The sequence below is a fragment of the Streptomyces sp. NPDC087906 genome (genome assembly GCF_055584925.1).
In genome coordinates this window covers 225,074-449,171 of record NZ_JBVJLC010000006.1, presented here as the reverse complement: position 1 = coordinate 449,171, position 224,098 = coordinate 225,074, and the positions used below count along the sequence as shown (strand labels likewise).

General features: G+C 70.2%; 198 protein-coding genes and 15 pseudogenes (2 of these 213 cut by a window edge). 89 read left to right on the top strand and 124 right to left on the bottom strand.

What is annotated here, in order from left to right; translation table 11 throughout:
• Positions 1–315, bottom strand: the 5' portion of a protein-coding gene (locus ACZ63I_RS20905) for an SDR family NAD(P)-dependent oxidoreductase (RefSeq protein WP_469340468.1). Its footprint begins 423 nt before the window's first position; 315 of the gene's 738 nt are visible here — the first part of the coding sequence; the start codon lies at positions 313–315; its stop codon lies off the left edge, out of view.
• A 126-nt stretch (positions 316–441) separates the two neighbouring features.
• Here ACZ63I_RS20905 and ACZ63I_RS20900 point away from each other — a divergent pair.
• Together ACZ63I_RS20900 and ACZ63I_RS20895 are read left to right on the top strand one after the other, a co-directional pair.
• Positions 442–870: pseudogene (locus ACZ63I_RS20900) on the top strand (Rrf2 family transcriptional regulator); the annotation flags it as partial.
• Positions 871–952: 82 nt separating this feature from the next.
• Positions 953–1,225, top strand: a complete 273-nt coding sequence (locus tag ACZ63I_RS20895; protein ID WP_469340467.1) for a CPCC family cysteine-rich protein — start codon at positions 953–955, stop codon at positions 1,223–1,225.
• Between the two features lie 39 nt (positions 1,226–1,264).
• On the opposite strand, the pseudogene ACZ63I_RS20890 reads toward ACZ63I_RS20895, so the two are convergent.
• Positions 1,265–1,569, bottom strand: a pseudogene (locus ACZ63I_RS20890) (cytochrome bc1 complex cytochrome b subunit); the annotation flags it as partial.
• A 212-nt stretch (positions 1,570–1,781) separates the two neighbouring features.
• Positions 1,782–1,940, bottom strand: a complete 159-nt coding sequence (locus ACZ63I_RS20885) for a hypothetical protein (RefSeq protein ID WP_328584922.1) — start codon at positions 1,938–1,940, stop codon at positions 1,782–1,784.
• A 327-nt stretch (positions 1,941–2,267) separates the two neighbouring features.
• Between ACZ63I_RS20885 and ACZ63I_RS20880 the strand changes: the two genes are divergently transcribed.
• Both ACZ63I_RS20880 and ACZ63I_RS20875 read left to right on the top strand, forming a co-directional pair.
• Positions 2,268–4,124 carry a hypothetical protein gene (locus ACZ63I_RS20880; protein WP_469340466.1) on the top strand — a complete coding sequence of 619 codons (1,857 nt, stop codon included), beginning with the start codon at positions 2,268–2,270 and terminating at the stop codon, positions 4,122–4,124.
• Positions 4,125–4,562: 438 nt separating this feature from the next.
• A complete protein-coding gene (locus ACZ63I_RS20875; RefSeq protein ID WP_469340465.1) occupies positions 4,563–5,081 on the top strand; it encodes a hypothetical protein in 519 nt (172 codons plus the stop codon).
• Between the two features lie 231 nt (positions 5,082–5,312).
• Here the strand turns inward: ACZ63I_RS20875 and ACZ63I_RS20870 are convergent, their stop codons facing one another.
• The 3 genes from ACZ63I_RS20870 to ACZ63I_RS20860 form a co-directional block, all read right to left on the bottom strand.
• Positions 5,313–5,483 (bottom strand): hypothetical protein, encoded by a 171-nt coding sequence (locus ACZ63I_RS20870; protein WP_469340464.1) that lies wholly within the window; start codon positions 5,481–5,483, stop codon positions 5,313–5,315.
• A 129-nt stretch (positions 5,484–5,612) separates the two neighbouring features.
• Entirely contained in the window at positions 5,613–6,242 is a 630-nt protein-coding gene (locus tag ACZ63I_RS20865) for a DUF2461 family protein (RefSeq protein WP_469340463.1), read from the bottom strand.
• Between the two features lie 137 nt (positions 6,243–6,379).
• Positions 6,380–7,276, bottom strand: coding sequence for an NAD(P)H-binding protein (locus tag ACZ63I_RS20860; protein WP_469340462.1), 897 nt, complete (start codon positions 7,274–7,276; stop codon positions 6,380–6,382).
• Positions 7,277–7,330: 54 nt separating this feature from the next.
• On the opposite strand from ACZ63I_RS20860, the gene ACZ63I_RS20855 reads away from it, so the two are divergent.
• Positions 7,331–7,927 (top strand): TetR/AcrR family transcriptional regulator, encoded by a 597-nt coding sequence (locus tag ACZ63I_RS20855; protein ID WP_469340461.1) that lies wholly within the window; start codon positions 7,331–7,333, stop codon positions 7,925–7,927.
• A gap of 192 nt (positions 7,928–8,119) precedes the next feature.
• Here the strand turns inward: ACZ63I_RS20855 and ACZ63I_RS20850 are convergent, their stop codons facing one another.
• Positions 8,120–8,254: a hypothetical protein gene (locus tag ACZ63I_RS20850; protein WP_469340460.1), complete on the bottom strand. Its 135-nt coding sequence runs from the start codon at positions 8,252–8,254 to the stop codon at positions 8,120–8,122.
• A 219-nt stretch (positions 8,255–8,473) separates the two neighbouring features.
• On the bottom strand, positions 8,474–8,791 hold the full coding sequence (locus tag ACZ63I_RS20845; protein WP_469340459.1) for a helix-turn-helix domain-containing protein: 318 nt from the start codon (positions 8,789–8,791) through the stop codon (positions 8,474–8,476).
• Positions 8,792–9,641: 850 nt separating this feature from the next.
• On the opposite strand from ACZ63I_RS20845, the gene ACZ63I_RS20840 reads away from it, so the two are divergent.
• Positions 9,642–10,034, top strand: a complete 393-nt coding sequence (locus ACZ63I_RS20840; RefSeq protein WP_469340529.1) for an ATP-binding protein — start codon at positions 9,642–9,644, stop codon at positions 10,032–10,034.
• A 258-nt stretch (positions 10,035–10,292) separates the two neighbouring features.
• On the opposite strand, the pseudogene ACZ63I_RS20835 reads toward ACZ63I_RS20840, so the two are convergent.
• The 5 genes and pseudogenes from ACZ63I_RS20835 to ACZ63I_RS20815 all read right to left on the bottom strand — a co-directional run.
• Positions 10,293–10,379 (bottom strand): annotated as a pseudogene (locus ACZ63I_RS20835) (ANTAR domain-containing protein); the annotation flags it as partial.
• Positions 10,380–10,483: 104 nt separating this feature from the next.
• Positions 10,484–10,879: pseudogene (locus ACZ63I_RS20830) on the bottom strand (transcriptional regulator); the annotation flags it as partial.
• 161 nt (positions 10,880–11,040) lie between these two features.
• Positions 11,041–11,925: a SigB/SigF/SigG family RNA polymerase sigma factor gene (locus ACZ63I_RS20825; protein WP_469340458.1), complete on the bottom strand. Its 885-nt coding sequence runs from the start codon at positions 11,923–11,925 to the stop codon at positions 11,041–11,043.
• Positions 11,926–12,077: 152 nt separating this feature from the next.
• Complete coding sequence (locus tag ACZ63I_RS20820; RefSeq protein ID WP_328584909.1) at positions 12,078–12,509, bottom strand: DUF2267 domain-containing protein; 432 nt, start codon at positions 12,507–12,509, stop codon at positions 12,078–12,080.
• A 173-nt stretch (positions 12,510–12,682) separates the two neighbouring features.
• The gene (locus tag ACZ63I_RS20815; protein ID WP_469340457.1) at positions 12,683–13,114 is read right to left on the bottom strand and encodes an Hsp20/alpha crystallin family protein; all 432 of its coding nucleotides are present in this window, start codon (positions 13,112–13,114) and stop codon (positions 12,683–12,685) included.
• A gap of 127 nt (positions 13,115–13,241) precedes the next feature.
• On the opposite strand from ACZ63I_RS20815, the gene ACZ63I_RS20810 reads away from it, so the two are divergent.
• Entirely contained in the window at positions 13,242–13,904 is a 663-nt protein-coding gene (locus ACZ63I_RS20810; protein WP_469340456.1) for a type III effector protein, read from the top strand.
• A gap of 420 nt (positions 13,905–14,324) precedes the next feature.
• On the opposite strand, the gene ACZ63I_RS20805 is transcribed toward ACZ63I_RS20810, so the two are convergent.
• Positions 14,325–14,591: a hypothetical protein gene (locus ACZ63I_RS20805; RefSeq protein ID WP_469340528.1), complete on the bottom strand. Its 267-nt coding sequence runs from the start codon at positions 14,589–14,591 to the stop codon at positions 14,325–14,327.
• Between the two features lie 84 nt (positions 14,592–14,675).
• On the opposite strand from ACZ63I_RS20805, the pseudogene ACZ63I_RS20800 reads away from it, so the two are divergent.
• The 4 genes and pseudogenes from ACZ63I_RS20800 to ACZ63I_RS20785 form a co-directional block, all read left to right on the top strand.
• A pseudogene (locus ACZ63I_RS20800) lies at positions 14,676–14,917 on the top strand (hypothetical protein); the annotation flags it as partial.
• 247 nt (positions 14,918–15,164) lie between these two features.
• Complete coding sequence (locus ACZ63I_RS20795; protein ID WP_469340455.1) at positions 15,165–15,665, top strand: TetR/AcrR family transcriptional regulator; 501 nt, start codon at positions 15,165–15,167, stop codon at positions 15,663–15,665.
• A gap of 14 nt (positions 15,666–15,679) precedes the next feature.
• Positions 15,680–16,030, top strand: a complete 351-nt coding sequence (locus ACZ63I_RS20790; RefSeq protein ID WP_469340454.1) for a hypothetical protein — start codon at positions 15,680–15,682, stop codon at positions 16,028–16,030.
• Positions 16,031–16,044: 14 nt separating this feature from the next.
• Positions 16,045–16,266 (top strand): annotated as a pseudogene (locus ACZ63I_RS20785) (alpha/beta hydrolase); the annotation flags it as partial.
• 61 nt (positions 16,267–16,327) lie between these two features.
• Here the strand turns inward: ACZ63I_RS20785 and ACZ63I_RS20780 are convergent.
• Together ACZ63I_RS20780 and ACZ63I_RS20775 are read right to left on the bottom strand one after the other, a co-directional pair.
• A pseudogene (locus ACZ63I_RS20780) lies at positions 16,328–16,531 on the bottom strand (lycopene cyclase family protein); the annotation flags it as partial.
• Between the two features lie 88 nt (positions 16,532–16,619).
• Complete coding sequence (locus tag ACZ63I_RS20775) at positions 16,620–18,707, bottom strand: MMPL family transporter (protein ID WP_469340453.1); 2,088 nt, start codon at positions 18,705–18,707, stop codon at positions 16,620–16,622.
• Between the two features lie 80 nt (positions 18,708–18,787).
• Here ACZ63I_RS20775 and ACZ63I_RS20770 point away from each other — a divergent pair, with 80 nt between their 5' ends.
• Positions 18,788–19,285 carry a MarR family winged helix-turn-helix transcriptional regulator gene (locus ACZ63I_RS20770; RefSeq protein ID WP_469340452.1) on the top strand — a complete coding sequence of 166 codons (498 nt, stop codon included), beginning with the start codon at positions 18,788–18,790 and terminating at the stop codon, positions 19,283–19,285.
• A 171-nt stretch (positions 19,286–19,456) separates the two neighbouring features.
• Here ACZ63I_RS20770 and tkt read toward each other — a convergent pair whose 3' ends face one another.
• Both tkt and glgX read right to left on the bottom strand, forming a co-directional pair.
• Positions 19,457–21,679 carry a transketolase gene (gene tkt / locus ACZ63I_RS20765; RefSeq protein WP_469340451.1) on the bottom strand — a complete coding sequence of 741 codons (2,223 nt, stop codon included), beginning with the start codon at positions 21,677–21,679 and terminating at the stop codon, positions 19,457–19,459.
• 437 nt (positions 21,680–22,116) lie between these two features.
• A complete protein-coding gene (glgX, locus tag ACZ63I_RS20760) occupies positions 22,117–24,231 on the bottom strand; it encodes a glycogen debranching protein GlgX (RefSeq protein WP_469340450.1) in 2,115 nt (704 codons plus the stop codon).
• A gap of 363 nt (positions 24,232–24,594) precedes the next feature.
• Between glgX and ACZ63I_RS20755 the strand changes: the two genes are divergently transcribed.
• The 3 genes from ACZ63I_RS20755 (at position 24,595) to ACZ63I_RS20745 (ending at position 28,515) form a co-directional block, all read left to right on the top strand.
• Positions 24,595–25,359 (top strand): alpha/beta fold hydrolase, encoded by a 765-nt coding sequence (locus ACZ63I_RS20755; protein ID WP_469340449.1) that lies wholly within the window; start codon positions 24,595–24,597, stop codon positions 25,357–25,359.
• 476 nt (positions 25,360–25,835) lie between these two features.
• Positions 25,836–27,434, top strand: a complete 1,599-nt coding sequence (locus ACZ63I_RS20750) for an alpha-1,2-mannosidase (protein WP_469340448.1) — start codon at positions 25,836–25,838, stop codon at positions 27,432–27,434.
• A 412-nt stretch (positions 27,435–27,846) separates the two neighbouring features.
• Positions 27,847–28,515, top strand: coding sequence for a hypothetical protein (locus ACZ63I_RS20745; protein ID WP_469340447.1), 669 nt, complete (start codon positions 27,847–27,849; stop codon positions 28,513–28,515).
• 243 nt (positions 28,516–28,758) lie between these two features.
• Here the strand turns inward: ACZ63I_RS20745 and ACZ63I_RS20740 are convergent, their stop codons facing one another.
• From ACZ63I_RS20740 to ACZ63I_RS20715, 6 genes are all read right to left on the bottom strand, one after another.
• Positions 28,759–29,940: an IS701 family transposase gene (locus ACZ63I_RS20740; protein ID WP_469340446.1), complete on the bottom strand. Its 1,182-nt coding sequence runs from the start codon at positions 29,938–29,940 to the stop codon at positions 28,759–28,761.
• A gap of 79 nt (positions 29,941–30,019) precedes the next feature.
• Positions 30,020–31,189 (bottom strand): IS701 family transposase, encoded by a 1,170-nt coding sequence (locus tag ACZ63I_RS20735; RefSeq protein WP_469340445.1) that lies wholly within the window; start codon positions 31,187–31,189, stop codon positions 30,020–30,022.
• 114 nt (positions 31,190–31,303) lie between these two features.
• Positions 31,304–32,386: an aldo/keto reductase gene (locus tag ACZ63I_RS20730; protein ID WP_469340444.1), complete on the bottom strand. Its 1,083-nt coding sequence runs from the start codon at positions 32,384–32,386 to the stop codon at positions 31,304–31,306.
• 41 nt (positions 32,387–32,427) lie between these two features.
• Positions 32,428–32,916 (bottom strand): VOC family protein, encoded by a 489-nt coding sequence (locus ACZ63I_RS20725; RefSeq protein ID WP_469340443.1) that lies wholly within the window; start codon positions 32,914–32,916, stop codon positions 32,428–32,430.
• 59 nt (positions 32,917–32,975) lie between these two features.
• Entirely contained in the window at positions 32,976–34,463 is a 1,488-nt protein-coding gene (locus ACZ63I_RS20720) for an FAD-dependent monooxygenase (protein WP_469340442.1), read from the bottom strand.
• A gap of 191 nt (positions 34,464–34,654) precedes the next feature.
• Positions 34,655–35,608 (bottom strand): LysR family transcriptional regulator, encoded by a 954-nt coding sequence (locus tag ACZ63I_RS20715; protein ID WP_469340441.1) that lies wholly within the window; start codon positions 35,606–35,608, stop codon positions 34,655–34,657.
• A 122-nt stretch (positions 35,609–35,730) separates the two neighbouring features.
• Between ACZ63I_RS20715 and ACZ63I_RS20710 the strand changes: the two genes are divergently transcribed.
• On the top strand, positions 35,731–36,060 hold the full coding sequence (locus ACZ63I_RS20710) for an STAS domain-containing protein (RefSeq protein WP_469340440.1): 330 nt from the start codon (positions 35,731–35,733) through the stop codon (positions 36,058–36,060).
• A 77-nt stretch (positions 36,061–36,137) separates the two neighbouring features.
• Here ACZ63I_RS20710 and ACZ63I_RS20705 read toward each other — a convergent pair whose 3' ends face one another.
• From ACZ63I_RS20705 to ACZ63I_RS20680, 6 genes are all read right to left on the bottom strand, one after another.
• A complete protein-coding gene (locus ACZ63I_RS20705; RefSeq protein ID WP_469340439.1) occupies positions 36,138–38,198 on the bottom strand; it encodes a glycogen debranching protein in 2,061 nt (686 codons plus the stop codon).
• A gap of 12 nt (positions 38,199–38,210) precedes the next feature.
• Positions 38,211–40,037, bottom strand: coding sequence for an AGE family epimerase/isomerase (locus ACZ63I_RS20700; RefSeq protein WP_469340438.1), 1,827 nt, complete (start codon positions 40,035–40,037; stop codon positions 38,211–38,213).
• Positions 40,034–40,672: a DJ-1/PfpI family protein gene (locus tag ACZ63I_RS20695; RefSeq protein ID WP_469340437.1), complete on the bottom strand. Its 639-nt coding sequence runs from the start codon at positions 40,670–40,672 to the stop codon at positions 40,034–40,036. The genes ACZ63I_RS20700 and ACZ63I_RS20695 overlap by 4 nt, the downstream gene beginning before the upstream one ends.
• A gap of 92 nt (positions 40,673–40,764) precedes the next feature.
• Positions 40,765–41,217: a hypothetical protein gene (locus ACZ63I_RS20690; protein WP_469340436.1), complete on the bottom strand. Its 453-nt coding sequence runs from the start codon at positions 41,215–41,217 to the stop codon at positions 40,765–40,767.
• Complete coding sequence (locus tag ACZ63I_RS20685; RefSeq protein ID WP_469340435.1) at positions 41,217–42,821, bottom strand: thiamine pyrophosphate-binding protein; 1,605 nt, start codon at positions 42,819–42,821, stop codon at positions 41,217–41,219. Before ACZ63I_RS20685 ends, ACZ63I_RS20690 begins: the two co-directional genes overlap by 1 nt.
• Before the next feature lie 30 nt (positions 42,822–42,851).
• Positions 42,852–43,679: a type 1 glutamine amidotransferase domain-containing protein gene (locus tag ACZ63I_RS20680; RefSeq protein ID WP_469340434.1), complete on the bottom strand. Its 828-nt coding sequence runs from the start codon at positions 43,677–43,679 to the stop codon at positions 42,852–42,854.
• Positions 43,680–43,990: 311 nt separating this feature from the next.
• Here ACZ63I_RS20680 and ACZ63I_RS20675 point away from each other — a divergent pair, with 311 nt between their 5' ends.
• The 3 genes from ACZ63I_RS20675 to ACZ63I_RS20665 are packed head-to-tail and all read left to right on the top strand — an operon-like array spanning position 43,991 to position 49,054.
• The gene (locus ACZ63I_RS20675; protein WP_469340433.1) at positions 43,991–45,967 is read left to right on the top strand and encodes a maltotransferase domain-containing protein; all 1,977 of its coding nucleotides are present in this window, start codon (positions 43,991–43,993) and stop codon (positions 45,965–45,967) included.
• Positions 45,960–47,654, top strand: coding sequence for a maltose alpha-D-glucosyltransferase (gene treS / locus ACZ63I_RS20670; RefSeq protein ID WP_469340432.1), 1,695 nt, complete (start codon positions 45,960–45,962; stop codon positions 47,652–47,654). Before ACZ63I_RS20675 ends, treS begins: the two co-directional genes overlap by 8 nt.
• The gene (locus ACZ63I_RS20665; RefSeq protein WP_469340431.1) at positions 47,651–49,054 is read left to right on the top strand and encodes a maltokinase N-terminal cap-like domain-containing protein; all 1,404 of its coding nucleotides are present in this window, start codon (positions 47,651–47,653) and stop codon (positions 49,052–49,054) included. Before treS ends, ACZ63I_RS20665 begins: the two co-directional genes overlap by 4 nt.
• Positions 49,055–49,171: 117 nt before the next feature.
• Here the strand turns inward: ACZ63I_RS20665 and ACZ63I_RS20660 are convergent, their stop codons facing one another.
• Positions 49,172–49,600, bottom strand: coding sequence for a nuclear transport factor 2 family protein (locus ACZ63I_RS20660; RefSeq protein WP_469340430.1), 429 nt, complete (start codon positions 49,598–49,600; stop codon positions 49,172–49,174).
• Positions 49,601–49,676: 76 nt separating this feature from the next.
• The gene (locus ACZ63I_RS20655; RefSeq protein WP_469340429.1) at positions 49,677–50,573 is read right to left on the bottom strand and encodes an aldo/keto reductase; all 897 of its coding nucleotides are present in this window, start codon (positions 50,571–50,573) and stop codon (positions 49,677–49,679) included.
• Positions 50,574–50,896: 323 nt separating this feature from the next.
• Between ACZ63I_RS20655 and ACZ63I_RS20650 the strand changes: the two genes are divergently transcribed.
• From ACZ63I_RS20650 to ACZ63I_RS20640, 3 genes are read left to right on the top strand one after another with little or no spacing between them, the layout of a single operon-like run.
• Entirely contained in the window at positions 50,897–52,339 is a 1,443-nt protein-coding gene (locus tag ACZ63I_RS20650; protein WP_469340428.1) for an ankyrin repeat domain-containing protein, read from the top strand.
• 38 nt (positions 52,340–52,377) lie between these two features.
• A complete protein-coding gene (locus tag ACZ63I_RS20645) occupies positions 52,378–53,328 on the top strand; it encodes an NADP-dependent oxidoreductase (RefSeq protein WP_469340427.1) in 951 nt (316 codons plus the stop codon).
• Between the two features lie 13 nt (positions 53,329–53,341).
• Positions 53,342–53,965, top strand: a complete 624-nt coding sequence (locus ACZ63I_RS20640; protein WP_469340426.1) for a tautomerase family protein — start codon at positions 53,342–53,344, stop codon at positions 53,963–53,965.
• 76 nt (positions 53,966–54,041) lie between these two features.
• On the opposite strand, the gene ACZ63I_RS20635 is transcribed toward ACZ63I_RS20640, so the two are convergent.
• Both ACZ63I_RS20635 and ACZ63I_RS20630 read right to left on the bottom strand, forming a co-directional pair.
• Complete coding sequence (locus ACZ63I_RS20635; RefSeq protein WP_469340425.1) at positions 54,042–54,458, bottom strand: nuclear transport factor 2 family protein; 417 nt, start codon at positions 54,456–54,458, stop codon at positions 54,042–54,044.
• A 103-nt stretch (positions 54,459–54,561) separates the two neighbouring features.
• Positions 54,562–55,929 (bottom strand): MFS transporter, encoded by a 1,368-nt coding sequence (locus tag ACZ63I_RS20630; RefSeq protein WP_469340527.1) that lies wholly within the window; start codon positions 55,927–55,929, stop codon positions 54,562–54,564.
• A gap of 416 nt (positions 55,930–56,345) precedes the next feature.
• Between ACZ63I_RS20630 and ACZ63I_RS20625 the strand changes: the two genes are divergently transcribed.
• The 3 genes from ACZ63I_RS20625 to ACZ63I_RS20615 all read left to right on the top strand — a co-directional run bounded on the left by ACZ63I_RS20625 (position 56,346) and on the right by ACZ63I_RS20615 (position 58,495).
• Entirely contained in the window at positions 56,346–56,654 is a 309-nt protein-coding gene (locus ACZ63I_RS20625; protein WP_041999492.1) for a muconolactone Delta-isomerase family protein, read from the top strand.
• Positions 56,655–56,721: 67 nt separating this feature from the next.
• Positions 56,722–57,414, top strand: a complete 693-nt coding sequence (locus tag ACZ63I_RS20620) for an EthD domain-containing protein (RefSeq protein ID WP_469340424.1) — start codon at positions 56,722–56,724, stop codon at positions 57,412–57,414.
• 169 nt (positions 57,415–57,583) lie between these two features.
• On the top strand, positions 57,584–58,495 hold the full coding sequence (locus ACZ63I_RS20615) for a helix-turn-helix transcriptional regulator (RefSeq protein ID WP_469340423.1): 912 nt from the start codon (positions 57,584–57,586) through the stop codon (positions 58,493–58,495).
• Positions 58,496–58,622: 127 nt separating this feature from the next.
• Here ACZ63I_RS20615 and ACZ63I_RS20610 read toward each other — a convergent pair whose 3' ends face one another.
• The 5 genes from ACZ63I_RS20610 to ACZ63I_RS20590 all read right to left on the bottom strand — a co-directional run bounded on the left by ACZ63I_RS20610 (position 58,623) and on the right by ACZ63I_RS20590 (position 63,803).
• On the bottom strand, positions 58,623–59,213 hold the full coding sequence (locus tag ACZ63I_RS20610; protein ID WP_469340422.1) for a short chain dehydrogenase: 591 nt from the start codon (positions 59,211–59,213) through the stop codon (positions 58,623–58,625).
• Positions 59,214–59,345: 132 nt separating this feature from the next.
• Complete coding sequence (locus ACZ63I_RS20605) at positions 59,346–60,572, bottom strand: Cmx/CmrA family chloramphenicol efflux MFS transporter (protein WP_469340421.1); 1,227 nt, start codon at positions 60,570–60,572, stop codon at positions 59,346–59,348.
• A gap of 182 nt (positions 60,573–60,754) precedes the next feature.
• Complete coding sequence (locus tag ACZ63I_RS20600) at positions 60,755–61,864, bottom strand: IS701 family transposase (RefSeq protein ID WP_469340420.1); 1,110 nt, start codon at positions 61,862–61,864, stop codon at positions 60,755–60,757.
• 359 nt (positions 61,865–62,223) lie between these two features.
• Complete coding sequence (locus ACZ63I_RS20595; protein WP_469340419.1) at positions 62,224–63,183, bottom strand: NAD-dependent epimerase/dehydratase family protein; 960 nt, start codon at positions 63,181–63,183, stop codon at positions 62,224–62,226.
• A complete protein-coding gene (locus ACZ63I_RS20590) occupies positions 63,180–63,803 on the bottom strand; it encodes a ScbR family autoregulator-binding transcription factor (protein WP_469340418.1) in 624 nt (207 codons plus the stop codon). The genes ACZ63I_RS20595 and ACZ63I_RS20590 overlap by 4 nt, the downstream gene beginning before the upstream one ends.
• A 125-nt stretch (positions 63,804–63,928) precedes the next feature.
• On the opposite strand from ACZ63I_RS20590, the gene ACZ63I_RS20585 reads away from it, so the two are divergent.
• Positions 63,929–64,906: a ScbA/BarX family gamma-butyrolactone biosynthesis protein gene (locus ACZ63I_RS20585; RefSeq protein WP_469340417.1), complete on the top strand. Its 978-nt coding sequence runs from the start codon at positions 63,929–63,931 to the stop codon at positions 64,904–64,906.
• A 204-nt stretch (positions 64,907–65,110) separates the two neighbouring features.
• Here ACZ63I_RS20585 and ACZ63I_RS20580 read toward each other — a convergent pair whose 3' ends face one another.
• Positions 65,111–65,689: a TetR/AcrR family transcriptional regulator gene (locus tag ACZ63I_RS20580; protein ID WP_469340416.1), complete on the bottom strand. Its 579-nt coding sequence runs from the start codon at positions 65,687–65,689 to the stop codon at positions 65,111–65,113.
• Between the two features lie 90 nt (positions 65,690–65,779).
• On the opposite strand from ACZ63I_RS20580, the gene ACZ63I_RS20575 reads away from it, so the two are divergent.
• On the top strand, positions 65,780–66,226 hold the full coding sequence (locus tag ACZ63I_RS20575) for an anthrone oxygenase family protein (protein ID WP_469340415.1): 447 nt from the start codon (positions 65,780–65,782) through the stop codon (positions 66,224–66,226).
• A 257-nt stretch (positions 66,227–66,483) separates the two neighbouring features.
• The gene (locus ACZ63I_RS20570) at positions 66,484–67,410 is read left to right on the top strand and encodes a phosphotransferase family protein (RefSeq protein ID WP_469340414.1); all 927 of its coding nucleotides are present in this window, start codon (positions 66,484–66,486) and stop codon (positions 67,408–67,410) included.
• Between the two features lie 72 nt (positions 67,411–67,482).
• On the opposite strand, the gene ACZ63I_RS20565 is transcribed toward ACZ63I_RS20570, so the two are convergent.
• The gene (locus ACZ63I_RS20565; RefSeq protein WP_469340526.1) at positions 67,483–70,170 is read right to left on the bottom strand and encodes a family 78 glycoside hydrolase catalytic domain; all 2,688 of its coding nucleotides are present in this window, start codon (positions 70,168–70,170) and stop codon (positions 67,483–67,485) included.
• A 331-nt stretch (positions 70,171–70,501) separates the two neighbouring features.
• Here ACZ63I_RS20565 and ACZ63I_RS20560 point away from each other — a divergent pair, with 331 nt between their 5' ends.
• Complete coding sequence (locus ACZ63I_RS20560) at positions 70,502–74,467, top strand: glycoside hydrolase family 2 TIM barrel-domain containing protein (RefSeq protein ID WP_469340413.1); 3,966 nt, start codon at positions 70,502–70,504, stop codon at positions 74,465–74,467.
• A 143-nt stretch (positions 74,468–74,610) separates the two neighbouring features.
• Here the strand turns inward: ACZ63I_RS20560 and ACZ63I_RS20555 are convergent, their stop codons facing one another.
• Positions 74,611–75,378, bottom strand: a complete 768-nt coding sequence (locus tag ACZ63I_RS20555) for a class I SAM-dependent methyltransferase (protein WP_469340412.1) — start codon at positions 75,376–75,378, stop codon at positions 74,611–74,613.
• A gap of 213 nt (positions 75,379–75,591) precedes the next feature.
• Here ACZ63I_RS20555 and ACZ63I_RS20550 point away from each other — a divergent pair, with 213 nt between their 5' ends.
• Positions 75,592–76,602: an NAD(P)H-dependent glycerol-3-phosphate dehydrogenase gene (locus ACZ63I_RS20550; protein ID WP_469340411.1), complete on the top strand. Its 1,011-nt coding sequence runs from the start codon at positions 75,592–75,594 to the stop codon at positions 76,600–76,602.
• Positions 76,603–76,733: 131 nt separating this feature from the next.
• Here ACZ63I_RS20550 and ACZ63I_RS20545 read toward each other — a convergent pair whose 3' ends face one another.
• The 3 genes from ACZ63I_RS20545 to ACZ63I_RS20535 are packed head-to-tail and all read right to left on the bottom strand — an operon-like array spanning position 76,734 to position 79,031.
• On the bottom strand, positions 76,734–77,471 hold the full coding sequence (locus ACZ63I_RS20545) for a hypothetical protein (RefSeq protein ID WP_469340410.1): 738 nt from the start codon (positions 77,469–77,471) through the stop codon (positions 76,734–76,736).
• The gene (locus ACZ63I_RS20540; RefSeq protein ID WP_469340409.1) at positions 77,468–78,547 is read right to left on the bottom strand and encodes an SDR family oxidoreductase; all 1,080 of its coding nucleotides are present in this window, start codon (positions 78,545–78,547) and stop codon (positions 77,468–77,470) included. The genes ACZ63I_RS20545 and ACZ63I_RS20540 overlap by 4 nt, the downstream gene beginning before the upstream one ends.
• A gap of 13 nt (positions 78,548–78,560) precedes the next feature.
• Entirely contained in the window at positions 78,561–79,031 is a 471-nt protein-coding gene (locus ACZ63I_RS20535; RefSeq protein ID WP_469340408.1) for a MerR family transcriptional regulator, read from the bottom strand.
• Positions 79,032–79,233: 202 nt separating this feature from the next.
• Between ACZ63I_RS20535 and ACZ63I_RS20530 the strand changes: the two genes are divergently transcribed.
• Both ACZ63I_RS20530 and ACZ63I_RS20525 read left to right on the top strand, forming a co-directional pair.
• Positions 79,234–80,394, top strand: coding sequence for an epoxide hydrolase family protein (locus ACZ63I_RS20530; protein ID WP_469340407.1), 1,161 nt, complete (start codon positions 79,234–79,236; stop codon positions 80,392–80,394).
• Positions 80,395–80,720: 326 nt separating this feature from the next.
• Positions 80,721–81,188, top strand: a complete 468-nt coding sequence (locus tag ACZ63I_RS20525; protein ID WP_469340406.1) for a hypothetical protein — start codon at positions 80,721–80,723, stop codon at positions 81,186–81,188.
• Between the two features lie 76 nt (positions 81,189–81,264).
• Here ACZ63I_RS20525 and ACZ63I_RS20520 read toward each other — a convergent pair whose 3' ends face one another.
• The 3 genes from ACZ63I_RS20520 to ACZ63I_RS20510 form a co-directional block, all read right to left on the bottom strand.
• Positions 81,265–81,825, bottom strand: coding sequence for an isochorismatase family protein (locus ACZ63I_RS20520; RefSeq protein ID WP_469340405.1), 561 nt, complete (start codon positions 81,823–81,825; stop codon positions 81,265–81,267).
• A gap of 93 nt (positions 81,826–81,918) precedes the next feature.
• On the bottom strand, positions 81,919–82,914 hold the full coding sequence (locus tag ACZ63I_RS20515; RefSeq protein WP_469340404.1) for an alpha/beta fold hydrolase: 996 nt from the start codon (positions 82,912–82,914) through the stop codon (positions 81,919–81,921).
• A 177-nt stretch (positions 82,915–83,091) separates the two neighbouring features.
• Entirely contained in the window at positions 83,092–83,313 is a 222-nt protein-coding gene (locus ACZ63I_RS20510; protein WP_469340403.1) for a hypothetical protein, read from the bottom strand.
• A 64-nt stretch (positions 83,314–83,377) separates the two neighbouring features.
• On the opposite strand from ACZ63I_RS20510, the gene ACZ63I_RS20505 reads away from it, so the two are divergent.
• Positions 83,378–83,587, top strand: coding sequence for a hypothetical protein (locus tag ACZ63I_RS20505; RefSeq protein WP_469340402.1), 210 nt, complete (start codon positions 83,378–83,380; stop codon positions 83,585–83,587).
• Positions 83,588–83,656: 69 nt separating this feature from the next.
• Here ACZ63I_RS20505 and ACZ63I_RS20500 read toward each other — a convergent pair whose 3' ends face one another.
• Positions 83,657–84,490: a helix-turn-helix transcriptional regulator gene (locus ACZ63I_RS20500; RefSeq protein WP_469340401.1), complete on the bottom strand. Its 834-nt coding sequence runs from the start codon at positions 84,488–84,490 to the stop codon at positions 83,657–83,659.
• A 127-nt stretch (positions 84,491–84,617) separates the two neighbouring features.
• Between ACZ63I_RS20500 and ACZ63I_RS20495 the strand changes: the two are divergent.
• Positions 84,618–85,600: pseudogene (locus tag ACZ63I_RS20495) on the top strand (aldo/keto reductase).
• A 41-nt stretch (positions 85,601–85,641) separates the two neighbouring features.
• Here ACZ63I_RS20495 and ACZ63I_RS20490 read toward each other — a convergent pair.
• A complete protein-coding gene (locus tag ACZ63I_RS20490; RefSeq protein ID WP_469340400.1) occupies positions 85,642–87,117 on the bottom strand; it encodes an MFS transporter in 1,476 nt (491 codons plus the stop codon).
• Between the two features lie 161 nt (positions 87,118–87,278).
• On the opposite strand from ACZ63I_RS20490, the gene ACZ63I_RS20485 reads away from it, so the two are divergent.
• Complete coding sequence (locus ACZ63I_RS20485; protein WP_469340525.1) at positions 87,279–87,926, top strand: TetR/AcrR family transcriptional regulator; 648 nt, start codon at positions 87,279–87,281, stop codon at positions 87,924–87,926.
• Between the two features lie 83 nt (positions 87,927–88,009).
• On the opposite strand, the gene ACZ63I_RS20480 is transcribed toward ACZ63I_RS20485, so the two are convergent.
• The 11 genes and pseudogenes from ACZ63I_RS20480 to ACZ63I_RS20430 form a co-directional block, all read right to left on the bottom strand.
• On the bottom strand, positions 88,010–88,318 hold the full coding sequence (locus ACZ63I_RS20480) for a hypothetical protein (protein WP_469340399.1): 309 nt from the start codon (positions 88,316–88,318) through the stop codon (positions 88,010–88,012).
• Between the two features lie 85 nt (positions 88,319–88,403).
• Complete coding sequence (locus ACZ63I_RS20475) at positions 88,404–88,661, bottom strand: DUF6221 family protein (protein WP_469340398.1); 258 nt, start codon at positions 88,659–88,661, stop codon at positions 88,404–88,406.
• 37 nt (positions 88,662–88,698) lie between these two features.
• Positions 88,699–88,914 (bottom strand): annotated as a pseudogene (locus ACZ63I_RS20470) (IS5/IS1182 family transposase); the annotation flags it as partial.
• A gap of 118 nt (positions 88,915–89,032) precedes the next feature.
• On the bottom strand, positions 89,033–90,442 hold the full coding sequence (locus ACZ63I_RS20465) for a phosphomannomutase/phosphoglucomutase (RefSeq protein WP_469340397.1): 1,410 nt from the start codon (positions 90,440–90,442) through the stop codon (positions 89,033–89,035).
• Positions 90,426–92,048: a glycoside hydrolase family 13 protein gene (locus ACZ63I_RS20460; protein WP_469340396.1), complete on the bottom strand. Its 1,623-nt coding sequence runs from the start codon at positions 92,046–92,048 to the stop codon at positions 90,426–90,428. Before ACZ63I_RS20460 ends, ACZ63I_RS20465 begins: the two co-directional genes overlap by 17 nt.
• Entirely contained in the window at positions 92,045–92,536 is a 492-nt protein-coding gene (locus ACZ63I_RS20455) for a hypothetical protein (RefSeq protein ID WP_469340395.1), read from the bottom strand. The genes ACZ63I_RS20460 and ACZ63I_RS20455 overlap by 4 nt, the downstream gene beginning before the upstream one ends.
• Entirely contained in the window at positions 92,533–93,639 is a 1,107-nt protein-coding gene (locus tag ACZ63I_RS20450; protein ID WP_469340394.1) for a glycoside hydrolase family 130 protein, read from the bottom strand. Before ACZ63I_RS20450 ends, ACZ63I_RS20455 begins: the two co-directional genes overlap by 4 nt.
• 8 nt (positions 93,640–93,647) lie before the next feature.
• Positions 93,648–94,562: a carbohydrate ABC transporter permease gene (locus tag ACZ63I_RS20445; protein ID WP_469340393.1), complete on the bottom strand. Its 915-nt coding sequence runs from the start codon at positions 94,560–94,562 to the stop codon at positions 93,648–93,650.
• A 1-nt stretch (position 94,563) separates the two neighbouring features.
• Positions 94,564–95,532 carry a carbohydrate ABC transporter permease gene (locus tag ACZ63I_RS20440; RefSeq protein WP_469340392.1) on the bottom strand — a complete coding sequence of 323 codons (969 nt, stop codon included), beginning with the start codon at positions 95,530–95,532 and terminating at the stop codon, positions 94,564–94,566.
• A complete protein-coding gene (locus ACZ63I_RS20435; RefSeq protein WP_469340391.1) occupies positions 95,529–96,827 on the bottom strand; it encodes an extracellular solute-binding protein in 1,299 nt (432 codons plus the stop codon). The genes ACZ63I_RS20440 and ACZ63I_RS20435 overlap by 4 nt, the downstream gene beginning before the upstream one ends.
• Before the next feature lie 84 nt (positions 96,828–96,911).
• Positions 96,912–97,931, bottom strand: a complete 1,020-nt coding sequence (locus ACZ63I_RS20430; protein ID WP_469340390.1) for a LacI family DNA-binding transcriptional regulator — start codon at positions 97,929–97,931, stop codon at positions 96,912–96,914.
• Positions 97,932–98,234: 303 nt separating this feature from the next.
• Here ACZ63I_RS20430 and ACZ63I_RS20425 point away from each other — a divergent pair, with 303 nt between their 5' ends.
• The gene (locus ACZ63I_RS20425; protein ID WP_469340389.1) at positions 98,235–98,729 is read left to right on the top strand and encodes a GNAT family N-acetyltransferase; all 495 of its coding nucleotides are present in this window, start codon (positions 98,235–98,237) and stop codon (positions 98,727–98,729) included.
• Positions 98,730–98,797: 68 nt separating this feature from the next.
• Here the strand turns inward: ACZ63I_RS20425 and ACZ63I_RS20420 are convergent, their stop codons facing one another.
• The 4 genes from ACZ63I_RS20420 to ACZ63I_RS20405 all read right to left on the bottom strand — a co-directional run bounded on the left by ACZ63I_RS20420 (position 98,798) and on the right by ACZ63I_RS20405 (position 114,314).
• Positions 98,798–99,670 (bottom strand): TauD/TfdA dioxygenase family protein, encoded by an 873-nt coding sequence (locus ACZ63I_RS20420; protein WP_469340388.1) that lies wholly within the window; start codon positions 99,668–99,670, stop codon positions 98,798–98,800.
• A 4-nt stretch (positions 99,671–99,674) separates the two neighbouring features.
• Positions 99,675–109,067 (bottom strand): amino acid adenylation domain-containing protein, encoded by a 9,393-nt coding sequence (locus ACZ63I_RS20415; RefSeq protein WP_469340387.1) that lies wholly within the window; start codon positions 109,065–109,067, stop codon positions 99,675–99,677.
• Entirely contained in the window at positions 109,067–113,212 is a 4,146-nt protein-coding gene (locus tag ACZ63I_RS20410) for a non-ribosomal peptide synthetase (protein WP_469340386.1), read from the bottom strand. The genes ACZ63I_RS20415 and ACZ63I_RS20410 overlap by 1 nt, the downstream gene beginning before the upstream one ends.
• Positions 113,213–113,609: 397 nt before the next feature.
• Positions 113,610–114,314 carry a glycosyltransferase family protein gene (locus tag ACZ63I_RS20405; RefSeq protein WP_469340385.1) on the bottom strand — a complete coding sequence of 235 codons (705 nt, stop codon included), beginning with the start codon at positions 114,312–114,314 and terminating at the stop codon, positions 113,610–113,612.
• 202 nt (positions 114,315–114,516) lie between these two features.
• Here ACZ63I_RS20405 and ACZ63I_RS20400 point away from each other — a divergent pair, with 202 nt between their 5' ends.
• The 4 genes from ACZ63I_RS20400 to ACZ63I_RS20385 all read left to right on the top strand — a co-directional run bounded on the left by ACZ63I_RS20400 (position 114,517) and on the right by ACZ63I_RS20385 (position 120,130).
• Positions 114,517–115,722 carry a glycosyltransferase gene (locus ACZ63I_RS20400; RefSeq protein WP_469340384.1) on the top strand — a complete coding sequence of 402 codons (1,206 nt, stop codon included), beginning with the start codon at positions 114,517–114,519 and terminating at the stop codon, positions 115,720–115,722.
• Between the two features lie 103 nt (positions 115,723–115,825).
• Positions 115,826–116,932 carry a glycoside hydrolase family 43 protein gene (locus ACZ63I_RS20395; protein WP_469340383.1) on the top strand — a complete coding sequence of 369 codons (1,107 nt, stop codon included), beginning with the start codon at positions 115,826–115,828 and terminating at the stop codon, positions 116,930–116,932.
• A gap of 183 nt (positions 116,933–117,115) precedes the next feature.
• Complete coding sequence (locus ACZ63I_RS20390; protein ID WP_469340524.1) at positions 117,116–118,279, top strand: 4-hydroxybenzoate 3-monooxygenase; 1,164 nt, start codon at positions 117,116–117,118, stop codon at positions 118,277–118,279.
• Positions 118,280–118,417: 138 nt separating this feature from the next.
• On the top strand, positions 118,418–120,130 hold the full coding sequence (locus ACZ63I_RS20385; protein ID WP_469340382.1) for a methyltransferase: 1,713 nt from the start codon (positions 118,418–118,420) through the stop codon (positions 120,128–120,130).
• 51 nt (positions 120,131–120,181) lie between these two features.
• Here ACZ63I_RS20385 and ACZ63I_RS20380 read toward each other — a convergent pair whose 3' ends face one another.
• From ACZ63I_RS20380 to ACZ63I_RS20365, 4 genes are all read right to left on the bottom strand, one after another.
• Positions 120,182–121,183, bottom strand: a complete 1,002-nt coding sequence (locus tag ACZ63I_RS20380) for a DMT family transporter (protein WP_469340523.1) — start codon at positions 121,181–121,183, stop codon at positions 120,182–120,184.
• Between the two features lie 177 nt (positions 121,184–121,360).
• Positions 121,361–121,933, bottom strand: a complete 573-nt coding sequence (locus ACZ63I_RS20375; RefSeq protein ID WP_469340381.1) for a dihydrofolate reductase family protein — start codon at positions 121,931–121,933, stop codon at positions 121,361–121,363.
• Between the two features lie 156 nt (positions 121,934–122,089).
• Positions 122,090–122,359: a GlsB/YeaQ/YmgE family stress response membrane protein gene (locus ACZ63I_RS20370; RefSeq protein WP_328584685.1), complete on the bottom strand. Its 270-nt coding sequence runs from the start codon at positions 122,357–122,359 to the stop codon at positions 122,090–122,092.
• Positions 122,360–122,481: 122 nt separating this feature from the next.
• Entirely contained in the window at positions 122,482–122,727 is a 246-nt protein-coding gene (locus tag ACZ63I_RS20365) for a hypothetical protein (protein ID WP_469340534.1), read from the bottom strand.
• Positions 122,728–122,787: 60 nt separating this feature from the next.
• Here ACZ63I_RS20365 and ACZ63I_RS20360 point away from each other — a divergent pair.
• Positions 122,788–123,201, top strand: a pseudogene (locus ACZ63I_RS20360) (FAD-dependent oxidoreductase); the annotation flags it as partial.
• Positions 123,202–123,234: 33 nt separating this feature from the next.
• On the opposite strand, the gene ACZ63I_RS20355 reads toward ACZ63I_RS20360, so the two are convergent.
• Together ACZ63I_RS20355 and ACZ63I_RS20350 are read right to left on the bottom strand one after the other, a co-directional pair.
• Positions 123,235–124,170, bottom strand: a complete 936-nt coding sequence (locus tag ACZ63I_RS20355; RefSeq protein WP_469340380.1) for an aldo/keto reductase — start codon at positions 124,168–124,170, stop codon at positions 123,235–123,237.
• A 93-nt stretch (positions 124,171–124,263) separates the two neighbouring features.
• Positions 124,264–125,133 carry an aldo/keto reductase gene (locus ACZ63I_RS20350; protein WP_469340379.1) on the bottom strand — a complete coding sequence of 290 codons (870 nt, stop codon included), beginning with the start codon at positions 125,131–125,133 and terminating at the stop codon, positions 124,264–124,266.
• A 102-nt stretch (positions 125,134–125,235) separates the two neighbouring features.
• Here ACZ63I_RS20350 and ACZ63I_RS20345 point away from each other — a divergent pair, with 102 nt between their 5' ends.
• Positions 125,236–126,156: a LysR family transcriptional regulator gene (locus tag ACZ63I_RS20345; RefSeq protein WP_469340378.1), complete on the top strand. Its 921-nt coding sequence runs from the start codon at positions 125,236–125,238 to the stop codon at positions 126,154–126,156.
• Positions 126,157–126,213: 57 nt separating this feature from the next.
• On the opposite strand, the gene ACZ63I_RS20340 is transcribed toward ACZ63I_RS20345, so the two are convergent.
• Entirely contained in the window at positions 126,214–126,636 is a 423-nt protein-coding gene (locus ACZ63I_RS20340) for a hypothetical protein (RefSeq protein ID WP_469340377.1), read from the bottom strand.
• A gap of 124 nt (positions 126,637–126,760) precedes the next feature.
• Entirely contained in the window at positions 126,761–127,771 is a 1,011-nt protein-coding gene (locus ACZ63I_RS20335; RefSeq protein WP_469340376.1) for an NADP-dependent oxidoreductase, read from the bottom strand.
• 111 nt (positions 127,772–127,882) lie between these two features.
• Here ACZ63I_RS20335 and ACZ63I_RS20330 point away from each other — a divergent pair, with 111 nt between their 5' ends.
• Positions 127,883–128,458, top strand: a complete 576-nt coding sequence (locus tag ACZ63I_RS20330; protein ID WP_469340375.1) for a TetR/AcrR family transcriptional regulator — start codon at positions 127,883–127,885, stop codon at positions 128,456–128,458.
• Here the strand turns inward: ACZ63I_RS20330 and ACZ63I_RS20325 are convergent.
• Positions 128,444–129,061: a DinB family protein gene (locus ACZ63I_RS20325; RefSeq protein WP_469340374.1), complete on the bottom strand. Its 618-nt coding sequence runs from the start codon at positions 129,059–129,061 to the stop codon at positions 128,444–128,446. The two genes, ACZ63I_RS20330 and ACZ63I_RS20325, sit on opposite strands and share 15 nt — an antisense overlap.
• Positions 129,062–129,179: 118 nt before the next feature.
• Entirely contained in the window at positions 129,180–130,031 is an 852-nt protein-coding gene (locus tag ACZ63I_RS20320) for an SAM-dependent methyltransferase (protein ID WP_469340373.1), read from the bottom strand.
• A gap of 500 nt (positions 130,032–130,531) precedes the next feature.
• Between ACZ63I_RS20320 and ACZ63I_RS20315 the strand changes: the two genes are divergently transcribed.
• Entirely contained in the window at positions 130,532–131,815 is a 1,284-nt protein-coding gene (locus tag ACZ63I_RS20315; protein ID WP_469340372.1) for a M48 family metallopeptidase, read from the top strand.
• Here ACZ63I_RS20315 and ACZ63I_RS20310 read toward each other — a convergent pair.
• The 4 genes from ACZ63I_RS20310 to tap form a co-directional block, all read right to left on the bottom strand.
• Complete coding sequence (locus tag ACZ63I_RS20310; protein WP_469340371.1) at positions 131,812–132,168, bottom strand: VOC family protein; 357 nt, start codon at positions 132,166–132,168, stop codon at positions 131,812–131,814. The two genes, ACZ63I_RS20315 and ACZ63I_RS20310, sit on opposite strands and share 4 nt — an antisense overlap.
• A gap of 125 nt (positions 132,169–132,293) precedes the next feature.
• Positions 132,294–133,445, bottom strand: a complete 1,152-nt coding sequence (locus ACZ63I_RS20305; RefSeq protein ID WP_469340370.1) for an SMI1/KNR4 family protein — start codon at positions 133,443–133,445, stop codon at positions 132,294–132,296.
• Between the two features lie 140 nt (positions 133,446–133,585).
• Positions 133,586–134,143 (bottom strand): telomere-protecting terminal protein Tpg, encoded by a 558-nt coding sequence (tpg, locus tag ACZ63I_RS20300; protein ID WP_469340369.1) that lies wholly within the window; start codon positions 134,141–134,143, stop codon positions 133,586–133,588.
• A gap of 3 nt (positions 134,144–134,146) precedes the next feature.
• Positions 134,147–136,297, bottom strand: a complete 2,151-nt coding sequence (gene tap / locus ACZ63I_RS20295; protein ID WP_469340368.1) for a telomere-associated protein Tap — start codon at positions 136,295–136,297, stop codon at positions 134,147–134,149.
• A gap of 229 nt (positions 136,298–136,526) precedes the next feature.
• Between tap and ACZ63I_RS20290 the strand changes: the two genes are divergently transcribed.
• Entirely contained in the window at positions 136,527–137,114 is a 588-nt protein-coding gene (locus tag ACZ63I_RS20290) for an Imm21 family immunity protein (RefSeq protein WP_469340367.1), read from the top strand.
• A 64-nt stretch (positions 137,115–137,178) separates the two neighbouring features.
• On the opposite strand, the gene ACZ63I_RS20285 is transcribed toward ACZ63I_RS20290, so the two are convergent.
• Positions 137,179–137,634, bottom strand: coding sequence for a MarR family winged helix-turn-helix transcriptional regulator (locus ACZ63I_RS20285; protein WP_469340366.1), 456 nt, complete (start codon positions 137,632–137,634; stop codon positions 137,179–137,181).
• An 86-nt stretch (positions 137,635–137,720) separates the two neighbouring features.
• Positions 137,721–138,563 carry a helix-turn-helix transcriptional regulator gene (locus tag ACZ63I_RS20280; protein ID WP_469340365.1) on the bottom strand — a complete coding sequence of 281 codons (843 nt, stop codon included), beginning with the start codon at positions 138,561–138,563 and terminating at the stop codon, positions 137,721–137,723.
• Between the two features lie 204 nt (positions 138,564–138,767).
• On the opposite strand from ACZ63I_RS20280, the gene ACZ63I_RS20275 reads away from it, so the two are divergent.
• Positions 138,768–139,790 carry an aldo/keto reductase gene (locus ACZ63I_RS20275; RefSeq protein WP_469340364.1) on the top strand — a complete coding sequence of 341 codons (1,023 nt, stop codon included), beginning with the start codon at positions 138,768–138,770 and terminating at the stop codon, positions 139,788–139,790.
• Between the two features lie 72 nt (positions 139,791–139,862).
• Here ACZ63I_RS20275 and ACZ63I_RS20270 read toward each other — a convergent pair whose 3' ends face one another.
• A complete protein-coding gene (locus tag ACZ63I_RS20270; protein WP_469340363.1) occupies positions 139,863–140,912 on the bottom strand; it encodes an aldo/keto reductase in 1,050 nt (349 codons plus the stop codon).
• Positions 140,913–140,995: 83 nt separating this feature from the next.
• Between ACZ63I_RS20270 and ACZ63I_RS20265 the strand changes: the two genes are divergently transcribed.
• A complete protein-coding gene (locus ACZ63I_RS20265) occupies positions 140,996–141,409 on the top strand; it encodes a MerR family transcriptional regulator (protein WP_469340362.1) in 414 nt (137 codons plus the stop codon).
• A gap of 199 nt (positions 141,410–141,608) precedes the next feature.
• Here ACZ63I_RS20265 and ACZ63I_RS20260 read toward each other — a convergent pair whose 3' ends face one another.
• Positions 141,609–142,178: a TetR/AcrR family transcriptional regulator gene (locus tag ACZ63I_RS20260; protein ID WP_469340361.1), complete on the bottom strand. Its 570-nt coding sequence runs from the start codon at positions 142,176–142,178 to the stop codon at positions 141,609–141,611.
• Between the two features lie 95 nt (positions 142,179–142,273).
• Between ACZ63I_RS20260 and ACZ63I_RS20255 the strand changes: the two genes are divergently transcribed.
• Complete coding sequence (locus ACZ63I_RS20255; RefSeq protein WP_469340360.1) at positions 142,274–143,203, top strand: NADP-dependent oxidoreductase; 930 nt, start codon at positions 142,274–142,276, stop codon at positions 143,201–143,203.
• 76 nt (positions 143,204–143,279) lie between these two features.
• Here ACZ63I_RS20255 and ACZ63I_RS20250 read toward each other — a convergent pair whose 3' ends face one another.
• From ACZ63I_RS20250 to ACZ63I_RS20240, 3 genes are all read right to left on the bottom strand, one after another.
• On the bottom strand, positions 143,280–144,392 hold the full coding sequence (locus ACZ63I_RS20250) for a hypothetical protein (protein ID WP_469340359.1): 1,113 nt from the start codon (positions 144,390–144,392) through the stop codon (positions 143,280–143,282).
• A gap of 78 nt (positions 144,393–144,470) precedes the next feature.
• Positions 144,471–145,379, bottom strand: coding sequence for an LLM class flavin-dependent oxidoreductase (locus ACZ63I_RS20245; RefSeq protein WP_469340358.1), 909 nt, complete (start codon positions 145,377–145,379; stop codon positions 144,471–144,473).
• Complete coding sequence (locus tag ACZ63I_RS20240) at positions 145,376–147,748, bottom strand: LLM class flavin-dependent oxidoreductase (RefSeq protein WP_469340357.1); 2,373 nt, start codon at positions 147,746–147,748, stop codon at positions 145,376–145,378. Before ACZ63I_RS20240 ends, ACZ63I_RS20245 begins: the two co-directional genes overlap by 4 nt.
• 164 nt (positions 147,749–147,912) lie before the next feature.
• On the opposite strand from ACZ63I_RS20240, the gene ACZ63I_RS20235 reads away from it, so the two are divergent.
• A complete protein-coding gene (locus ACZ63I_RS20235) occupies positions 147,913–148,320 on the top strand; it encodes a winged helix-turn-helix transcriptional regulator (protein ID WP_469340356.1) in 408 nt (135 codons plus the stop codon).
• 57 nt (positions 148,321–148,377) lie between these two features.
• Here the strand turns inward: ACZ63I_RS20235 and ACZ63I_RS20230 are convergent, their stop codons facing one another.
• On the bottom strand, positions 148,378–151,275 hold the full coding sequence (locus ACZ63I_RS20230) for an nSTAND1 domain-containing NTPase (RefSeq protein ID WP_469340355.1): 2,898 nt from the start codon (positions 151,273–151,275) through the stop codon (positions 148,378–148,380).
• Between the two features lie 274 nt (positions 151,276–151,549).
• On the opposite strand from ACZ63I_RS20230, the gene ACZ63I_RS20225 reads away from it, so the two are divergent.
• The 4 genes from ACZ63I_RS20225 (at position 151,550) to ACZ63I_RS20210 (ending at position 156,429) form a co-directional block, all read left to right on the top strand.
• Positions 151,550–151,786 carry a hypothetical protein gene (locus ACZ63I_RS20225; protein WP_469340354.1) on the top strand — a complete coding sequence of 79 codons (237 nt, stop codon included), beginning with the start codon at positions 151,550–151,552 and terminating at the stop codon, positions 151,784–151,786.
• A gap of 18 nt (positions 151,787–151,804) precedes the next feature.
• Positions 151,805–152,020: a bacteriocin fulvocin C-related protein gene (locus ACZ63I_RS20220; protein ID WP_469340353.1), complete on the top strand. Its 216-nt coding sequence runs from the start codon at positions 151,805–151,807 to the stop codon at positions 152,018–152,020.
• Between the two features lie 331 nt (positions 152,021–152,351).
• A complete protein-coding gene (locus ACZ63I_RS20215; protein ID WP_469340352.1) occupies positions 152,352–152,957 on the top strand; it encodes a bacteriocin fulvocin C-related protein in 606 nt (201 codons plus the stop codon).
• Between the two features lie 256 nt (positions 152,958–153,213).
• A complete protein-coding gene (locus ACZ63I_RS20210; protein ID WP_469340351.1) occupies positions 153,214–156,429 on the top strand; it encodes a family 78 glycoside hydrolase catalytic domain in 3,216 nt (1,071 codons plus the stop codon).
• Here ACZ63I_RS20210 and ACZ63I_RS20205 read toward each other — a convergent pair.
• Positions 156,418–157,182: a class I SAM-dependent DNA methyltransferase gene (locus tag ACZ63I_RS20205; RefSeq protein ID WP_469340350.1), complete on the bottom strand. Its 765-nt coding sequence runs from the start codon at positions 157,180–157,182 to the stop codon at positions 156,418–156,420. The two genes, ACZ63I_RS20210 and ACZ63I_RS20205, sit on opposite strands and share 12 nt — an antisense overlap.
• A 107-nt stretch (positions 157,183–157,289) precedes the next feature.
• Between ACZ63I_RS20205 and ACZ63I_RS20200 the strand changes: the two genes are divergently transcribed.
• Together ACZ63I_RS20200 and ACZ63I_RS20195 are read left to right on the top strand one after the other, a co-directional pair.
• Positions 157,290–158,276: an AraC-like ligand-binding domain-containing protein gene (locus ACZ63I_RS20200; protein WP_469340349.1), complete on the top strand. Its 987-nt coding sequence runs from the start codon at positions 157,290–157,292 to the stop codon at positions 158,274–158,276.
• 86 nt (positions 158,277–158,362) lie between these two features.
• Positions 158,363–159,301 (top strand): MerR family transcriptional regulator, encoded by a 939-nt coding sequence (locus ACZ63I_RS20195; protein ID WP_469340348.1) that lies wholly within the window; start codon positions 158,363–158,365, stop codon positions 159,299–159,301.
• A gap of 6 nt (positions 159,302–159,307) precedes the next feature.
• Here ACZ63I_RS20195 and ACZ63I_RS20190 read toward each other — a convergent pair whose 3' ends face one another.
• A complete protein-coding gene (locus ACZ63I_RS20190; protein WP_469340522.1) occupies positions 159,308–160,264 on the bottom strand; it encodes a helix-turn-helix transcriptional regulator in 957 nt (318 codons plus the stop codon).
• 179 nt (positions 160,265–160,443) lie between these two features.
• On the opposite strand from ACZ63I_RS20190, the gene ACZ63I_RS20185 reads away from it, so the two are divergent.
• Positions 160,444–161,286, top strand: coding sequence for an SDR family oxidoreductase (locus tag ACZ63I_RS20185; protein WP_469340347.1), 843 nt, complete (start codon positions 160,444–160,446; stop codon positions 161,284–161,286).
• Between the two features lie 75 nt (positions 161,287–161,361).
• A complete protein-coding gene (locus ACZ63I_RS20180; RefSeq protein ID WP_469340346.1) occupies positions 161,362–161,772 on the top strand; it encodes a (R)-mandelonitrile lyase in 411 nt (136 codons plus the stop codon).
• Positions 161,773–161,806: 34 nt separating this feature from the next.
• Here the strand turns inward: ACZ63I_RS20180 and ACZ63I_RS20175 are convergent, their stop codons facing one another.
• The 4 genes from ACZ63I_RS20175 to ACZ63I_RS20160 form a co-directional block, all read right to left on the bottom strand.
• A complete protein-coding gene (locus ACZ63I_RS20175) occupies positions 161,807–162,448 on the bottom strand; it encodes a class F sortase (RefSeq protein ID WP_469340345.1) in 642 nt (213 codons plus the stop codon).
• A gap of 98 nt (positions 162,449–162,546) precedes the next feature.
• Positions 162,547–162,942, bottom strand: coding sequence for a hypothetical protein (locus tag ACZ63I_RS20170; protein ID WP_469340344.1), 396 nt, complete (start codon positions 162,940–162,942; stop codon positions 162,547–162,549).
• A 187-nt stretch (positions 162,943–163,129) separates the two neighbouring features.
• The gene (locus ACZ63I_RS20165) at positions 163,130–164,089 is read right to left on the bottom strand and encodes an SPFH domain-containing protein (protein ID WP_469340343.1); all 960 of its coding nucleotides are present in this window, start codon (positions 164,087–164,089) and stop codon (positions 163,130–163,132) included.
• A gap of 70 nt (positions 164,090–164,159) precedes the next feature.
• Complete coding sequence (locus ACZ63I_RS20160) at positions 164,160–166,433, bottom strand: APC family permease (protein ID WP_469340342.1); 2,274 nt, start codon at positions 166,431–166,433, stop codon at positions 164,160–164,162.
• A gap of 388 nt (positions 166,434–166,821) precedes the next feature.
• On the opposite strand from ACZ63I_RS20160, the gene ACZ63I_RS20155 reads away from it, so the two are divergent.
• Positions 166,822–167,661 carry an endo alpha-1,4 polygalactosaminidase gene (locus tag ACZ63I_RS20155; RefSeq protein WP_469340341.1) on the top strand — a complete coding sequence of 280 codons (840 nt, stop codon included), beginning with the start codon at positions 166,822–166,824 and terminating at the stop codon, positions 167,659–167,661.
• Between the two features lie 166 nt (positions 167,662–167,827).
• Here the strand turns inward: ACZ63I_RS20155 and ACZ63I_RS20150 are convergent, their stop codons facing one another.
• Positions 167,828–168,094 (bottom strand): hypothetical protein, encoded by a 267-nt coding sequence (locus ACZ63I_RS20150; protein WP_469340340.1) that lies wholly within the window; start codon positions 168,092–168,094, stop codon positions 167,828–167,830.
• Here ACZ63I_RS20150 and ACZ63I_RS20145 point away from each other — a divergent pair.
• Together ACZ63I_RS20145 and ACZ63I_RS20140 are read left to right on the top strand one after the other, a co-directional pair.
• The gene (locus ACZ63I_RS20145; RefSeq protein WP_469340338.1) at positions 168,093–168,446 is read left to right on the top strand and encodes a DUF2267 domain-containing protein; all 354 of its coding nucleotides are present in this window, start codon (positions 168,093–168,095) and stop codon (positions 168,444–168,446) included. The two genes, ACZ63I_RS20150 and ACZ63I_RS20145, sit on opposite strands and share 2 nt — an antisense overlap.
• A gap of 104 nt (positions 168,447–168,550) precedes the next feature.
• A complete protein-coding gene (locus tag ACZ63I_RS20140) occupies positions 168,551–168,811 on the top strand; it encodes a hypothetical protein (protein ID WP_469340336.1) in 261 nt (86 codons plus the stop codon).
• A gap of 6 nt (positions 168,812–168,817) precedes the next feature.
• Here the strand turns inward: ACZ63I_RS20140 and ACZ63I_RS20135 are convergent, their stop codons facing one another.
• The gene (locus ACZ63I_RS20135) at positions 168,818–169,636 is read right to left on the bottom strand and encodes an SDR family NAD(P)-dependent oxidoreductase (protein ID WP_469340335.1); all 819 of its coding nucleotides are present in this window, start codon (positions 169,634–169,636) and stop codon (positions 168,818–168,820) included.
• Between the two features lie 86 nt (positions 169,637–169,722).
• Here ACZ63I_RS20135 and ACZ63I_RS20130 point away from each other — a divergent pair, with 86 nt between their 5' ends.
• From ACZ63I_RS20130 to ACZ63I_RS20110, 5 genes and pseudogenes are all read left to right on the top strand, one after another.
• A complete protein-coding gene (locus ACZ63I_RS20130) occupies positions 169,723–170,577 on the top strand; it encodes a helix-turn-helix transcriptional regulator (protein WP_469340333.1) in 855 nt (284 codons plus the stop codon).
• Between the two features lie 55 nt (positions 170,578–170,632).
• Positions 170,633–171,469, top strand: a complete 837-nt coding sequence (locus tag ACZ63I_RS20125) for an endo alpha-1,4 polygalactosaminidase (protein WP_469340331.1) — start codon at positions 170,633–170,635, stop codon at positions 171,467–171,469.
• A gap of 8 nt (positions 171,470–171,477) precedes the next feature.
• Positions 171,478–172,249 (top strand): annotated as a pseudogene (locus ACZ63I_RS20120) (aminoglycoside phosphotransferase family protein); the annotation flags it as partial.
• Between the two features lie 103 nt (positions 172,250–172,352).
• Positions 172,353–172,967 (top strand): dihydrofolate reductase family protein, encoded by a 615-nt coding sequence (locus tag ACZ63I_RS20115; RefSeq protein ID WP_469340329.1) that lies wholly within the window; start codon positions 172,353–172,355, stop codon positions 172,965–172,967.
• A gap of 59 nt (positions 172,968–173,026) precedes the next feature.
• On the top strand, positions 173,027–173,842 hold the full coding sequence (locus tag ACZ63I_RS20110) for a MerR family transcriptional regulator (RefSeq protein ID WP_469340328.1): 816 nt from the start codon (positions 173,027–173,029) through the stop codon (positions 173,840–173,842).
• 121 nt (positions 173,843–173,963) lie between these two features.
• Here ACZ63I_RS20110 and ACZ63I_RS20105 read toward each other — a convergent pair whose 3' ends face one another.
• Together ACZ63I_RS20105 and uvrA are read right to left on the bottom strand one after the other, a co-directional pair.
• Positions 173,964–174,935 (bottom strand): CehA/McbA family metallohydrolase, encoded by a 972-nt coding sequence (locus tag ACZ63I_RS20105; RefSeq protein ID WP_469340326.1) that lies wholly within the window; start codon positions 174,933–174,935, stop codon positions 173,964–173,966.
• A gap of 55 nt (positions 174,936–174,990) precedes the next feature.
• The gene (uvrA, locus tag ACZ63I_RS20100; RefSeq protein ID WP_469340324.1) at positions 174,991–177,492 is read right to left on the bottom strand and encodes an excinuclease ABC subunit UvrA; all 2,502 of its coding nucleotides are present in this window, start codon (positions 177,490–177,492) and stop codon (positions 174,991–174,993) included.
• Between the two features lie 170 nt (positions 177,493–177,662).
• On the opposite strand from uvrA, the gene ACZ63I_RS20095 reads away from it, so the two are divergent.
• Positions 177,663–178,652 carry an aldo/keto reductase gene (locus tag ACZ63I_RS20095; protein WP_469340323.1) on the top strand — a complete coding sequence of 330 codons (990 nt, stop codon included), beginning with the start codon at positions 177,663–177,665 and terminating at the stop codon, positions 178,650–178,652.
• Positions 178,653–178,669: 17 nt separating this feature from the next.
• Here ACZ63I_RS20095 and ACZ63I_RS20090 read toward each other — a convergent pair whose 3' ends face one another.
• On the bottom strand, positions 178,670–178,921 hold the full coding sequence (locus tag ACZ63I_RS20090) for a DUF6480 family protein (RefSeq protein WP_469340321.1): 252 nt from the start codon (positions 178,919–178,921) through the stop codon (positions 178,670–178,672).
• A gap of 111 nt (positions 178,922–179,032) precedes the next feature.
• Positions 179,033–179,191, bottom strand: a pseudogene (locus tag ACZ63I_RS20085) (aldehyde dehydrogenase family protein); the annotation flags it as partial.
• Here ACZ63I_RS20085 and ACZ63I_RS20080 point away from each other — a divergent pair.
• Positions 179,162–179,476, top strand: coding sequence for an MmyB family transcriptional regulator (locus ACZ63I_RS20080; protein ID WP_469340320.1), 315 nt, complete (start codon positions 179,162–179,164; stop codon positions 179,474–179,476). The pseudogene ACZ63I_RS20085 and the gene ACZ63I_RS20080 overlap by 30 nt on opposite strands.
• A gap of 32 nt (positions 179,477–179,508) precedes the next feature.
• Here the strand turns inward: ACZ63I_RS20080 and ACZ63I_RS20075 are convergent, their stop codons facing one another.
• Positions 179,509–180,054: a DoxX family protein gene (locus ACZ63I_RS20075; protein WP_469340319.1), complete on the bottom strand. Its 546-nt coding sequence runs from the start codon at positions 180,052–180,054 to the stop codon at positions 179,509–179,511.
• A gap of 118 nt (positions 180,055–180,172) precedes the next feature.
• On the bottom strand, positions 180,173–180,616 hold the full coding sequence (locus ACZ63I_RS20070) for an SRPBCC family protein (protein ID WP_469340317.1): 444 nt from the start codon (positions 180,614–180,616) through the stop codon (positions 180,173–180,175).
• Between the two features lie 196 nt (positions 180,617–180,812).
• Here ACZ63I_RS20070 and ACZ63I_RS20065 point away from each other — a divergent pair, with 196 nt between their 5' ends.
• Complete coding sequence (locus tag ACZ63I_RS20065; protein WP_469340316.1) at positions 180,813–181,097, top strand: DUF6300 family protein; 285 nt, start codon at positions 180,813–180,815, stop codon at positions 181,095–181,097.
• A 49-nt stretch (positions 181,098–181,146) separates the two neighbouring features.
• Here the strand turns inward: ACZ63I_RS20065 and ACZ63I_RS20060 are convergent, their stop codons facing one another.
• On the bottom strand, positions 181,147–181,980 hold the full coding sequence (locus ACZ63I_RS20060; protein WP_469340315.1) for an aldo/keto reductase: 834 nt from the start codon (positions 181,978–181,980) through the stop codon (positions 181,147–181,149).
• 330 nt (positions 181,981–182,310) lie between these two features.
• The gene (locus ACZ63I_RS20055) at positions 182,311–183,336 is read right to left on the bottom strand and encodes an MFS transporter (protein WP_469340314.1); all 1,026 of its coding nucleotides are present in this window, start codon (positions 183,334–183,336) and stop codon (positions 182,311–182,313) included.
• A 752-nt stretch (positions 183,337–184,088) separates the two neighbouring features.
• Between ACZ63I_RS20055 and ACZ63I_RS20050 the strand changes: the two genes are divergently transcribed.
• Complete coding sequence (locus ACZ63I_RS20050; RefSeq protein WP_469340312.1) at positions 184,089–184,457, top strand: hypothetical protein; 369 nt, start codon at positions 184,089–184,091, stop codon at positions 184,455–184,457.
• Positions 184,458–184,500: 43 nt separating this feature from the next.
• Here ACZ63I_RS20050 and ACZ63I_RS20045 read toward each other — a convergent pair whose 3' ends face one another.
• Positions 184,501–185,151, bottom strand: a complete 651-nt coding sequence (locus ACZ63I_RS20045; protein WP_469340311.1) for a DUF1707 SHOCT-like domain-containing protein — start codon at positions 185,149–185,151, stop codon at positions 184,501–184,503.
• Between the two features lie 108 nt (positions 185,152–185,259).
• Here ACZ63I_RS20045 and ACZ63I_RS20040 point away from each other — a divergent pair, with 108 nt between their 5' ends.
• The gene (locus tag ACZ63I_RS20040) at positions 185,260–186,102 is read left to right on the top strand and encodes a maleylpyruvate isomerase family mycothiol-dependent enzyme (RefSeq protein ID WP_469340309.1); all 843 of its coding nucleotides are present in this window, start codon (positions 185,260–185,262) and stop codon (positions 186,100–186,102) included.
• Positions 186,103–186,178: 76 nt separating this feature from the next.
• Here ACZ63I_RS20040 and ACZ63I_RS20035 read toward each other — a convergent pair whose 3' ends face one another.
• Together ACZ63I_RS20035 and ACZ63I_RS20030 are read right to left on the bottom strand one after the other, a co-directional pair.
• Positions 186,179–186,499 (bottom strand): DUF6479 family protein, encoded by a 321-nt coding sequence (locus ACZ63I_RS20035; protein WP_469340307.1) that lies wholly within the window; start codon positions 186,497–186,499, stop codon positions 186,179–186,181.
• A 32-nt stretch (positions 186,500–186,531) separates the two neighbouring features.
• Positions 186,532–189,111: an ATP-dependent Clp protease ATP-binding subunit gene (locus ACZ63I_RS20030; protein ID WP_469340305.1), complete on the bottom strand. Its 2,580-nt coding sequence runs from the start codon at positions 189,109–189,111 to the stop codon at positions 186,532–186,534.
• 255 nt (positions 189,112–189,366) lie between these two features.
• On the opposite strand from ACZ63I_RS20030, the gene ACZ63I_RS20025 reads away from it, so the two are divergent.
• Positions 189,367–189,996, top strand: coding sequence for a DNA polymerase ligase N-terminal domain-containing protein (locus ACZ63I_RS20025; protein ID WP_469340304.1), 630 nt, complete (start codon positions 189,367–189,369; stop codon positions 189,994–189,996).
• An 89-nt stretch (positions 189,997–190,085) separates the two neighbouring features.
• Here the strand turns inward: ACZ63I_RS20025 and ACZ63I_RS20020 are convergent, their stop codons facing one another.
• Positions 190,086–190,352, bottom strand: coding sequence for a hypothetical protein (locus ACZ63I_RS20020; protein WP_041994808.1), 267 nt, complete (start codon positions 190,350–190,352; stop codon positions 190,086–190,088).
• A 79-nt stretch (positions 190,353–190,431) separates the two neighbouring features.
• A complete protein-coding gene (locus ACZ63I_RS20015; protein WP_469340302.1) occupies positions 190,432–192,096 on the bottom strand; it encodes a phospholipid carrier-dependent glycosyltransferase in 1,665 nt (554 codons plus the stop codon).
• Between the two features lie 388 nt (positions 192,097–192,484).
• Here ACZ63I_RS20015 and ACZ63I_RS20010 point away from each other — a divergent pair, with 388 nt between their 5' ends.
• Together ACZ63I_RS20010 and ACZ63I_RS20005 are read left to right on the top strand one after the other, a co-directional pair.
• Positions 192,485–194,128: an ABC-F family ATP-binding cassette domain-containing protein gene (locus ACZ63I_RS20010; RefSeq protein WP_469340301.1), complete on the top strand. Its 1,644-nt coding sequence runs from the start codon at positions 192,485–192,487 to the stop codon at positions 194,126–194,128.
• A 108-nt stretch (positions 194,129–194,236) separates the two neighbouring features.
• On the top strand, positions 194,237–195,055 hold the full coding sequence (locus ACZ63I_RS20005; RefSeq protein WP_469340300.1) for an SAM-dependent methyltransferase: 819 nt from the start codon (positions 194,237–194,239) through the stop codon (positions 195,053–195,055).
• A gap of 145 nt (positions 195,056–195,200) precedes the next feature.
• On the opposite strand, the gene ACZ63I_RS20000 is transcribed toward ACZ63I_RS20005, so the two are convergent.
• The 7 genes from ACZ63I_RS20000 to ACZ63I_RS19970 form a co-directional block, all read right to left on the bottom strand.
• On the bottom strand, positions 195,201–196,043 hold the full coding sequence (locus ACZ63I_RS20000; protein WP_469340298.1) for an enoyl-CoA hydratase/isomerase family protein: 843 nt from the start codon (positions 196,041–196,043) through the stop codon (positions 195,201–195,203).
• A 157-nt stretch (positions 196,044–196,200) separates the two neighbouring features.
• A complete protein-coding gene (locus tag ACZ63I_RS19995; protein ID WP_041994795.1) occupies positions 196,201–196,587 on the bottom strand; it encodes a MerR family transcriptional regulator in 387 nt (128 codons plus the stop codon).
• A 231-nt stretch (positions 196,588–196,818) separates the two neighbouring features.
• Positions 196,819–197,160, bottom strand: a complete 342-nt coding sequence (locus ACZ63I_RS19990; protein ID WP_469340297.1) for a hypothetical protein — start codon at positions 197,158–197,160, stop codon at positions 196,819–196,821.
• 514 nt (positions 197,161–197,674) lie between these two features.
• Complete coding sequence (locus ACZ63I_RS19985) at positions 197,675–198,316, bottom strand: methylated-DNA--[protein]-cysteine S-methyltransferase (RefSeq protein WP_469340295.1); 642 nt, start codon at positions 198,314–198,316, stop codon at positions 197,675–197,677.
• Positions 198,313–198,801 carry an RNA polymerase sigma factor gene (locus tag ACZ63I_RS19980; protein ID WP_469340294.1) on the bottom strand — a complete coding sequence of 163 codons (489 nt, stop codon included), beginning with the start codon at positions 198,799–198,801 and terminating at the stop codon, positions 198,313–198,315. The genes ACZ63I_RS19985 and ACZ63I_RS19980 overlap by 4 nt, the downstream gene beginning before the upstream one ends.
• 10 nt (positions 198,802–198,811) lie before the next feature.
• Entirely contained in the window at positions 198,812–199,324 is a 513-nt protein-coding gene (locus ACZ63I_RS19975) for a methylated-DNA--[protein]-cysteine S-methyltransferase (protein ID WP_469340292.1), read from the bottom strand.
• Between the two features lie 109 nt (positions 199,325–199,433).
• Complete coding sequence (locus tag ACZ63I_RS19970) at positions 199,434–200,027, bottom strand: TetR/AcrR family transcriptional regulator (protein ID WP_469340291.1); 594 nt, start codon at positions 200,025–200,027, stop codon at positions 199,434–199,436.
• 158 nt (positions 200,028–200,185) lie between these two features.
• Here ACZ63I_RS19970 and ACZ63I_RS19965 point away from each other — a divergent pair, with 158 nt between their 5' ends.
• Both ACZ63I_RS19965 and msrA read left to right on the top strand, forming a co-directional pair.
• The gene (locus ACZ63I_RS19965) at positions 200,186–200,923 is read left to right on the top strand and encodes an SDR family oxidoreductase (protein ID WP_469340290.1); all 738 of its coding nucleotides are present in this window, start codon (positions 200,186–200,188) and stop codon (positions 200,921–200,923) included.
• An 81-nt stretch (positions 200,924–201,004) separates the two neighbouring features.
• Positions 201,005–201,532, top strand: coding sequence for a peptide-methionine (S)-S-oxide reductase MsrA (gene msrA, locus ACZ63I_RS19960; protein WP_469340289.1), 528 nt, complete (start codon positions 201,005–201,007; stop codon positions 201,530–201,532).
• Between the two features lie 87 nt (positions 201,533–201,619).
• On the opposite strand, the gene ACZ63I_RS19955 is transcribed toward msrA, so the two are convergent.
• Positions 201,620–202,297 carry an enoyl-CoA hydratase/isomerase family protein gene (locus ACZ63I_RS19955; protein WP_469340288.1) on the bottom strand — a complete coding sequence of 226 codons (678 nt, stop codon included), beginning with the start codon at positions 202,295–202,297 and terminating at the stop codon, positions 201,620–201,622.
• A gap of 185 nt (positions 202,298–202,482) precedes the next feature.
• Here ACZ63I_RS19955 and ACZ63I_RS19950 point away from each other — a divergent pair, with 185 nt between their 5' ends.
• Both ACZ63I_RS19950 and ACZ63I_RS19945 read left to right on the top strand, forming a co-directional pair.
• Positions 202,483–203,253 carry a hypothetical protein gene (locus tag ACZ63I_RS19950; RefSeq protein WP_469340287.1) on the top strand — a complete coding sequence of 257 codons (771 nt, stop codon included), beginning with the start codon at positions 202,483–202,485 and terminating at the stop codon, positions 203,251–203,253.
• A gap of 170 nt (positions 203,254–203,423) precedes the next feature.
• Entirely contained in the window at positions 203,424–203,870 is a 447-nt protein-coding gene (locus tag ACZ63I_RS19945; protein WP_469340521.1) for an ATP-binding protein, read from the top strand.
• Between the two features lie 92 nt (positions 203,871–203,962).
• Here the strand turns inward: ACZ63I_RS19945 and ACZ63I_RS19940 are convergent, their stop codons facing one another.
• Complete coding sequence (locus ACZ63I_RS19940) at positions 203,963–204,454, bottom strand: peptidylprolyl isomerase (RefSeq protein WP_469340285.1); 492 nt, start codon at positions 204,452–204,454, stop codon at positions 203,963–203,965.
• A 182-nt stretch (positions 204,455–204,636) separates the two neighbouring features.
• Between ACZ63I_RS19940 and ACZ63I_RS19935 the strand changes: the two genes are divergently transcribed.
• The 3 genes and pseudogenes from ACZ63I_RS19935 to ACZ63I_RS19925 all read left to right on the top strand — a co-directional run.
• Positions 204,637–205,095, top strand: coding sequence for an SRPBCC family protein (locus ACZ63I_RS19935; protein ID WP_469340283.1), 459 nt, complete (start codon positions 204,637–204,639; stop codon positions 205,093–205,095).
• A complete protein-coding gene (locus tag ACZ63I_RS19930; RefSeq protein WP_469340281.1) occupies positions 205,088–206,734 on the top strand; it encodes a phytoene desaturase family protein in 1,647 nt (548 codons plus the stop codon). The genes ACZ63I_RS19935 and ACZ63I_RS19930 overlap by 8 nt, the downstream gene beginning before the upstream one ends.
• Before the next feature lie 112 nt (positions 206,735–206,846).
• Positions 206,847–207,020 (top strand): annotated as a pseudogene (locus ACZ63I_RS19925) (SpoIIE family protein phosphatase); the annotation flags it as partial.
• A 101-nt stretch (positions 207,021–207,121) separates the two neighbouring features.
• Here the strand turns inward: ACZ63I_RS19925 and ribA are convergent.
• The gene (gene ribA / locus ACZ63I_RS19920) at positions 207,122–207,802 is read right to left on the bottom strand and encodes a GTP cyclohydrolase II (protein WP_469340280.1); all 681 of its coding nucleotides are present in this window, start codon (positions 207,800–207,802) and stop codon (positions 207,122–207,124) included.
• A gap of 144 nt (positions 207,803–207,946) precedes the next feature.
• Between ribA and ACZ63I_RS19915 the strand changes: the two genes are divergently transcribed.
• Both ACZ63I_RS19915 and ACZ63I_RS19910 read left to right on the top strand, forming a co-directional pair.
• Positions 207,947–208,717 (top strand): creatininase family protein, encoded by a 771-nt coding sequence (locus ACZ63I_RS19915; protein WP_469340278.1) that lies wholly within the window; start codon positions 207,947–207,949, stop codon positions 208,715–208,717.
• Positions 208,718–208,722: 5 nt separating this feature from the next.
• The gene (locus ACZ63I_RS19910; RefSeq protein ID WP_469340520.1) at positions 208,723–209,700 is read left to right on the top strand and encodes a RibD family protein; all 978 of its coding nucleotides are present in this window, start codon (positions 208,723–208,725) and stop codon (positions 209,698–209,700) included.
• Here the strand turns inward: ACZ63I_RS19910 and ACZ63I_RS19905 are convergent.
• From ACZ63I_RS19905 to ACZ63I_RS19885, 5 genes and pseudogenes are all read right to left on the bottom strand, one after another.
• A pseudogene (locus ACZ63I_RS19905) lies at positions 209,584–210,618 on the bottom strand (lysylphosphatidylglycerol synthase transmembrane domain-containing protein); the annotation flags it as partial. The gene ACZ63I_RS19910 and the pseudogene ACZ63I_RS19905 overlap by 117 nt on opposite strands.
• Positions 210,537–211,394 carry a methyltransferase domain-containing protein gene (locus tag ACZ63I_RS19900; RefSeq protein WP_469340277.1) on the bottom strand — a complete coding sequence of 286 codons (858 nt, stop codon included), beginning with the start codon at positions 211,392–211,394 and terminating at the stop codon, positions 210,537–210,539. The pseudogene ACZ63I_RS19905 and the gene ACZ63I_RS19900, both read right to left, overlap by 82 nt.
• Positions 211,391–212,533, bottom strand: a complete 1,143-nt coding sequence (locus tag ACZ63I_RS19895; RefSeq protein ID WP_469340276.1) for a glycosyltransferase family 4 protein — start codon at positions 212,531–212,533, stop codon at positions 211,391–211,393. Before ACZ63I_RS19895 ends, ACZ63I_RS19900 begins: the two co-directional genes overlap by 4 nt.
• Complete coding sequence (locus ACZ63I_RS19890) at positions 212,530–212,928, bottom strand: 6-pyruvoyl trahydropterin synthase family protein (protein WP_469340275.1); 399 nt, start codon at positions 212,926–212,928, stop codon at positions 212,530–212,532. Before ACZ63I_RS19890 ends, ACZ63I_RS19895 begins: the two co-directional genes overlap by 4 nt.
• 118 nt (positions 212,929–213,046) lie before the next feature.
• The gene (locus ACZ63I_RS19885; protein WP_469340273.1) at positions 213,047–214,027 is read right to left on the bottom strand and encodes a zinc-dependent alcohol dehydrogenase; all 981 of its coding nucleotides are present in this window, start codon (positions 214,025–214,027) and stop codon (positions 213,047–213,049) included.
• Between the two features lie 169 nt (positions 214,028–214,196).
• Here ACZ63I_RS19885 and ACZ63I_RS19880 point away from each other — a divergent pair, with 169 nt between their 5' ends.
• The 3 genes from ACZ63I_RS19880 to ACZ63I_RS19870 are packed head-to-tail and all read left to right on the top strand — an operon-like array spanning position 214,197 to position 216,616.
• Positions 214,197–214,928 (top strand): CDP-alcohol phosphatidyltransferase family protein, encoded by a 732-nt coding sequence (locus ACZ63I_RS19880; protein ID WP_469340272.1) that lies wholly within the window; start codon positions 214,197–214,199, stop codon positions 214,926–214,928.
• 41 nt (positions 214,929–214,969) lie between these two features.
• Complete coding sequence (locus ACZ63I_RS19875; protein WP_469340270.1) at positions 214,970–215,995, top strand: alpha/beta hydrolase; 1,026 nt, start codon at positions 214,970–214,972, stop codon at positions 215,993–215,995.
• A gap of 30 nt (positions 215,996–216,025) precedes the next feature.
• Positions 216,026–216,616: a hypothetical protein gene (locus tag ACZ63I_RS19870; RefSeq protein ID WP_469340268.1), complete on the top strand. Its 591-nt coding sequence runs from the start codon at positions 216,026–216,028 to the stop codon at positions 216,614–216,616.
• A 38-nt stretch (positions 216,617–216,654) separates the two neighbouring features.
• On the opposite strand, the pseudogene thrS reads toward ACZ63I_RS19870, so the two are convergent.
• Positions 216,655–217,899: pseudogene (gene thrS / locus ACZ63I_RS19865) on the bottom strand (threonine--tRNA ligase); the annotation flags it as partial.
• Between the two features lie 296 nt (positions 217,900–218,195).
• On the opposite strand from thrS, the gene ACZ63I_RS19860 reads away from it, so the two are divergent.
• The 4 genes from ACZ63I_RS19860 to ACZ63I_RS19845 all read left to right on the top strand — a co-directional run.
• Entirely contained in the window at positions 218,196–219,557 is a 1,362-nt protein-coding gene (locus tag ACZ63I_RS19860; RefSeq protein ID WP_469340267.1) for an NAD(P)/FAD-dependent oxidoreductase, read from the top strand.
• 186 nt (positions 219,558–219,743) lie between these two features.
• The gene (locus ACZ63I_RS19855; RefSeq protein WP_469340265.1) at positions 219,744–221,438 is read left to right on the top strand and encodes an ABC transporter ATP-binding protein; all 1,695 of its coding nucleotides are present in this window, start codon (positions 219,744–219,746) and stop codon (positions 221,436–221,438) included.
• Positions 221,435–223,237, top strand: coding sequence for an ABC transporter ATP-binding protein (locus tag ACZ63I_RS19850; RefSeq protein ID WP_469340264.1), 1,803 nt, complete (start codon positions 221,435–221,437; stop codon positions 223,235–223,237). The genes ACZ63I_RS19855 and ACZ63I_RS19850 overlap by 4 nt, the downstream gene beginning before the upstream one ends.
• Before the next feature lie 155 nt (positions 223,238–223,392).
• Positions 223,393–224,098, top strand: partial view of an iron-siderophore ABC transporter substrate-binding protein gene (locus ACZ63I_RS19845; protein ID WP_469340261.1) — the 5' portion only. Its footprint extends 368 nt past the window's final position; only the first 706 of its 1,074 coding nucleotides appear in the window; its start codon is at positions 223,393–223,395; its stop codon lies off the right edge, out of view.

Genomic DNA, 224,098 nt, shown 5'->3' with positions numbered 1-224,098 from the left:
GATCAGCTCCTCGGTCACCTCGCCGAACGGAGCCGCGGTGCCGATGCCGGCGTTGGCGACCAGCACGTCGATGCGGCCGGCCTCGTCGCGCACGGTGCTGTAGAACGCGTCGAGGTCTGAGGGCACCGAAATATCACAGACCACGCCAGTTACGGCAGGTCCGAGCTCGGCGGCCGCAGCATCGAGCGCGTCCTTGCGGCGCCCGGTGATGAAAACCTTCGCGCCCTCGTCGCGGAATGCGCGTGCGGTCGCGAATCCGATGCCGGAGCTACCCCCCGTGACCACGGCGACCTTGTCCGTGAGTGACTTGCTCATTCTTCTCACCTCGTTGATTGACCTCCCGATGGTCGTAACGCTACTTGTTACGACCATCTGTTGCAACCTTTGCTGTTACGACTGCGCCGTCGTAACGTAAGGAGTTGCGGCCGAGAGGAGGGGCTCATGAGTGCCAACAGCAGGTTGACCATTGCCGCCCACGCGCTGGCCTGGATCGGCCTATACCAGCGCCAGGGCCATGAAGTCGCCACCTCCGAGCAGATCGCGACCAGCGCGAACACCAACCCCGTGGTGATCAGACGGCTGCTCGGCGAGCTGCGCAGGGCCGGGCTCGTGGAGTCCCGGCGGGGTGTGGGCGCGGGCTGGTCCCTGGCGCGCGAGCTGGGGTCGATGACCCTGCTCGACGTGTACCAGGCAGTGGAACCCGGCCCGCTGTTCGGGTTGCACCGCGCCACCCCGGATCAGGGATGCGTGGTGGGGTACGGCATTCAGCCGGCGATGCAGGGCATCTACGAGGGCATCGAGGAGACCTTGAGGCACGAACTGGCCGGCGTGACGCTCGAGAACGTACTCCGGGACGTACTCGCGGCACCTCCTCGTACAGCGCAGCCTGATGCGGGTCCTGGCGCAGCGGGTGCGGGTCGCCATGCCGGAGTCGCAGGAGAGGCCACCGTCCATGACCGAGAGTGATCCGGCCGCCGCCGCCCGCGTGCCCTGCCTCGTCTGCGGCAATCTGACGCTGACCGAGCGGGGCTTCTACGAGATCTGCCCGGTGTGCGGCTGGGAGGACGACGGGTCGGACTACAGCGACCCGGACCGCTACGTCGGCGGCCCCAACCACGTGTCGCTGCGCGAAGCGCGGCAGAACTACGCCGAGTTCGGGGCGTCGGAGCAGCGCAGGGCCGGCCGGGTGCGGCGCCCGCTCCCGGAGGAACTGCCGGGCGGCTGACGGCAACGGGTCCCCTCCCCTGCCTGCCCTGCCCGCCCGTCACACCCACGACTTCTCGTCGTAGAAAGCCCGCGACAGCCGTACCCGCACCCGCTGGGCGAGGCCGGTTCTGCGGGTCACGCCGTTGTTGTCCGTCGCGGGGCCGAGCTGGAACGGCTGCGGCTGTTCGCCCTGCGTCAGGGTGAACAGTTCGGCAGGCGAAAGCCGCTCGTGCGCACCTCGACGAACTCGCCGTGCGGCAGCCGCTTGACGATGCCGGTCTCCCTGCCGTGCAGCACCTTCTCCCGGTCGCGCTGCCGCAGTCCCAGACAGACGCGTCGGGTCACGACGAAGACGATCACCGGCATGCACGGCGGGAGAGCCACCGCAGTGACCTCTACGGCAGACCGTCGTTGAGCAGGCCCCGTAGCGGAGCCCTGGGAACGCCTCCCCGTTCGTTCCCAGGGCTTCGAGCTGTGCGCGGCCGGTGCGCATCCCGGGCTGGGGCCCTTGAACGGGCGGACCTCCGGGCGGGGGTGAGGCCGGCCCGTTCGAGGGCACCGATGTGACAGGACTATCAGCGGCGTCTTCTGAAATGGCCGTCCTGATACAGCTTGTAGATGACCACTGAGGCCATGACGAACCACACGGCCAGGAACGCCCACTTGAACCATGGGGGTCCGTCCGGCCTGTTGTCCTGGGCCAGCTCCGAGGCGGCCACGATGAGGGGCTTCATACCTGTCCGATGCCCGGTCCGCCGACCAGCACGCAGCCTCACCCTGTCCCGCCCTCTTACCGAAATCGTTCTGCGATATTGCTGACCTGCAGGGGCCTGTCTAGGCTCCCCGCCGCATGGCGGCCGCGGTAGCAGTTCGCGCCTGTTTCACGTTGCCTGTTGCGTCGATGCTGACGGCCAGTGAGCGGACCATCCTTTCAGGGTGTTTATCGAGCGGTGTATCTCCTTCGCGCCCTGCTGCGGGCGAAGGTGAAGAGGCGGGTGAGTGGGCATCTGCTCTGCTTGCGCTAGCTCACGGCAAGGTCTGCTGCATTGAGAGAAGAGTGCATGAACCCCCATCTGGTCCACCCCGTCGTGACCTGGCTGCGGCCGAGTATCCGCCTTGCTCTGGAGCGGGGTTCGGTGCCGCTCGTTGGCTATCCTCACCCGCTGCACGAGGTGTGGCCGGTGCGCGAGGATCTGGTCAGGCACTGCCAGAGCAGAAGTCAGTACCTCCCCTCAATGGCTGTCGAAGGCATGGAGGCGATGATCGACGCCTGCGTGACCCTTCTGTGGTGTGAGTGCCGCGGTGCACGTGTTCCGCTGAGCGTCACGGACCGCCATGCAAGGGAGAAGGCCAGCCAGCGGCTGCCGGTATGTCTGATGTCGCCCATGCTGGCCGCAGTGCGGCAATGGGCCGAACATACCCGCCTCCTCGACCAACCTGAGGTGCTCGACGTATGGCTGATGAACATCCTGACCGCCGCGATCAGCGCCCTCGCTGCCCAAGCCGCCCCGGTGATCGCACCTGAGCACGCCGCACTGATCACTGTTGAAGTCAGCGACGCCGGACCGGATCCGGTTCGGCTGGCCTCCGTGTGTTCGCTGCCGTCCAAGGACCTGGGACGCCGCAATTTCGCGCCTCCCGACGACTGGGAGGAACTGTGCGAGGTCCTGGGCTTCGGCTGGCGGACCGGCAACACCCCGACCTGCGTGTACGGCTGGACCGGCTCATGGGCAATGACTTACGGCACTGCCGACCGCGAGGCCATGGGGTGGTTCATGTGCGGAATCGACGACCATGCTCTCGTCGTCAGGGACGGCTTCACCTCCCACGCTATCCACCTTCCCCAGCCCCGCTCAGGGACCGATGATGCTCCGGTCAGCGCGGTCGAGGTCACTGCCGGCGCCATGGACATCGACCTTCAGGAATGTGTGCACGCCCTTACCACGACCGTGCCCGACACCGGCCTGGCTATGCCCGACGGGGTGAGCGACGACCTGTGGTGGCTGGTCAACGGCTATGACTGTGCCGGCCCGGGCTACATCTGGCACGGCCGCGCCCCATTTCCCGACGAGCTCACCGAGATGAGCCTGAGCATCTGGACAGCCGGCTGTTACGACATCCCCTACGACTGCGCCTACGGAAATGTCCTGACCCACGCCCGCTACCTCATCGGCAAGCTCGACGCTCAAGGCGTCGACCGCTCCCTGTCCCACCACGCAATCGCCGGATGCCTTCTGCGCAACGTCACGGGCATCCTGACCGGCACCGACCAGTCATCCGGCTGCCTGGGCACTCTGAACTGGTACCTGTGGGCCTTGGTGATCTCCCGCTACAGCCCTGGGCACCTCCTTGCCGGCGCCGCGCACCAAGTCGCCCCCGAGATCATCACCGCCCTTCGGACAACAACCCCGCACGGTGACCATCTGCCCAGCCGCGAAGCATGGCACCTCGCCTGTCAGGGCTCCAGCAACCCCTGCGCCACCTGCGTCACTCTCCCCCTGGCAGCCGTTCTCGACACCCCCCGCACCGACCACCGTTCGCCCGTGCTCGCCCACCGGGTGCCGCTGGCCCCTGACGTCCTGGGCACCGTCGACGCCAGTCAGGTCGATTGGGAAACCGTGGAAGTCTTCGACCGGTGGATCAGCCAAGCCCTCGGCCTCGCCGCCCACGGAGACCACCAGCCGATCCCCCAACTGGACCACGACAGCAATGACTTCCTGATCCGGCTCATGCGCCTCGCCGTCCAGGACAGGAACAAGGTCCCAGCGACCGTCGCCCTGTGTGCCCTGATCTCCATGGCCGAACGCCGCAACATCTCCCGCCTGCTCGGTGTCCTCAACCTCCGCAGCCGGACCGCGCTTGCACACCGCCACGCCACAGCGATGGGATCCAGTTCACCCACCGGTGAAGTTCCCTGAGACGGATCCGGTGGGCTCGTGGTTCTCGGCATTCATGCCGAGAAGACTGCCGCTGCTGTGTCGCCAATACGTCGCAGCATCTGCGCTCTGGTAGATGTCCGGCCTGACGCGGGTGTCACTGTGCCCGAGGGAGTCACGACATGATCTTCCCGTCGATGACGGCGGTGAGCATGAGGGGGCCGCGCATCGGCGGAAGTCGTGCAGCCGGGATCGACGGAAGGTCGGACGCAGTCCACCGTCATGGCACTGCTGCCTGGTTCCTGCCCCCCCCCCGGCCGCGGCTACCAAGCGAGCCGATACCCAGGCGGAGTGTCTTGTAACGGATACCTGCGATTCATCCTGACTGTGTCACAGGGTGGGTGGGGGTGAACCGGGCTGCTGCGTCTGGCGTTTGATCAATTGAGATCAACAAGGAACAACGCCGAAAGGGCACTCCACATGCGACTCAGCCGTACGCGCACCCGCACGCTCGCCGCTCTGGCCATCCTGAGCGCCGCCGGCCTGTTCCTCACGGCGTGCGACTCCGACTCCGTCGCCGACGCTTCCGGGAGCAACTCCAACTCCAGCGCCAGCGCGAGTCCCGGCGCGAGTGCCGATCCCACCACGAGCGACAGTGACGACAGTGCCAACTCGGGTTCGGACGACGATGCCAATGACGCCGCGGGCAGTGGCACTGACAACGGTCCTGTCGACAACCCCGATGCCCCTGGTGCCGACGGGACGTTCAGTGGCGTACTGACCTACTTGGCACCGGGCAAGCTGCTGGTCGGGGAGCGTGCCTTCTGGGTCGCCGTGGACACCGAAATTGTCGGTGGCGACATCTGCGGAGATCCCGAGACGTCGGAAGCCGAGAAGTGCAGTCCGGACGAGCTTGATGCCGCTGCTAAGAGCGGCAACCTGAATGTCGAAGTGACCATCAAGAAGGGCAACGCCGAGCGCGTCCAGCAGGCCTCGTAGTCGTGGCCGGGCGGCCCGCACCTCGTTGTCCGGCTTGGCCGAGGCTGTCCACGGGTGCGGGCCGTCAGGCGAGGATGACGCTTGGCCACCAGGGTGGGACGTTGCCCTCTCCGCACAGTGGGACCGGGTAAGAGTCCGGCATACCGAGCCATGTGATGACGAACCACGTGAGCCAGAGGGCCACAACGAGGCTTGTGGCCAGGGCAGTTCCTGCAGCCGTCAGTTGGGACGTCAGGCGAACAGGAGCTGAGCTTCTGTGCTGTCGACGAAGGCGCCGGAGGGGTCGGCGGCTGTGAGGGCGGCGCGTAGATCGTGGCCGAAAGCGGCCAACCGGTCACCAAGGACAGCGGGTGAGCAGAAGGCCCTGGTGTACTGCCGGCCGACCACCTCGTCGAGCGTCACGCTGATCGTGTACGGGAAGCGAAGATCCCTGATCCAACTGAACGGTGATCCGGCCCCGCCCCGCAAGCAAGGCAACACGCCGCACGGGGCGTTGTCCGGCTGCGGGCGTTGGAGGTGGGGCTGGGCGTGTCAGGCGCGCTGCACGTGGCGAACCAGCCACATCAGCAGGGCGTCCAGGTCGGCGGCGGCCGAGAGGACCCGCTCCAGCGCCTCGGAGGTATGCAGCCACTCCTCGCAGCCGAGGGGACGGGCGGCGATCAGCGAACGGTGGCGCAGCAGGTTCGTGCGGGAGTGGTCCGTCGGATAGTCGCGCGGGGGGCGTTTCATCACGTCCCCGGAGATGTCGTAGCCCTTCTTCCGCACGTCCTCGACGATGGCGGACAGTTCGCGGCCGCTCCCCTCGGAGGCCACGGCTTTGCGGAACATGTCCACCTGGCCGGGATCGGGGTACCACCAGGCGCCCTGGATCCGCAGACCGTCCAGGTCGAACCGGAGACCGATCTCGATCTTGCGGCCGAGCCGGATCACCGCGCCCTGGTGCTGCCACCACCAGGAGCCGGTGCGGTAGTGCCAGACGGAGAAGTCCTCGTACCGAGGGTCGGTGTCCGCGACCTCGTTGAGCAGGGCGATCATCGGCTGCCGGACCAGGCGTTCGCGGTCCGCGCGGTAGCGCTCGCGGGTCGCATGCGTCGGTTCGCCCTGGAGCTGCAACAACACGTCCATGGCCCGCTCCGGCCAGCCGGCGAACTGTCCGCGCATGCCCGCAGGATAGCTCACCCATGATCCGCGCGCGGGGAGAGTAAGACGGGCAGCGAGACGTAACCCCAGACACGGTGGGAGGTGCTGCGGCGGGCTGAGGGCTCCGCTGCCGGGAACGTAGATCGGTGTCAACGAGGTTACGACCCCTCCGAACCCTCCGTGAAGACGGTGGCGTGGTCGGCGGCCCACTGGCGAAACGTTCGCGGCGCCGTCCCGAGGATGTCGGCCACCGCAGTGGTGATGTACGCGGGCTGTCCGACCGCCGCACTCCACGCGGTGAGCAGCATGTCGACGACCGAGCTGGGCGCCGTCCCCTCCGACAGGCTCCGGAACTCGTCCGGCGTCATCTCCTGGAATGCGATCCGGCGCCCCAAGGCGTCAGCGATAACGTCCACCTGCGCGGCGTGGGTCAGCGATTCGGGGCCCGTAAGGACGTAGTCGCCTCCGACGTATCCGTCCTGATACAGCGTCCGCGCCGCGACGGCTGCGACGTCGCGGTCGTCGACGGGTGCCGTCTCGGCAGCGCCGTAAGGCCACCGGACTACCTCACCGGCCCGGATGACGGGCACCCACCAGGCCAGCGAGTTCGACGCAAGCATCCCAGGCCGGATGATCGTCGACTCGAGTCCGGTGGCCCCGATGAGCCGCTCGATGTCGGCGTGCAGCATCGCCATGGGATTGGGCTGCTGGAAGAAGGGGTGCGGCGTCTGGTGCGGGGAGGAGAGAAAGACGACCCGCTGCACGTGGACTGCCAGCCGCTCGACGACTGCCGCGGCGGTCTGAGGCGGAGCGGTCCACACGAGGAAGACCGCACCGACTCCATCCAATGCCGGGTCGAGCGACTCGGGCACAGTGAGGTCGCCGGTGAAGACCTCGGCCTTCGCAGGCAGCTTCGCCGCCGCCTCGGAGCGATGGGTGAGGGCGCGGACCGGCACACCCGCGTCGAGGAGACGGTCGATGACGACGCGGCCGACCCGACCCGTCGCCCCGGTTACGAGCACGGGAGGAATGTCTATCTGATTCATGTCACCCATGGAAACGTTACTCAGTTAAAAAAGCAACTCGGTCATAAATGTTACTCTGGTCATATGAGCGAGCCGACCGGACTCAGGGCACGCAAGAAGGAACGGACGCGCGACGCCATCGGCGACACGGCCGTCGCGCTGTTCTTGGAGCGCGGCTTCGACCGCGTCTCGGTCAACGACATCGCCGCTGCGGCCGAGATCTCCAAGCCGACCCTCTTCCGGTACTTCCCCACCAAGGAAGACCTGGTGCTGCACCGGTTCGCGGACCACCAGGGCGAGGCGGCACGCGTCCTACGTGACCGCAGGTCCGGCATCAAGCCGATGACGGCGCTGCACCGCCACTTCCGGGACGGCCTCGATCGGTACGATCCCGTCACCGGCCTCAACGATCATCCCGAGGTGGTGGCGTTCCATCGGCTGGTCTTCACCACACCGAGCCTGGCGGGACGGCTCACGCGGTACCAACTCGAGGATGAGGAGGCACTGGCAGACGCCCTCGGCGAAGGCATCCAGGCACGCCTGCGAGCCGCCCAGGTACTCGCGGTCCAACGGGTGCTCGCCCGGACCAACTGGCAGAAGATCGCCGACGGTCGAATCGCCCACGACGTCCACCCCGAGGCCGTAGCCGATGCCGACCAGGCATTCAGCCAACTGCAGTGACAGGCGACGCTCCCGGTCGAAAAAGGCTCCGCAGCCCAGTGCACGCGTCGCCACGGGCCACCGGCCAGGGCCGCCTCTGCGGGGGCGCTGCGCAGGAGTTGACCCGCGATCACGGCCGTGCGCTGGAGGGCTCCAGGCACAGTCCGATCCGGGTACGAGTGGGTGGATCTGTCACCGCACCATGCGCGGCATTCACGGGGTCGGCTCCATCGTGATCTGCTTGAGCTCCATCCGCCCGGCGACGACACCGCTTTCGAAGGTTGCCCGATACGGGTGCGTCGTCACCGTCACGGCCAGCTCAATCAGCCGCTCCCGGAACCGTGCCACCTCCGCCTTCTGGGCGTCGGTGTAGCCGGGCCTGTCGGGGAATTCGGCCCGGTAGTGGTCGCTGTAGAGGACCTTGTCGCCCGACCAGCCGGGGGCGGCGGCTGAGCCGGGCCGGATCGGTCAGCACGGCTATGGAGATCGTCCTTGCCCTCAGCGATGGCTACGACGTAGAGCGCTAAACCGTAGGTACACGCATCAGCACGAAGGCCTGAACGTCAGTCAACTGGCGGCGGTGCGGTGGTGTTCGGCGTTGATGCGTTTCGCTTCTTCGAGCTGGTCTTCGAGGATGACGATGCGGCACGCGGCCTCGATCGGGGTGCCCTGGTCGACGAGTTCCCGGGCGCGCGCCGCGATGCGCAGTTGGTAGCGGGAGTAGCGGCGGTGTCCGCCCTGGGAGCGCAGGGGGGTGATGAGGCGGGCCTCGCCGATGGCGCGGAGGAAGCCCTGGGTGGTGTTGAGCATCTCGGCGGCCCGGCCCATGGTGTAGGCGGGGTAGTCGTCGTCGTCAAGACGGCTGAACGAGTCGTCTGCTGTCATCTCGCCTCTCTGTGGAACACGCTGGAGGGGCCTTGGTGCCGTACGGCACCAAGGCCCCGAAGGAACTGCTACACCATCTGCCGGCCGACTACCGCGCCGGCCTTCTGTGTCCGCACACCCACCCGGGAGAGGACGGGACTTGCGGGGATCGCGGTTGCTTGACCGGAGACCACCTCACTATCGATGTCCTGCGGTACCCGGGCTCACGTCATCCACCCGGGCGATCCTGATGGCGCCTGGCTCCTCCGTTCTTCCCTCTGGACCAACTCACTTCGTACTGCTGATACTTCGCACTACTCGTACTGCGTACTGCTGGTGACCTGGCACAAGCGTCACTCTTCGGCAGCCAGCCCCGTCGCCTCTCCTGCGTCCGCTCCGGCTTAGAACCCCACTGCCGAACTTCCCGGTGCGCGCGCCCGCAGCCGGCGCCTTCACCAGGGTGCTGCTCACTTACCCACACTGCTGGATACTGCGAACTGCACCTGCGCGTACCGCCATTGCGGTACCGCTCGCGGCGGCCCCTGATCACTGCGGGCCACCCGGTCCGGTCGTCAGCCCCGTCGCCGTCCTGCAAAAACCCTGGCTTCGAAACTCCACCACCGCACCGCTCTGCGTACTGCAACTACCTGCACTACTGCCCGGCAGTTCGTCCCTGCCGGGCCTTCCTGATCTCGGCTACGAGAGAAACCATAACCACACCACCCACCAATGTCTACTCCAGCCAACATAGATTTTCGCGTCTTCGTCAGCGAGGTAATTGAGCCTCGTCGGGTTGAAGGGTCGCTGGGCGGGCAGAACGGGTGGGTACGCAGGACCGGCCGTGGACGAGCCAAAGAACAGGGTGAGTTTGATGGAGACGATGTGCGTCGACACCGAAGCCGTTCGCTCCGCGACCGCCGTCTCCGACGCACGGGAGCGCACGCGGGCCTTCCTCGAAACCCTCCGACAGCGGGCCCTCGACGCCGAGGCGGCCGACACCATCGTCCTGGTCGTCTCCGAACTCGTCACCAACGCCCTGCGGCACGGCGGCGGTACCTACACCCTGCGCCTGACCGCCCACCCCGACTATGTCGAGGTGGCCGTCGATGACCCCAGCCCGCAGGAACCGCGCATGCGCACACCCGACCTGAACGGTGGGACCGGAGGCTTCGGCTGGGCGATGGTCAACCACCTCGCCCACGCCACCACGGTGACCCGCCGGCCGTCCGGCGGCAAGACGGTAAGCGCCCTCCTCCCCCGCTAGCACCAACATTTCGCATGCCACCCGCGGGCCGAGATGAGCCAGAGCACTCCGGATGTCCCGCCGGTGCCGGGCCCTCTCTTCCCCTCGATTCAGCTTCGCCGGACCTCCCGGGAGACCCGCGCAGTCGAGGAAGCGATCTGGGCGTCTCCTCCGCATCCGGCCGATGTCGGCGGCCTGGCTGACGGAGTCCCAGCCCAGCCGTGCGCAGTCCAAGATACGGCGCTGGTGGCCGCGGGCGTAGCTGCGCATGAGGTGGAACGCGGCGTCGGGGTCGGTGTTCCAGCGCTCGGAGAGAACGCCTTTGGCCTGCTCGATAAGGACGCGGCTGGTGAGCGCCTGCTCCATCTGCACCTTTTCGTGATGCCCCGGTCAAGACCGCGCTGCTGCAGGAGGACGACGGCGGCGACATCGGCCAGTGCCTGGGCGAGGGACGCATCCCGCTCGCCCAGGCACTGCCGGCTGGTGTGGAGGAGATTCATCGCTCCCACGGCACGGTTGCGCAGCCGAAGCGGGAAGACGTGGGAGGTCTGAAAGCCGTTCCGACAGGCCCGGGCGGCGTAGGCGGGCCACGTCGCCGTAGCCGTGGGGTTACTCAAGTCGATGTCGAGGCAAGCGGTTTCGCTGCGGTAAGTCTCGACGCAGGGGCCCTGGTCGTACTGAAGGGCGAAAAGTTTCAACAGGTGCGCGTTGTCGTCGGACGCTGCGACGGTGTCGAGGATGCCTTTCTCACTGGCCGGGAGGATGCCGGCGGCTGAGACTCCAAGCAGGTTGACGCAGAGCGCACATGACTCCTGGAGAAACTCGACGGGATCGAAGTCATCGATCAGGGAGTCAGCGATCGTCACGACGTCCGACGATATCTACCATTCGGGGCACATGGAAAAATCCCCTACCCTCTCCGGATGAACCGGGTTTGGGGCCGTGCCCAGCGGAAGACGCAGGAACCGACATCTTCCGGGACGTCCCGTTGGGGCTGCCACGGCCTGCAGGTGTGAGTACGCAGTGATCATTCTTCGACGAGCAGTCCGGCGCGGAGTTGGGTCAGTGTGCGCGACAGAATCCGTGAGACGTGCATCTGGGAGATGCCCAGCCGCTCGCCGATCTCGGCCTGGGTCAGTTCCTGGCCGAAGCGCAGCTCCAGGATGAGGCGTTCGCGCTCGTCGAGGGTGGCCAGAAGCGGTGCGAGGCTGTGGAAGTCCTCGATGAGTTCCATGGCGGGATCGCAGGCTCCGACGAAGTCGGCGAGCGATGTGGTTCGCGGCTCGGAACTGGAGTCGGTGGGCAGGTCGAGGGAGTCGCTGTTGTAGCCGTTGGACGCGATCAGGCCCTCGATGACCTCGTTCTCGGTCAGCCTCATGTGCGCGGCGAGCTCGCGCACCGTGGGGTCGCGGTCCAGGATGACTGCCAGTTGGTCTTTGGCACGCGCGAGTTCGACGCGCAGCACCTGCAGTCGGCGCGGTACGTGGACGGCCCAGGTGGTGTCGCGGAAGAACCGCTTGATCTCGCCGGTGATGTAGGGGATCGCGAACGTGGTGAATTCCACCTCGCGCGAGAGTTCGAACCGGTCGATCGCCTTGATCAGCCCGATCGTTCCGACCTGCACGATGTCTTCCATCTGATCCGCCCGGTTGCGGAAGCGCTTCGCCGCGAACTTGACCAGGGACAGGTTCATCTCGATCAGGGTGTTGCGGACGTCCTGGTATTCGCGGGTGCCTTCCTCCAGCGCCTGGAGCCGGTCGAAGAACAGCTTCGACAGGTCCCGGGCATCCTTCGGTGCGATCTTCTGCGCGTCCTCGATCTGCGGCAGGCCGCCGGTCCGGGCATCACCCTCGGATATTCCGGCCGCTTCCCCGACCAGAACCGCGGACGGACCCGACATACGCGTGGACATGGTTCCTCTTCGAGTCAGGGTGGTGACGTTTCGGGGCGGCTGGTTCCCGGCCGACCCGTCCGTACACGTGAAGGACAAGGGAAAATCAGCGCTGTCATGCACCGGCGACGCCGACTGGGCCACCGCTCGGCCCCGGGTGTCAGGCAGGGGTCTCAGGCGGCCTGGACCAGCTCCGCCCGTCCGAACAGCAGCGCGTAGCCGGCGGGGAGCCTTCCGAGAACACGGCTAAGGAGGCCGGGGCCGGCGAGGGCGCCGAGCGCGCTGAAGACCGAGCCGGCGTCCCACCGCGCGACGGCGGGAGTGGTGCCGGTGCGGGTGGCAAGGTCTTTGACGAAGCCCCAGCCGGTGAGCGGCTCAGCAGCAGGCACCTGCGCGGTAAAAACCAGGGCCGCCTCGATGGGGAGGCAGGCTGTGAGAGCGGAGCGTTCCTGGCCGGTCAGTTGCCGGCCAAGGCCCGCAAGCACAGCCCGTGCCGCGTGCTCGGCACGTTCCCGGGTGGGATAGGCGCCCTCGTACCGGATCTTCTCCAGCATCTCTTCGTACGACATCGCCGCAGGGTCCTGGGTCGGCTCGGGGCGGTACATCTCTCAGCTCACCTTTCTCACAGCAGAAGTTCGACGCCGATGTCGGACAGGCTGCGGACACCAGCGCGTGGAGGACCGGAGAGGTCAGTCGGTGAATCGACGAGGCTCGCCAGTGTCAGTGGGGGACGGGATGCGGGGATCGTGTCCCGCCCCCCACTGTCGGAGGGCCCGGCTCAGCCGGAGATCTCCCGCCGACCGCTGGCCCCGCCGATGGTGATCTTGCGGGGCTTGGCGCGCTCAGCGATCGGGATCCGCAGCGTCAGAACACCCGCCTCGCAGTTGGCCTCGATGCGTTCCGTATCCAGCGTGTCGGCAAGAACGATCTGCCGGGAGAACACACCCAGGGGCCGCTCGGCCAGTTCCATCTGCACGGTGTCGGCCCCGCCCACCGGGCGGCGCTCAGCCCTGACGGTGAGCATATTCCGCTCCACGTCGATGTCGATCGCGTCCGGCGTGACACCGGGAAGATCGAAGACCACGACGTAGTCGTCACCGTCACGGTATGCGTCCATCGGCATCGCGGCCGGCCGCGAAGACGTACCAGAGCCCATCAACTGCTGCGTGAGCCGGTCGAGTTCACGGAAAGGGTCAGTGCGCATCAGCATCGCGAAACACCTCCAAAGTCCGGGCAGTACCGCCCATGCGCTTCACCTGGAATCCGTTGTAGCATGTCATCCAATGGATGACAAGAACGGTGTCGTCGATAGGGTGACAACACCGGAGGAGGTTCGAATGCCAGCACCGAATCCGCCCACCCCACCCCGGACGGACAAGCAGAGCCCGGTCTCCTTCCTCGCCGCCGCGGCCGCCCTGGAAGCGATCGGCAAAGCCGTTGAGGCCGCCCAGAACCACACCTCCGAGCGGCCTGACACCCCTGTCGCAGACCCCCAGGACGCTCTGAATTCCCTACTGCTGCTGCGCCAGGTACGTGAACAGCTCGCCGGATGGGAGACGGGCCTGGTCGAAACGGCACGCCACGCTGGTGCGAGCTGGGCGGACCTCGCCCACCCCCTCGGCGTCGCCAGCCGACAAGCCGCCGAACGCCGCTACCTGCGACAGCGCCCCGGAGCCGCCGGAAGCACCGGCGAACAGCGCGTACAGGCAACACGCGACCGCCGGGCCGCAGACCGCAACGTCACCACCTGGGCCCGCGACAACGCAGCCGACCTACGCCGCCTCGCCGGCCAAATCACCGCCCTCACCGACCTACCGGCCACCGCGAGGGACCCGATCCGCCACCTGCACCAGGCCCTCGCCGACAACGACCCCGCCGAACTCCTGGCCCCCCTGGCCGCCACCGCCCCGCACCTGCGACCCCGCCACCCCGAACTCGCCGACCACGTCGACACCCTCACCGACCACACCCACCACCTGCGCCACCCCAACGACCACTGACCCACAATCCGACCAGCCACCACTACCGGCCGAATTCCCCGACAGCCGTGACCACTCCGAGGCAGAAGGGGGAGGTAGCGCGGTTCCAGGAACGACTGACCGGACTGACCGCGACGGAAACGACGCACTAGGTGCAGACCCGAGCGGGAGAGCCGGAGTTGAGGAACACGGCGTGCCCCCCCAAGCCGCCATCACCGCTATCTGGGACGGCACCGAACGCATCACCAAAACTGCCCTCGATGCGGTACAACTCGACTACCTCGCCGAAACCCACCACCGCCCCCGCACCCGCTAACCCCACCCATCACACAGACAAAAGAAGCAGCAACACCCCAGGCCAGCCAGCACCCCACACACCAACACGCCCCCCTTCCAGCGTCAGGACCCCGTCCAGGACGGCCGGTTGCACGCTCTGTCGCATCATGACGCCTGCCCGTTCAGAACCGCGCGGACCGCGGTCAGGTCCTGGTCGCCGAGGCCGGCGCCCGCGGCGCGGGTATAAATCTGCTCGACCCTCGCCAACAGCAGGTCCGGTACTCCCGCAGACGCCGCGGCGGTGCGTATGTGGGCGAGATCCTTGACCGCGGCGCGGACCGGGCTGAGCACCGCGTCGCTCGCGCCGGCCAGTTGGGCCGAGCGGTAGTGCAGGTACGCGCTGTCGGCGTTCGAGCCGCTCACGGCGCGCAGGAAGAGCCGGGAGTGAGTAAACAGACGAACTCCTCAGTGCGCTCGAGCGGATGCTGAAGGTCGTCCGGGAACGGGCCGGGTGGCGGCCGACCATGGTGTCTGCCCTTGGCGGACCGGGTGCTGCTGGTGGCTGTGTATCAGCGCACGAACGAACCTCACGATGCGCCAGCTTGACCGTCCTCGGCGACGGCGCGTACATCAACACCGGACTCGTCGTCCCGCACCGCAAACGCCCCGGCCGGGCCCTGCTGCCAGGCGGGGAAGAAGACAACACCGAACACCGACGGGTACGTGCCCGCGTCGAGCATGCCTTCGCCGGCATGAAGCACTAACGGAGTCCGTTCCCGCGGCAAGAGCTTTGGCAGCGTTCAGCGGCACCTCAACCGCAAGGTCTGCCGCCGATCTTCAAACCCCGCGAGCGAATGAAGCGATCGAACGAGGACGGGCTTCCTCAAGCAGCTTGACGCGGTGCCGCAGTCTCGGGCCGTCCGGGACCGCGCCTCGGGAAGAGATCCGCAGTTAAGGAACGATCGTTCTTGACTGATCGTTCCTTAACTGCCTATCGTAGGAGTCATGGGCAGGCCGAGAGCATTCGACGAGGACGAGGCGGTGCGTGCGGCCGTGGCGCTGTTCGGCCGGCGCGCGTATGACGGTGTATCTGTTGACGACCTCGTCGCGCACCTAGGCGTGCATCGCAACAGTCTGTACAAGACGTTCGGCAGCAAGCGCGGCCTCTACCTGATCGCTCTGCGCCGCCACCTCGCCGACGATGTTCACTCGTTGCTCGACGCCCTCGCCGGGGCAACGGATGCAGGGGCGGTGCTGCGGCTCGTCACGTCGGCGGACCTTGGCCTGCTTCTCCTCGCGGCGATCGAACGCGCACCGGTCGACGAGGAGGTCGCCATCGAGGTGACGGCCGCGTTGACCGCCGTCGACCAGGCGATCGCCGACGCACTCGGCGTTCCCGCCGACCTGGCCGCCGCCCTCACGGCCGCCGCGCTGGGCCTCCTCCTGCGCGGCAACCCCGACAAAGTCGCCGCCGCGCTGACCCAGCGCCTCGGCCCTCTCACCTGAAAAGGGAACCTGACATGGCACTGATACGTATCGTCGGCGACGACCTCGTCGTCGTGCTGGAGGGTCTCGACAAGCTCTGGGCCTTCAAGCGCCGCCTGACCATCCCGCTGGCCAACGTCCGTGGTGCGACCGCCGATCCCGGTATTGCCACCGACTCCAAGGGGATCCGTGCGCCGGGCTCCCACGTACCCGGTGTGATCACCGCAGGCACATTCCATCAGGATGGTGACAAGGTCTTCTGGGACGTCAAGGATCCGTCGAAGGCTGTCGTGGTCGAACTCGCCGACGAGAAGTACGCCCGCCTGGTTGTCCAGGTCGACGACCCCCGCGCGACTGTTGCCCTGGTCGAGAACGCCCTTGTCTGACGGAAGTAGGGCCACTGTTTCGCCACTTGGCAGCCGCCTTGATGGCTCTGGCCGTCGGCACCGCCACGCCGGCCGGGGCGACGCCCGGTCTCGTGCTTGCCGCCGACCGCGAGGTGGTCTTCACGTCCGACGGAACGACCGCGTACGGCACCCTGCACGTTCCCGAGCATCGTGCGGGGCAACGGCTGCGGGCGGCAATGCTGCTGCCCGGCAGCGGTCCCACCGACCGCGACGGTGCCGGTCGCCGCTGATGATTGCCCCGTCCCGACCACGGACGCGCAGTTGCTGCCACGATGCCGCGAGCACCGAGTCGTACGGACCGCCCGGCGGCTCCCAGCTGCACCAGGTGCGCTCCGGCGGACTGTTCGGTCCACTCGGCGCGTCCACGACGATCACCGAGGGCGGCGGGGCCCCTGCGCAGGGGCGCCAGAGCCGGTAGGCGAGCGACAGCCCGGCCGCTCCCCCGCCCGCAAGGACGACATTCGCGTCCGTGACGGGCACCCTGATCTCCCTTCCAGCGCACGGGTGTACCGAGCGTCCTCCCCGGTACAGGTGTGTTGCCGATACTTCCCCAGAACGGGCCTTCACGTCAGGCTTTGCTTTTGCGGGGCCGGCTCAGCACTCCCGGCCACCAGGCGCGGCCGCCGATGTCGCGGACCAGGGCGGGGACCAGCAGGGAGCGGACCACCAGGGTGTCCAGCAGTACGCCGAAGGCCACGATGAAGGCGATCTGGGTCAGGAACGCCAGGGGGATGACAACCAGTGCGGCGAAGGTCGCCGCGAGCACGACGCCGGCCGAGGTGATGACTCCGCCGGTGGCGATCAGACCGCGCAGTACCCCTTCCCGTGGGCCGTGTCGGAGCGACTCCTCGCGCACCCGGGTCATCAGGAAGATGTTGTAGTCCACGCCGAGGGCGACGAGGAAGACGAATCCGTACAGAGGCACCGAGGAGTCGGTGCCGCTGAACCCGAAGCCGTGACGGAACACCAGTGCCGAAACGCCGAGCGTCGCGGCGAAGTTGAGTGCGACGGTGACGACCAGGAGCAACGGCATCAGCAAGGACCGCAGCAGCCCTATGAGGATGACAAGGATGATGAGCAGCACGACGGGGACGATGACAAGCCGGTCGTGTGCCGCGGTCTTCTGCGTGTCGTACTGCTGAGCTGTGTAGCCGCCCACCAGCGTCCGCGGTTCGCCCATGCCCCGTACCGTGTTCCGCAGGCGCTGGACCGTCGCCTTGGCCCTGTCGCTGTCCGGGGCGTCCTGGAGAGTCACCTCGATCTGGACGCGTCCCGCGGCTTCCTGCGGAGGGCCGCCCGGCTTGCCGCCGGCGCCGAGCGGCGCCGCCTCGCTCACGCCGGGGGTGCGGGCTGCCGCGGCTGTCACCGCACGCTCCTTGGCGGCAGGCGCGATCAGAACGACAGGCTGTCCTGATCCGCCGGGGAAGTGGGCGTCGAGGGATTTCTGCGCCTCGACGGAGGACGCCCTGTTGACGAACGTCTCGTCCAGGGGCACGCCTTCGGAGCGGAGGGTCGGTGCGAACGCGGCGAAGACCGCGAGAAGGATCAGCGTGCCGGCCCAGACGATACGGGGACGGCGGTCGATCCGTGCTGCCACGCGCCGCCACAGCCCGTGCCCGCCGCTGTCCGCGTCGGACGGGCGGGGCTTGGTGGGCCAGTACGCGGCGCGGCCCAGCAACAGGAGGACCGCGGGCAGGAAGGTCAGCGTGACCAGCACCGCGCACCCGATGCCGATGGCGCCGACGGGCCCCAGCGCGCGGTTGTTGGTGAGATCACTCAGCAGCAGGGCGAGCAGCCCCAGAGCCACGGTGGCGGCACTGGCGGTGATCGCCGCGACGGAGCGTCGCAGGGCGGCTCGCGCGGCGGCGAACCGGCGGCCGCTCACGGCGAGTTCCTCCCGGAACCTGGCGGTGAGCAGCAATGCGTAGTCGGTCGCGGCGCCGATCACCAGGATGGAAAGGATGCCCTGCACCTGCCCGTCGACGCGTACAGCGTGGTGATCGGCCAGCGCGTACACCACCGCGGAGGCAAGCCCCAGGGCGAACACAGCGCTGAGGATGATCAGGAATGGCATCAGGATGCTGCGGTAGACCAGCAGGAGAATCACCAGAACCGCGAGCAGCGCGACGCCGAGCAGCAGACCGTCGATGCCCGCGAACGCGTCGGACAGATCGGCCTGGGTAGCGGCGGGGCCGGCCACCTGCGCCCGGGTGCCGGTCACGGAACCTGCCGCACTCTTCAGCTTCTTGACCACGTCGGGGAGTTCGCTTCCCAGATCGGGCCGGAGTTGGACCACTCCCTGAAGCGCGCGGCCGTCCTTGGAGACAAAGACGGGAGAGGGCTTGCCCACCACGCCGTCGACCGAGGTCGCCGCGGTCAGAGCCCTGGTCGCCTGGTCGCGTTGGGCGGGATTGATCGCGGCGGCCTCGGTCGTCCACACCACGATGGCCGGCAGAGTCTCGGCTTGGTGAAATTGCTTCTGTGCGTCCAGGACGCGAGTGGATTCCGCGCTCTGCGGCAGGAAGGCGGCCTGGTCGTTGGTCGACACCTCGCTGAGCCTGCCCGCGTACGGCCCGAACGCCGCGCCGATACCCACCCAGGCCACGACGAGCACGACCGGGATCAGCCAGCGGACGAATCGGGGGGTGGTTGCCATGAACTCTCCTAGGCGGGCGCGGCACAGGCATCACTCAATCATGAAGTATCTCAACGATTGAGTTTCTATAGACTGTACGCATGCCACCCCGCGACGAGGGCAAACATGCCGTCAGTGACGAAGCCGACCTCCGCGCCTTCGCCGTGCAACTACGCCTCATGAACAGCGAGTTCAACCGGGTGGCCCACGACTTCGCGCTGTCCCGGGGGCTGCACCCCACCGACGTGGAGGCACTGGTCGCCATCATGGACGCCCCGGCCGCACAGGGGGCCGCCATGACGCCAACCGGCCTGCGCGACCATCTACGACTCACCTCGGGCGCCGTCAGCGCTTGCCTCGACCGCCTGGAACGCGCCGGGCACATCCGGCGCTCACGCGACAACCAGGACCGCCGCGTCGTCCATCTCGACCACCAGCCGGCCGCCGCAGACGTGGCGCGCGCCTTCTTCCAGCCGCTGGCAGACAGCACCCGGGCGGCTCTGGCCGGCGCCTCCGCCGACGAGCGGCGCACCATCCTCACCTTCCTCAGCACCCTGAACGCCGAACTCCGCGACCGGCGGGCGGGTCCGGAGACCTGATCGCCGGTGCGGAAATGAGGAAGAAGCTCACCGTCCGGAATGTCCTTCGCAGCTTACCGCCGACACCTCCTCATTTGAGTTGATCATCACCATTGGTACGCTTATCGCCGTTTTCCTGTCCGGGGCGTTGCGTGGCCCTGGCGGTAGCCGGCCGAGGATCGGCGCAGAGCGTCACGGACGGTCGCCCGTGCCTCCACTCGTGGGGGCGGCAGCCTGCTGGCGGCCGCCTGGGCGCGGGGTCTCGGTGGCGTCCCGGATGCTGTCGCGGGCGGCGGCCGCCACCGCCTCGGCGGTGATGCCGAATTCGGTGTAGAGCGTCTGGTAGTCGGCGGAAGCGCCGTAGTGCTCAAGGCTGATGATCCGTCCCGCGTCTCCGACCACGTCGCGCCAGCCCTGGCCGACGGCAGCCTCGACACTGACCCGAGCCCGGACCTCGGGCGGCAGGACTTCATCCTGGTAAGCCAGTGGTTGGGCGGCGAACCATTCCCGGCACGGCATGGAAACCACGCGCACCGCCAGACCGTCCGCTGCCAGCAGGGCGCGGGCGTCCAGGGCAATCTGCACCTCCGAGCCCGTCGCGACGAGGATGACGTCCGGTGTCGAACTCCCCTCGCTTTCGGCAAGGACGTACCCGCCGCGGGCCGCGTTCGAAGCGGCGGCGAACTCACCGCTCCCCCGATCCAGGACCGGCAGGTTCTGGCGGGTGAGGATCAGCCCGGCGGGCCGGTCGGTGTGCTCCAGGACGGTGCGCCAGCAGGCGGCGGTCTCATTCGCGTCGGCGGGCCGTACGACATCCAGGCCCGGGATGGCGCGCAGTGCGGCGAGGTGCTCGACGGGCTGGTGTGTCGGGCCGTCCTCGCCCAGACCGATCGAGTCGTGGGTCCACACGTACGTCGCGGGCAACCGCATCAGGGCTGCCAGCCGGACCGCGGGGCGCATGTAGTCCGAGAAGGTGAGGAACGTGCCGCCGTACGGGCGTGTCAGGCTTTGCAGCGCGATGCCGTTCAGTACCGCGCCCATCGCGTGCTCGCGAATGCCGAAGTGCAGGGTGCGCCCGTACGGGTCGCCCTTCCACTCCTTGGTCTGCCGGTCGGCCGGCAGGAAGGACGGCTCGCCCTCCATCGTGGTGTTGTTGCTCTCGGCGAGGTCGGCCGATCCTCCCCATAGCTCAGGCAGGACGTCCGCGACGGCGTTGAGCACCGCGGCGGATGCCTTGCGGGTGGCCATCCCCTTGGAGTCGGCAGGGAATTGGGGCAGCGTCTCGGCCCACCCTTCCGGCAACTCCTTTGCCTGCAGCCGGTCGAGCAGCGCGGCGCGCGCGGGGTTGGCCTCGCGCCAGGCGGTGAACTGGTCCTGCCATTGGGCGTGCACGTCGTGGCCGCGATCTGACGCCTCGCGCGTCCGCGCCAGGACCTCGTCCTCCACCACGAACGTGCGCGCGGGGTCGAATCCCAACAGCTCCTTCGTCGCGGCGACTTCATCGTCGCCCAGCGCCGAGCCATGCGCCTTTCCGGTGTTCTGCTTGGTGGGGGCGGGCCAGCCGATCAGGGTACGCAGCATGATCAGCGAGGGGCGGCCGGTTTCCGCCTTGGCCGCCTCGATCGCGGCCAGCAGCGCGTCCACGTCTTCGACGTAGTCGCCGGTGCGGGTCCAGTCCACGGTCTGCACGTGCCAGCCGTAGGCGGCGTAGCGGGCCGGTACGTCTTCGCTGAACGAGACGTTGGTGTCGTCCTCGATGGAGATGTTGTTGGAGTCGTAGAACATCACCAGGTTGCCGAGTTCCTGGTGTCCGGCCAGGGAACTCGCCTCGGCGGTGACGCCCTCCATCAGGTCTCCGTCGGAGGCGATGACGTAGACGTGGTGGTCGAAGGGAGACGCGCCGGGCGCGGCGGCCGGATCGAGGAGGCCACGCTCGCGGCGCGCGGCCATCGCCATACCTACGGCACTGGCCAGGCCCTGCCCCAGCGGTCCGGTGGTGATCTCGACCCCGGGGGTGTGGCGGTGCTCGGGGTGGCCGGGCGTGGCCGACCCCCACGTGCGGTACGCCTGCAGGTCCGGCAGTTCAAGACCGTACCCGGACAGGTAGAGCTGGATGTACAGCGTCAGGCTGGAGTGACCGCACGACAGCACGAAGCGGTCGCGCCCCAGCCACCGGTCGTCGTTCGGGTCATGGCGCATCACCTTCTGAAACAACAGGTAGCCCAGCGGCGCCAGGCTCATCGCCGTACCGGGGTGACCGTTGCCGACCTTCTGCACGGCGTCGGCGGCGAGCAGCCGAACCGTGTCCACCGCTCGCACATCCACCGCGTCCCAGCCCACCTGGCCGCTCACGGGCTGACTTACGCCTCGATCGCGAGTCGCGGAGGGTTCATTACCTGATGTCTCGTTCGCCATGAAGACTCCTTAATTGCGTATGAAACTTACGTTACATCCCTGGCGTATCAGGCCCATGATCTGTGCCGACGCCGGTGAGGCCACCTCACGGGCCGCTCCGTCGGGATCCCTTTGGCACCGGGTGCCCGCAGGCACTCCGCCAGCACTCATCCGTCGAGCAAAAAGTGCGGTCAGCACTCGCAAGAGGGACACCATCCGCCCGTCCGTCGGATCGGCGTAGTGGCCGTAGCCGTAGTGATCAGCGCGCCCCACGCTGAGTGGGGGGTGGGAGATCTGCCAGTGGTCGGCCGCCACCCCCAGAGCCGTGGTGACGAGTTCTTGAACATGCGCCGTGGACAGAGTGCCCGCTCGCGTCGGACGTAGGAGGCCGGCCCACAGCCGCTGCCTGTGCCCGGCCGGGGACAGGCAGCGGCCGGACGGCGGCTGCGGTTGTGGGCTCAGGTCGTGCGGGGGCTCTGCAGTATTCGCAGGCTGTGAGCCGGAAGAGTCAGCGTGGTGTCCGACGCCGTCGCCCCGGCTTCCGGGGCCAGGGGTTCTGCGGTGTCCACCACGGTGGTCCACTTCTGCCCGAAGTCCTGTGCGGGGAGACGGAATTCCACGGGTTGGTGATAGGCGTTGAAGAGCAGCAGGAAAGAATCATCGGGAGTGGCGTTGGGTTCCGAGCGTTCGATGTCGCTGTCGCCGCCGAGGTAGACGGTCAACGCGTGGGCGTCGCCGCGCTGCCAGTCCTCCTGGTTCATGAGCTGAGCGTCCGTGCGCAGCCAGGCGATGTCGGCGCGTTCGGCGGGGATCGTGTCGCTGGGGCCGTGCAGGAACCGTCGGCGCCGCAGAGCCGGGTGTTCGTGGCGCAGTCGCACGAGGTGGGCGGCGAAGTCGCGCAGTTGCCGCTGATCGTCGTCCAGGTTCCAGTGCATCCAGGCGGTTTCGTTGTCCTGGCAGTAGACGTTGTTGTTGCCGCCCTGGGTGCGGCCGGTCTCGTCGCCGTGGGCGATCATCGGGACGCCTTGCGATATGAGCAGGGTGGTGAGGATGTTGCGGTGCTGGCGCAGCCGCAGTTCTCGGATCCCGGGGTCGTCGGTAGGTCCCTCGGCGCCGCAGTTGAAGGACCGGTTGTCGCTCTCCCCGTCGGCTCCGTCCTCACCGTTGGCGTCGTTGTGCCGCTGCTCGTACGAGACGAGGTCGCGGAGCGTGAACCCGTCGTGGGCGGTGACGAAGTTGATACTGGCCCGCGGCCTGCGGCTGTCGTGCTGGTAGAGGTCCGGGGAACCGGTGATGCGGGCCGCGAACTCGCCGAGCGCGCCCTGGTCTCCACGCCAGAAGCCGCGCACGTTGTCGCGGTACTTGCCGTTCCACTCGCTCCACAGGGCGGGGAAGTTGCCGACCTGGTAGCCGTCGTCGCCGATGTCCCAGGGCTCGGCGATCAACTTGACCGCGCCGATGACCGGGTCCTGCTGCACGATGTCGAGGAACGCCGACAGCCGGTCCACCTCGTGGAACTGCCGCAGCAGGGTGGCCGCGAGGTCGAAGCGAAAGCCGTCGACGTGCATCTCGGTGACCCAGTACCGCAGCGAGTCCATGATCATCTGAAGGACGTGCGGGTGCCGCATCAGCAGGCTGTTGCCCGTGCCGGTGGTGTCGAAGTAGTGGCTCGGGTCGTCGTCGACCAGGCGGTAGTACGACCGGTTGTCGATGCCCCGGTAGGACAGGGTGGGGCCCTGCTCGTTGCCCTCCGCGGTGTGGTTGTAGACCACGTCGAGGATCACTTCCAGGCCCGCCGCGTGCAGCGCCTTGACCATGGACTTGAACTCGTCGACCTGCTGGCCGCGGGTGCCGGTGGCGGCATACGCGTTGTGCGGGGCGAAGTAACCGATGGTGTTGTAGCCCCAGTAGTTCGACAGGCCGCGGTCGACCAGGAAGCCGTCCTGGGTGAACTGGTGCACCGGCATCAGTTCGACGGCGGTCACCCCGAGGTCGACCAGGTGCGCGACGACTGCGGGGTGGGCCATACCGGCGTACGTGCCGCGGAGTTCCTCGGGGACGTCGGGGTGCAGCCGGGTCATGCCCTTGACGTGTGCCTCGTAGATCACCGAGTCGTGGTAGGAGCGCTGCGGCGGCCGGTCGCCGGCCCAGTCGAACGAACCGGGATCGGTGACCACGCCCAACATGCCGTGCCCGAGCGAATCGCGGTCATCGGCAACGCCGGGATCGTCCACGCGGTGGCCGCACAGCGAAGGATCCCCGTCGATCTGCCCGTCGACAGCCTTGGCATAGGGGTCGAGCAAAAGCTTCGCCGGGTTGCAGCGCAGCCCGTTCGCCGGGTCGAAGGGCCCGTGGACCCGGTACCCGTAGCGCTGGCCGGGGCCGACTCCGGGCAGATAACCGTGCCAGACCGACCCGTCCACCTCGGGTAGCGCCATACGGCGCTCCGCCCCGTCGTCGTCGACCAGACACAGCTCCACCTTCTCGGCGACTTCCGAGAACAGAGCGAAGTTGGTGCCGGCGCCGTCATACTCGGCGCCCAGAGGGTAGGCGCGACCGCCCTGAAGATCCATGACCATGGTGTGCCCCGGCCTCCCGACCTCACACAGCACGATTCGTCACCCGCGGGCGGGCAGTGCCGGCCGCCCTCCAGGGCTGTTCAGCACCCGATGAGCAGGCCGTTCGCCCGCACCACGTCCGGGGACGGTATGCGGCGGCCGACAATTGAGAACAACACGGTCAGACCGATTCGTCCCGCACTGTTCGCGAGCACGAGAAGAGTCATGGGGCTGGGCCGACTATTGCGTGGCGGATCACTGCGCCACCTGCGAGCATCCGCTCATGCCGACTTTTGACATGCCCGACGGGACCCGCCTCGCTACCACCGAAAGGGCTCCGGGGGCGATAGACCGCTTGTCTGCGTCCCCGGCGGCCCGATGATGCGCTCCGCCTACTTCGGCGACCTCGGTGGGCTGGCGGCGCAACGAGAGTTGGTGCTGCTGGACCTGCGCGGCACTGGAGAGTCGACCAGGCCCGCCGACCTCGCGGGCTCGCGGGTGGACCGGCAGGCCGAGGACATCGAGGCGCTTCGTGTCACCCTCGGTCTGGAGCAGCTAGATCTTCTTGGCCATTCGGCCGCCGGTGATCTCGTGCTTGCCTATGCGGCTCGCTATCCGGAGCGGGTGCGTTCCCTCGTCCTGGTCTGCGCGCGTGCGCGCACTGCCGGGATCGACTTCCCTGTCGAGCGGCGGCGCGAGGCATTGGAGCTGCGCCGCGACGAGCGGTGGTACGAAAAGGTCCGGCCGGCCTTCGACCGGGCGGTCTCCGGGGAGGCGAGCGACGCGGACTTCGCGCTGCTCGACCGTCTGGCCTACGGCCACTGGGACACGGCTGCGCAGACACATGCCGCCTTGTGCGAGGAGTGGTTCGACGAAACGGCGGCGGATGCCTACCTGGCTCCGGGCGCCTTTCACGGTGCGGACGCCGCCCGCGCCGTACTGGCTGAACTGGACGCGCCGGTCCTGGTGATATCCGGTGCGCTGGACGGCTCTCCACGCCCGGACTCCGCCGCCGAGGTAGCCGGACTGTTCCCACACGGCGAGCACATTGTTCAGGCGAACGCCGCACACCACCCGTGGGTGGACGGTCCGGACGACTTCGTCCGGAGCGTCACGGAGTTCCTCGCCAGGGGCCGTCACTAGTTCCTCCCTGCGGAGACGGACGACGTTGTCTGATACTTCCTCCGAGGCTTTCTTCGGCTCGTGTCTCTGGCGGGTAGGAACGGCGTTCGCGAGCGCGAGGTGGGCGGCTGGGTGCCGGAGGCCGCGATCTCGGCCTTCTGGACGGGCCCGCACGGCTTTCGTCCGAGTCGGGCACGCCCGCCGTCGACCGTACGGATCCGCCGGAACGACACGGAATGGCTCTCGGGGGCCCGAGCTGTGCTGGGCTACCGGTCCGACTCCTGAGCAACGCGGCGGGGCTTCGCGCTGTCCTTGTGGTGCGTTGCCCGGGGCGCGAGCCCGGCATGTCATGAACTGCCTTGCACGCCAACGGTGTTCGTGGTGCGTCTGTGACAGGAGTCGAGCCTCGTTGTCAGAGGGGACCGCTAGCGTCTAGAGCAACTGCCCGGCCTGTCGGGCACGGTCGACCGGTCCAACACCCATGAGGAGAAGCGCAGATGGCCCCAGTACGCGTTGATTTCGCTGTCCGCCCCGCCGAGTTGCTGAACGCCGCGGTCCGCCATCAGCGGTGTGTGATCGCTTCCTCCTACGTCGCGGTGGCGGCCGGGGGCCACCTCGCGGTCGAGTTCACGGTGGACGGCTCGGAGGACGTCACGGAGACCGAGTTGCGCGTCGCCGTGCTCGGCGCGGCCGTCCCCCTGGACGTCGTACTGAACGACGAGACGGTGACGGCAGGCTTCGTGCTGCCCGACGACGGCGACCCGGGCGGCGCGCGGGAGTTGGTGCTGAACGTGCCGGGCAAGGTTCTCCGGCCGGGCGTGAACGTCCTGCGCATAGGCAATGTCGGTTCCGAGGCCGACGCTGGGGGCGACAACCTGCTCCGGGTGAGCACGATCACGCTGGACCCCGCCGAGGACGCCGGTCGCGCGGAGCGTGTCCTCGCGGCGAGGACGGGCGCACGGTCGGTCCGCACCTTCGCCACCGAGCGGCGCACCCTTGATGCGCCCACCTGGCAGCCGGGGCCGAGCCTGGTGTTCCACCTCGACGGGGGCGACGGCGAAGCCGCGGAATCCGCGACCCGCCTGTCGTGGCGTACGACCGACGGCGCCGAGTCGGCCGTCGCGTTCCGCAGCGACCTGTCCGGCTTCCACGGCCATTTCCGGGCCGGTGACGGCACCATCGGCGAACTGCGGGGCACGCTCACCGAGCGCCGGGCCGCCGGCACCGGCGCCCCCGGCGCCCCCGGCGTCCCCGGACGGTACTTCGCGACCGAGGAGGAGCACGACGGCGTGTGGCGGCCCGTCGGCCGGCTGTGCCTCCTGCTCGACGACGGCGGTACGGCGGTGGAGCGGGTGACGTGGAGCGACCGCAAGGGCGACGCGACCTCGCTCACCCTGCGGACCGCCGTCACGGGAACGTCCGCCCCCTCGGCGACCGGCGAGCGCCAGGACCTCACCAAAATGGTGTCCAAGGTGGAGGCCAGCGAGGAGTTCGCGGAGTGGGGCGAGGTCGCGGCCAACCTCCTGCGCAAGGCGAGCGACAAATGGCTGGCTCACGAGAACGCCGCAGACCTCGAGTTCACCTTCGAGAGCCCTGCCGTGGTCACGGCCTACAGCCTGACCTCCGCCAACGACTGCCAGGAGCGCGACCCGTCGGACTGGCACCTGGAGGGCTCCCACGACGGCAGGACCTGGGCTCGGCTGGACGCACGGGAGAACGAGGAGTTCAACCGGCGCTTCGACACCAGGGAGTTCTCGTTCTTCAACGCGTCGGGCTACCAGCACTACCGGCTGCGCATCACCGCCAACTCCGGGGGAGATGAGACACAGCTCTCGCGGGTGCAGTTCTTCGGCTTCGACGGGGGCGGCACACCCGCGCAGTCCGGCGTCTCCGACTTCGTCGGCTACCGGCAGCACACTGGCAGGGAGCCGATGGGGTACCGCGGAACGAGCGTCCCGGCCCCCGTCCTCGCGACGGAGCAGGAGAACGACGCGGAGGAGGAGCAACTGCTCGCCGCGGACTTCTCCACCGCGGCCAGGAACCTGGAAGAAGCGGCCCGCCTCCTGACCCGCCTCACGGAGCACCTCCGCCCCTGACCCGTCCCCCGGCCCGCCCACCGCACCGGGTAATCGTCAGGCTTGCCGGTCTCCAGGGGGAATTCACTCTCGCAGACTGGGTCAGCCGACAGCGCCGGACTGCGGGGTCTCGGCCTTGGCGAGGGCTGCTACCAGGAGTCCGTGGCCGGCTCGGAGCTGTCCGGTGCGGGTAGGCCGCCCTCGGCCGGCGCCGAGGTGACGGCTCTGCCCGCCGCGGACCGGCGGTACCGTGTCGTCAGGAGGGACCGCGATGAAGCACGGAGCATCGGCGTCGACGGGGGCCTCACCGAGGAGGAGTTGGCTGACGGCCACGGCGGCGCGTTCCTCGGCCTCCGCTCTTCATTCTCCGCTCTACCTAAGGCACCTTCCGTACGCCATAGTGAACAGGAGAGTCGAACGGGGGGGATCTTTCATGATCGAGCAGGCGTACGTTCAAACCGCCGACCAGACCACACCGACGATCCAGGCCATCAGGGCTCGGATCTCGCAGGCGGTCGACGCGACGGCGGGCCCCGCCCTCGATCGCCTCAAGTTCTGGTTGCAGATGCCGACGGATTCCATATTCTCGGGAATGATGGACAACGACTGCCAGGTGCGCGCTCAACGGGTCGGCGCTCTGTTGAGCCCCGGAGCAGGTGGGCTGTACGAGCCCTCGGGTCTCTCGGTGCCGTTGAAGATCGAAGGCAAATGGGCCGCTGTCGGCGAAGCCGTGAAGGCCGACCGTGCCGTGATCATCAACGGTTCGACCGGACACGTGGGCGGGAGCGAGAGCAAGTTCAACAACAAGCGCAACGCCGGTTTCCATGTGATCCTCTTCTTGGCCGTCGGGCAGGAGCCGTCCGGACGCCCCTACTATCTGGGCTTCGACCCGGACGTCAGCGCCACGGTGGAGTCCCGGGAGAAGTGGAAACCATTGGTCCTCGGTGGCACCGAGGCGAAGGCGCTCAAGTTCGATGACGCGAAGAGCATTCAGGTCGTCAAGGCCATGATCCTCGGCGACTCGCAGGACGGATTCGGCCCGCTGGTCCGCAAGTACTACGTCGACACGGACAAGGCCTTCCCTAAGATCATTCACGCCTGAGCGCGCTCCGAGCGGTGACCCGCCGGCGCAGCCTTGGCCGCGCTGCGCACGCTGCCGGGCACGCGATCCGGACAGGCCTGCAGGGAACTCGGGTGAGCGGTCCCCGCCGGCGGGGGGCCGAGGTGACCGTGGTGGAGCGGGCTCCCGAACTGCGTCCCGGCGGCAGGCCTGGCCGCCGCCGCTACGGCTGTCGGCCCGGTACCGCGCTCAGCCGCGGACGCCTCGGGTGCAGAAAGGCAGGTGTCAGACGGCCGGTCTGGGCTGCCGGTGGCGGAACCGCGGGTCGCCCAGCGCCTCGCCCAGTCGCCGGTAGGCATGAGCGGCGGAGACCAGTGTCATGTGGTGGTGCCAGCCGGGGAAGGAACGTCCTTCGAAGTCGAGCAGCCCGTGTTCGTCGCTCATCGTTCGGATGGCGTCGGCGGCGCCAAGATGCAGACGCACGAGGTCGAGCAACTCGTCGATGCGGCGGTGCAGGCCGTTGGTGACCCAGATCCGTCCCTGCCCGGTCGGTACGTGTGTGGTGAAGAAGCGGAGTGCCGTGTGCCCGCTGTACGGAGGATGGGGTTCTGATCCGGTGAGCCAGGCCGTCGACGAGGCGACCCGCACCCTGCGCATGGGAAGGCCGTCCCTGCGTTCGAAGGCGGCGTGCAGTTTGCGGTGACCGCTTTGCCGTAGTAATTCACCGACGGGCACCGGGTTCCGGCTGCTGTGCTGGGGCACCACCCGGAGGCCGGCGGGGACCGCGATGATGAACTCGTGGTCCTGTGTGCTCAGGCCGCGCAGGACGGGAAGCGGGCTCGTGGGGCCGGTCAGGTCGGCGATGACCGGGACCTTGGCGTGCTGGACCTCCGCGTCCAGGGCCCGCACCAGGTCCAGAACGCAGTCGAGCGCGGACTGTGGGCCTGCGGTATCCGGGATGCGGACCCGTTGGCGCCGTGCGGGGTCGGCCGTCCAGTCCGGTGGGAGCACGAGGCGCCAGTCGGCCGCGAAAGCTCCCGTTTCGGTGGTGAGGAATATCCCCACCCCTTGCTGGCAGTTGATGGTGCGGCCGGACGCGGGGACGAAGCTGCGGTGCACACCGACCGAGTGACTGCCTCGTTTGGGGAGGAACACCGACTCCATGGACCAGGCTCTGACCGGGAGCGCCCCGCCGACCCGGCGCGTGATCTCACGGCGGGCCGGGGTCCAGTCCCAGGGGCTGGCGTTGAGGAACTGGCGCAGCGAGTGGCCCGCGGTCGGCAGGGGGGAAACGGTCTCCGCCATTCTGCGCAGCGACTTCTTGCCGCGGGTGACGAGCAAGCCCCTCAAGTAGGCCTCGGCCCACCGGCGCTGGTCCGCCCGGGGCAGATATCCGAACAGCTCGTCGGAGAAGACGGCGAGGGGGTGGCCGTAAGGGGCCTGCTGCTCCGTGGCTTCCTGTGGCATGGCTTGCGACTCCTTGGGATTGCCCGCTCCACGAGTCATCTCCGACGTCGTCAAGGTGGACGTGTACGCCACCGCCCCGCTACCCCGGCTGGGCGGACGGTCGCCGGTCGGCGAGCCGGTGAAAGGCGTAGGCGGCCGAGACCATCGTCATGTGATGGTGCCAGCCGCGGTAGGACCGGCCCTCGAAGTCGCGTAATCCGAAACTGTGTTCCATGGCCTGGGTATTTTCCTTGGACCTCTGCGTGAGCCTGCTGAGGGCGACGATGTCATCGACGCGGTGTCCGCTCAGGTTGGTGATCCACGAGTGCGTCGCCGTGCCGGACGGCGACACCTCGGTCAGCAGGCGGACTTGAGGCCCCTGCCCATCGCGAGAGCGCACCTGGCTGGGGAGCGTTACGAGACTGGAGACGACCTTCATGGTGTCGCGGTGTCCGCAGGGCAGACTCGCCTGGCCGCACCAGCGGCCCAGGGCCAGGGCGGATCCGGCCCGCTTGAAGGCGCTGCGGGCGGCGTGGACGGAACGGGCCGGGCGCGGCTGCCCTGCCGAGTCGAGGACTTCGAGCGAGCCGTCGACCTCGAAGCTGAAGTCGATTCCCCTGGAGGTGAGTTCCGTGACGAACTCGGGCACCTCGGCGAGGTGGGTCAGGTCCGCCACCACCGGGACACGGCCCACCTCCCATTGGAACTCCAGTTCGTCCAGCATGGCGACGAAATCGATCCATTCGACGTTGGCCCGCACGTCGTCCGGTATGTACGCGGACTCCCGCAGCGCGGTGTCGGCCAGCCACTTCGACGGCATCAGCAGTCGCCAGTTGACCGGAATGTTCCCGGACGGGACGGCCAGGGCGACCGACAGGCCGATCTGGCAGTTCACCGTGCGGCCGGCCTCGGGAAGGAAACGCCGCTCCACGCCGACCGAACGGTCGCCGCGCTTGGGTATGGCCACCCGGGACAGCACCCAGGCCTTGGCGGGCTCCCCTTGGCTCACATAGCGCGCGATGTGGGCCCGGACCGGTTCCCACTCCCACGGGCTCTGGTTGATGAACTGCTGGAGGGACTGGTGCGCGGGAACGGACAGGACGTCCTCGGAGATCCTGCGCACTGATTTCTTGCCCTCGACCACAAGCAGGCCCCGCAAGTAGACCTCGGCCCAACGTCGTTGGTCCACACGGGACATGGAGCGGAAGACCTCGCCTGCGAAGTCGGAGAGGGCGTCCCTGGTGGTCATCGCCGCCGTACTGGTGGACATGCTGTTCCCCCGGCTGTAGGTGATGGGAAATAGGTAAGAAGGCTGCTCTCTATCGCACGTGGTCGGCTGGGAATCGGGGCGCCGGAGTCCGGTGACTCCGGCGCCCGGGAGCGGTCAGGTGGAGCGCGCGGCACCGAAGTGGGCGTCGTCGTTGACTCCGCGACGCACCGTGGTGCGCCGGTCGACGATGTTGCTCCAGTCGCGGCCGTACATGTCCTTCAGGGTGACGGGATCGCCCATCAGGTCGTGGGGGTAGCCGAGTTCGATCCGGCTGCGCTCGTCGAGGCGGGCCAACTGGTCGGCGGAGAGTGCGACGTCGACGCACCCGAGGGAGTCCTCGATCTGCTTCTCCTTGGTGGCCCCCAGAATCGGAATGACGGTCTGCGGCCGGTGCAACAGCCAGGCAAGCGCGACCTGCGCGGGTGACCAGCCGCCTTCCTCGGCGATCGCCACGACTTCGCGGACGAGGGCCTCGGTGCCCGGACGGCTGTTGTGTTCGCGCGGTTCGACGGTGAGCCGGCCCGTACCGCCGGTGAGGTATTTGCCGGTGAGAAGACCCTCCGACAAGGCTCCCCAGGCCAGTACCGGGATGTCGAACTGCCGGGCCATCGGCAGCAGTTCGCGCTCAGGTGCCCGCTCCAGCAGGTTGTAGCGGATCTGCAGACCGACGAACGGGGACCAACCGCGCAGTTCGGCGAGGGTGTTCGCCTGGGCGACCTCCCAGGCCGGCCAGTTCGCGATGCCTACATAGTGGATCTTGCCGGCCCGCACCTGGTCGTCGAGGGTGCGCATGATCTCGGGCACCGGCGTCAGGGTGTCATGGGCATGGACCCAGAGCAGATCGATGTAGTCCGTTCCCAGCCGCCGCAGGCTGGCCTCCAGGGAGGCGGTGAGGTTCTTGCGGTGGTTGCCCGCCGAGTTGATGTCGTCGGGGTCGGTCTGAAGGGTGTACTTGGTGGACACGACGAACCGGTCCCGGCGGCCCTTCAGGATGTCACCCAGGTAGCGCTCGGAGGTGCCGCCCGTGTAGTGATCCGCCGTGTCGATGAAATTCCCGCCGGCCTCGGCGTAGCGGTCGAGGATGGCCCGGCTTGTCGGCAGTGACGCACCCCATCCCCAGTCCTCGCCGAATGTGACGGTCCCCAGGGCGAGTTCGGAGATCCGCAGTCCGGTCTTGCCCAGCAGGGTGTAACGCATGTGTCCTCCTTCGCCGCGCCGCGAACAGCGCGGCCCGGTAGCTAGCGGGCGACTACGGGGGTATGCAGTTCGAACAGTTCGACGAGTTCTCCGCTGGGGCCCTTGACGAAGGCGACCCGGGCCTTCGTCTCGGGCTCGCCGTTGAGCACGACGCTGGTCGGCCGGCCGGGCCATTCGTCGAAGGGGAAGGCCCGTCCTCCCGCCGCGAGGCAGTTGGCGTACGCCTCGTCGACGCTGGGCACGATCAGGGCGATGTGCTGGAGGGGGCCGGGCAGGGAATCCACGTCGTCACGGCCGCCGGGGAACAGTTCCAGATAGGTGCCGCCGCCGAGCTCGATGTAGAGGGCCCGGCCCTCGTAGATGTGCCGGCAGGGCGGGTCCTGCTCGGAGGACTTGCTCCACTCGTAGATACGCGTGTAGCCGAGGCCGTCCCGGTAGAAGCGCAGCGACTCGTCGATGTCGGCGCACACGAGGGCGACGTGCATCAGTGTCGGGGCGACGGGGCGCGGAGGGGTGTCCTGCGGTGCCATGCGCTCTCCTTTGCGAGTGTTCGAAGGGTGGGGTGGGGCTCTTGCCGGGAGGGTGGGGGTCAGACGCCGGTGGGCCAGTCCCGGTGGAGCCACTCGCGCAGACGTCCTGGCAGCTCCGCCACCAGAGCCGCGGGGGCGGTCAGTGCGACATGACCGTCCGGGCGCACCAGCACGGCGTGCGGAAGGCCGGCCGCCTCGGCCACCGCGACCGGGACGGGTATCTCTCCCGCAGCGGCCTCGGCGGCGGCGAGGCCGGCGCCCGACGGCACAAGGAGGGACCAGCCCAGCCCCGTGGCCATGCCGGGGCGGGGAGGCATCCTGTCGCCCACCGCCGGACTCGGGCCTTCTCCACCGCCGTAGGTGACGGAGAGCTGGGCCAGGCGGCTCGCCAGCCAGGCCCGGACCTCCGGCAGTTGGCCTGCGGCACCGAGAACGTCGTTACGCATCCGGATCTTGTCGGGGTCGCTCATCGTGGAGATGTCGTGGAGTTGGGCCGCGAAGGCGAGCAACCCCTCTGCCATGGGCCGCCGTTCGGCGTTGTACGTGCGCAGGAGCGCCGGTGAGGCCTCTCCCTTGGCCACGGCCGCAAGCTTCCAGGCCAGATTGAAAGCGTCCTGAAGTCCTGTGTTCATACCTTGGGCCCCGACCGGACTGTGGACGTGAGCGGCGTCTCCGACCAGGAAGACCGGCCCCTCTCCGAAGGTCTCGGCGAGGCGGTGGCGCACCCGCCACGTGGACGACATCCGCAACTCCCCGACCTTGGCACCCGCCGCACTGGGGCCGCGGGACTCCAGGAGGGCCTGCACCGCGTGCTCGTCGAGTGCCGGTGTGTCGTCGTCGACGAGTGCGACGGCACGGAACGTATCTCCCTCCAGTCGGGAGACGGCCAGCAGACCGGCCGGCGAGAAGAAGAAGGTGATCTCCCCCTCGGGACCGGACCAGTCCATGGTGAACTCGATGAGGGCGAAGTTATGGGGCTTCTCGTGGCCGGTGAACGGGATACCGGCCTGCTCACGGACGGTGCTGTGCACACCGTCGCAACCCACCACCCAGCGCGCCCGCAGGGCTCGTACCTCGCCGGTGTCCTCGCTGCTGATCAGAGCGTTCATCCCGGGGAACTGCTCGTTCAGGGCAACCACAGTGGTGCGCCGATGCACCCTGCCGCCGAGTTGGACGAGCCGTTCCTCAAGAACCTCCTCGGTGGTCTGCTGCGGGACCGCGAGGACGAAGGGGTACGGCGTGTCCAGTTCGTCGAAGGGAGTGTGGATCACACTGCGCTCGCCGTCCCTGGCGGTGAAGGAACGTCCCGGTCTCCCCCTCTCGATCAGTGCGTCGGCGGCTCCGATGGTGGCGAGCGATTCGAGTGTGCGGGCGTGGACGGCCGCCGCACGCGAGTGAACGGCGTTGCTCGCCGCCCGATCCACCAGAACGTAATCCACGCCCTGGCTGTGCAGCGCGCATGCCAGGGCCAGGCCGGTCGGCCCCGCGCCGACAATCATCACGTCCGTACTGCTGGGCAGTGTCGAAGTGTTCTGATGGTCCGGCATATTGCACTCCAATCATGCAGTCGTTGACCTCTTGCGGGCCGAATCCAGGATTCCGCGTAAACGGTCGGGCTCGGGCCTCGCAAGCTGGGCGCTGCAAGTATCGGGAGCCTCAGAAGCCTCTCGCAACGCCAACTGTACAAAGTCACAAGATCACTCAGGCTTACCCTGTTGCCAACTCGGCGCCAGGCCAATCAATTCCGATGCGACTTTGGAAGATCCGCGCCTTTGTTTCCGGTCGGCATGACCGGCGCGTGCCCGGCACGGACTGCAATACAGCTTTCAACGAAATCATGGACGGCGGACGGGGGTTGGTCGTTCAGCGGCCAGACCACCCCCACGTCGCTGGGCGCGACCCCGGTCAGCGGGCGGTAGATGACGTCGGGCCGCTGGTAGAAGGAGGCGGTGGCCATGGGGGTGAGGCTGATGCCGTAGCCGCCGGCGACCGCGTGCAGCCATTCGTCCGGACTGCGCGCCACCGTGCCGATACGTACGGGCCGGCCCCGGCGCTCCTCCGTCGCGAGCCAGTAGTCGCGCCACCAACCGGACTCCTCAGGGACGGCGACGAAGGGCTCGTCGAGTACGTCGTCGAAGGCGACTTCACGCTGATGGGCGAGACGATGGCCGACCGGCAGGGCGATCCAGCGGGGCTCGGTGATCAGTACTTCGTGCCGGAAGCGCTCCTGCCCCGGGAAGGGCAGCCGCAGCAGCGCGACGTCGACGTCCCCCGCGGCGAGACCGGCGGTGGGGTCGCTCCACTGCGTCTGCCGCATCTCGACCCGCCATCGCGGTCGTCGCCCGGCGAACTCGGCGAGGATCGACTGCGTGTCCTCGTTGGCGGCGCTGGCCACGAAGCCGACCCGCAGGACGCGTACGGTGTCACGGGCCGCCCCACGTGTGCGATGCACCAGGTCGTCCCAGTCCGCGAGGAGCTCCGGCAGCCGCTTGGCGAGCTCCGCGCCGGCGGGGGTCAACTCCATTCCGTGACGGCTCCGGCTGAACAGCCGCACGCCCATGAGGGTTTCAAGTTTCCTTATCTGTTTCGTCAACGAAGGCTGTGTGATGAAAAGCAGTTTCGCGGTGCGGGTCAGGTTCCCCTCCCGCGCCAACTCCTCGAAGTGACGTAGAAGTCTCGTATCGATATCCATGCGTTCACGTCATCATGAAAGTTATTGGACAGGACTTGGACACTTCCGCGATCCTTTATGCAGAGACATTGTTGGTGCCCGGGAACAAGACTTTCCGCGGCCGGTAGGGATATGGAGTAGTCATGAGCTTTGAGCTGAGTCTCGGGACCGCGGGCAGCAGCACCGTCGTACGCATGGCGGGCGAGGATCACGATGTCGAGACGGTGCGCTCGGTCCTGGACCGGGCCGTCCGGCAGGTCACCCGGCGCCTGGTGATCGATGTGCACGACTCGGATCTCCTGCCGAGCGGCGCGGTGAGGTGCCTGGCCGTGGCCGGCCAGCAGGTGCCGCACTCGGCCGAAGTGGTGGTCGAGGGAGCCTCTCCCGCGCTCATGTCCCAGCTACGTCTGGCCGGCCTCGACCGTTCGATGACCATCGTCCACCGCGAGCCGAACGCGCTCGCCACCGCGTGACCGCGGTGCCCACCGCACCGCCGGCGGCTTCCCGCATCCGCACACGCGGCGCGGGAAGCCGCCGGCCGGTCCCGGACTCACACTCCCCCGGCGACGAGCAGCAGGCTCGCATGGGCGGCCAGCGTCCAGTGTGTGCCGCCGCAGAGGGGCTCCTCGCCCAGCTCGTATCCGTCCTGGTGGACCGGGGAGCCGGTGTCGGCGAAGACATGCCATCGCAGGCCGGGCGGCGGCTCGGGGAGTCGTACGGTCCGGTCGGAACCGCCCGAGTTGGCCGCAAGGTAGACGCAGTCCGCAGGCGCGTCGTCGCGGTCCTCGTAAAGCATCGCAGCGAGCAGCGTCGAACCCTCCGACCAGTCCGGTTCCCACGGCTCCTCCCCGTGCCAGCTCACCGGGGGGCAGGGCACGCCGGGCGCGCCCTGGCTGTCCGGATGTACGGTGCGGCGGAGCACCGGGTGCGCCAGGCGCAGCGCTATGGCGCGCCGGGTGAAGGCGAGCAGCCCGGTGTGCGCGGCGCGGCGGTTCCAGTCGACCCAGCCGAGCGGGCCGTCCTGGCCGTAGGTGTTGTTGTTGCCGTGCTGGGTGCGTCCGAACTCGTCGCCGGCCAGGATCATGGGCACGCCGTGACTCGCCAGGAGCAGCAGGAGGGCGTTGCGGGCCTGCTGGGCGCGTAGCCGCAGGACGGCGGGGTCGTCGGTGGGGCCTTCGTGTCCGCAGTTCCAGCTCTCCTCGTCGGGTATGCCGTCCTTTCCGTCCTCGCCGTTGGGCTCGTTGTGGCGGTGGTCGTAAGAGGTCCAGTCGGCCAGGGTCAGCCCGTCGTGGCAGGTGATGTAGTTGACCGAGGCGGTGGCGCCGCGTTCCCGGTAGAGGTCGGGTGAGCCGACCAGCCGGGTGGCGAACTCTCCCGCCGAGCCGGACCGGCCCAGGAGGAAGCGCCGGACGGCGTCCCGGTAGCGCATGTTCCATTCGCTCCACCGCCCGTAGGCGGGGAAGGAGCCGATCTGGTGGACGCCGGCGGCGTCCGTTGCCTCGGCGATGAGCACGCAGTGGGCCAGGGCCGGGTCGCGGGCGATGGCCTCGATGAGCGGTGGGTCGGACAGCGGCCGGCCGTCGGTCCCCCGAGTGAGGATGGCCGCCATGTCGAACCGGAAGCCGTCGACGCGGTATTCGGTGGCCCAGTGGCGCAGGCTGTCCAGGATGAGGGTGCGGGTCACCGGGTGGTTGCAGTTGACGGTGTTGCCGGTGGCGGTGAGGTTGAGGGGGCGGCCCGCGTCGTCCAGCAGGTAGTAGGCGGACTCGTCCAGGCCTCGCAGGGACAGGGTGGGGCCGCGGTGGTCGCCCTCGGCCGTGTGGTTGTACACGACGTCGAGAATGACCGCGATGCCTGCCGCGTGCATCGCTTTGACCAGTGACTTCAGCTCGCGGGAGGCGTCTCCCTGGCCGGTACGCGACGCGTAGCCGGCTTTTGGCGCGAAGAAGCCGACGCTGTTGTAGCCCCAGAAGTTGCGCAGTGGCTCGCCGGTGGCCGGCGACACGTACGTGTTGTCCGTCTCGTCGAACTCGAAGACGGGCAGCAGCTCGACGCAGTTGACGCCGAGTTCGCTCAGGTAGGGGATCTTTTCGCACAGGCCGGCGTATGTACCCGGGTGGTTGACCGCGGCGGAGGCGTGCCGGGTGTACCCCCTCACGTGTGTCTCGTAGATGACGAGGTCGCCGTGCGGAATGCGCGGCGGGCGGTCGTCGCCCCAGTCGAAGTCGTGTGGGGTGACGGCGGACCGGTAGCGGGGGCGTTGACCCCACTCCCCCGCACCGGTCAACTCCGTGGCGTAGGGGTCGAGAAGGACGGGCGAGAGTCCGCCGGAGGTGTACTCGACGCGGTAGCCGTAGTGGAAGCGGCCGGTGTCCAGTTGCCGCACGGTGGCGGTGAACAGCGTGCCGAACCGGCCGCCTTCGGGGAACGGCAGTTCGACGACGGGGGTGCCGTCCGCCGCGTCCAGGAGCACCAGCCACGCGGCGCGTGCGCCGTTGACGTGGAAGGCGAAGTTGACGCCGCCGGGTACGGGGCTCGCGCCGAGTGGCCGGGCCCGCCCGGCGGCGACGTGCCATCGGGCGGAGGCCGGAAGAAGATCGCTGGTGACCATGGTGTGGACCCCTTAATCTCGCACCGGACGCAGCCGTGCCTTGACCCGTAACCGTTCGTCGCTCGCGGGCAGGCGTACCGCCATCGTCTCGGCGTCGAAGTCGTGGTACGGCGCTCCGTCGATCAGTACCTGGTCCAGGACGACGTGGCCCGGCGGGAAGACGTCGGGGGCGACGCGCAGCAGGCCGTCCGGGAAGCGGGCGCCCGGTTCGGGGCAGAAGTACAGGTCGAGCGGTTCCCGGTTGATCAGGAGCTGGGTGTACACCTCGGCCAGGAAGCAGAGTTCGGCCTTGTGGTACATGGCCATGGCATGACTGCCCTTGAGCCGTTCGTTGCCGACGAGGAACGGTAGGCCTTGGGCCAGGACGGTGAAGAAGACTCCGCCTTCGTCGTGGTCGAGGAAGAAGGCGTTGTAGAAGGCGGAGGATTCCCGCGCGTGGGTGAGGAAGTCCTCCCGGTTCGTGCTGCCGGCCAGGATCAGGTAGGCGAGGATCGCCTGCTCCTGCTGCCACCACGTCTTTCGGTCGTGCCAGACGAAGGGGTGGCGTCCGTTCTGTGCGCGTCGCTCCAGCACGTCGTACCAGCCGCCGCGCTGCGCGTCACGGCCCACGTCCGGCATGGTGCTGCCGATTCGCTCGGCCAGCGCCCGATACTCCCGCTTGGGCAGCGTGCCCTGCATCCGCATGAGGTTCCACGCGATCTTCAGGTTGTGGCCCACCACCGCACGGTCCCGCTGCCAGCCCCACTCGCGGTCCGGGGTCCAGTCCGCGTGGAACCTCTCCTGGACGAAGGGGCTGGTGTCGTCGGGCATGTGCGTGACGATCATGTCGAACGTGTGCTCAAGCATGTCGCGGTAGCGCTGTTCACCGGTCGCCAGGAACAGGTTGAACAGATAGGCCGGCGCGTGGTCGCCGACCGAGTTCCAGTTCTTCCGGGCGCGGTTCGGACCGAGACTCTCGTGGTGGGCGCTGAGGGTGACCGGGTCGATGTGGGAGTAGTACCCGCCCAACTGCCGGTCGGCGAAGTATTTTTCGAACAGCCGGACCGTGCCCTCGATGTCCGAGAGGATCAGCGGCGAGCCGGTCAGCCGATAGGTCTGGGTGAGGCCGACCAGCGCGTAGATCTGCTCGTAGGCGGGGATGGCTTGGTAATCGTCGCCGAACTCGGAGGCGAAGAGCTGGTGTTCACGGCCGCCCGTGACATCGATACCGTGGTACCAGTACACGACGCCTTCGTCCGGGTCGACGAACCGCATGTGGTCGTGGAGGTATCGCGATCCCCTTTCGGCGACTTCGAGCGACTTCTCGTCGCCGGTCAGCATGTACGCGCTGGCCATGCCGTACACCATGCGGGAGATGGTGTCCGTCTCCTGGACGTGCTGCTCGGTCTTGCCTCCGGTGCCGCTGATCACCGTCCGGTAGTCCCCGAAGTCGACAGGAGCGCTGCCGAACTGGGAGCGCCGGTAGAAGTCCGCGATGCGGGCCAGTTGCTCGCGCCACCAGCCGGGGCGCTCGAAGGGCCAGCCGGCGCCCTCCTCGTCGCCGACGAACAGCAGTTGTGCGGCCTGGAATCGCGGGCCGCCCGCTTCGGGGTACACCGGCCCGTAGCAGAAGAGGAACGTACCGGGCCGCAGCAACTCGTGGAGCTGGCCGCTGACGTCGTCGTACGGCTCGCCCAGGTTCCGCAGCCGCTGCCCGTGCGTGGTGTCGGTCAGGTGGACGGTCACCCGCCGGTCGTCGAGAGTGCGGAGGTCGAGCTCGGAGCCGCGCCGTTCGACCACGTAGCCGGCGGTGGTTTCGGAGAAGGGGAACGGGATCTTCGCGGACGCGGGCGTGGTCATGCCGCCTCCTGTTCCGGCTCGGGCCGCGCCGCCTGCTCGGCGGAGTCGTCCAGGAGTTCGATCACGGCACGTGCGAGGAGGTGGCATTCGGCCACCGTGCGTCCGGTCACCAGATCGTTGTCGGCGACGACGTCCTGGTTGGTGTAGACGGCGCCCATGTTGCGGACGTCGCCGACCAGGTTGTTGTGGCAGGTGACGGGGCGTCCGGCGATCAGCTCAGGGGCTGCTGAGAGCAGGGACAGCGCGTGGCAGGAGAACGCCTTGAGCAGCCTGGGCAGTCGGAAGGCGCGGCGCATCAACTCGACGGCGGGCGCGGGTGTGTCCACGTCCTCGCTGAAGCGGAGCCGGTCGGAGACCATGCCGGAGGGGACCAGCAGGGCGGAGTAGCGGGAGAGTTCGGTGTAGTCGAGCCGTTCGAGGTCGCCGCTGACGGTGAGCGGTGCGCGCTGCTCGTGCCCGGTGAAGGTGAGCGAGGGGTTTCCCCAGAGCCTGGTGAGCAGGACGACCTCGGCGCCCTCCTCCGCGAACCGGTGCTGGTAGTAGGAGATCTCCTCTTCCACGAAGTCGCTCTCGGCGAGGATCCCGATGCGCCGGCCGTCCAGTCGTGGGCGCGGCATGACGAGGCTGGGGGGCATGTGGTGTCTTCCTTGGCTGGTCGGTGGACGGAGAAGGGCGGGCCCGGCACGGAACACGTGCAACGGGCCCGCCCGGTGGTTCACGTGCGCGCCTACACCAGTGCGGTGGTGGCCGAGGCGAGCAAGGGCTCGGGGTGCAGCCCGTTGACGGTGATGACCCGGATCCGGGGGACCCCGTCGCACAGCACCACCCACCATTCCTGGCTGGGGTGGCCGGCTTCGGGGGACGGGGAGGTGACGACCACCTGCGCGTGCACGGGCGAGGTGAGCGTCACCTCCAGGACCCCGCCGCCGAGCGGGAGACCGGTGAGCAGGTGGTGGGCGCCGTCCCGGCACCACTGGGTGAACTCTTCGACGCCGCGTACGATCCGCTCCGGCAGCTCCAGGCGCATCCCGTTGGCGAGGTGGGCGGCGAGTTCTTCCGCGACGGCGCCGCCGCTCAGTCTGCGCAGCCAGTCACGCACCAGGTTCTCGGCCTTCGACGCGGTGAGGGCGAGGCCTTCCGAGTCGGCACGCGGCGGTGCCTCGGTCGATGTCGCGGACATCAGTCCACCACCAGATCTACGAGAAACGGGCCGTTGTGTGCCCACATCTGCGTGATGGCGTCTTCGATCTGATCGCGCTTCTCGACACGGCGGGCCGGGACTCCCAGGGACTCGCTCAGGGCTACGAAGTCGATGGCGGGTCGGCTCAGGTCGAAGGCGTCCGGGACGGAATGAGGGGCGATGCCCTGCTCGGCCCAGTACTCGCCGAGGTTCAGGTCGAGGAGCCGGTAGCGTCCGTTGTTGCAGATCACGAACTTGGCGTCGATGCCTTCGCGGGCCGCGGTCCAGAGCGCCTGGAAGGTGTACATGCTGCCGCCGTCACCGGTGAAGCCGATCACGGGGAGTTCCGGGCGGGCCAGTTTGAGTCCGAGCGCGCCGGGGATCCCTACGCCGAGTGATCCGCCGCGCGTCTGGAAGAAGCGGCCGGGTTGCCGCGGCGGCAGATGGGTGGCGAGCGGGCCACCGGAGGTGAGCGCCTCGTCGAACACCGCCAGCCCCGCCGGGGACCGCTCGGCCAGGACCCTGGCGAAGGTCTCCATCAAAGGCTCGTCGTCCGGCGCCGGCAGCGGCGCGGCCGGCGGCGACGGGGGGACGATCCGCGGCCCTGGGCCCAGTGCCCGGCCGAGGTCGGCGAGGGCGAGTGCGGGGTCGGCGACCAGACCGACGTCGACGGGGAAGTTCTTCGCGATCTCGTAGGCGTCCAGGTCGATGTGGACGATCCGGGTGCTGTCGGCGAAGGGACTTCGCAGGTGCGGGAAGACCTCGGGGAACACGTAGGTGCCGACGATGAGTACCGCGTCGGCGTCCGCGACGACGCGGGCGCTGTCCTTGCCGAACATGTGCCCGGTCAGCCCGGCGTAGAGCGGATGGCGGGTGTCGAAGTTGACCTCGGACGAGTTGACACCCCACACGCGGGCTCCCAACCGCTCGGCGACCGCGGTGAGTTGTTCCTGCGCACCACTGGCGGCGATGCCGTCGCCCATGAGGATCACCGGGCGGCGGGCGTCGCGAAGCAGCCGGGCCGCCTCTTCGACGGCCTGCGGTGCCGGCGCGGACCGCGTGTCGGGGAGCGACGTGGGTGTCGCCGGTTCCGTCGTCATCTCGTCCATGACGTCCGCGGGCAGGACGACGACGACCGGGCCGCGCGGCGGGGTCATGGCGATCTTCACCGCCCTGCGCAGGACTCGTAGCGTGGAACGCGGATCGACCACCCGGGTGGCGTACTTGGTCACGGGATCGGCCATGGCCACCAGGTCGGCGGCCATCTGCCCGTCCATGGCGTCGTAGCGTATGCCCGCCTCGCCCACGAGCACCACCAGCGGTGAACCGCCCCGCTTCGCCTGGTAGAGCATGCCGATACCGTTACCGAGTCCCACCCCGCTGTGCAGTTGGACGAGGCCCGGACGCTGGGTGGCGCGGGCGTAGCCGTCGGCCATACCGACGGCCACGCCCTCGTGCAGCGCCAGGACGTAGGAGAGGTCGCCGGCGCGCTCGCCCTCGTCGAGGAAGCCCTGCTCCACCGTCCCTGGATTGCCGAACATGTAGCTGATGCCGTCAGCCGCGAATTGCTCGAAGATTGCGGATTTCCCAGGCCTGGCAGGCATAACGGGAATCCTTTCCGAAGGTAGGGGATATTACCAGCCGTAGCGGCGCAGACCGTCTTCCAGGGCCTCCACCAGCTTTTCTCCGCCGAGAATCGAGTCCGGCGTCGAACGGGCCGTCACGAAGGGATAATCGACAAGGACAGAGGTCTCCTTGCCCACATTCCCGTGGAATGCTCCGTCCGGCCCCGTGGCGTCACGCAGGATGTACTCGAGCGGGTACGGCGGCGGGCCCATGTTGAAGTCCACCCCGATGAAGCCGGTGCCGTCCTTGTAGTCGTACTCCTTGGGGTGACCGGTGACGTGCCTGCCCCACAGGATGCTCTCGCGGCTTTCCAGATCGCGGGCGAAGGCCAGGACGGCCACGCCGTAGCACTCGGCGAGGATCGGCTTGTCGGCGGCGGTGAAGGCGAGCACCACCTCGTGCAGCCGCTCGTTGTTGGCGAGGTCCACGATCGGGCCGGAGCCGCCGACGATGACGAGGGCGTCGAAGCCCGACACCAGGTCGGTCAGCGAGGAGTCGAGCCGGCGGTGATAGTTCTCCAGCTCACGCAGGTGGTTCAGGGAGCTGTAGTAGGGGCGCTCCGGCACCAGGTCCTGCAGACTCAGCGGGTTGTCCAGGCGGGAGGACGCGTCGAGCTCGGACGCCCGGCGTGCCATGTCCCGAGTGGTGACCGACCTGCCCAGCGGAGGGTCGATGTACTCCGGGTCGACGCTCGGCGGGAGCGCCTGCGCCCGCTTGCCGGTCGGCGTCATGAACGTCACCTGGTAGCGGTGCTTGTCGAAGGCCTCGATCGGGCCGACGAGTTCCTCCCCCCAATAGCCGTACTCGGACAGGACGACAAGAATCCTTTTCGACATTATCTTCTCCGTCGTTTGCGGAAGGAGATACCTTCCGGAATGCTCCGCGATCTCGGGGATTTCACGTCCCTGCTGCGGGCCATTCGAGTAGAGCAGGACGGCCGACGGGCGGGCAACAGCACCGGCCTCCGGTGAGGCCACTTCGGCAAGTTAACCCAGTGGCGGGAGAGGCAATCCCGCATTCCCGCTCGGCATGGCACAGGAGACTTGCCCGAGTTGACGCAGTGCAATCGGTCCGGCCGACAAAGAGCGGTCCTGCGTGGTCCGGCTCGCAGAATTACTCCAGGTATTCGCAGGTTCTTGTGGAAGGAGTGGGAGCATTGACCGGCAGATTTGCCATCACGGACGTGGCACCGGTGGTGGATGTTGGCGACTACCCCGCCAAGGCGGTGGTGGGCGAGCACGTCCCGGTGAGCGCGACGGTGTGGCGCGAGGGCCACGAGGCCGTTGCCGCCGGCGTCGTGTGGCGCCATTCGGAGACCCAGGACACGGTGGTGCGGGTGCCCATGGCTCTCGCCGACCAGGGCCTGGACCGTTGGGAGGCCACGGTCGTCCCCGACCGGGAGGGCATGTGGCTCTACCACGTGGAGGCGTGGGGAGATCCGTGGGCTAGCTGGCTCCACGCCGTCCGCGCCAAGACCGAGGCGGGCTGGCAGGCGGAGCGGCTGGCGGCCGACCTGGAGACAGGGGCGCGGCTCCTGGAGCGGCTGGCGGCGGAGAGCGGCGAGCCGCAGACTCCGCTGCTCGCCGCAGCCCGGCTCCGGCGCGGCGATCTCGAACTGGCGCGGCGGCTGGGTCCGGCCCTCAGCACGGAGATCGCCTCACTCGTCAGCCGGCACCCGCTGCGGGACCTGCTGACACCGGGGACGGTGCATCACATCTGGGCCGACCGCGTCCGGGCTCTCCACGGCGCCTGGTACGAAATGTTCCCCCGCTCCACCGGAGGCACGGACAGCGCCGGCTCCCCCGTGCACGGCACCTTCGCCACCGCGGCGAAGGACCTGCCGCGCGTCGCCGGTATGGGGTTCGACGTCGTCTACCTGCCGCCGGTGAGTCCCATCGGCCGTACGCATCGCAAGGGCCCCAACAACGCGTTGCGTGCCGGTCCCGACGACGTGGGCTCACCGTGGGCGGTGGGCGCGGCGGAGGGCGGTCACGACGCCGTGCACCCCGCGCTCGGCACCCTGGACGACTTCGACGCGTTCGTCGAGGCGGCCAGGGGTCTGGACATGGAGGTCGCACTCGACCTCGCCTTCCAGTGTTCGCCGGACCACCCGTGGGTCACCAGCCACCCCGAGTGGTTCACCACGCGCCCGGACGGGGGTATCGCGTACGCGGAGAACCCGCCCAAGTCCTACGAGGACATCTACCCGTTGAACTTCGACAACGACCCGGACGGGCTGTGGCCCGAGCTGCTGCGCGTCACCTTGTTCTGGGCCGCCCACGGGGTGCGTATCTTCCGCGTCGACAACCCGCACACCAAACCGCCGGCGTTCTGGGACTATCTGATCTGGCGGGTCAAGGACACCTACCCGGACGCCCTGTTCCTCGCCGAGGCCTTCACCAGGCCGGCCGTGCTCCAAGGGCTGGCCAAGGTCGGTTTCACGCAGTCGTACACCTATTTCACCTGGCGCACGTCCAAGCGCGAACTCACCTCCTACGCACGGGAACTGGCCGACGGGGCGGACTTCCTCCGGCCGAACCTCTTCGTCAACACCCCTGACATCCTCCAGCAGTCCTTGCAGTCGGGCGGGCCGGCCATGTTCGCCCTGCGGGCCGCGCTCGCCGCCACCCTCTCGCCGGCCTGGGGCGTCTACTCCGGGTACGAGCTCTACGAGCACCGGGCCGTACGCCAGGGCTCCGAGGAGTACCTCGACTCGGAGAAGTACCAACTACGGCCCCGCGACCACGCGGCCGCCGAACGCCAGGACCGCACACTGGCACCGTGGATCACCCGTCTCAACATGGTCCGCCGCGCCCACCCGGCCCTTCAGCAACTGCGCCGGATCCACTTCCTCGACGTCGACAACGACGCGTTGCTGGCGTACGTCAAAACCGATCCCGGGTCGGCGGACGCTGTGCTGTGCGTGGTCACCCTCGACCCGCACGAGGTCCAGAAGGGCACGGTGCGCGGCGCACTGTCCTCGCCGGCGTTCGGGCCGGCCGGCCGGCCGGCCTTGCGGGACGAGATCACCGGCGAGGTGAGCGAGTGGAGCGACAGCCACGAGATCCTCGTCGACCCGGCTCGTGCGACGGCCCAGATATGGAGTGCGGTGACCCATGGCTGAGACGACCGTGCCCGCTGCGTCGGACCAGCCTGACTGGTTCCGGACCGGGGTCTTCTACGAAGTGCTCGCCCGCTCCTTCGCCGACAGCGACGGCGACGGCACGGGCGATCTCAAGGGCCTCACCGACAAGCTGGACTACCTGCAATGGCTCGGTGTCGACTGTCTGTGGCTGCCGCCGTTCTTCGCCTCGCCCCTGCGGGACGGCGGCTACGACATCAGCGACTACCGCACCGTGCTGCGCGAGTTCGGCCGTATCGATGACTTCGTCACACTGCTGGAGGCGGCCCACTCACGGGGCATCAGAGTCATCATCGACCTGGTCATGAACCATACGTCCGACGCCCACCCGTGGTTCCAGCAGTCGCGCAGCGACCCCCAGGGCCCCTACGGCGACTTCTACATGTGGGCGGACGACGACCGCGGTTACTCCCAGGCCCGGATCATCTTCGTGGACACCGAGAGTTCCAACTGGACGTACGACCCGGTGCGCCGTCAGTACTACTGGCACCGCTTCTTCTCCCACCAGCCGGACCTCAACTACGACAACCCGCGCGTACGGGACGCCATGCTTGACGTGCTGCGGTTCTGGCTGGACCTGGGCATCGACGGCTTCCGCCTGGACGCCGTGCCGTACCTCTTCGCCCGCGAGAACACCGACTGCGAGAACCTGCCCGAGACCCACGACTTCCTGAAAATGGTGCGCAAGGTCGTCGACGACGAGTATCCGGGCCGGGTGCTGCTCGCCGAGGCCAACCAGTGGCCCCGTGACGCCGTGGACTACTTCGGCGACCCGGCGGCCGGCGGGGACGAGTGCCACCTGGCCTTCCACTTCCCGCTGATGCCGCGGATCTTCATGGCCGTACGGCAGGAGAGCCGGCTGCCGATCTCCGACATCCTCGCCGCCACCCCGGACATCCCGAGCGGCAGCCAATGGGTCATCTTCCTGCGCAACCACGACGAACTGACCCTGGAGATGGTCACCGACGAAGAACGCGACTACATGTGGGCCAACTACGCCCACGATCCTCGGATGCGGGCCAACATCGGGATCCGCAGACGTCTCGCCCCGCTCCTGGACAACGACCGCGACCAGATCGAGCTGTGCACCACACTGCTGCTGTCGCTGCCCGGCAGCCCCATCCTGTACTACGGCGACGAGATCGGCATGGGCGACAACATCTGGCTCAACGACCGGGACGCGGTGCGCACCCCCATGCAGTGGTCTCCCGACCGCAACGCGGGGTTCTCCACCGCGGACCCCGGCCGGCTGCGGCTGCCCGTCAACATGGACGCCGTCTACGGCTACCAGTCCGTCAACGTCGAGGCGCAGTTGAAGACGCCTGCGTCGCTGTTGCACTGGACCCGGCGCATGCTCGCGATTCGCCGTGCCCACCACGCGTTCGGACTCGGCACCTACCGGGAGCTGGCCACCTCCAACGAGAAGGTGCTCGCGTACGTCCGGGAGTACAAGGGGGACGACGGCACCCGGGACACCGTGGTGTGCGTCAACAACCTTTCGGCCTCCCCGCAGCCCGTCTCACTGCATCTGCCCGCGGAGCCAGGCACAGTTCCGGTCGAGCTCACCGGAGGCACGAAGTTCGCACCGGTAGACGACACGCCGTACCGGCTCACGCTCTCCGGTTACGGCACCTACTGGCTGGCGCTGACAGCGGAGGAGGACCGGTGAGCGCTCCCCTCCCGAGCGCGTCGGCTGTTCTGCGATCGGCCGAGGTCCGCCGGGGCCTGGCAGCGTGGCTGCCCGAGCAGCGCTGGTTCGCAGGATCAGGCGGCGCGCCCGCGGGGCTGAGGGTGTCCGGTGTGCACCGCTTCACGCACGACGCGGCCGACGCGCCCTCCGCCGGCGCGTTCGTCCATGCCCATGTCCGGGGCGACGACGGCGCTGACGGGACGACCTACCTTGTCGCGCTGGGGATGACGCGCGGCACGGTCGTTCCGGTGGGCAGCAGCCTGGTGGCGCGCGTCGGCGCCATCACCGTGTACGACGCACTCGGCGACGCGGCTCTCGTCAACGCCCTTGTCCGGCACATCGCGGAGGGGCGCACGATGGACGGCGTGAGCTACCGCCCCGAGGCGCATGCCGGCCCCGTCCCGCCGGCGGGGCTGCCGGTGCGGCCGCTCGCCGCCGAGCAGAGCAACAGCTCCGTCATCGCCGGGGAGCAGTACATTCTCAAGCTGTTCCGGCGGCCGGGGCCCGGCCCGAGTGCGGACCTGACGGTGCACCGGCTCCTGAGGGACGCCGGCTCACCGCATGTCACACCTTTGCTGGGGGCGGTGGAGGATGCCGCGACCGGCGCCACGCTCGCCACGCTGCAACGGTTCCTGCCGGACGCGGTGGACGGCTGGGCCCTCGCGGTGGAGGCCGCACGCGGCGCCGACGCGGCGCACACGCGTTTCCCCGCGCAGATGCGGGACCTCGGAGCGGCGGTCGGGGCCGTCCACCGCGATCTGGCCCGTGCGGGCGGCAAGGTGATCATGGGATCGGGCCACTACCGGCGGATGTCGGAGGTGTTCTCGCAGCGTCTGGAGCACGCGTTGGAGCAGTGTCCGCGGCTCGAACCGCTGGCAGCACCGCTCCGTGCGGCCTTCGCCTCGGTCGCGGCCCTGCGCCCCGCCGTACCCGGCGTCGCCCACCCCATCCATGGCGACCTGCACCTGGGGCAGACCCTCAGGACCAGGGCCGGATGGCTGCTGCTCGACTTCGAGGGTGAGCCGCTGGCCTCCCCCGCGCAGCGGACCGGCCGTCACTCCCCGCTTCGGGACGTGGCAGGGATGCTCCGCTCCTTCGACTACGCGGCACACCACGACCCCACCGAGCCGCCGACGCCGGTCGACGGGCCGCGGCATGACGACACCGGCGCGCTGCCCTGGGCGCGCCGGCTCCGGCGGGAATTCCTGCGGGGCTACACCGCGGGACGTCCGCTCCACGCGGACCTGCTCACGGTGCTGCGTGCCTGCGAACTGGACAAGGCGGTCTACGAGGTGCTGTACGAGACGCGGCACCGGCCGCACTGGACATGGATACCGCTGGCGGCGCTGGAGCGAGAACTAGCCGCGGCAGACCGGTGAGGTAAGCCGGAGATTCACCGCACCTAGGGCCTGTCGATCGGATCAGGCCCTAGGTGCGTGGGGAGCCCGCGCGACGCACGGTTTCCGGGTCGGTCGACCGCGGGCTCCCCGTAGGGCTCAGGCCAGGCGGTCCGGCAGCGCCGCGAGGCTGAAGTTGGACCAGACGAAGGAGTCCATCTGGTGCTGATCGCCGCTGAGGTTGATGACGCGATCGACCTTGCCGTCCGTGCCGAAATGCCAGACCAGGGCCCAGATGGTGTCGACCTTGCCGACGCCCTCGGTGGACCAGCCGCGGTGCACGTCGACGACGTATTCCTCGTTGGCCCCCAGGAACAACGGGTCCGCCTGGAAGCCGGTCTTGCCGAGCTGCTCGAAGAAGGAGCGCACCTCGGTGATGCCGTGCTTGGTGCCCGCCAGGGGGTGGTGGCCGGGAATCGTCCACTCGATGTCCTGGGAGAGGACCTGGGCGATGCCGTCCACGTCGTTGTCCGCGTACGCCGTGAAGAACCGCTCGATGGCTTCGATCTTGGGATCTTTGGTGCTCATTGTTCCTCCATGGATGTCACTCGGGTGAGGGGTGGTTCGAGGGCCCGTGTGGTCGGTGCGGGCCGGCACGTTCGGTTCAGGCGGTCTTGGCCAGTCGGTCGAGCTGTTCCCGTGTCAGCCGGACCTTCGCCGCGTCCTGGTTCTCCGCCAGATGCGCGAGCGACCTCGTCCCGGGGATCGGCAGGACGCAGGGTGACCGGTGCAGCAGCCAGGCGAGTGCCACCTGTCCCGGCGTCGCACCGGTCTCGCCCGCGACCTCGGCCAGTGGGCTGTCCGGGCTCGTGTGAGCGCCGATCGCCAGGGGGAAGTAGGCGAGGAAGGCGATCTCCCTGGCGGCGCAGTAGTCCACAACGGCGTCGTTGTCGAGGTCGGTGACGTTGTACCGGCTCTGGACCGCGGCGATGGGGGCGGTGCGCACGGCCTCTTCGATCTCCCCGACCGTCACCTCGCTGAGCCCGATGTGCCGCACCTTGCCCTGCTCCCGCAGTTCGCCCAGCGCGCCGATCTGCTCGGCGAGCGGCACCTGGGGATCGACGCGGTGCAGGAACAACAGGTCCAGGTGGTCCACCTTGAGCCGGCGAAGGCTCAACTCGCACTGCTGCTTGAGGTATTCGGGGCGTCCCAGCGGAATCCATTCGCCCGGCGAGGGACGGACCACACCTGACTTGGTGGAGATGACCGTGCCGGCCTTGTAGGGGAAGAGCGCGGACGCGATCAGTTCCTCGTTGGCTCCCACACCGTACGAGTCGGCCGTGTCGAAGAGGTCGACACCGAGCTCGACGGCCCGTCGCAGGACGGCGCGGGCGTTCTCGGGATCGTCCGGTCCGGTCCATACGAGCGACTCGCTGCTGTGCCCGGCTCCTTCGGCGAGCCGCATGGCTCCGAATCCGAGCCGGTTGACCGTGAGATTTCCGCCGATCGAGAACGTGAGCGCGGCCGTCGCACCGGACGGCTCAGTGGGCATCTGTTCCATACGCCTGACTCTAAGGGACCGTCCGGGACGGACCGAATCATCGAGGGCGACTTCGCCAAGTCGCCTCGTACGGTGGGGACTCAGTCGGAACAGGTCGGCCGATAAAGTCAACTCCCATATGTCGACGGGCATTCACCGCGGGTGTTTGGCATGGAACGCATCACTCCATAGCCTTGGAAAGGTCAGGCGGCCGGCGAATTCCCTCTCCGCGCAGCATGTACGGCACACCGGCGGCTCCGAGACCCGCCGGGACCGGACGGGTGGCTCGCCCCTCATTTCCCTCTTCTTCCTCACGGCGTCAGCCGTGCCTTCGGAGGTTTCCCATGCAGAGCGAACAGACGCGCGCCATCCTTGAGGAGTGGTTCGACGCGATCGGCAGGGGCGACGGTGAGGAGATCATCGCCGCCCTTTCTCCGTCCGTCGTCTTCGAACTCCCGAAGGACAAATGGAACGCGGTGATCGGCTACCTCGGCACACATGTCGGACGTAGCGCCGTCGCCGAGGCGTTCCGGATCCGTGCCGAGACCACCGAGGTACTCCAGTACCAGCTCCGCGAGCTCGTGGTGGACGGCGGAACGGCCTACGCGCGGATCTACACCAAGGCCCGGCACACCCGCACGCTGGTCCCCTTCGAGATCGAGGACAGCCATCGTCTGGAACTCGACGAGCAGGGCCGGATCGCCCGGTGGAAGGTCTGGTTCGACCCCAACGGGGAGGTGGCTGCCTTTACCGCCGACCGGGACGCCCGCCTGCTCGACGCCGTGGGCAAGGGGGCGTCACATGAGGTCCGCGCCCTTCTTGAGATCGGCGCGAATCCCGATTTCCGTGACTCCGAGTCGGGCCTGACCGCCCTTCAGACAGCCGCCGGCCGGGGCCACGCCAACGTGGTGCACATCCTGATCGGCGCGGGCGCCGACGTGCACACCACCGACGCGCGGGCCGGGGGTACGGCCCTGCACAAGGCGGTGCAGGGCGGGGACCTGGCGACGGTGACCGCGCTGGTCGAGGCAGGGAGCTTCGTCGACGCGGTCGCGCCCACCACGGGGCACACCCCGTTGATGGACGCGCTCTGGTACAAGTGGCCCGACATCGTCGGTTACCTTCTCGAGCAGAACGCCGGTCTCGGGCTTTCCACGCACTACGGGTTCTCGATGCGGGAACACTTCGAGTACGAGCTGAACGTCAACACGCGCGGCAAGGAGAAGCTGCTGGAGGCCGAGCGGCTTCTCCGGCGACGCACTGAGAGCGACGAGCGCCGCAGTGCCGAACACGCGCTCCTGACCGCGGTCAACGCGGGCGACACGCACACCGTTCGCAACCTGCTGCGCGAGGGTACCGACGTCGATCGACGCTTCCCCGTGGTCAACGGCTTCAACGACGCGCACACCGCGCTTCTGGTCGCCGCCAGGGACGGTCGAACCGAGATGGTCCGCGCGCTGATCGCGGCCGGCGCCGACGTCAACGCCACCGAGCCGACGTTCGGGGCCGTCCCGCTGCACAAGGCCGTCTACAACGGGCACGCCGACATCACCCGGATCCTGGTCGAGGCAGCGGGCATCGACCTCGACTTCCAGGGCGCCACGAACGGCTACACCCCGCTGCACGACGCCCTGTGGCACGGCTACGAAGACTGCGCCGACGTGCTGATCGAGGCGGGGGCCCGGCGTGACCTGGTGGGTCACGACGGGAAGACCCCGCGCGACATCGCCGTCGATTCCTTCGGGCGGGACCACCGTCTGGTCAAGGCGCTGGACCAGCACTCCTGACCCCACTCCGTACGACGGAAGAAAAGGAGAAAGCCACCATGGCCATGACCATGCGAGCGGTTCGCCAACATACCTTCGGCGGCCCTCAGGTACTGCGGATCGACCGGGCGCCTCGCCCGGAGCCGCTGTGGACAGAGGTCCTCGTAAGGGTCAGCGCAGCGGGCGTCAACCCGGTGGACGTGAAGACCCGTGAGGGCGGCGGCATTTCGTCGGCGCAGGGCGGCCTCCCGATGACCCTGGGCTGGGACGTGTCGGGAATCGTGGAGGAGGTCGGCTCCGGCGTCACCCGCTTCGCCCCGGGCGACGAGGTGTACGGGATGGTCAACTTCCCTCGGGTCGGCGCCGGCTACGCCGAGTACGTGACGGCGGACTCCGGCCAGCTCGGCCGCAAGCCCGGATCCCTCACTCACACAGAGGCGGCGGCGTTGCCGCTTGCCGCGCTGACGGCCTGGCAGAGCCTGGTCAACGTGGGGGGCGTGGGGCCAGGGTCCAGGGTCCTGGTGCACGGCGCCGGCGGCGGGTTGGGGCACCTGGCGGTGCAGATCGCCCGCGCGCGGGGGGCCGCGTATCTGTACGGCACGGTACGCGGCGACGCCTCGGCGCTGCGGGCCATGGGCCTGGACGAGCCGATCGACTACACCCGCGCCCGCTTCGAGAACGCCGCCCGCGATGTGGACGTGGTGATCGACACGGTGGCCGGCGAGTACGGTCTGCGGTCGCTGGACACCATGCGCTCCGGGGGCGTCCTGGTCTCCCTGCCGGAGCCGCCGGAGCCGCAGGCCGTGCGTGAGGCCGAACGGCGCGGCCTGCGCGCGGTGTCACTGACCGTCGAAGCCGACCGCGCCGATCTGGAGTCGATCACCGCCCTGGTGGAAGCGGGTGCGCTGCGCCCGACGCTGGCCGAGGTGCTGCCGCTCGACCAGGCCGCGAAGGCGCACGAGTTGATCGAATCCGGCCATGTCCACGGCAAGATCGTCCTGACGGTCTGAGAGGAGCGCAACGATGCCGATCATTCGCGTCAGCCTGCTGGAAGGCTGGACCACGGAGCAGAAGGCAGAGGTCGCCCGCGAGCTGACGGAGTCCCTCGTCTCCGTGCTCGGCGAGGTGTCCCGTCCCTACATCTACGCCGTCGTGGAGGAGATGCAGGCCGGCGCCGTCGCCTTCGGCGGCAACGTGATCACCCACGAGATGAATCTCGAGGCCCTGGCCACCTCGGCCCTTCAGCACCAGAAGGTGGTGAACGCCCGGCGGACGGAAGAAGCCTACGATGCCCTGGCGAGCGGAAACCGGCAGCTCATCGCGGGCTACTGGGACGACGACGTGACCTGGTCGGTGCCCGGCAGTCACCCGCTCTCGGGCGTCAAGAAGGGGATCGGGGAACTGCTCGCCTTCCGCGTCGCACAGGAGCGGCTCACCGGCGGCACCTTCCGTGCCGAACGGAGCCACCCCTTGGTGGACGGTACGACGGTGGTGGTGCGTCTGCGCGAGGCGGCGGTGAGGGAGAACGGGCACAGCCTGGCTGTCGACGTGCTGCACACCCTGGAGTGGGCGGACGGCCGCATCGTCTCCGGCAGTGAGGCGTTCGGGGGCACCGCGGCGGCGGACAACGACGCCTTCTGGAGCTGATCCTGCCCGTACTGGAGCTGATGAGGGGGCGCCGTCGCCGGACGGCGCCCCCTTTCGGGTGCGAGCAGGTGCGCCACTACGGCGACGTGGGGTTGAAGTACTCCACGAAGCGGCTGATCCGCCCGGTCGCGTCGAACTCGAAGATGCCGACGTTCTCGTTGCGGTACGTACCTCCGTCTGCGAGATCGCCGTGCGGAAACCAGCGGGCGAGGAAGCGCCCCGGGTGCAGCAGCGGTTGGATCTCGGTGGCTGGATAGCGCAGCCGTACGTACTTCGCCGCCTCGGCCGCGTAGTGGCGGTGCAGCTCCTCGCGGCCGTACAGGGCGCGCGCGGGACCTTCGGCGGCGTAGGGGGCCGACACCTGGCAGTCGGGGGCCCACAGCTCTATCCACGCGTCGATGTCGAGGGCCTCCAGCAGCCGGAAGTACCGCCTGAGGGCGTCGTGGTTGCGGGCCCGTATCTCCTCGTCCGTGCCGGGGGCGGATTTCTGCATGTCGAGTCCTTTCGTCGCGCCGGCCGCGACGCCGTCACGGCACCGTGTCGGACGGGGCCGGACGGGGGCGTGCGCGGAACGGCAGGTCCGGCCGCGGCCGGGGTCAGCCGGCTTTCGCCACGGGACGGCGCAAGCAGACCAGGGCCAGTACGGCGCCGACGAGGCAGACGATTCCCGCCGTCAGCATGGCTACGTGCAGGCCGCCGAGCGTGGCGAGCGTGGATGTCGTCGTCGCGGCGAGAGCGTTGCTCCGTGCGGTGACGATAGCGGCAAGGCTGGCGGTCCCGATGGCTCCGAGGAACTGCGGCAACTGCGAAAGGCCGCCGGCGATGCCCTGCTCGTCGTCGCGGAGACCCGACGTCATGGTGGTGATGAAGGCGACGACAGTCAGCACGTGCCCGAACCCCATGGCGCCGGAGGTGACCAGCAGCAGCGCCAAGCCGCCGTGCGCCGGCAGGAAGAACATCAGAGCCGTGCCGACACCCTGCACGAGCAGGCCGGTGAACATCGTCTCGACGTTGCCCAGAGCCGCGATGATCCTGGCCGCGAACATGCCGCCCACGAGAGCGGTGAGCCCCTCGGCGAGGAACCCGGCACCGGTCGCGAGGGCCGAATAGCCCAGTACGTCCTGCATGTAGAGGCTGAGCAGGACGGACGTGCCGCCGCACATGCCCAGGGTGATGAAGCCCAGCAGCCCGCTCCACTTCACCGTCGGCCTGTTGAGCAGCGCCAACGGGATCAGCGGGTCCGGGTGACGCCGCTCGGCCAGAAGGAACACCGCGAGCGCCACGACGGCCAGAACGAGCGAGGCCAGCGTGGAGGCGCTGCCCCAGCCGGCCTGGGCACCGGTCGAGATGCCGTACACCAGGGCGAACAGGCCGATCATCGCCAGGGCCGCCCCCGGAACGTCCAGTCGGGCGCGGGAGCGCGTGTCGGTCCGGGGAAGCAGGACAAGGGCGCCGACCAGCACCAGGACACCGATGATCACCAGGATCAGCATGGTCCAACGCCAGCTCAGCCCGCTGGTGATCACCCCGCCGGCGAGTGTGCCGACCACGAAACCGAGGGAGAGCACGGCACCGTTGATGCCCAGAGCCCTCGTGCGGCGTGGGCCCTCGGGGAAGACCGTCGTCATCAGCGCGATCGCCGTGGGGGCGATCATGGAGGCGGCCACGCCCTGTCCCACCCGGGCGGCGATCAGCATCGCCGGCCCGACCGCCAGCCCGGCGAACAGCGAGAACACCGCGAACAGGGCGACGCCGACGGTGAACAGGCGGCGCCGGCCGACCATGTCGGATATCCGGCTGAACAGCGGGAGCAGGCTCGCGGTCGGCAGCAGACAGGCCGTCGACACCCACTGGAGCGAACCGGTGTCGGCGAAGTGCAGGCCGCGGCCGATCGCGGGCAGGGCGACGGTGACCACCGAGTAGTCCAGGCCGGTCATGAACGTGGCACCGCAGAGAGTGAACAGGACCAGCCAGCCCCGGAGTCCGAGGTCCGTCGTCCCCTCCTCCCCGGTTGTCGCACGCTTTGTATCGGTTGCCGCCATCGGAACGCCTCTCACAGGAAATCGGCGGGGCCACCCTGGCCCCTGCGCGGGACAGGTCTCCAGGCTGGAGCGGACAGGAGGCCTTACCCAGACGTCTGTTGGGGGTACACCTGTCAGGTGCAGGATCCGGGGGGCGGTGGCCGCGGAAGAGGCTTCGCCCCCGCGGTCCTGGCCGGGACAGCCGCGCGGCACGGAACCCACTGCGTCAACTTGCCGAGAAATCCGCGCTTCGGCTCTTCTTTCTTTTCCTACCGGCATCGCGTGCGGTTACATCGACAGCGTTCCGGCGGACCCGTTCAGGATTACCGCCGACGTCCGCCACGCCCCCGGGAGTCATCTTGCTTTTCTATGTCCAGATGAAGTGGAAGCACGAAGGCCGCATCACACTCGACGAGTTGTGGGAGATCGAGCAGGAAGAGGCCGAGCACGCCCAGGAGACGGTCGACTCGGGTTTCTGCGTGGGTATCTGGAAAGTCGCGGCACAGAAGCGTGTTCTTGCCATCATCGATTCCCCGGACGCGGAGGAACTCGACCGGACGGCACTCGGCCGCCTCCCGATGCGCGAATTCCTCGAATTCGAAGAGGTGTGGCCGCTGCGGGACTATCTCGGGTTCGCGGAGGACGTCAAGCGCCGCTACCGCGTCTGACCGACGGATCCCCCCGCACCGCCTCGATTCGCCGAAGAAACCGACGGGACCGACGAGAGGAATCACCATGATCCATCAGCTCATTTTCGCCGCTCCGAAGCCGGGCATGAGCGAAAAGGAATTTCACGACTACTGGGTCGAGCAGCACGCCGTCCGCTTCGCCAGCAAGATCCCGCAGATCAGGAAGTACGCCGTCGACACAACACTTGCCGTGAGCGGTATCGGTGAGCCGCTGTGGAACGGCATCGCCGAGATCTGGCTGAAGAACGAGGAGGAACAGCTCGCCTCCCTGCAGACGCCCGAGTTCCTTCAGGGCGCGCGGCTGGACGAGCCGAACTGGGCCGCGTTCTGGCGCACGGTGGTCCTCGACACCGACACCGAAACGGTGGTCAGGGGCGTGCCGGAGAACACTGTGCAGCCCGGCGTCAAGCTCGTACTGCTCGCCAAGAGGCGTGAGGGCACGGGCACGGAGGAGTTCCGGCGGCACAGCCGCACTGTTCACGCCCCGCTGGTGGCCCGGATCCCGGGCCTTGCCCGCTACGACCAATCCTTCACCCGGGACTCCTGGTACGGGATCAGCGAGCCGCCGTTCGACGCCGCGTACCACCTCTGGTTCGACAGTCCCACGATCCTTGAGGCCGCGGTGAGGTCCGCCCAGTACGCTGCCGTGGAGGCGGACTTCAAGAATTTCGTCAACGAGCGCTACCTGCACGCCATGGCCGTCCGAGAGAACTGGGTCGTCGGCCCCGAACCGCGCTGACCGTCCGCCACCGGCCTCCCCGGCCGCCGGTGCCCGCGAGTGACCGGTCCCGGCAGGGAGCACCTGCCGGGACGGCCGCGGTACGGGAGCCTGTCGGCCGGGACACTGATTCTGCCTGCACCTGACAGGTGCAGGCAGAATCAGTGCGTGAGAGGGCATGGTGGAGGATATGGACCGCCGATCAGAGCTTGGTGAATTCCTGCGCACCCGACGGGCCCGGCTGAGGCCGGAGGAAGTCGGTCTCTCCGACTACGGCGGTCGGCGGCGCGTGCCCGGCCTGCGCCGTGAGGAGCTGGCCCAACTCGCGGGCGTGAGCGCCGGCTACTACACGCGGCTGGAGCAGGGCCAGAGTCCCAACGCCTCTGACGCGGTCCTCGACGCGATCGCCCGTGTCCTGCGGCTGGACGAGGCCGAGCGCTCCCATCTGCAGAGCCTCGCCCGGTACCGGCCGCCCAAGCCACGCCGCCACCCCCGTCCCGAGCAGCTTCGCCCCGGCGTGCAACTGCTGATCGACGGGTTCGGGGACCTGCCGGCCCTGGTGATCGGCCGCAGCACTGACGTCCTGGCCTGGAACCGCACGGCCCACACGCTGCTGGCCAGTCACCTGCCGTTCGAGGGCCCCTGGCAGCCGAGGCAGCGGCCCAACATCGCGCGGCTGATCTTTTTGGACCCGCACACGCGGGAGCTGTACGCGGACTGGCGTTCCAAGGCCCGGGACACCGTGGCGGATCTGCGGCTGATCGCGGACCGGTATCCCGACGACCTCGTGCTGACCGAGCTGATCGGCGAACTCACCATGAAGAGCGAGGAGTTCGCGGCGCTGTGGGCGTCGCACCCGGTGCACAGGTGCGTACCGCACCTCACCCGGGAGTTCCGCCATCCTCTGGTCGGGACGCTGACGCTCAACAACGAGTTGCTGGACCTGTCCACCGACGCGGGTCAGCGGATGGCCGTCTTCACCGCGGACCCCGGCTCGCCCTCGGCCGCGGCGCTGGCCCTGCTCGCCGATCTGTGCGGCCCGGAAGTCGGCGCCGAGAAGACGGCCGGCGGCACCCCTGCGGCACCTTTCCCGGCGCAGTAGCGGCACAGCACGGCAGATCCGCTCCCGCCCCGCGTGCGGAGCGATCCTCGGTCCGGGCGGCGCCCCTTCCCGCCCGGACCGGCACCGCCGCCAGGACCGAGGGCGCCCGATGCCTACTTCGTTGTGTTCACGGGGCTCCCACCGCGAGCGTCAGACCGTGTTCCCTGCCTTCCACGAGGTCCGCGTAGGCACGCGCGACCTCGGCGGCGGGCACGCCACGGGCGGGATCCTCGCCCAGTGCCCGCAGGGTCTCACGCACCCACCCCGGGCTGACCGCGTTCAGCCGGACCCCGGCCGGCATCTCCATCGCCGCCGCGTACACGAAGGCTTCGACGCCCGCGTTGATCACATGTCCCGGGGCGCTGCCCACCACCGGCTCCTGGAAGTAGCCGCTGGTCAGTGTGATCGAACCGCCTCTTCGCAGCAACGGAGCAGCACTGCGGACGAGGTCCGCCTGGCCGACCAGTTTCTCCCGCAACCCGGCCCAGAACTCGCCCGAACCGCCGAACAAGGGGGCCATCCCTCCCCCAGCCGCGCAGCACACCACGGCGTCGAGATCGCCGACCTGTGCCAGCAGGGCTTCGACGGTGGCCGAGTCGGCCATATCGACCGTGAGGGGACCTGAACGCGACGCCCGCAGCACCTCGTGGCGCTTGCTCAATGCGGCACACACCGCTCCGCCGATGGTACCCGTCGCACCGATCACCAAGATCTTCATCACAGTCCCGTTCTCCCAGGTGACTCCCGCGGGCACGTCATGCCCAAGAGACAAGCCTGGCGGAATGCGACGAAGTCAGCCATCCCTCTCACAGGGGTACATCTGCGATGACTACCTTGAGCGGTCCCACCGTCAGAACGAGGCGTCAGGTCCGCGCAGCGGCATGTGCTCACGCCGGGATCCGTCGTCCGGCCGGCCGCCCGCCTCGACCGGATTCACGTCGCGCAGCCGGAACCAGCCCATGACCAGGAACGCCAATCCCATCAGTATCGCGCTCCCCCAGATGGGCGAACGGTACCCGAGCCCCGCGTCCATGCCGAGACCGCCGACCAGCGGCCCGACGGCCGCCCCGACATTGAACGCGGCCGTCGAGAATCCGCCACCGAGCATCGGTGCCTCCACGGCCGTCTCCAGGGCACGGGCGACGAGGGTGGATCCCACCGCGAACCACAACATGCCCAGGAAGAAAAGCAGCGCCAAAGTGGCTATCACATCGGTGACGGCGAAGGAAAGCGCCACCCAGCCCAGGAGAAGCACGGCACTACCGAATCCGATCACCTGCCGGGGCCGAGCGTCCGCCAGTCGGCCGCCGATGTTCGCCCCGAGAAAAGCGCCGGCCCCGAACAGAGCCAGCACCCCGGGAACCCAGCCATGAGGAATTCGGGTGACGTGCACCACGATGGACGAAACATAGGTGAACGTACAGAAGGTGGCCGCATTGACTGTTGCGGCGAGCAGCAGTATCAGAATGACCTGCGGTCTTTTCAAGGCGCGCATCTCCCGCCGGACGCCCGGCCGTTGGCCGGCTTCTTCGGTGGAGGGGGGAACGGAACGCATCGTCGCGATGACAGCCGGTACGGAAATGATGCTCACGGCCCAGAACGCCGCGCGCCATCCCCACAGCTCTCCCAGTTCCGCCCCGGCGGGGACCCCGATCACACAGGCGACGGTCACCCCGCCGAGCAGCACCGACGTCGCTCGGCCACGCAACCGGGGCTCGACCAGCGCAGCGGCCGCGGACAGTCCCACAGCGAGAAATCCGGCATTGGCGACCGCCGCGACACCCCGCATGGCAAGAAGCAGCCAGAAATCCTCACTCAGCGCGCCGACAACATGGGAGAGCAAGAAGACCGAAAGACAGGAAAGCAGGGCACGTCGACGTGGCCAGCCGATACTCACGGCGGCCATGAGCGGCGCCCCGACCACCATTCCGACTGCGAACACCGACGTCAGCGCGCCTGCGAGAGAAAGGGAAACACCCATGTCGTGCGCGATATCAGGAGTGAGTCCGGACAGCATGTACTCCGACGTCCCCTGAGCAAAGGTGGCCAAGCCGAGGACATACACCACGAACGGCATACGGGAACTCTCTCTTCCGCCTCAAACCGGAAAACAAGACACTGTCAGTGCATCACGCATCGGGCGAAAGGCCGGTCTCGTGGAGGCTTCCCGGCGCCTTCTTGGCAAGTCCGGGCACCCGCCGTCGCTACACCGGCCGGATCACGCCGATTCGCTTCCCCGGCCGGGTCCCGCCGGAACACTCAGGCCACGCGCATCAGTTCGGGAGCCGGCCGCCTGGCGGGCGAGACGTCGCCCAGGAGTTGAAAGGCGTGGGCGGCGGAGACCAGCGTCATATGATGATGCCATCCGGGATAGGACCGCCCCTCGAAGTCCAGCAATCCCCCGTCGCGCCGCATGGAACGCAGGGCCAGGCGTGCCCGCGCCGGCGCTCCCGCGAGCCGGAGAATCTCGGCCGGCTTCTCGTTCACGAGGTCGGCCACCACCGCGAACGGCGCCTGCTTGAGCTGCTCCGGATAGCCGAGGACAAGTCGGTGCAGCGGACCGTCCGGTCTCAGCCGGACCGTGCAGGCGCGCACTTGGTGCCGGCCGGAAGTGGGAGGGGCGGCGAGGTCCGCCGCCGGACCGGGGAACGAGGCACGGCGTACGAGCTGGCTCACCGTCACCGGCCGTTCGGGGCCGCCGGTCGGGAAGACCACGGCGCTATCGGGAATCCGGGCTACGAACCCTTCACACGACTCCGACAGCAGGCCCAGTAATCGGCCGCCCCGCGGCATCCGAGTCAGGTCGGCCACAAACGGTGGCCGGCGGCCGCCACCGGGCTCCCGTACGGTCCGAAGAAGATCACCGATGCAGTCCTCGGCGCTGGGCGGTTCGTGCTCGTCGGGGATGCGGGCGGATTCGCGCAGCCCCTGATCGGTCCGCCACCGACCGGGGAGCACCAGCCTCCAATCGACTGGCAGCGCCACACCCTCCCCGTCCAGGAAGAGGCCGACCCCGAGCTGGCAGTTGACCGTGCGGTGAGCCTCGTCGCTGTAGCGCTGGTGCACTCCCACCGAATGGCTGCCGCGCTTGGGGAGTTCGGCGACGGAGACCGTCCAACTCGACACCGCCACCCGTTCCGCGACCCAGTACGCGAGGGCGCGCCGCACCGGACGCCAGTCCCAGGGGCTGTCGTTGAGGAACTGCTGCAGCGCCTGCGAGGTCCTCGGGGACGAGGAGACCACGGCCGCCATCCGCCGCAACGACTTCTTGCCCGGGGTGGCGAGCAGGCCCGTCATGTACTCCCTGGCCCGCGCGCGCTGATCCGATCGCGTCAGGTCGACGAAGATTCGGTCGGCGAACCGTGCCACCGCACCCGTATCAGGCGTAACGGCTCCGTCGCGACAGATGTCGGCGCTGTCCTGCACAACTCATCCTCCGGGGCGCTGTGGTCGGGTCCAGGCTACAAACATAGAGAGCACTCTCTTTGTTTTCCAGCGACTTACCGAAGATGCAAGGTGACTTGAGCAAGTCATGACCGTGTCAGGCCCCGGGGCGGTTACGGTCCCTCCGGCGGATCGCCGAAAGTGCGGCCGGCGGGTTCGCCGCGCACGGCTACGACGGCACAATCCCGGCTCACGAGGGCGCCGCCGCGAAGGTCACCACACGCGCGCTGACGTCCCACTTCCGGCCAAGGCGTCGCCGGCCCGCGCGCCCCCGGGCAACGCCGTCAGGTGGTACTGACTTCGGCGGCCCGCCGGTACCAGGCGGCGCTTCGCGCGAGTCGGGCGAGGGGGCCGGGGCCCGGGTCGACGCCCAGCAGCGACCAGATTCCGTCACTGAGGTAGTGGTGATCCAGCGTCAGTAGCTCAAGCTGACGTTCACCGAACCTCCCCGTGGAGCGCCGCAGCAGCGTACGGCAGGTCTCCCAGTCGGCGACGCCGTCCGCGGGGGCCGCGAGGCCGTGCCGGCTCAGCTCCTCGCGTAAGGCGGCGGTACTGACCGCACGGGGGTGCGCGGCGTGCTGAACCCCTTGGCCACGGCGGGCGCCGGTGACGGAGGCAGCCACCAGGCGGGCGAGGTCGTCCACGTCCACCACCGACTGCAGTCCGGTGCCGCGGCCCCACTGCGGCGGGACACGGCGGGCCAGTTCGGCGAACGCGGGCACCACCCACACATCCCCCCGTCCGACGATCAGATTGGGGCGCAGTACGAGTCCGCCGGCGCCCAGCGTGAAACTCTCGGCGGTCAGCCGGCTCGCACTGGCCGCCGAAGAAGGGGCCGGCGCCAGGTCCGGCACGTCCGCTCCGCGATGCGGTCCCGGCCCGTACACCGCCGAGGTGGAGATCTGCACGATTCGCTCCACGCCGGCGTCGGCGGCTTCGCGCATGAGATGCCTGGTGCCGTCGATGTTGACCGCACGGCACAGTTCCGCGTCCTTACCCACATAGGACGCGGCGTGTACGAGGGCGTCCGCGCCGGCGAGCAGGCCGCGCACGCCCGCCGGAGAACTCACGTCGGCGGACACCCGGCGCACGACGCCGTTCGGGTCCTCGGGGACGGCTCGGCGCGAGACGGCGACGACCCTGACCGGCCGGCCGCCTGGCCCCGCAGTCATGGCCAACCGCCGCAGGACGGCCGAGCCGACGAAACCCGTCGCTCCGACCAGTACGACGCTCCACGGCCTCACATGTGCCCCTCGTCCGGATGCCGTCCGATCTTCAGCGCACCCGAGACCGGGGGCTCCGCCACGGCCGGCAAGAGATACGTCCACAGATCAGTGATGCGCTCCACGAGGTCCTGGTGCCGGGCGCTGATCCGGGACAGTAGCTGCACCCCGCTGTAGGCGCCCACCAGGATCCGGGCGAACTGGGCGGGCACCACATCCTCGCGAAGCTGCCCCAGCGCCTGCGCGGCGATCAGTTCGTCCTTGAACGCCTCTATCCACAACAGATAGGGGGCGTCATCCTGGAGGCCGAACGCCCCCTGTTCGACGGACAGTCGGACCCCCGCACGGAACAGGACGTTCCGCTGCAGCTCGCGCGCGAGCACGAACGTCCTGTCGATGAGGTGCTGCAATCCGAGCGGACCGGGCACCACCGGCAGGTCTGCGGCCTGCTCGGCCATCACCGCGCGGGCCAGTTCATCCTTGGACGCAAAATGGAAGTAAAGAGCACCCATGGTGCAGCCGGCCCTACTGACGATCTTGGTGGTACTCGTCCCCGCGTATCCATGCTGGTCAAACTCCTCGGCGGCTGCACGGACCAGCGCCGCTCTCGTCTTCACCGCCCGCTGTTGCTGTGGATGCACGTACTAATTCCCCTCGACAAAGAAACAGAGCGCTCTCTAGGTTATGGGGGGAACGCGGATATGCCTCCCCGCCGACCAGTACCTCACACACCTCCCACCGGTTCACCTCCCCTGAGGGGTCCTTGATGCCTGCCGCCGCCCCCGCTCCCCAGTCCGGCGCACGCCCGAACGACGGTACCCTCACGCCACAGTCGGCGAAGGTACCGAGGTCGCTCGTACACAAGAAGGACGAAGAACAGGTACTCCTGCAGAACTGGCGGCACACGGGCGATGACACCTTCACCGCGGTAGCCCAGTGGCCTCCCTTTCACCACGCCGCCGACAGCACCCACTACCAGACACTTCTCGCTGAGAGCGTGCGGCAGTGCATACCGCTGGTCAGTCACACCGGCTACGGGGCGTCCCTCGACCACCGCCAGATATGGGAACACTTCCGCCTCACCCTGCACCCCGCGGCATTACGTGAGAACACCGGTGCCGCCGCCCTGGACCTACGCGTGCACTGCGAGGACATCACGCGCCGCCGTGACCGTCTCGCCTCACTGACCATGCACGTGCGCATGTACCGCGGTACCGAGCACATCGGCACCGCGGACACCCGCTTCCACAACCAGCCGCCTGCCCTTTATCAGCGGCTGCGCGGCAATTACGGCGACGTTCACCTCGCCATGGCGAACGCTCCCCGTCCACCCGCGCCGCTCCCACCCCACCTCGTCGGGCGCGCACACGACAAAGACGTAGTCCTCGCCCCGACCGGCCGGTCCGGCCTGTGGCAATTGCGGGTCGACGTCACACACCCGCTCTACTTCGATCACCCCATGGACCATGTCCCCGGCATGATCCTCCTCGAAGCCGCCCGCCAAGCGACAGCACACGCTCTCCATCCCCTCCCCGCCGTACCCTCCGCGCTCCACGCCCAGTTCCACCACTACGTCGAACTCGACGCCCCCTGCTGGATACAAGCCACCCACACCGAACTCCCCCACGACCGCACGCACGTGCAGATCACCGCAATCCAGAACGACCAAGCCGCCTTCACCGCCACCCTCACCGCACAGACACGACACGCGACCACCAACCACGATGTCGGCCAACTGTTCTGACGTCATGTCAGCACGGGCACGCCTCGCGCTGCGGCAGCATCGGCTTCGTCGTCGAGACGTCCATTCTGCTCGCCGTCAGACAGGTTAGGCAAAGGGCGTTCGCCAACTCAGGCGACGATGGCGACCATCTGGCCGACGACGGAGCGATGATCCGCGGGGGTGCGAGTGGCCGGGATCTCGGGTGCGTGGCCGCCGGGTGGTGTGTCAGACCATGGCTAGCCGGTCCACCAGCAGCTTCACCCTCCGCTCTGCTTCCGCCGGCGGCAGCCGCCCCGCCCGGGTCAGGGTCGCCACCCCGTGCAGGGCCGCCCAGAACACTTCGGTGAACAGCCCCGGGTCGACGCCGTCCCCGGCGACTTCTCCCAGGCACTCCAGCAATGCGGCGAAGGCGTCCTTGAGGGGTTCCGGGGTGTCCTCGGCCGCGAACGGCAGGCCGCCGTCGAGCTGGAACATGGCGTCGTAGACCGCCGGGTTGCGCTCGGCGAAGTCGAGGTACGTGCGGGCGAGGTCGGTGACCCGGGCGCGGAGGCCGTCCGCTGCGGCGGTCGCGGCGCGTACCGCCGCGGCCATCTCGGTGGCGCCCTCCAGGGCGACGGCGCCGATGATTTCCCGTTTGCCGCGGAAGTGGCTGTAGAGGACGGGCTGGCTGTACTCGATGCGCTCGGCGAGCCGGCGGGTGGTGACCGCGTCCCAGCCCTGCCGCTCGGCGAGTTCGCGGGCCGTCGCCACGATGAGACGCTCGCGGGCCGCCCGTTCGCGCTCCTTGCGTTCCTGTACCGACATGATCTGATCCTAGCATCGCTAGACAATCGAGCAACAACAGGTCTAGCGTTGCCTCAACAGCTAGCAACACTAGATTTTGAGGGGTTCGTCATGTTCCACGCTCTTGAGGTCGTCACCATCGTGGTCGTCGGCGTGATGGTGGGGGTGGAGTTCGCCGTCGCCTTCGTCATGAACCCGATCTTCAACGCACTCCCCGACGACAGCGGCCAACTCGCCCATGCCCACGGAGGCCGGATGCTCGGCGCCGTGATGCCGGTCTGGTACATCGGCTCGGTCGTCCTCGTCGCGACCTGGGCCGCCACCGGATGGCACGACCACGGCACCGGTCTCGTCATCACCGCCGGCGCGCTGCTCATCCTCAGCGTGATCATGTCGCTCCTGCTGCTCGTCCCGATCAACAACCAGGGCAAGACGTGGACCCCCGAGAACCGGCCCGACGACTGGAAGGAGCAGTTGAACCGCTGGCTCCGCTTCCACTACGCCCGCGTCGGCGTCATCATCGCCGCGTTCGCCCTGCTGGCGGCCGCCCTCACGTGACCCGCGGGCCGGGCTCCTGCCGCTTGCAACCGCCTGGCTCCCCACGCGTCGGCCGCGTACGTGGCGTCCGCGGAGGTGCCGGTGTGCACAGGTCGCCGCTGACACCGGTCACCTGGTACGCCACCTGCGGCAGGTCCAGTTCGGGCGGGGACGTGCAACCCGGCTGACGCGTCTGCGCGCGCCAATGATCAATGATGAACGCGATCATGTCTCAGTTGGCCCCACCGGCAAGGCCACCGTCTACGCCTGGAGTACTCATGACCGACTTGCGGCAGGCGCACGACGCCGCTCGCGCGATCGCCGCGACTACGCTCGGACGGGACCCCGGTCCTATGGCAACCGCTGAGAGCAGTTCCCACCACGTGTTCGTCGGCTCGGACGTCGTCGTGAAGCTCATTGACGCCGCCGGGCACGCGCGTCTGAATCGGGAGATCGCCCTCGCGCCCCACCTGCCTGCCGGCCTCACAGCCCCTCTGCTCGACAGCGGGATCCGCCGGTTGGGGACGCGCGACGTCCGCTACGCCTGCTACGCACGCGTGCCGGGAACGTCTCCCGGTATGGGCATGCCCGGAGTTGACGGCGTGACCGCGCGCTCGTTGGCGCGGGAGGCAGTTCAGCGGCTCCACCGCCTGCATAACTGGACGCCTGCGGGCGACGCCGAACGGGTGCTCAGGGAGCCGCTCGACCACGGCGGATTCACCAGCCGGGCCGCGCTCTTCACCGAGGTGGAGAACCTCGCCGCCCTGGACCGGCACGCAACCATCCCTCGCCGCCTGCTCGACGGGCTGACGGCGATCGCGGAGCGGGCACCACTGCGTGCACGGGCAGTCGTCCCGGTCCACGCGGACTGCCATTGGGACAACTGGCTTGTGCGGGATCTGAGCGTGACGGCACTGCTGGACTTCGAATGGGCCCGCTTCGGGGAGCCTGTCGACGACTGGTTCTTCCTGGCCCGTTTCAGCGGCCCGCACGCGTGGACCGTGCTCGACGTCGTCGCCCAGGTGACGGCGACCTCTCCAGAAACCCTCCGTGCGGAATGCGAGGTCCGCGAAGCGGCCCACCTCGCCTCCGACCTCCGCGTCGCGCTCGAACAGCCCGACACGGCTTCGGCGATGGCCGCGGACAGGCTGCGGTCACTCAACGAACTCATCATCGGGCGCTACTGGTGGCGCCACACCGGGTGATGCCAGTAGCGGGCCGCAACGGAGAGCCGCTGCTCCATCAGAACAGCGGCCAACCGCGCCCGCCACGACTGCTCAGCCCGCCGTGAACGTCCAGCTTCCGGAGCCCACTTGGAAGGAGACGGATCGGTCCGTGCTGACAATCCGGCGGGCGCCCGCCGGTGCTCGTACCTGGTCTCCCTCGGTGTGCAGGGGGACTTGGACCACCGCGCGGCTGTTGGTGGGGACAACGACCTTCAGTTGCAGCCCCGTTCCCGTCCTGCGCCACGTACTGGCCACCCGGCCGCGCACGGTGTCCTGTGTGGCCGAGACGTGGTCGAGTGCGGCGGGTACGACCGGTGCGACGGTGATGTCGCGGTATCCGGGGCTCGTGGGGCGGATTCCCGCGAGGACGGTGTAGAGCGAGGAGTTGATGCCCGCGAACATGGCGTGGTCGTGCGTCTCCATCGACGAGCTGTACAGCCACTGCTCCCAGCTCGTGGTGGCGCCGTGGGCCAGTTCGAAGCCGAAGCCGGGGTACGTCCGCTGGTTCAGCATCGTCATCGCCAGGTCGATGCGACCGATCCGGGCCAGCGCGTCGACCAGGTAGCGCGTGCCGAAGATGCCGGTGTCCAGGTGGCTGTTGTCGTGGTCGACGACGGTGCGTACGAGTTGGTCGCCGACCGCACGTACGCGGTCCTCCGGGACGAGACCGAGGGCCAGGGGCAGGATGCTCGTGACCTGGCGCCCGCTGCCGTAGGTGTCACCGGCGGCGTTGAGGAAGTGGGTGTTGAACGCGTCCCTGATGCGGGCGGCCAGGGAGGTGAAGTGCCGGGCGTCCTCAGCGTGGCCGAGGGCGTCGGCCGCCTGCGCGGTGGAGCGGGCCTGGCCGTAGGAGAGTGCGGTGTTGACGAGGGACACCTCGCTGAAGCACTGGCCCGCGTCGGGGCCGCCCATGCCGTCGTTGGCTTCCGGCCGGCGGTCGGGCGGGCACCAGTCGCCGAAGCCCTTGTCGTCGGGCCAGATCAGTCCGGGCGCTTCGGCGGCGTTGCGGTCCACGAACCGCTTCATGTCCGGATACGCGCTCTCCAGGGCGTCGCGGTCGCCGTAGCTCTCGTACAGGGTCCAGGCCAGCGAGACCTGGCCGCCCGCCATGTCGGGATACTGCGACTTGACGTCGTCGGACGGCAGCGCGGTTCCGGGTGGCATGTCCTTGAGGTAGTTGGCGTAGAAGGCGTCCATGCCGAACTCACGTGTGGCTGCGTCCCGGTATGCCTGTACGTCCATCGCGGGAGGGGTGCGTTCGTCCCGTACCGGGGTGTCCGTGGGGGTGCTCATCGAGTTGTTGAGGATGCTCCAGCGGTTGTTGCGCCAGATGCTGTCGAACAGATCGCTGGAGGAGTCGAACGATCCGGTGGATTCGACATCCGCGTGCACGACTTGGGCCCGGACGTCGTCGGCGTGCGGGGTGCCCGGGTATCCGGTGATCTCCAGGTAGCGGAATCCGTGGTAGGTGAAGCGCGGTTCGTACGTCTCGCGCCCACCGCCTCCTGCCAGCGTGAAGGTGTCGGTGGCCGCGGCGTCGCGGTTGGTCGCCGTGTCCAGCGTGCCGTCGCCGTTGAGTTCCTCGGCGGTGCGCATCGTGATGCGCGTGCCGGCCGCGCCGCGGGCGCCTATCCGGGGCCAGCCTGCGATGTTCTGGCCGAAGTCGTAGACGTAGGTGCCGGGTTGGGGCTGAGTGACCGTGACGGGTGCAAGGGTGTCCGTCACCCGGACCGGAGGCAGGGTGTTCGCGTGCAGCTCTCCGTCGGGGGCGTCGACCCCCGCCGCGTCCTTCCAGGCGTGGTCGTCGAAGTCCGCCGCGTCCCAGCCGGGTTGCTCCTCGCGCGCGTCGTAGGACTCGCCGTCGTACAGATCGTCCGCGGTGATCGGCCCGTCCGACCACCGCCAGGACGGATCGGTGCTGACCGTGCTGTGCGTGCCGTCGGTGTACGTGATGTCCAGCAGCATGATTGCCTGCCGGGGACCCAACCAGCGGAAGCCGTACGGGTTGTAGCCCTCTCCGTAGCCGTGCCCGAGCCACAGGCCCACCGTGTTGTCGCCCTGGTGCAGCGCCTTGGTGACGTCGTAGGTGTCGTACAGCACCCGGCGGTCGTAGGGCGTGGCGCCCGGAGCGAGGACGTGGTCGCCCACCTTGGCACCGTTCAGGTGCAGTTCGCCGACGCCCAGACCGGACACGTAGGCCCGAGCCTGGGCCACTCGCTTTCCCAGCGTGAAGTCCTTGCGCAGCAGGGGCGCGCCGACGGCGGGGTCGGACGCTCCGATCCACTGGGCTCCGCGCCAGTCGGCGGACGAGGCGAGAGCTGTCTCCCAGTACGAAGGGGCGCTCCAGGCGGAGGAGTTGCCGTGCGTGTCCCAGACCCGGACCTGCCAGTAGTAGCGCGTGCCCGGATCGAGCGGGCGACCGCCGTAGGTCACGCCGACGGATTCGGCCGACGGCTGCCGCCCGCTGTCCCAGACGTTCGGGGCGCCGTGGTCCAGTCTTCCGGCGGACGACGCGACGCGGACCTGGTAGGCGCTCTGCTCCGTGCCGCGTTCGTCCGAGGCCAGCTTCCAGCCAAGTCGCGGATGGGCGGCCTCGACACCGAGGGGGCGCGTTCTGCCGTCGGCGGAGACTCCGGTGACGCGCAGCCCCGTATGCGCCGAGGCGGGGGACCGTCCGGTGGCGAGGGATGTTCCGGTGGCCGGGGACGCTCCGGTGGCGGGAGTCGCGCCGGTGAACAGGGCCGAGGCGAGCAGCGCGATCGCACAGAAGGGGGCGGCCACGGTCGACGTGAGGGACGGTGTGCCGGGTCGGAGCACGATGCGGACCTTTCGCACAGCATCGTCCGCAGTTCCGCCGCGGCGATGGATGGAACGTTTCAACGTCCGCCAGTTATAGCAAGCGGACGGAGACTCCAGAACCCCCTGAACCAAAAAGCCACAGAATCTGACGTCCTCATTGTGGGGATTGTGTTCGCTCTCTAGGGTGGGCGCGGCTCATCAGGTGTTTCCTGCCCCCCACCCGATGCATAGCTCGTTATGCATATGTCGGCACACGAGGAAGGCCCCCGCCATGGCACACTCGCACCCGAACTCGTCCCCGAACCCGAGCCGTCACTCCCCCGGCGGTTATGTGAGCCGCCGTCGCCTCCTCGAAGCGAGCGCCGCCGTGCTCGGCGGCCTCGCCCTGTCCGGAGCGCTGCCCGGCGCGCTGTCCGGTGCCCGCGCGTTCGCCGCCACCGGCGACGGCGTCCAGGCCGCGGGTGACGAGTGGAACGGGCACATCGACGTCGTACGACTCGGCACCGAACCGCCGCACACCACTCTCATGCCGTACGCGAACCTCAAGCAGGCTCTCGCCGCCGACCGCACCACGTCTCCGTGGCGTCAAAGCCTCGACGGAGACTGGAAGTTCGCATACGTGGACCGGCCCGCCGACAAGGACGAGGACTTCTACCGCACCGACCTCGACGACTCCGACTGGGAGACGACGCCGGTCCCGTCGGCCTGGCAACTGCACGGCCACGACTACCCCATCTACATCAACATCACCTACCCGTGGTGGGGTCCCAACGGCCTCGGCGAGGACGCGCAGCCGCCCGCCGCGCCGACCCGCTACAACCCCGTCGGCCAGTACCGGCGCACCTTCACCACGCCGAAGGGCTGGGCGGACCGGCGCACCTTCCTGCACTTCGAGGGGGTCAAAGCCGCTCACTACGTATGGGTCAACGGCCAGTTGGCCGGTTACCACGAGGACTCGTACACCCCCGCCGAGTACGACATCACCCCGTACCTGAAGGACGGCACCAACCAGGTCGCCGTCGAGGTCTACCGCTACTCCGACGGCGACTGGCTCCAGGACCAGGACATGATCCGCCTCAGCGGCATCTTCCGGTCGGTGTACCTGTATTCGACGCCCGGTGTCCACATCCGGGACTTCAAGCTCGACACCCCGCTCGGGGACGGCTACAGCAGCGCCGAACTGTCGGTCACCGCGCACGTACGGGACTACGCGGGTGGCGCCGCGGGGGCGGCGTACACGGTGGAGACGCAGCTCTACGACGCCGACGGGCATGCCGTATGGGCGCGGCCACTCAGCCGGCGCGCCGCACCCGGCGCCGGCGAGGCGACCGCCAAGGGCTCCAAGTCCGTTCCCTCACCGCGCCTGTGGTCCGCCGAGGATCCGTACCTGTACACCGCCGTCCTGCGACTGCGCGACCCCGCCGGCAAGATCGTGGAGACCCTTTCGCACCGGATCGGGCTGCGTGAATTCGCCCTCACCGACGGACTGATGCGCATCAACGGACAACCGGTCACCTTCCGCGGCACGAACCGGCACGAGATGCACCCGGAGCGCGGCTCGGCCCTCACCCGCGCCGACCTGGTCGACGACATCACGATCATCAAGCGGCTGAACATCAACTCGGTCCGCACCTCGCACTATCCCAACAATCCTCTCTGGCTGGAACTGGCCGACGAGTACGGTCTCTATCTCGTCGGTGAGACCAACCTTGAGACGCACGGCGTCAACGGCCAGTACCCCGGCAGCCACGCCGACTGGACGACTGCGTGCGTGGACCGGGCGCAGAACATGGTCCACCGCGACAAGAACCACGCGAGCGTGGTCATCTGGTCGCTGGGCAACGAGGCCGGCTCCGGCTCCTCCTTCCGCGCCATGCACGACTGGATCCACTCGTACGATCCGACGCGCGTCATCCAGTACGAGGGCGACAACTCCCCCGGCACCAGCGACATCCGGTCCAAGATGTACGAGTCGCCGAGCCGGGTGGAGGAGCGGGCGAAGGACACCTCCGACACCCGGCCCTACGTGATGATCGAGTACGCCCACTCGATGGGGAACTCGACCGGCAACTTCAAGGAGTACTGGGACGTCATCCGCCGCTACGACGTCCTGCAGGGCGGCTGGATCTGGGACTTCGTCGACCAGGCCCTGACCTGGCCCACGCCGGCGCGGACGCTGCTCACGGAGACCGGGCCCGCCGGGCTGAAGGGCGAAGTCATCAACCCCTCGGGGTCGTTCGACCGCGAGCACGGCGTGAGCGGCGCGACCGTCTTCGCACGCGACCAGCGGCTCGACGAGCTGACCGGCTCGCTCACCCTTGAAGCCTGGATGACCCCGCACGTCCGCGGTTTCCACCAGCCGATCCTGGCCAAGGGCGACACCCAGTACGCGCTGAAGCAGAGCGACAACGGCCTGGAGTTCTACATCTACGCGGGCGGCCAGTGGATCGCGGCCAACTGGACCACCCCGGACGGCGGATGGACGGACAAGGAACACCACGTCGCGGGGGTCTTCGACGCGGACACCGGGACACTGACCCTGTACGTGGACGGCGCGGCCAAAGCCACGAAGACCAGCGCCCAGGGGCCCAGCAGCAACACCGCTTCGCTCTCGCTCGCCGGTGAAGTAGAGAACCCGACACGGGAGTTCAGCGGTACGATCCGGCAGGCCCGGGTGTACGCGCGCGCCCTGAACGCGGCCGAACTCGCCGACGAGAAGCGCGGTCCCGGCGACGACGGCGTGCTTTTCTGGTTCGACGCGAAGACGGCCCGGCACGAGGAGAAGAAGGCCCGCGCGAAGACGTTCCCGGCTTATGGCGGCGACTGGGGCGACAACCCCAACGACGGCGCGTTCAGCGGCGACGGCATCGTGCTGCCCGACCGGGGGCACACCGGCAAGGCGGCCGAGGTCAAACGGATCTACCAGCCGATCACCGCGACCCGCGCGGAGGGCGCGGCGCCCGGTGAGGTCACTCTCACCAACGACAACCTGTTCACCAACCTCCGTGCCTACAACGGGTATTGGGAGCTGGCACGTGACGGTGAGACGGTGCGGCGCGGCACGCTCAGCCGCGCCCAGCTCGACGTGGCACCGCTGACCGGCAAACGCATCACACTGCCCGTCGGACTGCCCCGCGACCCCGCCCCCGGGAGCGAGTACTTCCTCCAACTGTCCTTCACCACCAAGGAGCGTACGCCGTGGGCCGACGCAGGCTTCGAGGTGGCGCGGGTCCAACTGCCGCTCGCCGCGGGCAGCACTGAGGTTGGGCTGGCGCCGCACGCGAAGCTGGCGCACGTGAAAGTGCCGCTCGCGCAGGTGCCGGAGCTGTCGTACCGGAGCAGCGACTCCGCGGCCACCGTCACCGGCCGCGACTTCGAGGTCGCCGTCGACACATCGACCGGCCTCATCACCTCGTACAAGGCGGCTGGCACGAAGCTCCTCACCTCGGGACCGGTCCCCAACTTCTGGCGCGCCCCCACCGACAACGACCGCGGCAGCGGTCAGCACACCCGCAACCAGACCTGGCGGGACGCGGGCGCGCGCCGGAAGGTCACCGACGTGACCGTGCGCGACCTGGACGGGCGCGCTGTCGAGATCACGGTCAAGGGCACACTGCCGACCACCACCGCGTCCGCGTACACGACGACCTGCACCATTTTCGGCAACGGCGAGATCAAGGTCGACAACACCCTGAGTCCGGGCGCCGCCACCCTCCCGTACATCCCGGAGATCGGCACGATCCTGTACCTGCCAGCGGCTCTGGAGCAGCTCCACTACTACGGACGCGGACCCGAGGAGAACCACTGGGACCGCAACGACGGCACCGACGTGGGGCGTTGGTCCGGCACCGTCAGCGAGCAGTGGTCTCCGTACCTGCGCCCGCAGGAGAACGGGAACAAGACCGACGTGCGCTGGGCGGCACTCACCGACCGGCGCGGGCACGGCCTGCTCGTCAGCGGCGACGGCCTCCTGGAGATCAACGCCTCGCACTTCACCCCCGAAGACCTGTCCGTCGGCGCCCGCCACGACTACCAACTCACCCCCCGCGCCGAGGTCGTTCTGCGGGTCAACCACCGGCAGATGGGCATCGGCGGCGACGACAGTTGGGGCGCACAGACGCACGACGCCTACAAGCTGCTCGCCGACCGGGACTACGCGTACACGTACCGGCTTCGTCCCCTCACGGACGTACGACAGGCGACGAGCCTGTCACGCCGGCCAACAGCGGTGGAATAGCCCCTGCTTGGCGCTGATCGCCGCCATGAGGTGACCGGAGGACGAGTCGGGCAGTACGCCGGGTTCTGTCCCCCGGTCGCCTCGCGGCGGCCGGGGAGGCGGTCGACTGGCGGGCGTCCCTGCGCTGTGGTGCGAACGCGCCCCTACCGGGATGTTTCGGGAGGGGCGGGCTCCGCGCGGCTGCGCGCCGCGACGAACACGAACTCGTTGCCCGGACGGTCGGGGGCGTCGCGTACGTCCTCGACGACGAGATCGTGTTCGTACAAGTCCCGCTCGATCTCGGCGCGTTCGCGGAAGCGTAGCGTCGATTCCGAGGTCAGTACCTCCCCGTCCGCAGCGAACACGTGCGTACCCCGGAAGCTCACCAGCGGCAGGCTGACGTCCGTCAGCTCGGCCCAGGTCTCGACGCGGCCGACGCCCGGGATGTCCGTCACACGGTAAGTGGTCTCGCGCGTCCACTCGGCCCACTGCTCCCACACGCGCCGCGCCGGATCGCGCGTCTCGAAGACGAACCGGCCGCCGGGCCGCAGCGCCTCGTACGCGCCGCGCAGCGTCGTACGCCACGCCTGCGGATCGGTGATCGCCTGGGCGACGTTGCCGGTCATCGTCACCAGGTCGACCTGCATGGGCGGCAACTCCCCCGCGTCGCCGTCGAACCAGCGCACCCGCTCCGCACCCGGCTTGCCGCGCGCGACGTCGACCGACGCCCGCGCGGGATCGATCCCGGTGACCGTGATCCCGCGCTCGGCGAGCAGCAGCGCGAACACGCCCGTACCGCACCCGATGTCCAGCGCGGACCGGGCGCCGAACTCCTCCGCCATCGCGAGATAGGCGTCGAGGTCGCTGCGGTCCGGATCGAGTACGTCGTAGATGGCGGCGAGTCGCGGATGCCCGAAGGATGCGTCAACCATGAGGCGAACGTATGTGACTCCGAGCCGGGACGGCCACTGCGTTTTCGGGTTGCGGCGCGCACGGCTCGGCACCGAAACGGGCTGGCGAGCCCGTGATGGGGAACGCCTCCAGCGTCCCGTCACATCGCGGCCGGCACCCGGTGCGGCCGATACGATCAGCGGGCGCGGCCGCCGCGTAGTCGACAGCGCAGCGCCCGCTGAGAGGATGCCGTGATGAGCCAGCAGCAGGCCCGTGCGGCGGTGTTCTCCGCCGGCTCGTGGGGTACCGCCATGGCCAAGGTCCTCGCCGACGCGGGCACCAGTGTCGTCGTGCACGCGCGACGGCAGGAGATCGCCGACACGATCAACAGCCGCCACCGCAACCCGTCGTACTGGCCGGACACCGAACTGCCCGCCTCGCTGACGGCCACGACGGATCCGGCAGCCGCGCTTCACGGCGCGGACTACCTGGTGCTGTCCATCCCGGCCCAGTCTCTGCGGAGCAGCCTTGCGGCGTGGACGGAGCACATCGGTCCCCGCACCGTGGTCGTCTCGCTGATGAAGGGGATCGAGACCGGTACGGGGCTACGGGCGAGCGAGGTCATCGCCGAGGTGACCGGACTGCCCGCGGAGCGGATCGCGGTGCTGTCCGGGCCGAACTTGGCCCGCGAGATCGTCGACGGCCACCCGGCAGCCGCCACCGTCGCCTGCCCGGACCCGGATGTCGCCCGCCGTTTCCAAGCGGCCTGCCACACCCCCTACTTCCGGCCGTACACCAGCACCGATGTGATCGGCTGCGAAGTCGGCGGGGCGGCGAAGAACGTCATCGCGCTGGCCGTCGGGATCGCCACGGGCATGGGGCTGGGTCACAACGTGGCGGCCTTGCTCATCACCCGGGGCCTGGCGGAGACGACCCGGCTGGCCACCACCCTGGGCGCCGACCCGGCCACCCTCGCCGGCCTGGCGGGCCTCGGGGATCTGGTGGCCACCTGTTCCTCGCCGCTCTCCCGCAACCGTACTTTCGGCACACACCTCGGCCAGGGCATGAACGTCGGCCAAGCGGCAGCCGCCACCCGGACCACCACCGAGGGCGTCAAGACCGCCGACGCGATCCTCGACCTCGCCCGCGCGCACGGCGTCGACATGCCGATCACCGAGGTCGTTACTGCGGTACTGCACGAGAAGGTCAGCCTCAACGAGGCCGCCGCCGCGCTGTTGCAGCGGCCCCCGCGCTCCGAGCACTGACCCCCGGCGCCCCGGCCGGGGCGCACCCCCACACCAGATCATGCGCTCAGACCCCCTTTGAGATCTGGCCGGCGCCGTGTTGAGAGGCTGCTGTTGCTCCCTCTTCGGTCGAGGGTCCGGGGCGTCACCGGTCAGTTGAAGCCGACCTCGGTGAAGGCGCAACCCCCACGCTCTGTGTATGGCAGCGCCTGTCGAGAGATGAGCGTCGGAGCCTGCCGGAAGTACTGGCGGTATCCGGACGCGCGGAACTTCAGTTCGAACGCATGGCCCTCAATGTGCCAGAGCGGCAGGTCTTGTCGGCCGTCGTCAGGCACCAGACGGTGCAAGCCGTCGATCTCCAGGTCCGGGATCGTGCCCTTGAAGTCCAGGTCCCCCTCAAGGTCCCAGACATCTTCGAAGACGAGCGTTGCTGGGGACACCCAGAAGGAGAAATGCGTCGCCGGCGGGACCGGGTGGATCCAGCGGACGATGTAGTCGAGGTCAAGAAGAAGCCGCGGCAGAATCTCCTCGGTCACCTGCACGGACAGGCCGTGGATGGTGGCGTCGTGCCAGCCCATCTCCTCGAAGTCGGCATCGCTCCAGGCACTCCTGGAGAGACCTGACCCCTGGTGACCGCCGTTGTCCATATTCGTATCCAAGCAGACCCCTTGCCGGTCCCCGTCATGGTTTGAGGATGCAGGAGAGGGGCCGAGACCCTTGAGAATGTGCGCCCAACCGTTCATCGCTTCGACCTGGACCTGGAAGCCCCGCTGGTCGGGCGCCTTGCGGACGATCTCCAGTTCGCGGCCGAGGATCGTGGCGGTCCAGTCGATCAGGCGGCCGGCGAAGCCCTGATCGGCCCAGATCTGGGGCCTTTTCGGGGCGGTCATTCTTGGTGGTCGTGGGTCTCCGGCAGGGACAGGCCGCGGCGGAATTGGCTTTCGGCCGTCGCCACGATCGTCTCGGTGACATCGCGGGGTTGCCAGTCCAGCACCGAGCGGGCCTTTTCGTTGCTGATGACGGGGATCCGGCCCCGCAGGGTCGCCGCGTCCCGCAGGGCGGGCTGGGTCTTCGCGGCCTCGCGTACCTGCTCGACGGTCAGTTCGACGGACGGCAGCAAGGCGGCTGCGGCAGGGAAGTGCTCACGCAGGATCTGCGCCATGCCGAAGAAGCTGATCGAAGGTCCGCCGACGGCGATGAAGCGCTCGCCTGCCGCCTTGGGGTGCAGCATGGCCCGCAGGTGCAGGTCCACGACATCACGTACGTCTACGACGCCGAAGTACATGATCGGCACCGTGGGCATCTGCCCGGTCAGCATGTTCCGCACCAGGCCGACCGAGCCGGAGGGCCGGTCACTCAGCTCGGGGCCGAAGATGCCGGTGGGGTTGACCACGGTCAGCTCGATGCCCCCGTGGGTGCGCACGTCGTCCCAGGCCGCACGCTCGGCCAGGACCTTGGACTTGTGGTAAGCGGGCAGACCCTCGGTGTCCGGGTCCGTCCAGTCCGCCTCCGTGTAGTGGTTGTCGGCCTTGAGCGTGTACCCGACCGCGGCATAGGAGGACGTCATGACGACGCGCGGAACCCCGGCCGTACGGGCCGCGGAAATGACCCGCAGCGCACCGTCACGGGCAGGCCGGACGATGTCGTCCTCGTTCTCGGGCGGCGCGAGCGGGAAGGGTGAGGCGTGGTGCAGGACATGGCCGACGCCGTCCATGGCCTGCGCCCAGCCGGCGTCGGCGCCGAGGTCGGCGACAGCGAACTCCAGCCGACCCGCGGGGTCGACCTCGGCCGACCGCAGCGCTGCCAGCACCTCGGACCGCTGTCCGGGCTCCCTAACCGTCACCCGGGTGCGGTAGCCCTCACGCAGCAGCCGGGCGACCGAGTGACCGCCGAGGAAGCCGGTAGCGCCGGTCACCAGGACCGTCCCGCTCTCGGGAGTGGAAGGGGTGCGGTTTTCGGTGCTCATGGTGTTCAGTCCTTCAGTGGTTGAATTCTTTCACTACGCGCATGACCGCTTCGGCCGCGTGGTTCTCGGCCGTGGCGTCCCCGCGGACCCGGGCGTCCCACATGTCCGCCTTACGCCGCAGATACGTCAGGCGCAGTTGGAGCTGTTCGATGTCGGCGGCCAGCTTCTGCGCCTGCGAGGCGAACAGTTCCCGCTGGTCGGCCGCCGCCGATGGTCCTTGGGCGAGCAGGTCCAGGTAGCGGCGCATTCCGCTCACCGTCATCCCCGACGAGCGCAGGCACGACAGTGCCTCGACGCGGGCCACGGTCGCCGGCGCGTACCGGCGATGACCGCTGGACTCGTCCCGGCCGACCGGTCCCAGCAGGCCGATCTTCTCGTAGTAGCGGAGTGTGGGTTCACTGAAACCCGACCGTCGTGCCATCTCCTGAACGGTCAGATCCGCTGCCTGCTCTCCGGTCGTTGCTGCCGTAGTCGCTGCTGCCATAGGGGAAGCCTCCGATACTTGAAGCGCTTGAAGTCAAGCCACCGCAGTCTTCGCGACGCTCCGCGACGCTCTGCGACGCTCTGCGACGGCACCTTCGTCGAACCGTAGCCAGCCCGAGCCGTCGCTCCGCGGACCTGGACCATGGTCAGGAGATGTTCGGTGCGGCTGTAGTCGATCTTCGGGTCGGCAAGAGGAGGAGCACATGACCGCAGAGGAGAGAGTCGAGCCGTTCTCGGTGGAGGTCCCGGAGGAGGCTCTCGTTGATCTCCGCGAACGGTTGAGCCGCGCCCGGCTGCCCGAGCGTGAGCCGGTGAGCAGCTCGTCGGAGACGGCCGATGCCGACTGGCGCCAGGGTGTGCCACTGGCCTACGTGAGCGAACTGGCCGCCTACTGGGCCACGGGATACGACTGGCGCCGCTTCGAGGCGGGACTCAACGCGCACGAGCAGGGCCGCACGCGGATCTTCGATCTCGGCATTCACTTCCTGCACGTGCGCTCCCGGCGCGCCGACGCGCGGCCGCTGGTGCTCACCCACGGGTGGCCGAGCTCGGTCGTCGAACCGCTTGAGGTGGCAGAACGGTTGGCGAACCCGCCGGGGAAGAACATGCCGGCCTTCCATGTCGTCGCCCCGTCCCTGCCGGGGTTCGGGTTCAGCGACAAGCCCTCGACGATCGGCTGGTCGGTCGAGCGGACGGCCGACGCGTGGGCGGCGCTGATGTCGCGGTTGGGCTACGAGCGCTTCGTGGCGGCGGGGGGCGACTGGGGCGGCAGGGTGACCACCGCGCTCGGCGTCCGGCATCCCGACCGGGTCGACGCGCTGCACACCTTCACGCCCTACGTGCGGGAGCCCGACGACGAGGGAGAACTCACCGAGGAGGAGCGGCGTGCGCTCGCGGCGACGCGGGAGTTCTGGCGGACCGGCGGCGGGTATTCGCTTGAGCAGTCCACCCGCCCGCAGACGCTCGCCTACGGGCTCAGCGACTCGCCGGTGGCACAACTCGCCTGGATCGTCGAGAAGTTCCAGGGCTGGACGGACTGCGACGGACATCCGGAGAACGCGATCTCCCGCGACCGGATGCTCGACATGGTCTCCCTGTATTGGTTCACCGGCACCGCGGGGTCCTCGGCGCGCTTCTACTGGGAGAACTACCCTCCGGAGCGGAACGAGCCGGTGGAAGTGCCAGCGGCCGTGTCGATCTTCCCGGCCGACATGGAACGCTTGCCGCGGGCGTGGGCCGAGCAGCGGTATCGCGATGTGCGTTATTGGCACGAGGCCGAGCGCGGCGGGCACTTCCCGATGCTGGAGGTACCGGAGAGCTACGTGGACGAGTTGCGCCGCGCCTTCGCCGCGATGCTGCCGTGACCTGATCGGACGGCGCCGGCGCCCCTTTGAGGGGCGCCGGGTCGGTACGGTTCCCCGTTGGTCAGCCCCCGGGGGAAAGGCCACGTCGATGCCTCGCGCCGAGCATGGCCCCTCCCCCGTCGCGCAAGCCGTACTCGACGACCTGCGCTCCCGGCTGCGGGCCGAGGGCCTGATCCGCGATCTGCCGTGGGTTCTGGTCGGTGAAGGCGGCGCGCCCCGCTCCGGATGGTCGACCTGGCTCCGGCCGACGCGGGCGCGGGCACTGTCCCGGTCGTACTGCTGCACGGCTGGCCCGATTCCGTCCTGCGTTCGAGAAGGTCCTGCCCTTGCTGTCGGACCTGCACCTGATCGTTCCAGCCTTGCCGGGCTTTCCGTTCGCAGCGCCCGCCGACCGCCGGGGCATGTCGTCGGTAGCCATGGCCGAGGCGCTGGCGGTTGCTCTGGGCAACTCGCCTGCGGGGCTGGCCGCCTGGATCCTGGAGAAGCTGCGCTTCTGGAGGGATTGCGGTGGCGAGACGTACGGTCCTGGACTGAGGAGCCCGCAGGCGGTCACTCGATTCCGGCGTCTTGAGTGCGCGAAGGGTGGGCACGCGGGCACGTCCCCTTCGGGATCGGATGCGGTACGACAGGTCCGACGCTGCCGCGAGGGTCGCGTCGACCTCGTCGGCGAGTTTGTTGTACGCATCGACGATCAGCAGCCTGATGAGCGCTGCCGATCCTTCGGACCCGACAACCCGACAGCTCAAAGCGTGTTCGCCGGGGCGTCGAACCCGTCGATGAACACCCCGCGGTGACTACGGGGTCGAGGGCCGTCAGGCCGCATGCGATGTGACCCACGTCAAGAACGGTGTTCTCGTTTGCCGTCGCGCGTCAGGATGTGCCGCCGAAGACGACGTCCTTGGTCTCCACCGCCCCGGCCGTCCGACCCGGCGCCGTCTGGTACGTCCAGTACAGGTTCGTGTGCGCGATGACCTGGTCCGGTGGCGGCGCTCCCCACGCCGTCTTGTCGCCGGCCGTATGGGCGTCGCTGACGAGCGTCGCGTCGTACCCTCTGGCGAACGCGCCGTGGAGTGTCGAGCGGATGCACGCGTCGGTCTCCGCGCCGACGACGACGAGCCGTCCGGCGCCGAGCCCCGACAGTACGGTCTCCAAGGTGGTGCCCTCGAACGAGTCGCCGTAGTTCTTCTCTACGAGCGGCTCGGTGTCATCCGGGGTGAGCTCCGGGACGATCCGCCACTCGTCGCTCCCCCGCGTGAGCCCCTCGTCGGAGTGCTGGACCCAGACCACCGGCACCCCTTCCCGCCGGGCCCGCTCGACAAGGGCGGCGACGTTCGCGACGACCGCGTCGCGCCGGTAGGCGTCAGCGACGACGCCCTCCTGCACGTCGACGACCAGAAGCACGGTGTTCGGCCGATTCTCCAATGTGGTCATGATCTACCCCTTTTCGCGCTCTACTCGTATGTCTACGCACGGTAGCCCCACCCACTGACAGTGACAGGTGCTCGCGCCCGCCGCCGCCTCGGATCAGCCGAAGAACGCGGTGAGCTCCCGCACGATGTCGTCGGGGCGTTCCTCGGCGAGATAGTGGCCTGCCCCCTGCAACTCGACGTAGCGCACGTCCGTTGCCAGCCCGTCCAACTGGGCACGAAGGAGGTCGTAGTACTTGCCCCCGATACCGAGCACCGGCATGGTCAGCGCCGGGTAGTCCGCGAGGTCGGCTATGTCCTGCTGGAAGGTCTGGTACCAGCCGTTCCCCCCGCGGATCGCGTCGGGCGTGTCGTACGCGGCGGCGTAAACGGCTCGGGCCTTCTCGCTGAAGGCACTGGGGTCGCCGCCCTGGAAGTCGATCAACCAGTCGACAAGCAGCCGGAATCGCCCGGCGAGGAGCTGCTCGGGCAACTGGTCGAGCACGTTGAACGCGAACCACCACGGAGCCGGCTGGCCCGGCTGGGGCAGCATGCGTATGTCGTTGAAGACCTCTGTGGGATGTCCCGCCTCCCACAACGCGACCTTCCGGGTCGCCTCGGGGTGGTTCCCGGCGAAGCTGTGCGCCACCATCGACCCGATGTCCTCGCCCGCGATGTACGCCTGACGGTGCCCCAGGGCGCGTAGCAGCTCGTAGATGTCCCTGGCCATGGTCTTCTTGTCGTACCCGCCGGCGGGTTTGTCGGAGTCACCCATACCGCGCAGGTCCGGGGCGATCACCCGGTAGTGCCGAGCCAGTCGTGGCATGACCTTGTGGAACTGGTACCAGGTGCGCGGCCACCCGGGAAGCAGGACGAGCGGGGCGCCCTGGCCTCCGCTGACATAGTGCAGCCGCGTGCCGTTGACGCTGGCGAAGCGGCTCGTGAAACCGTCCAGTGCCGGTGTTTTCGGAGACCTGGGGTTCGAGGCGGCCACCGCTGTGCCAACTGGCAGCCCGAGCAGGCCCGCTGCGGCGGTACCTGCGGTGGCGCCCAGCATGGTGCGTCTGCTGGGGCGGCGTGCGGGCTCTGGGGCGTCGAGCTTCTGGTGTCCCATCTGCGTAACTCTCTTTCGTTGACGGGGTTTTGGCGGGTCCGATTGCTGGGGACGCTGTCACCGCGCGCCCCCTCCTCACACTTACGGATCGATCGGTACGGATCGATGCGAGAGGACTGTAGCACTTCCGGACCGCTCGGTACCGAATTAAATGCGAACCGCCGGAGAAGGGGATCTTCAGCCGCCCTGTCCGAGAGGTTCGTTCTCACGGTGCTGGTCCTGGTGGAGAGGGCGCGCATAGACGTGACATGGCAGTCGGCCGCAGAAGTCGCGCGACTTGGGCCGCCACATGGCGGTGTAAGCCTGCTCGTCCAACACGCCGGGGTCCTGCTGATCGCGCCACGGAACGGTGATGGTTGCCGGATCGACATCGCGCAGGTTGTAGTGCGTCGGGCCCATTCCGCGAGGTGCAGCCCCATGTGTCGGCGCGGGTGTGGCTCAAGTATGTGGAAATATGGGGTTCATGGATGCGATCTCCTCCGTCGAACTGGCTGCGCAGCGTCAGCGCAGCGCTGAGGCTGCCGTGGACGCGGCCCGTGCCGATGTAGAGCTTGAGGCTGTGGCCGCGGTCCGCGAAGGGGAACCGGTCGAGGAGGTTGCCGAGGTATCGGGCATCGATTCCATCGAGCTGGAGCATCTGGACCAGGTCGCGGGGAACATTCCGCCAGGCTGACGGGGAACCGTCAGCTCGGGCCCTTCAGCTTGCGGGAAGCCCAGCGCGTTCCGGGACCCGGCAGCATGATCACCGCGCTTGCAGCCGGTCCATCGCCGCCTGGCTGTCGTCGTCCGCCGCTCGGCAGATCATCAGCCGCTGCTCGGGGTCCTGAAGCGGCATGAGCACCTCGAAGTGGACCGCGATCTCGCCGGCGCCGGGGTGCCGTAGCACCTTGTGTCCGCGGCCATTGGTTTTGATGTCGCGCTCGGCCCACAAGCGGGCGAACTCCTCGTTGTGCGTGAGGCTTTGGGTGATGAGTTCGTTCAGCACCTCGTCTTCCGGCCGCGCGGCCCACGCGGCGCGCAGGTGGGCGATTCCCTCGCGCGCGACGCGTTCGCGGTCGACGTAGTACTCGCGTATCTGCGGATGGATCAGACAGAGCCACATCGCGTTGCGCTGCTGGGGCGGCAGGGTGTCGAAATCGATGAGCAACCTGGCCATTTCGGGATTCCAGGCCAGGATGTCGAACCGGTGGTTCATCAGCATGGCCGGCAGTGGGGACAGGTCGGCGACGAGCCGGGCCAGCGGCGGTGCCGCCGTGGTGGGCGGCTTGGCGGGGACGCGGGGGCGTTGCTGGGTGAGGTCGTAGAGGTACGTGCGTTCGTCCGGGGCCAGGCGCAGGGCGCGGGACAGGGCCTCGACCACGTCGGCCGAGGGGCGCAGCGGGCGGCCCTGTTCCAGTCTTACGACGTAGTCGATGCTGATCCCGGCCAGTTCGGCGACCTCTTCGCGGCGCAGTCCCGGGGTGCGGCGGTGCTGCCGCCGCGCGGGCAGTCCGACCTCGCGCGGGTCGAGGCGCTCGCGCCGGGTGCGCAGGAACGCGGCCAGCTCCCGGGTCGGGTCCACCGTGCGGGTCGTCATGGCCTGTCCAACAGGCCGGGTAGGAGTGCTGTTCCCAGGAAGCGTCTTCCCTTCTCCCCCGCTGCCGGCGGCCGCAGGCTGGTGACCCATGCAAGATCACCAGCGCACACGAGCCCAGGAGAACACGATGCCGCTGACTCTCGACACGTACCGGCTGCTGGGCCGCTCAGGGCTGCGGGTCTCACCGCTGGCGCTGGGCACGGCGACCTTCGGCACCGAGTGGGGCTGGGGCTCCGAGCGCGACGAGGCGCGCAAGCTGTTCGACCGCTATACCGAGTTGGGCGGCAACTTCTTCGACACCGCCAGCACGTACACCAACGGCAGTTCCGAGCGGCTGCTGGGCGAGTTCGCAAGAGCATGCTGGCGTCGGTGGAAGCGAGTCTGCGGCAGTTGAACACGGACTACATCGATCTGCTCTACCTGAACGTATGGGACTTCAGGACGCCGGTGGAGGAGATTCTGCGCGGCCTGGACGACCTGGTGCGGCAGGGCAGGGTGCTGTACGTGGCGATCTCCAGCGCTCCGGCCTGGCAGGTGTCGCGTATGCAGACGATCGCCGACCTGCGCGGCTGGTCGCCGCTGGTCGCACTGGAGATCGAGTACAGCCTCATCGAGCGTACCGGGGAGCGGGACCTGATTCCCATGGCACGCGAGATGGGACTGGGCGTGGTGCCCTTCTCGCCGCTGGGCGGCGGGGTGCTCGCGGGCAAGTACGGCCGGGGCGACCTGGATCCGGCCGGTCCCGTTGCCGGCGAAACCGCCGGCAGCCGCAAGAGCCTCAACGCCGCCCTGGGGATGGTCACGGAACGTACCCTCATCATCGCCGATGCGGTGAAGGAGGTGGCCGTGGAGCTGGGCCGCACCCCCGCCCAGGTCGCCCTGGCCTGGTCCCTGAACGCGCCGGGCGTGACGGCGCCCATCGTCGGTGCCCGGACCGTCGCACAACTGGAGGACAACCTGGGCGCTCTGCAAGTTGAGTTGACGCCTTCCCAACTGGCCCGCCTCGACGAGGTCAGCGCGATTGGCCTCGGCATTCCGCACGGCCTGCTGGCCAGTGACCATATCCGTACGGTCACCACGGGCGAGATGGCGATCGAAGCCCGCCGCTGATTCAGTTGTGCGGCGACCTCAGCCTCGCCCTTCCGCAAACCTCATTCTGATGCGGACAGTTGGTCGGGCTCTTCCGTGGCGTGGGAGTTGGTGAGTGTGAGAGCACCGCCCGCCGCGATCAGGCCGACTACGACCGCCAGCACGGCGTAGGTGACCCGCTCGCCGTGGAAGAACGACGCGACCAGTGCGTCGCTCCAGGTACCTGCGGGCAACTGGGTGGTGACCAGTGCGGCGATCATCGTGCCGACCACGGCGGTGCCGATGCTGGTTCCGACCTCCTGGGTGGTGTCGTTGAGCGCCGTGCCGATCGATGTGCGGTTGCTCGGCATCGCATCGACGAGCGCGATGGCGCAGATGGTCATGACGGTGCGCAGTCCGACCGTCATCACGACCATGCAGGCCGCGATGGCGCCGTACCCGTGGTCGACGCCCCAGGACAGGCCGGCCAATGAGCCGGCCAGGCAGGCCGCGCCGACCAGGCAGGCGACGCGGTGGCCGAACCTTGCAGCGAGCCATTCGGAGAGGGGGGTCGCGACGATCATGGTCACGATGAGCGGCAGGTTCGCCAGGCCTGCCCGTACGGGGCTCCAGCCGTAGGCGTACTGGAAGTGGAGGATCAGCCCGAACATCACGGCGGCCATCGCGATGGCCGTGCCGATCTGCGCGATGGCGGCGCCGCGTACGGTGCCGTTGGCGAAGAGGCGCAGATCCAGCATGGGCGAGGCGCTGCGGCGCTCGTGCCACACGAAGCCGATCCCCGCGGCGACGGCACCGATGATCGAGGCGAGTGTGGTCACGGTGAGCCAGCCGTGCTCGACGCCGCTGGTCAGCGAGTAGCAGGCGAGGCCGATGGTGGCGACGCTCAGCCCCGCGCCCGGCAGATCGAGCTTGTCGCGGGTCAGGTCCTGCGGCCGGTCGGCGGGGACGCCGAGACGTACGCCGATGGCCGCGATCAGCGCGATCGGGGCGTTGACGACCAGGAGCCACTGCCACCGGACGTGGGCCAGCGCGGTGCCGCCCAGCAGCGGGCCGAGGACGAAGCCGGACATGCCGACGATGATCATCAGGGTCATCGCGCGCATCCGCAGCGCCTTGTCGTCGAACAGCCGGAAGACCAGCGAGTTCGTGATCGGGGCCATCGCCGCCGCGGCGATGCCGAGGCCGGCCCGCAGGGTGATCAGCTCCCCCGCTGTGGTGACGGCGACGACGCCCAGGCTCAGCAGGCCGAACACCGCGAGGCCGACCAGCAGCACCCGGCGGCGTCCGAGCCGGTCGGCCATCGATCCTGCCGTCAGCAGCAGGCCGCCGAATGTCAGCGAGTACGCGCCGGTGACCCACTGCAGGGCGGTCGTGCTGCTGTCGAGGTCCCGGCCGATCGTGGGCAGCGCGATCGAGAGCAGCGTGTTGTCGACCATCTCGACGAAGAAGGCCAGGCAGAGCGCGGCCAGGGGAATCCATGCGGCGCGCAGGGACGGATAGGTACGCGATGCGGCGGGCGCGGTGGCGGTCGTGGTCATGGCGGGCCTCCTCTCGGAACGTCGTCGAGTATCGAACGACGTTCGACCATAGAACGCGGTTCGATAAATGCGCAAGCTGTGATTGGATGGGGACCATGACAGGCCCGCGACCACGCCCCGCCGACCGTCCCGCCCGAGGACGGCAACGGGCCTCGCACTCCATCGAGGCAGTTCTCACCGCGGCTGTGGCTCTCCTCGACGAGTCGGGCGCGTCGGCCCTGACGCTCCGCGCCCTCGCGACCCGGCTGGGCACCGGCGTCGGCAGCATCTACTGGTACGTATCGAGCAAGGACGACCTGCTCGACCGGGCCATGGACCACGTGCTCGGCGGGGCGCTGACCGCCGTCGAGAAGCAGACCGGCAGCAGCGACCCGATCGACGACCTGCGCGTGATGGCCGTCACACTGTTCGACGCGATCGTGGACCGGCCGTGGCTGGGGGCGCACTTCATGCGCAACATCGATGTCCCGGGCAACTCGCTGCGTCTTTACGAAAAGCTCGGGGAGCAGACGCTTCGACTCGACCTCACGCCGCGGCAGCGCTTCCACGCGGTGTCGGCGATCGTGGGCGTTGTGGTCGCCAACGCCGCCGACATGGGGCAGGAGCCGCCCGAAGAGGTACTGGACGGCTTGGTGAACCGCGACGAATTCCTCGGGCGCTACGCCGCGACGTGGCGCACACTCGACGCCGAGGAGTTCCCGTTCCTGCACGACATCGTCGACGAGTTCGACGGGCACGACGACAAGGAGCAGTTCCTCGCCGGACTGGAGCTGACCCTGGCCGGCCTCCGGCTACAGACCGGCACCTGACGGCGAGGCGTCTCGCGCGGTCAGTACGGTCCCGGGCGGCCCGGTGCTCATGGTGGCCCGCAAGACGCGGGGAACCCTGCTGGTCAGTCGGCGTCCGGATAGCGCCAGTTGATGGTGGCGGTGGCGGCGGGCGCGAGGGCGTGGACGCGTTCGCGGACGGACGTTTCGAAATGCGGTCGCCACACGGACATGCGGGCGATGGCGATCGGGTGGTCCGTCTCACCGGTGATCCGGTGGCGGCCGTTCTCCACGCTGCGTCCGACTCCGACCTCGTGCTGCTCCAACCGCTCGTCCTCGCGGAGGAATGTGGTGAGCGAGTGCAGGACGGCAACGGTCTGTGCCTCGTCGGCGAGACCGTTCACTTCGAAGTCGAGCATGACGTTGACACTCATGAGGCCATGCTATGCAATGCCGTGCCAGGCGTCGCGGGCCCTGAAGATCGGCCGAACGGGCCCTAGGACTTGTCTCCTTGAAAGGCTATGGGCGCCATTCTTGCTGGTAGGCGGGGTGTTCGGCGTAAGACTGGCCAAGGACTCGCAGCGCGTATGCCAGGCCGGCCGAGCGGGAGTCCGAGGGGTCCATGGCTTTGTAGTCGTTCGCCAGTTGCTCGATCAGGTCGAGCATGGGGAGGTGGCTGTCGAGAAGAGCCTCGCCGCCCAGGGTGCCGACCACGTAGGCGTAGGCATGGTTGTCGTCCATGATGCGTGCGACGAGGAACTCCACAAGATCGTCCATGTGGCCATCCTCGCAGGCAGGCTGCTTCCTTCGGCAGTCACGCGGCTGTCCGGATGAGAATGGCGGCGAGGTGGAGTGCGGCCTGGTAGGTGATGACGAGCTTGTCCGCTCGCATGGCCAGGCCGCGCCATTGCTTGAGTCGGTTGATGCACCGTTCGACAGCGTTGCGCTGCCTGTACGCCTCGGGGCCGAAGGACGGTGGTCGGCCTCCGTCGCGGCCTCGCCGCAGCCTGTGGCCGACCGGGTCGGACGGCGAGCCTGACGACCACGCGGCCGGCATCAGCGGCTCGATCCGGTCCCACATCGCATCAGTGATCACTAATCGGACAGACACATCCGATCAACTGACCAACCGACCAAAGAGACACGCTCTAGTTCTCCGGCCGCGCCTCGGCGCGGCGCACGAGGGCCAGGACCTCGTCGCGCAGTTCGCGCATGGTGTGCGGGTCGCGGGCCTCGGTGTTGAGTCGCAGGAGGGGTTCGGTGTTGGAGGGGCGGAGGTTGAACCACCAGTCGGGGCCGTTCACGGTGAGGCCGTCGAGGGTGTCGAGAGTGACGTCGGGCCGGCCGCTCCAGGCGGTGCGGACGGCGGTGAGGCGGGCGGCCGCGTTCTCGACCGTGGAGTTGATCTCCCCGGAGGCGGCGTAGCGCTCGAAGTTGCCTGTGAGGGCCGACAGGGGCTCCTCCTGGCCGCCGAGAGCCGCGAGGACGTGGAGGGCGGCGAGCATGCCGGTGTCGGCGTTCCAGAAGTCGGCGAAGTAGTAGTGCGCGGAGTGCTCGCCGCCGAACACCGCGCCCGTGCGGGCCATTTCGGCCTTGATGAAGGAGTGACCGACGCGGGTGCGTACGGGTGTGCCGCCCGCCTCGCTGATCACCTCGGGCACGGTGCGTGAGGTGATCAGGTTGTGCAGCACGGTGGCGCCCGGCCTGCGGGCGAGTTCGCGGGAGGCGACGAGGGCGGTGATCGCGGAAGGGGAGACCGGTTCGCCGCGTTCGTCGACGACGAAGCAGCGGTCGGCGTCCCCGTCGAACGCGAGGCCGAGATCGGCCTGTTCGGCGCGTACGCGGGCCTGGAGGTCCATGATGTTCGCCGGGTCCAGCGGGTTGGCCTCGTGGTTCGGGAAGCTGCCGTCGAGTTCGAAGTACATCGGGACGACATCGAGGGGCAGGCCGGTGAAGACGGCCGGCACGGTGTGGCCGCCCATGCCGTTGCCCGCGTCCACGACGACCTTGAGCGGGCGGATGCCGGTGAGGTCGACCAGGGTGCGCAGATGCCCCGCGTACTCCTGAAGGGTGTCGTGACGGGTGACGGTGCCGGTGCGGCCGGCGGGTCGGGGCGGGCCGCCCGCGTCCGTCCACCGCTCGACGAGGGCGCGGATCTCGGCGAGTCCGCTGTCCTGGCCGACGGGGGCGGCGCCCGCTCGGCACAGCTTGATCCCGTTGTAGCGCGCCGGGTTGTGCGAAGCGGTGAACATCGCGCCGGGCAGGTCGAGCGCTCCGGAGGCGTAGTAGAGCTGGTCGGTTGAGCACAGTCCGGTCTCGGTGACGTCGGCGCCCTGTGCGGCGGCGCCGCGTGCGAAGGCTCGGGCGAGGCCGGGCGAGGAGGCGCGCATGTCGTGTCCGGTCACGAGCGCACGCGCTCCGGTGACTTGGACGAAGGCGGCGCCGAAGAGTTCGGCCGTCGACTCGTCCCACTGCTCGGGCACGAGGCCGCGCACGTCGTACGCCTTGACGAGCCCGGACAGGTCGGTGCGCTGCGCGGGGTCAGTGGGCGCGGCCATGGTGCTCTCCTTCGGGGCGCTGCGGCTCGGGGGTGTCGAGGAGCCACAGGGCGGTGTCGGGCGGGAGGGTGTCGCCGTCGAGCGGGCCGCTGGCCAGTACCGGGCGGCCCGGTACGCCGATCGCGGACCATGTCAGCGGCCGGGTACCGAGGTTGACGACGCAGACCAACGCGCCACGCTGGAAGGCGAGATGGGCCTCGCCCGGTGCCGAGTACCAGTGCGGTGCAGCCGTGGGGTCGGGCGCGGGGTGGGCGCGCCGCAGGCGGAGGGCACGGCGGTAGAGGGCGAGTGTGGAGTCGGGATCCTGTCCCTGGGCGAGGACGGTGTACGGCCCCCAGCCGTCCGGCTGCGGCAGCCAGGTGTGTTCGGGGGCTGCGGTGGTGAAGCCGTACGGGGCATGGTCACCGCGCCAGGGCAGCGGCACCCGCGAGCCGTCCCTGCCCCGGTCGGTGCGGCCGGAGCGTTCCCACAGCGGGTCGCGGATCCGGTCGTCGGGGACGAACGCCTGCGGCAGGCCCAGCTCTTCGCCCTGGTAGAGGTAGGCGGAGCCGGGCAGGGCGAGCATGAGCAGCGCGGCGGCGCGGGCGCGTTCGGCGGAGCCGAGGCGGGTCACCGGGCGGACCGCGTCGTGGCTGGAGAGCAGCCAGGTGACGGCTCCGCCGCCGGGGGCGGACAGCGAGGCGTCGACGACGCGGCGCAGCTCCGCCGGATCCCAAGCGGCCTCCAGGAAGGCGAAGTTGAAGGCCTGGTTCATCTCGCCGGGCCGGATGTAGCGCGCCAGCCGCGCCGGGTCGAACACGGCGGACTCGGCGACCATGAGCCGGTCCTGCGGGGGCACCGAGCCGGGCGGCGCCGGGTGGGTGTCGAGGAGGGCGCGCCACTCGCGGTAGAGCGGGTGCAGTTCCTCCTGGTCGTAGTACGGCATGAGGTGGTTGCGCAGCGGGTCCTGGTGCTGCCCAGGTCCGGCGTCCGGCAGTCCCTCGGCCTTGAACAGAGCGTGCGCGACGTCGACGCGGAAGCCGTCCACGCCCCGGTCGAGCCAGTGCCGCAGGACGTCGGCGAAGGCGGAACGCACCTGCGTGTCGCGCCAGTTGAGGTCGGGCTGTTCGGATGCGTGCAGATGGCAGTACCACTCGCCGTCGGCCACCCGGGTCCAGGCGGGGCCGCCGAAGGCCGACTGCCAGTCGTTGGGCGGGAGTTCGCCGGACGACCCGCGGCCGGGACGGAACAGGTAGCGACCGCGCGCGGCGGAGCCGGGCCCTGCCGCGAGCGCCTTCTGGAACCAGGGGTGCCGGTCGGAGGTGTGGTTGGGCACGAGGTCGACGATGAGCTTGAGGCCCAGGTCGTGGGCGCGGGTGATGAGCCGGTCGAAGTCCTCGGTGGTGCCGAGGTCGGGAGCGACGGCGGTGTGGTCGGCGATGTCGTAACCGCCGTCGGCGAGCGGCGAGGGGTAGAACGGCGTGATCCACACGGCGTCGGCGCCCAGTTCCGCGATGTGGTCCAGCCGCGCGGTCGCCCCGGCGAGATCACCGGTGCCGTCACCGTCCGCGTCGGCGAAGGCGCGCGGGTACAACTCGTAGCAGACGGTCTCCTGCCACCAGCTCATGAGGACTCCTGGCGGCGGGGCGCCGCGCCCGGGTGCGGGGGCGGGGGCGGGGGTACGGACTGCTCGGTGCCGGCCTGTCCAGTGCGGGCACCGGCACCGGCGGCCTCCGCGACGCCGAGGCCCGGCGTGAGCCGCCCAGGGTGCGGCACCGCGCGTACGTCTCCGGGTCCGCGCCCGTGCGCGCGGGCCTGGCTCGCGTCGCGTACGACGGCGGCCGGGGCACGACCGCCGCCGGGCGGCCGGGACCTGACGGCCGCCACGGCGGCGACGGCGTACAGGGCCGGTGAGGTGGTAGCCGCGACGGCCGCCGCTCCCTCGCGCTCCGTCAGCTTGTCCAGGTGACCAGGCGCGAGGGTGCCGTGCCGTTCCCCGGACGCCTTCGCCCGTACGAGGGCGAGGTCGGCGAGGGGGCGCAGCGCGGGCAGGCAGGCCGCGGCGTTCGGGACGTACGCCCCGGGGCCGCCGAGCGGGGCCGTCGCAGCTCTCATGCCGTGCGCTCCAGCAGGGCCACCCCGATGTGCGCGTCGGCCATGCCGTAGAACACGTAGAGCTGCCCGTCGACTTCCTCGATCGCGGTCGGGAAGACGACGTTCGGGACGGTCCCCGCGCGCTCCTCCTCGGTCTCGGGCGCCATGAGCGGCTCGTCGGAGCGGGCGAGGATCTTCGCGGGGTCGGCGGGGTCGAGGATCATCGCGCCGGCCGCGTACGACACGTTCTGGTTCTGCGCGAAGGGGTCCTCGATGGCGCCGGACACGCCGTGGTGGATGAGCAGCCAGCCCTCGGGCACGCGGACCGGTGCGGGGCCGCTGCCGATCTTCAGCTCCTCCCAGGGGTGCGCGGACAACGCGACGAGCCGGTGGTCGCGCGGGCGGGTGAGGGCGCGGATGTCGGCCTCGACCTCGGCGGCGGGCACGTACGAGATCCAGATGCCGGGCCGTTCGTCGGTGATTCCGGCGGGCAGATGGATTCCCTCGCCCGGCCGGAACCAGCCGAGGTCCCACATCGGGCGGTGCAGCATCGCGTACGCGGGTTCGCCGTCCGGTCCTGGCACGGGCTCGGGGAAGTGGACGACGTCCTTGTTCGGGAAGAGGTTGAGGTCGGTGTCGAGGTCCGGCTGGTAGCCGAACTGGACGGGACCGAGCCGGGTCCACGTGGTCAGGTCCTCGGACACGGCCAGCGCCGGCTTGGGGCCGAGCGGGCCGTAGGCCACGTACGACATGACGTGCTTGCCGAGGGAGGGGATCCAGGTGACCCGGGGGTCCTCGACGCCTGCGTTGTTCTTGCCGCGCTCCCATCCCGCGTCGGGCGCGAGGACGACCCCGCGCCGCTCGACGCCGCTGGGGACCCCGTCGGTGAAGGTGACCTCGGCGAGGCCGACGCGGGAGACGTTGCCCTCGGAGACCAGGCGCGGCAGCAGGTGCAGACGGCCGTCGGGGGTGCGGCCGGAGGCGGGGTTGAGGACTCCCTCGGCCTCGTTGGCGTCGCCGGGCTGCGGGGACATGACCAGGCCCTTGCGTATCAGGCGGTACGGGATGGGCGAGGCGGCGCTAGCGGCGCTGGTGGTGCTGCTGGTGGTGCCGGTGGTGCTCATGGAGGGAATCAGCCCTTTACTCCGGAGTCGATGTCGGTCGAGGTGAAGTGGCGCTGGAACAGCAGGAACAGCGCCACCGCGGGGGCGGCCAGCACGCAGGCGCCGGCCAGCAGGGCGCCGGTCGGGTTGCTGACCGTGCCCTGGAGGTTGGAGAGGAAGCTCGCGAGGGACACGGCGAGCGGCTGCATGTCGGCGTTCTTGGTGACCAGGAAGGGCCAGAGGAACTCGTTCCACGGGCCGATGAAGGTCAGCAGCATGGCGGTGAGCACGGCGGGCCGGGCCATGGGCAGCGCGACCTTCCACAGGATGCGCAGTTCGCCGGCGCCGTCGAGACGGGCCGCCTCGAACAGTGACTGCGGCAACTGGAGGAAGAACTGCCGGAAGAGGAACACGGCCGTCGAGTTGATCGCGAACGGCAGGATCATTCCGATGTAGTTGTCGCCGAGCCCGTAGTCGCGGACCACGAGGACGTAGAGCGGCAGCGTCAGGAGCTGGAAGGGCACCATCTGCACGAGCAGCAGCGAGGCGAACACCGTTCCCCTGCCGCGGAAGTGCAGTTGGGCCAGCGCGTACCCGGCGAGCACGCCGAAGACGAGGGTGCACACCAGGACGCCGACCGTCATGATCCCCGAGTTGACCAGCGAACGGCCCAGCGAGATGGCACCGTTGACCGCCGTGTAGCTGCTGCCGGTCAGCCCGCTGGGCACGGCCGACGACAGGTCGCCCGTCGTCGTCTTCCGCAGGGAGCCGACGACCATGTAGTAGAAGGGGAAGAGGAAGGCGACGGCGCCGAGCGCGAGAACGATGTACTTGACGGCCGTGCCCCAGGGGCGGCGCGGGTCGGCGGCCCTGCCCCGGTCCGGGATGTGCGGCGCTGGGGCGTCCGGGGCCTGGGCGTCGGGGGTCGTGGTGGCGGCGCTCATGTCAGTTGCCCCTCTCGGTGAGTTTGCGGGCGGCCAGCGAGATGACGAGGACGAAGGCCACCAGGACCACGCCCAGCGCGGCGGCGAAGTCGGGGTGCCCCTGCTCGATGCCCTTCTGGTACATGAGCAGTACGGGTGAGGTGGAGGCGTGGTCGGGTCCGCCGCCGCCGGTCAGCAGGTACGGCTCGCTGAACAGGTTGGCGCCGGTGATGATCGCGTAGATGACCACGAGGGTGGTCGCCGGCCGCACTCCGGGCACGGTGACCGAGAAGAACTGCCGTATCCGGCCCGCGCCGTCCACGGCGGCGGCCTCGTACAGCTCCTTGCCGACGTTCTGGAGGGCGGCGAGGTAGAGCATCACGAAGAAGCCGAGCTGCTTCCAGGTGACGAAGAAGGCGATCATCGGCATCGCGAGGTGCGAGTTGACCAGCCAGGAGGGGTCAGGGGCGTGCGAGCCGAGGAGGTTGTTGACGAAGCCGTCCGAGCCGAACAGGAACTGCCACACGGCGACGAGCGCGACGCTCGCCGTGATGTACGGCAGGTAGTACGCGGCGCGGAAGAACGCGCGGAAGCGGATCTTCGCGTTGAGCGCCGCGGCAAGGACGAGCGCCAGGATCACCGTCAGCGGCACGTTGATCACGAGGAAGACCGCGATGTTGAGGAAGGCGCGGCCGACCACCGGGTCGGTGAACACGTCCCGGTAGTTGGAGAGTCCGACCCACGGCGAGTCGATGTGCGTGCCGGGGGCGGTGAAGTAGAAGCGGTGGACGGATATCCAGAGCGTGTAGACCATCGGGACGGCGAACACGACGAGCAGGAACAGCACGTACGGCGTCACGAACAGCGCGCCGGTGCGCGAGCGGGTCCGGCCGTGGCGGGTGGCGGCACCCTCGCGACGCTCGCGGGGCGCGCCGCCGGTGGTGGCAGTCGTCGCGGCGGGCGTGGCGGCGATGGGGCGAAGGTTCGTCATGACGGGTCCCCGTACTCGTCGAGCAGCTTGGTTATCTTGTCGGAGGCCCGGCGCAGCGCCGTGTCCGTCGCTTCGTCGCCGAACACGACGGACTTGGTCCACTCGTCGCGGAACGCCTGCCAGATGTCGACGGAGCCCGGCACGTTGGGCACCTCGACGACGTGGTCGGCCTGGCGCGCGAACGCCTTGTAGACCGGCTTCTTGGCGAAGAATTCCGGGTAGCGCGCGGTCAGGTTCTCGCGCATCGGCATCTGGCCGGTCGCGTCGAGGAACTTCCCGTCCTGCTGGGCGGAGGTGGCGAACTTCAGCAGGTCCCAGGCGGTGGCGCGGTTCTCGCAGGCGCTGAACATCGCGACGGACTTCTCGTCGCTGAAGGAGTACGTGTCCTGCGCCGACTTCCCTTCGGCGGTCGGCACCGGCGCCACACCGATGTCGACGCTGTCCTTGTAGGCGGAGACCGCCCACGGGCCGACGGTGGCCATGGCGGCCTTGCCGTCGTTGACCGCGTCCCCGGGGTACGCCTCCTGCGGCGCGAGCTTCTCCGCGTACAGCGTGTGCCAGAACGCGGCGGCCTGCCGGCCGGCCGGCGAGTCGAACTGCGGCGTGCCGTCCTCGATGAGCTGCTTGCCGCCGCTCTGCGCGGCGAAGGCGGGGTAGAAGTCGTTCCAGGACTGGAAGAACTCACTGCTGGGCGCCGGCCAGATGGCGGCCTTGGCGGCTCCGCTGTGCACGAGGGTGCGGGAGGTCTTCAGGAACTGGCTGTAGGTCGCGAGCTGCGGGTGCTCGGGGTCGAGCCCCGCCTTTTTGAAGATCTTCTTGTTGTAGAGGATCATCACCGGGTTGCTCTTCCAGGGCAGTTGGTAGAACTTGCCGTCCTGCGACTTGTACTGCTCGGTGAGGGCGCCGCCGCGCTTGTTGACGTAGCTGTCGCCGTCCGGGAAGTCGCTGAGCGGCACGAGGCCGTTCTGCTTCTGGAAGGTGGGCACCGAGGCGGGCGCGGTGTTGAAGACCAGGCAGGCGCTGGTGCCCGCGATGATCGAGGCGCTGATGGCCTCCTCGGAGGTCTTGCCCGCAGGGATCTGCTGCGCCGTGACGTGCTGGTCCGGGTGGCTCTTGTTCCACGCGGCGATCATGTCCTCGCCCCAGGCGACCTCTTGGGCGTTGTTCGACAGCCAGACCCTGATGGGGCCGCGCGCGTTCGCGGCGGTCGCCTGGTCGGGGGCCGACCGGCCGCAGGCGGTCGCGGCCCCGGCGAGGGCCAGCACGAGCAGCGAGTACGCGGTTCTCCTCAGCATGAAAACTCTCCGAACTGTGCACGCCCGGCCTCGTCGCCGGACGGGAACTGCTGACCGCGCCCCGAAGGGCGGCCGATCCGGTGGTCAGGCACCGGGGGCCGGACCTATCGAGGCGCGGGGCACGAACTCGGCGGGCGGCAGCACGACATGCGCGACCTCCGCGCCTTCCAGCACCCGGTCCAGGGCGCGGGCGGCCGCTTCTCCCCAACCGCGCGCGTCGGCGCGGGCGGAGGACAGCGGCGGATGGGTGTAGCGGGTGAGGGGGGTGTCGTCGTAACCGACCACCGAGAGGCGTTCCGGTACCGGCACGCCGAGTTCCTGGGCCACGGAGAGACCGGCCGTCGCCGCCAGGTCGTTGCCGTAGACGATCGCGGTGGGCGGCTCGGCCAGGGACAGCAGCTCGCGGGTGGCCAGCGCGCCGCCTTCCGCCGTGAAGCCGCCGGGCAGTACGGGTCCTTCGGGCAGGCCGAGTTCGCGCAGGGTCTCTTCCCAGGCGGACCGGCGCCGGTGTGCGTGGCGGAATTCCTGGGGGCCTTCGACATGCGCGATACGGCGGTGCCCGAGGCCGGCGAGGCAGCGCACCGCGTCGACGTAGGCGGGCCGGTCGTCGAGGCTCACCGAGGTGAGCCCGTCGCCCCACTCGCTCTGCCCGACGACGACGGCCGGAAGGCCGAGCCGGTGCATGAGGGCGGGGCGCGGGTCCTCGTAGCGCAGGTCGGTGAGGAGCACTCCGTCCACCCGCCGGTCGGCGGCGAGGCGTTCGTACACGGACTGCTCGCGCTCGGGGGTGGTGAGGTGCACCATGAGCCCGTCGCCGCGCTCCCCGAGGGCCACCTCGACGCCCGCCATGAAGGCGGGGAAGAACAGGTCGGCGCCTATCTGGTCGGGCTCCCTGGCGAGGACGAGGCCGAAGGCCCCGGCCTTGCCGAGGGACAGCGCGCGGGCGGAGTGGCTCGGGGTCCAGCCCATCTCCGCCGCGACCGCGAGGATGCGCTCCTTGGTCTCCCCGGCGATCCCTGGACGGTCGTTCAGGGCGAACGAGACGGAGCTGCGCGAAACACCCGCGCGCTGGGCGACGTCGGCGATGGTGGGCCTGCGAGCCACGACGCCCTCCGCTCTCTGTTCGCTGTTCTCTGCGATTCCCGTTTCGTCCTGGGATCGGACCGTTCGACCGGTTGCTAAACCGCTTTAAACGACCGACCGGCGCTCACTAAACCGGTTTGAGGCGCAGGCGTCAATGGGCGGCGCAATGTGATCTGGACCGCTTCGGCACCCGGAGCGGCGCGGGGAGCGGCACTGGGAGCGGCACCGGGATGTGCTGTGAGCACTGGCCCTGGTCCCTGGGGCTGTGTGCCGCCGGGGGGAAACTCAGGTGGCCTCGGCACGCGTTCCGGGTAGGGTCGGACGATGCCCGAGCTGACGCTGCTGCATGCCGCCCACGGCCCGGCGGTCCTGGCCTTCGAGCTGGCGAACCGCGCCTACTTCGCCGCCTCGGTCTCCGACCGCGGCGACGACTTCTTCGACCGGTTCGCCGACCGGCACACCGCGTCGCTGGCCGAGCAGGAGGCCGGCATCTGCGCCTTCTACGTGCTCGTCGCCGAGGACGGCTCGGTACTCGGCAGGTTCAACCTGTACGACATGGCGGACGGCACCGCCAGACTCGGCTACCGGGTCGCGGAGCGGGTAGCCGGCCGCGGCGTGGCGACCGCGACCGTCCGGGAGCTGTGCCGGACGGCGGCAGCCGTGCACGGCCTGCGTACGCTGCGGGCGGCCACCTCGCACGACAACGCCGCGTCGCAGCAGGTCTTGGCCAAGGCCGGGTTCGTCCCGGCCGGCCCTGCCACCCCGGCTGATCTCGGCGGCGGGTCCGGCACTTGGTACCAGCGGGACCTCCGGCCGTAGACCTTGCTCTTGGTCTGGATCTCGCGCGAGGGTCGGCCTGCGCTCGGGGGTCAGGCGTGCCTCGGGGGTCAGGCTTTCAGGGGGCCTCCGTCGATGGCCACCCGACGGCCGTAGCGCGTCAGCGGGTAGTAGTCGTACACCGCGTGGTGCTGAACACAGCGGTTGTCCCAGAAGACCAGTGTGTTCGGGGTCCAGCGGACCCGGCAGCTCAGCATCGGACGGCGGGCGGGGATCTCGCAGAGCATGGCCAGCAGCGCCTCGCTCTCGTCCGGCGACAACTGCGGGATCCGGGCGGTGTAGGCCCCGTTGACGTAGAGGACCCTGCGGTCGGTCTCCGGGTGGCGCACCACCAGCGGGTGCTCCGCCTTGGGAATGACGTAGTCCGCCGGAGGGGTGTACCCCTTGAAGGCGAGCAGGCCGTCGTGGATCGCCGTCATGCCCTCCAACAGGCCCCGCAGCGCCGGTGACAGCATCTCGTACGCCAGGTGCATGTTGGCGAACAGTGTGTCGCCGCCGCTGCCGCCCTCGGGGACGCGCGTGATGTACAGCATCGAGCCGAGCGAAGGCTCGGCGTCGGCGGTACCGTCCGCATGCCAGCCGTTGCCCGCGACGTTGCCCGCCGCCTTGTCGGTACTGATCTCCAGGATGTACGGATCGCCGTCCGGCGGGGGCGGGTTGACGGGGCGCAGCGGGCCGAAGTGCCCGGCGAGGCGTTTCTGGTCGTCCTCGGTGATGGTCTGGTCGCGGAAGACGAGCACATGGTGGCGCAGGAACGCCTCCTTGATCTCGGCCAGTTGGTCCGGCGGCAGCTCGGCGGACAGGTCGGCGCCGCTGATCTCGGCGCCGATCACCGGCGTGATCGGCGCCACCTCGATCGTCCGGTACTGCGCGGCGGGCCGGGTGGTGACGGCGCCGACAGCCTCCAGCTCGTAACTCTCCATGTGCTCATGCTCCTTGTGATGGGTGACGCGTGACGGGGGCGGAAGGACCCGTGGAAGGCGCGGGGGGCCGGTTCGCCGACGCGGAGTTGATCGCGTCGGCCACCGTCTGTGCGTGGGGTGCGGTCACGATGCCGTAGTGCGTGGTCTCCAGCAGTTGCCACACGCTTCCGTCCGGCAGATGCGGCCGCCAGAGCGCGGGATGGTCCTGTGCCGGGCCGGCCGCGAGTGGCAGGCCCGCGACAGGTCGGGTGGCCAGCCAGGTGCGTACCGGGGTGGTGGTCAGTCGCGGCAGGGTGTGCGCGGCCATGCTGCGCAGGTTGGCGCGGCAGCAGCGGGCGAGACGCTCGGCGTACGCACCCGCCTCCCCGCCGGGGGTCTCCCCCGGTGCCTGACCCAGCTCGTGCGCGAACAACGCCTCCAACTGGGGTTCGTCGTAGTCCTGGAACCGCGCGCCCGAACCCGGCGGCGGCGGATCGAGGAGAAACACCCCGTCCACCGGCCGCCCCTCCCGCTCGGCCAGCGCCGCCATCTCCAGCGCCACCCAGCCGCCGAACGACCAACCGGCCACGCTCACCCGGTGTACGCCGTCCCCCAACTGGGCCCGCAGCGCCGCGTCGTAGCGCCGGGCCCGCTCCGTCAGACTCCATTCGGGACCCTGGGCACCGCGCAGCGCGGGGTCCGCCACCAGACAGACCGTCAGCCGCGGGTCGAGAGCGGACACCAGCGTCCGATAGGCCTGGATGTCGCCGCCGACCGGATGCACCAGACACAGCACATCCGATCCGGTGCCTTCCTGCCACACCTCCAGCGGAACACCGTCCGCGGTCATCGGCTGCGGCGCCGCCTCCCGCAGACGTTCCAACACCTCGTCGAGGCCTACCCGGTGGCTCAGCCGGGACAGCTCCAGCTCCACCCCGAAGTGCTGCTTGACCGCGCCGATCAGGTCCAGCATCGTCAGCGAGTCAGCGCCCAGGTCGTACAACGACGCGGCAGGGTCCAGGTCCTCGACCCCCAGCCACTCGCACAGCAGGCCCGTCAGCAGACCGGCCGGGTCCTCCCCCGCCGCCGGGTCGGCAGGCGCGGGTGGGGGCGTAGGTGCGGTGGCGGCGGCGTCCGCCTCGGGGACTTCCGGCGGGACCTGCGGCGGGGCGTAGAACGCCTCGGACTCGCGCAGATCCGTGGTGGAGACCAGGAGATGAGGTAGCCCCGAGGCGAGGACGCGGTCGAACAACCGCTCCGCCTCGGCGTCCGTCAGGCCCACCGCCAGGTGCGCCTGATGCCGTACGTCCGCCACGGGGGCCCGCAGCGCCATCCCCGACTCGCGCCACACGTCCCAGTCGACCGTCATCCGCACGGTCGTCTCCGGGTCGGCGGACCGGTGGTGGGCGAAGGCGTCCAACGCAGCACCCGCTGCCGCGTAGTCGAGCTGGCCGACCCCGCCGAGCTGCGCCGACATCGACGAGCAGGAGAGGACCACGGCCGGTGCGTAACGGCGGACCAACTCCTCCGTCAGAAGCGCCCCGTTCAGCTTCGCCGCCGTGGCCTTCCGCGCCGCCGCAGCGTCGCGCCGGGCTATCAGGCCGCCGGCCGCCACCCCGGCCGCATGCACCACACCGTCCAACCGGTCCGTACGCTCACCGATCCGGGCCAGCACCTCCTCGGGCGTCAGCTCGGACAGATCAGCCGTCACCAACTCGACCTGTTCGGCCCATAGGTTCAGCTCTTCGGGCACCTTCGGCTCCCTTGCCAACAGCAGCACCCGCGCCGCACCACGCTCCAGCACCCACCGCGCAGCGGCGCGCCCTATCGCCCCCGTCCCGCCGAGCACGAGATACACAGCGCCCTCGGGGACGGTGGCCGGACCCGTACCCGCCACGGCCGGGACGGCTACGGACGACTCCTCCCACCAGTAGCCGTCCCGCAAGGCCAACTGCCGTGGCACCTCTGATGCGGCAGTGGTGAGGTGGGCCACCGTGGCGGCCCACAACGTCAGCTCGGCGGTGGGGAGGTCCAACCAGGTGCCCGCGGACAGGGATTCCTGCGGGGCCACCTCCGTGATGCCTGCCAGCAGGGCGAGTTCGGGACGTGACACCGCACCCTGGACCGGCCGGGCGCCGTAGGAGAGCCACCAGCAGTGCACATCCGTGCGCCCCGCGAGGGCCTGGGCCAGTGCGGCGGGTGCGTCGAGGCAGGCCCACCGGGCGCGGTCCAGGGTCGGCGTACCGACCGGGCCGCGCACGGATAGCGGCAGCGCGTGTACCCAGTCGATGCCGTCGTACGGTCCGTCCAGCCCAAGCCCGTCGAGGAGTTGGCGCAGTGCTCTCGGATCGGCCGGGTCCACCGCGAAATCGTTCTCGCCGAGGCGGGCGAAGCTCTCCGCCGCGCGGACTCGTACGACCCGGGCGTACCCGGCGGCGAAGGCACGGACGGTCTCTGCGGCGGGCGTCTCGTCGGTGACGAGGACGAGCAGGCGGGGGACGGGTGGTGCCGCGTCGGCGTTGGCGCGGCGCAGCCGGGTCCAGCTCGGCTGCCGCAGCCATTCCGTCTCGGGCAGCCGCGACGGTAGGGGGGCAGGGCGCGTGGGACCCTCTGCGGCCGACGCCGGTGCCGGGAGGCGTGCGTAGTCGTAGTCAGCCAGGTCGAAGGAAGGCGGCGGAAAGTCCCACGGCGCTTGTGCCGGTCCTGCGGGCCAGCCGACGGACTCCCCCGCCAGCCACGCGGCGACCAGGACCGGCGCGGGCCGGCCGTCCGGGCCGGCCGGAGAGGGAGTGGCGGAGTCCGGGACCAGGGTCGGCTCGGCTGCCGAGGCGCCCGGGACCAGGATCGGCTCGGCCGTACGTAGCCATGTCGCCGCAGCGGCGGGGTCCTCGCAGACCGTGGCCATCCGCCAGGGGCCCTGCGCCCGGCCCGCCTGCAAGTGCCGTACCACCTGCGGGTATGCCTGAGGCCGCGCGGTGAGGTAGTCCGCGATCCGCTCGGCGTCGGCGCGCAACGCGATACGGGAATGGGCCGCCAGCACCAGACACGCCGGCGCCGCGGCGGAAGCTGCCGGGACAGTCGGAGAAGCCTGTTGCGCCTCCAACACCACATGCGCGTTCGTCCCGCCGATCCCGAAGCTGCTCACCGCCGCCACCCGGGGACGGTCCGCCGGCCACGGGCGCGGCTGGACCGGGATGTAGAACGGCCCGGCGTCCGGGCCGATCGCCGGATTCAGGGCGCGGAAGTCGGCGTTGGGCGGGATGAGGCCGTGATGCACGGCCAGCACGGCACGGACCAGACCGATCACCCCTGCCGCAGCGCCCAGATGGCCGATCTGGCTCTTCACCGAAGCCAGCGCGACACTGTTGGGCTCGCTCACGCCGAACGCCTGGCGCAGCGCCTCCACTTCGATGGGGTCACCGAGGCGGGTGCCGGTGCCGTGGGCTTCCACGTAACCGAGGTCGGAGCCGGTACGGCCGCTGCGCCGCAGCGCCGAGCGGATGACCTCGCGCTGCCCTGCCACCGACGGGGCGCTGTAACTCAGCTTCTGCGCACCGTCGTTGTTCAACGCCGAACCGGTGATCCGGGCGTAGACCGTGTCCCCGTCACGCAGCGCTGCCCGTAGCGGTTTGAGCACCACCACACCGACACCACTGCCGCCGATCGTGCCGCCCGCGTCATCACTGAAAGGGCGGCAGTGACCGTCCGGAGAGAAGATGTGCTGCGGCTGATAGCGGTATCCGTCCCGCATCGTGGTGTCCACGAGAACACCGCCGGCCAGCATCACATCCGCGTCGCCCTGCCGCAGCAGCCCCGCCGCGACATGCACCGCGACCAGCGAACTCGCGCACGCCGCTTGGGTGGTGAAAGCCGGCCCGGTCAGGTCCAGTCGGTAGGCCACCTTCGTGGCGAGGAAATCCTTCTCATGGTGCAAGGCCCACTGGAAGGCGTCGGGCAGCCGCTCGGGGTCCGCCTCGCGCAGCATCTCCTTGAAGTACGTGTTCTCACCGGCCCCCGCCACCAGGCCGACCCGCCCGGCCGTGGCTCCGGTGATCCCCGCGTGGGACAGCGCCTCGACGCAGCTCATCAGCAGATGCCGCTGCTGGGGATCCATCAGCCGCGCCTCCTGCCGGCTGATCCCGAAGCGTTCCGGGTCGAAGGCGAGCAGCCCGTCCATCTGGCTGCGGGCACCGACCAGTCCGTCGGCCGCCTCGAAGTGCTCCACACCTCGGCCCGCCGTCTCCACCAGCTCCCAGAACTCCGCCAGATCGCGGGCGCCGGGCAGCCGGACCGCCATCCCGATCACCGCGATCGGCTCGTCGGCCGGAACGCCCTCGTCGTGCGGAGCGCCCTCGTCATACGACGCGGTGGCCGGGAGGGCTTCGTCCCGTACCGCCGTAGGCGTCTGCGGCGGGCGGGCCGGTTCGCGGCCCTGCTCGACAAAACGCGCCAGGCGCCGAACGGTGACGTACTCGAAAAGGTCGGCGACGGTGAAGCGCAGCTCCAGCTCGGTGGTGCACCGCAGATGGAACCGCATCAGCGACAGGCTGGACGCGCCCGCGTCGAAGAACGTCTCGTCCGCCCCGATGGGCCGGCCAGTCACCTCTTCGAACGCCGCTGCCAGCCGGGCCTCGATCCCGGACAGGCCGGCGGCACCCGTAGCAGTGCCCGCGCCCAATTCCCTGCCTGGTGCGCGCAGTGCGTTCGCGCGGTCCAGTTTGCCGCTGGGCGTGTGCGGCAGGGCAGCCAACTCGCGGAAGCGGCGGATCTGGATGAAGGCGGGCAGCAGTGCCGACAGGTGGGCGGCCAACTCCGTTACGGAAGGGGTCTCCTCGCGGCACTGCAGGCAGGCCACCAGCTCCTTGCCGTCATGCGTCACGACCGCGCCCACGATCTGCGGATGCCGCAGCAGGGCCGCCTCGATCTGCGCCAACTCCACGCGGTGGCCGCTGAGTTTGATTTGCTGATCGGTCCGGCCGAGGTAGTGCAGCACGCCCTGATCATCGAAGCGGGCGCGGTCGCCGGTGCGGTAGAACAGCCCCAGCTCCGGCAGTTCCACGAAGCGCCCGGTGTCCGAGGCCGGGGCACCGAGGTAACAGCGCGTCGCCATCAGACCGCCGATCAGCAACTCCCCGGCCCGGCCGGGCGGCAACGGCAGCCCGCCCTCGTCGACCACCCGCAGCAGCGTGTTCGCCACCGGTGCGCCGATGGCCGGACGCTCGGGCCAGCGCAGCGGATCACCGTCCAGGCACAGGCTGCTCACGACATGGGTCTCGGTCGGGCCGTAGTGGTTGAACAGCCGCACCCCGGGCAGTCCGGCGAACCACCGCCGCACCGCGTCGGTGCACACCAACTGCTCGCCCGCGACGATCACCTCCCGCAGCCGGGAAGGGAAACGGCCCAGATGGACACCGTGTTCGGCCACCAACTGCAAGGCCACATAGGGCATGAAGATGCGCTCCGCACCGGCCGACTCCAACTGCTCCAGCAGCGCCGCAACATCCTGCCGCCACCCCGGCCGCACCAGATGCAGCCGGCCACCGCCGCACAGCGTGCCGAAGATCTCTTGGAAGGAGACGTCGAAGGAGAGCATCGAGAACTGCTGGGTGACGGCAGCCGCCCCGAGGCCGCCTGCGGCGGCCTGCCATTGGAGGAGATTGCTCAGCGTACGGTCCGGCACCTGCACCCCCTTGGGAGTACCGGTGGAGCCGGAGGTGAACAACGTGTACAGCGGCCGGGCACCGTCGTGCCCCGGCAACGGGCCCTGTCCTGCTGGTGCGGACGCGGAGAGGTCGACCTCGTAGCGGGGCAGCTCATGCAGGTCGACGGCTTCGAGGGGTGCCGCGCCGCCGGGCGGCACCAGCACGCACAGCGGTCGAGCCTGCGCCAGCACATGCCGCAGCAGCCCGGCCGGATAGGCCGGGTCGAGGGGCACGATCGTCCAATTGAGCCGGGCCAGCGCCAGCAACGCCACCACGTGCTCCACCGACGGCTCAAGATGCAGGGCGACACTCCGCGGGCCGCCGTCGTCCGCGTCCTCCGGATGGGCGGCCGACAGCCGCAGCGCCAGCGTCTGCGCGAGCGCGTCGAGTTCGGCGTAGTCGACCACCCGGTCGCCCGACACCACGGCCGGCGCGCCAGGCGTACGCGCCACCTGACGGGCGAAGCCCTCAGCCACCGTGGACCAGGCCAACGGGACTGCCGCGCCGCGCCCGTGGTCCGGCAGCGAGCGCCGGTAGGGCGCCGCCACGTCCGTCGCGTCGGCTGCGTTGCCGTCGTCCAGCAGGTCGCGGGCCAGCAGGTCGAGGGCCCGTCCGAACATGTCGGCCATGGCCGCCACTTCACCGGCGGCGAAGTAACCGTCGGCGTACTCCCACAGGCACTCCAGAGCGCCGGCGTCCTCGACCACGCTCAGCGTCATGGGGCACTTGGCCTCGGCCGGTACCGGCCACCACGGCCGGACCCCGCAACCAGGCAGGTCCAGGGCGCGGAAATCGGTGTTCTCCAGGACGAAGAGGAAGTCGAACGGCCCGCCGTCCCCGTACGGCCGCCCATCGGCCAGGACGTCGGCGAGCGTCACATCCTGCCGGTCCAACACCTCACGGATGCCGACGCCCAACCGCGCCGCCTGGTCGCGCAGTTGCTCACCTGGCTCGACCGCGAGCGGCAGCAGTACCGTGTTCGCGAACATCCCCACACTGTCGGCGAACTCCCCGACCGGCCGGTTCGCGACGGGCGCCGCCACCCGTGGCCGGGTAAGACCGGTGGCCCCGTACACGCCCCAGGCGAACACCCCGAGCAGCAACTCGAAACGGGTCAGGCCGAGTTCCGCGCACAGCCGGTCGACCTGTGCCCGCTGGGCGGCGTCCAGTGAGGTGTGCAGCAGTCGGGCCGCGCCCGGACCGCCCTCGCCACGGGACGGCAGCCGCTCGGGCTCATCCTGCAACCCGGCGTGGTGGGCGCGTAGTTCGTCCCGTAGCACCTGGTAGGCGGGGCGGGTGAACCACTGCGCCTGCCACACCGCGAAGTCCAAGGGGGTGGGCGCACGCCGGTCGACGGGCGGGGTCGTGTCCGCGCCGCCTGTTGCCCTCGCGTAGCCTGCCGACAGCTCCTGGAACAGGACGTTGAGGGACCAGCCGTCGACCGCGATGTGGTGCAGGTGCAGCAGCAGTTCGCCGCCGTCGGCACGCGGCAGCCAGCAGGCGCGGAGCATACGGGGCCGCGCGAGATCGAACGGCTCGGCAAAGAAGCGCTCCGCGGCAGCGCGACCCGGCTCCCCGTCGACCTCGCCGACCTCGCCGACCGCGTCGGGCTCGGTCCACGGGTCGTACGGGTCTCCCACCACCTGGAACAACCCGTCCGTCCGCGCTTCGAAACCCGTACGCAACGCCACATGGTGCTCGACCAGTTCGGCCAGCGCCCGGCGCAGCGCACCTGCATCGACGACTCCCGCCACCCGGAAGGCCACCCCCACGTGATAAGCGCGGGAGGACGGCGAGCGCTGCTGGAGCAGCCACAGACGCTGCTGTTCGGCCGTGGCCGGCGCGGAGCTGGCAACGCTCGGTTCCGGGACCGGCGGGTACGGCGAGTCGGCCGAGCCGCCCTGCTGCCTCGCGCCGGCTATCTCGGCGGCGATCTCCGCGAAGTCCCCCCGCATGACGGTCGATGAGGACAGCTCACAGGACCAGCGGCGGCGGACCTCGAAGCGCAGCCGCAGCGCCTTGAGGGAGTCGCCTCCCGCCGCGATCCACCGGTCGCCGAGGCGTGGACGCGAGGTCCCCAGCATCTCGGCCGCCAGATCGAGTACCTCACCCTGCCAGGGAGACGCCGGCCCGTCGTCGCCGGCGGGCCGCCACGGCGGATCGGCGCGCCCCAGGAGTGCCTCCTGGTCGACCTTGCCGTTGGCGTTCAACGGCAATTCGCCGACCCGGTACGTGTGGTGGGGCCGCATGTAGGCGGGCAGACCGGCCGCGAGATGGTGGTCGAACTCCTCGTACGCCACCTCACCCCCGAGGACGACGTAGGCCAGCAGCTCGTTGGCCCCGGCCTTGTCCCGGCGGACGCACACGTATGCCTGGCGTACCGCGGGGTGGGTGGTGATGTGCCGTTCCAACTCGCCCGGCTCGATCCGGAAGCCGCGGACCTTGACCTGCCGGTCGGCACGGCCGACGAACACCAACTCCCCGTCGGCGTCGGCGCTCACCAGGTCCCCGGTGCGGTAGAAACGCGCCCGGCCGCCGTCGTACCAGGGCAGCGTCACGAAGCGCCGTTCGGTCTCCTGCGGCAGGGCGCGGTAGCCGACCGCCACCGCCTCCCCGGACAGATACAGCTCCGCGACCTCGCCCGGGGCGGCGGCGCGACCACCGTCGGCGGGGACCAGGAGTGTTGTGGTCCGGGGCAGCGGACGCCCGATCGGCACCTCGTCCCCGGTGAAGTCCCAGGGGATCGGGTAGCACAGGGCGAAAGTGGAGGTCTCGGTCGGCCCGTAGACGTTGTGCAGCCGGGTCGTGCTCGCCGCGTTGTGGCGGTACCAGTCGCGGATGATGCGCCCGTTGAGCCGTTCCCCGCCCACAAGCACCTGCCGGGCGGCGGCGAAGCAGTCGGGTACCGCCTCCACCACGGCGTTGAACAGCGCCACCGTCACGAACACCGTGTCGATACGTTCGTGCAGCAGCGCCGCTGCCAGTTCGGACGGTGTCTGCACGGCGTCGTCGCCGAGGATCACGCAGCAGCCGCCGGTCAGCAGCGGGGCCCAGACCTCGAAACTCAGCGCGTCGAAGGCGGGGTTGGACAGGCAGGCGTATCGCGCACCCGGCGGCAGGTCGATGTATCCGGGCAGCGCCAACCTGAGGATGCCCGCGTCAGGCACCTCAACCCCTTTGGGCCGCCCGGTGGTTCCCGAGGTGTAGAAGAGGAACGAGACCGGGCCGGGGGCGGCCGGTGCCACCACTTTCGCCCCGGCCTCTCCGAACTCGGACTCCCCGATCGCCCCGGTCGCCCCGGACGGCAGGAGGGCGTTGGCTGCCAGCGGGCGGACCGTCTCCGGCAGCCCCTGCGGCACCCCGCCGGTATGGACGACCAGCACACTGTCGCTGTCCCGCAGGATGTGGTCGCGGCGCGCGGGCGGGCTCTGGGCGTCGAGCGGTACGACACGCGCGCCGAGCCGCAGGATGCCCAGCATGACGCAGACCAACTGCCAGGAGCGGGGCAGACACACTGCCACCGCCTGCCCGGGGAGCACACCGGCGCGGCTGAGTGCGTCCGCCACGGCGGCACCGGCGCCGTCGAGGGACGCGTAGTCCAGCGTCCGCCCGTCGTCCACCACCGCAGGAGCGTACGGGCTGCGCAGCGCCTGCTCGTGGACGCGCCGGGCGAGGCCGACGGGAGAAGCGTCGGCGGAATCCTGTGAGACTCGCATCAGCGCTCCAGCGTCGCGGACGGAGCGGCCGGGGCCACGGCGCCGGACAGCGATCCTCGGACGGACGTCCTGCCCAGTTCGTCCAGTTCATCCAGTTCATCCAGTTCGGCGGTGATGATCCCGGCGATCCGTGGCACCTCGTCACTCTCCAGCAGGTCCCAGTGGCCACCGCCCACCGTCTCGACGGCGAAGCCGCCACGGACCTTGCGGCGCCAGAAGTCGCGGGCCTCGGCCACCGCCCGCGCCTCTGCACCGGGCGCCTCGTCCGTATCCGGGAACGTTCCGGCATCAGGCTCGGGCGCGGCCTCGACGAAGACGACCCGCGCCGCAGTGCTGGGCACCGTATAGGCGCGGGCGGTCATGCGGTTGTGGTTGTAGATACGGAAGTAGCGGTCGATCTGGTCGGCGTCGATGCCCGGGTACATGCCGTTGAAGCGGACCAGCTTCTCCCTGAACTCCGTCTCGTCCACCGGCCCGAGGGCGCCCCGTACCTCCGCGTCGTCGGTCGCGATGGTGTCGAGCAGCACCACGCTGAAGCCGCTGTGCCCTGCCGCTGCCAGTCGCCGACCCATCTCGTAGGCGACAAGACCGCCGTAGGACAGCCCGCACAACACCAGCGACTCACCGGGCAACGGATCGACCAGCTCCAGATACCTCTGCGCCATCGACTCCACGTCCGGCAGCGGTGACTCACCGGGGTTGAGCCCCGGTGATTGCAGCCCGATCACACCGACCTCGTCAGGCAGCGCGGTGGCCAACGACAGGTAGCAGAACGCCGTACCACCCGCCGGATGCACGCACACCACCCGCCGGTGACCGTCCCCGCGCCGGAACTCGATCACATCGCTGTCCGCGCCGCGCGGCACGGCCCCGGCCCGCAGCAGTTCCGCGAGCGCCTCGATGGTCGGATGCAGCAGGATCTCGCGGATCGGCAGCTCCCGGCCGAACTCCTCGCGGACGGCACCGGCCACCTTGATGGCGGACAGTGAAGTACCGCCGAGGTCGAAGAAGTTGTCCGTGACGCCGATGGAGGGATGCAGCAATATCCGCCGCCACATGCGGTACAGCGCCATCTCGACATGGTCGCGGGGGCTGGCGGTGTTCACCTGGTTGCCCCCGTCGCCGCGAGCGGCACGCGCCTCGGCGAGCAGTGTCGCGCGGTCGAGTTTGCCGCTGGGGGTGAGCGGCAGCGCCGGGCGTCGTACGAACTGCGCGGGAATCATGTAGTCCGGCAGCCGCCGGGACAGCGCACTGCGCCACTCCGACGGCGTACGCGACTCCACCTCCCTGCCCGCGACGACCGCGACCAGCCGCGCCTCGCCGGTGTCGTCCCGGTCGGCCAGTACCACGGCCTCCCCGACATCGGGCAGCGCGAGCAACGCGGCCTCGATCTCGCGGGGTTCGATCCGGAAGCCCCGCAACTTGATCTGGTCGTCGCGGCGGCCGAGGTAGCTGGCGTTGCCGTCGGGGAGCCAGCGGGCGAGGTCGCCCGTACGGTACATCCGCCCACCGGGCACGAACGGATCAGGCAGGAACCGTTCGGCCGTCGGGTCAGGGCGGTTGAGGTATCCCTGGGCGAGGCTCGCTCCTGCGAGATACACCTCTCCCGGCACACCGACCGGCACGGGGCGTTGCCGCTCGTCCAGGAGGTAGAGCCGCGTTCCCGGCAACGGCCGGCCGATGGGCGCTGGCCGGTCCAGCGGCTGCGGATCGTAGTAGGCCGTGCTGTAGAGGGTGGCTTCCGTCGGACCATAGCCGAAGCAGATCCGCAATCCGGGCAGTGCGCGTGTCATGCGCAGCAACGCGCGCTCGGGCAGCGACTCCACGCCGGTCAGCAACTGCCGCAGGACCAGCCCCGCCAGTCGGGTTTCCGGGTCCTCGTCGAGCCACTTCACGTACGACGGCGGCAGGAACGCCTGCACGATGCGGTGCTCCCGCAGCCAGTCGAAGAGGGCGGCGGGGTCGCCGCGCACCTCGTCAGGCACCAGATGCACGACGGCGCCGGTGGTCAGCGGCAGGAGCAGTTCGTGGATGGAGGCGTCGAAGCCGATGCCCGACCAGGCTGAGGTGGCCTCGCCCGGGGTGTCAGGGAAGTGTTTTTGCCACGCGGCAAAGAGGTTGCGGATGCTGCCGTACGTCACGGCGACGCCTTTGGGGCGGCCGGTGGAGCCCGAGGTGTGGATGACATAGGCCAGGTCCGCGTCTCCGGTCCGGACGCCGGGCGGGTCGTCGCGCTCCCCCTCCGCCTCGACGGCGGCGATCTCTTCCCAACCCTCGCCGGATCCCGGCGTGTCGAGCGCGATGGGCGCATCGGTGAGGACCAGCGCGGGGCCGGCGTCCGTCACCATCGCGGCGATACGGTCCGGTGGCTGCGCGGGATCGAGGGGCAGGTACGCGGCGCCCGCGCTGAGGATGCCCAGCACTCCCACGGCGAGATCGACCGTACGCCCGCAGTGCAGCGCCACACACGCACCGGGGCCGACACCGCGTGCGACGAGGGCGTGTGCCAGCCGCGCCGAACGCCGCTGGAGGGTGGCGTAGTCGAGCTGGTCCTTGCCCGCGACGACGGCGGGAGCGTGGGGGCGGGCTCGCACCTGCGCCTCGAACCGCTCGACGATGCCGGTGGGGTCGACTTCCTCGGTGGTGACCGCCCGGGTGCTGTCCGCGCCGAGGCCGCTGAACTGTCGGAGGATGTGCTCCTCGGTCGCCGAGTCGGTCAGCGCGTGGTCAGCCATCTCCGCACCGGGATCGCGGGCGATCTGCGCCAACAGCCGCTTCAGGTAGAGCGCATAGCGCTCGACGGTGTCGCGGTCGAAGAGTGCGGTCGCGTAGTCGAGATAGCCGTGGACGCCGCTGTCGTCCTGCTCCAGCGACAGCGCGAGGTCGAACTTGGCTGCGGCATGCGGGATGTCGAGCGCCTCGGCCTCCGTGCCGGGGAAGCTGACCAGGTCGGCGCGGGCCGGTGCCCAGGCGAGCATGGTTTGGAACAGCGGCGTATGGGCGGCGCTGCGGGGCGGGTTGACCAGATCCACGACCCGCTCGAAAGGCACGTCCTGATGGTCGAGTGCGGCCCGCAGTACGGCGCGGGTCCGTTGGAGCAGGTCCGAGCCGGTGGGCTCGCCGCTGAGGTCGACGCGCAGGGCGAGTGTCTGGACGAAGAACCCGATGAGCCCGGTGTATTCCGTACGACGGCGGTTGGCGACGGGGCTTCCGACAACGATGTCGGTCTGTCCGGTCAGCCGTGAGAGCAGGGCGGCCCAGCCGGTCAGTACGGCACCGAACAGGGTGCTGCGATGCTGCCGGGCGACCGCGCCGAGCGCTGCGACGAGTTCGGGCTCCAGCCGGACCGGGACCCGGCCGCCGTCGTGGTCCTGCCGGGCCGGTCGCGGACGGTCGGTGGGCAGTTCGAGCAGGGGCGGGGCGCCGGCGAGTGTCGCTGCCCAGAAGGCTTCCTGCTCGACTGCTTCACCGCCGAGGCTCCCATCGCGCTGCCTGCGGGCGAAGTCGGCGTACCGCGCGGGCAACGGCGGCAGAGCGGTCCCGTCGTCACGCAGCACGTTCGCATAGAGGGAGCTGAGTTCAGTCAGCAACACCTCCATGGAGCGGCCGTCGAAGATCGTGTGATGCACCGTCACCAGCAGGATGTGGTCTTGCGGACCCAGGACGATCAGCCGCGCCCGCGTGAGCGGCCCCCGGCCGAGGTCGAACGGCTGGGCCGCTTCCTGTTGCCGCAGCACCGCCACTTGGGCTGTCGGATCGGGGAGTTCGCTCAGGTCGTCGATCTCGACGGCGTACCCGCGGTCCGGCGGGTCGATGACCGCCCGCAGTCCGTCCTCGGCGGCCACCAGCCGGGTCCGCAGCGTGTCGTGGCGTTGTGCGAGCGCGTCGAACGCCCGGCGCAGAACGTCGTGGTCGAGGCTCCCCCGCAGCCGGTATGCCAACGGCTCGTTGTACGCAGCGCCGGCCCCTTCCATCTGGCTGATCAGCCAGATCCGCTGCTGACCGAAGGACGCCGCCTCACCGCCGACCACCGGCTCGTCCGATGTGTTCGCTTCGGTCGTTGGGTTCGGTGGGGACGACGGGTTCAGGTCGGTCGTTGGGTTCGGTGCGGTCGTGGCGTTGTGGAAGCGGGGTGTCCTCGACAAGACCTCGCCCTCTCTTCGAAATGCGCTGCAATGACACTCCGGCAACGCTCAATACCCCGGCCCCCGCCGATTACCTGACTTTTTCTTGACGGAGTTTTGGGTTTGAGAAACGCGGAAACAACATGGGACATTGCTCGCTGCCACCCGAAGAAATCGGTGACTCCGGCCTTCACCTGCGGCCCCATATAGGGCTGCTCCCCGTTCGGCGATTCTGGCCGGTCGTGTACACAATCTTTTGACGGAACGTCGCGGAACGTCTTCGCATATGATTGATCAAGGGCGCGGGACATGTCAATAGGCGGCCTTCGGTGCCGGGGCGATTACCCGCCTTTCCCCTGATCCTGGAACAAGGGGCCGCCAACAAGGAGATATTCCGGCATTGCGGGTCACACCGCAGTCAGCCGCCTGTTGTGTTGTAGTTCACGATTCGCTCCGCCATGAGGGCGACAGCCCCGGCCAGCGGACTGTCCACCCCCTCGCTCACCACGTCGGGCAACCGGTGGGCCTCCTGCTCGGAGGCCATCACCATGCCCCAGAACGCGTTGTAGCCCGAGGGATCCGCCGGCTTGTCGACCGCCGCCTTGACCGTCAGCACGCCGCCCTCCTCGATCACCGCCAGCGCGCCCATCTGCCTTAGCGTGTCGGGGTCCAGCTCTTCGGCGGCCACGACGCTCCAGCCCGTTCTGCCAATTTGTCTCATTGCGGCGAGAAGACTGCCGGCACTACCCTCGCCGCTGACGACGATGTCGGGCAGGACGAGGGCAACCGGCCCTTGCGCCATCGGCAGACCCGACCGGATCGCACCGTCGAGCCCCGATTCAAGCGACTCGTCCTGGTAGACGAAAACTATTTGAAACATTTCGGCGTAGCGCGCGAGATAACTGACCGTGTCCAGCTTGTGCGTCCTGAATACCACGACCAACCGTACGTTGAGTCCGCTCTTCGCCAGTTCGACAGCGGCCTCCAAACTGCGGTCAAGCACGGTGACCCCAGGAGACAGGCAGTGCAGTTCCTTCGAGTACGGCGCCCCGAAGCGCGTGGCGAATCCGGCGCAGGGCAAGATAATCGAAACATCAGGGATGGGCGCGGACAAACTGTGCATCGACTGGCTCCAGGGTGTGGTGACGATCGGGAACCTTGCGCGCCTCGCCTGCTCTGGGCAGCCCGGGGCCGACGTCGCGGTGTCGGTCGGGAAGGCACGGTGCCGAGACGGCCTGGCGGCTACGCGCAACGCTACCCAGGAGGCGGAAGTCAACACCTGCGCAGCCGTGTTGGCTCATCGGACTGACGAAGGAGGACGCACCATGCGGGTGCTCTTGTCCACATACGGGACGCGCGGCGATGTCGAACCACTGGTGGCACTCTCGGTGCGGCTGCGGGCGCTCGGCGCGGAGGTGCGGATGTGCGCCCCGCCCGACGAGGAGTTCGCGCGGCGGCTGGCAGGTCTCGGCGTACGACTGGTGCCGGTCGGGCCGCCGGTGCGGGAGTTGATGCGCGGGGCGACTCTGCCGTCGGCGGCGGATCTGTCCCGGTACCGGGACGAGATGGTTGCCAGACAGTTCGAGATCTTCCCGACGGCGGCCGACGGATGCGACGTACTGGTGGCGGCAGGGCTGGCGCAGATCGCCGCGCGGTCCGTGGCCGAGGCCGCGGGGATCCGCTACGTGTACGCGAGCTATTCGGCGGTCAACCTGCCGTCGCCGCGACACCGGCCGCCGCCGCGCCCTGGCTGGCCGGAGTCGGATTCGCACGACAACCAAACGCTGTGGGAGGTCGACGCCCGGAACGTGAACGCGCAGTTCCGCGAGCCGCTCAACCGCCACCGCGCCTCGCTCGGCCTGCCACCGGTGGACAGCGTCCGGGACCATGTCGTCACCGACCGCCCGTGGTTGGCGGCGGATCCGGTCCTCGGACCGTGGCGGGAGACCCCGGGCCTCGACGTCGTACAGACAGGTGCGTGGACCCTGCCGGACGAACGCCCGCTCCCCGCCGACCTGGTGGCGTTCCTGGAGGCGGGCACACCCCCGGTCTACGTGGGCTTCGGCAGCATGCACCCGTCGCAGGACACCGCCCGCAGCGCCGTCGAGCTGATCCGGGCGCGAGGCCACCGCGCCCTCGTCTCACGCGGCTGGGCGGACCTGGACCTGGTAGCCGGCCGGGAGGACTGCTTCGCGATCGGCGAGCACAACCAGCAGCTTTTGTTCGGCAAGTTGGCGGCCGTGGTGCACCACGGCGGCGCGGGTACGACGACGACGGCCGCTCGGGCGGGTGTGCCCCAGGTCGTGGTGCCTCCGCAGATGTCGGACATGCCGTACTGGGCCGGCCGGGTGGCGGAGTTGGGCATCGGCGCCGCGCACGACGGTCCGGATCCGACGACCGAGTCGCTGTCGGTCGCGTTCAAGACGGCCCTGGCCCCCGAGACCCGGACGCGGGCACGGGCTCTGGGCACCCAGATCCGCACCGACGGAGCGGCGGTGGCCGCCAACCTGCTGCTCCAGGGCCTCGGATGAGCGGAGCCGGTACGACCCGCCTGCCAACTCGTTTACGGTCGTTCACCACAGGGGGATGATCCGAGAAGCACTCTTTGGCGCGGACATGACCAGGAGGAACCTGATGGCCCCCACCCGATGGCTCGCCGGCATCGCTCCGTTGTTTCTCGTTGGCGCACTGGCCCTCGGGCAAACGGCGGCTTCTTCCGGGACCGCCTCGGCCGTCACCGCCGCGGCGGACGGCGAATCGTCCGCGCTCGGGCGCACTTCCCTCGGCGGCGCCGACCCGAGCGTCATCAAGGTCGGTGATCTCTACGTCGCCGCCAAGTCCGTGGACGGCGGCATCGCGGTGCGCACGGCGTCCACCCTGGAGGGCATCGCGACCGCGCCCAAGCATCAGGTGTGGAACGACACCGGCAAGCTCGGGGAGGTCTGGGCCCCGGAGATCGTGCAGTACGACGGCCAGTACCGCATCTACTTCGGGGCCGGCACCGGCGCCGCCCACCGGATGTACCACATCAGCTCGGCGAGTCCGGACACCGGCTACTCGGGCGCCACCAAGGTCGCGCTGCCCGACGACAAGTGGGCCATCGACGGGGCGCCGTTCACCTTCGGCGGCCAGCGCTGGTTCGTATGGTCCGGCTGGGCCGGTGACACCAACGTCGAGCAGAACCTGTACATCGCCAGGATGAGCAGTCCCACCGCCGCCACCGGGGCCCGCTACGTCATTTCGCAGCCGCGCGAGTCGTGGGAACGGGTCGTGGGCAACCCGTACATCAACGAGGCGCCCGAGCCGATCGTCGACCCCAACGGGCAGTTGCACATCACGTACTCCGCCAACGGCAGTTGGAGCGACAAGTACTGCATCGCCGACCTGCGGCTGCGGGCCGGCGGCGATCCGACGTACGTGTGGGACTGGTACAAGAGCAACGGCTGCCTGTTCGGCTCGTACGCCCCGTCCATGATGTCGGGCTGGGACACCACGCTGAACGTCGACGGCCCCGGCCACCACACGTTCGTGCTGCCGCGCGGTGACGCCGCCGCCGGTCCGCCGGCCGGCAACCGGTTCCCGACCATGTTCCACGCGGTCGCCAAGGGCACGCCGTACTCGTGGGCCAACCGCTACTGGTACACCGGCACGGCCGTCTGGTGGGGCAACACCACCTACCGCCGGGCCAACGTCCCTGGCGCCACCAGCACCGTGGGGTTCAGCCTCAAGTTCTTCGAGTGACGGCCGCTGACCCGGCCCTGTCATGTGACCGCCCGCACGGCGCGGTCCGGTCTGGTGATCTCTTTGCCGTTCAGGCTCGGCATTCAGGTGATTTCGGTGCGAACATTCACTTTAGCCTGCTTAGTATCTGGTTCCGTGACAGACAGGAAGAGTCGGCATCAACCCGCCGACCACGCGACCGATGTGGTCGTCCTCGGTGCCGGGCCGGCCGGGCTCGTGCTCGCCAACATCCTGGTGGATCGGGGGATCGACTGCGTCGTTCTCGAACGGGCCGAGCGCGCCCATGTGCAGACGCGGGCGCGGGCCGGGTTCCTGGCCGCCAACACCGTACGGATCCTCCAGCGGCATGGGCTCGCCGACGGGTTGCACCAGCACGGACAGCCGCACAGCACCTGCGAGTTCCGCACCGAGGACGGCCGGTTCCGGCTGGACTACAGCGAGCTCGGGCACGGTGAGCAGCACACCGTCTACCCCCAACAGCATCTGGTGACGGACCTGTTGACGCGGTTCCTGGAACGCGGCGGACAGCTCCGCTTCAACACCGAGGCCGTGGCCGTGCGCGACGCCGACAGCGCACGGCCCCAGGTGGCCGTGCGCGAGTCCGACGGGCGGCCCGGCCTGTGGCGGGCGCGGTACGTGGCCGGCTGCGACGGGCGGCACGGCGCGGCCCGCCGTTCGCTCCCTGCCGGAACGGTTCGCCACCACCGCGATCACGGAGTGACCTGGCTCGGACTGCTCGCCGAGGCGCCGCCCAGTCTGGACGCCGTCGGGTACGCGGTGCACGAGCGCGGGTTCGCCGGGCACATGGCCCGTACCAGCGACATCACCCGCTACTACCTGCAGTACGACCGCGGTGCCCCGGCCGACGCCTGGTCCGACGAGCGGATCTGGGACGAACTGGAGCTGCGGATGCGGGCGTTGGAGTACGGCCCGCTGCGCCGCGGACGCGTCGTGCAGCGTTCCGTCGTCGATCTGGAGTCGGACGTGCTCGAACCGCTGCGCCACGGGGCGCTGTTCCTCGTGGGCGACGCCGCCGGTCTGATCAGCCCGTCCGCCGCGAAGGGCGCCAACCTCGCGGTTCTGGAGGCGGCGGTACTGGCCGACGCGCTGACCGACGACCTTACGGTCGCGGATCCGACCGGAGTTGACGCCTACTCGGCGCGGTGCCTCACGCACATCTGGCGCGCGCAGGAGTTCTCGCACTGGATGATCGGGCTGCTGCACGGCCCGTCCGGCGCCGACGGCGAGTCGCTGTTCCACAACTCCCTGCGCCGCTCCCGCCTCACCTCGCTGCGCACCTCGCGCAGTCAGCAGGACTGGTTCGCCGAGCACTACGTCGGCGTCTAGCCCGTCGTTCCCACTCCGCACCCGCGTACGTACGTATCTACGTCTGTGCGTACGTCTTTGCGCAGGCGCATCCGTTTCCGTACATCCGTACATCCGTACATCCGTACATCCGAACTCCGGAATGAGGATCCCCCCGCAATGATCACGGCATTGTCGGGCGATACGTCCCGCCTGCGCGCGACGGTCGACTTCGTCAAGGAACAGGGCACCGACACACTGCTTCCGCTGCTGCTTCCCGGGCTCGACGGACCGGAGTTGCGGGCCCTGGCGGAGCGCTGCGACTTCTCGCACGCGGCGCTGCTCGTCTTCCCGCCCGACGAGTCGGCGCTGGACGCCGCGCTCGCCGACTGCGGGCTTGTCGCCGACGTGCCGCCGCGGCCGAGCGTCGTCGTGCGCGAGCGTCTCGCCGTACGCCACCACCGGTCCGCGGACGCGCTGGACGTCCGTATTCTGCGGCCCGCCGTGGAGTGCCCGGACGGGGCCCGGCGGATGGTGGAGGTGTTCGCGCTGACCGTACCGCCGGGCTCGGACCTCGGCACGGTCGCCGCGCAGGAGCGGGAGCGGCAGCAAGAGGCGCATGTCGCCTTCGAGATCGAGGCGGCCGACCCGTTGGTGCTGCGCGGCCTGTGCGCGACCTTCGGACGGTACGGCGCCACCCCCGACGGCGGCGGCTACAACCCGCACGAGAACGGCACGGTCTTCTACTTCACCGCGCCCGCCGAGGCCAAGGCCGGGTACCGGCGTGTGGAGCTGTACGTCCCCGGCGACCACCGCGACGTCCTGGCCGCCCACCTCGAAGCGCACCGTACGCGGCAGCCCGCCGAGACCTTGCTGCGCCTGCTGACCGGTGCGTGGACGACGCAGGCCCTGTCCGCGTTCGCGCGGCTGGAAGTGGCCGAGGCGATGGACGCGGAGCGCGGCGTCGGCGTGGCGGAACTGGCGCGTGAGGTCGGTGTCTTGGCACCGAACCTGGCCACGCTGCTGCGCTATCTGACCATGCTCGGCGTGGTGGGCGAGGACCGCGACGGTTTCCGGCTCACGGACACCGGCGGGCTGCTGCGCGCGAACGCCGAAGGGTCGATGCGGCCGCTGGCGCTGATGTACGGCGGGCCGTTCTACGAGTCCTTCGCCGGTCTCGGGCACACCGTACGCACCGGACAGGTCGCCTTCGAACTGCGCTTCGGCGAGAACCACTTCGACCACTTCGCCCGCGATCCCGAACTCGCCGAACTCTTCGACCGGTCGATGGCCGCCGGTTCGCGGATGTTCGATCCGCTGCCCGCACACCCGGTCCTCAGTGCGGCTGCGGAAGGGGCCACCGTGGTCGACATCGCGGGTGGCGAAGGCGAGTTGCTGGGGCGAATCCTTTCCGCACACCCGCGCCTGCACGGCCTGCTGCTGGAGCGCCCGCACACCGTCGAGACCGCCCGACGCCGCCTCGAAGCGGCCGGCCTCGCGGCGCGATGCGCCTTCCATGCGGGCGACTTCGCGGACGTACCCGCCGACGGCGACGTCTATGTCCTGTCGCGCGTCCTGCACGACTGGGACGACGACCGCTGCCGGGAGATTCTGCGTTACTGCGCCCGCGCGATGTCCGACACGGCCGATCTGCTCGTCGTCGAACGTGTGCTGCCCACCGACGGCTCGGCGTCGCTGGCCACGGCCTGGGACCTGCACATGATGTGCAACGTCGGCGGCCGCGAACGGCGCGCCGACCACTACGCCCGGCTGTTCGCCGACGCGGGCCTCACCCTGGTGGGCGTGGCGCCGCTGCCTCTGGACGGGAGCGTGCTGCACGTACGGAGGACCGGGCCGGCGGACGGCCCGACCCAAGCTCTAGAGACCCGGTAGGAGAGTCCCGGTAGGAGAGACCCGGTGGCCCGGGACCGGCACGGGCGGTGTTCACTCCCCTGTGCGGGGGCGGCTGCTACCAGTAGCCGCCCCGGCGTGGGGCGTCGCACCTGACGTGGTGTCACCTTCTCGTACTGCTGGCTCCGTTGCCGCTCCCGACCGGGGCCGGGAGCGGGAAACCGCCACGCCCGCCAGGCACAGTGCCCCGCCCGCAAGCGTCAGAAGGCCCGGGACCTCGGTTAGGAGGAGCCAGGACATCAGGACCACCAGGGCGGGCACCGCGTAGGTCGTCGCGCCCATGCGGCTCGCGCTGGTACGGGCAAGGGCGTACGCCCAGGTCGTGAACGCGAGCGCGGTCGGAAAGACGCCCAGATACACCATGTTGAGCGTCGCGGACACGGGTGCGTCGGCCGCGTCGTGGACGAGCTGACCGGCGAACGGCAGGCAGAGCACAGCCCCGACCAGGCAGCCGAACGTCGTCACCTGAAGTGCGCTCGCGTGTCCCAGAGCCGGCTTCTGCGCCACGACACCTCCGGCGTACGCGACGGCGGCGACCAGGCACAGCAGGACGCCCAGGACCGAGGAACCGCCGTCACCGGACATCGACAGGCCCACAGCGACCGCGCCTGCGAACGACACCGCCATCCCCGCCACCAGCCGGGACGGCATCGCCTCCCCCAGCAGCCGCGCGGCGAGCAGCGCCATCAGGATCGGGCCGATGTTCACCACCAGCGCCGCCGTACCGGCGTCCACCTGCTGCTCGCCCCAGTTCAGCACCACCATGTAGAGGCCGAACCACAGCACGCCGGACAGCACGATCCCGCGCCAGGCCCCGCGCGGCGGCAGCCCCTCACCCCGTACGACACAGACGGCGCCGAGCACAAGGGCCCCCGCGAGCAGCCGCCCCAACGCGAGCGCCCCCGGCGCGTACGCGGCGCCCGCGCTGCGGATCGAGACGAAGGCGGAGGCCCACAGGCAGACGGTCACGACCGCAGCGCCGGCCGCGAGCAACTGCGCGCGACGGTGAGGCGATTGGGCACGAAGCGGGTTCATCATGCCGCACAGACTAGGGAGCCGCCGAAAAGAAGGCTCGCGGATTTCCGACCCGACGCCGGGCGGGACGCGTTGCGCCGGCCGGGTGCCGCACGGCGCGCCTTCCGCACGGGGCGGGTGCCGCACGGGGGCGGGTGCCGTACGGGGGCGGGTGCCGTACGGGGGCGGGTGCGTGTGTCAGTGGACGACGTCGAAGACGTTCTTCTGCAGGCCGTTGGCGTAGGCCTCGTGTTCGACCAGTTTCAGCTTCTGCGTGTCCTTGTCCGCCGCGCTGAAGAGCCGCTTGCCCGCGCCGAGCAGCAGCGGGAAGACGAGCAGGTGGTAGCGGTCGATCAGGCCGGCGTCCGAGAGGGCCTGGTTCAGGGTCGCGCTGCCGTGGACGATGATCGGGCCGCCCTCTGTCTCCTTCAGCGCGGCGACCTCGTCGAGGGAGCGCAGGATCGTCGTCTCGCCCCAGTTCGACACCAGGTCGTCCTCGCCGAGGGTGGTGGAGACGACGTACTTCGGCATCGCCTTGTAGTCGGCGAAGTCCGGCATGTCGGGCCACACCGGGCTGAAACTCTCGTAGCTGGTCCGGCCCATCAGCATGGCGGCGGCTTCCTGCTGCTCCCGGCCCTTGATCTCGAACGCCTCGGGGAGGAACTCGACCTCCTTGAAGGTCCATCCGGCGTTCCGGTAGCCGGGCTCGCCGCCCGGGGCCTCCACGACGCCGTCCAGCGAGATGAAGGCGGTGCTGATCAAGGTGCGCATTTCAGGTTCCTCCATGTCACGTGCCTGCCTGCGTGCCAGAACGATGACTCTGACTGCCGATGATGGCGGAACTCATCGGCCGCCGCCTGCCCGGGACATGCGAACGGCTCCGCCCTCGGGGGCGGAGCCGTTCGCGGAAGGTGTACCGACGCGGGGTCAGGCGTGGCGGCGGTTTCCGGTGATCACCCGGTAGAGGATGAGCAGGATGATCGAGCCGATGATGGCGGCGATCCAGGTGGAGAGGTCAAAGAAGCCGTCTATGGAGTCGACGCCGAAGATGACCTTGCCGAGCCAGCCGCCGAGGAGACCTCCCGCGATGCCGATGAGCATCGTGATGATGATGCCACCCGGGTCCTTGCCCGGCATCAGCGCCTTGGCGATGAGGCCGGCGAGCAACCCGATGATGATCCAGGCAATGATGCCCATGAACGTCTCCTACCTGGTCGTATAAAGGCTGTGTCAGAACACCGTCTGTACCGCTCCGGCGTTTTCAAACGCCGGGACACAAGACTTTTGTGCGACGGTCGGATCGCGGAGGCCACGGTTCGTCAGCGAGGCGAGTGGCCCGAGCCGCTGTCCTTGCCTGTGCCGCTGTCCCCGTCCGAGCCGCTGTCCTTGCCCGCGCCGTGCACCGTCTCGATGCCGACAAGGATGAGATCGATCCCGGCCAGGAACTGCGCTCGGTCGTCGTGCTCGCGCAGGTGCGTCCTGGCGTTGTACACGAACGGGTATCTGGCGGGGTCGAGCCGCGCCCACCGCTCTGCGACGGAGGCGAGGAACGCCGCCCGGTCCATCTTGCTGCTGGCGAGCGCGCGGGCGTTGGCGGCGTTCTGCCCGGCGACGCCGAGGATGCCCGTTCTGCTGCTGTGTCGGCGCGGGTCGCTGCCGAGTTCGAGGGGTGGGCGCCCGAGCTGACCGCCCTGATCACCGACAGCGACACCGCGCCTGTCGTACGTCCCCTCTACACGCTGCCGGTCGGGCACCGCTGGGACCGCGTTCCCGGGGTGACCCTGATCGGTGACGCCGCCCATCTCGCGCCGCCGAACGGCGAAGGCGCGAACACGGCCATGCAGGACGGCGCCGAACTCGGCCAGGCCATCGCAGCGCACCCCGACGACATCGAGGCCGCGCTGGCCGCGTACGAGCAGGCGATGTTCCGGCGCGCCGCCGCCGAAGACGGAGGCGAGGACATCTACGCCATCATGCTCGGCGACGACGCGCCCCATAGCTGGATCGCCATGATGAACGACGCCGAGGAAGCGTCGTGAGCGTCGCCGCCGCCGTCAGCGATGCGGCTGGACTCAGGGAACGAGGTGGCCCGAGGCGCGGAACAGCTCGTACCACTCGGCCCGGGTGAGGGGGAGCTCCGAGCCCTGGGCCGCGCCCGCGACGCGCTCGGGGCTGGTGGTGCCGAGCACGACCTGCATCTGCGCCGGGTGACGGGTGATCCAGGCGGTCGCGATCGCGATCGGCGGGACGTCGTACTGTCCCGCGAGCCGGTCGATGACGGCGTTCAGCTCGGGGTAGTCGGGCGAGCCGAGGAAGACGCCCGTGAAGAAGCCGGCCTGGAAGGGCGACCACGCCTGGACGGTGATGTCGTTCAGGCGGCAGTAGTCGACGATCCCGCCGCCGTCGATGGTGACCGACTGCTGCTCCGCGAGCATGTTCGCGGAGACCCCCTGAGCGATGATCGGCTGGTGGGTGATCGAGAGCTGGAGCTGGTTGGCCACGATGGGCTGACGCACGTACTTGCGCAGCAGGTCGATCTGGCGCGGGGTGTGGTTCGACACGCCGAAGGCGCGCACCTTGCCGGACGATTCGAGCTCGTCGAAGGCGCGGGCCACCTCTTCGGGCTCGACGAGCGCGTCGGGGCGGTGCAGCAGCAGGATGTCGATGTGGTCGGTCCGCAGCGCTTCGAGCGATGCCTCGGCGGACTTGACGATGTGCTCGTACGAGAAGTCGAAGTACGGCCCGTCCGTGACGATTCCGGCCTTCGTCTGGATCGTGAACTCGTCGCGCTGCGACGGGCTGAGCGCCAGCGCCTCGGCGAAGCGGCGTTCGCACTCGTGCAGCTCGCTGCCGTAGACGTCGGCGTGGTCGACGAAGTCGATGCCCGCGTCACGCGCGGTGCGTACGAGTTCGCGGATCTCGTCGTCGGTCTTGTCGGCGATACGCATCAAGCCGAGCACCACGTTCGGGGCGACGATCTTGGTGCCGGGCAGGGTGAAGGTCTTCACGGCCGTTTTCCTTTCGGATGGTCAGATGCGCTGATCCGCTGATCCGCCGATGCGCTGATCTGTCGGACAGATTCGCACACAGCACGGGCGGGGTCAGTCAGCCTGTACGTGCGACAGTGCGGCGAGTTCGTCGGCGCTGAGGGTCAGCTCGGCGGCGCGCACCGAGTCCTGGATGCTGGCGGGACGGGACGCACCGGGGATCGGGATCACGACGGGTGCGAGGGCCAGCTCCCACGCGAGCGCGATCTGCTGGGGGCTCACGCCGTGGGCGTCGGCGACGGTCTGGAACGCCGTGTGCTGCTCGCCGACCGCGGCGGCGTGGCGGATGCCGCCCAGCGGTGACCACGGCAGGAAGGCGATGCCGAGGTCGGCGCAGTGCTGGAGTTCGTCGAGGCTCGATCGGAAGGCCGGCGAGAACTGGTTCTGCACCGAGACGAGCCGACCGCCGAGTATCTCGTTGGCCTCGTCGATCTGCGCCACCGTCGCGTTCGAGATGCCGGCCTGCGCGATGACGCCCTCGTCCAGGAGGTCCCGGACGGCGCCGATCGAGTCGGCGTAGGGGACCTCGGGGTCGGGCCGGTGGAACTGGTAGAGGCCGATCGCCTCGACGCCGAGCCGCTGGGCGGATGCCTTCGCGGCCTGCTTGAGGTACTCCGGCCGGCCGTTCAGGGTCCATGAACCGTCGCCGGGACGCAGATGGCCGCCCTTCGTGGCGATCAGTACGTCGCTGGTGTCGCCGCCGTAGGAGCGCAGGGCCCGCGCGATGAGATCCTCGTTGTGGCCGACCTCACCGGCGTCGCGGTGGTAGGCGTCGGCGGTGTCGATGAGCGTGACACCGGCGTCGAGAGCCGCGTGGATGGTTGCGATGGACCTCGCCTCGTCGGGACGTCCTTCGATCGAGATCGGCATGCCGCCGAATCCGATCGGGCTGACGGTGCGAGTTCCGACAGTGCGTCGCTGCACGGGGGGCCTTTCCAGCCGGTGGTGGTGGATCTCCACCGTAAGCAGGCCCTGATCAGAAGTAAAATGACTGTCACCGATGCGATTAAGAAACAGGGTCGATCAATGGACTTGCGCCAGATGGAGTACCTCGTAGCCCTGGCTGACGAGCAGCATTTCACCCGGGCCGCGGCCGTCTGCCAGGTGTCCCAGTCCGGGCTCTCGGCCGCGATCCGCAGCCTTGAGGACGAGCTGGGCACGCCGTTGTTCACCCGGACCACCCGGCGTGTCGACCCCACGGACGCCGGTCTCGCCCTGCTCCCGTTCGCACGCGGCGCGCTCGCCCAGGCCGCCGCAGGACGGGACGCGGTCATCCGCGCGACCCACGCGCTGTCGGGGCGCCTGCGGGTGGGGGCCGAGCAGTGCCTGGGCGTGGTCGATGTGCCGCCGCTGCTCGAACGGTTCCACCGGCGGTACCCGCTCGTCGACATCCACTTCACCCAGGCCGGATCGCACGACCTGGTGGCCCAGACCCGCAGAGGCGACCTCGACGTCGCTTTCGTGGCGACGACCGAACATCTCGCGATCGCCAACAGCGTGGAACTGGGCCGGCGTTCGGTCGTCCTGCTGACCCCGTCCGACCATTCGCTCGCGGCCCGTACGAGCATCGAGTGGGCGGACCTGCGCGACCGGGAGTTCATCGACTTCCGCCCGTCGTGGGCCATGCGGTCACTCAACGACGCGGCGTGCACGGCGGCGAGCGTCACGCGGCGGGTCCGCTGCACGGTGGACGACATCCACACCTTGCTGGACCTGATTCACCGCGGCCTCGGCATCGCCCTCGTGCCCCAGCACATCGCGGCGAAGCCCCAGGCCGCGGGCCTCACGACCATCCAACTGCCCCCGGAATCAACGCCGCAGTGGGTCGTGTCGGCCATTACAGCGACGCACGCGGAGGCGTCGGCGACGCGCCTGCTGGAGATCCTGGACGCGGACCACTCGCCGGCTCAGGACGACGGGCCACTGACGACGGCGACGGGCGCCTGACTGGGCTGGGGCCGAAGTAGCCCCCGTAGCCCCCGTAGCCCCCGCTCCCCGCCCGCCTCAGGTTTCCGGTGCGGCGCGTGCTTGGACGCGCCGTGCGACGAGAGAGGCCGCTTCCTCCAGCAGGAGCCAGCCGTCGATCCGCACCGGCCGCCGCTCCCCCGGCTGCCACCCGTGGGCCAACGCCGCGTCGAGCAACGCCCGGACCGCGCCGGGTTCGTGCAGATTCAGGGAGCCGCCGTCGACGTACCCCACGTCCCCGGAACCGAAGGTGAACCCGCCCGGCACGAACCGATCGGGCCCGTCGGCGAAGACGATGTGCAACGGGCCGCCGGTGCCGCTGGGTCGGGGGACCAGGGTGAGGGTCTGGCGGCAGTGCGGGCCGCGACTGCCGTCCAGCACAAGGTGGCCGTGCCGGTTCGTCCACATGTACGTACGGCCGTCGGCGACCAGTCGACGGGCCTTCTTCGGATGGCGAGGCACGGAGCCGAGCGTACGCGGATTCCAGCTCATCCCGCCGTGCTTTTCCGGGGAGACGCAGCGCTCGAAGGCTTCGCCGGCCACGGCACCGGAGGAGCGCGGCAGTGGCGGTGCGGCGGCCCCGTTCTTACGCGACCGTGAGCACGATCTTGCCCTGGATGTGTCCTTGGGCTGCGCGTTCGTGCGCTGCTCGGGCGTCGGCGAGGGGGAATGTGCTGTCGATCGCGACGCGGACCGTACCGGCGTCCAGCAGGCTTCCCAGTTCGGCGAGTTGCGCGCCGTTCGAGCGGACCTGTGCGCCCGAGACCGTGACGCCGAGCTTCGCGGTCTCCTCGGCGTCGTACTCACCGGGGAACACCGGGAAGATGGCGCCGCCGCGCTTGAGCGTGCGCAGGAAGCGGCTGCTGTCACGACCGCCGACGGTGTCGAGCACGACGTCGATGTCGTGTACGAGGTCCTCGGGACGGTTCTTGGTGTAGTCGATGAACTGGTCGGCGCCCAGGTCGCGGAGGAACGCTTCGTGCGCGCCCGATGCCACGGCGATCCCGCGTGCGCCTTTCCATTTCGCGAGCTGCACCGCGAAGTGCCCGACGCCGCCCGCCGCGCCGTTGACGAGTACCGTCGTGTCGGCGTCGAGTGCCGTCGGGCGATGGGGTGTCTCCTGGAAGGGCGACGGGTGTTCGTGTCCGACCTGGATGAGGAACTGCCACGCCGTCAGTCCGGCCATGGGCGCGCCGGCGGCATGTACGTGGTCGATGCCGGCCGGTTTGTGTGCGAGATCCGAGGCGGGCGCGGCCACGTACTCGGCGTACCCGCTGCCGTGGAAGCTCGGGAAGCGGAGGAGACCGAAGACTTCGTCGCCGACGGCGAAGCCGTCCACGTCCGCGGCGGCCGCTTCGACGACGCCCGACACGTCCGTCCCCGGAATCACCGGCAGCCGGACCGAGGATTCCGTCTCCCCGGGCATGGTCGTCAGCCCGCCGCGCAGATACCAGTCGGGTGGATTGACGCCGACCGCGTGCACGCGAACCAGCACCTCACCCGGCCCCGGCTCGGGAATCGGCGCCTCGTCGTAACGCAGCACCTCGGGGCCTCCGTGCGCGTGCAGCCGGATCGCCCTCATCGTGTGTGTCGGCATCATTTTCTCCTGCCCGCAGCGCGGGATACGCTTATCGGATCAGTGGTCCATATATCTGGACCACTGATCCGAATATATGGACCACTGATCCGGATAGTCAAGGGGGGACAGATGCGGGCCGACGCCAGGAAGAACCGTGACCACCTGCTCGCCGTCGCGGGGGGCGTCATCACCGAGCAGGGCGCCGAGGCATCGCTGCGCGACATCGCGCGCCGGGCCGACGTGGGGCTCGCCACGCTGCTCCGGCACTTCCCGACGCGCGAGGCGCTGCTTGAGGCGCTGCTCCGTACGAGCTTCGACGAGCTGACGGCAAAGGCGGACGTCCTCGAAACATCGAGCCCGCCGGACGACGCGCTGGTGTCGTGGCTACGCGACTTCGTCGCCTGCGCACACAACTACCGAGGCGCTGTGGCATCGATGATGACCGCCATCGAGGACCCGGAGTCCGCGCTTCACGCTTCGTGCGTCACGATGCGCGCAGCCGGCACCCGACTCCTCAACCGCGCGCAAGCGGATGGCCTGGCGCGAACGGACATCGACGGCACCGACCTGTTCGCGCTGGCCGCATCGCTGGCATGGCTCAGCGACCAGCCCTCGTCCGCGCCACGCGCCGACCACCTCTTCGACGTCGTCGCGGACGCGATCCTCCCCGGGAACCTGGCTGGAACACGGTCACGACCGCTGTGAACGAAAGAGGTCTCGGATCAAGGCGATCTCGGCCCCGTGATGCAGGAGTTCTTGGTTGACCCACCAGACGATGTCGATGAACGGGTCTTCAGGGTCGCTTCCGTGCGGATAGGTGCTGTATCCGACGGTGTCGAGCGCTGCGTCGTCAACTCGGAGCAGTGCCTCACGCCATGCCGCAGCGCCGATGGAGAACGCCGAGATCGCCCCTGCCGCATCACCACTGACGGGATAGTCGTCCCTGGTCAGAGTGTGGGTACCTGCTGTGTGATCGGCGCGCAGGGTCAGCAGTTCGCTGAGGTGGCTCAGCCGCCAGGCGATGGTGGTGAAGGGCGGCGGTGACGGGTGGGGCGGAGGTGTCGCGTCACGGCCCCAGTCGCCCGAGCCAGTCAGGTGGGTCGCCCGAGGACCGGGCCCCACGGCGCGCCTCCGCACCGACCAGCACCCGGGCACCGGCTCCCAGAAATACTCCTCGTCCGTCATGGGGCCCACCTCGACGTCCGTCCCGCTACCGCTGTCCATGACGGGCCCCGCCATGCGGTCGTTGAGCCGCTCGGCGGCGAAGTCGAACTGCTCCAGCAACGGGACCAGGCGGGGCGGGATCACGAACACTCCTTCGTCGACCGGACCGTTGGACCGTAGCCGGTCACGAGCGATCGTCCGGGGGTGGCTCCGGAGGTGGCCCCGGGGCGGGATGTGGCGCCGCGGCTCGGCGCGCCGCGTGTCAGCGCTTGACGCCTATTCCACTCCAGGCCGGGACTACGCCGCTGTCCGCCAGCGCGGGGTTGCCGACCTGCACCGGTACCGTCTGGGGCCGCCAGCGGTTGGTGGGGACGAGGCCGGGCTCGACCATCTCCAGGCCTTCGAACAGTGCCTCGACCTCGGCGCGGGTAGCTCCGCGAAGCTGGTTCGTGCTGCCTTCGACGAAGGTGCCTTCCAGCTTCTTCGCGTCGCCCGCGTCTTCGAACAGGTCCCGCGCGAGATAGCTCATGACGACATGGCTGCCGGGCGCGAGTTCGTCCACCAGGGTGCGTACGAGCCGGACTCCGGCATCCGTGGGAAGCCAGTGCAGCAGGAGCAGCAGCGTCAGCCCGACCGGCCGGCTGAAGTCGATCGTGTCGCGCAGACCCTCGGAGTGCAGGATCGAGTCCGGGTCCGTCGCGTCCGCGTGCAGATAGAGGGTGCGGCCTTCGGGGGTGCTGGTGTGCAGGGCCCGGGAGTGCGCCAGCACGATGGGGTCGTTGTCCGTGTACACCACCCGCGACTCCGGCGCCCGCGACTGCACGACCTCGTGCAGATTCGGGGACGTGGGAATGCCGGTACCGATGTCGAGGAACTGCCGGACGCCCTGGTCGACCATGTAGCCCGCCGCCCGGACCATGAAGTCCCGGGAGGCGCGCGCGTCGCGACGAGCGGTCGGCAGTCCCCTCTCGATCATCGCCTCCGCGGCGTCCCTGTCGGCCGGGTAGTTCGTCTTGCCGTTGAGGAAGTAGTCGTACACCCGGGCCGGGTGCGCCTTGTCCGTGTCCAACTGGACAGGGGGCTTCGGCGGCTCGTTCATCCAGTCGGTGTCCATCAAGTTCCCTTTCCCACAACTCCCCCGCGAAGCAAGGGCATTACCTGGCGTACCTGCCAATCTAGCTGGCGGCAGGACCAGGTGAACACCTGTCACGGCGCGTCGTCCTTGCGGGCGTTGGCGCCGCCACCTGACGTTCCTGAAACCCGAGGCCGCTGTGCGCGCCCCCAACTCTCCACGGTTCGGGAGGACTTGATACGCGCGTGAGGCGCCGGTAACGTCGTTTACCGACCCGTCGCTGCGGCGCACCCGGCGCGAGGGCAGGCAGCCCCAGTTCCAGGTCGGCTCGCCGAGCGTCGCGGTGACAAGCGCGACGTTTCGCCATGGTGCGGCCACCGTGCCAGGGCGCCGCGAGGCCGTCGAACCGGTTCCCGAGGGCGGTTCCCGAGGGCGCTGTTGAAGCGCACGACCACCTCGGCACGTTACGGAGAACTCGGCTCAGTCCGGGGAAGGGCCTGCGCTTCTGGGGAGAGACCGCGAAAAAGGGGGAGAACGCGATCATGAGTACCTTCGGGGGAGAGACGGTTCAGCCGTGCCCGGAGTGCGGAGTTGAGATCCGCACCGACAGCAGGTTCACCACCTGGTGCGCCGCCTGCGACTGGAATGTGGACCCGGTGGGGCCCATGGAGCCGCCCGGAAGGCTGGACAGGGCGCGGCGCGCGTTGGCCCGGCGGCACGGAGAGAAGCTGCTGGCCGACGTGACCGTCGGCTGGACCCCGCGTGCCCGGTGGGACACCTCCACGGTCCTCGCCCATGTCGTCGCTGGAGCTGTACACGGGGTGACGGTCGTCCTGTTGGCCATCGGAATCTGGTGCTTCGTGGGCGCGTCGGGCGCCCCGGCGATGGTGCTCGGTCTTCTCTTTCTGGCCCTGGCCTGGACTCTGCGGCCCCGGCTGGTCCGGCTGCCCAAGGACGAGTTCTTGCTGCGGCGCGCCGAGGCACCGGCGTTGTACGAACTGCTCGACGAGATCGCGGGCGTGGCCGATACCCGCGGTGTGGACGTGGTGGCCGTCGACGCCAAGGTCGGCGCGAGCGTGACGACTTGCGGGGTGCGCGGTCAGCGGCTACTGACGCTGGGGCTGCCGATGTGGGAAATGCTTCCGCCGCAGCAACGGGTCGCGCTGCTCGGCCATGAACTCGGCCATTACAGCAACGGTGACACCCGGCGCGGGCTGATCGTCGCGACGGCGTACCGGTCGCTGACGACATGGCGCTACTACCTCCAGCCCATGTCGAATCCGTCCGGGCTGGAGGCGATCCTCAACCTGCTCTGCGTGGTACCCCGTCTGCTGATCCAGGGCGTGCAGACACTGCTCGACCAACTGACGGCGCACGCAGGGCAGCGCGCGGAATACCTCGCCGACTCCGTTGCCGCCCACGCCGGTTCCACCGAGGCCGCGGTGGGACTGGTGGACCATGTCCTCGTCGCCGACTCGGCCGCGATCACCCTGCGCCGCGAGATCAACAACCCCCGGGCCGGGCGGCGCGGTTCCCGGCAGGCCGAGGCGAACGCGGACGGGCTGTGGGAACGTCTCGCGGCCCATATGGAGTCGATCCCTGAGCACGAGTACGAACGTCAGCGACGCGTGGGCGCCCGGCGGGGCAACAGCGTCGATTCGTCACACCCGCCCACGCATCTGCGGCGCGAGTGCTTGCTGGCAAGCGTGCCCGTCCCGGCGCTCGTGGTCACGGGGAGCGGCCGGGAGCAGCGGATCGCGGCGGAGCTGGCCGAGGCGCGCAAGCAGGTCGCCCGACAGCTCATGCAGGACGGGTTCGACGGCTAAGGCCTGTCCGGTTCCGGGTGGGTGAGGACATGGGTGAGCACGACGGTGCGTCCGTCGGGGTCGGTGAGGACATGCCGGCCCGGCGGGCGGCCCGCGACGCCCGCAGCGGCGGATGCGGAGGCGGAGGCAGATGCCGGAGCAGGGGCGGTGAAGCCGAGCCGGAGCGAGCCAGTGGCCGGGCAGCTTGCGCTGCTCGGGTACAGCTCGAACACGGCGCCGTCGTCCAGCACGGTGGCGTAGTGCTCAGGACCGGCACCGTGCTGCTCCTTCGTGAACGACAGCCCGAGACCGGCGTAGAAGGCGTGGCACGCCTCAAGCTGGTCGGTGTAGATGACGAGCAGGTCGATGTGCATACGGCTCCTGGTGATCGGTGCCGACGGGTCGGCCCGTCGCTGGCGCCGTCACTGTATGTGGCTGAGCGCTCCATCCGGCGATACCCGCCGCATGAAGCGCTCACGCGGAACCGGAGCCCCTGGGGTCAGTCCTGATCTTGGGTGTACTGAGCCGCGTACCAACTGGAGTCGATGGCGGGGTTGCACAGGGTCCCCCAGAATCGATCGTCAGGTATCGGTGGCAGTGGCGGATTGCCCAGGTCCGCGTGCAGATCCGCACGCCAGTCGACCGTGAGGCGGCTCCGGATCCCCGCGCTCTCGTACACGGACCTGTAGGGGGACCCCCAGATCCCGTGTGCCATCTTCTCCGCGGCCCACCTGCGAGTGACGTCCCGGTGGGTGTTCGCCTGCACAAGCACTGCGCGTAGTCGCAGGGCCAGCGGGTGGGTCTGGTCGGGCCGTGATGGGGCTTCACCCCGCTCCCACGCGTCCAGGGCCGACGTGACCTCGGGATACTTGTTCAGGCCCGTTTCGACTGCCAGTCTGCGCAGTTGCTTCCGCGCGGCCTCGGCCACCCGCTCACGTGGCAAGACAGCGAGCAGTGCGCCGAGTTCCTCAAATCCGTCCAGGTAGCTCACGTGGAGGAGGTCGGTGGGACCGCAGGAAAGGTCCAGCTCCGGTAGCTGCTCATCCGGTGCGGGAAGGGGATCGTCGGCACTGCCCCACTCCGGGCGGGCGGACATGGCCGACTCCCAGAACAGCCGACCGTTGAACGTCACGGCGCCACCGTCCTGCCCGTGCTCCAGCCGGCCGGCCAGCTCTGCCAGATACCCGCCCAGCGAGTCGGCCTGCCCGAAACTCGTGCCGGTCTCGTCGAAGAACCGTCCGATCGCACCGAAAGAGTCCCGCCCAGTCCGACAATCGATCGTGAGACCGTCCAACGTCACCCCGTAGGAACCGAACTTCACGTAGCCGTGATGCCAATAGCGCTCGGCCTCCTCCTCGTCGAGGTCGTGGGCGACGCCGCGCATGAACCCGGTGTCCCCGAGGATCCCACGCACTCCGAGCAGCCGGTCGTCCGTGCTGAACCGGAAAGCCTCCGCCCCGTCCACCGCCCCGTTGTGCCGGAGCAGTGAAGCGACCAGATCCGGAGGAAAGGTGACACCCAGTTCCTCTTGCGCTGCCGCGATCTCCTCTTTCCCCGCGGGCGGCTGAAGCGTGGCGAAAGTGCGAGGCGCGTGCTCGCGCAGCCACGCGTCGATGCGGTTCCATGAGTCCTGGACCAGGTCTGCTGTCATAGTGCTGAGCCTAGAGTCAGACACTGACAGCGTGATCGTCGCTCACCGGCCTGGCCCGCCGCTCACTCGCCAAGTGAAGCGCCGAATCACCCTGTACGGTTCACGCCCGCTCGCCCGCTCGCCCGCTCGCCCGGCGCGGGTCAGAGGTCGATCTCGATCTCCTCCACGTCGGTGAACTCCACCGTCAAGTCCTGGGCGCGGCGCCCGTTGTCGCGGAAGTAGTGCTCGCCCAGGCCCTGTGCGGCGATGTCGAGGAGTTGCTGCTCGGTGGCGCCGGTGTCGCGGGCGTCGAAGAGCTGCTGCGCCCAATGCGGGGACAGCGCCTGGGTGATGTGCCGGACGCGCGCGTCGTCACTGCTGCCGGGAGCGGCCGTGAAGCCGAAGCGGGCGCGGGTGTAGACGACGATGCCGTCCGTGGAGGCGGCCTTCTTCTTCGCCCTGGCCCGGATCTGCGGCTGCCAGCGTGTACGTACCTCACGCTCCAGCCGCCCCGCGAGGTCCCTGCGCGGACGCTTGAGCTTGCCCGCCACGTACCGCTCCACGGTCCGCTGCGACACCCCCAGCGCCTCGGCGGTGGCCCTGGTGCCCTTGAGCTGTCTGACGAGGTACTTCATCTGCGCCTGCGCGGACTTCGGGATGGGACGGGTGAACGCCCCTTCCACCGCGCGGTCGAGGCTGTCCCCGAGCCGGTCGGCCATCGTCTACTCCCCGTCGTCGGCGGACGTGCCGCCGTCCTTGATGATGCGGGCGATGTTGACGGCGTCCCCGTACTTCTCGTATTGCTCCTCGGCCCACAGAGTCGTCTGGGTACCCTCGTGCTTGACCATCCCGGGCGACACCCCGAGCCGGAACGTGCCGGGCGCCGGTCTGCCGTCCGCAGTGCGCGGCAGGAAGTCCAGCGGACTCGGGCCGTCGGACGGGTAGATGACGCAGTCCGTGCCGATCGCGACCGGGTAAATACCGGCGGCTGCCGCGACCTTGACCATCTTGCGGTGCATGTTGACCCGGGTCGTCGACAGGACCGCTGCCCGGATGTCCGGGCGCCAGGTCGCCCGTTCCAGCGCGGGCCACGGCTCGAACAGCGGTGTCGTACGCGGCCGTTCCCGGAGTTTGCCGATGCCGCCCTTCGCCGTCGCCTTGATCGCCTTGAGGACGAGCGCCATCTCCGGGTCGGTCTGCTTGTGCTGCGCCATCGCCGCCAGGAACGCCCGCTCCTCCATGCCGGACACCACACCGAGGTCGGCCATCGTCTCCATGTAGGCGTCGCGCAGCCGGGTGTACCAGGCGTCCAGGTAGGCGCCGCGCTCGTGGCGTACGTACGCCTCGATCGGCCGTACCTGGAAGCCGAGTTCCACCGCGTACGCGACTGTCGGCGTCGCGTACCAGGCCGGGCCCTCGGGCCGTACGCCCTTCGCCGTGAACGGGCTGGGCAGCCGGTCGTCCAGGGTGATGTGGGAGAGGTCGACCAGCCAGGACCCCGGCAGCTTCGCGTCGAACTCGGGTCCTGTGAGGTGGGTCGGGCCGCCGAGGCCGACGGTGAGCCGGTTCGCCGCGGCGGCGAAGGCCATGTTGACATCGATGCCGACGACGAACTGCTTCTCGCACTCCGCGTCCGTCAGCGGCCGGGACCAGTCGTAGGACTCCTCCATCAGCATCTCGGCGGGCGTCCGCTGATGGTGCCGCGCGAACTTGCCCTTCAACACCGGGTGCCCGTCGGGGACTTCACACTCCACCGGCTCGTACACGGCTGTCAGCGCGCCGGGGGCGGGGGCGCCGTGCCACTCCCCCGTGCTGTCGTCCTTCACCGCCATCGTCGGCGGGTGCAGGGCGACCATCAACTCCAGGCCCGTGACGGCGGTGGTGCCGCGCGGTGTCATCACGCGGGTCGCGTACGTGCCGAGGAACCGGGCCAGGTCCGCCGCGTCCATCGTGGGCAGCAGCGGCTCGTCCTTGTTGTCCCACTCGCGGACGTCGAGCGCGTTCCAGGCCGGGATGCAGAGCTGTACGCAGTTGCGCCGCGACCCGTCCGCCGGACGGAAGATCCGCGCCCACGGGCCGAACCCGCGCTGGGTGAGCTGCCATTCGGCGCGCTCCAACTGCTTCAGCACCTTGTGCCCGGCCGGGAGCCGGCCCGCGCGCCGCTCCTCGTCCGACAGCGCGTCCGGCAGCCCGAACCGCTCCAGCGCGGACCGGGTGAGCACCAGGATCGGGTCGGCGTCCTTGCCGTTGCGGTGCAGCCGCGGCTGCCCGAGGCGCGCCTCCTTGAGCGTCCATTCCACCAGTGCCGGGACGGACTTGGCGGGCACGTCGAGGACCAGCCCGCCGACGCAGTACGCCGACACCTGGCCGTCCGCGCAGTCGACGACCGCGAGCGGGCCGTTCTCGAAGCGCGGGTCGACCGCGGCGGGGGCGGCGGTCTTCTTCGCCGCGGGCTTCTTCGTAGCCGTAGGCGTACGTCGCGACGGCGGCACCCCGGGCGCGGGGCGCGCCTGCGCAACTGGCTCCACGGGGGGCCGCACCGGTTCGGGTTCCGGGGCGGGCTCGGGGGCCGGCTCGGGCACCACCGGCTCCGGCGCTGTCGGCGCCTCGGCGACCGGCGCGGGGAACCGTACGGCAAGCCCCTCCAGGAGCCGGGCGTACGCGGCTCGCTTCGGCGGGCGCGGCTCGGTCCGCCCCGCCTCCCAGTTTCCCACCGCCTCCCGGCGCGCGTCGAGCGCAGCGGCGATCTGAGCCTGGCTCAGCCCCGCCGCCTCACGCAGCCGCTTGCGCTCGGCGGGGTCCGGCAGATCGTCCTGCGCGACTCGCTCCAACAGGGCGTCGACGGCACTGAACAGCTCGTCCTCAGTGGACAATGGGGACACCTCCGAGAGGCACCCTACTCTCGATCACTCAGGCAACCGCGCACCAAGACACGCACGAACCGCTCAGATCGCGCAGAATGACCCTGCTCACCCTGGCGACGGTCACGCACCTCTCCCCCAGCTTCCAAGCCCCCACATCGGTCAAGCCAGGCCGCCCCGCGTGACCTGGTCGGCCCTCCGGTCTCCGAGCGGTGTCAGTGGTGGGCGGCAGACTATGCGCATGGATGCTTCTCACGACACCGATCGCGGTGAACGTGCTGGGCCGGTGTGGGTCCGGTCGATGGGCGGCCCCTTGCTCGTCGTTCCGGAGTCCTCGGTGAACGCCTGGGGTGGATGCACCGAGGACGGTTCCGTCCTCGGTGCTGCCGATGGCCATGATGACTACGACCGCGCCTGCGAGGTGGAGGACTGGGTCGGTGCGATCGCCGTGGGGGCGGGCGACGTCACTGCGCTTGTCCTGGCCGATGAACCGGCAAAGACGTGCTTCCTGCCGGAGAAGCTGCTGTTCGTGCGGTGGCTGGCTGCGGACTCCGAGGCCGAGTTGTTCACGGCGGCCGAGGTGGTCCTGGCCGATCCGGACACCGCTTGGGAGGACGGCGGATTGTGGGTCACCGATGGCCCGGCGGTATTGATGGATTCGGCCGAAGCGGGCGCCGATCTGGGAGTGGACTACCCGGGCGGTGGCCAGCCGGACCAGGCTCCGGTGCAGCTCCCGGCAGGCCGGTGGAGGGTGCGTGCGGTCCAAAAGAGCGGCGAGTTCACATGGGTCGGTTTGGTGCAGCTCGTCGCCGAGGACGGTCGCTCCTGACGCTCGGCGCCCCTGCTCAAACTTCGGTGGCAATCGGTCGACATTCGATGGCACAGGCCACCCGCTAGTGGTGCCAGGCCTCGCCGCCGACATTGTGGATCATCCGCTGCAACACCTTGAGCGTGACCAGGTACTCCTCGTCCGTGATGCCGTCGTGGGTCTGCTCCCGCATGGCCACCTGGCGCTCCGCGCACTTCCGGTAGAGCGCGTCGCCCTCGGGGGTGAGCTGAAGGCGGTTCTCCGTGTCGGTGACGAGCAGGTTCCGGTCGAGGAGTGTGTCCGTCTCCGGCCCTAGTGTGGCTCCCACGTCCAGGTAGCCCTTCAGGACCGCCGCCACTTCCTCGCGGGTCCTGCCGTTCTCGCCGGTGGCCACCTGGTTGAGGATCCACCACTGGGGCTGGGTGACGTCGAAGTCCGCCAGTCCGGCGCGGATGTTGGTGACGACCGCATTGTGCGCCGCCCAACCCCAGTACCCGATGGGCTGCTTGACGAGGTCCGTGTCGTTGTGCGAGTACTCCATCGTGCTGCTCCCACCGTCGAGGTCTGGCTGGTGGGTACGAACGTAGAACTTGAACCGCGGTTGAGGTCAAGCGTCCGTGTGGCCGCTCAGCCGCGCGCCAGGTCCTGCAAGCCGACCACGCGGAGCAGTTCGAGCCGGTCGTAGGACTCGCTGCCGGGGCGGGCCGAGTGGACGACCAGGCGCTGGTCGTGTTCCGGACTGAGCAGTGTTTCGCAGTCCAGCTCCAGCGGGCCGACGACCGGGTGCAGGAAGCGCTTCGTGGCGGCGCGGCGTACGGCCACGTGGTGGGCGTCCCACAGCGCGGCGAACTCCTCGCTCCTGGCGCGCAGGTCGCGGACGAGCTTCGCGAGCCGTACGTCGTCCGGGCGCCGGGCGAGGCTGGCCCGCAGGTCCGCCACCGCCGTACGGGAGGCGTTGGCGTGCTCCTCGACGGGGAACAGCTCGCGCGCCGACGGGTCGGTGAAGTAGCGCCACGCGATGTTGCGCTCCGCAGGCGGACGGGCGGACGCGTCGCCGACGAGGGCTTTGGCCATGGCGTTCTGCGCGAGGATGTCGCTGCGGTCGTTGATCACCTGGGCGGGTGTGTCGATCAGCCGGTCCAGTACGAGGAGCAGGCCGGGGCGGACGTGTTCGGTGATCGACCGGTCGCGCGCGGGCTCCTCGCCGGCCAGATGGAACAGATGGTCGCGCTCGTCGACGGTCAGCCGCAGCGCGCGGGCGACGGCGGCGAGCATCTGGCGGGACGGGTGTGAGCCTCTGGCCTGTTCCATCCGGGTGTAGTGGTCGGTGGACATGCCGGCGAGCTGTGCCACCTCTTCGCGCCGCAGACCCGGGGTACGCCGTCGTGCGCCCGCCGGCAGGCCCACGGCGGCGGGGGTGAGGCGGGCCCGGGAGTGGCGGAGGAAGTCGGCCAGCTCGTTTCTGTCCACGCCACCATCATGAACCCGGGCGCCGGGCTCAGCCAGGGACGGCCGGTCCCCGGACCGGGACGTCTCTCCCGCCGCCGGGCGACCGGCCGCAGTCTGGGAGCCGAGCCCCCAAGACCGGCGAGCGTCGGCGCTGACCCGGCGGGATGATCACCCCGGAGCGCCGTCCAGGACCCGGATCACCCCAGCAGGAAAGGTGTGACTCACATGCAGTACCGCACGCTCGGCCGGACCGGGATCAAGGTCAGTCCCTACGCGCTCGGCACCCTGATGTTCGCCACCGCCATCGGCAACCCCGATCCGGACGACTCGGCCCGCATCATCCACAAGGCCCTGGACGCGGGTATCAACTTCATCGACACCGCCGACGCGTACGGCGACTCGGAGGAGGTGGTGGGCAAGGCGCTCAAGGGGCGTCGTGACCATGTCGTCCTCACCACCAAGGTGAGCCGCCCGATGGGCGACGACCCCAACCAGCAAGGCGCCTCGCGCCGTTGGATCGTGCGGGCGGTCGAGAACTCGCTGCGCCGTCTGCAGACCGACCATCTCGACCTGTACCAGATCCACCGCCCGGACCCCGCCACCGACGTCGAGGAAACGCTCTCCGCGCTGACGGACCTGATCCGCAGTGGCAAGGTCCGTGCGATCGGAGCGTCCGGGATGCCGGCGTCCGACATGGTGGAGGCGCAGTGGGTCGCCGAGCGGCGCGGTCTGGAGCGGTTCCGCACCGAGCAGCCGCCGTACTCGCTGCTGAACCGCGCCGCCGAACGCGAGGTGCTGCCCGTCGCGCAGCGCTACGGGATGGGCACGCTCGTGTGGGGGCCCTTCGCGCAAGGGCTGCTCACCGGCCGCGTCCGCAAGGGGCAGCAGAACGATCTGCGCCGCGCCGCCTTCTTCAAGCACCTCACGGACACCGGTCGCCTCGATGTGGTCGAACAGCTCATCCCGCTCGCGCGCGAGGCCGGAATGCCGATGACGCACCTCGCGATGGCCTTCACGATCGCCCATCCGGGCGTCACCAGCGCGATCATCGGGCCGCGCACGATGGACCACCTGGACGACCTTCTCGGCGGCTTCGATGTGGCGCTCACCGACGACATCCTCGACCGGATCGACGAGATCGTCCCGCCGGGCACCGACGTCGGGACACTTGACCAGGCGTACCTGCCGCCCGCCGTCCAGCACCCGGGCCTGCGCCGCCGCCCCCTGGCCGAACGCAGCTCGGCGTGACCGCGCCGCATCCCCTGGGCGCCCGCAGCTTCGTCTGACCGCGCCCCGTCCCCCGGGCGCACGCGGCAGGCGTCAGGCCGCCGCCCGCTCCCCCACCGGTCGGCGCCGCAGCGACGCCTGCGTCAGCGGGCGCGGCTGCCACGCGCCGTCGGCGCGGTACAGGTCCGTACCCGGCGGGACGATCCCGTCGATCCGGTCCAGGGCCGTGTCGTCCAGGGTCAGTTCCGCGCCGGCGAGCAGGGAGGTGAGCTGGTCCATCGTGCGCGGGCCGGTGATGACCGAGGTGACGGCGGGGTGCGCGGTGACGAAAGCCAGCGCGAGTTGGGGCAGGGTGCAACCCAAGTCGTCGGCGAGCGCGATCAGTTCCTCGACCGCTTCGTACTTGGCCGCGTTGCCCGGCAGCTTCGGGTCGAAGCGGGCGGGGGCGATGGCGGGCCGGCCGGCGGTGAGATCGACCTGCCCGCCCTTGCGGTACCGGCCGGACAGGAAACCGAAAGCGAGCGGTGAGAAGGTCAGCACACCCATGCCGGTGCGCTGCGCGACAGGCAGTACGGAGGCCTCGACGCCCCGGGCGAGCAGCGAGTACGGCGGCTGCTCGGTACGGAAGCGGTGCAGACCGCGGCGTTCGGCGACGTGGTGGGACTCGACGATCTCCTCGGCCGGGAAGGCCGAGCAGCCGAAAGCCCGGATCTTGCCCTGCCGTACGAGGTCGGTCAGGACGGCCAGCGTCTCCTCGATGTCCGTACGGTGGTCGGGGCGGTGGACCTGGTACAGATCGATATGGTCGGTCTGCAGGCGGCGCAGCGAGTTCTCGACTTCCTTGACGATCCAACGGCGTGAGTTGCCGCCCTTGTTGGGGCCTTCGCCCATCGGGAAGTGCACCTTGGTGGCGAGGACGACGTCCTCGCGGCGGCCACGGAGTGCCTTGCCGACGATCTCCTCGGACTCGCCTTCGGAGTACATGTCGGCGGTGTCGACGAAGTTGACACCGCTGTCGAGCGCGGCGTGCACGATCCGTACGCAGTCGTCGTGGTCGGGGTTGCCGACGGCGCCGAACATCATGGCGCCGAGGCAGTACGCGCTGACTTCGATACCGGTGCCGCCGAGGACGCGGTAACGCATGGTGGAGCTCCTTGGTCGTTGGGTTCACGGCGGACTCTAGGAGCTGAAGTCGGCTCTAGATCAAGTCTCTTATGCTGGTTCGTATGACCGAATTGAGCATCGGCGAGGTGGCCCGGCGTACGGGGCTGAGCGTGCACGCACTGCGTTTCTACGAGCGCGAGGGCATCCTCACCACGCCCGTGCGCCGGAATTCCGGCGGCCGCCGGCTGTACGGGGAGGAGCATGTCGACTGGCTCACGCTGTGCACCTTCCTGCGGGCGTCCGGCATGCCGCTGCCCGAGATCCGGCGCTACACGGAACTGGTCAGGGAGGGCAGGGGCAACGAGGCGGAGCGGCTGGAGCTGATGCGCCGTCACCAGGAGCTGCTGGGGCGGCAGATCGCGCGGCTCGGCGAGTGCATGGACCTGATCAGCCACAAGGTGGGGGTGTACGAGGACATCCTGGCCGCCGCGGATCCCGGGTACGAGTGCGTAGGTCCCGGGCCGGTGCAGGATTGACGACCGCCGGGGGCGATCGGGGCGCTGGTCCGCCGCTGCGCGACGCACTTGGCGCCTGGGGCGGACGGCGCATCGTCGCCGGACTACGCGCGCGGTCGGCTCGCTCGCCTTCGTCCGGGCAGCGGCGTGAGGGAGTAGGGGGCGCCCCACCTGATGTCCTTGGGCTCGGCGCGTTGTCGCGCTGCGACGGCCTTGCGCGTCAGCAGGAGCCGGTCGCCGTCCGCACCTCGGCGAGTGCTTGGCGTACGAGATCCCCGAAGTCGTCGCCGTCCGTCGTCTCGCTCCAGCGCTCGTAGGCGATCTTCATGGCGAGCCCGCCCAACTCCGCGGCCACATAGGCGGTCAGCTCGGGGGCGCCGCGCTGTTTGAGCGCGTCCGTCATCGATCCGGTGAGGCCGAGGCCCTTCAGCGCCTCGCGTTCCCGCAGTTCCGGGTTGGCTTCGATCACTGCCCTTCTGCGGGCGGTGAATTCGCGGCGGGCCGGGGGAAACGCCTCCTTCCCTGTCGCGTACAGACCATGAGCCACCGCTTCGAGCGGGGTGGCGGCCGACGGCGCATCGGCGATCCCCTTGGCGAGCAGCGCGGTCAGCGTGGCCCCGCCGAAGAGCACTTCGCGCTTGTCCTGGAAATGCCGGAAGAAGGTGCTCTTCGTCAGCCCGGCGCGCTCCGCGATCTCGATCACCGTCGTGCGCTCGTAGCCCCGCTCCTCGAACAGTTCGACGGCGGCGAGGACGAGTCGCTCGGATGCGTTGGGCTGCCAGCGGGCCATACGGAAAGTCTACGGCACTTGGTCCCGTCACTGATGTATGGTGATGGGACCAAGTCCCATCACCATGTCTGTCCGCCCCTGCTGGAGGTAGTCCCATGAGCCGAGCCGTCGTTTATCAGACATTCGGAGGCCCCGAGGTACTGGAGCTGCGAGACGTTCCGGAGCCGCACGCGGGTCCGGGCGAGGTGCGTGTGCGGGTGACGGTCGCCGGACTGAACCCGATGGACGGGGCCATCGCCGCCAATCCCGAGCTGGCGTCGATGTTCGGCGTCAGCGTGCCGAGCGGCTTCGGGTTCGACTTCGCCGGTGTCGTGGACGAGGCAGGAGCCGGCGTCGAGGGATTCGCCGTGGGTGATCGGGTCTTCGGAGGCGCGATGGCGAAGGCCGCCGCCGACTTCCTGGTGCTGAACGTGCCGACTGCGCAGCCCGACGAGCTGTTCCACACGCCGGACGGCATCAGCGACGAGGTGGCGGCCACCGTGCCGGTCGCAGGCTTGACCGCGGCCGCCGCTCTGGACGCGATCGGTCTGCGATCCGGCGACACCGTCCTGATCGGTGGCGCGGCCGGTGGCGTGGGGGTGTTCGCCGTACAGCTCGCGAAGCTCGCCGGCGCCAGGGTGATCGGCAGCGCGTCGGAGAGCACGTTCGACTTCCTGCGGCAGTTGGGCGCCGAGCCCGTGGCGTACGGTCCTGGCCTGGCGGACCGGGTACGGGCGATGGCCCCCGACGGCGTGAGCGCAGCGACGGACCTCTTCGGTACGGAAACGGCCGAGACGGCGCTGGCGCTCGGCGTACCGCCGGAGCGGATCTCCACGATCGCCGCGGGCCCGAACCCGCCCGGCGGTGCACGCGCGACCGGAGGCAGCGAAGCGGGACCGACCGCCCTGGGCCGCATCACCGACGCGCTCGCCGCCGGGAAGATCACGGTGCCGGTCGCCGCGGTCTACCCGCTTGAGGAGATCCGCGACGCCGTGGCCCAGCAGTCCGGACGCCACGTCCACGGCAAGATCCTGGTCACGACGTGACGACGCCTCCGGGCGGCGGCGTGCGGAGGTGACGTCGATTTCACCGTCCAAAGCGTCCTGGGCGTTCCGCTGGGCTTCAGAGGTAGTAGGTGCTGCTCTTCTTTGCGAGCGCCCACACGTAGTACCACTTGTTGTCGCGGACGGCCTGGGGGCTGGTGTCGGCGGCTGCCTGGATCACTCCCCAGGCCCCGCCGGCGCCGGCGGCTCCCAGGACGGTGAGTGCCGCCTCGAAGGCGGGTCCGTACACCGCGACGAGCGTGGCGCCGACCGTGCCGACCGTTGCTCCGGTGACAGCGACCGACCTCTTCCTGCGTGCCGCCGTCATCTGGGCCTGAACACCCCAGATCTCACTTTCGATCTGGTGCCCGATCCTGATCATCTCGCGCTCCGCCTGATCCGCGTTCAGCGCTTCGTCCAGGCTGACGAAGGCCTCGCGCAGAAAGAGGCGGAACTGGACGTGGGAGGAGAACTCCTGAACGGTGACCTCGCTGAAATCCCGAAGCTTCATACCGTCAAGGAACGGGAGGTCGATCTGCAGGATGGGGCGTACGACTTTACTGATGGTCGGCGACGTGTTGAACTCGGCAACGACCTTGCCGCTGCGCACCACGAAGTTCGGCAGCGAAAGTTCCCTTTCAGCGCCACGGGGAGATTCCCAGCCCATGACGCTCACGCTACTGCTTTCTCGCGCGCTGATAATGGGCAGATACCACAGCAGGCCGGCCTTGAGGAGTTCCTCGGTCTGCGTGATCCAGGTGCCCAGGCGGCTCATGTCGGGGCAGCGCATACGGGTGGTGTGGCTCTGGGAGAGCCAGGTCGTGGGCATGGGGCCTCCCGCGTCCCTGACCGCATCAGGGCGGCCGTGACGTGAGCTTCCCTCGCTGAGCGTGGTCCAGTCGCCCCTGTCGCTGTGGGACAGCAGCAGGGTGTCCGCGATCAGGACGCCTCGCTTGGTCAGATGCTCCAAATCGCCGTCCGGAGCGACGAACCCGATATGAAACTTCTGCATCGGAAGCCGCTCAAGCGGACTCAATCCGTACGCCCCCGCGTACGCGTCGGTGTAAAGTCCGTACGCCCTCGACATGAGCTGCGGATCAGCACGCTCGGCGGAGGTGACTCTCCGTTCGAAGAAGGAACGCATGAATTCCGCGACGCGTGGGTCCTGTGCCCGCTTCTTGCGTCTGAACATACCGTATTCGCATTCCCGTTCGAACGTGCTGCCGTCTGCTGTTGCACCGACACCAGCCTCCCGCGCACCACCCGTCGATCACAAATCGGGACGGGAGCGAGCGGCGCGGACGAGTTCGCGGGCTTGGGGGGCCACCTCGTGGCCGAAGACCTCGATCGCCGTCGGGTCGTCGTCCATGAGGAGGAAGCCGGAGACTCCGGTGGTGAGGGCTACTTCGGCGATCTGCTCGGCCCAGTGGGTGGGCGGACCGTCGAAGGTCCCGGCGGCGTTCGGTGTGAAGCGGCCGCCGATGTTGAGCAGTCGGGTGATCGCCGCGGGGTCGCGGCCTGCCTCGGCGGCGCCCTCGTCGACCTGTTCGCTCATTCTGGTGAGCGAACTCAGGCCGTCGGGAAGGTAGTTCAGCGACGGCAGCCAGCCGTCGGCGACGCGTCCGGTCAGCCGCAGCATGCGTGGTCCGTAGGCGCCCACGTGGATCGGTACCTGGCGGGTCGGGGTGGGGCCGCGGTGTGCGCCGGTGACGCGGTAGAACGTGCCGTCGAACGTGAAGCCGCCGCGCTCGTCCGTCGCCCACAGACCGCGCAGGACAACGATCGCCTCCTCCAGTGCGTCGACCGACTCGCGCTTGGTGAGGCGGGGACCGCCCATCGCGACGACGCCGTCCAGGAACGCGCCGGCGCCGAGACCGATCTCGACGCGCCCGCCGGACAGGCGGTCGAGGCTCGCCGCTGCGCGGGCGAGCGTCGCGGGCGGGCGCAGGGGCAGGCTCAGGACGTCCCCCACGACGCGCAGGCGCTGGGTGCGCGCCGCAACGTAGGACATCAGGGTCCAGGTGTCCTGGAGCTTCGGCTGGTACGGGTGGTCCTGGAAACCCACCAGGTCGAGGCCCGCGCGTTCGGCGACGACGGCCAGCTCGACCGGCCGCTGGGGCGGGGTCGCCACCGGGGAGATGAAGGCGCCGAAGGTCAGGTCGTGTCCGTAGTCGGTCATCGTGTTCCTCCTGAGGATGCGGCCGGGGTGCCGGCCGGGGACGTTGCCCGGGTGCCGGCCGGGGAAGGTGTCGGGGTGGCGGCCGGGGACGTTGCCGGGGTGAGGGCGAAGTTGTCGTCGAAGACCGAGTCCGGGTCGTACGTCGCCTTCAGAGCGCGCAGCCGGGTGAGGGTCTTCGGCGGCCAGGCCCGCTCGACGCGCTCAGGTCGCAGGCTGCTGTCGAAGCTGAGGTAACTGCCTTCGAAGAAGGGTTCAAGCTCTGCCCAGAGGTCGTCCACGACCGCGTCGTGCCCGCCCATCAGTACGACGGAGAAGTTGGCGTCCCGATGGGCGAAGGCGGTGGCGTCCGGAGCGACGTCGCCGACGGCGCCGCCGAGCGCCCGGATCTGGAACCAGTGCGCCGAGCCGCTCGCTATGACCCGGGCGGCGGCCTCCGCGAACTCGGGCGTGATGTGGCGCAGCAGACCGCTCCGCGAGACCGGTTCGCCCTGGGACTGCGGTTCGTCGTCGCTCGCGTTGGCCATGATCTCCGCGTACGGCAGGATCTGCGCCTGCTGCGCGTAGAGCGGGCCGAGTTCGGCGAGTGGTTGCAGCCGGGCGAGGACCGTCTGCGGATCGTCGGAGTCGACCACGGTACGGCTGAGTGCGATCGGCGGCTGTCCGCCGCGCGTGGGCGGCATGATCAGGAAGCTCGTCACATCGCGCGGGGAGTTCTCGACGAACTCGCCCCAGGCCACCAGGTAGCGGGCGCGGTCACCGGCGTCCTGGGTCAGTTCGGCGTAGCCGACCGGACCCACTGCGTCGGCCTCGAACTCGAACGAGGTGACGATCCCGAAGTTGGCTCCGGCGCCGCGCACGGCCCAGAACAGGTCGGTGTTCTCCGTGGCGCTCGCCCGGACGATCGAACCGTCGGCCAGCACCATCTCCACCTCGCGCAGGTGGTCGATGGTGAGTCCGTGCTCGCGTACGAGGTAGCCGATGCCGGCCGCGGTGGCGAGGCCCCCTACACCGACGCCGCCGTAGTCGCCCGAGCTGAGCGCCCAGCCGTACGGGTGCAGCGCGGCGGCGACGTCCATCCAGCGGGCGCCGGGCCCGATACGCACCCGGCGCGTCGTCTCGTCGACGACCTCGATGGTGTTCATCGCGGAGACGTCGATGACGATGCCGCCGTCGTTGGTGGAGCGCCCGGAAATGCCGTGCCCTGCGCTGCGCCGGGACAGCGGCAGCTCGGGGTGCAGGCGGGCGAAGGCGAGCGCGGCGACCACCTGCTCGGTGCTGGCTGCGCGCAGCACCACACCCGGGGCCCCGCCGCGGAGGTAACCGGAGCGGAAGCGTCCGTACATCGGATCGCCGGGCTCGACCACCTCCGCCAGACCTGCGGGCACGTTGTCGTAGTCGACGCCGGTCCGCCGTCTCGCGCGTACGGCGGCGCTGCGGATCCTGACTCCCGCCGAGCCGTGCGGCAGCGCCGCGTCAACGGCGGCCCGCAGTGCCGGGACGACCTCTTGGGCGAAGCGGGTGAGCGTGTCGGGGTCGTCCGTGTCGATCGTGATCGTCCCCACGCCGTGGTCGACCACCAGCGGCAGCAGATCGGCGACCCACTCCCCCGGCGCGCCGGTGAACGCGGCGCCGCGCTGGCCGAACCGGCCGCTGATCGTGATCTGCCGCCGGATCTCGCGGGGGTCGCGCCCCGCCGCGCGGGCCGCTTCGTCGATCGTACGGTTGGCCACTTCGAGCGCCGCCGCACCGTCGTACGAGGTGGCCCACCCGTCGAACCGCCGGCCGGCCAGCTCCAGCAGCTCCTTGCTGTCCGCGCGCAGCGAGATCGGGACCTCGTGCGCAGGTGCGGCCTTCTGGGCTCCGGACACCCGGAAGACGCTGCCCGCCGTACGGGCGAGCCCGCGGTCCCGGACGTCCCAGAGCGCCCGGATCACGTCGAGTGCTTCGCCGACGACAGCGCCGAGGTCGGCTCGGAGTCCGTACGGTCCCTCGTCGGGCCGCGTCGGGGCCTGCTCGGCGGCGGCTCCCAGGACCAGCTCCACCCTGCCGTCGGTCAGCCGGTCAAGGCTCGCGACCGCCCGCGCCAGCATCGCCGGCTCCTGGCCGGGCAGGGCGGACACGTCGGGCACCTCGGCCCGCAGCCCGATCGTGCCGGTGTGCGCAGCCGTCCAGGCGAGCACCGTCAGGGGGTCCTGCTGGGGCCGGTCCTCCGGACTGCGGACGCTGATCTGGTCGTAGCCCAGCTCTTCGGCGAGGCCGGCGGTTGCCGCGATGCCCGCCTGGCTGGTGGCGCCCGTGGCGCCCGAAGCGCCCGCGGGATCCGAGGCGCTCAGGCTGGCGCCGAACCGCAAGGCGTGCTGGTAGTTCATCGCTGTGTCCTTGGCATTGAGGTGTGCGAGGCGTTGAGAGGTACGAGGCAGTGAGGTGTACGAGGTGTGCTGTACGACTCCGACCATCTCCCGGGAGCGCGGGATCGGCAAAGGCGAGGTGAGTAACTAACCAATGGTTAGTCGACCGGTGTACCGTGGGGCGTATGGACACTGAGGAGCATGTGAGAGAGGGGCTTGCCACTCCCCTCTCCGGCCGCACGGCACCGGGCTTCGAGCACATCGACGAGGAGCTGTGCCGGAGCTTTCGCCGGTCGGCCGAGCTGGTGGGCCGGAAGTGGACTGCCGGGATCCTGCTCGCCGGCATGCTGGGGGCCCGCCGGTTCATCGAGTACCGGGCTCATGTCGACGGTATCTCCGACAAGCTGCTGACCCAGCGCCTGCGCGAGCTGGAGGCCGAAGGGCTGCTTGAGCGCCACGTGGCGCCGACCACTCCGGTGCTCGTCACCTACAAGCCGAGCGAGCGGGCCGCAGGCCTGATGCGCGCGCTGCATCCGCTGGTGAAGTGGAGCATCGTCGACCAGGAGCTGGCCGCCCAGGCGACCAAGGTCTGACGGAATTCCCTCTGTGCGTATGTGTCGTGACGCCGTCGCCCCGGGTGCGGGCTTCACTCAGGCGCAGGGCGGGCGGTAGGCGATGCCCGGCAGATAGCGGTGCCACTCGCCCGGAGTGATGGTCGGGCGGGCCGTCGCGCAGGCACGTCCGATGACGCCGGTGAAGTCGACCGGAAGCGTCCGGACGAGGCCGTCGTAGACGCCGGTGAACAGGGTGCGGTCGTCCGCCGCGAAGGCCACAGCGCTCACGGCCGTGGTGTATCCGGTGAGTTTGGCCCGGACGGCGGGTCTGTCCGGGCGGGTGACGTCCCACACGAGCACCGTCCGGTCGTCGCTGCCCGTGGCCAGGGCCCGGCCGCCGGGGCTGAAGGCGATCCCGCCCACCACGTCGCTGTGGCCGGGGAGTTCGGCCAGCTTGCGGGGGTGGGACGGGTCGTCGGTGCTCCACAGCCGTACGGGGCTGTCGCCGCCTCCGGACGTGGCGAGGACGTTCGCGTGCGGGCTGAAGGCCACGCCGAGCGCGATGATGTCGTGCGCCTGCCACTGCGCGAGCTTCTTGGGCCGGTGCGGGTCCGTCACGTCCCACAGTTGGACCGCCTGGTCGTCGCCTGCCGTGGCGAGCATGTGTGCGTCGCGGTCGAACGCCACCGAGCGGACCGTCCCGGTGTGTCCGCCCAGCCGCGCGAGCTGGGACGGGTGTCCAGGGTCACTCACGTCCCAGAGCCGGGTCGTACGGTCGGCGCCGGCGCTGGCGAGCGTACGTCCGTCCGGGCTGTAGGCCAGCGAGCGAATCGCCCCGGTACGCCCGCCGAAGACGGCGAGGCCCACCGGTCCGGCCGGGTCGGCGAGGTCGAAGGTGCGGATCTCGCCGCTCGCGTCCGCCGCCGCGAGGACCCGTCCGTCGGGGCTGGCGGCGACGGACCAGACCATTCCGTGGAACACCTCCAGCGAACTCAGCAGCCGGTGACCGGAGCCGCTGACGTCCCAGAGCCGGACGGCTTGGTCACCGCCGCCGGTGGCCAGGAGGCGCTTGCCCGGCACCGCCGCCAGGGAGACGGCATCGGCCCGGTGGGCCGCCCACGCGGCCATGAGCGTACTGAGCAGGTTGTCGCGGGTCCGCCCCTGCCGTGCCAACCGGTGCGCCGCCAGGGCGACTTGAACAGCGAGTGCCGGGTCCTTGTGCTCCAGGTCGCTCGCCCGGTCGGCCGCGTTCAGCGCGACCGCCACGTTGCGCTGCCTCGACACCTTTCCGTTGGCGCGCAGAGCGTAGTAGCTGGTACCCGTGGCGAGCAGCAGGAGAACGGACAGCAGCCCGGTCAGCAGCCGGAGTTGGCGGGCGCGGCGGCGGGTCATGGCGGCGTCGGCGCGCTCAGCCGCCAGGCTCTCGTCGAGGAACGCCCGCTCGTTCGCGGTCAGTCCCGGTGCTCCCTGCTCCGTCAGTCGACGTGCCAGGGCGAGCCGCGTGCCCCGGTACAGGGCGCCCGGGTCCCGGCCGAGGGATTCCCATGTCCCGGCCGCCTCGGTCAGTTGGCGGGAGGTGCGCAGCAGTTCGCGGTTCTCGCCGAGCCAGCGCCGCAGCCGCGGCCAGCTCCGGATCAGCGTCTCGTGGGTGATCTCGACGCTCTCGCCGTCGAGGGCGATCAGCCGTGCCCGTACCGCGTGTTCGAGTACGGCTGCGGTGTCCTCGTCGGAGTTCAGTTCCGTACGGGTGATACGGCGGCGGGTGTCCTCGGCGCCCTCGCCGAGCGCGGTCAGGCGCTGGAACAGATGTCGGGCGATGTCCTGGCGGGCGGGTGTGAGGCCGGCGTAGAACGCCTCGCCCGTCTGGGCCAGCGATCCCTCGATGCCGCCGACCGCGCGGAACCCGTCGAGGGTCAGGACGTTGCCGCGCCGGCGGTGCCAGGTCTCCAGCAGGGCGTGGGAGAGCAAGGGCAGGGCGGCGGCGCGCCCTTGGACCTGTCCGATCAGATGGGCGAGCAGTTGGCCCTCGACCCGGCAGCCCGCCTGGACGGCCGGGCGAACGATCACGCTGTGCAGTTCGTCCACGCTCATCGGGCCGACCGTGACCTGCGCGTCGCGGAACGCCTCGACCAGCGCGCCGTGTTCGGCGCAGTGCGGATAGAAGTCGGCGCGTACGCCCAGGACCACCCGCCCTGCGCTGTTGGGGGCGCGGGCGACGGCGACGAGCGCGGAGATGAAGCGCGTCCGCTCCTCCCTGCTGCGGCAGATGGTGAACAGCTCTTCGAACTGGTCGACCACGAGGACCGTTTCGGCGGCCCCGGGTTCGTACGTGGTCATCTGGCGGAGCGTCAGATGCAGACTCTCCGGAGCCGACGAGAGATCCTGGTGGAGCCTGCCGGGCGTGGTGCGCGCCGGGCCCGCGAGCCGCACGGCGAGTTCTTCCAGCGGGTGCAGGCCGGGGGTGAAGGGGATGACGCGGCTGCCGCCGGCCCGCAGCCGGGGCAGCAGACCGGCGCGCAGTACGGACGACTTGCCCGCACCTGAGGCGCCGAAGACGGCGACGAACCGCCGCTCGGCCAAGGTCTTCGCCAGGTCCTCGACCAGCCGCTCGCGTCCGAAGAACCGATCGGAGTCGTCGGCGTCGAAGGACGCAAGTCCGGCGTACGGCGGACGGTGCTCCTCGGGACCCGCGCCACCCACGCCACCAGCACCGCCGTCACGCTCCGTGGCGGTGTCGGCGGCGACTTCGTGCCAGCGCTCCGCCCACTCGTCCACGTCTCCGCCGCAGGCCCGTACGTACGCCAGAGTCACATCGAGCGTCGGCAGTCGATGCCCGGCCGCAGCGCCGGACAGGGTGGCGATGGAGTAGTGCGCCCGCGCCGAAAGGGCCCGGTAGGACGGGGAACCGGCGCGGCTGCGCAACTGCCGCAGCTCGCCTGCCAGTCGCAGCAGCGGCCCGTCGCCGCCGGTCAGCGGCGTCTCTCTGCGTGGCACGCGCTCACCCCCCTCGCTCATTGTTCAGTATCTGATTGTTCGGTGCCAGTTACGGAAAGCGAACAACGCCAGGATGCTGGACCTGCTCCGGAGGCGGCCGGCTCGCTCGGCTCGCCGCTGATCACCCGCATACGGAGGAGCCCTGTCGCACCCCTCACCACCTCGTTGGGTACTGGCGTTCGGCGGAACATGCGCCACCTGCCGCAAGATCTCGGGCGCGGTCGCGCAGGCCTGCGACGGCAAGCTGACGGTGCTGCCGCTGAGTGACGATCGCGTGAGCGGCTGGCGGGAACAGGCATGCGGGCCCGGTGCTCCATGGGCACCGACCCTGCTGCGAGTCGACGGTGCGTCGGCGCGCGGCTGGACCGGCGCCGCGATGGCCGTCCCGCTGCTGCGCAGACTCGGCCCGCGATCCGCCGCCCGAACGCTGCGCGCCCTGGGGGAGCTTCGCCGCCAGGACGCCCTGCACAACGGGCGGGCCAACGGCGTCCTTGCGCTGGTACGCGCCTGACCGGCCACAACTGACGCCGTGCGGGAGGCGTTCGGCCCGGACGAGGCGCGGGCCATGCTCGGCGTACTCGGCCCGTCCGCCGCGGCCGCTCCCCCGCCGCCGAACTGCGAGTGCAACACCATCGACGTGTACTGCGGTTGGAGCGGCGACTGCCGTACCGGAGGCTGCGCGGTCATCGGTTCGGGGTGCGGAAGCCTCTACATCTACTCCTGCAACGGCCTTTGTTACAACTGACCCGGGCCGCAGGGCGACGCGCGAAGAACGGGAGTTCCAAGAATGCGCCCAACGCGCACACAACAGACCCGCTGGATGCTGGCGTTCGATGCCTCGTGCGCCGCGTGCCGCGCCGTGTCGGCCGTCGTGTTCAACGCCTGCGACGGCAGACTTGAGGTCGTGGCCCTCGGCCGCCAGGACGTACGTGACTGGCGGGCCCGCGCCCTGGGAGCCGAACCGCCCTGGGCCCCTGCACTGCTGGCGGTCGACGCCGGTCGCGCGGACGGCGCGGCCCGCGAAGCGCGGACCGGCACCGACTCCCGCCGGCCTGGGCCGGGCACGGTTTCTGCGTTTGGCGGGAGGTGTCGCGGTCGCGGCGACCGTCCTGGTCAAGAGCGGCACTCCCGCGTTCGCGCAGGGCAAGGACGCCGCGGCGGCCGATGCCTGGGTGACGGCGCATGCCGGACGGCTGCCGACCCGGTACGACGACGTCGTCACGCTGCCGCTGGCCCACCGGAAGGCCGTCCACGCGGCGCTGCCTGCGGAGGCGCGCAGCAGGCTGTGGGTCGAACACATCGACCGGTTCCGAGCCGCCCGGCCGGATATGACGGTGCGTCAGCGCGATATGGTGGAAGAGGTACGGGCGACGGCCGCCGATGTCCGGACCTTCGAGACCCTCGAAACCTCCGAAGCCCTCGGACAGGGTCCGCGGCGGCGTCAGGGCGCGGACGTCCTGAGCGACAAGGCCGTCGGCGCCTTCGGCGAGGCGGACGCCACCCAGCTCCTCGCCACCCTCGGGCCGGCCGAGGTGCGGGGGCTGCCGGACTGCGAGTGCAGCACCGGCAGCGACAAGTGCTCAAGCAGTAGCTGCATCTGGGGCGAGAACAGTTGCGCGTACACGAGCAGCGGCTGCGGCAACCTCTGGCTCTGGTCCTGCGACGGCTTCTGCCACCAGTGACCGGGGCGGCCCCGGCCGGGTCGTCGCCCAGCAGTGCGCCGCACTCGCTGCCGGGCTGCTGAGATTCCCTCAGTTTAGTACGTTTCAATTCCGCGCGGCGAGTTGTCACGGCAGGACTCTTGACCTCCCGTACCTCGGGTCATAGGTTCATGCCGCGCGGAGTTGAAACGATTTTTGTCGCGGCGTCGAGTCGATCTCGCGTGTGTCAACCGCGCTCCGGGCCGAAGAACTTCGCCGAAGCAGAGGAGACGCAGTGATGCTGCGCGTGACGACGGCTGTGCTGGCCTTGCTGGTCCTGGGGGTGGCGCCGGTACAGGCCGAGGGCGTCGCTCGGGCCGACACCTCCCGGGCCGAGAGCGCCTTGGCCGGCGGCGTCCGGGCCGGCGGTGTGCAGGTCGGTGGGCTGACGGTCGAGCATCAGGTCGACCCGCTCGGGGTCGACGAAGCCGCACCGCGGCTCGGCTGGACGCTGAGCGCCGATGCGCGCGGCGCCCGGCAAACGGCGTACGAGATCGAGGTGTCGACCACCCGGGGCGGCCGGCCGGACGTGTGGGACAGCGGCAAGGTGCGCTCGTCGCGGTCCTTCGACATCGAGTACGCGGGCCGGGCCCTGCACTCCCGTACGCGCTACTACTGGCGCGTACGGGTGTGGGACGGCGCGCAGCAGGCCTCGCCGTGGAGTCAACCTGCCTGGTTCGAGACGGCGTTCATGAGTCAGGACCAGTTCCACGGGGCGTGGATCGGCTCCCCCACGAAGCCCGCCACCACGACGCTCGCGGGGGCGGACTGGATCTGGTACCCCGAGGGCAATCCCGCCGACTCGGCGCCCGCCGCGGCGACCCGGTACTTCCGGCGTTCGTTCGACTTGCCCGCCAACAACCCCATCAGCGAAGCCCAGTTGGAGCTGACGGCCGACGACAGCTTCACCCTGTACGTGAACGGGAAGCAGATCGTCAGCTCGCCACACGTGACCGACTCCTGGAGCACGGCGACGCTCGTCGACATCTCGGCCGAGCTGCGTCCCGGCCGCAATGTCATCGCGATCCAGGCGCTCAACGCCCTTGCGGGACCCGCCGGAGTGATCGGCAAGCTCCATGTGGAGGGCGCGACCGGCGAGCCGGTCGACCTCGTCACCGACGACGCGTGGAGAGCCGACAACACGGCGGAAACAGGCTGGCAGCAACCGGACTTCGACGACGCGGCCTGGCCTGCGGCCCTGGAGGCCGCGCACTACGGCGACGCGCCCTGGTTCAGCTCGGTCAGCGTACCGAGCCCGCCCGAACCGCTGCTGCGCAAGGACTTCACCGCGGGCAAGCAGATCGCGTCCGCCCGCGCGTACATCGCGGGCCTCGGCTACTACAAGCTCTACCTCAACGGGAAGCGGGTCGGCGACCACGAACTCGACCCGGCGTTCACGGTGTACGACAAGACCGCGCTGTACGCGACATACGACGTCACCAAGGCGCTGCAAGCCGGCAGGAACGCGGTGGGCGTGAGTCTGGGGCGTGGCTACTACGCGGAGACGAAGCCCGACGAGTGGGACGCCTCGCCCTGGCACAGCGAGCCGAAGCTGAAGCTGGAACTCGACATCACGTACAAGGACGGCAGCAGCCAGCAGGTTTCCAGTGACGGGAGTTGGAAGGCCGCCGACGGACCGACGCGCACCGAGTCCGTCCTGTACGGCGAGACGTACGACGCCCGGTTGGAGCAACCCGGCTGGAACAGCGCCGGGTTCGACGACGCGAGCTGGAAGCCCGCCCTTCCCGTCACCGGTCCTGCCGGGACGCTCAGGGCGGCGGCGTTTCCGCCGATCAAGGTGACCGGCACCCTGCCGCTGAAGGGGGTCACCACGCCGAAGGACGGCGTGCGGGTGTACGACTACGGGACGCCGACGGCCGGTTGGGCGAACGTGGCGCTGCGCGGGCCGGCCGGCGCCGTGGTGTCGATCACGTATGGGGAGAAGCTGCGCCCGGACGGCACGGTCGACAACGCGGGCCTGCAGTCGTACACGTACACGCTCAAGGGCGGCGGCCAGGAGAGCTACCGGCCCAGCTACAGCTACGACGGCTTCCGCTACGTCCAGATCGAGGCGCCGGCCGGGGTCACCATAACCTCGGTCAAGGGCGAGCGCGTCCATACGGCGGTCACCGCCACCGGCGACTTCAGCAGCTCAAGTGACCTGCTCAACCGCTACCAGGACGCCCAGGCGGACACGACGCTCAACAACCTGCACTCCATCCCGACCGACACACCGATGTACGAGAAGCGGCCCTACACCGCGGACGCGCATCTCACCGCCGACTCCGCGATCGCCAACTTCGACATGGAGAACTTCTACGAGAACTGGATGCGCGCCCACCGCGACGACCAGAACGCGGACGGGACGATCGGCCACACCGTGCCCGGCACCGTGGGGGCCAAGGGTGTGACCGATCCGGTCTGGTCGGCGAGTTTCGTGATGATCAACTGGGACATCTACTGGTACTACGGCGACACCCGCCCGCTCGCCGACAACTACGCCGCGATGAAGAAGTGGCTCGACCACTACGAGCAGACGATCGCGACGACGGGCAACATCTACACGGGCTTCAGCTACGGTGACTGGCTCGCCCCCGGCGCCTCGTTCCCGCCCGAGGGGACCAGGCTCACCGGCACCGCCTACATCAACCAGACGGCCACCACCATGGCCAAGATCGCCCGCGCCCTCGGCCACGACAGCGACGCGGCACACTTCGACAAGCTGGCGGCGACGACGGCGAAGGCCATCAACGCGACGTTCTACGACGCTTCGGCCAAGGCGTACTACGACAACAAGGCGGCGGGCTACCGGCAGACGTCGAACCTCTTCCCGCTGAGCCTCGGCATCGTCCCCGAGGCCGACCGGACGGCCGTGCTCGCCCGTCTCACCGACGACATCAAGGCCCGCGGGGTCCATCTCAACACCGGCGCCCTAGGCACGAAGATCATCCTCCCGGTGCTCACCGACTCCGGCAACGGCGACCTCGCCTACCAGGTCGCCACCAACCCCACGTATCCCGGCTGGGGTTACTGGTTCCAGGCGCTCGGCGCGACGACGATGTGGGAGGAGTGGGGTGACACCTCGCGCTCGCACGACCACGCATTCCTGGGCACGGTCGACGACTGGCTCTACCAGCGTGTGGCGGGGATCGAGCCGGCCGCGCCCGGCTACACGAAGATCAAGGTCCAGCCGTATCCGGTCGGCGACCTCACGAACGCCTCGGCGCACGTGGAGTCCCCGCTCGGCCGGGTGAGTTCGTCCTGGACCCGCACACACGGTCGCTTCACGCTCCAGGTGAAGGTACCGGTCGGCGCGACGGCGGAGATCCTGGTCCCGGCACGCGACCGGCACGCGGTGAAGGCACCGCCCGGCGCGACGTTCGAAAGCGTGCGCGACGGTTACGCCGCGTTCCGGGTCGGCTCCGGCAACTATGCCTTCTCGTCAGGCAGGTGAGCTGACCGGCTTCTCCCAGACCGAGATGTGCTTGGCGCTGTGCTCGGTGAAGGGCTCGCGCGTCCAGCTCTCCCAGCGGTCGCGCAGCCGCAGTCCCGCGAGCTGGGCCATGAGGTCCAACTCGGCGTGCCAGACGTAGCGGAAGGGCGCCGAGTGGGCCTCGCCGCGGCCGTCTTCGGTGATGTCGATGTAGTGACACGTCGCGTCCTGGGTGACGGTGTCGTAAACGGTGTAGGCCCACCCGGTCGGACTCGTGTGGAAGGGGACGATGTTCTGCCCGGCCGGGATCTTGCGCAGCTCCGGAACCATGACCTCGACGACGAAGCAGCCACCGGGTGCGAGGTGCGCGGCGGCGTTGCGGAAGCAGGCGACCTGGGCGTCCTGGTCGGCGACGTTCATGATGGTGTTGAAGACGAGATAGGCGAGCGAGAACGGCCCTTCGGCCTCCGTGTCCACGGTCGTGGTGGTGAAGTCACCGATGGAGACACCGATCGCCTCACCCCCGGGCTTGGCGCGCAGCCTGGCGACCATGGCCCGGGACAGATCGATGCCGTGCACCGCCACCCCCCGCCGCGCCAACGGCAACGCGATCCGCCCCGTACCGATCGCCAGCTCCAACGCCCGCCCGCCGTTGGCGAGTTCCGCCAGGAGGTCGACGGTCTGCTCGATGACGTCGGCTTGGAACTCGGTGCCGGTGGACTGGTCGTACGTCTTCGCCGCGTGTTCTCCGAAATACCCGTCTTCATCGGTCACCGGGCGACCGTACCGCCGCGCCGACACGAGCCGCAGATATTTTCCGGCGTCGCCTTCGGTCCGTGGTGCTGGATTCCGGACGCTACGATTGCGGCCGGGAGAGACGCATGTTCGAGACGATGTACCGCAGCCAGGACCTGCCGCCGGGGGAACGTCTGGGCACCCTGAACGAGTTCTTCCTCTCCGGTGAGCACCCCATGGAGATGGTCAGCGAGGCGCCCGAGGAGTTCCACGCGACGGTGCGGGCGGTGGACCTCGCGGCGGTGAACGTGGTGGATCTGGCGCTCTCCGCGTCGGACGTGCTGCGGACGCCGACGCTGATCCGGCGCGCCGATCCCGAACTCTACTGCGCCGTAATGCCGTTGGCCGGACGTCTCGTGGTGAGCCAGGCCGGCAGGGACGCGGTCCTGAGCGCGCCGGACTTGGCGCTGTACGACAGTTCGCGCCCGTTCCGGCTGCGGATCGTCGCGGGGGCCGAGCAGCAGCCCCGGCTGGTACGCGCGCACATCCCCCGGGCCCTGCTCGCGCTGCCCGCCGCGGGCGTCGAGCGGCTTGTGGCACGGCCGCTGTCGGGCCGGGCGGGGTTCGGCGGCGTACTGGCCCAGTTCCTCACCGGCGCGACCACCGACTCAGGTGGTTACCGCCCGACCGATCTGCCTCGGCTGGGCACGCTCGTCCAGGATCTGCTGACCGCCGTCATGGCCCACCATCTCGACGCGGAGGCCGAGGTGCTGGACGAATCGCCGCAGCGCATGCTGCTGCTGCGCATCGACAGGTTCGTCCAGCAGCGGCTGAGGGATCCGGAGCTGTCGCCGGGCATGATCGCCGCGGCACACCACATCTCGGTCGGCTACTTGCACCGCCTGTTCCTGGCGCGCGACTCCACCGTCGCCGTCTGGGTCCGCGACCAGCGCCTCGAAAGCGCCCGCCGCGACCTGACAGATCCGGCGCTGCGTGGCGTACCGGTCCACCGGATAGCGACCCGCTGGGGCTTCAAGCACCACCCCACCTTCACCCGGGCGTTCCGCGCCGCCTTCGGCGCCACGCCCACCGACTACCGGCACCAGTTCTTGGGTTCTCCCTTGTCGTCGTAGGCGACGGGTCGACGTGCCCGGCAGCCAGGCCGGCGCGAGTTCAACCGCTTGAGTCTCCCCCAGGGGGAGACAGCAAGGTGGAGGGCATGAACGGCGACGCGCTCTACGCGATTGGTGACCTTGCCCGGCGGACCGGGCTGACGGTGAAGACCATTCGGTTCTACTCCGACGCGGGGATCGTGCCGCCGACCGACCGAAGCCCGGCCGGCTACCGGCTCTACGACATCGACGCCGTCACGCGTCTCGATCTCGTCCGCACCCTGCGCGAACTCGGCCTTGACCTCTCCGCCATCAGGAAGGTCCTCGACAGGGAAGCCTCCCTGCCCGAGGTCGCCTCGGCGCACGCCGACGCCCTGGACGTGCAGATCCGCACGCTGCGGCTGCGCCGCGCCGTACTGCGGGTGGTAGCCGAACGCGGGCCCACACAAGAGGAGTTGGATCTCGTGCACAGACTCGCCAAACTCTCCGACAGCGAACGGCAGCGGCTGGTGAACGACTTCATCGACGACACCTTCGGCGGCCTGGACGCCGATCCGGAGTTCGTCGCCATGATGCGTTCGGCCATGCCCCAACTCCCCGACGACCCGGCGCCCGAGCAGGTCGAGGCGTGGGTCGAACTCGGCGAACTCTGCCAGGACACGGACTTCCGGGCCGCCGTCCGGAAGATGGTGGAACACCAGGCGGCCGAGCGGGCGGAGGGCGGTACGCCGGGTCTGCATCACGATCTGACGGCTGCGGTGCGTGAACAGGTCGACGCGGCACGCGCCGCGGGAATTGCGCCGACGTCCGCCCAGGCAGCGCCAGTTGTCGATTCGCTGGCCGCCCGCTACGCCGAGGCTTTCGGCCGCGCCGACGACGCCGATCTGCGGCCATGGCTCCTCACCCGGTTGGAGACCGGCGCCGATCCCCGGGCGGAGCGCTACTGGCAGCTTCTGTCGACCATCAACGGCTGGCCAGCGGCGCCCAGTCTCACACCGGTCTTCCGTTGGTTCATCGCCGCTCTGCGCGCCCAACTGGGCCGGTAGAAAGCGTCATCGACGCCGGAACGGCGGCGACTCCTGCCCCGGGCCGGTCGCGGGCGCCGCGCTCTCGGGCGCCGCGCTCTCGGTTGCGGCGCTCTCGGTTGCGGCGCTCTCGGTTGCGGCCCAACTGTCGAGGAGCCGCAGCGCGTCGTGGTCGGAGGTGCCGGGCGCCGCGGTGTACGCGGTGAGGGTCAGGCCCGGCTGCGCGGGCAGGTCCATGGCGTCGAAGTCCAGCTCGAAGACGCCGATGGCCGGGTGCCGGAAGGACTTACGGCCGGTCAGGTGCAGCCGTACGTTGTGTTTGGCCCAGGCCGTCCGGAACTCCTCGCTGCGGGTGACGAGTTCGCCGATGAGGCCGGTCAGTTCGGTGTCGTGTGGCGCGCGTCCCGCTTCGGTGCGCAGCAGGGCGACGGTGGTGTTGAGGGCCCCCTCCCAGTCGGGGAAGAAGTCGCGGCCGTGCGGGTCGAGGACCTGGAACCGGGCCAGGTTGACGGGACGGGCCGCGTCCTGCGCGTACACAGGTGAGTACAGGGCGCGGCCGAGCCGGTTGGTGGCGAGGATGTCCAGCCGGCCGTTGCGGATGAAGGCCGGCGCGTCGGTCATCGACTCCAGTACGCGTACGACGCTGTCCGGGAGCGGACCGCGAGCGCGCTTCGTACGGCGGGCGGGGCGCTTGGCGGCGGCGCGGGCCAGGTCGTAGAGGTGGGCGCGTTCGGCGTCGTCCAGTTGGAGGGCGTTCGCGACGGCGTCGATGACTTCCTCCGAGGCACCGGCGAGGTGGCCGCGCTCCAGGCGGACGTAGTAGTCGATGCTGACGCCCGCCAGCAGGGCGACTTCCTCACGGCGCAGCCCCGGCACGCGCCGGTTGCCGCCGTAGGCGGGCAGTCCGGCCTGCTGCGGGGTGATCTTGGCGCGGCGGGAGGACAGGAAGGCGCGGATGTCGCTTTCGGTACTCACGCATTCCAGGCTAAGCCGGACGGCGCGCGGGTGGGGGGTCCTGTCAGTACCTGTGACGCCAGGCACTCCCCCACCTCTCTCACCTGCGGTTCCCTCGACAGCGGGGGCGGCGTCGGCGCGCTTGCCGACCGCCAGACCGTCCCCCTGCCTCTTGGACCCCTGCCTCCCTCGAAAGGAGCGTCCCCCTCATGTGCAAGGTCTTCTTCATCACCGGTGCCGGGCGCGGCCTCGGTGCCGACATCGCCCGCCAGGCACTCGCCGCGGGCCACCGGGTCGTGGCCACCGGCCGCCGGCCCGGGAGCGTCCTCGAAACGCTGGGTGGCGAGCAGGACAACCTGCTGGCCACGGCGCTGGACATCACCGACCCCGACGCCGCACGGAGCGCCGTCCAAGCCGCCGTGGACCGCTTCGGCCGTATCGACGTACTGGTCAACAACGCCGCGAACTTCTACGCCGGCTACTTCGAGGAGATCTCCGACGCGCAGATGCGCCGGCAGATCGAGACGAACCTCTTCGGGCCGATGAACGTGACGCGCGCCGTGCTGCCGGTCATGCGCGCGCAGCGGGACGGGCACATCATCACGATCTCGTCCTTGGCGGGCGCCGTCGGCGTCGAGTTCTGCGTGGCGTACGCGGCGGCGAAGTTCGGGGTCGAGGGCTTCATGGAGTCCCTGCGGCACGACGTCGAGCCGTTCGGCATCCGCACGACGATCGTCGAGCCGGGCTTCTTCCGCACCGAGCTGCTGGTGGACGCCTCCACGACCTGGGCGGAGCTGTCCGTCGACGACTACGCCGAGCGCACCGCCGCCACCAGGAAGATGTGGGAGTCCATGAACGGGCAGCAGCCCGGTGACCCCGCCAAGCTCGCCGCTGCCCTGCTGGCGGTCGCCGACCAGACGCAGCCCCCGCTGCGCTTCGTCGCGGGCGCCGACGCGATCGAGGCCGTCTCGGCGAACGCCAGGGAACTGCTCGCCCAGGCGGACGCGTCGCGCGCGCTGGGCGGGGACCTGGCGCGCGACGATGCTGCCTGAGTGCCGCACCGCTCCCGCGCTGCCCGTCCCCGTCCCCACCCCGCCGTTTCCAACAGCTACCCAAGGAAGAGAACCGTGGAACACCTCACCGACACCCCCACCGCCAAGGCCCCGGCCGAGCGCTTCACCGGCGATGTCTACCTCAACATGATCGAGGCTCCCACCGAGCCGGCCCGGCTGGCCGTGGCACTCGTACGCTTCACCCCCGGCGCCCGCACCAACTGGCACTCCCACGCCCTGGGCCAGGTCCTGCACATCACCGACGGCGTCGGGCTGGTCGGCACGCGTGACGGCGACGTCGTACGCGTACGCGCCGGCGAGACCGTCAAGTGCCCGGCAGGCGAGGAGCATTGGCACGGCGCCACCGACACCAATCTGATGGCGCATCTCGCCCTGGTGGTCGGTGACGGCAAGGGTGACGGCGCCACGTGGCTGGAGCCCGTCACCGACGAGCAGTACGCCGCCGCCCTCGCCGGCACGAAGTGACCGGCCCGGCCCGCGCGCGCCCCGGTGACTCTCTTCAGCGGACCTCGGTGAGGTGTGCGTACACCACGGTGTTCCCCGAGTAGCCGTCCTTCTTGCTGTAGGCGCCACCGCAGGTGATGAGCCGCAGTTCGGCGCGGGCGGCCTGCCGGTACACCTGCGCGCTGGGGAACGCGTCCTTCTCGTACTCCTCGACCGCGTCGACGGTGAATTCAGCGATCCGGCCGTCGTCACGGGTGACGCTCACCCGGGCGTTCTTGTGCAGTGCGCCGAGGCCGTAGAACACGGCGGGACCGGTACGCGTGTCGACGTGCCCGGCGACGACGGCCGTTCCGGTACTGCCGGGCGTGACGCCCGCCTGATCCCACCCGGCGAGGTTCGCCTCCTCGGGTGGCGGGGTCCGCAGCGAATCGTCGGACTCCCGGCCGAGGCCCGTCAGCGGGGCGTCCACGCCGATCTCCGGGATCTCGATCCGGGTGGGCGCGGACGGCGGCAGTGACCTCTCTGCGGGCTTCGCGGCCGCCCCCAGTGCGGCGGTGTCGGCGGCCGCGGGTCGGGGCGGGCCGCCCGTACCACCGTCATCGCTGGTGATCATGCGTACGCCCGCGAGCATGACCACCGCGGCGAGCACGGCGCCCGGCCACCGCGGGCCGCCCCAGGCGGGAGAGGGGTTCGTCATGGCGATGCGAGATCCTCAAGGAGCGTCAGGGCGGGTCAGGGAGGCTCGACGACGGCCAGAACCTGGAACCTCCCTGTGCCGGGACGTCGGGCGGCGGGTCAGTGGTGACCCTCCGGGGTACGGCGGCGCAGCATCACGAAGGCACCCGCAGCGCCTGCCGCGAGCACGGCTGAGCCGGCGGCCAGTCCGGCGGGGCCCGTGCTGCCCTGTCCGCCACCGAGCCCGGCCTCGACGGAACCCCGCACCGCCGGGTCCGTGGAGTCACAGAACCGCTGCGCCGTGGAGGCGGTCATGTTCGCCTCGTCCTCGGCCGCCCGCTTGTCCTCCTGCGAGGCGTGCGGGTCCTCCCTGACCGTGTCGGCGTTGCGCTGCGCGATCTCGGCCTCGTCCAGTGCCTTCTGGCAGCTCGGCGAGACGGCCTGGGCACCGGGGGCGGAGATCACCAGAGCGGCACCGGCAAGCGCGAGACCCGAAAGCATCCGTATGGAACGCATGACCATCCTCCGTGGCAGACACGGCCTCGACGCCCTGGTGCCCCGAGTGACTGCTGTGCGGTAACCGCGCCTGTAGCAGAACGCATGCACCGCACCGCCCGCCTTCTACCACCGACCCGCCGCGATCCCCTCGTCTGGCGCACGCCACGACACCCGTTCGGACCCGCCGGGGTCAGCCTGACCCGGTCTAGCTCGGGGTGTCGTGTGTGACGCCGTTGGGTCGGGTGCGGGCCGTCGTGTCCTGTGGTGTCGGTTCCGTGCGACCTGTGGCCGCCGCGCCCTTCACCGACGGGGCGAAGACCTCCGGGAGTGTCTGGGCTATCGCTTGGGCCGCCGAGGCCGCCGTCACGGGCTTCCGTTCGGTCGGCGCGCCGTTCGGGGCGCCGTCGGGGTTCTGGCGTTCGAAGAAGCGGAGCATTTCGACCGGGAACGGCATGACCAGGGTGCTGTTCTTCTCCGCCGATACGTCCACCACGGTTTGCAGCAGGCGGAGTTGGAGGGCGCCCGGGGTGTCCGCCATGGTTTTCGCCGCGTCGGTCAGCCGCTGCGACGCCTGGAACTCGCCGTCTGCGGCGATGACTCGGGCGCGGCGTTCACGTTCGGCCTCGGCCTGTTTGGACATGGAGCGCATCATCGACTCGGGCAGGGCGATGTCCTTGATCTCGACGCGCTCGATCCGCAGTCCCCAGGGCTCCTCGGTCGGTGCGTCCATCACCGTCTTCAGCTCGGCGTTGACGTGGTCGCGGTCCGACAGCAATGTGTCCAGATCGGCGCGTCCGATGACCGAACGCAGCGATGTCTGGGCGATCTGCGAGACGGCGGAGGGGTAACTGTTCACGTTCACCAGCGCCTTGACCGGGTCGAGCACCCGGAAGTACACCACCGCGTCGACGGTGAGGGTGACGTTGTCCGCGGTGATCGCTCCCTGGGCCGGTACGCCCAGGACCTCGGTCTGTACGGACACCTTCGACATCCGGTCGCCGATCGGCCTGATCCAGCGCAGCCCCGGCCCGCGGATCGCCGGGAGCAGGCGGCCGAACCGGAACACCACTCCGCGCTGGTACTGCTGGACGTTGCGGAGGCTCAGCGCCATTCCCAGCAGGATGATCACCACCACGATGACCACCACGATGATCAAAATACCCATGGTTCTCGCATCCTTGCGGACCGTCGGCCCCGAGCGGAGAGAGAAGCATTCACCACTTCGAGCGTACGCCTCAGACGTGGTACGCGACCGTCGTGACGACGATCTTCGGCAGCGGGCGCAGGGCCCGCTGGAGCCGGTTCGCGGTGCGGCTGTGCAGGACGCGGTGGCGCCGGTACCGGGTCACGATCTCCGGGACGATGATCGTCAGGGTGAGCATCGGCTGCTGCTCGTGCAGCGCCTCGATGTAGTGGACCAGCGGCGCCACCGTCGCCCGGTACGGAGTGACCAGCACCTCCAGCGGCAGGTGGTCGCCCCACACGTTCCAGGACGTCCGGAAGTGCTCCGCCTCCGTCTCGGTCGGGCTGAGATGCAGGGCCAGTACGGGCTGCTGGAGCGACGCGGCGTAGGCGAGGGCGCGCATGCCGGCGAGGTCGAGCGTGGCGATCGGCACGATCGACAGGTTGCGGATCTCCTCGGGGCTCTCCTCGTCCTCCCGCGCGCTCCCGGTGAGCGGCTGCCCCTCCCCATCCCCGTCCCCGTGCGCTTGTCCTTGCGCTTGTCCTTGCGCTACCGGGCGGTCTTCCTGAGCGGCGCCCTCCTGCGACATCGGGACCTCGATCGCCCGCGAGTGCAGCCGCAGCGCCGCGCGGACCGTCTCGTAGTGGTGGTGGATGCGCGTCGTCACTAGCAGGAAGAGGCCCACGGCGAGGATCGCAACCCAGGCGCCCTCGGTGAACTTGGTGATCCCCGCGATGATGAAGACGACGGCGGAGAGCAGGCAGCCGACCCCGTTGAAGAACATGCTCTTGCGCCAGTGCCGGTTCCGCAGCCGCCACCAGTGCCGCACCATGCCCGCCTGGGACAGGGTGAACGCGAGGAACACGCCGACCGCGTACAGCGGGATGAGCGCGCTGGTGTTGCCGCTGAACGCGACGAAGACGACGACGGCCGCCGCCGACAGCAGGGCGATTCCGTTGCTGAAGGCGAGCCGGTCGCCGAGTCGCAGGAACAGCCTGGGCGCGTGTCCGTCGCGGGCCAGCAGGAACAGCACCCGGGGGAAGTCGTTGTACGCCGTGTTCGCTGCCAGCAGCAGCACCGCGGCCGTCGCCGCCTGGATGTAGACGTACATCGGCCCCGAACCGAAGCCGCGGTGCGCGAGCTGCGACAGTACGGTCTCGCTGGAATTGGGCACCACACCGTCCAGGATGATCACGGCCGTGGTGCCTCCGAAGAGGGTGATCAGCAGTCCGACCATCCAGGTCAGCGTGATGCGCGCGTTGCGCCACTCCGTCGGCCGGAAGGCCGGTACGGCGTTGGAGATCGCCTCGATACCGGTCATGGCCGTGGCCCCGGAGGCGAAGGCGCGCATGACCAGCAGCACGCTGACGCCCTCGGTGACGTTGAGGTGCGGCGTGGCGGTGGCGTGGAAGTCGCGCCCCGCGGCGTCGTACAGGCCCACCGCCACCAGCGCGAAGATCGCGGCGATGAAGGCGTAGGTCGGCGCGGCGAACAGCGCGCCCGCCTGGCGCAACCCGCGCAGGTTCCCCACCAGCAGCAGGGCGATGACGCCCGCGCCGATCGGGACGGTGTAGCCGGACAGGGCCGGCAGCGCCGAGGTGATGGCGTCCACGCCCGAGGCGATCGACACCGCGACCGTGAGGATGTAGTCCGTCATGAGTCCTGCGGCGGCCACCAGCCCCGGCACCCGGCCGAGATTGTCGCTCGCCACGATGTACGAGCCGCCGCCGCGCGGGTACGCCCGGATCGTCTGCCGGTACGACAGGCCGACCGCGAGCATCAGGAAGGCGATCGCCCCCGCGATGGGCGCGGTGTACGAGAGCCCGGCCGTCCCGGCGAGGACCAGTACGGCCAGCAGGGCCTCCGGGCCGTACGCGACCGAGGACAGCGCGTCGGCGGACAGCACCGGCAGGGCCACCAGCTTGCGCATGCGCTCGCGCGTGACGGCGGTGCTCTTGAGCGGCGCCCCGATCAGCGCGTGCCGCAGGCGCAGGGCGGCGCGGCCGGTGCCGGCGGACGGCCTCGGGTCGGCCGGGGCTGTCCCGCTGCCCAGCGACGCCAGTCTGACCATGCGGCCGAACCGGTCGGGGCCGATCTCCTCGGGCCGGGGGAAACGGCCGAGGTCCGGGTCGACCGGCAGTGCGCGCCGCTGCTCCTCCGGGCTGCCCGGCATCCGCTCCCAGGCCCGCCCGACCTCGCCCAGCACCCGCAGTTGCTCCTCGTCGAGTCCTGGCAGCATCTCGGCCGGGCTGGGCACCCCGGAGTTGGCCGCGCCGCCACCGCCACCGCCGCCACCGCCGCCGGTTTCACCGTGAGCATCCGTCATGTGACCCAGTGTCACGTATCGGGCGTCGTTCGCCCGCGTCACGCGCTGGAGGCGACCGCTCCGAACCGGCCCGCGATCGGGCGCCCCGGGGCCGCGGACGGCGGACCGGGCACATCGGACGGCCCCTCCCGACCAGGGGGGATCCGGGCAAATCCCGCCCTTGACAGGGTAGTTGGCGCTCGATTTACTTCCGGCAGTGCCGCACCCGACGACATCCGACGATGCCCGAGGTACCGGCACAGAGGTACGCCCAGCCGGTGGTCGGCCCTGGGGAGTGTCCGCGAAGTATCGTCGGCACGACCTGGGTCGCGAGTCCGGACCAAGTCGCCAGGATGGCTCTTCAGCTTCCGAGGCGGGGACGTATCCCCCCATCATCCGGAGCCCGATGATGCGCAACCACCACCGCGTGATCAACCGACGCCGCGGCCTCGCCGCACTCGCCGCCGGCGTGACCGCCACGGCCGCCGCCGTGGCCCTGCCCCTGCTCACTTCCGGCTCGGCCAGTGCGGCGGCCGCCGCGGTCACCCTGCCGCCGGCCCACGCCGGGTTCGACTACCAGCTCGGCGGGGCGTACACCCCGCCGGCCGGGGTGTCCGTGGTCAGCCGCGACCAGGGCGACTCACCCGCCGCGGGGCTGTACAACATCTGCTACATCAACGCCTTCCAGACCCAGGAGGGCGCCGAGGACGAGTGGGACTCCGACCTGCTGCTGCACGACTCCAAGGGGCAGGTCGTCGAGGACGAGGACTGGGGTGAGGCCATTCTCGACATCCGTACGGCGGGCAACCGCGAGCGTATCGCCGCCAAGGTCAACGGCTGGATCGACCAGTGCGCGGCCAAGGGCTTCCAGGCCGTCGAGCCCGACAACTTCGACACCTTCGACCGCTTCCCGTCGTACCTCACCAAGGCCAACGCCGAGGCGTACATCAAGCTGCTGTCGGCCCACGCGCACGCGAAGAACCTCGCCATCGCGCAGAAGAACACCGCCGAGCTGTCCGGCGACCACGCCGCCAACGGCCTGGACTTCGCCGTCGCCGAGGAGTGCGCCGACTGGGACGAGTGCGGCGACTACACCGACGCCTACGGCAGCAACGTCATCGTCATCGAGTACACGGACAAGGGCATGAAGAAGGCGTGCACCGGCTGGGGCAGCCGGCTGAGCATCGTGCAGCGGGACGAGTACGTCGTCCCCAAGGGCACCTCCGGGTACGTGCGCAAGACCTGCTGAGCAGGACCTTCACCGGCGGCGGGGTGCGCGCTTCGGCGTGCACCCCGTCGTGGTGATCAGCACCTTCGGATCAGTCCGCGTCTCCCAGGTGTGGGGGCGGAAAACGTGGGCACAAGCCGTGCGCTTTGGCATTTTCCGAAGGAGAAGGTGATCTCATGTCGGTTTCTCAGTGCCCGGACAAGGCCGCCGATCCGGTAGCGGTCGGCGCACCGCTGCCTACGGGGCTGGAGAACGCGGTCATCCGGCGTCCGTCGAAGCCGATGGCGGCCCCGGCCTCGGTGGTCCCGGCCGCCTCGGTGGTCCCGGCCGCCTCGGTGGTCCCCTCGGCTCCGTCCGGCTCGGCGGCTCCGTCAGCGGCGGTCCCCGCGCCCTCTTCGGCGGCGACGGCCCTGAGATACGACCAGATGCTGGAACGAGTGAGATACGAGGGCATGTACCCGACCCGCGAGCGGGCCGAGGCGACGGTACGCACCGTACTGAGCGTGCTCGGGCAGCAGCTCACCGGTCAGGAGCGGCTCGACCTCGTGACCCGGCTGCCCGCCGAAGCGGCCGGCGCGCTCACGGCCGAGGCCCCCTGCGGCGAAGCCGTCCCGGCGCGGGACCTCGTCAGCCGGATCGCCGCCCGTACCGGCGGAACCAACGCCACCGCGCGCTGGGACGCCGGCACCGTCCTCGTCCAGGTGGCCCGGCTCGTCGGGGACGACGTCCTCGACCGCCTCATCGCCCGGCTGCCCTCCGGCTACGCGCTCCTCTTCGGCCGCGCCGAACTCATACAGCCCGCCTGACAGTTGCCGCTCGGCCCTGCGGCCCGGCCCTGCCGCCCGGCCTGCACCGGACGCCGTCGGCCCCGGCGGAGTTTTGAACCGGGCGCGCGGGGCAACCGGCCGCCATGGACAGAAACGAAGCGGTTGAAGAGGTAGTGGAGACCCAGGGCGAGGAGCACCACGTCGTTCTCGCGGCCGACGCCAACGGCGACGGCAAGACGGACGTCTGGATGACCGACACGACGGGTGACGGGAAGGCCGACCTCTACCAGTTCGACACCACCGGTGACGGAGAAGTCGATGTCACCGTGGTCGAACGGGCCGAGGAGAACGGCGAGGAGCGGGTCGTCGTCGAAGGCGACGGCGGCCACCCGGTGGACGTCTGAGTCGGCTCAGGCCCCGGCGCCGCCGTCGACCTTGAGGATCGCGCCCGTCACGAAGGAGGCGCGATCGCTGAGCAGCCAGGCGGCGGCCTCGGCGATCTCCGCGGGGTCGGCGGCGCGGCGCAGCGGGGTCCGCGCCACGATCCCGTCGACCAGCCCGGGGGTGTGCGTCTCCCAGGTGCGGATCATGTCGGTCAGGGTTCCGCCGGGAGTGATCGCGTTGACGCGGATTCCCTCGGGGCCGTACGTGACGGCGGCCGACTCGGTGAGGCTGTTGACCGCTCGCTTCATCGCGCCGTACGCGGGCAGTGCGGGGTTGCTCCGCAGACTGCCGATGCTGGAATTGTTGACGATCGCACCCGTGCCCGCGGTCGCGCGGATGGCGGCGACCTCCGCCGACATGGCCAGCCACGGGCCCTTGAGGTTCACGGCGTAGAGATGGTCGAAGTCGGACTCCGTCACCTCGTCCACCGGAGCGGGCGGGGTGTTCGTCGCGCCGTTGTTGAAGGCGACGTCGAGCCGGCCGTACAGCTCCACCGCGCGGTCGACCGCGGCCCGCACACTGGCGGGGTCGGCCAGGTCGCACACGACGTAGTCCGCGACGCCGCCCGCCGCCCTGATCTCGTCGGTCACTTCCTTCAGCTCCGCCTCGGTACGGGCGGCGAGCAGCACCCGCGCGCCCTCCTGGGCGAACAGCCGCGCGGCGGCGGCTCCGATCCCCCGGCCGGCGCCCGTGACGAAGGCGACCTTGCCGGCCAGCAGGCCCTGGGCCGAGGCGGCGGGAGCGGAAGTGGTGAGTGTGCTGGGTGTCGTCGGTGTGTTGTCCATGGCATCGAGCCTGCGCCGATCCGCCGATGCCATCCAGGCACCGGCGGTACCTGGATAGATACGCGGCATCTGAGCACACTGGACACGTGGACAGAAAAGAGCTGGCGGCCTTCCTGCGCAGCAGGCGCGAGCGGATCAGCCCCGCCGAGGTGGGACTGCCCGCCGGGCCGCGCCGCCGCACCCCGGGGCTGCGCCGCGAGGAGGCGGCGCAGCTCGCGTACATCTCGAACGAGTACTACACGCGGCTGGAGCAGGCCCGCGGCCCGCGCCCGTCGCGTGAGGTGCTGGCGGGTCTTGCCAGAGCCCTGCGCCTCTCGGACGCCGAGCGCGTCCATCTCCACCACCTCGCGGGCGCGCCGGTGGCCCCGCCGCCCGGACCGCCGCGCGAGGTGCGGCAGAGCATTCTCGATCTGCTGGACAGGCTGCCGCAGTCGGCCGCTTTCGTGACGTCGGCGATGAACGAGGTGATCGCCTGGAACGATCTGGCGGCCGCGCTCATGGAGGACTTCTCGGCCCGGTCGCGGCGCGAGCGCAATCTGGTGCGCCGTACCTTCCTCGGGCCGCACCCGGGAGGACAGCGGTTGTTCGGCGTGTCGGACGCGGACCGGTTCGGCCGCCATGCGGCGCGGGACCTGCGCGCCACCGCCGCCCGCTATCCCGACGATCCCGAGATCGCCGAGTTGGTGGCGGACCTGCTGGCCGGGAGCGAGGAGTTCCGCCGGCTGTGGGAGTCCCACGACGTGAGTGCCGGGCCCACGCTGTCCAAGACGTTCCAGCATCGGGTGGTCGGCCCGGTCACCGTCAACTGCGACGTCCTGGACATCACCGACCGGGACCAGCGGGTCGTGATCTACACCGCCGTCCCGGGGTCGCCGTCGGAGGAGGCGCTGCGGCTGCTGTCGGTCATCGGTACGCAGAACATGGACGTGCGGCAGGGGTGAGCCGACCGGGTCCCCGGTGTCCTGTCGCCGGGAGCCCGGCCCGTAGGGTGCTTGCGTGCTCCCTGTCTCTTCCCGTGCCGCCCTTGTCGTCGCCGTCCTGACCTTGGCTTTCACCACCGCTTGCGGGACGGCGGGGCCCCGGCGGGAACCCGGCGCGGGTGTCCCGACGGGCGTACGGCCACCGCCCGTGAACGCCGCTTTCGACTACCAGCTCGGCGGCGCGTATCCGCCTCCCGCACCGGCCCGGGTCGTCTCCCGCGACCGTGCGGCGCGGCCAGCGAAGGGCCTGTACAGCATCTGCTACGTCAACGCCTTCCAGACGCAGCCCGGTGCGGCGGTCACGTGGTGGCGCAAGCACCACCCTGATCTGCTGCTGAAGGACTCCGACGGCGAACCGGTCGTCGACGAGGACTGGGCCGAGCCCCTGCTCGACATCTCCACAGCGGCCAACCGCGAGGCACTGATGGACATCGTCGGCCCGTGGATCGACGGCTGCGCCGCAGCGCACTTCGACGCGGTGGAGCCGGACAACCTCGATTCCTACGAGCGGTCCGACGGCGAACTCACCCGCGCCGACGCGGCCGCCTTCGCCCGGCTGCTGACCGCCCGCGCGCACCAACGGCAGTTGGCCGTCGCCCAGAAGAACACCGCCGACCTGCTCCCCCAACGCGCGCGCATCGGCTTCGACTTCGCCGTCGTCGAGGAGTGCGCGCACTACGACGAGTGCGCCGAGTTCGGTGCTGCCTACGGCGGCCGGATCTTCGACATCGAGTATGTGGAGAAGGACTTCGCCGCCGCCTGCCGAAAGTGGGGGAAGACGCTCTCCCTCACGCTGCGCGACCGCGACGTACGCCCCGCAGGCAGTGACGGGTACGTCTACCGGTCCTGCTGACCGCCGAGTCCGCCGGTACGGCCAATGCCATGTACCGGCTCGGCGAGGACATGGTCGTACGGATCCCGCTCGTCGCGGGGGGCCGCCGCCGACGTCGAGAAGGAGCACCGCTGGCTGCCGCTGCTCGCACCGCGGCTTCCCGTTCCCATCCCCGCGCCGCTGGGCAAGGGCATGCCCGCCGAGGGCTGCCCCTGGCCCTGGTCGGTCTACCGCTGGCTGGCAGGCGCCAATCCGGTCGTCGCGCGGATCGCCGAGCCCGGCCTGCTGGCCGGGGATCTGGCGGCGTTCGTGGCCGCGTTGCGGCGGACCGAGCTGCCCGACGGGCCGCCCTCGTACCGCAGCGAGCCACTGCCGTCGCGTGACACGGGCACGCGCGGCGCGATCGAGGCGCTGCGGGGGATCGTGGACGGTGCCGCGGCGACCGCAATCTGGACCGCGGCCCTGCGCGGCGCCGCGCGCCCCGGCTCCGCGGTCTGGATCCACGGCGACCTCCAGCCGGGGAATCTGCTGCTCACCCATGACCGGCTCAGCGCCGTGATCGACTTCGGCTGCGTGGGCCTGGGCGATCCCGCCGTCGACCTGATCCCGGCGTGGTACCTGCTCCCGGCCGAGGCGCGCGGGGTCTTTCGCAGCGCGCTGGACGTCGACGACGACGCGTGGGCGCGGGGGCGCGGCTGGGCTCTGTCGATCGCGCTGGACGAGCTGCGCGCCTACCGGGAGACCAACCCGGTCATGGCGGGCATCGCGCGGCATGTCGTGCGGGAAGTCGTCGGCGGTTGACCGATGAGTCCTGGTAGGCCGGGGGGTCTGAACAGCGGGGACGGTCGGGTCCCCGGCTTTCGGACGTCTTCCAGACTTCGCATGAGATGAGGAGTGGTGCGCGATGAGGTTGGTGCTGCAGGAGTTCCTGTCGCTGGACGGTGTCTCCCAGGGGCCCGGGTCCCCCGACGAGGACACCAGCGACGGGTTCACGCGGGGCGGCTGGTTCGTACCGCATCTGGACGAGGCATTCGACCGGCTCACCACAGCCTGGCTCGGCGAGGCGGACGCGTTCCTGTTCGGCCGCCGTACGTACGAGAGCTTCGCCCGGGACTGGCCGCAGATGACCGACCATCCGAACGCCCGCGTGCTGAACGGCTCGCCCAAGTACGTCGCCTCCCGGACCCTGACCGAGGCCGCGGCCACCTGGGACCCGACCACGGTCCTGTCAGGTGACCTCACCGCCCAGGTCGCCGAGCTGAAGCGGCAGCCGGGCCGCGAGCTGCAGATCCACGGCAGCGCCCGGCTCGGCCAGTCGCTGCTGGCCGCAGGGCTGGTCGACGAGGTGCGGCTCGCGGTCGCCCCGGTGGTGGGCAGCGGGCGGCGGCTGTTCCCTGACGGGGGCACCCCGGCCGGGCTGCGGCTGCTGAGCAGCGAGACGACGCCGAGCGGCATCGCGGTGTACGCCTACGAGTGGACGGGACTTCCGGATTACGGGACGTACGGGGGCGCCGCGTAGCCGCGCCGCGGGGTCCTCTTGACCCTCACACCGTGTCAGGCGGTCAACTCGGAGACATCATGTTCACCATCGGAGACTTCGCCCGGCACGGCCGTGTTTCGGTCCGGATGCTGCGTCACTACGACGCGACCGGACTGCTCAGGCCGGCCCTTGTCGACCCCGCCACCGGCTACCGGTACTACACGGCCGCGCAACTGGCCCGCCTCAACCGCGTCATCGCGCTCAAGGATCTCGGCTTCACCCTGCAACAGGTCCGGGAGATCCTGGACGAGAAGGTGAGCACGGAGGAACTGCGTGCCATGCTCCGGCTGCGGCGCACGGAACTGGCCGCGTCCATGACGGCGGCGGCGGCCAGGCTCGGGCAGGTCGAGGCGAGGCTCCGGTCGATCGAGAGCGAGGGGCACATGCCCAGCGACGACGCCGTACTGAAAAGCCTTCCGTCCGTACGGGTGGCCGAACTGACCGGGGTGGCACCGGATTTCGACACCATCGGCCCGGTCATCCGGCCGCTCTACGAGGAGTTGCTGGACCGCCTGTCCGCCGCGGGGATCGCCCCGACAGGCCCGGGTGTCGCGTACTACGAGGACGCCCCCGACGGCGGGATCCTCGTCCATGCCGGTGTCGAGGTCGCGGCGCCTCTGGGGGACGACGACGGGCTGCGGGTCGTGGATCTGCCGCCGGTGGAGCACGCGGCGACCATCGTCCACCGCGGCTCGATGGAGAGCGTCCTGCCGACCGTGCAGACCCTGGCCCGCTGGATCGACGCCAACGGGTACCGCTCGGCGGGCTATCCCCGGGAGATCAACCTGGAGTGCCCGGAGAACCGGGACGACTGGGTGACGGAACTCCAGGAGCCGGTGGTCACCGAGCCGTAGCTGTATCCCGGTCCCGGTTCCGGTTGCAGTCCCGGTTCCAGTCCCGGTCCCAGTCCCGGTCCCGGGAGCACGGCTACGGCACGGCGTCCGTGGCCGTGGCCGTGCTCCCGGCGCGCCCGGCTCAGGTCAGGACGACGAGGTTGCTGAGCGCCGCCATGCCGCCGTCCGCGTCCCGGACCTCGACACGGACGAACCCCGCCTCCGCACCGCCCGTCCGCCACTCGACGGTGCCTGATCCGTCGGCCGGCAGCGCGGCGCGGCGCGCGGTCCCTTCCTCCGTGTGGAAGCTGACCGTGCCGGACGGCACCCCCTGGACGTCCACGCGGCACACGGCCGGCTCGCCCCCGGTCCGCAGCCGATCGCCGACACCGGCGCTGCGACCGCCCGCGAAGACCCTGAACGACAGCTCGACGGCGGCGGAGGCGGCGATCCAGCTACGGCCGGCGCGGATACCGGCGAGGACCGCGCCGGTGCTCAACTCGTCGGCCAGTACGACGGTGTGCGGGATACCGATCTGGCCCGCCAGATGCGTGTCGCTGCTGCCCATCGCCGGGCGCCACCACCCTCGGCGGATGTCCGCCGCCAGGCCCCGGCCCCACTCGGCGAGAGCCGCGTCGTTGTCCGCCTGCCAGGGCGCGTCGGAGTCCCACGGCCCGTTCCACACCTCGACGGCGTCGAAGCCCTCGAACGGGTACATGAACGTGCCCGAGGGGTACGGGGCGTGCGGATGAGCCGCCACGCACAGCCCACCGGCCCGCCGGACCGCCGCCATGTGCCCCTCGACCGCGCCGTCCCCGACGCCGTACCGCCAGTCGACCACCTGCCCCGGGGGAAGTCCGAGCGCGAGCCAGTGCCCGGTCCTGGTGGTGACCTCCTCGCCCAGGATCACCAGCAGATCGCTCCGCCCCCAGGAGCCGTGCGCGTCGGCGGTGTTGTGGTCGGTGGTCGCGAGGAAGTCCAGCCCGGCCGAACGAGCGCCGGCCGTCAGCCTGTCCGGCGTCAGTTCGCCGTCGGAGTGGATCGAATGGACGTGGCAGTCACCTCGGTACCAACCGCGCCCCTGGTTCGACCGACCCGGCGCCGTATCCCCCATCGCGTGAGCGTATCCGCCCGTCGGCCGCCGGCGGTGGTCAGGTCGCCCGCGGTGGTCAGGTCGGTGCCAGTCGCGCCGCCAGGTACGGGGCTGTGAGGCTGCTCTTCGACCGGGCGACCTCGGCGGGGGTGCCGGTGGCGATCACCCGGCCGCCCGCGTCACCGCCAGCCGGGCCCAGGTCGATGACGTGGTCGGCCGTGGCGATGGTGTCCAGGTCGTGCTCGACCAGGACGACGGTGTTGCCCGCGTCGACGAGCCGGTGGAGCTGGCGCAGCAGCAGGGTGATGTCTGCCGGGTGCAGCCCCGCTGTCGGTTCGTCCAGCAGGTAGAGCGCGTGGCCGCGGCGGGCGCGCTGCAATTCGGTGGCCAGTTTGATGCGCTGGGCCTCGCCGCCGCTGAGTTCCGTGGCCGGCTGGCCCAACCGCAGGTAGCCCAGGCCCACTTCGCGTAGCGTCTCCAGGCTCCTGGCGGCGGCCGGGATGTCGGCGAGGAACGTGGCCGCTTCGTCGACGGGCATCGCCAGTACGTCGGCGATGTTCCGCCCGCGGTAGGTGACTTCGAGTGTCTCGGCGTTGTACCGGGCGCCGTGGCAGGTGGGGCAGGGCGCGTACGTCCCCGGCAGGAAGAGCAGTTCGACGGTGACGAACCCTTCGCCCTGGCAGGTCTCGCAGCGGCCTTCGGGGACGTTGAAGGAGAACCGTCCGGCCGTGTATCCGCGCGCCTTCGACTCGTCGGTCGCCGCGTACACCTTGCGCACCGCGTCGAACATCCCTGTGTACGTGGCCAGGTTGGAGCGCGGGGTGCGGCCGATGGGGCGCTGGTCGACCCGGACCAGCCGGTCGAACGAGTCGAGCCCTGTCGCGTCCCGGACGCCGACCGCAGGGTCGGAGCCGTCCGAGCCGCCGGGATCGGCAGGATCGGAGAGGTCGGCGGGGTCTTCGGGCGCCAGTCCGAGGTGACTGCGGACGGCCTCTCCGAGCACCTGCGTGACCAGGGTGGACTTGCCCGAGCCGGACACACCGGTCACCGCCGTCAGCACACCCAGCGGTATGTCGACGGACACGTCCCGCAGATTGTGCCGGGAGACTCCGCGCAGGCTCAGCCACTCCTGTGCCGTCCGGGGGCGGTGGTCGAGCCGCCGCGCCCGTCCGGACAGGTACGCGCCCGTGGCGGACTCCTCGACCTGCTCAAGGCCGGGTACCGGACCGGAGTACAGCACGCTCCCGCCGTCCTCCCCCGCTCCCGGCCCGATGTCGACCACCCAGTCCGCCCGCCGTACGACGTCCATGTCGTGCTCCACGACGAACAGCGAGTTCCCGGCCGCCTTGAGCCGGTCCAGTACGTCCATCAGCGGCTCCGCGTCCGCCGGGTGCAGCCCGGCGGAGGGCTCGTCGAGGACGTAGACGACTCCGAACAGTCCCGAGCGCAGTTGGGTCGCTATCCGCAGCCGCTGCGCCTCGCCGGGCGACAGTGTCGTGGAGCTGCGCCCGAGGCTCAGGTAGCCGAGACCGAGGCCGAGCAGCACGTCGATCCGTGCGACGAGGTCGGCGCAGATCCGTACGGCGACCTCGGTCGCCTCCCCCGACCGGGCGGTCGACGTGGTGGGCGCGGCCTCCGACAGCTCGGCCACCGGCCTCAGCAGTGCCGCGGCTTCCGTGAGCGGTTTGCCGTTGATCTCGGCGATGGAGCAGCCGGCGAAGGTCACGGCAAGCGCCTCCGGCCGCAGGCCGCTGCCGTGGCACACGGGGCAGGGCACGCTCCGGACGAACCGCAGCGCCCGCTCCCGCATCCGTTCGCTCGTGGAGTCGGCGAGGACGTGCATGACGTGCTTGCGGGCGCTCCAGAACGTTCCGTGGTAGCCGTAGTCGATGCGCTCGGGCTCCGGCTCGATGAACACCGACGGCTGTTCGTCGGTGTAGAGCAGCCAGTCCCGGTCCTTCTTGCGGAGTCTGCGCCACGGCCTGTCGATGTCGATGCCGAGACCGCTCACCACACTGCGCAGATTGGCGCCCTGCCAGGCGCCGGGCCAGGCGGCGATCGCGCCGTCCCGGATGCTCAGCGACGGGTCAGGGACGAGCAGGTCCTCGGCGACGTCGTGGATGACTCCGAGTCCGTGGCAGCGCGGGCAGGCGCCGGCCGCGGTGTTGGGCGAGAACGCCTCAGCCTCCAGCCGCTCGGCCCCCTCCGGGTAGGTTCCGGCCCGCGAATACAGCATCCGCAGCAGGTTGGAGAGCGTGGTGAGGGTGCCGACCGTCGAGCGTGAGCTGGGCGCTCCGCGCCGCTGCTGCAATGCCACGGCCGGCGGCAGCCCGCTGATCTCCTGTACGTGGGGTGCGCCGACCTGCTGGAGCAGGCGGCGGGCGTAGGGGGCGACGGATTCGAAGTACCGGCGCTGGGCCTCGGCGTAGAGCGTGCCGAAGGCGAGGGACGACTTGCCGGAACCCGAGACGCCGGTGAAGGCGACCATCGCGTCCCTGGGGACGTCCACGTCGACGTGTTTCAGGTTGTGCTCGGCAGCTCCTCGGACGTGTACGAAGCGGTCCGGCGCCTCGGCCATCGCGACTCCTCCCTGCCCGTAGCCTCCAGCGTGACCCCTGCGGCGCGTTTCGGCATCTGGGCGCGGCAGGCCCGGGAAGGACCGGCGCTTGACTTCGTGCGCACTTCAACACCGAGGCTTCTCCGTATGGCCCGGCGCGAACGACGCCGGGTACGGGAGGGGTGACACGCATGAAGTACCGCACCGTCGGCAGCGATCCGGCGACCCGCCGCGAGGTCAGTGTGCTGAGCCTGGGCTCGATGCTGTTCGGCACCGCGACCGACGAGAAGACGGCGTTCGCCGTCCTCGACCGGTACGTCGAGGCAGGTGGCACGTTCATCGACACGGCCAACTGCTACGCGTACTGGCACCAGGGCAGTCGGGGCGGCGAGAGCGAGACCGTGCTCGGCAACTGGCGGCGCAGCCGTGGGGTGTCCGGGGAGGTCGCGATCGCGACGAAGCTGGGAGCGGCGCCGCTCGCCGAGGGCACCGGTCACGTCGACAACGCCGAGGGCCTGTCCGCCGGGGCGATCCGGGCGGCGGTGGCCGCCAGCAAGGAACGGCTCGGGGTCGACAGACTCGACGTGCTGTACGCGCACATCGAGGACCCGAAGGTCGAACTGGCCGAGACGGTGGGCGCGTTCGGCGCTCTCGTCAACGAGGGGGCAGTCGGTCTGCTCGGCGTCTCCAACCACTGGGCGTGGAAGGTGGACCGGGCCAGGAACATCGCGAAGGCGGCGGGTCTGCCCGGCTTCGAGCTGCTGCAGTACCAGCACAGCTATCTGCGCCACCGCACCGATCTGCCGAGCCAGACGTCGCGGGACGGCGAACCGGGCGCGGTGGAGGGGAACTTGCTGAGTCTGCTGCGCGCCGAGAGCGACGAGCTGGCGCTGGTCGCGTACTCCCCGCTGCTGGGCGGCGCGTATGTCCGCGAGGACAAGCCGCTGCACGCGGGACACGACCACGGGAGCGTCCCCGCGCGGCTCGCGGCCCTGCGCGAGGTGGCGAAGGAGGCGGAGGCGACCGTCAACCAGGTGGTGCTCGCCTGGCTCATCGGCGGGGAGATTCCCGTCGTCCCTCTGGTCGGCGCTTCCACGGTCGCGCAACTGGACGAGAGCCTGGCGGCCGTCGACCTCGAACTCACCCCGGAACAGCGGGAACGGCTCGACTCGGCGCGCTAGGGAGCGTGGGCCGCCTGTCAGACGACCAGCAGGATGGCGTACATCAGGAAGAACGCGGCGAACACCGCTCCGATGATGCCGATGACGACGAGCGGCCACGTGCCCCATCCCCGGGTCAGATCGATGGGGGGTCCCGTCTCCGAGCCGGTGCTGCTCTCGCCCGGTGGTGTCTCACCGGGCGAGACCTTCCGCTCGTCCTGCACACGAGGGGCATCGGGTGTGACGGCACGTGCAGTCGGTGTGACGGCACCACGCGTGAGATCGCTCATCGCCGCCTCCTTCCGTACGGAACAGGGCCGGATGCTCGCACCCACCACGCTACAGGCGTTGTGACGGTGCGGCGATTCGCGGACGGCGCCCCGCCGCACCCGGCGGCGGGCTCACCGCATGATGGCCTTGACCTCCAGGAACTCCTCCAGGCCGTAGCGTCCCATCTCCCGGCCGTTGCCTGACTGCTTGTAGCCGCCGAACGGGGCGAGGAAGTTCATCTCCGCGCCGTTGATGTCCACTTGGCCCGCCCGCAACCGCCGGACGACGGCCGGCTCCGCACGGCCGGCACCCGCCATGACGGCGATCCCGCCGCCGTCGCGCTGGTCGATACGCTGCGGGCGGTGAGCGGGGAGTTCGCCGCACTCTGGGACGAGCATCCGGTGGCGGGCCCGTACTGCGACGCGAAGCAGATCGACCATCCGCGGGCCGGGCTCATCGAACTGCGCGGCGAGCACCTGCTGGACCTGGACCGGTCGCAGTTCCTGACCGTCTTCACCGCCGAGCCGGGCAGCGAAAGCCGGCGGCGACTCGAACGGCTCGCGCTTCTCGGCTGACCCGGCATCCCCTGCGGCGGGTCGGGTACCGGTCAGGTGCTGATGTGCATCTCCTCGTCGGGCGCGGCCTCCGGCGCCGACTGCGCCGCGCGGCGGGCGACGACGACCGTCGCGGCTGCCGCGCTGGCCGTGAAGGCCAGGGCCAGGACGAGCGGGCGGTTCAGCGTGTGGCCGGTGTAGTGGTCCAGCGAGTACCTGCCCGGTCCCGCGAGCCCCAGGCCGGCGGCGACGAAGCCGAGGAACGCCGGGTACTCGTAGCCGCCGGCGTGGGCGAAGAAGCCCGCGGGGGCGTGCACGGAGACCGCTCCCGCCATGGCCCCCGCGGCCGCCGCGCCGGCCGCGGGGGTGCCGAAGCCCAGCGCGAGCAGGGCGCCGCCGCCCAGCTCGCCGAGTCCTGCGGCGAGCGCGCTCGGCCGCCCCGGTGTGAAGCCCAGGCTCTCCATGCTCTTGGCGGTGCCTTCGAGACCGGCACCGCCGAACCAGCCGAACAGCTTCTGCGCGCCGTGTGCGCCGAGCACGCCTCCGGTCCCGAGCCGCAGGGCGAGCAGTCCGAGATCCTTGCGATCAGTCCACAGCATGGTGCGGCCCTTTCCAGAGACACGGGCGAAAACCCCCATGTCCCAGCCTGCCGCCACCCCGCCGTACGCGCACCTGAGAACGGACCGGGCCGGACCGGGCCGGACCGGGCCTCGGCGCTCAGGCCTGGTGGCTGAGGATCGCTTTCGGCATGGTGTGCGTGATCTCGTCGCCGAGACGCTCGAACTCGCGCCGCAGGAAGGGGTCGGCCAGCCGGGCGAGACCCTTGAAGCGGATGGTGGCGAGGTAGGTGATGCGCGTGCCGCCGCCGTCCGGCTCGAACGACAGGTCGTCGGTCGACTCGGCGGTCTTGTTCGTCCCCGAGAACACCAGCCGGTCCGCTTCCTTGCGGACCAGCCGGTAGGTCAGCTCGGTGCGCCTGCCGCGGAACTCGGAGACGTTGTGCCACGTCGACCCCGTGGTCACCGGCCCGGTGGACGCGTCGGTCCGTACGCACTCCTGAGTGCCCGGATCCCACTCCACGGCCCGGGAGAAGTCCGTCAGGTACTCCACCACCGCGTCCACCGGGAGCTGCACCGTGAAGGAACGCCTGACCTCGACCATGATCTACTCCCGAAGAGTCCGTGCCGCCGGCACGACGACACGGCGTCGTATGCCCCTCCCAGCCTTCCGGACACCGGACCGCCCCGCATCCGCGCACCCGTTCGGAACCCACCGTCCCGGTCGTGTTCGGTCCGACGGGTTGACCCGGGCGGCGGGGCGGCCCTTGGATGGCGGTCCCAACTGGTAGGAGCCACTGGTGACTCGTGTCGAGCTTTCCGACAGTCTGCCCCCGTGTTCACGCTGCGGCGGCGGGCTGATCAGCAGCATCGTCATGCCGCAGGAGGACGTGGCGGGACGGCCGATTCACCTGGAACTCTGCTCCCTGTGCGACACCGACAAACCGGCAGCCGCCGCGCTGCTGCGCTGGTTCGCCACGGGGGGCGGCAAGGACATGTCCCGGGTCGCGGAAGGCGCCGAACTGCTGGTCGAGTGGCAGAAGGAAGGCATGGCCGCGCACGGCTGGGAGTTCCAGAGCGGTTGACCGCCGGGCGGCGGACCTGACATCTGCCGCATCGCCCGTTCGGGTGACGTCACAGGATGTCGAGCGGCTGCTTCCGGCGCGGCGGCGGGAACGCGGCGTCGAGCGCGCCGAGGTCGTCCTCGGTGAGCCGGAGGTCGAGCGCGGCGCGGTTCTCCTCCACATGGGCCGCGGTGGCGGCCTTGGGGATGGCGATGACGTCGTCCCCGCGCAGCACCCAGGCGAGCGCCACCTGGGCGGGGGACGCGCCATGGGCGTCGGCGACGGCCGCCAGCGCCTGGTGTCCCAGCAGCCTGCCCTGCTCGACGGGTGAGTAGGCCATGACCGGCACGGACAGCTCGCGGCAGCGGGGCAGCAGGTCGTACTCGGGGCCGCGCCGGCTGAGGTTGTAGAGCACCTGATCGGTCTGCGGGCGGGCGCCTGCGGGCAGGTCGGCGAGGTCGGACACGTCGAAATTGCTCACGCCCCACGAGCCGATACTGCCGTCCGAGACAAGCGATTCCAGCGCGTCGACGGTCTCGTGGAGCGGCACGCCGCCCCGCCAGTGCAGCAGATAGAGATCGATCCGGTCGGTGCCGAGGCGGCGCAGGCTGGCCCGGCAGGCCTCGGCCGTGCCCGTGCTGTCGGCGTGGGACGGCAGCACCTTGCTGACGAGGAAGACCTCGTCCCGCCGGCCGCGGATCGCTTCGCCGACCAGTTCCTCGGCCGCGCCCGACCCGTACATCTCCGCCGTGTCGATCAGGGTCATCCCGAGGTCGATGCCGCGCCGCAGCGCCGCGATCTCCTCGGAGCGGCGTGCGGGGTCGTCCCCCATGTGCCAGGTGCCCTGCCCGAGGGCGGCCACCGGCACGCCGGAGGGGAGGGTGACGGTCCGCGCCTCGGTCATCGGTTGTCCCTTCTCAGGCCGGCTTGCGCTGTCCCGACCTGCGTTCGCGATCGGCTGGACACCATGATCGCAGCACGGCGCCCCGGCCGCACGGGACGGATTGGCGGTCTCCTAGGGCCTGTCTGACACATCCCGCCTGGCTTGCGACGCCTGGCACGCACGTTCGCCGCGTTGTCGGCTCGGCGGGCTCGTCGGCGTATCTCCAGTACGAGGACCACCCTCCGCCTTGCGATCGCACGCACCAGACGCCGCAAGCCCCGCCCTGCGGGCGGACGGCGCTATGTGTCAGACAGGCCCTAGGCCGGGCGTGGGTTCGGTCTCTTCCTTGGTTCAGGCCGGCGTCTGCCGCCGGGTCGGCCCGGCCGAAGTCGGCACGACGGGCTGGGCAGTTGCTCCCATCTCCGCCAACCGGCCCAGGGAGGAACGGCGTTGGACGGCCGACAGGGCGGTCAGCGCCACGCCGAGGCCGAGCCAGCCCAGCGGTCCCGCCACCATGACCGCGTCGGTCAGCAGCACGGGCCCGGCCGACCTCGCCACGGACGTGGACATCCCCGCGACGCCCAGGTAGGCGGGCTGCGCGGTGCTCGGCGCGAGGCAGACCGCCAGTTCCCAGGAACTCACCGAGCGCATCAGCTCGGCGCCGGTCACCAGAACCGCCGCGCCGAGCAGCAGAATCGAGGAGGTGACCGCGCCACCGGCCGGCGACAGCGCGATGAGGAGGCAGCAGACGAGCGTCGTCGGACCGTACGCCGCCACCGCCCAGGCCGCACGGCGCGGGCTGTCGATCCTCGCCGAAACCGGCATCTGGAGGACGACGACCAGCACGGTGTTGATGATGAGGAACGCCGGGACGACCGCGTGCGGCGCCGTGGTGTGGTTCACCAGCCACAGCGGCAGACCGACGTTGAGGATCGTGTCGTCGAGGTTGAGCGGTGTGTCGAGCAGGACGAAGCGCAGATATCCCCGGTCGCGCCAGGGAGTTGGGCCCGATTTCCGGCCGGCCGTAGCGGCGGCGGGCCGCTCCGCCTCGGCCGGCCCGCCAGGTACTTCGCGGGTGCGCCCGACCAGCAGCGCGGCGAGGAGGAACGAGGCCGCGTTGCCCACCACCAGTGCGCCGTAAGCGCCGTGGGTGCCGATCGCGACGCCGAGCGCCGCGATGCCCGCCCCGATCCCGTAGCCGACGTTCATCGTGACGCGCGAGAGCGCCCGGTACGTCGCGCGCCGCTCCCCCGCCGCCCTGGTGGCGAAGAGCATTTCCCATGTCTTGGCGGCCCGGTCGGCGATGCAGAGGACGGCGACGACGGGCAGCAGCGTCGCGAGGCTGCCGCAGACCAGCAGCAGTCCGGCCGCCGCCATCCGGAGCAGATGGGATCCGATGAGCAGGGTACGCAGCCGGTGGCGCCCTGCCAGCCGGGTCGCCGATCGGCGACCCGGCGATGCCGGCGGCCCCGGCGACCCCCAGCAGCAGACCGATGTGTGTGGCGTCCAGGCCCACCACGAAGGTGAAGTACAGCACGGACACCGCGGACCACACACCGGTTCCTGCCCGGTCCAGCAGCAGGGCCAGCAGCATGATCCGCGCGTCACGGCCGCCGGGCGGACGGCGCAACTGCGCCGGCAGACCCGGACCGCCGTCGCCGCGCCTCCGAGCCGTTCGCCCCCGAGCCGTTCGACTCCTCGCCGTGCCACGCATCGCAGGCCCCTCCCCCAGTGAAGTCTCTTGACGTCAAGAGACTTTAGGGAGTCTGCCGGGCGGGATAAGTTGATGTCAAGATACTTGATGTCGACAGACCGATCGGGGCCGCCGGTTCGGCGGAGGCACGAAAGAGCCCCGGCTGGACGGGGGAGACCAGCCGGGGCGGCACAGGGGGATGTGGTCACGGAGGGGTGTCGCCTCGCGGCGGGAAGGCTCCCTGGGGCTTCAGCCGAACGATCTTCCCCAGGGGCGATAGGTGAGGCCCGGGGACACTGTCCCCTCCGCAGCCACGTTCCTTGTAACGCGGCGACCCCCGCGCGTGTTCCTCCACGGGCCCGACTTCTTCCGGATCCCCCGATCGGCGGCGCGTCGCGGCTCGCCAATCGAATTCGAACAGACGTACTATAAGCAGGTGACGACGAACGACTTCCCCCAAGACCTTCTGGACGCCCAACTGGAACTGCACCGGACCGTGGCGGCCTACGGCGCGCTCTGCGACGAACTGCCCTGGAGCGTGGACCCGGCGCCGGGCTGGACCGGCGACAAGATGCTCTACAGCGACCACTACCGGGCCGTCTTCCCGGACAGCCCCGGCTACAGCGAACAGCAGAAGGCCGAGGTGGCGCGGGTACGGGAGCGGCTGGTCGAGCTGTGTCTGACCGTGACGACACACCCGTACTGGGCATCGCTCGACGGAGGTGTCAGCGAGGCGCGGATGGAGCTCAAGCACGTCACCAAGGCGCGGTCCGCGCCCGTCGCGGACATCCGGCCCGCGGCATGAGTGCGCGGGAGCGGGGCGCCGCCGGGTGACGGGGCGCCCGGTCTCAGTACTTCGTCTCCAGCGCCGGCCTCGGTCGCGGCCGGCGCAGCAGCCACTGCCAGAAGCCGCGGCGCGGCGGCCGGGGCGATCGTACGGTCAGCGCGCCGCTGCCCACCTTTCCGGTCACCCGCACGTGCAGCCGTACGGGCAGAGCGGCGTCGAGCGATGCCTTGTTGCTCACGTGCCCGCTCCTCACCGCCACCTCGTCGACGTCCACGAACACGTCCGGGGGCACCACCAGCGTCACGGAACCGCTCTGCACCGTGGCGTCGATCTCCAGGGTGGGCAGCGCGATGACGGCCGTGGTGAGGTCCAGCATGACGGAGCCGCTCCTGACCTGGATCTCCAACCGCCGCGGTACGGTCCAGACGCCGACCCGCTTCGCGCTGCTGCTGTTGACCTCGATCCGCGAGAGGTCCTTGGGCGGCACGGCCACGCCGGCCCATGAGCCGGGTCCGGTCACCGGCAGGTCCACGACCAGCGCGTCCAGCTCTCCGAGCGTACGGGCGGTCAGGGCGACGTCGAGCCGCTGGTCCAGCTCGTCCGAGGTGAGCCGGCCGTCCCCCGCCGCGACCCGCAGCCGCTCCACGATCCGGTCCCGGTCCTCGTGGGAAGCACGCAGTTCGCCACGACCGGGCACCAGTTCACCAGACATGGCTCCACCTTAAGGGTCGGCTGTTCGACGCGGTAGCGCCGCCGGCACCTGTGGGCACGACGCCAAAACCGGTGGAGGTCCACCGCGCGTGCGTGGTGAACTCCGTCGATGGACACGGAGTGGGGTTGGCTGGGGCCGCCGCTGGACGTGCGGCCGCTCTTCCCGGTCGAGCGCGCGGCGCTGGTCGAGCTGCTGTCCGGGCTGGATCCCGCCGACTGGTCGCGGGCGACCGGCTGCCCCGGCTGGTCGGTGCGGGACGTGGCGGCGCATGTGCTGCACGACCAGATCAGACGGCTGTCGGCCGGGCGCGACGGCCATCTTGGGGGTGGCTTCGGCGCCGGTGAGACGCTGGCCGCGTTCGTGCACCGTACGAACGAGGAATTCGTGCGCACCGCGCGGCAGTTCAGCCCCCGGCTGCTCATCGGTCTGCTGGCGGACCTGGGCGCCGAGCTGGACGGCTTCTGGGCGGATCGCGAGCTGACCGCGCCGGCCGGGGTGGGGGTCTCGTGGGCGGTACCGGGGGCGCGGTCGCCCGCGTGGCTGGACATCGCCAGGGAGTACACCGAGTTCTGGGTCCACCAGCAGCAGATCCGCGACGCCGTCGGGCGGCCCGGCGCGGCCGGCCCTGCCCTGCTCCGGCCCGTCCTGGACACCTTCCTGCGGGCGCTTCCGCTGACCCTGCGGGAGGCCCCGGCCGCCGAGGGCGCCGTCGTCCGCGTCCATGTGCCGGGTCCCGCGGGGGGTTCGTGGACGGCCGTTCGGGGGCCGGAGCAGTGGGCGTTGGCGGAGAGCGGCGCGCCCGCGACGGCCGAGGTGGTGATCGAGGCGGACTGCCTGTGGCGGCTGGCCACCCGGGGCATCACGCCGGACGAGGCGCGTCCCCGCACGACGCCGAGCGGGGACGCGGCCCTCGTCGCCGCCGTACTGGAGATCGTCTCGATCGTTCGGTAAGGGGGCGTCGGGCTTGCCCCTTCGGTAAAGAGGCGTCGGATCTCGCCGGCTGTCGGAAGCCGGCACACCACCGGGGTCAGTGGCCGGGGCGGTCGGAGTCCTTGGGATCGGTGGGGCGTACCGGACTGGTGCCGCCGAGCTGCGTCGGGGTCAGCCGCTCGTGCTCCTGTCGGGGCACCTCGTTCGGCTCGCGCTCCTCCATGACCTCGCCGACCGGGCCGCTCTCCGGCAGCTTCGGCTGCTCCTCCGGGCGCGGCGGCCGGGCTTCGGCCGCCTTGGAGCGGCGTCCCCAGACGACGGCCGCGATGAGGACGACCACCACGACGAGACCCACCACGGGCAGGAGGATGCCGGCCAGGCCGGAAGATGCAGCGAGGTCCCAATGCGACGAGTTCATGCCGGTCGAGTGCCCCGAACCCCTGCGGTCATTCAGCTCTCGCGCAGGACCCGGAACGCGGGCTTGTTGTCCTCCACCTCCACGCGCACCCGGTCCCCCGGGGCCAGCGCCCCGTCGAGGAGCAGCCGGGACAGCTCGTTGTCGATCTCGCGCTGGATCGTGCGGCGCAGCGGCCGGGCCCCGTACTCGGGCTGACGGCCGCGGCGGCTCAGCCAGTCGAGGGCCTGCTGGGAGAACTCGATGTCGATGTGCTGGGCGCGCAGCCTGTCGCGGGTCGCGTCGAGGAGCAGGCCCGTGACCTCCCTGAGCTGTTCGTCGGTGAGCCGGTGGAAGACGATCACGTCGTCGAGCCGGTTCAGGAACTCGGGGCGGAAGTGCTCGCGTAGGGTGCTCATCGCGCGCTCCCGCGCCGCGGTGTCCGTGGCGCCTTCGTCCGGCGGGCCGAAGCCGAGCGCCCCTCGGCCGCCGCTGAGCGCTTCGGATCCCAGGTTGCTGGTCATGACGACGACGGTGTTCTTGAAGTCGACGCGGCGGCCCTGGGCGTCCGTCAGATGGCCTTCGTCCAGCACCTGGAGCAGCAGGTTGAAGACGTCCGGGTGGGCCTTCTCGACCTCGTCGAGCAGCAGCAGCGAGTACGGATGGCGCCGGACCGCCTCGGTCAACTGGCCCGCGTCCTCGTGTCCGACGTATCCGGGCGGCGAGCCGACCAGCCGGCTGACGGTGTGCCGTTCCTGGTACTCGCTCATGTCGAGCCGCACCATGCGGTCCTCGCTGCCGAACAGCGCCTCGGCGAGCGCCCGCGCCAGTTCGGTCTTGCCGACGCCGGTCGGGCCGAGGAACAGGAAGCTGCCGATCGGGCGGTTGGGGTCGGCGAGTCCGGTACGGGAGCGCAGGACAGCCTCGGACACGGCGGTGACCGCGTCGTCCTGGCCGACGACGCGCGCGTGCAACCGGTCGGCCAGGCCGAGCAGGCGGGTCTTCTCCTCCTCGGTCAGGCTGCTCACCGGGATCCCGGTCTGGCGCGAGACGACCTCGGCGATGTCCTCGGCCGTGACCTCGACGATCCGGCCGTCGCCCGACTGCTCCGTACTCTCCCCGTCGCGCGCGGCGATCTGCTCCACGATGTCGTTGACGCGGTCGCGGAGTTCGGTGGCGCGCTCGTACTGCTCGGAGGCGACCGCCTGGTCCTTGTCCCTGACGAGCTGCTCCGCCTCGCGTTCCAGATCGCGTACGTCGGGGCCCTTGGTGCGCGAGCGCAGCCGTACCCGCGCGCCCGCCTGGTCGATCAGGTCGATCGCCTTGTCGGGCAGGAAGCGGTCGGTGATGTAGCGGTCGGACAGCTCGACGGCGGCGACCAGCGCGTCGCGGGTGTAGCGCACCTGGTGGTGCGCCTCGTAGCGGTCCTGCAGCCCCCGCAGGATCTCGACCGTGTCCGCGACGGTCGGTTCGGGGACGAGGATGGGCTGGAAACGGCGGGCGAGCGCGGCATCCTTCTCGATGTACCTGCGGTACTCCCCCAGGGTCGTGGCGCCGATGACATGCAGCTCGCCCCGGGCCAGGGCGGGCTTGAGCATGTTGCTCGCCTCCATCGACCCGCCCTCGGAGCCGCCGCCGCCCGCGCCGACGACGGTGTGCAGTTCGTCGATGAAGACGATCAGGGCGTCCGAGTGGCCGCGTATCTCCTCGATGATCGCGTTCAGCCGCTCCTCGAAGTCGCCCCGGTAGCGCGTCCCCGCGACGACGCCGGACAGGTCGAGGGAGATGACCCGCCTGCCGAGGAGGGTGTCGGGGACGTCCCCGTCGGTGATGCGCTGGGCCAGGCCCTCCACGATCGCGGTCTTGCCGACCCCGGCGTCCCCGATGAGGACCGGGTTGTTCTTGCCCCTGCGGGACAGCACCTCGATCGTCTGCTCGATCTGCTCCTCGCGCCCGATGACCGGGTCGATCCGGCCGTCGCGTGCCAGGTCGGTGAGGTCGCGGCTGTACTTGTCGAGGGTCGGGGTGTCCTGGCCGTGCCCGGACGGCTGCTCCTGGCCGGTGGGCGCACCGGGCCACGGCTGGGCGCCGATGCCGTGCGGCCCGCCGCCCTCGGTCGTGGCCTGTCCGCCGAGGCGCAGCACGTTGAGGATGCGGCCCGCCGCCGAGTCGGGGTTGGCGGCCAGCGCGCCGAGTACGTGTTCCGGACCGATGTAGGAGGCGCCGGTGGCGCGCGCCAGCTCGTGGGCGCCGAGCAGGGCGCGCTTGACGGCGGGGGTGGCGGCGACGGCCGACTGCTGCGGACCCGAGCCCGCCGTGCGGTCGATGTCGGCTGCCAGCGCGTCGGGGTCCGCCCCGGCCTGCTGGAGCAGCGCCCGGGTCGGCTCGGTCGCGAGGGCGGCGCGCAGCAGGTGCTCCGTGCCCAGCTCCGTACTGCCGTGCCGCGCCGCGTACGTCGCCGCTGTGGCGACCAGTTCGCGGGCCGGCTCGCTCATCAGCCGGGCGATGTCGGCGCGCTCCGGCATGGAGTGCGGCCCACCGCCCTGGCCTGCCGGACCGCCGAGGAAGCGGGCCAGGAAATCGCCGAACGAGTCCGGGCCGCCGGGGCCCTCCGGACCCATGAATCCGCTGCTCATGTGCGTCCGTTCCGCTGTCGCGGCGGGTCGGTGCCGCGACGAGCTGAGCTGTCGGGGTCTTCGGTGGCTCTGGCGCGTCTTCGGCGGCTAGCCGCCCCACCGGTGCCGGGCTCCTCCGGCGATCGGGGTTGCGGTACCGGCATGGCCGCTTACCGTCGGACACACGGACCGAAATCGTGTCGGCCGAACCAGGCTGACCGTTTCCCTTCCACCTTCGCACCAGACGACGGCGTGCGCTGTCCGAGAGGATCCGCTGTGGACGACGAGCCCGACAAGCTGGGGCGGTACCGCGACAAGCGGCACTTCGGCGTGACCGACGAGCCGCGCGGCGCGGACGCGCCGTCCGGGGACGATCCGTCGTTCGTGATCCAGATCCATGACGCGAGCACCATGCACTTCGACTTCCGGCTCGAGGTGGACGGTGTGCTGAAATCCTGGTCGGTGCCGAAGGGACCGCCCGCCGAGCCGAGCGACAAGCGGCTGGCCGTGCCCACGGAGGACCATCCGCTGGAGTACCGGGAGTACGAGGGCGTCATCGCCGGCGGTCAGTACGGCGCGGGCGCGGTCATCGTCTGGGACCAGGGCACCTACCGGCCGCTCGGGGACGACGGGGACCCGGACTCCTTCCGGCGGGCGCTCGAGCACGGACACGCGTCGTTCCGGCTGTACGGGACGAAGCTGCGCGGCGCTTTCGCCCTCACCCGGTTCCGCGACGGCACGGGCTCGGAGAAGGAGGCCTGGCTGCTGGTCAGGAAGAAGACCGACACCGACGGCGCCCGGCACGGCTCGGCCGCGCCCGATCCGCGGCGGGCCCGCTCGGCGCGGACCGGCAGGACGCTGCACCAGGTGGCCGAGGAGTCGGCGCGGGAGCGGGACGAGGGGTGACGGCTGCCGCCGGCAGGGGTCCGGTCCGGCAGGGGTCCGGTCCGGCAGGGGTCCGGTGGAGGCCCCGTTCGGTCGGGAGAAGCGCGCTCTCAGGGCGTGTCCCCCTCCCAGTCCCATCGGCGCGGATCGCTCGGCCGGGGCCCGTACAGGGCCCGTCCGCCGGCTCCGTAGGCGCCTATCTCCGTCGGCAGTGCGCTGCCTTCCCAGAGCTGCTGGTCCGTCCACCCCGTGACGTCGAGCAGCAGCCCGTCCAGCGGACCCGCGACCAGTTCCCGGTAGACATGGCCCGGTTTCGGCCCCGGATCGGGGTCCTCGTGGTCGGCGCCGTAGACGCGCCGCCGCATCAGTTCGTCCATGGCGTTCAGGATTCCACCCGCCACTGACAACGCCCGCTTGCCGGACAACTGCCCAGCTCAGGACCGCCAACCGGTCGCGTCAGGACGGACGGCGGTAGATCGTGATCGAGTGGCCGACCTCGTCGATCGGCTCGCTGCCGCTGATCAGTGCCGCGAGGCGGCCTTCGGCCTTGGCGACGGAGGAGTCCGAGACGACGAGCAGTCCGCGCACCTCGTCAGGGGGCGTGCGGCGCGGGTCGGAGGCTTCGATGCCGTAGAAGGACGGCACACCGCTGCCCTTGTAGACGAGCCAGATCCGCTCGCCCGGATACCGCTCGCGCAGCCGGTCGGCGAGCCGGCCCAGGTCCTGGCCCCAGTCGACGTTCGAGTCGTGCAGCCGCAGATGGGTCTTGGCGGGACCGCCGAACGCCTCGTTCGCGTACGGCAGGTAGTACGGGAACGTACGCAGCGAACTGACCGCGGCGAAGAGGACGACCGCCCACGCGGCGACCTGCGCCCGGCGCACCCGTACGACCGTCACACCGGCGGCAGCGACGGCCAGGAACATCGGCAGGAAGATGACATAGCGGGTGCCGAAGTCCCGGGCGCCGGTCATGGCCACCGCCAGCAGCAGGACGGCGGGGACGAGGACGTACGGCACGGCGGGTCGCAGCCGGGCCGACCGCAGCAGCGCCGCGGCGCCGGCCGCCCACAGGGCGAGCAGCCCGAGCGGCGTCTTCACCAGCAGCGCCGCCGGTAGGTAGTACCAGAGGTTGCCCTGGTAGTGCCTGCCGAACAGGAACCCGCCGAACGTCGTGTCCTCGAAGCCGAACTGGATGCGCAGACCGTCCCGGTACGGCTCCGGCAGCGGCAGCAGGTCGATGACGAGTCCGCGCGGCCCGTGGATGGCGGGTACGTCCCCGGGTGCCGTCCAGCGCAGCCGGGGGTCGACGGCGAGATAGCTCGCCCACACCACGCCGATCGCGATCACCGCGACCCCGGCCGCCGCCGCGACACCGTACGCCAGGACCCGCGCGGCTCCGGGCCGGTCGGGGTCCTGCGACCGGCGGCCCTGCCACACCGACAGGGCGGCGAGGAGGAGCAGCACCGGCACGGCGGGCAGCGCGCTCATCTTCGTGGCCACCGCCGCGCCGGTCGCGAGCCCGGCGAGTGGCAGGTAGCGGTACGGCCGCAGCCGCGCCCGCCACAGCAGCCACACCGACGTCAGCAGGAAGCCGGCAGCCGGTACGTCCAGTGTGGCCAGCGACCCGTGCGCGATGAGGTCGGGCGAGAACACGTACAGCGCGAGCGCCAGCAACCCGCCCACGGGGCCGGTGAGATCGCGCGCGAAGGCGAAGACGACCAGTCCGAAGAGCAGGGTCAGCGCGATCACCGGCAGCCGCGCCAGCAGCATCAGCCGCCAGGGGTCGTTGCCCGATTCGTACAGCAACCGCCGGCCGAGCGCGGTCTGGTCGCCGGTGAAGCCGGGGTCGAGGTGCGGACGGGCGACGGCGGTCCCGGCCGCGATGATCAGCTTGCCCAGCGGCGGGTGTTCGGGGTTGTAGCGGAGGCTGTGCTGCTGGGTGTAGACCACGGCAGTGCCGACGTAGACCGGTTCGTCGATGGTCGGGGTCTGCTCGACGGCGGTGGTGACCATCGCCGCGGCCATCGCGGCGAGGAGCACGCACACGGCGAGCAGCAGCGGCCACCGGCCGAGCCGCCGCGGCCGGCCGAACCGGTGCCACGGGTAAGCCTGTTGCGTCATGTCCACGCGCTCCGGCCGGCGTCCGCACAGCACCGGCACCGTGCCGGACAGCAGATCATGCCATGACCGCCCGCCCGGCGGATCCGGTGCGCGTTGCCTTCGCCGCACCGGATCGGTAAGGTCGATCTGTCTCTGTTGTCGCCGATTGAGGTGGACGTTGCGCATCTGAGGTTCGCGATCATCACGCCGTACGGCTCTCGCCGTACGCCTGTCACGCCGCTGCGGCTCTGCCCGCCGCCGTGACCTCCGCGTGGATGCGACCTCGGTGCCATGACCGGTCCCAGCGCTCTCCAGGGGACCGTCACACCGCCTTCTCCCGGTTCGGTCGCCGCGTGGTGCTCGCATACGCAGCCCCCCGTCCACCGCGCTTGCGACTGCGAGAACCCTCATGGCGACACCCACCCCGTCCGGCCCTTCCGTGACCTGCTCCGCCCTCTCCTACGGATGGGCGGACGGTACGACCGTCTTCGACGGACTCAACCTCTCCATCGGCCGGGGCCGTAACGGTCTGGTCGGTGACAACGGCTCGGGCAAATCCACCCTGCTGCGTCTGCTGACCGGTCAACTGCGTGCCTCCCAGGGGTCGGTGACCGTCGCCGGGAGCCTGGCGTACCTTCCGCAGAACCTCACCCTCGACACGGCCCTGCGCGTCGACCAGGCCCTCGGCATCGCCGAGCGGCGTGCGGCGGTACGCGCCGTCGAGGCCGGGGACGTGCGCGACGAGCACTTCGAGACGATCGGGGACGACTGGGACGTGGCGGAGCGGGCCCTGGCGACGCTGGGCTCGCTGGGACTCGGCGAGGTCGAACTGGACCGCACCGTCGGCGAGATGTCCGGCGGCGAGACCGTACTGCTGCGGCTGGCGGCGCTGCTGCTGGAGCGGCCCGACGTGCTGCTGCTGGACGAGCCGACCAACAACCTCGACGTGTTCGCGCGCCGCAGGCTCTACGAGGCCGTGGACGCGTGGCGCTCGGGCGTCCTGGTCGTCGTCAGCCACGACCGGGAGCTGCTCGAACGTGTCGACCGGATCGCCGAGCTGCGCGCCGGGTCGGTCAGTTGGTACGGGGGCGGCTGGTCGGCCTACCAGGAGGCGCTGGCCACCGAACAGGAGGCGGCGGGGCGGACGTTGCGTTCCGCCGAGGCTGACGTGTGGCGCCAGCAGCGCGAGTTGGCGGAGACCCGGGTGAAGCTGGCCCGCCGGCAGCGGAACAACAAGAAGATGGACGGCCAGCGGCGGGCTTCCAGGATCGTCGCGGGCGAACTGAAGCGGTCCTCGCAGGAGTCCGGAGACAGGCTGCGCGGGGTGCACGAGGACCGGCTCAACGAGGCGCGTGAGCGCCGCGAGGAGGCGGCGGACGCGGTGCGCGCCGAGGCGGAGATCCGGGTGAGCCTGCCGCACACCGCGGTCCCCGCGGGCCGTACCGTCCTGAGCCTGCGTGCACTGCGGCCGCAGTTCGGCAGGCTCGTCTCGGGCGATCTTGAGGTGCACGGGCCCGAGCGCATCGCCCTCGTCGGGCGCAACGGCGCGGGCAAGACCACGCTGCTGCGCACGCTCACCGGCGAACTGCCCCCGCTCTCCGGTGAGGCGAGGACGTACGTGCCGCTGCGCTTCCTGCCGCAGCGCCTCGACGTGCTGGACGACGAGCTGAGCGTCGCGGCCAACGTGGCCCGGCTGGCGCCCGGCGTCACCGACAGCCACATCCGCTCGCAGCTCGCCCGCTTCCTCTTCAAGGGGGCACGGGCGGAACAGCAGGCCGGGACCCTGTCCGGCGGCGAGCGCTTCCGCGCCGCGCTCGCCGCGATGATGCTGGCGGCCCCCGCACCCCAGTTGCTGATGCTGGACGAGCCGACCAACAACCTCGACATGGCAAGCGTGCGTCAGCTCACGAGCGCGCTCAGCTCGTACGAGGGTGCGCTGCTGATCGCGGGACACGACCTGGCGTTCCTGGAGTCGATCGGCATCACCCGCTGGCTGCTGCTCGCCGAGGACCTCCAGGATGTCGCCGCCGACGAGGTGCGGGACCTGCTCTGACTCCCGTACCGGCGCGCACACCGGCCGGCGCCAGTAGCCTCGTACGCAGCGCCATGTCCACGATCCCGCCGGACGCGTCGCCGGCCCGACCACCTGGAGGCACCGACCGTGACCGAGACCGCCCGGCCGTCCTGGGCACCGGAGGACGTCGACATCACCAAGCCCAACGCCTCACGGATATACGACTACTTCCTCGGCGGCTCGCACAACTTCGAGGTCGACAGGGCGGCGGGCAGAGCGGCTGTCGAGGCCATGCCGGGCATCCCGGCGATCGGCCGCGCCAACCGCGCGGTCATGCACCGCGCGCTGCGGTTCGCGACGGACCGGGGCATCAGCCAGTTCCTCGACATCGGTTCGGGCATCCCGACGTTCGGCAGTGTCCACGAGGCGGTCCAGCAGGCCGGGCCCGACGCGCGTGTCGTGTACGTCGACAATGACCCGGTCGCAGTCACGCACAGCCGGGCGGTCCTGGCGGGGAACGACAACGCCACCGTCGCCAACGCGGATCTGCGGGACCCCCGGTCCGTCCTCGACCACCCGGAGACCCGCCGACTGCTGGACTTCGACCGCCCGGTCGCGCTGATGCTGGTCGCGATCACGCACTTCCTGCACGACAGCGACCGCCCCACCGAGATCATCGCGACCCTGCGCGACGCGCTGGCGCCCGGCAGCGTCGTCGTCATCACCCACGCCACGCTGGAGAACGGGCCGACTCCTGACGGCCAGGAGGCCGTTCAGCAGATCTACCGCCGCACCACGACCCCCCTGATCATGCGCTCGGCCACCGAACTGGCGCCGTTCTTCGCGGGCTTCGACCTCGTGGACCCCGGCATCGTGCCACTCCCCCACTGGCGCCCCGACACCCCGGACGACGACCTCGACCCGGCCACGCTCCACGGACTGGCAGGCGTGGGCGTCAAACCCTGAGCTTGTCGTTCATCCAGCCTGAGCTTGTCGTTTATCCAGTTCGACGCGGTTTCGCGGACAGCCGACCTCCCCCGAGGCCCAATGAGACTGATCATCTTGGCGTCGGCGGTCAGCAACCCCGCCCGGAGGCCACGGATCCAGGCGTTCACGTCCCGGACCGGGCCTGGCGGAGGCCGTTGATGAGACCCTCCATGTCGAGTTCGCCCTCGTGAGTCTGTGCCCCGGCCGCGAGAGCAGCCTGCACGAACTCGACAACCTGCGGGGTTACAGCTTGCCGAAGCAGCTTGTTCTCCTCTCGCAGTCCGTCAGCCACTGACAAGCTGATGCCCGAGTCGACCGCCTGCTTGGCCAGCGAGACCGCTTCGGGCGGGAAGGAGGCGATCCGCTGGGCAAGTCGCTCCACGAACCCGTCGAGTTCGTCCGCGGGCAACGCCCGGTTGATCAACCCGTACCGCTCGGCGAGCGCGGCGTCGAAGGCATCGGAGCCGACGATGACCTCAAGCGCACGCGACCGACCCAGCAGGCGTGGCAGGTACTGCGAGCCTCCGCCGCCCGGAAAGATGCCCAGACTCACCTCAATCTGAGCGAACAGTGCTTTTTCCAGTGCGGCGAACCGCAGATCGAGGGCTGTAATGAACTCGATGCCGCCGCCGCGTGTCCGCCCGGCGATCTTCGCGATCGTCACCTGCGGCAGGGTCCGGTAGCTTTCGTGCATTTCCTGGATAAAACTCAGTGCGGCCGACTCGTCCTGGAGCTGCTCCAGGACAGTCTTGTCCTCCATGTCCACATGGGCGTAGAAGTAGTCAGGATCGGCGCTGTCGAACACGATGACGCCCACAGTGTCGTCGGTTCGGACCTCGGTGCTGAATCGGGCGAGGTCGGAGAGCAACGCGTGATCGCCGAGATTCATCGGCGGATTGTCGATCGTGACCTGGGCGATGCGACCGCGCACCTGGATCCGCAGGGCCTTGTAGCCGTCGTAAATCATGTGTGAACTCCTGCACAGAGTGCTTGGGGGTACCCGGCGCGCGTCGCCGTCCCGTGCCTCCACGCTAAAACCTGACGTCAGCGTGAGGTGCAACCCCGATAAGGACCGGTGTCCGACAGCAAGTTGATTCTCCGCACACCCCCTGAAGCTCAGCCGATCATGTGACGGCGTCCACGCCCGCCGAGCATGCGGCTGGAGAGATCGCAGACTCGGTGGCGAAGTCGATCAGCTCGTCGAGTCGATCGTGTGCCCTGGTCAGGTTGTCGATCTGGGTCCGGATGCGGTCGCGTTCGTCCTTGAGCCGCTGTGTCATCCGGGGGGTCGCGACGCGGGTGTCCAGGAAGGGCAGGATCTGCAGGATCGCCTTGCTGCTCAGCCCGGCCGAGTAGAGAAGCTGGATGAACCTCACCCGCTCGACGGCGGACTCGGGATACTGCCGGTGACCGCTGGGGCTGCGGTCGGCGATCACGAGTCCCTGCTCCTCGTAGTACCGCAGCGCACGGACGCTGACCCCGGAGCCCTCGGCCACCTTTCCGATACGCATGACACCTCCTCGGGTAATCCAGACGTGGACCTCACGTAGACGTGAGATTTCAGCGTACGTCTTATGAACATTCACGGATGCGGAGCATCCCGCCGGTTCTCCTCGCTCGTGGTCGATCTCCCGGGAGGATCAACACCGGCAGCGCGATCGACTGCCGGATCGCTCCGATTCTGAGCTGGGCAAACGCGCCACAGACCCTCGAAAACAGGCTCTGACGGCTCCGCCGCCGCGTCAGCCGCCGGCGAACCTGAGATGCACGTTGTCCCAGGAACTCAGCGCCGAGACGTCACCGCCCAACGCACCCAGGAGGCGCGGGAAGTAGGCGGCGAGGCACTCCTCGTACGTCAGCCTCCCCGCGACGAGGGACGCCGCCGCTTCGAGCAGTTCCGGCAGTACCCCGGTCACCCGCTCGCGCGTCATCGACGCCTCGCGCGGCCCGCTGCCGTCGCTGTCGGCCGCCACCACGTGCGTGCTGCCGCCGAACGCGGGGAACCGCGAGGTGTCGGGGACGAGTGAGTGGAACGGGACGCCGTTGTGGAAGTACTCGAAGTGCGGCCCTCCCGACAGCGTCACCCGGGGCGTCCCTGGGCGTGCCGAAGTACGCGGCGGCGGCGGCCGACAGCCGTGTCAGTTGGGGGAACGCGGCCTGGTTGGCCGGGTCGTCCCGCAGGTAGCAGCGGTAGGTCCACTGCCAGTCCGGTGGGACGGCAGCGAAGACGTCGTCCGGGAGGGACGTGCCCAGCACGTCGTGGTCGACGGTGTAGTAGGCGGCCAGGAAGTCGCAGCAGTCGGCGAGTTCCACCGCCGCGCGGCGATGCAGCGCCAGGGAGACCGGCAGGTGCGGGTACGCGGCGGCGTAGGCGCCGGCGATCTGCAGGCCCTCGATCACATGGCCGACGGGCGGGAACGTGGCCCAGTCCACCAGCAGGTGGCCGGTCCCTGACGCGTGCGGGGTCATCGTGAAGTCTCCGGACGGAACTGCCCGCGCGGGCGCGGGACATGGCGGTGTCTGCTTCGCCGTCCGTGGCGGCGCACGCCGCCACCGGGAAATCACTTCACGGCAGAGACCGTACCAATCCCGCGCCTTTTACGCCGCCGATTCCAGGTTCAGCAGGATGGACTTGGCGTTCGGGCCGCCCGCGTAGCCGCCCAGTGTGCCGTCGCTGCGCAGGACGCGGTGGCACGGCACGACCACGGGCAGCGGGTTGGTCGCGCAGGCCGTGCCGACCGCTCGTACCGCCTTGGGGTTGCCTACCAGGCGGGCCACCTCCGCGTAGCTCTGGGTGTGGCCGTAGGCGATGTCGGGGAGGTGGCGCTGTACGAGTTGCCGGAAGCCCTTGGAGAGCGCCAGGTCCAGGGGGAGGTCGAAGGTCTGCCGCGCGCCGGTGAAGTACTGGTCGAGTTCGCGCGCCGCCTCGTCCAGGCGGCGGGGCGCGCGCAGGACGCGGGGGCTCAGCCGGGTGGTCAGGGTGTCGAGGACCTTGTCGTGGTCCTCGACCGCGTAGGCGACCCGGACCAGGCCCTTCTCGGTGGCCGCGAGCAGCAGTGGGCCGACGGGGGTGTCGACGGTGGTGTAGGCGACGTCGAGGATGCCGTAGCGCGCCGCCGCCTCTTCGAGCCTGCCGTGCAGTCTGCCGAGCCGCTCCGGGCCCGCGGAGGCGCCGGCGCGGGCGAGCAGGGCCGCGCTCTCGTCGTCCGGTGTGCCGTTGGTGTGATTGGTGTCGTTCATGGGGTGACTCCTTTCGCGTGGGTGCCGGCGAGGGTCGTTCTCAGTGCCTTGATGCCGTCCGAGGCAGCGCGGCGTACCGCGTCCGGCGTGCCTCCGACGAGGGAGGCGACGTCGCGGTACGGCAGGCCGGCGAAGTGGTGGTAGGCGACCGCCTGGCGCTGTTTCGCCGGGAGCGCCTTGACCGCGTCCCACAGGTCGGGGTCGGCGGCGTCGGGCAGTCCGCTGGTCGAGGGGCGGTCGGGCAGTTCGTCCACGGGGATCGCGTGCCGGGCGCGGGCGCGGGTGATGTCGATGGCCTTCCGGTGGGCGATGGTGACCAGCCACGCCTCGACGTTCGCGTCCTCCGGCAGCTCCGGGTAGGCGCGCATCGCGGCGAGGAAGGTCTCCGCCCAGGCGTCGTCGGCGTCATGGACGCCGACGACCGCCCGGCACACGCGGAGCACCGTGTCCGCGTGTTCGGTGACGACCTGTTCAAAGGGCTTCATTGACGTCCGTTCAGAACAGCCGCGCGGCCTTCGCCGTCTCGGGTTCTTCGAGTTCGAGGAGGAACTGCTTGCGCTTGAGTCCACCGGCGAACCCGGTGAGCTTTCCGTTGCTGCCGACGACCCGGTGGCAGGCCACGATGACGGAGAGCGGGTTGTGGCCGACCGCCTGCCCCACCGACTGGGCCAGGGCCTTGTCGCCGAGCCGCTCGGCGAGCCGGCCGTAGGTGACGGTCTCGCCGTACGGAATCTCGCGGAGCAGCGCCCAGACGCGCTCCTGGAACGGGTCGCCGTCGGTCGCCGTCGGCAGGTCGAACGAGGACCGCTCACCGGCGAGGTACTCGCGGAGCTGGCTCGCGGCGGCCGCGAGCAGCGGGTCGTCCGCGATGTCGGTCAGCGGCCCCAGGCTGCCCTCGGGCGGCAGGTACCAGTGGTGCGGGAAGTAGAGGCCCACGACGGCGTCCCCCGATGCCGCCACCGTCAGCTCGCCGAGCGGGGTGTCCACGATCGCGTGGCGCGTGTCCATGGTTCCGGTCTCCTCTGCTGCGTTTTCCGCCGTCACAGGGAAGACGCACGACGTGCGCGAAATGTGAGGTCGCGTTCCGGCGTTTCGGTTCCGTTCGGTTCCGTTCAGTTCAGGCCCCGGTCGCCCGCCCCACGCGCAGGCTGTCCATCACCAGGCCGAGCATGTGGCGGGAGCGTGCCTCCCAGTCGGCGTCGAGGTCGATCCGCCACAGGAAGCCGACCAGCAGCAGCACCTCCTCGGCGTCGATGTCCTGCCGGATCGTCCCCGCCTCCTTGCCCGCGTCCAGCAGGAGCGCGATGGCTCCGACGACGGGGCCGTACCCCTCGCCGGCGAGCTGGGCCCGGGTGACGGTGTGCAGCGCGCCGGCGAGGCCGTGCTTGATCCGCCCGTACGCGGCGAGCCGGTCGAACCACCGGCGCAGCGCCTCGGCCGGCGGGTGCGCGGCGAGCAGTGCGGGGGCGGCTTCGACGAGTTCGGCGACGTCGTGGCGGTGCACGGCGAGTACCAGCGCCTCCCGGTTCGGGAAGTGCCGGTAGAGGGTGCCCTGGCCGATCCCGGCGAGTTTGGCGATGGACTGGAGCGACGCTTCGCCGCTCGCGGCGAGGGCGGTGCGCGCTGCCTCCAGGATCCGGGCGCGGTTCTGCTCGGCGTCGGCGCGCAGGCCGGGTCGGGACGTGCGCGTCTCTTGCTGCCCTTCGGCCATGGGCTCTCCTCCGTACGGCATCACCGGCGTACGACAGCACCGGACTGGCTAACCGGATACATGTCCGCTACGGTTCGAGAGGTAGCGGACATGTGTCCGCTTCGAGGTTACCGCGTATCGCGGGCCTGTTCACGCATCTGATCGCGGAGGACCGCATCATGTCGGAGATCAAGGACAAGGTCATCGCCGTCACCGGCGCCACCAGCGGCATCGGCGAGGCCACCGCGCTGCTGCTCGCCCGGCGCGGCGCGAAGGTCGTGCTCGGCGCGCGCCGCCCGGAGCGGCTGGCGGCGCTGGCCGCCCGTATCGCCGCCGAGGGCGGCGAGACCGCCCACACCGTCACGGATGTGACGCGGCGCGCGGATCTGTCGGGCCTCGTGGCGCTGGCCCGCGAGCGGTACGGAAAGCTCGACGTGCTCGTCAGCAACGCCGGCATCGGGCCGGTCTCCGCCCTGGACGACCTGCGCGTCGACGACTGGGACGCGATGATCGACGTCAACGTCCGGGGTGTCCTGCACGGCATCGCCGCCGCGCTGCCCGTCTTCCGCGACCAGGGGTTCGGCCAGTTCGTGCACACCGCGTCCACCGCCGCTTACCGGACCGTGCCGAACCAGGCGGTCTACTCGGCCACGAAGGTCGCGGTCCGCGCGATCTCCGACGGGCTGCGCCAGGAGGCGGGCCCCGATCTACGGGTGTCGGTGGTCTCCCCCGGCTTCGTCAGGACCGACTTCACGGATTCCGTGCCCGACCCCGGCGTACGCGCCGAGTTGGCCGCCTCCAAGGAGGCGTTCGCCATCGCGCCGGACGCGATAGCGCGTGCCATCGGCTTCGCGATCGAGCAGCCCGCGGACGTCGACGTGAACGAGATCGTCGTCCGTCCCACGGCGCAGGGGTGACCGCCTCCGGCTGCTGTCCTGATCGGCGATACTGGAGGGTGCGCCGGACGCTGTCCGACGCTTGAGGTAAGGAGAGACGACATGACGGATTCGACCGAGCGCGCGGTTCTCGCCGGCGGGTGCTTCTGGGGAATGGAAGACCTGATCCGCAAGTACCCGGGCGTTGCCTCCACCCGGGTCGGCTACACCGGTGGCGATGTGCCGAACGCGACCTACCGCAACCACGGGACGCACGCCGAAGCGATCGAGATCGTCTTCGACCCGGCCCTGACGTCCTACCGCACCCTGCTGGAGTTCTTCTTCCAGATCCACGACCCGACGACGCTCAACCGCCAGGGCGGCGACATCGGCACGAGTTACCGGTCCGCCATCTACTACACGAACGACGAGCAGAAGCGGGTGGCCGAGGACACCATCGCCGATGTGAACGCGTCCGGGCTGTGGCCGGGGCAGGTGGTGACCGAGGTCGCCCCCGTCGGTGACTTCTGGGAGGCCGAGCCGGAGCACCAGGACTATCTGGAGAAGTACCCGGAGGGGTACACCTGCCACTTCGTCCGGCCCAACTGGAAGCTGCCGAGCCGCAAGGACGCGAGCGCCGCTTCCCGCTGAGCACCGCTTCCCGCAGCGCAGCGGAGCGCGTGGCGGCGAGCACCGGGGCCGGCGCCCGGACGGCCGGCCCCTCGGCGCGGCAGGCGCTCAGCCGAGGCTGAGGGGTGTCTCCTTGTCCCGCAGCGCCGCCACGACAGGCGCGTACATACGGTTCTTGATCGTCCCGAGCGTGCGGCCGTCCTTGCCGGTCTGGCTCCGGGCGATCTCGACGGCCGCGGCGCGTACGGCGCCCTCGTCCGCCGTGCGGTCGACGATCCCGGCGGCGAGCGCGTCGCCGCCGCCGTAGCGGCGGCCGGTGACCATGGACTCGTGCGCCGCCTGCGGTGTCAGCCGGGCCTGGATGAGGGCGGACATGCCCACGCTGAACGGGATGTTGATGTCCGCCTCGGGCAGGCACCAGTAGCCGCGGTCGGCGCGCATCACCCGGAAGTCGTGGGCGAGCGAGAGCATGGCGCCCGCGGCGAACGTGTGCCCCTGCAGGGCCGCCACCGTCACCATCGGCAGGGTCAGCAGCCGCACGAACAGCTCCTGCACGTCGGTGACGTACGCGGCGGCCTGCTCGCCGTGCGCGAGCAGCCAGTCGAGGTCCAGGCCGTTGGAGAAGAACTTGCCGGTGGCCGCCGTGACCAGGGCGCGCGGCCCCTCCGCCTTCTCCACCTGGTCCAGCAGCGCGTTGACCTCGGTGATCCAGTCCGGGTGGAAGCGGTTCTCGGTGTCCCCGAGGTCCAGTACGAAGACATCGTCCACACGGTCGAGAGTGGGCATGACTACTCCTTCGAAGCGTGCCGGGCGAGACGGGCCGGCGGGTCGGCACGACCGACCCTACCCGACGGTAACTATGCGGTGGGGCTGACCGTACGACTCCGTTTTGAGTAGCGGTACTCATGCTCCGAGCGCACCCTGGCGGCAGGGTGGGGGCCGGGGATTCGACCGGTGAACTGGGGGACGGCATGGGGAAGTTCTTGGGCGCGCTGCTGGCGGTCGCGCTGACGGCCGGGGCGCTGGCCGCCGCGTACGCGGTCGGCGCCCCGCTGCCGGCACTGGTCACCGCCGGGGCGGGCGCGCTGTGCCTGCTGTGGTTGCTCGTGCTGCTGACCGTCCCGTGGAACCTGTACTTCCGGGCGCATTCGGTACTCGCCGAGATCGGGGTGAGCCGCGAGAAGGGCCTGGAGGTCTCGCGCGAACGCGACACCGAGGCGGCCCGCATCGCGCGGCTGATGCTGCGGGCCGCCGTGGCGGGACATGTGCTGACGGCCGGCGTCATCGTCGCGGTCACGGCGGCGACGGGCGAGGCGACCGGCTACTGGTTCGCGGGCTTCTGCCTGGTGAGCACGGCCTTCCGGCCCGCCGGCGCCTATTTCGCCCAACTGCACGGGCGGCTCGGCACGTTGCTGAAGGACGTCACGTATCCCCGCGACGACGTGGTGGAACTGCGCAAGCAGGTCGGGCAGACCGACAGCGGGATGAAGATCCTGGCGGACAAGGCCGAGGAGCAGTACCTCGCCCTCGCCGAACTGCGCCGCACCGTCGACGCGTTGGGTGCGTCCGTGTACGCACGCGCCGACGAGGCCGACCGGAAGATCGTGCTGCTGGGGCGGGAGTTCGAGGCCACGGTGAACCGGCTGACGGACAACGAGGAGATCATCACCGGCATCAAGGCGTTCCTGCGCCTGCTGCGGGCGGGCGACGCGGTTCACGTGGCGACCGACACCAGCGGATGATCGGCGAGCCCCGCGATCAGGGCCCTGCGACCAGGGCGCCGCGATCAGGGCGCTGCGGGAACCGGCTCCCACTTCCGGTGATACCCGCGCCCGACCGGCCGACTCGCCCCGGTATCCGGGGGTACACGACGAACCGGTACAGCGGATCGAGGAGGAGCACGGTGGGCGACATGTCGATGAAGGCGGTGGGGTGGGCGCAGTCCTTCCCCATCTCGGGAGGGGTGCAGGCGGGCCGCACCTGGGCGCGCGCGCACCTCGAATCGCTGCCGTGGACCGCGGACGCACCCGACACGGTGGACGACGTGCTGCTCACCGTCTCGGAGCTGATCACGAACGCGCACGTGCACGCACGGAGCACCGCGCAGCTCATCCTGGCCTGGGACAACACGTGTCTGCACGTGAGCGTGCACGACTCGGGGAGCGCGGTGCCCGCGCCCCGGTCGGCCGAGGGACTGACCACGTCGGGGCGGGGGCTCACCATCATCGACGCGCTCGCCGACAGTTGGGAGACGCACGAGCAGAGCGGCGGCAAGACCGTCACGGCCTGCTTCTCCCCGCCGGGATACCCGGCGCCGCACGCCCAGGACGGCTTCGGCCGGTCCGAGGACACCGCCTAGGGGCCCGGGGGCCCGAGCGGTGTCCGCAGCCGGCCGGTCCGAGGAAACGACCTGGACCCTGTCCGCCCCGGGCGGCGTGCGGCGCGTACCGGTCAGACCGTGCCGGAAGCGGTGATCGTGACCTTGGCCTTGGGGGCGCCCGAGCGGGTGCCGAGCGCTTCGATCTTGCGGATCAGGTCCTGGCCCTCGACGGCCTCGCCGAAGACGACGTGCTTGCCGTCCAGCCAGCTCGTCACCACGGTCGTGACGAAGAACTGCGAGCCGTTGGAGTCCGGGCCGCTGTTGGCCATCGACAGCAGGAACGGCCTGTCGTGCTTGAGCTGGAAGTTCTCGTCCGGGAACTTCTGCCCGTAGATGCTCTTGCCGCCGGTGCCGTTCCCGGCGGTGAAGTCGCCGCCCTGCAGCATGAACTCGGGGATGATCCGGTGGAAGGACGAGCCCGCGTAGCCGAATCCCTGCTCGTTCGTGGCCAACGCGCGGAAGTTCGCCGTCGTCTTCGGCACCACGTCGTCGAACAGTTGGAAGACGATCCGTCCGGAGGGCTCGTCGTTGATGCTGATGTCGAAATAAACATTGCTGGTCATACCCGCAATCCTGCCATCCTGGGACAGCCGTGGGCCGCGCAGGGTCGTCCACCGCGTGTCCGCGGCCCCCTCCGCCGGGCCGACAGGCCGGGAACCAGGTCCTGACCTAGGCTGAATCGGGAGGGCTTTTTTCTGTTTCCGAGAGCCTTTTCCCTTTCCGGTCGACGCACCCCGGAGGACCCATGGCTGTCCGGCACCAGTTGATCAAGCGGCCTCCCGCCGATGTGTGGGCCGTGCTCGCGGACGGCTCGCGCTACGCCGACTGGGTGGTGGGCACGTACAAGTCCCGCCCGGTGGACGACGATTGGCCGGCGCTCGGTTCGAAGATCGAGTATCTGGTGCGGCTCGGCCCGTGGCAGGCGAGCGGCCATACGGTGGTACGCCGCCACGAACCGCCCCGGCGGCTTGAACTGGAAGCCTTCTCAGGACCGCTGGGCACCGCCCGTATCGCCATCGAGATCAACCCCTGGGGTGAGGACACCCTGGTCGTCGTGGACGAGCACCCGCTGACCGGCCCCGGCGGTGCCCTGCACAACGGCGCCGTGGACGCCATGATCCAGCTCCGGCACCGCAGCATGCTGCGCCGCCTCGCCGATGTGGTCGAAGGGCTGCCCCGGGGCGCCAGGACAGCGCATGCCTGACGCGGTGGTGATCGGTGCGGGCCCCAACGGGCTGGTGGCCGCCAATCTGCTGGCCGACGCGGGCTGGAGCGTGGAGGTCCTGGAGGCGCAGGAGGAGCCCGGCGGGGCGCTGCGCAGCGACCGGGGCGTGCATCCCGACTACATCAGCGATGTCTTCAGCGCCTTCTACCCGCTGGCCGCCGCCTCCCCGGTGATCGGCGCGCTCGACCTGGCGGCGGAAGGGCTGCGCTGGACCCATGCGCCCCGGGTGCTCGCGCATCCGCTGCCGGACGGCCGCTGCGCCGTGCTGGACCGCGACCGCGAAGCGACGGCCGCGGGGCTTGAGACGTTCGGCGCGGGTGACGGGCGGGCCTGGGAGCATCTGTGCCATATCTGGGACCTGCTGGACGAACCCCTGCTGGAAGCTCTCTTCACGCCGTTCCCGCCGGTGCGGGCTGCGGCGCGGCTGGCCGCCCGGCTGCGGGCGGGCGGCGGGCTGCGGCTGGCCCGCACCATGACGCTGCCGGTGCGGCGGCTGGGCGAGGAGGAGTTCACCGGCGAGGGCGGCAGGCTGCTGCTCGCGGGCAACGCGCTGCACGCCGATCTCGCTCCCGAGGCGGCGGGCAGCGGCGGGTTCGGCTGGCTGATGTCGATGCTCGGCCAGACCCATGGTTTTCCGGTGCCGGTCGGCGGTTCCGGCCGGCTGACCGACGCGCTGGTGCGCCGGCTGGAGCGGCGCGGCGGCGGTGTGCGCTGCGGTGAGCGGGTCACGGAGGTCGTCGTACGCGGTGGCCGCGCCGTGGGCGTACGGACCGCGGGCGGCGAGGGGGTCGTGGCCCGCAAGGCCGTCCTCGCGGATGTCGCAGCGCCGGACCTGTACACCCGGTTGGTGGACGCGGCGGAGCTGCCCGCCCGGGTCTTCGACGACCTGCGCCGCTTCCAGTGGGATTTCGCGACCTTCAAGGTCGACTGGGCGCTGAGCGGCCCCATTCCGTGGACGGCGCCGCAGGCGGCGACGGCCGGGACGGTCCATCTGGCCGACGGGGTCGACGCGCTGACCCGGTTCGCCGCGCAGATCGCCATGGGGCAGGTGCCCGGCGAGCCGTTCGCGCTGCTGGGGCAGATGACGACCGCCGACGCCTCCCGGTCACCGGCCGGTACGGAGTCGGCGTGGGCGTACACCCACGTACCTCACCGGATCAAGGGCGACGCAGGGGACGACGGGCTCACCGGAAGCTGGGACGAGCGGGAGCGCACGGCCATGGCCGACCGGATCGAGGCCCAGGTGGAGCGGTACGCGCCCGGCTTCCGCGCTCTGGTACGGGCCCGCCGGATCCTCGCTCCGCCCACCCTGGAGTCGCTGGACGCCAATCTGCACGGTGGCGCGCTCAACGGCGGCACGACCAGCCTGCACCAGCAGTTGGTCTTCCGCCCCACGCCCGGCACGGGCCGGCCGGAGACCCCCGTTCGCGGCCTGTATCTGGCGTCCGCGAGCGCGCATCCGGGTGGCGGGGTGCACGGCGCACCGGGCGCCAACGCGGCGCGCGCCGCTCTGCGTACGCACCGGGCGGGCGGCGCGTTCTCGGCGGCGCAGCGTGCTCTCGCCCGGCGCGGCAGAAGCGGCGCGACCGACCCTGTACGAACAGATGCAAAAAGGTAGATATGGATGCCCGCCGGTTGGACGCGCGGAGATGATCAACTGCGGTCGTCCCCCGCCGCCGCTGCTGCGTGGCCGGCGCACGAGAGTGCTGTAAGCGACCCGCCCTTCGCCGCCGCTCGGGCTGTGCGGGCTGCCTGTGCCGGGCCATCACAGCGATGTGGTCGCCTTCGAGAGCGGCGACACGCTGCTGCTGTACACCGACGGCGTCATCGAGGCACGCTCGCCGGAGGGCGAGTTCTGTCCCCTGGCCGACCGGATGGCGTCGTTCCCCCGGGTCGGGTCCTGAGGCGCCGCTGGAGCGCCTGCGTCGCGACCTCGTCGCCCACACGGGCGGCCCGCCGGGTGACGACGCCGCGACGCTCGCCGTCGAACGCGCCTCCTCGGAGGTCATACGCCCCTGACGACCGGTGCCTCCAGATGGGGCAGGTGATGGCCGAGGCGCTCGCGCTTGGTCCGCAGATAGCTGATGTTCTCGTCGCTCGGGGGCATCAGCAGCGGGACCTGCTCGGCGACCTCGATGCCGTGCCGCCGCAGGGCCTGGCTCTTGCGCGGGTTGTTCGACATCAGCCGTACGGAGCCCACGCCGAGGTCGTGCAGGATGCCGGCCGCCACACCGTAGTCGCGGGCGTCGGCGGGCAGTCCCAGGGCCAGATTCGCCTCGACCGTGTCCAGCCCTTCCGCCTGGAGCCGCATCGCCTGGAGTTTGGCCAGCAGCCCTATTCCCCGGCCCTCGTGACCGCGGAGATAGATGAGCACCCCCCGGCCCTCCCGCGCGATGGTGTCCAGGGCCGCGGCCAGTTGGTCCCCGCAGTCGCAATGCTTGGACCCGAAGGCGTCTCCGGTCAGACACTCCGAATGCAGCCGGGTGAGCACCCCTTCAGCGGTTCCTTCCGGGTCCCCTCCCCCGACATCGCCGTACACCAGCGCCATTTGCTCATCCGCGCGACAGCGGTCCCGATAGCCGATTGCGAGAAAATCGCCGTGCACGGTGGCCAGTCGTACGTCCACCACCCGCTCGACAAGCGATGAACCAGCCCCGCCGTCGGACTTGCCAGCACTTTCCGTCATGACCAGATCGTATCCGCCAACTGCCGTGCGGTGAACGTGAAAACAGAAACGGAGCCGATCATTTCCGCGTAGCCTGATCTTCCGTGTGCCGATCGGCAACCGCAGGGCGAAGTCACGTACCGCAGGGCGAAAGGGTGGCCTGAGATGAGTGGTCCGGAAATACCGCGGGCGGCCGCCGGGCCGCTGCCGTCGGAGACCACCGCTGACATAAGGGAGCGCCGGCCCGATACCGCCGTCCTGCCCATCGGCAGTTTCGAGCAACACGGCGCGTTCCTGCCGCTGGTGACCGATACGGTCGTCGCCTGCGCGATCGGCGGGGCGGTCGCCGCCGCTTATCCGGTCCTGCTGCTGCCGCCGCTGACGATCTCCTGCTCGCACGAGCACGAACACGCCGACTGGCCGGGCACCGTGAGCATTTCGGCCACCACCCTGAGCGCCGTCGTACGGGATGTCGCCGACTCGCTCCGCAGAACCGGAATCGCGACTCTTATTCTCGTCAACGGACATGGCGGAAACTATGTCCTGCGCAACGTGGTCCAGGAATCCGCGTCGCACGGCACGCGCATGGCCCTTTTCCCCAGCTCGGCCGACTGGGCCGCCGCACGGGACAGAGCCGGTGTGCGGACATCGTCCAACAGCGATATGCACGCCGGTGAAGTGGAGACCTCCATCCTGCTGCACGAGCGTCCCGAACTGGTACGCCCCGGCTACGGGTCGGCCGATTTCCTCGCCGACGACCGGCGGCATTTGCTCACCGTCGGTATGCGGGGCTACACCGAGTCCGGTGTCATAGGCCGCCCTTCATTGGCTTCGGCGGCGAAGGGAAAGGAACTCGTCGCCGCACTCGTCGATTCCTTCGCCAGTTATTTTCCCCTGCCCGCACCGGACCCGAACCCCGGACGGGGGACCCGGTGACCGGAATGCCCGACGAGGCCGCCGCCTGGGAGCTGCTGCGCGGCATCAGGTCCGAGGCCGCCGCCGAGGCCGCCGGACTGCGGCGCGGCACGGACGGCGGGCCGCTCCGGTGGCCGGCCGCCTCGCCCGGCGCCGAGGCGCTCGCCGACCGCTATCTGCCGCTCTGCCTCGCCGGTGCGCAGGTCACGTTCGCACAGCTCGGCCAGACTCTGGACGGTTTCATCGCGACCCGCACCGGCCGTGCCGACCTCGTCACCGGCGAGGAGGACCGCGCCCATCTGCACCGGCTGCGCGCCCTGTCCGACGCGGTGGTCGTCGGTGCGGGCACGGCCGTCGCCGACGACCCCCGGCTCACCGTCCGCGCCTGCGCGGGCAGCAACCCGGTGCGGGTCGTCCTCGATCCGCACGGCCGGGTGCCCGCCGCGCGCCACGTGTTCACCGACGGGGCCGCGCCGACGCTGTGGGTCGTGGGCGAGGACGCCGGGCGGCAGACTCCGCGCGGCGACGGGGTCGAGGTGCTGGCCCTGCGCGACAGCGCCGACTTCGCGCCGCACCGGCTGGTGCGTACGCTCGCCGCGCGCGGCCTCGGCCGGGTGCTGGTCGAGGGCGGCGGCGTGACGGTCTCGCGCTTCCTGCACGAGCGGGCGCTGCGGCTGCTCTACGTGACCGTGGCTCCCGTGCTGCTCGGCGACGGGGTCCCCGGCATCCGCTTCGCGGGTCCCGAGCTGATGCGGGACGCCGTACGGCCGCGGGTGCACAGGTCCGCGCTCGGCGCCGACACTCTCTTCGAACTCGACCTGGCCGAACTCGGTCTGGCGCAACTCGATCCGGTCCGGGCCGATGCGGTTCGGGCCGATGCGGTCCGGGCCGATGCGGGGACGGCGTCGCCCCGCGAACCAGCGGGCGACGAGTACGAGGATGCCGGGCAGGCTGGTGACGAAGGCGAGCACGCCGTAGACGACGGCCACGGCCAGTCCTTGTGAGGCGCCGAGCCCCGCGGCGCCGAACGCCCAGGCGGTGACGCCTTCCCGGGGTCCCCAGCCGCCGATGTTGAGCGGCAGTGACATCGCGAGCAGGGCCAGGATGGCCAGCGGCGCCAGCTCCGCCGCCGATGCGCGCACATCGGCGACGCGGGCGGCGAGCAGGAACAGCGCGAGATGTCCGGCCACGACGACGGCGGACGAGACCAGCACCCCGGGCCAGGCGTGCCGGGCGAGCAACCCCCGCCGGGCCTCGCGCAGTTCGGACGTCAGCAGCCGGCGGCCGCGCCGCGCCGCCGCTCCGGTCCTGAGCAGTACGGCGGCGGCGACCGCCACCGCGCACAGCGCGCCGAGGACCGGCAGAACCTCCTGGGCGTGGTCGCCGACGGCCGCCCTGGCCGGGGACGGCATGAAGAGCAGGACCGGCACGGCGACAGCGACCAGCACGACCTGGCCGGCGGTCCTTTCGAGGACGACGGCCCGCACGCCACGACCGATGTCGCCGGTCCGCTGCCCGTGCCGTACCGCGCGGTGCACATCGCCGACGACCCCGCCGGGCAGTGCCGCGTTCAGGAACAGGGCCCGGTAGTAGTCGGCGACGGCGCTGCCCAGGGGCAGTTGGACGCCGAGACCGCGGGCCACCACGCACCAGCGCCAGGCGCTGAGTACGGTGGTGAGCAGCCCGAGCGCGGACGCGACGAGTAGCGTGCGGGCGTCGATCCGGCTCAGCCCGTCCAGGAAGGCGCCGGTGCCCAGCCGCCACACCAGCAGGGCGAGCAGCACAGCGCCTGCGAGCGTGCCGAGTCTGCTCCGGACGGCGCGGGAGAGCGCGCCGGGCGTCACAGGCCGCCGCCGGTCCGCCGGGGCAGTGCCAGCAGGTCGCTGTGGTGCACCACAGCCGCCAACCTGCCTGCGGAGCACGTCTCCTGACGGCGCCTCAGATAACCGTCGAGTTGCGGCGCGAGGTCCGGGCGCTGGTCCAGGGCGGCGCCGGTCCAGCCCTCCAGCCAGCGTGCTGTCAGCGCGGACTCGGCCGCGCCGAGCCGCCAGGGGCTGGGGCGGACCCGTACGGTCGCGTCCCGCAGCGTGAACGCCTCACCGGCCGCGGTGACCGCGTCGGGACCGAGCAGCGTACGGCCGTGCTCGCTGCGCCGCTGGTGGGCGTTGAACGCGTCGCCGATCTCGGCGTCCAGCGGGTCGGCCGGGGTGAGTTCGACACGTCCCGTGACGGAGAGCGCGAGCAGCGCCGGGCACCGGGCGACGGCGCAGGCCCCGGCCAGGTCGTCGATCTCGGCCCGGGTGAGCAGGTCGAGCAGGGCCGAGGCCGTGACCAGCGAGGTCCCGGCGAGGTCGGCCGCGGTCAGGCCCGCGATGTCGCCCTGCCGGGTCTCGGCGGTGACCCTGCTGCCGTCGGCGGCCGTCGCCGGCATCCGGGCGGCGGCCAGGGCCAGCAGATCCGGGTCGCGGTCGTGCAGGATCCAGTGCTGGGGGCCGGTCAGCCGGGGGGCGAGCCAGCGGGCCAGGGATCCGGTGCCGCAGCCGAGATCGCGGATCACCCAGCCGCCGGCCGGGCGCGGCGCGCCCGCGAGGTAGTGGCGCAGCGGGTCGAGGAGTTCGACGGCTCGGGCCGCGGCGTCGGCCCGCTCCCGCAGGTCCAGCCACTGCGCGGGGTAGCGGGGCAGATCGGCCGTGCTCACACGGTCCTCCAGGGTTCGGGGCTGTGCTGGTCCAACGGTCCGGGCCGTACGTGGAGTTGTTCCAGTACGCGGGCCAGGTGCCGGGTGGTCGTGCGCCAGTCGGCCAGGGCCTCGCGCCGCCGCCGCGCCGCGTCCTGCCAGCGGTGGCGTACGGCGGGGTCGGTGAGCCAGTCGCGCAGGGCGGCGGTGAGGGCCGCCGGGTCCTGGGCGGGTACGAGGGCGCCGGGGACCGCGCCGCCGGGCGCCCGTCCGACGGCTTCGGGGAGTCCGCCGACGGCGGTCGCCAGGACGGGCACCCCGCGCGCGAGGGCTTCGGTCACCGCCATGCCGTACGTCTCGGCGTACGAGGCGAGCACCAGCAGATCGGCGGCGGCGTAACTGGCGTGCAGGTCGGGGCCGGACCGCGGTCCCGCGAGCCGTACCCGGCCGGTGAGCCCCGCTGCCGCGATCGTCTCGCGCAGCCGCGCGACGTATCCGGGGTCCTGGGTCAGGGGCCCGACGCAGACGCAGCTCCAGGGGAGTTCGGCGAGATCGGCCAGCGCCTCGACCAGCCGCATCTGTCCTTTGCGCGGGGTGACGGACGCGGCGCAGAGCAGCAGCGGCGCTTCTTCGCTGCCTGCGGCCAGTGGGTGGAGGTCGGCGCCGGGAACGGCGACGTGGACCCGGCCCGGGTCGAGACTGTGGTGGTCGATAAGCCGGCCCGCCGCCCAGTGGCTGGTCGCGACGACCGCGGGCACCGCCAGCAGCACCGCGCGTTCCGCGGCGTCCAACTCGGCGGCCAGTGCGGGGCTGAGCCCCGTTTCGTCGGCCAGCGGGAGGTGGACGAGGACGGCGAGCCGCAGCCGGGCCGCCTCGGGGACGATGATCTCGGGGGCCGCGCAGGCGACGATGCCGTCCAGGAGGACGACCGTACCGTCCGGCAACCGGCTTAGGGTGCGGGCCAGTTCGGCGCGGTCGGCGGCTGCGGGCCGGGGCCAGCTCCCCGCGACGGCGTGCTCGTCGACCTGCCAGCCGGCGCCGGGCAGCCCACCGCACACCCGGCGGTCGTAGGTGTTCCCGCCGCTCGGCCTCGCCGGATCGTCGATGCCGGCCGGCAGCACCACACTCACCCGGCGGGCCGGTGCGACAGCGTCGTTCACAGGTCGCGCTCGTAACTGGCCCAGGCGATATGCGATTCGTGCAGGGTGACGGTGATTCCGGCCAGCCCCCTGGCGCCTTCGCCGAGGGCGCCCGCGTGCACCCGGTCGGCGAGCCGGTCGGCGATGACCTTGGCGAGGAATTCCGTGCTGGTGTTGATCCCCGCGAACTCGGCTTCGTCGTCGAGATTGCGGTAGCTGAACTCACCGACGACCTTGCCCAGTTCGCTGGTCGCGAGGCCGATGTCGACGACGATGTTGTCGGCGTCCAGCTCGGCGCGCCGGAAGGTGGCGTCGACCAGGAAGGTCGCTCCGTGCAGTCGCTGGGCGGGGCCGAAGACCTCGCCGTGGAAGCTGTGCGCGATCATGAGGTGCTCGCGGACGGTGATGCTGAACAACGGATGATCCTCCAGGTCCGGCGAGACTGGCCCGGGTGCGGGCATGGTGTAGTACGGCCGGTACGCACCACGTGTTCACGGTTCACGGGTTCAGATTGGCGCGGGGGCGCATCCCGGGTCACTCCGGGGCGTAGCGGACCCGGTGCGAGAGGCCCGGCAGCTCGCCCGCCGCCATTCTGGCCAGTACCTCAGGCAGTTCGTCGAAGGCGCATTCGCCGCTGATCAGGGCGTCGAGCGCCGGGTCGGCGAGCAGGTCGAGGGCGAGCGCCAGCCGGTCGGCGAAGGTCCGGCCCGCGCGTCTGGCCGGGGAGACCATCCCGACCTGGCTGCTGCGCAGCACGAGCCGGCCGGAGTGGAACGCCTCGCCCAGCGGCACGCTGATCCGCCGGTCGCCGTACCAGCTCAGTTCGAGCACGGTGCCTTCGGGGGCGAGGAGTTCGAGTGCGCGCGCCAGTCCCTCCTCGGTGGCGCTGGCGTGCACCACCAGGTCGCAGTCGCCCAAGGCGTCGCCGGGCAGGGCGAATTCGACGCCGAGCGCGTGGGCGACGGCGGCCCGCGCCGGGTCGCTGTCGATCAACTGGACGCGCACGGCGGGGAACCGGGCCAGCAGCGCGGCCACGGAACAGCCGATCATGCCGGCGCCGACGACGGCGATCCGGTCGCCGATCAGCGGCGCCGCGTCCCACAGCGCGTTCACCGCGGTCTCCAGCGTGCCGGCCAGCACGGCGCGCGCGGCGGGCACGGTGTCCGGCACGGGCGTCACGGCGCTCGCGGGCACGACGTAGCGGGTCTGGTGCGGGTAGAGGCAGAAGACCGTACGGCCGACGAGGTCCGCCGGGCCCTCCTCGACCAGGCCCACGTTGAGGTAGCCGTACTTGACCGGCCCGGGGAACTCGCCGTCCTGGAACGGCGCCCGCATCGCGGTGTGCTGGCCGGCGGGCACGCCGCCACGGAAGACCAGGGTCTCCGTGCCCCGGCTGACACCGGAGTACAGCGTGCGTACGACGACATCGCCTGCGGCGGGCTCCGGCAGCGGCACCTCTCTGATCTCCCCCTGACCGGGAGAGCGGAGCCAGAACGCTCGGGCGGCGCGGTTCATCAAAGTCCTCCTGAACGCTCGGGCAACGGTGCACGTAGTTGAGCGGGGACAGGCCGCGATCACGGTACGCGGCGCCCATCGACTCGGCCAGACGGCCGGGGGGTGAACGGTGGACTCACACATATCGGCTCGACCGCACGTGGCGTACGGGCAAAGACCGTTGGGTCTGGTGACGGCGGCAGGACTGGGCGCGCAGATTCTTGTGCTCCTGCTCTTGGGCACGGCGGCCGGGCTCGGCCTCGCCGGCTGGCTGGCGGGCGCGGCCGTCGGGGCGGGCACCTGCGCCGTGCTGAGCCGGGCGCTGTACCGGTCGTGGCCGGGGCGGACCACGGCGTTCGGTCCGGCCAACGGCGTCACCCTGGCCCGCGCGACGCTCGTCGGCGGTGTGACGGCGCTGATCGCCGACTCCTTCCCCGGCCGGCCGCCGGTTCCCCTGATGGCGGGGATCACCGCGCTGGCGCTGCTGCTCGACGCGGTGGACGGCCAGGTGGCCCGGCGTACGGGCACGGCGTCCGCGCTCGGGGCGCGGTTCGACATGGAGGTCGACGCCTTCCTCATTCTCGTGCTCAGCGTCCTCGTCGCCGCCCACCTGGGCGCGTGGGTGCTGCTGATCGGCGCCATGCGGTACGCCTTCGTCGCCGCGGCCCGGGTGCTGCCCTGGCTGCACGGGCCGCTGCCGCCGAGCGTGGCCCGCAAGACGGTGGCGGCGCTCCAGGGGATCATGCTGCTCGCGGCGGCCACGGGACTGCTCCCCCGGCTGCCGGCCGTGCTGCTGGTCGGCCTGGCGCTGACACTGCTGACCTGGTCCTTCGCCCGTGACATCAGGTGGTTGTGGCGGGTCAGGATCGGGCGCGGTGTGTCCGAGGAGTCCGCGGGAGCGGCCGTATACGCTCGCCGGTGACCTGATGTCCCGCGCCCGCGGGGACGGACGAAGGAGCGCGCATGCTGCCCTGGGGCACCGAACTGGCCGGACGGATCGATCAGCGCGTGATCAGCAGCGAGCTGCTGCGCGGCAATCCGCTCGGGGACCCTTCGGAGCGCCCGCTGCACGTGTATCTGCCGCCCGGCTACGACGACGAGCCGGGGCGCCGCTATCCGAGTGTCTACGTCATCCAGGGCTACACCGGCCATCTCGGCATGTGGTACAACCGCACGCCGTTCCGGCAGCCGTTCCCCGAGACCGCCGACGCGCTGTTCGCCGCCGGCACCCCGCCGGTGGTCGTGGTCTTCGTGGACGCCTGGACGACGTACGGCGGCAGCCAGTTCCTGGACTCGCCGGGCACCGGCCGCTACCACTCGTACCTGTGCGACGAGGTCGTGCCGTACGTGGACGCCCACTACCGCACACTGGACAGCAGCGACCACCGGGCCATCTCCGGTAAGTCCAGCGGCGGTTACGGCGCGATGATCACGCCGATGCTCCGGCCCGACCTGTTCGGCGCGCTGGCCACGCACGCCGGGGACGCGCTGTACGAGTACTGCTACGCGGCCGAGTTCCCTGCGGCCGTGCGCGCGCTGCGGGCCTGGGACGGGGACATCTTCCGCTGGTGGGAGGAGTTCCGGGCGCACCCCGTCCCCGGCAGGCCGGGCGACGAGGCGCTGCTGACGGTCCTGGGCGTCGCCGCCTGCTACTCCGCCGCCGACGACGGGACACCGCTGCTGCCGTTCGAACCGCACACGGGCCGGCTGGTCCCCGACGTCTGGCAGCGGTGGCTCGACCTTGACCCGGTGCGGATGGTCCCCGAACGCGCTGAGGCGGTCGCCGCGCTGCGCGCGGTCTGGATCGACGCGGGCACCCGCGACGAGTACTTCCTCGACGTCGGCGCCCAGGCGTTCCACGGCGCGGTACGCGCGGCGGGGCTGCCCGAGGAGTCCGTGCACTTCGAGCTGTTCGACGCGGGCCACGGCGGGATCGACTACCGCTACCCGAAGGCCCTGGACTGGCTCGCCCGCCGCATCCAGCCCTGACACAGCGGCAGTTCACCTATCCTGCGCACCATGGGCGACTTCTTTCAGACCGTGGTCGATGTGGAGGCGACGCCGGAGGAGGCCGGTGAACTCGCGGCCAGGATCATCGACGTACTCGTACGGCGCGGCGTGCTCGCCCGCGAACAGACGTCCGACGGGGTGTACAGCTTCGGCGCCGACGCCGGGCATCTGCCGGGACCGGGCTGGGCTTCGGCGGTGTCGGATCCGTCCTGGGAGCCGGGCCCCGTGGCGGTGCTCGTCGGCCGAGGGTGGTTCTGCGGCGGCCAGGGGTCGTCCGAGGCCGAGGCCGCGACCTGTCCGCGCTGCGGGCAGGAGACCCGGTTCATCGACTTCGAGAACATGGTCTTCGAGACGGACGAGGAGGCGTGGGCCCCCTTCGCACGCGGCATCGAGACCTGGCGGACGACGGGGCGGGGCAGCGTCGGCTGCCCCGCCTGTGGCGTGGAGGTCCCGGTGACCGCGTGGTCGTGGGGAACCGGCTTCGCCCTCGGGTGCCTCGCCCTCGACTTCTGGAACTGGCCCGAACTGCGGCCCGGCTTCCTCGCCGACCTGCGGCGGGAGCTGGCTCACGACGTCGATGTGGTCAGCGGAAAGTTCTGAACGAGCGGTCGGTCATCTCCGGTGCGCTCCTTCTCGGTTCACTGGATGTGCTGGTGGGGGTCGGTGTCCCAGAGCCGGGTGGTGTGCGCGTCCACGAGGGCGCCGACGCGCATGACCGCCTCGGCCGCCGGCATCGCGTCCAGTCGGCGGCCGTCCCGCAGCCGCAGGGCGACCAGGTCGTCGGCGGCTTCCCCGGCGCCGATCACCGCCTGGTACGGCACCAGTCTGGCAGCCCGGACCCGGGCGCCCAGGGTGCCCTGCTCGGGTCCTGCGAGCCGCGCCCGCAGCCCTCGGCCGGCGCAGCGGCGGACGAACTCGGCCGCCCGGTCGAGCTGGTCGCCGGTGACGGGCAGGACCGCGAGCTGGGTGGGGGCGAGCCAGCCGGGGAAGGCGCCGCCGTGCTGCTCGACGAGATGCGCGACGGCCCGCTCCACGCTGCCCACGACACTGCGGTGGATCATGACGGGCCGGTGTCGGCCGCCGTCCGCGCCGATGTAGCGCAGGCCGAATCGCTCAGGCTGGTGGAAGTCGACCTGGACGGTGGACAGGGTGGTCTCGCGGCCCGCGCCGTCGGCGATCTGCACGTCGATCTTCGGGCCGTAGAACGCCGCCTCGCCCTCCGCCGCCTCGTACGACACACCTGACCGGTCGAGTACGCCGGTCAGCAGCGCGGTGGCCCTCTCCCACAGGGCGGGGTCGGCGACGTACTTCCCCGAGGGGCCCGGCAGGGACAGCCGGAAGCGGGCCGGGCGGATGCCGAGCGCCGCGTACGCCTGGCGGATCAGCCCGAGGGCCGCGGCCGCTTCGTCTGCTGCCTGGTCGAGGGTGCAGAAGACATGCGCGTCGTTGAGCTGGATCGCCCGTACGCGGCTGAGCCCGCCGAGCACCCCCGACAGCTCGGCGCGGTACATGCCGCCCAGCTCGGCCATCCGCAGGGGCAGTTCGCGGTAGCTGCGGGCACGGGAGCGGTAGATCAGCGCGTGGTGCGGGCACAGGCTCGGCCGCAGGACGACCTGCTCCCCGCCGACCTCCATCGGCGGGAACATGTCGTCGCTGTAGTGCGACCAGTGGCCGGAGATCTCGTAGAGTTCCCGCTTCCCCAGCACGGGTGAGTACACGTGCTGGTAGCCGGCGAGCCGTTCGGCGCCCCGGATGTACTCCTCCAGGGTGTGCCGCACGGTCGCGCCGTCGGGCAGCCAGTACGGCAGCCCGGCGCCCATCAGGGGGTCGGTGTCGAACAGAGCCAGCTCGCGGCCGAGCTTGCGGTGGTCGTGCATGGTGGTCTCCTCGCGGACGGAGGGCGAGTGGACCGCACGGCGAAGCCCCGGGGCACTCGCCCCGGGGCTTCGAACTGGGTCAGCAGTCAGCGCGCCGGGACACTCTCCGGCGTCGTCGTCATGGCGGCACGCTTCATGACCAGCACGCTAGCAGACCCCTCACCACCCGAACGGGTGATTAACAGCGCCGCAATGCGCGCACGTGTTCGCCTCGCGAAGATGGGTAGCTGCGGAAACGATTGACCGAAGGGGCATGTGAGGCAGGCCCGGCAGCTCGGCGGGCATGAGAAGGGACGGACACTGTGGCACGACCCAGGATCCTCGTGGTGGGCGCCGGCTTCGCGGGGGTGGAGTGTGTACGCCGTCTTGAGCGCACCCTCGCCCCGGGCGAGGCCGAGGTGTGCTTGGTGACGCCCTTCTCGTACCAGCTCTACCTGCCGCTGCTGCCCCAGGTCGCCGCTGGCGTGCTCACGCCGCAGTCCGTCGCCGTCTCGCTGCGCCGCAGCAGCAGGCACCGTACGAGGATCGTGCCGGGCGGCGCCGTGGGTGTCGACCCGAAGGCCAAAGTGTGTGTGGTCCGCGACATCACAGGTGAGCTGGTCAACGAGTCGTACGACTATCTCGTGCTCACCCCGGGCAGCATCACCCGGACCTTCGACATCCCCGGTCTGGTGGACAACGCGCGCGGGATGAAGACGCTGGCGGAGGCCGCCTACATCCGGGACCATGTGATCGCACAGCTCGACCTGGCGGACGCCAGCCAGGACGAGGCCGAGCGGGCCTCGCGGCTGCAGTTCGTGGTGGTCGGCGGCGGGTACGCGGGTACGGAGACCGCCGCCTGCCTCCAGCGGCTCACGATGAACGCCGCCAAGAGGTATCCGCGGCTGGATCCGAAGCTGATCAAGTGGCATCTCATCGACATCGCGCCGAAGCTGATGCCGGAGCTGGGCGACAAGCTCGGCCGCAGCGCGCTGGAGATCCTGCGCAAGCGCGGCATCGAGGTGTCGCTCGGCGTGTCCGTCGCCAAGGCGGCGCCGGAGGAAGTGACGTTCACCGACGGGCGGGTGCTGCCCTGCCGCACCCTGATCTGGACGGCGGGCGTCGCGGCGAGCCCGCTGATCGCGACGCTGGACGCGGAGACAGCGCGCGGACGCCTCGTCGTCACGCCCGAGTTGAGCGTGCCGGGCGCCAACGGCGTCTTCGCGCTGGGTGACGCCGCCGCCGTACCCGATCTGACCAAGGGCGACGACGCCGTGTGCCCGCCGACCGCACAGCACGCCCAGCGGCAGGGGCGCACGATCGCCGAGAACATCCTCGCCTCCCTGCGGGGCGGCCGGTTGACGCCGTACAAGCACAAGGATCTGGGGCTCGTGGTGGACCTCGGCGGGGCGGACGCGGTGTCCAAGCCGCTCGGTATCGAGCTGCGCGGTCTGCCCGCGCAGGCCGTGGCACGCGGTTACCACTGGTCGGCGCTGCGCACCAATGTCGCCAAGACCCGGGTGCTCACCAACTGGATGCTCAACGCGGTGGCGGGCGACGACTTCGTACGGACCGGCTTCCAGGCGCAGAAGGCCGCCACCCTGCACGACTTCGAGTACACGAACGCCTATCTGACGCCGGATCAGGTACGGGAGCACACCGCTTCGCTCGCGGCCCGGAGCTGACGGCCGGCACCGGCAGCCGGCGCGACTCGGCACTGCCGGGCGCTCGTGGCGGCCCTTCCGAACCGTCGTTCCTGACGATCAGGACACGAATCGGCACCTGCCTGGCCCGCCGCTTCTTAGTTAGTCTAGCCTTACCTAAGTTCGCTCCCGTGTCGTGGGGGCGGTGAGGCGGCCCGGAGGAGTGCGGTGGGGGTTGGGGGTCCGTCAGGACGGGACGTCCTGCGCGGTGCGATCAGGGGTCAGCGGCGCGATGTGGCGCTCGGGACAGCCCTCGGCGCCGGGCACCAGGCCGGCGAGGCGCTGGTCCCCGTGCTGATCGGGCTCGTCATCGACCAGGCCGTGGCGCGCGGCGACACCGGCGCGCTGGTGGGGCTGCTCGCCGTGCTGGCCGTCGTCTACGTGGGGCTCTCCTACAGCTTCCGGTACGGCGCGCGGGCCGGCGAGCGCGCCGCCGAAGTGGCGGCCCACCGGCTGCGGACCGAGTTGGTACGCCGGGTCCTGCACCCGGGAGGCGGGGCGGACAGCGGGCGGCTGCCCGGCGCGCTCGCCAACATCGCGACCGAGGACGCCAAGCGGGTCGGCGCCGTCAACATGGCCGTGATGACCGGCCTTTCGGCCCTCACCGGGCTCCTGGTCAGCGCCGTCGTGCTGCTGCGGATCTCCGCGCCGCTCGGCGCCGTCGTGCTGCTGGGCACTCCCCTGCTGCTGTGGCTGGGCCATCTGCTGAGCAAGCCGCTGGAGCGGCGCAGCGAGGCCGAACAGGAGCGCGCGGCGCACGCGTCGGGGGTCGCGGCCGATCTCGTCGCGGGACTGCGGATCCTCAAGGGCATCGGCGCCGAGTCGGCGGCCGTCACCCGCTACCGGCACACCAGCCGGCTCTCGCTGTCCGCCACGCTGCGCGCGGCGCGGGCGGAGTCCTGGCAGAACGGCATGGTGCTCACCCTGACGGGGGTCTTCATCGGGGTCGTGGCGCTCGTCGGCGGACGTCTCACCGCCGAGGGCGAGATGAGCCTCGGCCAGCTCGTCTCGGCCGTCGGACTCGCCCTGTTCCTGCTCGGGCCGCTGTCCGAATTCTCCTGGGTGAACGCGGAGTTCGCGCAAGGGCGGGCGTCCGCAGCCCGCCTCGCCGAAGTGCTGGCCGCCGCACCCGACGTCCTTCCCGGATCCGGTACGCCCGCCCTGCCGGTCGGCGGAGCCGTACGGCTGCGGCACGTCTCGTACGGGACCCTGCGCGGCCTCGATCTCACCGTCGCGGCAGGCGAGTTGGTCGGTGTGGTCACCACCGACCCGGCCGACGCGACGGCGCTGCTGCGTGTGCTGGCCCGGCGGAGCGATCCGGTCGACGGCTCGGCCGAGTTGGACGGGGTCGCGCTGACGACACTCGACCCGGCCGACGTCCGTACGTCGATCCTGGTCGCGGAGCACGACGCGGACCTGTTCGAGGGCAGCCTCACCGCCAATGTGTCCGCAGCGGCGCCCGCGGGCGCGGACATCGGGCGGGCGATGGCGGCGTCCGGCGCCGACGAGGTCGCCCGAACCCTGCCGCAGGGCGGCGACACGGTGGTGACCGCGCGGGGCCGTTCGCTGTCGGGCGGCCAGCGTCAGCGTGTCGCGCTGGCGCGCGCCCTGGCCGCCGACCCGCCGGTGCTCGTGGTGCACGACCCGGCGACCGCCGTCGACCCGGTCACCGAGGCGGCGATGGCCGCCGGGATCCGGGAGACGCGCCGGGGCAGGACCACTCTCCTGGTGACCACGAGCCCCGCGCTGCTGGCGGTCACGGACCGGGTGGTGCTGGTGGCGGACGGCCGGGTCGTGGACACGGCGCCGCACGGTCAGCTCGTGGAGCGCCACCTCAGCTACCGTACGGCGGTGCTTTCATGACGGTCGGTCAGCAGGACGGTCAGCAGGACGCCGCCCCGGCGCGGGAGTTGCTGCCCACCGCGAGCGGCGCCGAGACCCGAGCGGCGGTGGCCGCGCTGCTGCGACCGCGCCGAGCACTCGCGCTGGCCGGGTTCGCCGCGATGGTCGCCGCGACGGCGGTCGGTCTGCTCACCCAGCCGCTGCTCGGCCGTATCGTCGACCTGGCCGCCGACCGGCGGCCGGCCGGCCTGATCACCCTGCCGGTCGTCCTGCTGATGGCTGTCGCCGTCGTCCAGGGCCTCACCACCGGGCTCGGGTTGTCCCTCATGTCCCGGCTCGGCGAGAGCGTACTGGCCCAGTTGCGCGAGCGGTTCGTCGAGCGGGCGCTGGGACTGCCGCTCGAACGGGTGGAGCGGGCGGGCTCGGGCGACCTGACGGCGCGGGTCACCGGCGATGTGTCACTGATCGCCGACGCGGTGCGCAACGCGCTTCCTGAGCTGGCCCGTTCACTGCTGGCCATCGTGCTCACGCTGGGCGCACTGGCGCTGCTCGACTGGCGGTTCCTGCTCGCCGCGCTCATCGCCGTACCCGTCCAGCTCTACACGGCGCGCTGGTACGTGCGCAACGCCGTGCCGATCTACGCGGAGCAGCGCGTCGCCACCGGCGCGCGGCAGCAGCAACTGCTCGACACCATCGGCGGCAGCGCGACCGTACGGGCGTTCCGGCTGGAGAAGGAGCACACGGAGCGGGTGACGGCGCGCTCCTGGTCGGCCGTCGAACTGACCATGCGCGGTGTGCGGCTCGTCCTGCGCTTCTACAGCAGGCTGCATGTCGCCGAGTTCGTCGGTCTCACGGCCGTCCTGGTCACCGGGTTCCTGCTGGTGCGTGACGGAAGCGCCTCGATCGGTACGGCGACGGCCGCCGCGCTCTACTTCCACAGCCTGTTCACGCCGGTCAACTCGGCGCTGGCGCTGCTCGACGACGCCCAGTCGGCGGGCGCGGGCCTCGCCCGGCTGGTCGGCGTCGCCGCGCTGCCGCTGCCCCCGCAGCCGGAGCAACCGCCGGTGCCGCGCGACGCTTCGGTGACGGTGTCCGGTGTCAGCCACGCCTACCAGCCGGGCCACCAGGTGCTCTCCGACGTCGACCTGACCCTGCGCCCCGGCGAGCGGGTCGCGCTGGTGGGGGCGAGCGGCGCGGGCAAGACCACGCTGGCGAAGCTCGTCGCCGGTATCCACGGGCCGGCCTCAGGGACCGTACGGCTCGGCGGCGTCGACCTGGCCGAACTCGGCCCGGCCGCCACCAGCCGGTCGGTCGCGCTGATCACGCAGGAGGTCCATGTCTTCGCCGGGACGCTCGCCGACGATCTGCTGCTGGCCAGGCCGGGCGCGAGCGAGCCGGAACTGCGGGACGCGCTGGCGCAGGTCGACGCGCTCGGCTGGGCGGACGCCCTGCCCGGCGCCCTGGCCACCGTGGTCGGTGACGGCGGGCACCGGCTCAGCAGCGCCCAGACCCAGCAACTCGCCCTCGCCCGGCTGATCCTCGCCGACCCGCCGGTCGCGGTGCTGGACGAGGCGACGGCGGAGGCGGGCAGCGCGGGCGCCCGGGTGCTGGAGAAGGCCGCCGACCGCGCCGTGGACGGCCGTACCGCGCTCGTCGTCGCCCACCGGCTCACCCAGGCGGCGAGCGCCGACCGCATCGTCGTCATGGACGCGGGACGCGTCGTGGAGTCCGGCACGCACGACGAACTCCGGGCAGCCGGGGGACGCTACGCCGCCCTCTGGGCAGCGTGGTCCGACACCCGCGGGGGCCGCGGCCTCTGACACCCACCGAACACACCGCGCACGGACGCACAGACCGAAGCGGCACACCGAACCGACAGCACGCCGACCCACCGCACCCGACCCACCGCATTCCCAACCGACACACACCGAACCGACACCCGTCATCATCACCCACCGAACCGAAGGAACCCCCGATGGCCCGCTCCCTCAGAGGCCCCAGGCTCGCCGCGGCGCTCGCCTCCGTACTCCTGCTCCTCGGCACCGTCGCCGGCTGCGGGGGTGACTCCGGGGACGACGAGCAGGCCGGGTCCGCCGCGAGCGCCCCGGCCAGCTCCGCCGACTCCGCCTATCCCGTCACGATCGAGCACAAGTACGGCAGCACGACCGTCAAGTCCGAGCCCAAGCGGATCGTGACGGTCGGCTTCACCGACCAGGACGCCGTGCTCGCGCTCGGCAAGGTGCCGGTCGGCACCACCGAGTGGCTCGGCGCCTACAAGGGCGCGATAGGCCCCTGGGCCGCGGACAAGCTCGGCGGCGCCCCCGTGCCGACCGTACTGAAGGACACCGGCACCGGGCCGCAGATCGAGAAGGTGGCGGCGCTCAAGCCGGACCTGATCGTCGCGCTGTACTCGGGGCTCACCAAGGAGCAGTACACCACCCTGTCCAAGTTCGCCCCCGTCCTCGCGCAGCCCAAGGCGTACAACGACTACGGCGTTCCGTGGCAGGAGGTGACCAAGACCGTCGGCAAGGCGCTCGGCAAGAGCGCGGAGGCGGCCAAGCTCGTCGAGGGGGTCAACGCCGACTTCGCCGCCGCCGAGAAGGCCAACCCCGCGTTCAAGGGCGCGACCGCGCTGATGGCGACGCCGTACGAGGGCATGTTCGTCTACGGCAGCCAGGACG

What these genes read in the sequence shown, in the direction of transcription:
- ACZ63I_RS20515 (WP_469340404.1), bottom strand. Translation starts at nt 82,914, where the DNA reads ATGGGACACCAGAAGCTCGACGCCCCAGAGCCCGCACGCCGCCCCAGC.
- ACZ63I_RS20445 (WP_469340393.1), bottom strand. Translation starts at nt 94,562, where the DNA reads ATGAGCGCCGCCACCACGACCCCCGACGCCCAGGCCCCGGACGCCCCA.
- ACZ63I_RS20690 (WP_469340436.1), bottom strand. Translation starts at nt 41,217, where the DNA reads ATGTCCGCGACATCGACCGAGGCACCGCCGCGTGCCGACTCGGAAGGC.
- ACZ63I_RS20475 (WP_469340398.1), bottom strand. Translation starts at nt 88,661, where the DNA reads ATGGACGATCTTGTGGAGTTCCTCGTCGCACGCATCATGGACGACAAC.
- ACZ63I_RS20140 (WP_469340336.1), top strand. Translation starts at nt 168,551, where the DNA reads ATGGACAGAAACGAAGCGGTTGAAGAGGTAGTGGAGACCCAGGGCGAG.
- ACZ63I_RS20615 (WP_469340423.1), top strand. Translation starts at nt 57,584, where the DNA reads ATGGACCGCCGATCAGAGCTTGGTGAATTCCTGCGCACCCGACGGGCC.
- ACZ63I_RS19930 (WP_469340281.1), top strand. Translation starts at nt 205,088, where the DNA reads ATGCCTGACGCGGTGGTGATCGGTGCGGGCCCCAACGGGCTGGTGGCC.
- ACZ63I_RS20715 (WP_469340441.1), bottom strand. Translation starts at nt 35,608, where the DNA reads ATGGATATCGATACGAGACTTCTACGTCACTTCGAGGAGTTGGCGCGG.
- ACZ63I_RS20185 (WP_469340347.1), top strand. Translation starts at nt 160,444, where the DNA reads ATGTGCAAGGTCTTCTTCATCACCGGTGCCGGGCGCGGCCTCGGTGCC.
- tkt (WP_469340451.1), bottom strand. Translation starts at nt 21,679, where the DNA reads ATGGCGAACGAGACATCAGGTAATGAACCCTCCGCGACTCGCGATCGA.
- ACZ63I_RS19995 (WP_041994795.1), bottom strand. Translation starts at nt 196,587, where the DNA reads ATGCGTATCGGAAAGGTGGCCGAGGGCTCCGGGGTCAGCGTCCGTGCG.
- ACZ63I_RS20580 (WP_469340416.1), bottom strand. Translation starts at nt 65,689, where the DNA reads ATGTCGGTACAGGAACGCAAGGAGCGCGAACGGGCGGCCCGCGAGCGT.
- ACZ63I_RS20265 (WP_469340362.1), top strand. Translation starts at nt 140,996, where the DNA reads ATGACCGAATTGAGCATCGGCGAGGTGGCCCGGCGTACGGGGCTGAGC.
- ACZ63I_RS20645 (WP_469340427.1), top strand. Translation starts at nt 52,378, where the DNA reads ATGGCCATGACCATGCGAGCGGTTCGCCAACATACCTTCGGCGGCCCT.
- ACZ63I_RS19965 (WP_469340290.1), top strand. Translation starts at nt 200,186, where the DNA reads ATGTCGGAGATCAAGGACAAGGTCATCGCCGTCACCGGCGCCACCAGC.
- ACZ63I_RS20285 (WP_469340366.1), bottom strand. Translation starts at nt 137,634, where the DNA reads ATGGAGTACTCGCACAACGACACGGACCTCGTCAAGCAGCCCATCGGG.
- ACZ63I_RS20745 (WP_469340447.1), top strand. Translation starts at nt 27,847, where the DNA reads ATGATCGAGCAGGCGTACGTTCAAACCGCCGACCAGACCACACCGACG.
- ACZ63I_RS20860 (WP_469340462.1), bottom strand. Translation starts at nt 7,276, where the DNA reads ATGGGTGACATGAATCAGATAGACATTCCTCCCGTGCTCGTAACCGGG.
- ACZ63I_RS20450 (WP_469340394.1), bottom strand. Translation starts at nt 93,639, where the DNA reads ATGAGCACCACCGGCACCACCAGCAGCACCACCAGCGCCGCTAGCGCC.
- ACZ63I_RS20060 (WP_469340315.1), bottom strand. Translation starts at nt 181,980, where the DNA reads ATGACCGAGGCGCGGACCGTCACCCTCCCCTCCGGCGTGCCGGTGGCC.
- ACZ63I_RS20045 (WP_469340311.1), bottom strand. Translation starts at nt 185,151, where the DNA reads ATGTCTGGTGAACTGGTGCCCGGTCGTGGCGAACTGCGTGCTTCCCAC.
- ACZ63I_RS20875 (WP_469340465.1), top strand. Translation starts at nt 4,563, where the DNA reads ATGCGACTCAGCCGTACGCGCACCCGCACGCTCGCCGCTCTGGCCATC.
- ACZ63I_RS20425 (WP_469340389.1), top strand. Translation starts at nt 98,235, where the DNA reads ATGCCCGAGCTGACGCTGCTGCATGCCGCCCACGGCCCGGCGGTCCTG.
- ACZ63I_RS20055 (WP_469340314.1), bottom strand. Translation starts at nt 183,336, where the DNA reads ATGGCGGCGGCCGGACTGCTGCTGGTCTGCGGCAGCCTCGCGACGCTG.
- ACZ63I_RS20105 (WP_469340326.1), bottom strand. Translation starts at nt 174,935, where the DNA reads ATGGGGGATACGGCGCCGGGTCGGTCGAACCAGGGGCGCGGTTGGTAC.
- ACZ63I_RS20750 (WP_469340448.1), top strand. Translation starts at nt 25,836, where the DNA reads ATGGCCCCAGTACGCGTTGATTTCGCTGTCCGCCCCGCCGAGTTGCTG.
- ACZ63I_RS20635 (WP_469340425.1), bottom strand. Translation starts at nt 54,458, where the DNA reads ATGCAGAAATCCGCCCCCGGCACGGACGAGGAGATACGGGCCCGCAAC.
- ACZ63I_RS19980 (WP_469340294.1), bottom strand. Translation starts at nt 198,801, where the DNA reads ATGAAGCCCTTTGAACAGGTCGTCACCGAACACGCGGACACGGTGCTC.
- ACZ63I_RS20825 (WP_469340458.1), bottom strand. Translation starts at nt 11,925, where the DNA reads ATGTCCACGCGTATGTCGGGTCCGTCCGCGGTTCTGGTCGGGGAAGCG.
- ACZ63I_RS20885 (WP_328584922.1), bottom strand. Translation starts at nt 1,940, where the DNA reads ATGAAGCCCCTCATCGTGGCCGCCTCGGAGCTGGCCCAGGACAACAGG.
- ACZ63I_RS19970 (WP_469340291.1), bottom strand. Translation starts at nt 200,027, where the DNA reads ATGGCCGAAGGGCAGCAAGAGACGCGCACGTCCCGACCCGGCCTGCGC.
- ACZ63I_RS20740 (WP_469340446.1), bottom strand. Translation starts at nt 29,940, where the DNA reads ATGCCACAGGAAGCCACGGAGCAGCAGGCCCCTTACGGCCACCCCCTC.
- ACZ63I_RS20135 (WP_469340335.1), bottom strand. Translation starts at nt 169,636, where the DNA reads ATGGACAACACACCGACGACACCCAGCACACTCACCACTTCCGCTCCC.
- ACZ63I_RS19915 (WP_469340278.1), top strand. Translation starts at nt 207,947, where the DNA reads ATGAGTGGTCCGGAAATACCGCGGGCGGCCGCCGGGCCGCTGCCGTCG.
- ACZ63I_RS20575 (WP_469340415.1), top strand. Translation starts at nt 65,780, where the DNA reads ATGTTCCACGCTCTTGAGGTCGTCACCATCGTGGTCGTCGGCGTGATG.
- ACZ63I_RS20365 (WP_469340534.1), bottom strand. Translation starts at nt 122,727, where the DNA reads ATGGACCGGGCGGCGTTCCTCGCCTCCGTCGCAGAGCGGTGGGCGCGG.
- ACZ63I_RS20030 (WP_469340305.1), bottom strand. Translation starts at nt 189,111, where the DNA reads ATGAGCAGCGGATTCATGGGTCCGGAGGGCCCCGGCGGCCCGGACTCG.
- ACZ63I_RS19975 (WP_469340292.1), bottom strand. Translation starts at nt 199,324, where the DNA reads ATGGACACGCGCCACGCGATCGTGGACACCCCGCTCGGCGAGCTGACG.
- ACZ63I_RS19950 (WP_469340287.1), top strand. Translation starts at nt 202,483, where the DNA reads ATGGGGAAGTTCTTGGGCGCGCTGCTGGCGGTCGCGCTGACGGCCGGG.
- ACZ63I_RS20680 (WP_469340434.1), bottom strand. Translation starts at nt 43,679, where the DNA reads ATGTCGAAAAGGATTCTTGTCGTCCTGTCCGAGTACGGCTATTGGGGG.
- ACZ63I_RS19885 (WP_469340273.1), bottom strand. Translation starts at nt 214,027, where the DNA reads ATGAACCGCGCCGCCCGAGCGTTCTGGCTCCGCTCTCCCGGTCAGGGG.
- ACZ63I_RS20490 (WP_469340400.1), bottom strand. Translation starts at nt 87,117, where the DNA reads ATGACCACGACCGCCACCGCGCCCGCCGCATCGCGTACCTATCCGTCC.
- ACZ63I_RS20420 (WP_469340388.1), bottom strand. Translation starts at nt 99,670, where the DNA reads ATGGAGAGTTACGAGCTGGAGGCTGTCGGCGCCGTCACCACCCGGCCC.
- ACZ63I_RS20735 (WP_469340445.1), bottom strand. Translation starts at nt 31,189, where the DNA reads ATGTCCACCAGTACGGCGGCGATGACCACCAGGGACGCCCTCTCCGAC.
- ACZ63I_RS20175 (WP_469340345.1), bottom strand. Translation starts at nt 162,448, where the DNA reads ATGACGAACCCCTCTCCCGCCTGGGGCGGCCCGCGGTGGCCGGGCGCC.
- ACZ63I_RS20040 (WP_469340309.1), top strand. Translation starts at nt 185,260, where the DNA reads ATGGACACGGAGTGGGGTTGGCTGGGGCCGCCGCTGGACGTGCGGCCG.
- ACZ63I_RS19870 (WP_469340268.1), top strand. Translation starts at nt 216,026, where the DNA reads ATGGGCGACTTCTTTCAGACCGTGGTCGATGTGGAGGCGACGCCGGAG.
- ACZ63I_RS20015 (WP_469340302.1), bottom strand. Translation starts at nt 192,096, where the DNA reads ATGACGCAACAGGCTTACCCGTGGCACCGGTTCGGCCGGCCGCGGCGG.
- ACZ63I_RS19935 (WP_469340283.1), top strand. Translation starts at nt 204,637, where the DNA reads ATGGCTGTCCGGCACCAGTTGATCAAGCGGCCTCCCGCCGATGTGTGG.
- ACZ63I_RS20155 (WP_469340341.1), top strand. Translation starts at nt 166,822, where the DNA reads ATGCGCAACCACCACCGCGTGATCAACCGACGCCGCGGCCTCGCCGCA.
- ACZ63I_RS20795 (WP_469340455.1), top strand. Translation starts at nt 15,165, where the DNA reads ATGGGCAGGCCGAGAGCATTCGACGAGGACGAGGCGGTGCGTGCGGCC.
- ACZ63I_RS20530 (WP_469340407.1), top strand. Translation starts at nt 79,234, where the DNA reads ATGACCGCAGAGGAGAGAGTCGAGCCGTTCTCGGTGGAGGTCCCGGAG.
- ACZ63I_RS20330 (WP_469340375.1), top strand. Translation starts at nt 127,883, where the DNA reads ATGCGGGCCGACGCCAGGAAGAACCGTGACCACCTGCTCGCCGTCGCG.
- ACZ63I_RS20250 (WP_469340359.1), bottom strand. Translation starts at nt 144,392, where the DNA reads ATGTTCAGACGCAAGAAGCGGGCACAGGACCCACGCGTCGCGGAATTC.
- ACZ63I_RS20500 (WP_469340401.1), bottom strand. Translation starts at nt 84,490, where the DNA reads ATGACGACCCGCACGGTGGACCCGACCCGGGAGCTGGCCGCGTTCCTG.
- ACZ63I_RS20405 (WP_469340385.1), bottom strand. Translation starts at nt 114,314, where the DNA reads ATGCACAGTTTGTCCGCGCCCATCCCTGATGTTTCGATTATCTTGCCC.
- ACZ63I_RS20160 (WP_469340342.1), bottom strand. Translation starts at nt 166,433, where the DNA reads ATGACGGATGCTCACGGTGAAACCGGCGGCGGTGGCGGCGGTGGCGGT.
- ACZ63I_RS20845 (WP_469340459.1), bottom strand. Translation starts at nt 8,791, where the DNA reads ATGACAGCAGACGACTCGTTCAGCCGTCTTGACGACGACGACTACCCC.
- ACZ63I_RS20320 (WP_469340373.1), bottom strand. Translation starts at nt 130,031, where the DNA reads ATGGACACCGACTGGATGAACGAGCCGCCGAAGCCCCCTGTCCAGTTG.
- ACZ63I_RS19955 (WP_469340288.1), bottom strand. Translation starts at nt 202,297, where the DNA reads ATGCCCACTCTCGACCGTGTGGACGATGTCTTCGTACTGGACCTCGGG.
- ACZ63I_RS20650 (WP_469340428.1), top strand. Translation starts at nt 50,897, where the DNA reads ATGCAGAGCGAACAGACGCGCGCCATCCTTGAGGAGTGGTTCGACGCG.
- ACZ63I_RS20770 (WP_469340452.1), top strand. Translation starts at nt 18,788, where the DNA reads ATGCCACCCCGCGACGAGGGCAAACATGCCGTCAGTGACGAAGCCGAC.
- ACZ63I_RS19945 (WP_469340521.1), top strand. Translation starts at nt 203,424, where the DNA reads ATGTCGATGAAGGCGGTGGGGTGGGCGCAGTCCTTCCCCATCTCGGGA.
- ACZ63I_RS19985 (WP_469340295.1), bottom strand. Translation starts at nt 198,316, where the DNA reads ATGAACGACACCAATCACACCAACGGCACACCGGACGACGAGAGCGCG.
- ACZ63I_RS20705 (WP_469340439.1), bottom strand. Translation starts at nt 38,198, where the DNA reads ATGGTCACCAGCGATCTTCTTCCGGCCTCCGCCCGATGGCACGTCGCC.
- ACZ63I_RS20370 (WP_328584685.1), bottom strand. Translation starts at nt 122,359, where the DNA reads ATGGGCATCATTGCCTGGATCATCATCGGGTTGCTCGCCGGCCTCATC.
- ACZ63I_RS20725 (WP_469340443.1), bottom strand. Translation starts at nt 32,916, where the DNA reads ATGGCACCGCAGGACACCCCTCCGCGCCCCGTCGCCCCGACACTGATG.
- ACZ63I_RS20210 (WP_469340351.1), top strand. Translation starts at nt 153,214, where the DNA reads ATGCTGCGCGTGACGACGGCTGTGCTGGCCTTGCTGGTCCTGGGGGTG.
- ACZ63I_RS20415 (WP_469340387.1), bottom strand. Translation starts at nt 109,067, where the DNA reads ATGCGAGTCTCACAGGATTCCGCCGACGCTTCTCCCGTCGGCCTCGCC.
- ACZ63I_RS20815 (WP_469340457.1), bottom strand. Translation starts at nt 13,114, where the DNA reads ATGCTGATGCGCACTGACCCTTTCCGTGAACTCGACCGGCTCACGCAG.
- ACZ63I_RS20550 (WP_469340411.1), top strand. Translation starts at nt 75,592, where the DNA reads ATGAGCCAGCAGCAGGCCCGTGCGGCGGTGTTCTCCGCCGGCTCGTGG.
- treS (WP_469340432.1), top strand. Translation starts at nt 45,960, where the DNA reads ATGGCTGAGACGACCGTGCCCGCTGCGTCGGACCAGCCTGACTGGTTC.
- ACZ63I_RS20695 (WP_469340437.1), bottom strand. Translation starts at nt 40,672, where the DNA reads ATGCCCCCCAGCCTCGTCATGCCGCGCCCACGACTGGACGGCCGGCGC.
- ACZ63I_RS20455 (WP_469340395.1), bottom strand. Translation starts at nt 92,536, where the DNA reads ATGAGAGCTGCGACGGCCCCGCTCGGCGGCCCCGGGGCGTACGTCCCG.
- ACZ63I_RS20335 (WP_469340376.1), bottom strand. Translation starts at nt 127,771, where the DNA reads ATGCCGACACACACGATGAGGGCGATCCGGCTGCACGCGCACGGAGGC.
- ACZ63I_RS20505 (WP_469340402.1), top strand. Translation starts at nt 83,378, where the DNA reads ATGGATGCGATCTCCTCCGTCGAACTGGCTGCGCAGCGTCAGCGCAGC.
- ACZ63I_RS20200 (WP_469340349.1), top strand. Translation starts at nt 157,290, where the DNA reads ATGTTCGAGACGATGTACCGCAGCCAGGACCTGCCGCCGGGGGAACGT.
- ACZ63I_RS20585 (WP_469340417.1), top strand. Translation starts at nt 63,929, where the DNA reads ATGCCTGCCGCCGCCCCCGCTCCCCAGTCCGGCGCACGCCCGAACGAC.
- ACZ63I_RS20235 (WP_469340356.1), top strand. Translation starts at nt 147,913, where the DNA reads ATGGACACTGAGGAGCATGTGAGAGAGGGGCTTGCCACTCCCCTCTCC.
- ACZ63I_RS20270 (WP_469340363.1), bottom strand. Translation starts at nt 140,912, where the DNA reads ATGCGTTACCGCGTCCTCGGCGGCACCGGTATCGAAGTCAGCGCGTAC.
- ACZ63I_RS19910 (WP_469340520.1), top strand. Translation starts at nt 208,723, where the DNA reads ATGCCCGACGAGGCCGCCGCCTGGGAGCTGCTGCGCGGCATCAGGTCC.
- ACZ63I_RS20560 (WP_469340413.1), top strand. Translation starts at nt 70,502, where the DNA reads ATGGCACACTCGCACCCGAACTCGTCCCCGAACCCGAGCCGTCACTCC.
- ACZ63I_RS20245 (WP_469340358.1), bottom strand. Translation starts at nt 145,379, where the DNA reads ATGACCGACTACGGACACGACCTGACCTTCGGCGCCTTCATCTCCCCG.
- ACZ63I_RS20170 (WP_469340344.1), bottom strand. Translation starts at nt 162,942, where the DNA reads ATGCGTTCCATACGGATGCTTTCGGGTCTCGCGCTTGCCGGTGCCGCT.
- ACZ63I_RS20260 (WP_469340361.1), bottom strand. Translation starts at nt 142,178, where the DNA reads ATGGCCCGCTGGCAGCCCAACGCATCCGAGCGACTCGTCCTCGCCGCC.
- ACZ63I_RS20865 (WP_469340463.1), bottom strand. Translation starts at nt 6,242, where the DNA reads ATGCGCGGACAGTTCGCCGGCTGGCCGGAGCGGGCCATGGACGTGTTG.
- ACZ63I_RS20535 (WP_469340408.1), bottom strand. Translation starts at nt 79,031, where the DNA reads ATGGCAGCAGCGACTACGGCAGCAACGACCGGAGAGCAGGCAGCGGAT.
- ACZ63I_RS20610 (WP_469340422.1), bottom strand. Translation starts at nt 59,213, where the DNA reads ATGAAGATCTTGGTGATCGGTGCGACGGGTACCATCGGCGGAGCGGTG.
- ACZ63I_RS20385 (WP_469340382.1), top strand. Translation starts at nt 118,418, where the DNA reads ATGATCACGGCATTGTCGGGCGATACGTCCCGCCTGCGCGCGACGGTC.
- ACZ63I_RS20380 (WP_469340523.1), bottom strand. Translation starts at nt 121,183, where the DNA reads ATGAACCCGCTTCGTGCCCAATCGCCTCACCGTCGCGCGCAGTTGCTC.
- ACZ63I_RS20310 (WP_469340371.1), bottom strand. Translation starts at nt 132,168, where the DNA reads ATGCACATCGACCTGCTCGTCATCTACACCGACCAGCTTGAGGCGTGC.
- ACZ63I_RS20095 (WP_469340323.1), top strand. Translation starts at nt 177,663, where the DNA reads ATGAAGTACCGCACCGTCGGCAGCGATCCGGCGACCCGCCGCGAGGTC.
- ACZ63I_RS20840 (WP_469340529.1), top strand. Translation starts at nt 9,642, where the DNA reads ATGGAGACGATGTGCGTCGACACCGAAGCCGTTCGCTCCGCGACCGCC.
- ACZ63I_RS20810 (WP_469340456.1), top strand. Translation starts at nt 13,242, where the DNA reads ATGCCAGCACCGAATCCGCCCACCCCACCCCGGACGGACAAGCAGAGC.
- ACZ63I_RS20290 (WP_469340367.1), top strand. Translation starts at nt 136,527, where the DNA reads ATGGATGCTTCTCACGACACCGATCGCGGTGAACGTGCTGGGCCGGTG.
- ACZ63I_RS20195 (WP_469340348.1), top strand. Translation starts at nt 158,363, where the DNA reads ATGAACGGCGACGCGCTCTACGCGATTGGTGACCTTGCCCGGCGGACC.
- glgX (WP_469340450.1), bottom strand. Translation starts at nt 24,231, where the DNA reads ATGGATCTTCAGGGCGGTCGCGCCTACCCTCTGGGCGCCGAGTATGAC.
- ACZ63I_RS20035 (WP_469340307.1), bottom strand. Translation starts at nt 186,499, where the DNA reads ATGAACTCGTCGCATTGGGACCTCGCTGCATCTTCCGGCCTGGCCGGC.
- ACZ63I_RS20305 (WP_469340370.1), bottom strand. Translation starts at nt 133,445, where the DNA reads ATGACAGCAGACCTGGTCCAGGACTCATGGAACCGCATCGACGCGTGG.
- ACZ63I_RS20440 (WP_469340392.1), bottom strand. Translation starts at nt 95,532, where the DNA reads ATGACGAACCTTCGCCCCATCGCCGCCACGCCCGCCGCGACGACTGCC.
- ACZ63I_RS20820 (WP_328584909.1), bottom strand. Translation starts at nt 12,509, where the DNA reads ATGTACCGCCCCGAGCCGACCCAGGACCCTGCGGCGATGTCGTACGAA.
- ACZ63I_RS20255 (WP_469340360.1), top strand. Translation starts at nt 142,274, where the DNA reads ATGAGCCGAGCCGTCGTTTATCAGACATTCGGAGGCCCCGAGGTACTG.
- ACZ63I_RS20165 (WP_469340343.1), bottom strand. Translation starts at nt 164,089, where the DNA reads ATGGGTATTTTGATCATCGTGGTGGTCATCGTGGTGGTGATCATCCTG.
- ACZ63I_RS20730 (WP_469340444.1), bottom strand. Translation starts at nt 32,386, where the DNA reads ATGCGTTACACCCTGCTGGGCAAGACCGGACTGCGGATCTCCGAACTC.
- ACZ63I_RS20000 (WP_469340298.1), bottom strand. Translation starts at nt 196,043, where the DNA reads ATGATTTACGACGGCTACAAGGCCCTGCGGATCCAGGTGCGCGGTCGC.
- ACZ63I_RS20855 (WP_469340461.1), top strand. Translation starts at nt 7,331, where the DNA reads ATGAGCGAGCCGACCGGACTCAGGGCACGCAAGAAGGAACGGACGCGC.
- ACZ63I_RS20620 (WP_469340424.1), top strand. Translation starts at nt 56,722, where the DNA reads ATGATCCATCAGCTCATTTTCGCCGCTCCGAAGCCGGGCATGAGCGAA.
- ACZ63I_RS20395 (WP_469340383.1), top strand. Translation starts at nt 115,826, where the DNA reads ATGGCCCCCACCCGATGGCTCGCCGGCATCGCTCCGTTGTTTCTCGTT.
- ACZ63I_RS20755 (WP_469340449.1), top strand. Translation starts at nt 24,595, where the DNA reads ATGATGCGCTCCGCCTACTTCGGCGACCTCGGTGGGCTGGCGGCGCAA.
- ACZ63I_RS19850 (WP_469340264.1), top strand. Translation starts at nt 221,435, where the DNA reads ATGACGGTCGGTCAGCAGGACGGTCAGCAGGACGCCGCCCCGGCGCGG.
- ACZ63I_RS20545 (WP_469340410.1), bottom strand. Translation starts at nt 77,471, where the DNA reads ATGACCGCCCCGAAAAGGCCCCAGATCTGGGCCGATCAGGGCTTCGCC.
- ACZ63I_RS20555 (WP_469340412.1), bottom strand. Translation starts at nt 75,378, where the DNA reads ATGGTTGACGCATCCTTCGGGCATCCGCGACTCGCCGCCATCTACGAC.
- ACZ63I_RS20895 (WP_469340467.1), top strand. Translation starts at nt 953, where the DNA reads ATGACCGAGAGTGATCCGGCCGCCGCCGCCCGCGTGCCCTGCCTCGTC.
- ACZ63I_RS20790 (WP_469340454.1), top strand. Translation starts at nt 15,680, where the DNA reads ATGGCACTGATACGTATCGTCGGCGACGACCTCGTCGTCGTGCTGGAG.
- ACZ63I_RS20605 (WP_469340421.1), bottom strand. Translation starts at nt 60,572, where the DNA reads ATGCCGTTCGTGGTGTATGTCCTCGGCTTGGCCACCTTTGCTCAGGGG.
- ACZ63I_RS20115 (WP_469340329.1), top strand. Translation starts at nt 172,353, where the DNA reads ATGAGGTTGGTGCTGCAGGAGTTCCTGTCGCTGGACGGTGTCTCCCAG.
- ACZ63I_RS19940 (WP_469340285.1), bottom strand. Translation starts at nt 204,454, where the DNA reads ATGACCAGCAATGTTTATTTCGACATCAGCATCAACGACGAGCCCTCC.
- ACZ63I_RS20315 (WP_469340372.1), top strand. Translation starts at nt 130,532, where the DNA reads ATGAGTACCTTCGGGGGAGAGACGGTTCAGCCGTGCCCGGAGTGCGGA.
- ACZ63I_RS20275 (WP_469340364.1), top strand. Translation starts at nt 138,768, where the DNA reads ATGCAGTACCGCACGCTCGGCCGGACCGGGATCAAGGTCAGTCCCTAC.
- ACZ63I_RS20110 (WP_469340328.1), top strand. Translation starts at nt 173,027, where the DNA reads ATGTTCACCATCGGAGACTTCGCCCGGCACGGCCGTGTTTCGGTCCGG.
- ACZ63I_RS20400 (WP_469340384.1), top strand. Translation starts at nt 114,517, where the DNA reads ATGCGGGTGCTCTTGTCCACATACGGGACGCGCGGCGATGTCGAACCA.
- ACZ63I_RS20775 (WP_469340453.1), bottom strand. Translation starts at nt 18,707, where the DNA reads ATGGCAACCACCCCCCGATTCGTCCGCTGGCTGATCCCGGTCGTGCTC.
- ACZ63I_RS20150 (WP_469340340.1), bottom strand. Translation starts at nt 168,094, where the DNA reads ATGCCCTCGTATCTCACTCGTTCCAGCATCTGGTCGTATCTCAGGGCC.
- ACZ63I_RS20640 (WP_469340426.1), top strand. Translation starts at nt 53,342, where the DNA reads ATGCCGATCATTCGCGTCAGCCTGCTGGAAGGCTGGACCACGGAGCAG.
- ribA (WP_469340280.1), bottom strand. Translation starts at nt 207,802, where the DNA reads ATGACGGAAAGTGCTGGCAAGTCCGACGGCGGGGCTGGTTCATCGCTT.
- ACZ63I_RS20465 (WP_469340397.1), bottom strand. Translation starts at nt 90,442, where the DNA reads ATGGCCGCGCCCACTGACCCCGCGCAGCGCACCGACCTGTCCGGGCTC.
- ACZ63I_RS20660 (WP_469340430.1), bottom strand. Translation starts at nt 49,600, where the DNA reads ATGAGCACCAAAGATCCCAAGATCGAAGCCATCGAGCGGTTCTTCACG.
- ACZ63I_RS20570 (WP_469340414.1), top strand. Translation starts at nt 66,484, where the DNA reads ATGACCGACTTGCGGCAGGCGCACGACGCCGCTCGCGCGATCGCCGCG.
- ACZ63I_RS19875 (WP_469340270.1), top strand. Translation starts at nt 214,970, where the DNA reads ATGCTGCCCTGGGGCACCGAACTGGCCGGACGGATCGATCAGCGCGTG.
- ACZ63I_RS20010 (WP_469340301.1), top strand. Translation starts at nt 192,485, where the DNA reads ATGGCGACACCCACCCCGTCCGGCCCTTCCGTGACCTGCTCCGCCCTC.
- ACZ63I_RS20685 (WP_469340435.1), bottom strand. Translation starts at nt 42,821, where the DNA reads ATGCCTGCCAGGCCTGGGAAATCCGCAATCTTCGAGCAATTCGCGGCT.
- ACZ63I_RS20540 (WP_469340409.1), bottom strand. Translation starts at nt 78,547, where the DNA reads ATGAGCACCGAAAACCGCACCCCTTCCACTCCCGAGAGCGGGACGGTC.
- msrA (WP_469340289.1), top strand. Translation starts at nt 201,005, where the DNA reads ATGACGGATTCGACCGAGCGCGCGGTTCTCGCCGGCGGGTGCTTCTGG.
- ACZ63I_RS20510 (WP_469340403.1), bottom strand. Translation starts at nt 83,313, where the DNA reads ATGGGCCCGACGCACTACAACCTGCGCGATGTCGATCCGGCAACCATC.
- ACZ63I_RS20070 (WP_469340317.1), bottom strand. Translation starts at nt 180,616, where the DNA reads ATGGTCGAGGTCAGGCGTTCCTTCACGGTGCAGCTCCCGGTGGACGCG.
- ACZ63I_RS20460 (WP_469340396.1), bottom strand. Translation starts at nt 92,048, where the DNA reads ATGAGCTGGTGGCAGGAGACCGTCTGCTACGAGTTGTACCCGCGCGCC.
- ACZ63I_RS20720 (WP_469340442.1), bottom strand. Translation starts at nt 34,463, where the DNA reads ATGCCGGACCATCAGAACACTTCGACACTGCCCAGCAGTACGGACGTG.
- ACZ63I_RS20710 (WP_469340440.1), top strand. Translation starts at nt 35,731, where the DNA reads ATGAGCTTTGAGCTGAGTCTCGGGACCGCGGGCAGCAGCACCGTCGTA.
- ACZ63I_RS20700 (WP_469340438.1), bottom strand. Translation starts at nt 40,037, where the DNA reads ATGACCACGCCCGCGTCCGCGAAGATCCCGTTCCCCTTCTCCGAAACC.
- ACZ63I_RS20020 (WP_041994808.1), bottom strand. Translation starts at nt 190,352, where the DNA reads ATGGACGAACTGATGCGGCGGCGCGTCTACGGCGCCGACCACGAGGAC.
- ACZ63I_RS20435 (WP_469340391.1), bottom strand. Translation starts at nt 96,827, where the DNA reads ATGCTGAGGAGAACCGCGTACTCGCTGCTCGTGCTGGCCCTCGCCGGG.
- ACZ63I_RS20480 (WP_469340399.1), bottom strand. Translation starts at nt 88,318, where the DNA reads ATGAGTGTCAACGTCATGCTCGACTTCGAAGTGAACGGTCTCGCCGAC.
- ACZ63I_RS20240 (WP_469340357.1), bottom strand. Translation starts at nt 147,748, where the DNA reads ATGAACTACCAGCACGCCTTGCGGTTCGGCGCCAGCCTGAGCGCCTCG.
- tpg (WP_469340369.1), bottom strand. Translation starts at nt 134,143, where the DNA reads ATGGCCGACCGGCTCGGGGACAGCCTCGACCGCGCGGTGGAAGGGGCG.
- ACZ63I_RS20375 (WP_469340381.1), bottom strand. Translation starts at nt 121,933, where the DNA reads ATGCGCACCTTGATCAGCACCGCCTTCATCTCGCTGGACGGCGTCGTG.
- ACZ63I_RS20880 (WP_469340466.1), top strand. Translation starts at nt 2,268, where the DNA reads ATGAACCCCCATCTGGTCCACCCCGTCGTGACCTGGCTGCGGCCGAGT.
- ACZ63I_RS20520 (WP_469340405.1), bottom strand. Translation starts at nt 81,825, where the DNA reads ATGACCACATTGGAGAATCGGCCGAACACCGTGCTTCTGGTCGTCGAC.
- uvrA (WP_469340324.1), bottom strand. Translation starts at nt 177,492, where the DNA reads ATGGCCGAGGCGCCGGACCGCTTCGTACACGTCCGAGGAGCTGCCGAG.
- ACZ63I_RS20090 (WP_469340321.1), bottom strand. Translation starts at nt 178,921, where the DNA reads ATGAGCGATCTCACGCGTGGTGCCGTCACACCGACTGCACGTGCCGTC.
- ACZ63I_RS20345 (WP_469340378.1), top strand. Translation starts at nt 125,236, where the DNA reads ATGGACTTGCGCCAGATGGAGTACCTCGTAGCCCTGGCTGACGAGCAG.
- ACZ63I_RS20145 (WP_469340338.1), top strand. Translation starts at nt 168,093, where the DNA reads ATGTACCCGACCCGCGAGCGGGCCGAGGCGACGGTACGCACCGTACTG.
- ACZ63I_RS20075 (WP_469340319.1), bottom strand. Translation starts at nt 180,054, where the DNA reads ATGCTGTGGACTGATCGCAAGGATCTCGGACTGCTCGCCCTGCGGCTC.
- ACZ63I_RS20655 (WP_469340429.1), bottom strand. Translation starts at nt 50,573, where the DNA reads ATGGAACAGATGCCCACTGAGCCGTCCGGTGCGACGGCCGCGCTCACG.